This window comes from Rhizobium sp. BIGb0125 (assembly GCF_024810055.1).
GTDB lineage: Bacteria > Pseudomonadota > Alphaproteobacteria > Rhizobiales > Rhizobiaceae > Agrobacterium.
Genome location: NZ_JANUDV010000003.1, coordinates 393,427 through 620,542 on the forward strand (window position 1 = coordinate 393,427; position 227,116 = coordinate 620,542).

Sequence of the window (227,116 nt, forward strand, 5' to 3'; positions counted from 1 at the left end):
CTGCACCATGCCGGCCACATCAGGCATTTCGCTGGCGCGGCGCATCGGGCTGGAATAGCCGTAACGTTCGCCCCTCACCTCGTCGCGCCAGTCAATATGCGCGTCGATCTGCAGCACCCAGATCGGGCCACGTCCGGCAAAGGCCGACAGAAACGGAATGGTGACGGAACAATCCCCACCCAAAAGGATTGGCACGGCCTTCTGGTCCAGTACCTGGCGGGTCTGCGCTTCGATGCGCGCGCGGTTGCCGGCATTGTCGTGATGCGTGGTTTTGATATTGCCAATGTCGATGCAGGACACCGGCTTGCCATCAAACAACGGCCCGCCAAGATCAAAATCGAAATGATCAATCAAAGGCGCGTCTTCCTGGGACGCAGCCCGAATGGCATCAGCGGCCAGCGCATGGCCGGTATCTTCACTGCCGGGATAGGCGCTACCAAACCCTGCCCCAAACAGCACGATGCGCGGCGTCCGCCCATCGCCGTTGATGTCCTTGGGATTATCGCCAAGGCCAAGAAACCGGTTCGAGACGCTCATATCGCTGCTCCAGACTGCACTTGCATAGGGCGTGCAGGTTACGCTGAAAGCTGGTGGTGAAGGAAGGGGCCGTTTCGAAATGGCGTGGCATTGCTGCCATCCCAGTTCAATATTTAAGCTCTAGCCGCCCCGTCAGCGTGGTCAGTCTATGATGTCAATGTGCCGTTGGACAGCGCCAGTAGCGCCACTGCGGATTAGCCGTTATTAACTGTGATGATCACACTCCTCAAATCTCCGGAGCCAGCCTTGTTTTTACAGTCATTCGTTACGCCGATTTTCACGTACAGAATGAATAGCACTGGGCAGCCAACAGCGTTAAATTTGATGGGCACAGGTTTCTTTGTTGGTAAGGGTGTGCTGCTGACAGCGGCTCACGTACTGCAAAATGCCACCGCCGAGGTAGAGGCTGGAACCGCGTCTGGCATCTGTGCAAACCCCAAGGTCTGTGACCCAGAAGGAGCCGGTCAAGACAGATTTATCGAGATCAAAGATTACGACGTTGCTGAACAACCATATGATATAGCGGTGGCATTGACAGATTACTCAACGCAGCCGAATAGACTTTTGAGAAAGATGACAGTTGAAATAGCTGATGACGTTTCTACTGTCGGCTACCCCGAGAGTGCCTTTCAGAAGCATGATGGCACTTTATATGTTCAAGCGCGTGTGCACCGTGGCTATGTGCAGCGAGTTATTCCAGCGAACCGGCTATTTGTGGGTCAGAGCAGCCCGCCAATGTTCGAATTGGACTTCCCCATTACGAAGGGGATGAGCGGCTCTCCCTTATTGTTTAACACAGGTAAAAAAGAGCTTGTTGTCGGTGTTTGTGTCGGCTCTGTCACATCGAGATTAATAGATTATTCGGAAACATATGTGAACGAGGCAGGCAAAGAATATTCTGAAGTTCAACAAAAAGTCCAAGAGTATGGGCTTGCTCACGATTTGACCCCTCTGCTCGATTGGCGCCCAAAGGTCCTTAACGGACTCACCTTGGGAGAAGCTGGCATCTGATCTTTGCGAGCAAACTGTGCCGCCAATTCGAGTGTAAGTCGCGCAGGTCCGTTAGCTATCAGCCCGGCATGTTGTTCACGCCGGGCCGCTCACCAGTAAATGCCTGTCTTACCGATCAGAACTTGACCTTCCAGCCGGAGCGAACCCACACGGTTGGGTCATCGCCCTGGGTCGTGACGTTGACATTCAGAGATGCCGTGCCGCCGGCAACATCGACTTCCGCACCGAGGCCACCGCGCAGCCAGAACTGGTTGGTGTCCTGCCCGTTGAAACTGAAGCCGGAAAGACCGGTGATGGTGCCGCTGGTCGCGGCGGTTTCGTTTTCAAAACGGTAAGCGGCTTCAGCACGGGCCAGCAGGCGGATGTCATTGGTGAGCGTGTGCACGCCATCAAGACCGATGCGCAGAACCGTATTGTGGTCTTTCACCTCATTGAAACTGGCGGGAAAACCACCGCCGGTTTCTGTGTAGGCATCCAGCGTGGAGCGTACATGTGTCAGGCTGGCGTAAGGAGTGAAGTTCCAGTCATTGGCTGAGAATGCGTTCAACCAGTCAAACCGCAGCTTTGCACCCCAGGTATCAAGGTCTGCCTCACCCATGGAATAATCCATGACGCCGCCATTGAGATAACCGCGGGTGACCGACAATTTGCCCGGTGCGTAATAACCGCCGACGGTGGCATAGATATTGCCAGCGACCGGGAGCGTCACTTCCGGCGCAATATAAAAGCCCTTGTTGATGAAGTTACCACCGGTATCGATATCCTGATCGGAATAAAGCCCGCCAAACGCAAACCGGGCTGTTGCGCCACCTTCAAGGCCAAGGCCGTAACCGAAGTCGGCCAGCCCAAATGCGCCATCGCTGGCGGAGCCATTGTCATAACCAATGTCTGACGTCACCCAGATCGACTGCTGACCAACGTCGAGCAGATTGCGCATCGGCTCACCATGCGCGCCGTTGAGAACTGTGCCCGCGTAATTTACTCCGACGTAGGCGGAGGGTTTGTTGGCAAGCGAACCGGCAAACTCGTTCACGTCGATGATGCCGGAGCCGGTTGAGGAAACACGCGCGATAAAAGCGGTGTCGTTTCCGGTCGTCCCGACCACGATACTGCCATCGGCGCTAACACCCGTTGCTTCTCTGGTGAAATCACTTGTGATGCTTACGCCACTGTTGCGCAACCAGTCTTCCACCGAGATCATGCCGGTCGCAGATGTCCAGCGAAAAGCGCGGAACATGTTGCCAGCACTGCCATCCTCCGACGCACCCACCACGACCGATCCATCGGCATTGACGCCACTAGCTTCGGAATACCCACCGCTATTCAGGGTTCCAAGGCTGACCATGGTGTTGGTGTCTTCTGTCCAGCGGAAGGCGCGCGTGGCGTTGGAGGCGTCGCCGTCAAATGCGCGACCGACAACGACCTTGCCATCGGCACTGACACCGAAGGCTACGGAATCGGCGCCGCTATTGAGGGCCCCAAGGCTAACCATGGTGTTTGATGCTTCGGTCCAGCGGAACGCGCTCATGTAGGTGGCGTTGCCGTCATGTGCGCTACCGACCACGACCTTGCCATCGGCACTGATACCGTAGGCTTCGGAAGAATGGCCGTTATTGAGAGTACCAAGGCTGACCATGGTGTTAGTGTCTTCTGTCCAGCGGAAGGCGCGGTAAACGTTACCGGCACTGCCATCAGCGGCAAAACCGACCACGACCTTGCCATCGGCACTAACGCCTCTGGCAAAGGAGGAAAAGCCGTTATTGAGAGTACCAAGGCTGACCATGGTGTTTGAGGCTTCGGTCCAGCGGAAAGCACGGTTCCTATTGCCAGCATTGCCATCATAGGCATAGCCGACCACGACCTTGCCATCGGCACTGACAGCTTGAGCATAGGACCTTGCCCCGCTATTGAGGGTGCCGAGGTTGGTTATGGTGTTTGAGCCTTCAGTCCAGCGGAAGGCGCGAATATCATTGCCCGCACCACCAACATCTGCATTACCGACCACGATCTTGCCATCGGCGCTGACAGCTTGAGCATTGGAAAATGATCCTCCATTGAGGATGCCCAAGTCCTGAAAACCATCCGGTTCCGCAGACAGGGCTGCACCGGCCGACAGCACGCCAAATGGGCAGGCCAGCAATGTGAGTGCTGTTGATGTCCTCAAGAGGTTTGCACGCAGGTCAGTGCCAATGTGGCTCAAATTATATATGGTATTCATAAGTAACAAGTTCCCCATTCCGGTCCGTCAGGACCGAAAACCCTCAAGTAGAAACGATTTTAAACAAATCAGTTACTTGCGATGTTGATGATCAATACGTTCAAGTCAAACTGTTTTACGCAGCTTAAAGTAGTGGCCGACATTGACAGGGTTGTCCTGCGCCAAGCTTGCGCAGGACCATTTTTCCGCAGATCAGAACTTGACCTTCCAGCCGGAGCGCAGCCACACGGTTGGGTCGTCACCCTGGGTCGTGACGTTGACGCTCATTGAGGCTGTGCCGCTGGCGACATCCACTTCCGCGCCCAGGCCACCGCGCAGCCAGAACTGGTGGGTTTTCTGTCCGTCGAAACTGAAGTCTGACAGGCCAATGATGCTGCCGCTGGTGGCGGCGGTTTCATTTTCAAACCGGTAAGCGGCTTCGGCGCGGGCCAGAAGGCGGATGTTATTGTCCAGCGTATGTACGCCATCCACACCGGCGCGCAGTACCGTGCTGTGGTCGCGCATTTCATCAAACATGGCCGGGAAACCACCACCGGTTTCGGTGTAGGCATCCAGCTTGGAGCGGGCATGTGTCAGGCTGGCATAGGGTGTGAGGTTCCAGTCATTGACAGTGGCGGCATTCAGCCAGTCCAGGCGCAGTTTTGCCGCCCAGCTTTCCACATCCGTTTCACCCCTGGAATAATCCATCACGCCGCCATTGTTGTACCCTCTGTTGATGGTCAACTTGCCCGGCGCATAAAATGCGCCAATGGTGGCATAGACATTGCCGGCCACCGGAAGCGTGACTTCCGGCGAGATATACAGGCCCTTGCTGATGTATTTGCCGCCGGTTTCGATGTCCTGATCGGAATAAACACCACCGAAGGTCATGCGCGCCGTGGCGCCGCCTTCCAGACCAATGCCGTAACCGAAATCGCCAAGTCCAAAACTGCCATCGCTGGCCGCGCCATTGTCATAGCCGATATCCGACGTAACCCAGACAGATTGCTGGCCGGCATCGAGCAGGTTGCGCATCGGCTCACCATGTGCGCCGTTGAGAATGGTGCCGGCGAAACTGAGAGCAACGCTGGCAGATGGTTTGGCGGCCAAGGAGCTGGCAAATTCTTCCACCTCGATGATGCCGGTGCCTTCTGACGACAGGCGGGCAATAAAGGCGGTTTCCTGCGTTGTAGACCCCACAATGATGGTGCCATCAGCGCTGACGCCACGTGCCACATCGGTGAAATCCTGGGCCACGGTCGCGCCATTGTTGCGCAACCAGTCCTCCACGGAAATCATGCCTGTTTCATTTGTCCAGCGGAAGGCGCGTTGAATGTTTCCAATGCCATTTTCGGCAGAACCAACGACCACGGAGCCATCGGCATTCACCGCCTGTGCGGAGGAATAAGTGCCGTTGTTCAGTTCGCCGATCCTGTCCATCAAACCGGACTCTGCTGTCCAGCGGAAGGCATGTTCCACCTCGTTATCTATCACATATCCAACAATGACAGACCCATTATAATTCACGCCTCTGGCCGCAGACGCGATTGTGCCGAGGCTGACCATCTGGTCCTCCTCAGTCCAGCGGAAGGCGCGGTCGCTCATGTTCTCATTCCATGCCTGACCGATGATGACCTTGCCATCGCCGCTGATACCATTGGCGCGGGAAAAACCACCTTCAACGAGGCTACCAAGGCTTTCTATCTGGTCATTTCCCGTCCAGCGCAGAGCGCGGATCTTGCTTGGGCCGTTATATGCGCCATCGTCACCATAACCGACAATAACGGCGCCGTCGGCACTGACGCCGGTCGCACGCGACTCTCGCCCATTATTCAGGGTGCCAAGGTTGCCGATAACGCCATTTCTCCAGACAACGGCGTGGGTATATCCGTTGTCAGCATCCGCATTGCCCACAACGACTGTACCATTGGCATTCACAGCCTGTGCGCTGGCGAAAGACCCACCTTGAAGGATGCCAAGGTCGACCATGCCGGTTTTGCTGCTGGACCAGCGAAAGGCGCGGTCATCCTGGCCGCTGTACAGCGATGCAGAACCAACGATGACTTTGCCATCGGCGCTGATGCCATTGGCGATGGAATAACGGCCGTTCAGCAGTGTTTTGAAATCCAGATAGCCTGCTTGCCCCTCAGCCCCATGGGCAATGCCTGCCGCAAAAAGCCCGCAGCCGCTGGCAAGTAGGGCAAGTGCCGTTGATGTCTTCAAGACGTTTGCACGCAGATGAGTGCCGATGTGGCTCAAATTATATACAGTATTCATAAAGTAACAGGTTCCCCATTCCGGTCCGCAAAGACCGAAAACCCTCAAGTAGAATCGATTTTAAATAAATCATTACTTGCGATGTTGATGATCACTGCCTTCAAGTCAACCGGATTTCAGCCACTTAAAGTAGTAATTGACGATGGCACACCTGCCCTGCGCCAGGCTTGTGTTGCAACTGTTGCGATTACTTGGAATCTGATTTTGACTTCGCACCGCCTGGCGCGCAGCGTTTCTAATACATGGTGTTCTGGTAATCTTCTTCCAACCCTGCATCGATCTTGCGCATCTCATCCTCGCCCGGTGCACCCGTGGTTTCATCCAGTATCATCTTGATCAAGGATGGCATTTGGTGGCGGTCCTGCCGGTGTTCTGGTTCCCAGATGCGTGAACGCCTGAGCGCCTTTGCGCAATGCAGAAACACTTCGTTGACCCGCACCACGATTGCGAGTGTGGGAACGCGGTTGTTGACCGACATGGTTTCAAGAAGTTCGGGCTCCGTGACCAGTCTGGCAAAGCCGTTTACACGCAACGTGTCATCAAAGCCGGGTATCATAAACAGCAGCCCCACGGCCGGGTTGGCGATAATGTTTGACAGGCTGTCCAACCGATTGTTTCCCGGACGATCGGGTATTGCCAATGTTTGATTGTCGAGGATTTTCACGAAACCAGCCGGGTCGCCACGGGGGCTGACATCGGCCCGGCCATCCAAATTCTGCGTGCCGAGACAAACAAAGGGGGACCGGCGGATGAATTCCTGCGCGTGCACGCCAAGCGTTGGCTGAAGTTTTTGAACCGCAAGCGCATGTGTTGGCGGATAAAGCGCCCGCAATTGCTCTTCACTTGTGATGGCAGAACCGTGTTGCATCGTTCCCTCCTCCCAGAGACTTGACACAGAATGAGGTACGTACCTCATCTTTGTCAAGAGCTACCTGCGGCGAGAGGATGCGGAGGTTCTTGCGCAACCTGCATCGGCAATTCCGGCCAGTCATCGGATATCTGCATTTCCTCCAACGGCCGGGTGGTCAGCAGCACCGATCTGTTTCGAAAACAATACAAGACAAAGGGCACCCACACCGGCTGCTTTGGCACGACAGCCAAAATCACCTGCGCCGGTGGCAGCTTTAAAACCACTGACGGCAACGGCAAGCTGACACGGTTGTCATCAGCCTTAAAGATGGCAAACCCGTCTCAATGTCCTGGCAATAAAGGACAAAACCGCCCTCTTCTCGTTGCAGAGAGAGGGCGGTGTCACTCACTGGAGATATTTATGCGACGGGGCGATATCGTTCGGCTGGAACGGCGTTTCCGAGGTTGGGGACCATCGCCTTGCGTGCGCCATCAAGGGCCTCCCACAGGCCCAAATCATGCAGCGGCGGGATTGTTACCGGTTCGCGACGGTCAAAACCAACCAGAGCCGCATCCACCAGATCGCCCACTTCCATGACATTGCTCATGCTGTTGACGTCAGCGCCAACATGGTCCCAGATTTCCGTGCGGGTTGCGGCGGGAAGCACGGCCTGAACGTAAACACCCTTGGGCCCAAGTTCCTGCTGCAACCCCTGCGACAGGAACAGCACGAAAGCCTTGGTCGCGCCATAAACCGTCATGTTAAATTCTGGTGCGAGGCCGACCACCGAGCCGATATTGATAATGGACCCCTCACCAGCCTGCGCAAGACGCGGTGCGATGGCGTTGGCAAGCCGCACCAGTGCGGTGGTGTTGAGTGCCATCAGCCTGGTCAGGTCATCGGCGCTTTGTTCGATAAAGGCACCGCCGACCGCCATGCCGGCATTGTTGACGAGAATGCCGATGCGCGCGTCGTCCCGCAATCTGGTCTCGACCTGTGCCAGATCCGACGTCTGGGTCAAATCGGCCTTGATGATATCGATCTTTACGCCGGTCTCCTGGCGCAGACGGCTTGATAGCGCCTCCATGCGGGCCACGTCTCTGGCCACCAGCACCAGATCATGTCCGCGCCGTGCGAAGCGTTCGGCATAGGTTGCGCCAATGCCGGTAGAGGCACCCGTTATCAGAACTGCAGGAATTTCGCTCATTGGATTGCTCTTTTCTCACATCGATCTTATATTCATGATGGTTGTCATGATTGAATTTAAATATGATAACCATCATGTAAAAGTCAACTGTCGTTGCGGAGAATTTTGAACATGAAGGTCAGCCGGGAACAGATGGCGCAAAACAGAGGCCGTATTCTTGAGGTCGCCAACCAGCTGTTTAAGGACAAGGGGTTTGATGCGGTCAGCGTTGCCGAGGTGATGAAGGCAGCTGGCCTGACCCATGGCGGTTTTTATGGCCATTTCAGTTCAAAGGATGATCTGGTGGCCCAAACGATCAGTCACGCCCTGGGTGCAGACAGTGTTGCCGGCGGCGGCTTTAATGATTTCGTTGGCTCGTATCTGTCGCCACGTCACCGCGACAACCCCGGCCAAGGATGCCCGACAGCCGGTTTGGCCGCCGCCATTCGTCACCAGACACCGGAGGCACAGGCCGCGATGACCGAGGGTTTGCGCGCCCAGATCACCCGCATTGAGCAGGCGCTTAAAACCGCTGGTTCAACCGATACCCGCCGCGCCGCGATTGGCAGTTGGGCAGCAATGGTGGGTGCCGTCATTCTGGCCAGAGCAGTCAATGATCCGGACCTGTCGGATGAGGTTCTTGCGCAGACCCGCGCCTGGATTGATGAGCGTAGCGAATAACCAGCAGTGGCTATAAAACCACGGATGGAGCGGCGCCCTGCTCTCACCCGTTCATTGTCACCGTCAGGCGACTGGGCGCTGTCTTCTGAACAAAAGGCGGTTGCGTTCTGGAAGGTGGCGCGCAAACACAAAACCCGCCTTCTGCAACACCCTTTGTGAGCCGCCGTTGTCCGGATGGGCCATCGCCCAGACCTCGGCAAGTTGAAGCTGCTGATCGGCAACGGCGAGTGCTGCGCCGACAAGTTCGGACGCGTAACCCTTGCCCCAAACATCAGGGCGAAAGTAATATCCCACTTCGAAATTCCAGCCCGGGTCGAACGGATCTTCGTACAGGCCACCCCAGCCGATGATGCGCCCATCTTCGCGGCGCACCACCACCCAGGGCGCGCAGCCATCCCGGCGTCTTCGCCACTCGTGAACCATCACGCGCCGCTGGCACTCCCGCAGCGTTTTATCGCTGTGGGTATGTTGCATGGCCACCGGATCTCCAAGAAATTCGAACAGTTCTGCAATGTCCGCCCTGCGGGATGGGCGTAAGATCAAACGTTCAGTTTCCACCATGGCTCCGACATGTCTTTGGGCGATAACAGACAAACATCGTCAGTGCGCCGCATCCGTCAACTGATTTTCTCAACCATTGAAAAGCTTAGAGAAATCTCCATACCCTATCGATGCGCGGACGAATGCTGAGGTTGGAGACGAGGCCATGGCAGGGTGGATCGGTTCTGTGAAACAATGGGCACGCGCCATCAAGCGTGATGTCATTGCCCTGTGGATCGCAGCGCGTGATCTGAAAACGCCGATAGCCGCGAAACTGGTTGCTGGTGCGGTTGCCGCTTACGCGCTGTCGCCCATCGATCTCATTCCGGACTTTATTCCGGTGCTCGGTTATCTGGATGATCTGCTGATCGTGCCACTTGGCATTCTGTTGGCCATTCGCATGATACCGCCCGACTTGATGACGGACTTCAGGCAACGCGCCGCGTTACAGCAAAACAGGCCCAGCAGCCGTGCGGGGCTTGTCGCCATCGTGCTGATCTGGCTTGCACTGTCGGCCTTGGCCGGTTGGGCGGCCTATCGGTATGTTTATCCGGCTTAAGACAACGACCAACCCGCACCCTCATCATCGTCAGGGTTTTTCGCGGTAGCGGGCACGCGGGCGGATGATTTCGCCGCTTTCCTGTTGTTCCATGGCGTGGGCAATCCAGCCAACCAGCCGGCCGGTGGCAAAAATCGTGAAGGCGGCCGTGTCAGGCAGGTTCTGCACCGCGCTTAAGGCCGCCAGTGCCGCATCGATATTGGGTGGCAGGCCCAACTGATCCGACAGTGATGTTATGGCGCTGACCACCGCGCCCTTGTCCGCCAGGCGATTGAGAATGATCCGTGCACGCGGATCACCATCCGGATAAAGCGGATGCCCAAAGCCGTAACTGTAGGGTGGCTGGTTGGCATGTTGCGCCAAAAAGTCCTGGGTTTTGCCACGCAACGCGGCCTGTAATGCACGCCGTGCCAGCGATGCGACGCCGCCATGGCGCGGGCCACTGAGTGTTGCAAGGCCGCAAAGCAGAGCGGCGGGCAGACTTGCCCCCGTTGAGGCTGCAACCCGCACCGCGAAGGTGGACGGGTTCAGCTCATGATCGCTCAACAACACCAGCGCGCAGCGCAGATTATCCAACCCGGCTGCATCAACACCCCATGCGTGCCCCAGTCGGTGATGGATCGGCCCGGTGGCCTGAACACCCAAAAGCGCATTGGTGACGATGGAGACCAACCTGCCGCCATGACGCGCAATGGTGTTGGCCGCACTGTCGTCAAGATCAGCGGCTTGCGGCACCTCTTGAGCGAGTGCTTGTAACGCCCTGCCCAGTGGGCCCAGCGCAGCATCAGGCCCAGCGGACGGATCAGGTGCATAACCGCTGACGAAGTCGGTTGGTTCGACAGCCCAAAGATGGGCGGCGACGCCTTCAACTGTCAGGTGTTCGGCACAGTCGGCAATCGATTTGCCCCGCAGCCACAACATGCCTTCGCGCACTTCCGTCAGTGAGGTGGTGAGAACCGGCTCTCCCCAGCGGATTGCGTGTTCGGCAATCTCGGCCCTAGCCCGTGGCCTGCGGCGCAGCCGGGCCAGATCCTCGACATCTGACTGTTTGTAGAGACTGTGGCGTGCATCCTGCGCATCGGCCTCGGCGCGCAAAAGACCACGGCTGACATAGGCATAGAGGGTTTGCGGTTTGACCCCCAGCATGTCGCAAGCGGTTGCGGCGTCGATCCAGTCTGATTTTTTCATATTGATTATGTTGATCAAGATTTACGGCGTGTCAATTGCGCGGCACCATCTGCTCACCATGTGAAGGAGATGCAAAATGCCTGATGATTTCAACCGACAGATCAACGAAGCGCTGGGCCTGGATTTGGCCGACGATATCAAGGTCGTGCAGCGCGGCAGCGGCGAGCTTTACGCCTGCTTTCGGGTGTCTGACATGGCCGAGGCGGCCGTGACGGCCGCAACGCGTGAACTCGCCGCCTTGCTGGGCGCGCGGGACATTTCAATCGACCGGCGCTTATGCCTGTTGTGGTTTGGCATGACGCTTCGCCCATCAGGCTGGAGCCTGCCATCGGCCTGGGACCCGTTGGCGGGAGATTACCAGGCCGCAGACGGCTGGATACGCCTGCACACCAATGCCAACCACCACCGCGAGGCAGCGTTGCGGGTGTTGAACTGCGATGCTGACAAGGCGCGGCTGACAGAGGTGATAGCCGACTGGAAAAAGAACGATCTGGAAGACGCGGTTGTCAATGAAGGTGGTGCAGCCGCCGCCATGCACAGCCTTGCCGAATGGGCACACCACCCGCAGGGGCAACAGGTGCGCAACGAACCGCTGATTGCCTGGCGTCAGTCTGGTCACGGACCCAAACTGACCGGTCTTCGCGGCCGCCGCGTGCTGGATCTCACCCGCATCCTGGCGGGACCTGTGGCAACACGTTTTCTGGCGGGTTTTGGTGCGGATGTTTTGAGGCTTGATCCGCCCAACTGGCATGAGCCGGCGCTGGAACCCGAGGTGACACTTGGCAAACGCCGCGCCGGTCTGGACCTGCATCTGGCAAGTGACCGCCAGATTTTTGAAAGGCTGATTGCGCAGGCCGATGTGCTCGTTCACGGCTATCGCCCCGGCGCGCTCGACAGGCTTGGTTACGACGCCGAGACACGGCAACGCCTGTCTCCCGGCCTGATTGAGGTCAGTCTGAATGCCTATGGCTGGGGTGGCGCATGGAAAGAGCGGCGCGGCTTTGACAGTCTGGTGCAGATGAGCTGCGGCATCGCTGATGAGGGCATGCGCCGCGCTAAGGACACAAAACCGGTGCCCCTGCCCGTGCAGGCGCTGGACCACGCGACAGGATATCTGATGGCAGCGGCCGTTCTGCGGGCATTGCGCCATTGCCAGTTAACGGGCGAAAGACTGTCTGCCCGGCTTTCCCTTGCCCGGACGGCCGGCCTGTTGGTGGATGGCGGGGCGCATGACTTTCACGGCAGCGCCATCAACGACACGACAGACGACCTATGTCACGACATGGAGACAACGTCCTGGGGGCCAGCAAAACGCTTGAAATTCCCGGCCTGTGTTGATGGCAAACCGCCGGAATGGCCACGGCCTGCCGGGTTGCTGCGGGTTGATGATGCGCGGTGGTGATGGGCTTTGATTTTAATCGGCCTTTGGAGGCTGACATGCCCGCCAGACTGCTCACAAGATGGTGTGATTGTGGATTCAAACATTGATGTATCTGGCAAATTTTCGTAATCGGGCTAACTCAAGCCTTTGATTTCACTGGCACTCGTGAAAAGGCCAACAAGGAGCCTGAAATCAACAGGGTTCAGCCGCCGACCTGCACAAGGTCCACACATCGACGCAACAGTTGATCCCAATTCCCATGAAAGACTGAAAGAATGCATTTCAAGAACCTGGTATCGCCCCTTGCCCTGCCCTTATTCGTCGGCGCCTTTTCCACCCCGCTTTTTGCGCAAGACCTTCTGCCAATCGACAAGGGACGGTACGTGCAGTCAAGCCATGCCTGCGACGACCCAAAAGGCACCATGCTGTTCATCTATGATGGGGCGAGCGCCAAGAGCAACAAGACCACATGCACCTTCAGCAACGTAACCAGTTCCGGAAACATCTATCAATTCAACGAAAGCTGCTCCTATTACCACCGCGCGTGGAGCATCCTTCCAACGACCGTTACGGAATACAAGACCACAATGGATATTCGAAACAGACAGGAATTCCTGTTGAAACGCGAAAACGAAAGTCTTGATTTCAACGAGCAGTACCGGTGGTGCGCGTCGGAATAAGGTTGGGCCTGCCGGTTGCGATGCGCCGGACGCAACCGCGTGAACTGTGGTCTAATTGGTTGATGGCGGGTGCGTGACTTTCACGGCAGCGCCGTCAACGACCCGGCAGACGATCTATATCACGACATGGAGACAACGTCCTGGGGTCCAGCAAAACGGCTGAAATTCCCGAGCACTGTTGATGAAACCGCAGGAATGGCCACGGCCTGCCGAGTTGCTGCGCATTGATGATGCGCGGTGGTGAAGCGTGTTAGAGACGGCACGCCTCTAGGTCCTCAGTTCAGACTTTATCAAAATTTACGCCGCTGCAAAACGGCGTTCTATTACTAGTTGCACTGCGTAGATAGTAAAGCTACGACTTTGTCTCTAGCCGGCTGTAACTTCAGGATAATTGATCTCGTGACCATCGCTGCCATACGCCAGTTCCTAAAGCATCCAGATTGCATCATTTTTGTTGGTTCGGGAATTTCCACTTGGTCAAACATTCCTGGCTGGTCGGGTTTACTTGAGGAACTTGCCACTTTTCTCGACGACGAGGGCCAGTCGTCCGAATTGGTGCGCCGAGAAATACGAAACGGTGATCTCCTGCAGGCGGCAAGCTTTGGTGTCAGTAAGCTTACACCTACCTCGTTCGGAACTTTTATACGCAATGCGGTGCGTGTAGGTGCTACAACCCCACACGTCATTCACAAGGCGATTGTGGAGCTTGGCCCGACCGGCTTCATTACGACCAACTACGATACTCTCATAGAACAAGCGCTTGGCACGTGGCGTACCGACGCATTTTTCCCGGCACCAGTTACGAACAAGCACCTCGTCGAGCTTGTTGATACCGTCAGAGCTCGATCTTCACATTTCATCTTCAAGCCACATGGAGACATCAATGACATATCTAGTGTCATTCTGACTCGCGAACAGTATCGGACATTAATGCCTGGCGGCGAGCGCCAAAGCGCACTCGAGACGCTTAAGATGCTGCTCATGACGCGTCCAGTTTTATATGTTGGTTTCGGGTTGCGTGATCCGGACTTCATCTACCTACGCGACCTATTGCTAAACATCTATCAAGGTGCGGTACGAGATCATTGGGCGATTATGCCTGATACAGGCGAAGAAGAGGCTGATTATTGGCGGCGACAATATGGCATTAAACTGTTCGGTTACGAAACGCACAAACGCTCAGATGGATCACGCGATCACCGCGAACTTCTTTCTGTACTCCAGTCCCTCGCGGAACCACACGCGATTACGGCAGCACAGATCGGCGAACCGAGTGAGGCAGAGCGCGTTCTTGCGGTCACTCGCTATAGTTCAGGTCTTGTCCGCCGCCTAACTCCCAAAAACACGCCGATCACGGTGAGGATTTCTGAAACAAGAAAAAATCGCGGCGCGCACACGCGGTTCGGCAACTATGAAAATTGGACTACGACACGCTTTCTAACTGAAGGCCCACATTCCGCTTATCTGATTGGCTTGCCGGGCTCGGGCAAGAGTTTTGCAATGCGGCTCGCTGCTTTGCAACTCGCATCCAAGGTACAGCAAGCGTGTATCGACGACACCCTCGCATCCACTCCTCTTACTATTCCAATATTACTTGACCTTAAGCTCTATCAGGGAGATTTGCGGACGCAGATCAATGCAGAATTGCCAGCAGGTTTGACTCTCAGTCAACTTCGCCGAGATCTCGGTCTAAAATTATTTCTCGATGCATTCAACGAAATGCCATCGGAGTATCTTGAGGACGGCACACTCTTCAAGTCACTAGATGAGATCAAGAGCGAGATTGGCGATTTCTCTTACGCAATAACCTCTCGCACATCCGACGGACTTTCAAATCGTCTAGGTGAAATTGATTTTTACGAGATTGACCGTTTTGAACTGCACCATGTCGATGCAGTCTTGGCGGAACACAACATAAAACTTTCGGGCAGATTTGCTAAGGATGTGCGGTATTTGCTGAGTCGGCCCTTTTTTCTGCAACTTGTCACCAAGCGACTTGTCGAAGTCCCAGAGAATGCTACGCCGCGTGACCTCTTTGCGTCCTTCATGACGAAGCTTCAGCTGGCATTCGACGACCGATTCAAGATCGATCTACAGCTGCTACCAATTTTCGCGAAGTTAGCCTATCGTGCGATCGAATCCGAAAGTGAAGCATTCCCGCTAACTTGGCTTTCTGATTTACTTGCGATGCAGGCACCTGGCACCGCGGCATGTAGTGCTAGCGATGTCGTCAACTGGTTAATTGCGCGCGAGATTCTGATCCCTTACACTGGGCGTAGGGCCTCGTTCGTCCATCAATCGATCACCGAGTATTGCGCCGCTATTGAACTTGTCCGGCGGTCGCGAACAGACACGCTATCTGTGCGCGATACAATTGCCTCGAAAAAATGGGATCAATGCCTCTTTTTAGCGCTTGCGCTTATGGAACCAGCAACCGCGAAGAAGATACTCAGCGAAACTATCAAAGCAGACTTTATGCTTGCTATCAATGCGGTACGCTATGCCGAGGAAGGTCAATCTGCGGCGGTGACAGAGTTACTAGAAGAGTTGATCAATCTAGGCAAAAAGGCTGAACAAGAGCAATTTCCCACGGTGTGGCTAAGTGAGTTGCCAGTAGACTCCGAACACGTCGAACTTCTTAAGCAGCTTGTTCTTTTGGGCGATACCATTGCTGGCGAAGCTGTGCTGTTAATTGCACAAGTTTTGGGTGCTCAATTCAAGCAGGAGCTTCTCGATCTTCTTGAAGCGCATGCCGATGATTTCAATTTGTCGGTAAATGGCATCGCTCCTGCGTTGAAGCCATTAATCGATGAAACCGACCTCGAGCGGTTGATGTTAATAGGCGAAAAGTGGATAGCAAACGGCGAGAACGACGATCACTATTTCGCAGTGAGCCAACTTATGGCATCGTTTCAGCCCAAAACTCTTTTTCATTCGTTGCAACAGACCGGAAGAGATTTATCTCCTGGCATGGCCGATTTACTCGCGGCAGCGCTATCCGAGCGGGACGATGACGAATCGTTTGCGGCGTTGGCCGATTTACTGCTTGAACATTCAGAGCAGACTGCATCTTCTTTCTCTTTCTCACTACAACGCCACCGAGATGAAGCAGACACAGCACGTTACAACTGCCTTGATCATCGTCATATCGACGCGATCTGGTGCGCACGGACCAGCCAAAGTTTATGGGACCATGCGTTGTCGCAGCTATGCCTCGTTCGCTCCGATCTTACGCCCTATGTCGAGCAGATGGCAGCCGAGAGCAATGGCATCGAGGCTATCGCATTACTTTACTGTTGCGGCCTCGATAACCAGACTTTGCTTGCTAAGGTCGAAGAGTTACTAGAACTAAGTGATGCGGATCTCAAACTGCAGCCTTTCGAGATATTCGAAGTCGGTGACCTTGAGTGGCGGGGCCGAGAAACGTTATTGGTGCAAAGCCTTGCACGTGAAATTCCTATGTTGCGGCAGTCGTTGGTATCTAGCTCGAACCTAATATCAGGTTTAGCGGGAGAAAGCGTCAACTTAGCTATCATGAAGCCAATTATCGAATTGGTGGAGGACTTACAGGAAAGTTCTCAAAGTTGGTGGATATCACGGCGGCTCGGACCGGTCGTGGCCCATCTCGGAGATATGGAGGTGCGTACCTTCTGCCTCAATTCACTCGTACATGGGTCTGAGCCTATTCGGCATTGGCTTAAGACCAGTTACCTGAGTTCATTGGAAGGTCTCACTAGTGACGCACTTAATGACGACATGATTGCAACATTGCTTGCTGACCTCAATGTTCCCAAACGAATCTCGGAGTATTGGTACAATCCCTTGGGCTATATTGCGACCGACCGTTTTGTGCAAGAGCGACTGCTTCCGCTTGTGGAGAGTGCCTCGACTACTTTCCTCGATAATCTCGAGATCGTTCTCAGGGCTGTAGGCGAACGTCATGGCAAGCGGTACCTGCTGCCTAAGTAAAATTGTGATTACCGTTTAATGGTGGCTGAGAACAAGCGGTGTCTACTTTCATCCCTTTGAGATTGCCCTGTTCCCTACAAAGAAACCCAAAGCAGCATCGGCTTCTGGTCATTGCGGGCGGTGGTGGCAAGGGACTGGATTTGTAACAGCAGGCGTGCGGCGTCATCTTCCGTCATGCCGCGCGCCATTGCCTCTTCCTGCTGAGACTAGGTTCTGGCAATGGGGCCGAGGTCATCTGCTTTAAGGTTGGCAAGGTGGTCGCGCAGGTCGTTGGGCAGCACATAAAGCCATGGTCCGTTTGCCTCGTCCTTAAAGGAATGCGGATCAAGCTCTTCAGTGGCGATGGCAAGCGCCGATTGGCCGAGCGCTTCGGCAAGGTCTGACAGCACCAGCGCGTCGAGCCCGGTGGTTTGCATGCCCGGCCAGTTTTTGGCGCCGGGCCAGTTGGCAATAATTGCCGGTGCATCTTGTGTTGGGGCAATCAGGATATCTGTCAGAACAGCCATTGAACCTCGCAAGCGTTTACCTGCTCGTATTCATAAAGCTTGACCAGCCGGATGCCTAGCAGATACCAGCAGCTTTAAATGCAAGAAAACGGATGATCGGGTGACTGATCTGCCGCGACAATGGAGAGCTGACATGATGAAGATCATGGTATTGCTGCACAGTGCTGTTGGCACGGGTTGGCAGGCACCCCCAAAAGGTTCGAGCCTCAAGACGCTTTATGAGGCGCAAGAGCAGGGTTATGTGGAAATTCGCGGGGAGTTTCAGAAACGGCAATTCCGCCTGACCGAAATGGGTGCGGAAACTGTTGAGCGTGACCGGCGACGCCTGAAGGCGCGCGAGAGCTGAGACCCGGACTTTGCCGCGTGTGATCATCGGCGACGTGTTTTTTGTCTGCGACGTGTTTTTTGTCGCCGACACACTGTCATGCGGCAAGTGACAGCCTGGACATATTGAGGTGGGTGGTCGGCATTGGCCTGTACTGCTCCATCAAGTGGCACCATGACCAAAACCAGAAGAAGAAAAACGACGCCCGCGCCGCCCAGCTGGCGGCGGAGGAACACTCGCTTGACGCGCCGGATGCAGCGGCCGGTGTTCGCTGACATGCCCGCCACCACTTAAGGTGTTGTGAGCCAGCAAAAGAAAACCCCTGTGACGGCCAGTTTACGGCGGTCATCAGGGGTTTAAAAAACTGCCAGCAAATCTACTGACAATAAAGGCTGATCAAGCCGAAGGCTCTATCAAGCAGACTGGCGCAGTGCAGGCGTGTTTTCAGCGCGCGCATGTGTCGCGTTCAGCTGCTTGGCCACGATATCGTGGTTCAGCCACTGAACCGGACCGGTTGGTGCGGTGGACGAGCGGAAAATCAACTGTCCGGTTGCTTCCACCACCAGCGTGCTGAGATGGTCGCTGATCAGCGCCTTGCCATCGCGGTGCATCTGCGAAATGTCGTGCGAGGTGCTGATGGTCAGATCCGCCTGCGCCTGGCTGTTTGGCATTGGCCAAGCCGAGAAATTGTAGAACGGCGTCATCACATCGCTGGCCTGCATGGTGTGGATCTTGTCCATCACGTCATCCAGCGTAACATTGTCCACCAACAGCGCCTGGCAGGTGTTCCACTGTTCGTCTGCCCATTCTGCGCCACCTTCTTTTTTCAAGGCAGACAGCAGTGGGATCAACGGCAGTTCGATGCCGGTGAACACGTCAGAGGAATTGGTGCGGATTTCCGGGCAGTTATAGACAGTGGCCTTGATGCCATTGTCCCATGCCTTTTCGGCAATGCCTTCCAGCCGCATCTTGGCATAGCCCTGCGTATAGTTGGTGTAGGTCTGCCAGCGGTACTGACCATCGATCAGGATTTCAGCGCCGTGGTAGCCATAGGCCGTGTAACGAACCTGGTTGCCAGAAGCTTCAACGCGCTGGCGAATGGCGGCACTGAACTCGATCAGGTGGCCAAATGTATCGGCCGACACGGCATCGAAGTTCTTCAGGATCAGCTTGCCGAGATCGCTCTCAAGCAGCGCCTGCGACGACATGTGGCGGGCACCGGTACCCTTGTAGATACGGTTAGCAAGAACCAGGAATACCTTGGCCTTGGGAATGCCACCGGCCATGGTGTGGGCAAAAAACACGTTCTGCCCCTGCCCGATCATGCCATCCAGCTCGGCCATGACCTTCTCCAGCGCATCCGTGAAGCGCTTGGTACCAACCTCGTGACACTGCTTTACATAATCCCAGTCCAGCTTGTCCTGTTCCCAGCTGCCAATGGTCATGCCGGACAGAAGGTCTGTCGGGGTCTTGCCACCTTCGGGCGCATCGAGATCAAAACCTGCCATCAGCGGGATGTTGATAATCTTGCCGCCCAGTCTTTCTTCGGCAGCGGCCAGTTCTTCAGCATCCAGCGGGCGCAGCGAATTGTCTTCGTTGCGGCGTCCAACGGTGATGCCAACAATTTTCATGCCGGCCTTGCGGGCTTCATCAATCAATCCCGTGGCGTAACCACGTCCAAAAAGTTCTCCGAAAAGAACGAAGACGTCGCCGCTTTTAAAGAGCTTGTTGTGAGGAAGCTGGCTGGGAGAGGACGAATTTTTCATTTTTTCTAACATTCTTGATTCGAGTCTTGGCGTCAGATTGCATTTCTTGGTGACGTGATGCCCAAATTCGCACGAATTGGAAACTCATATTGGGTTACAAAACATTTCAATGCGTGAGTGAGATGCCTCTGCGACGCAATTTTCCCCAGAAAACCGGCATTCCAGCGCCATTATAGGCCCATAACAATTAACGTTGCGTGCTGGTTTGGTCAGGCGGAATGCATCACCCGCCCCCTTGCCTCGATCCTCGTTCACCCAAAATGTCTGATGAAGGCGGGTCATTCGCCGCCAATGCCGGCCAATTGCCTTGTCTCAACTGCCCACTTCCGCAAGGGCGCGGCGCAGCGGTGTGTCACACCAAGCGGCCTGTTATCCTTTGCCACCACGTCTTTCTGACTGATGGGACCGTTTTGGGTGGCTGTGATGTGACTGGCCCGTCAGAATACATGTCTGCGCTCCAGTCCGGATCGCCATCCATGATGAAATAGACGACATCATCAGGTGTTTCCACGAACCGTGGCGCAGCTTCGAGCGACATATCACCGCCGCTTGTAAGGCGCGCTTGCGAGGCTTCGTATCCAGTTACTGCCATGAAGCTGGTCATGCCGTTCATGATGAATTTGGCACCGTCGGGCATTTCGATAAGTGTTGGTGAATAGCCCATGCGTATTTCGCACGCACGGCTACTCGCCTCGCGAACCGCGCGCGGCAGCGCAAAGGGACTTTCTTTCACGTCGGCAATCTCGCTGCCAAGACGGAAGTTAATGTGGCTGGCCACAGGCGCATCGGCCTGAACACAGATCATGGCCTTGTCAAAGCGCTCGCCGGCATGCGTTGTGACCTGACAGGGTGTGACGCGTCTTTCGCGGCCGTTGCCATACACATCTGGTGGAGTGGGCCCGATGCTGTCCACTATCCCCAAGTTTGCAGCCGACAGCGTGATGGCATTCTCATTCCATGCCAGCACAAGTGGCAGCCGCTCGGGTTGGACATGCGTCAGATTCCCTGGACCTGCGTCCAGATACCAGACCTCGTTGCACACGCCACAGCGAAAGAGTTGTCCACGCCGTAATGTCTGCCATTCCCTGAACGTCGCGACGTGGTTCAGCCCAGCTGCTGCCCCCCGCTCAATGGCATGGTGCCAGTTGAACGACAGCAACGAATTTGCACCACAAGCCTCGCATGTAGAGGCGGCTCCGAGGCGCGATGTTCTCAATGTTGTAACTGGAGAATCCGACATGCGAAATTTGTACCACCTTCTGTCACTCGCACGACCCGAAAACATGAAGCAAGACAACAGTTTCGGATTCAGAAATTGCGCAACAATTGCCTTGCCTCAACTGCCCACTTCCGCAAGGGCGCGGCGCAGCGGCGTGTCCGAAATCTGGATGACGCCCTGGAATGGAATGTCCATATCCAGCACCAGATGAAATGCGGTGGCGATGAGGCCGGCGCCCACGATGAATGACGTGACCACCACCGCATTGGCGGGTGCCCGGTACCCGAAACTGGCAAAGATAAGGGTGAGCCATGCCGCGACCAGCGCAATCAGTGGTCTTGGAATGGCGCCTTCTGCGTTTTCAACGATGCCCCAACGCTGTTCAACCACCCGGCGATATTGCTGGCGGATGTCCAGCAGCAGGGTTTGATGGAATTGATCCTTGGGTTCGATGGAAAGCAGCGCGTCTCCAACCGCGTCAAGTGCACGGCCTGCATTGTCAGGCATGGCCATGTCGGCCCTAGCTGGGTTGTTGATCGCGTGTTGCAGATAGTCGCGGATCCTGTCTCGCGTTTCCTTGCCCGCCAGCCCGTAGGTTCTTAGTGATCTATCGAGAAGAATGACGTTGGTGGAAAAGGCATGCAGGTTATCGTCGATGCTCTCATAGGTGTTTTTGGCCGAGTTGATCATTAGGCCGAACACGAGCGATGACATGACCACGAAGATGTTGGCGATGAGCCGCACCACCGCGCTGGTTTCATCATCGCGATGCCGCAGGTGCATTTTTGGAGACAGCAACATCGCGCCAATGGATGCTGTCGACAAACACCCGAAAATGATCGCGGCAATCCAGACATGGTTCATCAACGCCCCCCTCAGACAATGTCGCAACCGGTGCCATGCAATTATGAGCAGATTTTTGCCAACCGCCAATAGCGCTCGTTGCAATCGAACCGCAGACAAGGCTACGATTGTCCGGCAGATGACCTGAATGGCAAATTCACACCGTGCGGTGACACGTTCACCGTGGCAATCCAACACAGACAGAGCGGGATGCTGACAATAGAGAATGAAGATTTCCACCTGCGCAAGGCACGTCTTGCCGATGCAGACGCCGTTGCAGAGGTTGCTCGTCGCTCACGAAAACACTTTTTACCTTATCTACCAGACCTGCATACCCTAGAGGAGGACAAGGCGTTTTTCCGGGCTGTTGTTCTCAAGGACAATGATGTCTGGCTTGTTGAGGTTGAGAATGAAATCGTCGGATTTTGCGCCTTTAAAGACGGATGGGTAGAACACCTCTATTGCCTGCCCGCGCATGTCGGCAAAAAGCTGGGCTCCATGCTTTTGACCATAGCAAAGGAAGCCCATCCACATCTGCAATTATGGACGTTTCAGAAAAATACGCGGGCGATCAGCTTTTATCGGCGGCACGGCTTTATGCAGGTTAAACAAACAGATGGCTCCGGCAATGAAGAACGAATGCCCGATATTCTGTTTGAATGGCGAAAGCCATGATGTATCACCGCCCGGTGACCATACCGTTCCGCACCAGTTGTTGCGCAGAACGGGCAGCGGAGATTGCATTTGATATTGGCAATCCTCTACGATGGGGCATTGTTGTCGTCTGAGATTGATCATCACCTTGCCAGCTGTGTCTTCTTATCTGCTTGCCCCTGCGGCCATGTTTGTTGGCATCTATCTGCTGGTGCGGTGCATCATCATGCTTGGCCGGATTATCTTTCCACGCTTCCGGGTTCGGTTTGCGGCCCGTGCCGAGCCATTCCAGCTGACCATACCGAAGCAAGGGCGTTACGTGATCAATGTCTTGATACCGCCTTTGACCTTTTTTGCCGGCACGTCGCATTTCTCGGCCCGGTTCAGCATTTCAACGTCGCCTGAGGGAAAGCTGCTGCCTTACCGGTCCTATCGACGGGGGCTTTTTCAGGTCAAACGCACTGATATGAGCGGCAAACAGGCCATGCCGCTCGGTTCCTTCGAGTGTGCCGCGCCCGGTGACATCACCATTTCCTGCGACAATCCCGACACGATCCGCAGCAATTACCAGTTGGAAGTCTCGCGCCACATTCCGCCGCTCAGGCTCGTCTTTCTTGTCGTGGCAACGATTGTTTCATCGACCATGGCAATTGGCGGTTTTGTGATGACCATCCTGTGGATGGGCGGCAAGATCTGAGCGGTTCTGGCGCGGAGTTAAACTCCCTGCCCCGGCCTCCATGCAATTTGCCAGATACTTTTGCGCGCACCGGATGTAGGTTGGCGACGTCTGACATCAGGGAGGCGATGATGCCCCGGTTTCTTGCACTCTACACCATGAAGCACGAAGACTTTGCGGCGTTCCGAAACCTGCCGCAGGCCGAGCAGGATGCGATCAATGCCGAAGGCCTTAAACAATGGGGGCCGTGGGAGGATAAAATCTCCGCCGCCATTGTCGACGCCGGTGGCATGGTGGGAAAAACCACCCGCATTGACCGTGATGGTATTGCCCCGGCCAGCAACACGATCTGCGGTTATCTGGTTGTGGAGGCGGACACCGCCGAGGCTGCGGCGCAGCTGTTCCATGACAATCCGCATCTCACCGTCTTTCCCGGTGATGCGGTTGAGATCATGCCAATCGTCACGTGATGGTTATCTCAATCCATTGATTTAAAATCATTGTCGAGCTTTTCCACCACCTCAACTCGTGCCGGGTTGCGCAGGATTTTTGCATATTTGTATTTGAAAGCGCCGCCGGAGAGTTCGACAATCTGCTGCGCTGTCCAGCGCGGTTCCAGCATGGTGCTGGTGTCTTCGCCGGTGTGCTTCCAGAACGGTGTCTGGATGCCTGATGGTGCGACCACCAGCACCTTGCCAATGCCGGGATCGCGCACCAGCGATGCGCCAAGCATGGTCAAACCGGCCTTGGTTGCGGCGTAAGCCGGTTCCTGTGGCCGGGGTGTGTAGCCGGAACTTGAGGTGATCAACATCAATTTCAGCGGCGTTGGTGCCAGAGGTTTCAGCCGTGCGGCCAGCATCATCGGCGCAACAAGGCCGACATTGGTCATGGTCAGCAGCGCGTCATCATCCAAAGTTTCGATGGCACCGCGCTGCAGAAAACCGGCAGCGTAAACAAGTGTGTTGATACCAGTGAAGGACGTAACCAGACGGTCGATGCCCTCAGTCAGATCGGCTGATGATGCGGTGATCGGCAGCGGGAAAAAGCGCGCATCCGGCAGGTCAGGTTCGGTGCGGCCGGTGACGCAGACATTATGCCCTTCGCTGACATAATGCCGGGCCAGTTCCAGCCCGACGCCTGAACTGCCGCCGACAATAAGGATATTCTTTTTCATCACGTCCCCCCGGTCATTGCTCCCTTAGCAATCACACAACCGGGGGCACTATAACCGGACAATAAAAGGCTGCAACGGCCTTAAAACAGGTGCGGCGGTTGCGATGTGTCAGACGGATTTGTCGAAGGCATCCGCCTCATCTTGCGTGGCAAAGGTGAAGGTGATCAGTTCACTGTCATCGGCCTGGCGGATGCCAATGGCCGTTACAATCAATCGCGCAATCTCATCCTGCGCTTGCGTGCCGGAGCGCGTCATCGTCACCACTTTTTCGATGGCGGGGGCGAAGACCTCGCTGATGACACCAAGGCGCATATTGTGCTTCATGATGATGTCGCGGTCTTCGATGATAGCAGCCTGCTCTTCCTTGGGTAGGCCGGCATTGTCCATGGCTGAAATGGTGGCATTGGTCGCAAGTTTGATCGGACCTTCGGCAAGCCAGCGCTCAACCATCTGATGGAACTGGCGCATGCGCGCAGCGGGAATTGTTTTTTCAACCGTGAAAGACATCAACATTCCTTTGTCCGTTTTCATGCATGCCGATAGGCGCTCTCTACAGGGGGCCTGATATTGCATGCATCAAGAACCTGCGCGAGTAGTGCGTCTGGGCAGGAAAAACAAGCTGCAATGCATGTTTGCCTGATGTCTTCAACGGCCGTTTTCTGCGCGCCTTATGGTGTGATCGATAATGATCTGTGCCGCCTCGCGCGACGGGATGGAGGATGTATCGAGATCAATGCGGTTGGGGTGGTCGATATCCAGCAGACGATATTCCATGCGTTTTTTGTTGGCGGCGGCGACATCGGTCATTTTAAACCGTTCGGCGCGGTCTGGTGAGGGAACACGGGTTGCGTGAACCTCATCAGAGGCCGCCAGTATCACCGGCACAAACACACTGCCGCGTTTTTGCGACAAGGCCAGCGCCCGGTCGAAATATGCCCTGTCGCGCGGGTTTCCCTCAATCAGACAATTTGTCAGCACAAAGCTGGCATCGGGTGCGGTAAATTCCTCGATCGCCAGAAAAGCCTGTTCACGGATGACGCCAATCAGGTTCCAGATACGCTCCGGTATGGTCTTTGCGCCCTCCACGCCAACCAGCGAAAACACCACATTGTTGGCGAGGTGATTGTCAAACAGCTTTGCGCCGGTTGCAGCAGTGATTTCCTTGCCGATGGTATATTTGCCGACCCCGTAGTGGCCAATCAGATAGATTATTGCGTTGTTCACGGGCGCTCCCATTGATGAAACGACATTTGAATTCCGTTATTGCCAATACGTTCCGCGTGGCCTTGAAAATAAGCGGAGAAGAATTGCTTGTCACGCGATAGTGCCGCAAGCGGATGGGGCAGCCCGCATGGCTGCTGCGACACACATCTGGCGATTTGTCGCCGTTTCCATGGTGGAATGTCGCGCAAATCAGACTAATAACAGTGCGATCCCCTCCGGGATTTTACAGCTGGTAATGAAGGTAGATGACGTGAAAATTTGGGGCCGTATCAATTCAACCAATGTCCGCAAGGTGCTTTGGGCCGCCGAGGAAGTTGGCGTAACCTATGAACAAATCAATGCCGGTGGCGCATATGGCGTGGTCAATGATGCCGCATATCTGGCCATGAACCCCAATGGTCGTATCCCGTGCCTTGAAGACGGAGATCTGGTGCTGTGGGAATCCAACGCCATTGTGCGTTATCTTGCCCGGCAATATGGCCGCGAGCCGTTTGCAACCGGCGATGCCGCCAGCTGGGCTGCCGCTGACAAGTGGATGGATTGGACATCATTCAGCCTTGCCGCGCCGTTTCGTGATCTGTTCTGGAACCTGGTGCGCTACACGCCGGAACAGCGCAACGAGGAGGAGCTGAAACGCGCCCAGGAGCAATGCGCGCAGCTGCTGGCGGTGGCGGACAAGGCGCTTGGCGAGACACCTTATCTCTCCGGTGAACACCTTGGCATTGGCGATATTCCCTTGGGCTGCATGGCCTATGCCTGGTTCTCGCTGCCCATCGAGCGGCCGGACCTTAAAAATCTGGCGGCATGGTATGAGCGCCTTTGCCAACGGCCGGCCTACCAAAAGGCCGTGATGACGCCGCTGACCTGACGGTCATCGGAATAAGGTGCGGAGAGTTTGATCCCCGCACCCTGGCAAATTCAGCCGATCTTGATGACCAGCTTACCGAAGTGGCCTGCGTCACGCAGCGCGTCATAGGCGGCTTCCGCCTCGCTGAACGGGAAGACCTGATCAACCTGCGGCTTGATGCCGGTTTTGACCAGTGCTGCCAGCATTGCAACCGAGCCGACATAAATGCCCTGCAAGGTGATGCGTTTTGACAGGATGACGGCCGTATCAATGTGGCCTTCAAAGCCGGTCAGCACACCCATGAGCGAAATGCGACCGTCAAACCGGGTGGCGGCAAGGGTCTTGTTGAGTGTCGCCGGGCCACCCACGTCCACCGCCAGATCTGCGCCGATGCCATCGGTCAGTTTCAAGACCTCGTTCTGCCATTCTGGTGTGGTGTTGTAATTGATGACCGCGTCGGCACCCAGCGCACGGGCACGCGCCAGCTTTTCATCGGAGCTGGAGGAGATGATGACGCGGGCACCGGCCTGTTTGGCCAGTTGCAGCGCAAAGATCGAAACGCCACCGGTGCCAAGCAACAGCACCGTTTCACCCGGCTGGATTGGCCGGCGTTCAAACAGCGCGGCAAATGCGGTGACGCCAGCGCAGGGCAGCGTCGATGCTTCCTCAAATGTCATGGTGTCGGGAATGCGCACAATGCTGTCGGCCGGCACCACGATCTGCTCTGTCAGCACGCCGTCCATGCTTTGTCCGCCAAGGCTGGTTGCCTGTTTGGCCGGGGTGATCGGGCCATCTACCCAACCGGTCATGAAACCAATCACCACACGGTCGCCGACCTTCCAGCCCTCAACGCCCTCACCCACGGCGGAAATAACGCCGGCGCCATCCGACAGTGGCACATTGTCCTTGGCGTTTTTGGCAACGATCAGGTCACGGTAGTTGAGCGACGCGGCGCGCAAATCAACGGCGACCTCGCCTCTGGCAGGCTGGCGTGGTGTGGCCGAGGTCAGCTTGAGGCGTGGGGTTTCGTTTCCGGTCAATATGTAGTGTTGCATGCGAGGTATCTCCTTTTCAGGACCTCAACATAGGCATATAGATCCTATGCATGAAGTACGTACAAATTGAGCATGTAGTATCATGAATGATAGTACCCCCCTGAAAAGAACACGTCGTCGCGCCGACCGCACCGGCTGCGCCGTCGAGGCCACGCTGTCCGTTATCGGCGGCATCTGGAAACCGGTGATCCTGTTTCACCTGCTGGAGGGCAAGCTGCGTTTCAACGCGCTATGCCGGCTTGTGTCAGCGGCCACACCGCGCATGTTGACGCTGCAATTGCGGGAGCTGGAAGCCGATGGCGTGATCAAGCGCACGGTCTTTCCCGAAGTGCCGCCAAAGGTGGAATATGAGCTGACGCCGCTTGGCGTGTCGCTTGCGCCCATTCTCATCACCATGCGGGACTGGGGCAAAAAGCTTCAGGAGAGTGAAGGTGACGAGCGGGCCAACACGCCTGCGTGTGTCTGAACCAGGGCGCAAGAGCGGCATCCGTCACGCTGATGGCCGCTCTTGTCTTGTTCTAACGAGGGGCGATCAGCCCTGCCCGTCGCGGTTTGTCTGATCAAGCTGCAAGGTCAGCGCCAGAATGGTTTCGCAGGTCGGTGTTGGCACACCGGCCAGCTTGCCCAGCGTCACCACCATGCCGGTCAGCGGCATGATTTCCAGCTGTTTTCCGGCCAGACAATCCTGCAACATCGATGTGCGCACCGGGTCATAACCGCCGGGTCGGTCAACCAGTTCATCAAGGCTTTTTGCAAACGTCGCGCCAAATGCTTCACCAACACTTTTGGTTTCGCCCATGACATTGCGTACCTGCGCTGCGGTGTGCGGATTGGCCATGATGGCGTCCATGCGCGAGCGGGTCAAAGCGCTGATCGGGTTAAAGGCGGCGTTGTTGGTCAGCTTCAGCCAGATCTCATCGCGAATTCGTGGCGTCGGCAAAATGTTGAGACCGGCCGATGTCAGCAAGGCCGAGATATCATTCAGATCAGCAGACATGTCACCGGATGGTTCACCGAGGAAAAACCGGCCATTGCCGGACAGCCGCGTCGTGCCGGGCTCAATGACTTCTGCCCCCTGATAGGCCACGCAACCGATGACCCGCTGCGGGCCAACAAGGCTCCACAACTGCCCCTCCGGGTCCAGCTCCGGCAGTTGCCGTTCTGCAAAACGGCTGTGCTCATCGCCATGGAAATACCACCATGGAATGCCGTTCAGAATGTTGATGACGCGGGTCTTTTCATGCAGCAGCGCTGCAATGCCCTTGGCGGCATCCGCCAGTTGATGGCCCTTGAGGCCGGTGATGACGAGGTCCTGCGGCGGCAATTCAAAGGGATTATCCGTGGCATCAACCCGTGCCGTGACTGTCTCGACGCCGGCCTTTTCAATCGTCAGACCGTTGTTTTTGATGGCAGCAAGCTGCGCGCCACGGGCAATGACCGTAACCTTGACCTGATCACCGATTGTGTTGGCAATGGTTGCGGCAAACGCGCCACCCAGCGCGCCTGCACCGTAAACGCAGATGTTTCGAATTGTCATCACGGGCCTCATTTTGGGGAAACATGCGGGGCATAGGTAGCAGCAATCTGACCCCATGTCCGTGTTGTTTTTCATGTCATACAGAGCGGCGAAAAGCACTGATTGCGGCTTTGCCAAAACCCTGTATTCATGACGCCAACAGCAATGGGGCAATGAATGTCGCCTCAGCCTGCTGATATCCAGGACATACAGGGCAAGACCGGGCTTCAGATGAGCAACCACCAACGCAACTATATTCTGTTTCTGATTGCCGGTTCTGGTCTGGTGGCGGTGGCGCGCGCCATGACGCTGTCGTTTCTGGCCATCAAGCTGCAACAATCCTTTGGGCTTGGCCCGGCCGTCATCGGTGCCATTCTGGGGGCCGGTCCGCTGGTTGGCGCATTGACGGCACCCTTTGCCGGGGCAATGTCCGACAAGGTCGGGCGCAAGACCATCATGACCATTACCCTCATTTCAATGGCGCTGGCGCTGGTGGGCATGGGCACGGCGGAAACGGTGCTGGCCTTTTGTGTGGCGCAGATTGGCGGCGCTGTTGCGGTTGCGGTTTATGAGCCGATTTCCCGCGCCATGATGAGTGATGCCTGCCCCGAGCCACAACGGCTGAAATATTTCTCCTGGCGGTACACGGCCGCCAATGTTGGCTGGGCGGTTGGCCCGCTGATCGGCATTGCTGCCGGTGCAGCCTCGACATTTCTGTTCGTGATTGCCGGGGCAATGTATGCGCTGTTTGCACTGGCGCTGCACCTCTACAAGACACCTGTCATGACGACGTCAAGGACCGATCAGCAGACCTCATCGCTCTCGCTGTTCGAGACGGTAAAAACCGCGGCGCGCGATCCACGACTGGCATTTTTTATTGGTGGCGGCACGTTGCTGATTGCCGTTTACGGGCAGTTTTCGGCAACGCTTGCGCCCTATCTTGCGGCGAATTTTGAAGGCGGGGTCGAGATCTTTGCCTATATGCTGTCCATCAATGGCGTTGTGGTGCTTGTTGGTAATCCCTTTGCCCGCCGGTTTATTGAACGCACCGGCGCGCTTCGTGCACTCGTCATCGGCTGCATGTTCTTTTGCGCCGGTGAAATCGGCTATCTGCTATCGGGTGAATTCTGGGCCTTTGCCATTTCAATCGTCATCTTCACGATTGGCGAAATTCTGGTGGTGCCATCGGAATACATGCTGGTGGACGGCATTTCCAACGACCGCAACAGAGGCAGTTACTTCGGCGCGCATTCCTTTTCCACTGTCGGCAATTTTGTCGGGCCAACACTGGGCGGTGCGCTTCTAGGCATGCTGGGTGGCCCGGCCATGTTCCTGCTGTTTGCCGGCATGGCCGTTGCAAGCGCCATTCTGTTTACAATAGGCACAAAAATGCCGCCGCCGGCTATTCGCTCCAAGGCGCTGGCGCCGACATCACCCGCTCTGCTGCAGGACCCGAAGTTCAGAACGTCACTTTCCAGCCGGAGCGTATCCACACGGTTGGGTCATCGCCCTGCGTGGTGACATTGACGTTGAGAGAGGCCGTGCCGCCGGCCACATCCATTTCTGCGCCCAAACCACCACGCAGCCAGAACTGGTTGGTGTTCTGGCCAGCGAAATTGAAGCCGGACAGGCCGGTGATGATGCCGCTGGTTGCAGCGGCTTCATCTTCAAACCGATAGGCCGCTTCGGCCCGCGCCAGCAAGCGAATGTTGTTGTCCAGCCTGTGCACGCCATCCACACCGGCACGAATAACGGTGCTATGGTCTTTCACCGCATCAAAACTGGCCGGGAAACCACCGCCGGTCTCACTGTAGGCATCGAGCTTTGAATGGGCGTAAGTCAGGCTGGCATAGGGCGTCAGGTTCCAGTCGTTGATGGTCGCAGCATTCAACCAATCCAGGCGCAGTTTGGCAGCCCATGTATCAAGGTCGGCTTCACCCATGGAATAATCCATGACGCCGCCATTGAGATAACCTCTGTTAACCGTCAATTTGCCCGGCGCGTAATAGCCGCCAATGGTGGCGTAGAGATTGCCTGCAACCGGCAGCGTGAGTTCCGGCGCGAGATAAAAACCCTTATTGATGAAGTTACCACCGGCATCAATATCCTGATCGGTGTAAAGACCGCCAAAGGCAAACCGTGCCGTGCCGCCGCCTTCAAGGCCAAGGCCGTAACCGAAATCAGCCACGCCAAATGCGCCATCACTGGCGGAGCCATTGTCATAACCGATATCAGAGGTGACCCAGAGGGACTGCTGGCCTGCCTGCAGCAGGTTGCGCATCGGTTCGCCATGCGCGCCATTTAGAATTGTGCCTGCATAGTTGAGGCCGACATTGGCGGAGGGTTTGTTGGCCAGCGATGCGTAAAACTCGTTGACGTCGATGATGCCGGAACCGACCGAGGATACGCGGGCGATGAAGGCAGAATTGTTTTGCGTGACCCCAACCACAACATTGCCATCAGCGCTTACCCCCTCAGCAACTAATGTGAAATCAGAGGCAACTGGGACGCCGGCGGCTCGCAACCAGTCTTCAATAGAGATCAGTCCAGTATCTTCAGTCCAACGAAAAGCACGAGTGCCAACGTTGCTTATTGCTGCTTCACCGACGACCACCGATCCGTCCGCGTTAACAGCAAAAGCTCTTGACGCTAGACCCGGATTCAACGGGTTAAGATCGACCATCATGTTTGAAGCTTGTGTCCAGCGGTAGGCACGTTCTATCGAGTTGATGCCAACCGACCATCCCACCACAACAGAACCGTCGGCGTTTACGCCTCTTGCATATGACAGCTGGTCACCAACTAGCGTGCCAAGGCTCGTCATTGTACCCGAAATCGAATCCCAACGGAAAGCGCGATCATTATTGCTTGCGTTACCGTCAGCGGCGTCACCCACGATGACTGAGCCGTCAGCACTTACTGCGTGAGCAACAGACGACGATCCGTTGTTCAGCACACCAAGGTCGGACATGGTGCCCGTCGCTTCCGTCCAACGGAAGGCGTGTTGCCGACCGGAGTTACCGTTGAGCGAATAGCCGACCACCACTGATCCATCGCCATTTACGCCATAGGCAACTGAAAAGGTGCCACCGGGCAGAGCGCCAAGACTAACCATCGTATTGGTGGCATTGGTCCACCGAAAAGCCTGTGGAATACCACCCGCATTACTGTCGTTAGAAAAGCCGACCACGACCTGACCATCACCACTCACGCCATATGCGCTAGATGACGATCCGCCATTTAAAGTGCCGAGGTTTTGCAGCGTACCAGCGTTAAGATCCCAGCGCGTGGCAAAGAAACCTCCGCCCGAAAGGTTTGCATTTCCAACCACAACTGATCCGTCGGAACTGATCGAGAATGCGCCGGAACCGTTGCCTCCCAGCGTGGGGAGGATGTCGTAACCATTTCCGTCTGCAGCGTACGCGATATCAATTGAGAAAAGAGCAGTGCCTGTGAAGAGAAATGCCGTAACGAGATGCTTCACCATTTCAAAGTTCCCAATGCCAAGGATGGTTACGTCAGTTCAACCTGCAACAAATCTCGAAATTTCCTGCTTTCGCATGTAGAAATTCACTATTATTTACGCGACCAATCAGTAGAAACGGAGATGTTTACTTCATGTCCGATGAATTGGTATCACAACATAGATATCTGACGAATATTTATTATACAAAATACGTTTTTTAAAAAATCCTCTAAGTATCATTCATGCAACATTGCGTTGTGTTGCGCTCTAAATGTGGAATGACGGAATGCATCTGATCACCGTAATTTTGTGTTCGGCGACTTAACCTTGTTGTTTAACCACTTTGCAAAACTGTAGTTGTTTATCATCCATAACAAATGGTAGTGACGCGCTGTATATTGTGAGGGGTTTTTAGGTGTGATGTTTGAGCAGGTGTAACCCCGGCCTTGTCGATTGGCCGGGGTTTTATTTGCTGTTTGGCATGCCCCGCCCTGCCCGGTTTTCATGAATCTGCGCGACGGAAGACGGTCTTTCAGCCCAAGGACTTGGGCTGGCCTGGATTCCTGTGACGAGCACAGGAATGAGGTGAAGGTGGAGCAATATTGCCGCCCCGACCCGCCGTCATTTTCACCAAAAAAACCCAAAACCTCTCACCCAAATTGGGGAGGTTGGCGTTGCCGTCCCGGCTTATGCTTCGGCAGCAGAGTGGGGTGAGCGGGCATCCCCCCTTTACAGACGCCAGGGGATTTTGGGGAACGATGGACAATACGCAGAGTACCGGCTTGCGGGCATGGAATGCCCTCACGTTTTTGAGCGCAATGCTGATGGCAGTTTCACTGCTGTTTGTGCCACAGCAGGCCCGCGCCATGGTTGACGGCATCAATGTGTCGCAAGATCCGCTTGGCAATGCATCCGGTTTTGTCGTGTCGATCCAGGCCTATAAAAACAAGGGAGACCCGCAGTTCAGCCAATGTCTTGGGGCCGCCATTGCCCCTGACATCATCATCACGGCCGGGCACTGCGTATCGAAGGCGCGGCATGTGTTGGTCAAATTTCTCAAAAGCGCGACCCCGGTTAAAGTTGATACGATAGAGGCAAAAAAATGGGTGGTTCATCCGCTCTATAATGGCGGTTATCCCGAGCCGATGTATTCCAGCTTCACAAGAAGCGAGGCCAGCCAGTATCACGACCTGGCGCTGATCCAGCTTGAAAGACCTTCCGATTATGCCAAGCCGGTCACGATCGTTCCGCCGGAGTGGGACGCAACCTTGGAACGTGCGGATGGGCCGAAATATTACATTTTCGGCCATGGTCGGGATGCCATTTACAAACCAGTTTCCGAAATGTGGTTTGCCGAGATGGCCAGACCTAAAAAGGCGGATGGATTGGACCATTTCATGATGAGCACCCTGGTCCAAAAATCGAGCCTGATGTGCGTTGGTGACTCTGGAGGCCCGGTTACCGTAGCAGGTCCAAGTCAGGATGTTTCCGGCCAGCGTGTCCATTATTTGCTGGGAATTCAGTCATCCGCAGATGGCTACGGCAAGCTTCCTGACGACATGAAGGAGGCGCTGAAATTTTGGAAAAAGGAAAGCAATATTCCGCTGTGTTCCAATGCGCTTTCCTTCTTTCATGTGTCGTATCACCGCGAGTGGATCATGGACACACTGGATGAAATGGGCGCATCGAAAGCCAGATCCTATACAACCTGGGAACCGGATTATGCCGCATGGATGCGAGCAAAAGACCTGAATGCACGTCCGGTAGTGACGCGCGCCGAGGGTGAAAAGGTCTTTCCAAGCTGCATGCTTGGCCCAAGGATGGTCTACACGGATATCGATGGAAAATGCCTTGATTTTACGGCGTTGCAGGACGGCGACGAATTCAAATTCAAGGGCAAGTCAGTGATCTATGACGCTAAACATTCCGGCACTTTTCCGGAATGGGTTCAGGAGCAAACCGCGCAATGACGATGTCTTTTCAAGCAACCTTTAAGACCTGCTTTTGCCTTATAATGTCAGTTTTGCTGACGTCGCCTGTTGCAGCCAGTGAGGTTTGTCAGGACTTCAAAGCCGCACGTCTGGCACTGGAAAAATATGATGCAGATCCGGCTGCGGTGCTCGAGAGCCGTTCAGTGTCTACAAACGCCATGTTTGGTTTTCCGAATTGCCGTGTCCAGTACACACAAAACGGTCTCAATGCGCTGGAGCACGTTTGTGAATATAAGGTGGACCTTCCCCCTGCACAGGCAGGGGAAGACGTTATGGCCGCACAGGATGTATTTCTCACAGATCTCGCATCAGAGCTGAAAAGCTGTACCGGGTTTGACCAATCCGACGAAAGTGTCTCGGGTATGGTTGGTAGCCATTTTGGATATTTCATGTTCCAGCGTTTTGATGAAGGACTTGCCCTAGGTGTGGATATTACCGGCGGGATTGGTGACGACAAATATCAAGCCCAAACTGCGATTACGTACCTCAAGAAAAGACGCAACTGAACCAAGATGGCTGCACTGATGAGATTTGCACTTTGTTCGTTCCTGTCATTGCTTATGGCATCATCCGTCGCGGCCAGGGAGGTGTGTGATGATATCAAGAGCGTGCACGCTACTTTGGTGAAATTGAATAAGGACCCACAGCCGGTGACGGACAATGTAACCGTTTCAGCGAGTGCGGTGTTTGGCTTCCCAAAATGCTTTGTGCGCTGGACGGAAAACGACCTGAACATGCTGGAATATGTGTGTGAATATGGGGTTGAACTTCCCTCCGGAGGAGATGAGGAGCGCGTTATAAATGCGCAAGATATGTATCTCAGCGACCTCGTGGCAGAGATTAAAACGTGCGCAGAATCTAAAGAAACTGAAACCAACCTTGCTGGTTTCCAAGCAAGTGATCGCGCAAAATTCATGACATTATATTTTGACGACGACAGCGTGTTGACTGTGGATGTCAGTGGTTGGATAGGGCAAGGCAAATACAATGCCGATGTGGCCATGATGTATGTTGAGAAACGATGGGACTAAGCCGAAGGGAGAAGTCCTGATTGCGTATAAATTTTCCACATTATGTGCGCCGCGACAGTGTGGATTTAACACTGCCCCAGCCAAATATGTTTCGTTTCACGAGACGTGGTTAGATACTTGTGACAAGCCCAGGTATGACGGCGCACGAGTGACGAGCATGCGGACAAAAAGAACCCCTCACCTGAAAAATCTATGACTTAGCGTAGCTAAGACCATGATTTTTCTTCCTCTCCCACAAGGGTAGAGGTGGGGCGCCAGTGGCGCTACCGACAACAACGTTATCATCAGGAACTCGGTGGCGGCCACAATTTCCCTCATTCCCGCGCTTGTTGCGGGAATCCAGGCCCAGCCCAAGTCTTTGGGCTGAAAAAGACTCTTTCGCCGTGCAGACGCGCGGCACTGGATTCCTGTGACAGGCACAGGAATGAGGGTCGGTTGCGGCAACCAACCACTCCACGTCATCCCTGCCCCAATAGTGTCCTGACTTTATCAGGTGGCGGGTTGCCAGACCGGTTCTTTCACCGGCTTGAACTTGCGCCATGCGACAGACAGCGCAAAAACGCCGGCCATGAACCACAGCACCCCGAAGAAGCGTGGATCGCCATGAAGGCCCATTTCACCGGTAATGGGAATACCGAAAAAGATGCCAAGGAAGAAACTGCGGATGGCATAACGGAAGGCCGTGCGGATCTTGACCCGGTGCACGCGCTTGCGGAAGGTTGGCAACAGGCGCTTCTTTTCCGGCTCGTAAGACACGCCAGCCCAGATATCCTCCAATATCTTGGCAATCATCTGGCAGCGTTCCGGCATGCCGACATTGATGGCCTTTGGTTCGATACGGCCGCGAATGCTGATCTTGATGATGTGCTCGTCCCAGCTATAGCTTGTGATGTCTTCAAAGGCGTGCATTTCCTTGCCGTCAAACACCTGCTGGGTGCGGAAGTTGAATGCAAACTTCGAACAGGTAAAAATGCCGTCGCGGTCCCAGCCCAGATCGCCGGCGATAACGACCTTGCGGACGATGTTCATGATGCCGCCAGCGGCGGACGCGCCACCGACCACACCTGAGGCAATGCCCGCGCTCATAACCGCGCCAGCACCCACTGCATTGCTTGCTTCTCTCGACATTTCAAAACCCCCATTTGCCTTGATGGGGAGATAACAAACCAGCCTTTAAACGTTGCAAAAACAAATCGTTACAATTTGAAACGACCGCGTTTTATGTGGCGTATGCACGCGCTGTTACGCCGTACAGCAAACTGCAACGCATTGATTTCTCTTATTCTACACTGTAGAACTCTACGCTGTAGAAGAAAATCAGGACAACGGACAGAGGTGCCAGATGTTGACGCGGGCGCAGATCATAGAGACGGCGGCAGTGCTTATGGAAAGCCTTGGCGAACGCCAGTTCAGCCTGCGCAAACTGGCAGATGCGCTGGGCTGCGACCCCATGACAATTCTCTACCACTGCAAGTCCAAGGACGGGTTGTTGCGCGCGCTTTCCGACCAGCTGGTGGCGCGGCTTGAACCACCAGAACCGGATTTGCCCTGGCAAGAGCGGCTGCGCCACATTGCCTTTGAATATCGCCGTGTTGCGCTGGCCCACCCGCAGACATTCCAGTCCATGTCGCGCTTTTTGTCATCCGGTTCTGCCGAATACCGCCACATTGAAACGGTGCAGAGCGCGTTGCAGGATGCCGGCTTGGCACCTGAAATGGCGCTGCCCATCGGGCTTGGCTGGTATGCCTCGATCATCGGGCTGATCACGGCCGAGATATCCGGCTTCATGGGCCGGGTGGCCGGTGAGGACGCGCAGGCCTTTTTACAGCTGGATGAACAAGACTACCCTGCCACACGGCGCATTGCGCCCTTTTTATCAGAAATACCGCCAGACTCTGTCTTCGGCACCACGGTAGATGTGCTGGTTGCCGGCATATCCCGCATGTCCCGTCATGGTGACGTGTCGCTTGAGGCTGACAGTGCCACTCTGGCCCTTACGGAATAAATATCATGAACGAACAATCCCTGCTTAAACTCTCCATCGGCCTGACGGTGATGATGGCCGCCTTCGGCGTTATCATTGGTTTCACCTCCGGTTCCGCCGCCATCATGTTTGATGGCGTTTACGCGCTGACTGATGCCTTCATGACGGTCATTGCGCTGCTGGTGGCGCGGTTGATTACGGCGTCCGCCGCGCCATCGCCCACAAGCGGCAAAAAGAGCAAGTTCATGGACCGGTTTTCGGTCGGGTTCTGGCATCTGGAACCGATGGTTCTGGGGCTGAATGGCAGCCTGTTGATGGGTGCCGCCGGTGTGGCGCTGGTGGGTGCGATTTCAAGCATTCTTGACGGTGGCCGCGTGGTCGATTTCGGCCCGGCGATGATATTTGCATCTGTGGCAACTGTGGTGGCGCTCAGTGCCGGTTTCTTCCTGCGGCGGGCCAACGGCGAGGTGAAATCCGGCTTTGTGGATCTGGACGCCAAGGCGTGGTTCATGACAGCGGGTTTGACCGCAGCGCTTTTGGTGGCCTTTCTGGTCGGTTACGCCATTGAAGGCACGCAGTTTGCCTGGCTTTCCCCTTACGTTGACCCGGCGGTGCTGGCGCTGGCCTGCGTGTTCATTTTGCCGACGCCGATTGCCAATGTGCGCCAGGCGGTGGCCGATATTTTGCTGGTTGCGCCTACGGAACTGCGCGACAGCGTGGATGTGATTGCCAGGGAAATCGTGGCGAAATACGGCTTTACCGCGCACCGCGCCTATGTTGCCAAGGTTGGCCGCGCCAAGCAGATCGAGCTGTTTTTCATTGCGCCGAAGACCCTGCCGGCCAAAAGTTTGAGCGAGTGGGATGCGATACGCGATGAAATCGGCGCCCGCATTGGTGACGAAGGCCCCGACCGCTGGCTGACAATCGTGTTCACCGCCGATCAGGAATGGGCGGATTGATGGGGGTGTTGGGGCTGTTGGTGTCAAACAATAAGCGTTGCACGGGTAACAACCCCTCACCTGAAAAATCTATGACTTAGCAAGCTAAGACCATGATTTTTCTTCCTCTCCCACAGGGGTAGAAGTAGGGCACCGAGCGTAGACCACGGCTTCCCTCATCTCTGTGCTCGTCACAGAGATCCAGGCCCAGCCCCAGTCTTGGGGATGAGAAGACTCTTTCGCCGCGCAGACGCGCGTCGACTGGATACCTGTGACAAGCACGAGGTATGAGGGGTGGGTGTTGGGGCTGCTGGTGTAACGCAATAAGCGTTGCAGGGGGTAACAACCGCTCACCTGAAAAATCTATGACTTAGCAAGCTAAGACCTTGATTTTTCTTCCTCTCCCACAAGGGTAGAGGTAGGGCACCGAGCGTAGACCACGGCTTCCCTCATCTCTGTGCTCGTCACAGAGATCCAGGCCCAGCCCCAGTCTTGGGGATGAAGAGACTCTTTTCGTCACGCGGACGCGTGACGGCTGGATACCTGTGACAAGCACGAGGTATGAGGAGAGTTTGTTGGGGCTGCTGGTGTAACGCAATAAGAGTTGCAGGGGTAACAACCCCTCACCTGAAAAATCTATGACTTAGCAAGCTAAGACCATGATTTTTCTTCCTCTCCCACAAGGGTAGAGGTAAAGGCGCCAGCCCCCCCTAACCCAACACCTTTGAAAACCCGACGTCGAACGACAGGGTATCGCCATTGCCGGCGACCTGCCCGATGGCGACGTCCATACGGGTATTGGTGACGCGCACCACGCAAAAACCGCCCATGAATGCGGCCTTGGCCTTGAACACATCATAAGCGCCGACCTTGTAGGCCATCGGCGTATCATGCTCATGGCCGTGGAAGATGCCGATGACATTGTAACCGGACAGCGTATCAAGCAGCGCCTGACGCTGTTCTTCACCCCACCAGTGCGGCGGGCCGGAACCATCAGGCGTGAAGGTGTTCTTTACCGGGTCCCAATGCTCTAGCGAAAACTGGTCCCAACCATAATGCTGGAACAGCACCACCGGGCGGCCATCTGCGGCATAGGTGGCAAGGTCATGTTTCAACCATGCCAGGCTGCTGGCCGTGCCCTTGTCGGTATCGCCGCCGTAACGCTGGGCCTGCACCAGATGCAGACCACCCCAGTTCCAGGAATAATTGTTGGAGGCGGAATCGTAATTATCGGCGGGAACCTCAGGTGTCGCAAAGATGCTCGGCTTGTGGTTCATGCGCACATAGTCGCGCAACTCATCGCGGTACCAGTCGATTTGCGGCGGGCGGTCGTCCTGATCGAGGTCGTGATTGCCCATCCCAACATAAACCGGGTAACGAATGCGATCCGGCCCTTCGCCCTGACGGTAACGTTTGGAAAATTGTAGCAACTGCGTGCCCTCGCCAAGGTCCGGCATCTGACCGCCGCCATCATCGGTGGCATCACCGCAGACAATGACGCCGCGCGGCGCGGCGATGGGCTGGCCCGCGGAGGTAAAACCGCTTGGTTTTCCCAAAATGTCCTGCGGCCAGTTGTGTTGGTCTACGCCGTTGAGGCCACGGATATGGCGCAGAAGATTTTCATCGGTCTTGCCTTGCGCCGCGCAACCGGGGCTGAGGCTATCGCCAATCTGGCAGGCATGGATGTCATTGACCACAAGGAAGGTCACGTCGGTTTCTGGCAAGGCGGCGCGGGAGATGGCAGGCAGTGATAAAACCATGCCGGAGGCCAAACCCTGCCTCAGCAGCGATCGTCTTGTCAGCATTGTTGCCCCCGTTTTTGATCCGCGCGTAATGGATGGGCACAGACTAAAAGGCAAATCTTAACGGGGTTTCAACGGTGTAGGTGGGTATAGCCGCGTGGTGCTGCAGCCACCCTCACTCCAGTACTGGTTACAGGAGTCCAGTCATCCCAAGTCCTTGGGATGAAAAGAGTCTTCCCGCCGCGCAGACGCGCGACGACTGGATACCTGTGATTGATCCTCGGGTCAGGCCCGAGGACGAGGTATGAGATGTGAGTGGAGTAACGTCGGCGTCAAGCAATGAGCGTTGTGTAAGCTCACGAACCCCTCACCAAGAAAATCTACGACTTAGCTGGCGCTAAGACCGTGATTTTCTGTCCTCTCCCACAAGGGTAGAGGTAAGGCGCCAGCCGCGCTGTTTCACGTCATCAAAACGTTAGAGATGTGTCGCAATGGGTGCCCCAACCGCCCTCATCCCTGCAGCGGCTGCATGACCGGCCCGTCACAATCCTCTATCTCGCTTTGCAGGCGGTAATAATCATCGGTGTCGATGACGGCCACATAGGTTGCCAGCGTGCACAGGTCCATTCCAGAGCAGTAGAATGCGGCATTGCCATCACAGCCCGGCGGATAGGTGTTGGTGACAAACCCGCCAAACCGGTCGCAATAGACCACCGGCGCGCCATCGCGGAATTTTTCAACGCAACCGGCCACCCAATCGCCCGAGATGATGCGGGATTGCTGCGCCAGCGCCGCAGAGACCGGTGACAATAACAGGCCGGCACTGAGAACCGCACGGCATAACACGGACGACATAGATGACGCAGGCATCAAAGGCATGGGCTTACTCCAGATAGGGGTTGGTCAGTTCGAGTTTGCAAATGCCGCGCTCGATATCGTCAGGCACACATTCGCTGAGAATGGTGACGGTGCAGTTTTTCTGATGGTTCTGGCGGGCGAGATATGGGCTGTAGCGTGGCTTTTCACCCACTTTGATCTTCAGTCGGGCGACCCCGCCTTCACAATCCGTGTGGGTAAAGTGAATGTCGGAATTGCAACCATTGACCCAGCTGTCGCCCTGCATGGTCATGCAGCGCACATCGGCGCGGGCACTGGGTGGAAACAACAACAGGCTGAGGCATTGCGACAGCGCAAAACACAGCAATGATATCGATATTTTGCGCAACGCAGTGGCCCCCAAAAACCCTGTGCAGCACGCTAATAAAATCCGCCGCTGTCAGCATCACCCAAACGGGGGATTTCCCGTCTGTTATGGTCATATAGGCTGCTCGTATGTTGCTAAACTGGAGATATTTCTTTGCGATCCACTGGCAAGAGAAGCGCAGATTACACCGCCCAAACAAGCGCAGCCACGAAGGCACGCTGGAGCACTTATCTTTTGTCGTGTGTCGTATTCGGATTCATTTGTTGTGCAACGCTATCTGCCGGAGTCTCCTTCGCGTTTGAGCCTTCATGGTACAAAGAAGACTGGTCGATGGACCCAGAGATACACGCTTTACATCAAAAAATGATTGCTGCAGATCGAGCGCTTGATGCGGCTTCGAATCCCCCGCGGAACCAAGCTGAATTCGCGCGGCAAATGATTATAAACAGCACCTTGCACGAAGAATGGCGCGCGCTGATGCAGCGGAAGGCAAGCGGTTCCGCTGGCAGTGCCACGGCCAAATCTAACGCCCCGGCGGTTGGTAACAGTACGAAAATTGCTTCATGTGTTTCTCACAAAAAGCAACAAGGACTTGATGAATACAACAGGCCAGTTTGCAAAGTGGCGGTTCGTAACAGCTGCAAAGTCGCAGTAGAATGTTCCGCCGACATTAGCGGTACTGATGCAACCGGCACCCGCCATCGCCAACGTTATGCGCTTCATTTACCAGCGGGAAGCTCTGGTGAACGCGGAATAACACAGGTTATCGGATGTGACGAACCTGAAGTCAGTTGCAAGCCCTGGCAACAGTGACGTTGTGATTTGTTGGGCGGGTAAGAACTGAAATCCACGTTCTCACTGCGCATTGTCCAAATTGTTGCACACATCTTGCCGACCCTGCCGAAAGACAGGCTTATTGGTATGGACGCAGATAGGTGGTGATGTAATCGCCGCTGTGCCACGCCTCGGCCCGCACCCGCGCATCAATGCCGGATGATGTGGTGGGGGTTAGCGCAAACATGCGTTCTGCCAGCGCATCGCCCAGTTGCATGATGGCGTCGATTTCCGCCAGCTCATCTTCTAGCGCCATATCCTCGGGCATATCGCGGAAACGCTGGTCAGCAACCTTTGCGGCCTCATGCAGTTCTGCCTGCAAGGCAAGCAGCGCCTGATCATCCGCAGGCGTAGTGCCGGGCTGTTGCGCAGGCTTGATATCAGCGGGTTCAACGGTTTGCTCTGTCATATGTGCTAGACGTCTCCATCTGGTGTCATGCACCATGTCAGGGGTTTGAGGCTGGTTTTCGGTGTTGTCAGGATGGTTGGTGTGCTGTGTCATGATCAACCCGCCTGCCCGATACGGCTCGCCAGCAATGCAGCACGGCGCATTTGGTAAGCCGGCTCACTATCTGCGTTTGCCTGGTGATAGTCGTCAGTTTCAGCGTGGCACCAGTCTTCCACCGCCAGCATGTAGCGTGTGTATTCTGCGCCGGTATGCGGCCGGGTCGTAAATAGCAATTTGGCAAACGTGCCGGTCAGCCGGAATGGCCGGTTGGGGGACATTGTTTCAATACATCCGCCAAGGCTGAGGCCCGCAGAACGGCCAGCCGCCCCCGCACCAGCCTGCACTGGCGCCTTACGCTCAGGTTTTGGCTGGTGGGTGAAGTCTGCTGCGGCTGGCCGTTGATTTGCGGAATACATCTACAACTTCCTTCTGTAACTCATGGCAGGCATGATAGAGCTTCGCACCGCGCCGGGGATAAAGAAATGTGAATTAATTCCTATTCCCCGCCGTCATTTTGCAATTGATGATGATTTTCAGCGGTTTGGGGGTGATCTACGGTTTCAGGCGTCGGTGAAATTTACCCGCATGACGAGAAACAATGTAGAGCCTTCAGTGAAAGGATTTGGGCCGAAATGCTCTAATCCCTCTTTTTTGCGCAATGTCCGGACGAGAAACCGGTTTCCACTTTCTCTGGAATTGCTTGGTCAGTCGTCCATGCCCGGCCAGCGACGGGTTAAACCAGTTGCTTGTGCTGCTCCACCGCATCGGCCCATTCGATGGCCGCGTAACGGCCAATCACCGTCTTGTCGTTATGGATGACATTGACGATGCGCTTGAAAAGCTCCGTCTCGAAGGGCGTTTCGTCGCTGGCATCGTGGCTTAAGCAGCTGCCATCCTCCAGAAACACAGCCGTGACATAAAAATCATCCGCATCGCCTTCCAGTTCGGCGCGGCCGGAAATCAGAATGCCGCTGTCCATACGGCCATGGATGGCAATGTTCAGCTCATCAAAATCGAGAAGCGCGGTTATCGGTGCGATATTGAGCGATGCCATGGGCCAATCTCCTGATTTATCCTGTCTTCACGCATAACCTGCGCGTTAAATTGCACGGCGGCGAAGGCCATCAGCCCGGCCGCAAGCGCAAGGCCGGAAAGGTTCTGCAAAATGCCTGACATGTGACCGCCCTCCACTGAACGCAACATAAACACAACACAACAGCAACACTACAGACGCGCAAAACCGCCGGCTGTTACGGCCGGTCACGTACGGTTTGTCTCATTCCGTGACACTAGGCACGAACAAGGTTGTTAAGGTGAAATACTGGCGCCGTTAGAGGCTTTTCACATAGGTGGTCGCCCCTGCTCTGATGCGGAATTTATACGCGCCGCAACATCACCGTCAACACTACATCAACACAAATCGCAACGCTTTTAGTCGGCAGATTGCGGGTGGTTTGGTGTCGCAGCAATGCTGCTGTTCTCTTGCTAGAGGATTGAAAATGAATAAGTGCTGCACTCTTTCCTTCAAAGACTGAAGAGAGACAGAAACAGGAAGCGGCGGTGCTGCGTTAACAGGTGTTGAGTGCAAGGTTTATGGGCAGCAGGCTGCGCCACTTCAACATTATCATGGGTTTGGGCGGGGTTTCGGGTGTCAAAGCGCTGACGGTGAGCAAGCACACCAACCCCTCACCTGAAAAATCTATCACTTAGCAAGCTAAGATGATGATTTTTCTTCCTCTCCCACAAGGGTAGAGGTAAGGCGCCGAGCGGCAAACCACGGCTTCCCTCTTTCTCGCACTTGTTGCGGGAATCTAGTCATCCCCAGTCGTGGGGATGGGAGAAGGTCTTTTCGCCGCGCAGACGCGCGTCGGCTGGATTCCTGTGACAGGCACAGGAATGAGGATCGGTTGGCGCAATATTTGAGCAAGACGAGCATCGACAACTGACTAACCCCTCACCTGAAAAATCTATCACTTAGCACGCTAAGATGATGATTTTTCTTCCTCTCCCACAAGGGTAGAGGTAGGAGCGCCGAGCGGCACGATCCCAACCCATGAACGCTATCCTATGTCGTTCAGTGCAACCAACATACTCCCCCTCATCTCTGTGCTTGTCACAGAGATCCAGGCCAGCCCAAGTCTTTGGGCTGAAAAGAAGCCTTTCGCCGCGCCGACGCGCGTCGGCTGGATTCCTGTGACGAGCACAGGAATGAGGATCGGTTGGCGCAATATTTGAGCAAGACGAGCATCGACAGCTGACTAACCCCTCACCTGAAAAATCTATCACTTAGCACGCTAAGGTGATGATTTTTCTTCCTCTCCCACAAGGGTAGAGGAAAGGTGCCGAGCGGCAAACCCAACCCTAACGCCGTCGCCAGTCACTCAGTGGGCAACTCCAACTTCCCTCATCTCTGTGCTCGTCACAGAGATCCAGGCCAGCCCAAGTCTTGGGGCTGAAAAGAAGCCTTTTCGCCGCGCAGACGCGCGTCGGCTGGATTCCTGTGACAGGCACAGGAATGAGGATCGGTAGGCGCAATATTTGAGCAAGACGAGCATCGACAGCTGACTAACCCCTCACCTGAAAAATTGATCACTTAGCAAGCTAAGGTGATGATTTTTCTTCCTCTCCCACAGGGGTAGAGGAAAGGTGCCGAGTGCCGCCCCACCTCCCCTCTCCTTTGTGCTCGCTGCGGGCATGATACTGCCGTCGGTCACTGTGGCGCGCGGTCGCGCAAGCAATAACCTCAGCGAATAGAGTGGCCCGATCTTATTATTGGACGGACTGTTTTGCCGGTCCCATAGTGTCATGGTCGGATGATGACAGTGATCCTCCCAAGCGTCACTCAATCCGTCGCAAAACAACATGGGGAACAAAATGAACAAGACACTTACTCATCTGCCGGTGTTTGCCGCACTCGCTGTTCTGTCACTCAGCGGCCAGAGCCTTGCGCAGAGTTTCGACACCTCCTCCATCAAGGTTGAAGACAGTTTGGCCGCCCGATTGCCGGAAAAAATCAAGGCGAGCGGCGTTCTGACGATCGGCTCCGATACGGCCTATGCGCCCTGGGAGTTTCTGAGCGAAAAGGATGGCCAGACGCCTGAGGGTATTGATGTCGATATTGCCAATGCCATTGGCAGGAAGCTCGGCGTCAAGATCGATTTCCAGACATCGGCTTTTGAAGCCATTCTGCCGGCCCTTGGCAGCAAGTTTGACATTGGCGTTTCGGCGTTTTCCGTCACCAATGAACGCATGAAAGCCGTCAATTTTGTCAGCTATGCGGATACGGGTAGCATGTGGGCGGTGAAGGCCGGCAACCCGGCCAAGTTCGATCCTGCTGACCTGTGCGGCCGCAAGATCGCCATCCAGTCTGGCAGCTATCATGAAAAGGCAGTGATTGCTGAAAACGAGCTCTGCAAATCCGCAGGCAAGGCCGAAATCGACATTCTGCCGTTTTCCAAACAGCCGGAAGCGCTGACCCGCGTTGCGGCTGGCGGTGCAGATGCCACCGTGTCTGGCGAGGCAGGTATCGGCTATGCGGCAAAGCAGTCCAACGGTGCGTTTGAGACCATGAAGCCGGCTGGTGGTGCCTTAAGCAAGCATGGTCCAAACGGCATTGCCGTTGCCAAATCCGATATGGCGTTGACGCAGTTGATCGCCGACACCATCAACGCCCTGATCGCCGATGGTACCTACAAGGCGCTGCTCGACACCTGGGGTGTGGGTTCGGTGATCGTTGACCAGGCGCGCGTCAATCCCGAAGTGAAGATCTGAACCGATGGCCACTGATGTCGATAATATCGGAGCCGGCTTTACGCCGGTTCCCCTCGCAAAGGCGACCGTCACGCGCAACATCGTCGTGCCGCGTCGCCATCCCGGCCGCTGGCTTGCCATTGCAATCCTGGCTGTTGTTTCGCTGCAGATCGCGCAGGCTGTTTCGGTCAATCCCAATTTCCACTGGGATGTTTACGCCACCCATCTGTTTTCCCCACAGGTCATACGGGGGGTCGGCTGGACGCTGATTTTGACCGTGGTCGCAATGACCGTTGCGATCGTTATGGCTGCGCTATTGGTAATCATGCGCGACAGTGACAATCCCGTCTTGCGGGGCATTGCCTATGGCTGGGTGTGGTTCTTCCGGGGAACGCCAATCTATACTCAGCTGCTGTTCTGGGGTCTGTTTGCGGTTCTGTTTCCCAATCTCAGCCTTGCGATACCTTTTGGCCCCGAGGTCATCAGCGTCGAAACCAAATATATTGTCACGCCGGCCATGGCGGCCATTCTGGGCCTTGGCTTCAACGAGTCCGCCTATCTCACGGAAATCTTCCGGGCGGGTTTCAACTCGCTTGATCGTGGACAGGCCGAAGCGGCGCAGGCACTGGGCATGAAACCTGCAAAAATCTGGTGGCGTATTCTCATGCCGCAGGCGATGCGGGTGATTATACCGCCGACGGGCAACGAGACCATTGGCATGCTGAAAATGACATCGCTGGTGCTTGCCGTCCCGTTTACGCTCGACCTGACCTTTGCGACCAATGCCATTTCGAACCGGCTTTATCTGCCAATCCCGCTGCTGCTGGTTGCCGGCACCTGGTACCTCGCCATCACCAGCCTGCTGATGGTTGGCCAGCATTTCCTCGAACGCCATTTCGGTAAAGGCGTTTCCGTTCACCCGACACGGGCGGAGTAGACCATGAACGCACATGTTTCAGAGTTCTGCGTTGAAATGCAGAACATCCACAAATTCTATGGTCCCGTCCATGCGCTGAAGGGTGTGGACATGCGCGTGCGGCGTGGCGAAGTTTGCGTTGCCATAGGTCCGTCCGGTTCGGGAAAATCAACGCTGCTGCGATGCATCAACCAGCTGGAGAGCATTTCGGCCGGCCGGGTGTTTGTCAAAGGTGAGCTGCAGGGTTTTACCGAACGCAACGAGCGTTTTCACCCGCTCGCGCCGGCACAGATCGCCGCACAACGCCGCCTGACGGGCATGGTTTTTCAGCGTTTTCACCTGTTTCCGCACATGACTGCCCGCGAAAACGTCATGGAGGGTCCGCGCCACGTCAAGGGCTGGTCACGCGAGCAGGCCGGGAAAAAGGCCGATGATCTGCTGAGACGTGTCGGGCTGGATGGGTTTGGCAGCCGCTATCCCACGCAGCTTTCCGGTGGACAGCAGCAGCGCGTGGCGATCGCTCGCGCACTGGCGATGGAGCCTGAGGTGATGCTGTTCGATGAGCCGACCTCCGCACTCGATCCGGAACTGGTCGGCGAGGTTCTCGATGTCATCAAGGATCTGGCACGCAGCGGCATCACCATGGTGGTCGTCACGCATGAAATCGGTTTTGCCCGGGAAGTGGGAAACCATCTCGTGTTCATGGATCAAGGGCAGATCGTCGAGGAAGGACATCCGCGCACCATGCTCACCAGCCCACAAAACCCGCGCACAGCCGCCTTTCTCTCCAAGGTGCTGTGAGGCCGCGATGTTCATGACCAGGCCAAAGCACTCAAATCGCGTCGCGCAGCACCCGGATGAAGTCCTCCAGAATTGTGGACGGCAGACGATTGGGCGGCGTGATCAGCAGCGTTCTGAAATGGAGTGCCGGTTCGAAGGGTCGCAGGGTCAATCCATGGCCTTCGTAAGGTTCAGCCGTCAGCGGGTTGACCAAGCCAACGCCGATGCCAGCGGCCACCATGGCGCAGATCGTCGTCGAATACGGCGTTTCCATCACGGTGCGGACAGTAATGCCCGCCTGTGCAAAGGCGATTTCCGCTTCACGCCGGGTGGTGTCTTCGGGCGCCAGTGCAACAAAGGCCTGGCCGGCAAGATCGACCGGGCGGATCACCTCAAGGGCTTCAAGCGCATGTCCCCTGGGCAATGCGACGGCCACCCGGAACTGGGCGAATTCCTCAACCTCCACACCGGTGCGGTCAATCTCGTCTGCAACAATGCCAAGGTCGAATTGGCCAGATGCCACCAGATCGCGCACGTTGGACGACATGCGGGCCTGGAATGTGACGGCAACATTTGGATTGGCCAACATGAAGGCGTGAAGCGCACGCGGCAGGACATTGGTCGACAGCGCCGACAGACAGGCGATGCGGATTTCTCCGGAACCGTAGTCCCGGATACGGGCGGCCGCGCCGCGAAGATGGGTCAATCCGAGAAAGGCCTGCTCGACCTCGCGGAAAAACAACTGCCCCTCCTGGGTCGGTTGCAAGCGCCCCTTGATCCGCTTGAAAAGATCAAAGCCAAGCGAACGCTCCAGTTCCTGGATCATCTTGCTGATGGCGGGCTGGGAGACGTGAAGCACTTCGGCAGCGCGCGCCGTCGTGCCATTGGTCATCACCACGCGAAAGACTTCCACCTGTCTCAGGTTCACCAGCAGCTCCACCGACAATCAATAACTTTTACGAATAGCAGTAGCGCAGATTTCCCCGTTTCGGAATTGATTTCCGCAAACGCACAGCATTTGTTCCGAAAGGCCTTGCCATGAACGATCTCACCCAATGCGTCCTTACGCCCGCAGTACCAACGGAAGGTTTTACGCCGCTCGGTATTGGTACTCACCGCGCCTCGACGATCGTCTTCAAGGACGCCGCAGCCTATGCATCGCGTGGGGAACGCGGCCACGAGGGCTATTCCTACGGCCTTTACGGCACGCCAACCACCCGGACACTGGAAGCCAAGCTGACCAGCCTTGAGGAAGGTGCCTGGACATTTCTGACGCCTTCGGGCCAGGCGGCCAATGCACTGGCGGTTCTGCCGTTTCTGGCGGCCGGTGATCACATTCTGATTGCCGATACCGCCTACCCGCCAATGCGTGATCTGGCGGAAACCGATTTGCGCCGCCTTGGTGTCGAGGTGGAATTCTTCGATCCCCGTTCGCCTGACGATGTCGCTTCCAAAATGCGGCCAACCACCAGGATTGTCTGGTGCGAAAGCCCCGGTTCAACGACGATGGAAATTCTGGACCTGCCACGCATCGCGGCCATCGCCCATGAGCATGGTGCATTGGTCGGTGTCGACAACACCTGGGCGACACCGCTCAATTTCAAACCGCTGGCGCATGGCGCCGATATCGTTACCGAGGCGCTGACCAAGTTCGTATCCGGCCATTCCGATGTGCTGATGGGTTCCATCACCGTACGCGATGACAGCCTGATCAAACCGATCCGTTCGCTGATCGGCAGAATGGGCATCGGTGTCTCTCCTGATGATGCCTCGCTTGTGCTGCGTGGCTTTGAGACGCTTGGCGTGCGCCTGCGCCATTCAGAGCGGGTTGCGCTGGATTTTGCCCGCAGGATTGAAGGCCATCCTCTGGTGACGCAGGTTCTTCATCCTGCATTGGAATCTTTCGCCGATCACGCGGTGTGGAAGCGGGATTTTCTCGGCTCAAGCGGTGTTTTCAGCATCGTTTTCACACCAGAGGCATCGAGCCATGTCGCGGCGTCGCTTGACAGCTTGCAGGTGTTTGCGATTGGCGCATCCTGGGGCGGCACACGCAGCCTTGCCGCGCCCATGTCCATCACCGGTTTTCGCAGTGCGACCGACTGGAGCGGTCCCGACATCATATTGCGCCTCAGCATCGGGTTGGAAGATGAAGACGAACTCTGGGAGGACGTGACCCGCCTGCTGGCTTTCCTTGACGCAAAGTGCAGCGGCACAACAAGCGAGACATCCCTCAAAACGGCCCGTCATGGCTGATTTCGGACGCGATATTTCAACACTGCTGGAAGGAAAAGACGTGCCAAGAACAGAAGACGTGCTGCGCGATATCGACGACAGGTTTGACATCACGCTCAGCAAATTGCTTGAACTGGTTTCTATCCCGTCGATATCCAGCGACCCTTCCGGCAAACCCGGAATTGAACGGGCAGCCGAATGGCTGAAACATGAACTGTCGTCGATGGGTCTTGCGGCCGATATTATCGCCACCAAGGGGCACCCGGTGGTTCTTGCCCGCTCCTTTACGGCTTCGACTGACAGCCCTTCAGCCGGCAAAAAACCGCGTCTGCTGTTTTACGGGCATTACGACGTTCAGCCGGTGGGTGATGAAGGCGCGTGGAAACACCCGCCCTTTGCGCCTGAAATCATTGAGGAAGATGGCATCCACAGGTTTTATGGACGCGGGACATCGGACAGCAAGAGCCAGTTGTGGACATTCATCGAGGCGTTGCGGGCGTGGAAAAGCGTGCATGGCGAATTTCCAGCAGAGGTTATCGTGCTGCTGGAGGGCGAGGAAGAGTGCGGATCTGCCAGCTTGCCGGCCTTCATTGAGTCACACAGGCATGAACTGGCCTGTGATGTCGCCTTCATTTGTGATGCCGAGATGTGGACCGCCACCCAGCCGGCCATCACCACCCAGCTCAAAGGGCTGGTGCATGAACGTGTCACGATCCGTGCGCCCAATGCGGATCTGCATTCGGGACATTACGGCGCGGTTGCCGCCAACCCGATACGGATCCTGAGCAGCATTCTGGCAGGCCTGCATGACGACAAGGGCCGTGTGACTATCCATGGTTTTTATGATGGGGTTCACGATATTCCGGACACCATACGCCAACAGTGGCAGGACCTTTCCCGGCAACCGGAACTGTTTGCCGATGTCGATCTGACCGGCGGCATTACCGAGGAAGGTTACTCGCCGATTGAAGCGATGTGGGGCCGCCCAACTGTCGATATCAATGGCATTACCGGCGGTAATCAAGGCCCGGGTGAACGGTCCGTCCTGCCGGGGTCGGCAACGGCGCGGCTGTCGTTTCGGCTGGTGGCCGGACAATCGCCAGAGGCAATCCGCCAGCAATTCCGCAGCCATGTAGAACGGTTGATACCGAGAGGTTGCAGCGTTGAATTCGAGGGTGACGGTGGCAGTTCGGCGGTGGTGCTGTCGCAAGACAGCCCCTACCTGAAAGCGGCGGCCCGCGGCCTTGAAAAGGAATGGCAAAGCCCGGCCATTTTGCGCGGAACAGGTGGTGCCATCCCGCTGGTTGAACAGCTCGGCAAGGCACTGCAGACAGAATGCGTGGTCATCGGTTTCATCTTGCCAAGCGATGCTATCCACGCCCCTGACGAACACTATGACAGCGAGCGCCTGCGCCAGGGCGCACGCAGCTGGATTCGTATTTTCGAGGAGATTGAGGCAGCGACAGATATTCAGACTTAGGCAGTCGATGACACAGACAGAACCGCCCCGGCACAATCAACCCTCCACCCCCATCGTGCAGAGTTACCGGCGTTTGGCGCGCGGCATGCGAGGGGTGCGTCAAAAAGACCGCTCCTTATATCTTGCAACGAAGGCTTCGGAGGCGCATTTCGAGTGGGCGCTATCCTTGCGGATAGACAATTCCAAGCAACAGAATGGAAGTACTCGAAATGTCTGACGGTTCTTGGGTAGAATTGTTTCCTTACATCTTCTTCCCGTTCAAGATCATAGTGCTCGGCATCGGCATGTTTTATGCCATCAAGTGGCACCGCGATCAGGCTAAAAAGGATGAGGCAACCAAGGGACACTGAGCGTCAACTGGCGTCCGCTTGCTTCAAGCCCACATGAGGTTAGAAGCGTAAGGACCCGCTCCCAGGCCGCCACGACTAAATGTAGGGGCGATTTGCGTAGCAGAGTGTTGAGGACAACCTCGCCTCGTGCACCGGGTCCACACAATTTTGCCGAAAGCCTGTAGGCAGGAAACTCTCCCCCAACTCGACACCCCATCCCCCACGAGGATGGGCGGCTGTGGAGTTTTGACAGCCCAAACTGCGGAAAGAGATTGGCGGCGCAACCCGCATGACAGAACAACGCCGCCTGGATTAATCCAAGGCGGCATTGCATTGCCGTTGCTATCCCTCGCAAGCCGCGTCACGTAGGATTAGCCACTGATAAATCGAATGGTTTAGTTCTCTGTTCGCAATTCGTCTTTGGCGATTTCATGCAGGCGTTCGAATAAAGCGGTTTCGATATCAGGTTGAACGAAGAGCGCCGGATCAAGTGCGGCCGCCTCCAAAGTTCGGTCGGCAATCTTTCGCTTCTTCCACCTATTTGACGTATATAGGGATGCTCTATCGTAAAGAGCCTGTCGCACTTCAAAACGACTATCCTTGCGCGACGAAGGGTCCATGATGCTCCTCCATTATTCGCTGCTAAAGGATTATTTTAGCCAGAACTAAATAGGCTGTCGACTCATAAGTCAGCGTATTGTCGTGCTTGAACGAGCCACCCCAACATCATCTGATCGCAAATAAACAAAGCCGCCTGGAGTGATCCAAGGCGGCCTTTTGTTATCGCAATCCGTTCCTCACAAATCAGCGAACAACTTGTCAGCGGTATCTTCGCCGTTGCGATAGCGCTGCAAAATCAAACTGCAATGTGGCAGCAATTCTTCCGCGTTTCGGTCGTTTTTTTCGCACCACACAAGAAAAAGGTCGATTAGCAGTTCAAGTTCACCGGCCTCCACCTGCGCGGCGTGGCGTACAGGGTTATTTTGCACTGCTACCCCTCCCGTTGCCAAAGCTGATGTCCAATCGGACCGGGCTGGAACATGCTTTTGCTTATTTTTAGCTCCACAACGGCGGTCTCGTGCAGTAACCGTGCGAGCGCTATGTCGATGGAATCATCCTGCAAGATGGAGGGATCGCTCGTCGCCTTGAAAATTGTCTTTTCAACTATGCGCTGACGCATTTCCATGGACGATGTATAGAGCGCCACCCTCTTGGTGAGGAAGGGGCGTAGGTGAAACTGGACTACTGGATTTTCAATGGAGGGGATGGTCATGTGCCTCTCTCCGGTCCGGTAGGCTAGAGCACAGATCAACCCTCAGTCGTCAGCGCCTACGTGTTCGGTTGCTGACGATGGGCGATAATACGCCCTATTCTGCGGAGAGTCTAACAACCATTGCGGCCCGGTTACGAACCGCCGCCCCATCATCAAAGGTAGAGGCAGGGCAGAACCCCTCACCTGAAAAATCTATCACTTAGCAAGCTAAGGTGATGATTTTTCTTCCTCTCCCACAGGGGTAGAGGAAAGGGCGCGAGTGGCAGCCACATACTCCCCCTCATCTCTGTGCTCGTCACAGAGATCCAGGCCCAGCCCAAGTCATTGGGCTGAAAAGACTCCTTCGCCGCGCAAACGCGCGTCGACTGGATTCCTGTGACAGGCACAGGAATGAGGGTCGGTTGGCGCAATATTTGAGCAAGACGAGCATCGATAAGGTGACTTACCCCTCACCTGAAAAATCTATGACTTAGCGTTGCTAAGACCATGATTTTTCTTCCTCTCCCACAAGGGTAGAGGTAAGGGCGCGAGTGGCAACCCGACCACCCTCATTCCCGCGCTTGTTGCGGGAATCCAGGCCAGCCCAAGTCTTGGGGATGGGAGAAGGTCGTGCCGTCACGCAGACGCGCGACGACGGCTGGATGCCTGTGACATCCCCTGTAAGCGGAACATCATCAAAGCTCCCTCAGAAGGGAACATCGGCTATGCAATAACGGCTTGGATTTTACTCTTCCTGTGTCTGGCCCAGTCGATCTTCAGGTCTTATAAGATGCAATCTCCATGTCCGGGCTGTGCTTCGCACAGACACTGCACGGATGCGGTTTATTGCAAGCCTGCGGACATATTCTCAACAATCCAAACGATATGACTGATCGCCGTTTCCAATGCTTCGCTTTACGAAATTGAAAATGGCACCGTTTTTTTCTTGAGCAAATTTTGAAAGGTTATTTGATGAGTGTGAGTTGGACCGATGCTGCTATTCTTGGTCTGCTGCAGGGACTGACGGAATTTCTTCCGGTTTCCTCCAGTGCGCATCTCAGGATTGCCGGTGAGTTTCTGCCATCAGGGGCAGATCCCGGCGCTGCCTTTACGGCAATTACCCAGATTGGTACCGAAGCAGCAGTCATCGTGTATTTCTGGAAGGATATCATGAACATTGCGACTGCCTGGCTTCGTCAGGTGTTTCGCATGGGCGCTTATGATGAAGACAATGCCCGGATGGGCTGGCTGGTGATTGTCGGTTCCCTGCCGATCGTCATCCTTGGCCTGCTTTTCAAGGACAACATCGAGCATGGCTTGCGCAATCTCTATATTACCGCTGCCATGCTGATCATATTCGGCATAGCCTTGGGCGTGGCAGACCGCATCGGTCGCAAAACCCGCACCCTTCGTTCGCTTGGATGGAAAGACGGCATCATATTCGGTTTTGCGCAGGCCATGGCGCTTATTCCGGGTGTGTCGCGTTCTGGCGGCACGATTACCGCCGGTCTGCTGATGGGCTATACGCGCGAAGCTGCGGCCCGATATTCCTTCCTTCTCGCAATTCCGGCGGTGTTCGGCTCCGGTTTCTACCAACTGTTCAAGACGATGGGAGAGGAGACACCCGTTGCAGCAGGACCAACGGCGCTTGCAACCTTGCTGGCGTTTCTGCTTGGTTATGCCGTCATCGTGGTGTTTTTGAAACTTGTGTCGACCAAGAGCTACATGCCCTTCGTCATCTACCGCATCGTGGTGGGCGCTCTCGTCATTCTGGGCCTGACGGCCGGCTGGTTGATGCCTCTGTAACCCCCACACGTCTGAGCGTTTTACGGAGCCCATCCGGGTTCCGTAAAACCTTACCGTACGTGGCGTGTCACCACGTATCAAAATCGTCGAAAAACGCCTGCAGCTGGCGGTTTACTCTCGGCCAGACGGCCAGCACATAGGGCAGCACCACCACATATTGGTAGGCCAGAACCAGAAAACCCGACAGGACAAAGCCGCCAATCACCGCCAGCAGAATGCTGCTGGACACGCCGTAAAGGCCAAGCGCAACCAGCGCCAGCGCAACAACATACGACTTGTTGGTCAGGAACACCTGCGGTTTGAATATGCCAAGCATGGAACACACGCGCTGCAAACCATTGCGGTCATAGGTGAAATGCTGGCTGATATTATGGTTCTGGGCGGCGACCGTATAACCATCTCCCTTCAGCCGGTAGAGGCTGATGACGCTCATCATATCGTCTTCACCAACGCTGACGGCAAATGGCAGCTTGAACAGCTTTTCCTTGCCATCTTCAAAGCGCAAACGCACTTCGCTGGTTTCCCATTGTTCGCTTTGAACCGTGGAATAAACGTGGTTGTCGCCGTTGGCCATGTAGTTGTTGTGGTGTTTTGTATAGATCTGGCTGTGCTGCTTGACGCGGGAGCCGACAACCCGGCCGGAGATACGCTCCGCGTTAAATTCCACGCCATTGATGAAAACACGCTTTTCTTCGTCGCGTGGCATGACAATGCCATCACGATAGGTCGGCGTTGGTTGTGTAGTTTGAATTTCAGGCGCGAGAACTGCGGACATTGATTTAGCTACCCCTCTAATGTTGACAGTTTCGGATGCTCCCAAACGAAACAGTCCAGCCGAGGCCATTTACTCAGCCACAAAGGTTAGCGTTTTGAAAATCGCGCAGGGGGAAAACCCCTGTTCCGGCGTTTGAGTGTGCCAAAGTGATTTTTAGCGTTAAAAAACAATGGCTTTATTGCTCACAAATGAATGGGTTATGGGGCAAATGCGGGAGGCTGCAGGTCATGCAAAGATGCGAACAAGCGCTCTACGGCAGGTGCTCCGATTAACTCAACACACTATAGATACGTGTATAACACGCGGAGGTGATGACGCCTGGAAGGCTCACAAGGCTCTGCACACAAATTGACGGACGGAAAAAGCCAGTGATCAAGATCAGCGAAACAGAAGAACAGCGCCTCGCCGATATCCTTTCAGCAGCGAAGACTGGCGACTGGGATCGATTTGCGTGCCTCACCGATTGCCCCTTCTCGAATACCGAGGCGATGAAGGAACAATTTGAAGACTCTTCGAGACTCATAAGAGATATGAACAACAGGCTTCATACCAACACGGAAACCAAAAACGTTAAAGACGGCAGCCGCATAATCTTGACGAGAATCGCCATGGATATGCCAGCTGAAAATCCAATTCTCTTGACACTTCACAGCACATCGAAACACGCGGATAGTGTAATCAGTATCTGGACCTTCTTTCAAGAAGTCAGCTTCGATTGAAGCGCGCCTCCGTCGACTGTCGGCTTCTGAGTGGAAATGGTTCTTTCCGTCACGCAGACGCGTGACGACTGGATTCCTGTGACAGGCACAGGAATGAGGGCTGGGTGTTGCGACTGTTTCGGCAAGAAACGCGATCTTACAATCTGTATCGACGTCATCCTCGCCCTTGAGGCGAGGATCCAATCACGCCAGCCATATCCGTTTCGTCTGCGGAGATGTGGTTAGATCCTCGGGTCAGGCCCGAGGACGACGGCGGGTCTGGGTGATGCACAACAGAACCCCTCACCTGAAAAATCTATCACTTAGCAAGCTCAAGGTGATGACTTTTCTTCTTCTCCCACAAGGGTAGAGGTAAAGGCAGGATGCCCAAAGCTGGACCTCAACACCCCAATGTGCTAGGTGAACGCCAGCAACAGCGTTGTTGCTCCCTCCGGGACGGCCCGGATGCGGCATTGTGTGATCGGGGACGGCCCCAAAAGAGGTCGCATGACATGCCACGTATCCCCTCCCTTTCCCGGTTCACCCTGACCAAAGGCGTTTTGCCCAAGCTGATCATTGCATGGGCGGTTGTTGCGGCGTTTCAGCTGCAGTTCCACGCGCTGCTTGGCCCTGACATGTCCACCACGGTTGCCATCATCAGTTTTGCCGTGCTGTTTGCCACGATTTTGATGGCGGCATTTGGCGTGGTGCATGAGGCCGATGAACTGGCCCACCAACTGGGCGAGCCCTATGGCACGCTGATCCTGACGCTGTCGATCGTCTCCATTGAGGTGATTTTGATTGCCGCCGTGATGATGGGACCGGGCGAAAGCCCGACAATCGGCCGCGATTCCATTTTTGCCGTGATGATGATCATCATGAACCTGGTCACCGGCATCTGCCTGCTGGCAGGCGCAATGCGCTATGGCGAACAGGAATATAATGCGCCGGGCGCGATAACCTTCATCAGCATGATCCTGGTTTTGGCCGGCATTGCGCTGCTGCTGCCCAATGTGATTGGCGCGCGTGACGGCACCTTTACCAATGCGCAGGCCATCATGATCAGCCTGCTGACGGTGGCCGGTTACGGCGGTTTTCTGGCGCTACAAATGGGCCGTTATCGCAGCGATTACATGCAGCCGGAGGCCGGGCAGATGTCCATTCTTTTGGCGCAGGCACCACGCAGGTCAACGGGTGGTGACGACGCCAATTCCGCCGCCAATACCCGCAAAAACCTTGGCCATGCGGTAAAGCTGGTGGCGCTGATGTTGCCCATCGTTTTGTTGGCGCATGACCTCGCCATCATCATCGATTACGGCGTGGTGAAAGCCGGCGCGCCGGTGGCGGTTGGTGGTGTGCTGATTGCCATTATCGTGTTTACGCCGGAATCGATCACCGCCGTCAAAGCGGCGCTGAACAATGAAACGCAACGTGCGATTAACCTCTGCCTCGGTGCCTTTGTTTCCACCGTCGGGCTGACGGTGCCGGCCGTGCTGACGGTGGGTCTGTTGACTGGAAAGACGGTCATCCTGGGCATTTCCGCCGTGGAAACCGTGCTGTTTGCGCTGACGATTGGCCTGACGGCACTGACCTATCTTGGCCACCGCACCTCTGCCACGCAAGGGCTGCTGCACATGCTGCTGTTTGCGGTGTTTGGGCTGATGTTGTTTACCGCGTGAGGCCATGAACGCTGCCTTACGTAAGCGCAGGTTACGTTAGGGCATCAGGGGCAAATGGCCGTTGCAATCTGCCCCTTCTGCGGTTAAGACACCAGCGCGCGGGACGACCCGTGCCATTGAAACGTTCCGGGGACGGCCCCTTTTTCCAACATGGAAACTGGCCGCCCGCATGAGCATTTTCACCCCTTTTATTCAAATCATTGGTCCGCAGTGTGCGCGCGCCCGGCAGTGCTGTGGCGCTGGCGAATTGCGCGTGTGCCCTGCCATGGCCGCAGCACAGAGGAAGCCCCGTGGCCGGACCTGTTGAACAATTTGAAATCAAAAAAATCGTCGAGATCAGCCTTGGTGGCGTGGACATCAGCTTCACCAATGCCTCGGCCTCAATGTTTCTGACGGTTGCGCTTGCCACCGGTTTTCTGCTGCTGGCCACCGGCCGCAGGCAGCTGGTGCCCAGCCGCTGGCAATCGAGCGCGGAAATGGTGTTTGAGTTTGTGTCGCGTACGTTAAAGGACAATGTTGGCAAACAGGGAATGCACTTTTTCCCCTTCGTTTTCACGCTGTTCATGTTCATTCTGACCGCCAATCTGCTCGGCATGTTTCCCTATGCCTTTACGGTGACGGCGCAGATCATCGTCACCTTTGGGCTGGCCGCCATGGTTTTTCTAACCGTCACACTTTACGGCTTTTACAAACACGGATTTGGCTTTCTGAAACTGTTCAAGCCGGAGGGCGTGCCTGCCGTGCTGGCGCCCATTATCATTCCGATTGAGCTGATTTCTTATCTGTCACGCCCGGTCAGCCACTCGGTGCGTCTGTTCGCTGTCATGCTGGCTGGCCACATAACGCTGAAGGTGTTTGCCGGTTTTGTGGTGTCACTGGGCAGTTTTGGGGCGCTGGGTGTGGTTGGCGCCATCATGCCGCTGATGATGACCGTGGCGATTACCGCGCTGGAGTTTTTGATGGCGGTTATTCAGGCCTATGTGTTCACCATGCTGACCTGCATGTATCTGAACGACGCGCTGCACCCCGGCCACTGAGGCGGGGTTTGTTGATGCCCGGCGGGGTGCAAGCTACGCCGGGTTTTCAGGCTGGCGGAAGTGGTTTGTCGAAATCGACCGATGTGTCGGTGCGACCATTGGCGGGGTAAGAAAACCGGCCAAATTCCCGGTAATTGCAGCGCTGCCAGAAGCGCAAAGTCGCGTCCGCCAGTGCATCGGCGTGCAGATAAGAGGTGGCGTAATCCAGCTGCGCGGCGCGCTGTTCCAGCAGGGCCACGATGCGGGTGCCAAGCCCCTGCCCGCGCAGCTGCGGCCGCAGATAGACCCGCACCAATTGGCAGACCTCGTCGTGGTTTTGGTAGCGTTCACCCAGCCGTTTGGCCGTGCCTGGTTTACGTGAAAATGCGTGCAGGCCGCCGGTGGCAATCAGCCGGTTTTGAGCATCATACACCACGCAGAACGCGCCACGATTTGCCGCGCTATACCAGTTTTCTTCCGCCGGTTTCACGAGGGAATCCAGATCGGCGTGCCATACGGGGTTATAATCAATCGCGTAGGTATCGCGGATCATCTCAAGACAAAACTCTCGTGCCGCGGTGTACACTGCGCGGTCTTCGCTGCCATCAAGGGTTTTTAGTGTCAGGCTGGAAAGATCGGTTGGCATGGCAGGCTCCGGCGGTTTGCCCTGCTTTACTGCGGGTTGTGAGGTGGGGCAAGGATTTGTGGTGGGGTGGCGAGCGCTGGTGGTGAAGTACATAACCCCTCACCTGAAAAATCTATGACTTAGCGTCGCTAAGACCATGATTTTTCTTCCTCTCCCACAGGGGTAGAGGTAGGGGGGCGAGTGGCGCGGCCTCGCTTCACCAGCACTGTTTGCCATATGTCTCAATGGGAGCTGACTTGCTGGAGTGGCACGGCGCCCACCCATCTCTCCCCTTGTGGGAGAGAAAGCGATTTCAACATCTTGGGGCGAACGGCCGCAAGTGTTAGAAATCGCAAGTGAGGGGTTTTTCCGAGGCCTCATCATCACCAGCCCCCAAAGAGAAGACAGGTTGCACAACTCAAAAACACAACTTATTTTTCAAACAACTCTTTAAACCACAAAACGCACCACTACCTGCATAGTATCAGGCGTGCCGACGGCGCGCTGTCACCACAGGTTTAAGATGGACCAGAAGAAGCCGGGTATCTTCGAACGTATCGAAACCTTTCTCCACACATGCTGGTGCATCTTCATCATCCCCAGCTCCACACTTGCCGGCGCCTATATGGGCTTGCATACGCATGGCATTGGCGGGGCTATCGGTCTTGGCCTTGCCGGTCTTATTGTCGGGACGTTTTTAGCATGGGTGCCATCGATAGCGTGGCATATCATCGAGGCTCTTGGGCACTAAGGCGTAGGCCGTCATCTTTACCCGCCGCCTAAGCCTCAGTATTGAGAGGGTATGATTCACTTTCGCCTCTCAACTAAAGACGACCTGCCGCGCATCATGGATATCTGGCGCCGTGCCGTTGATGCCACGCATGATTTTCTCGCACCTGACGATCGCGATGCAATCCAAGCGGAACTGGTTACATTTTTCCCGCAGATCAGCCTGCTACTGGCCGTTCATGACAATGATACCCCGCTGGGTTTCATGTTCCTGCATGACGGCCATATGGAGGCGCTGTTCATTGACCCGGATCAGCACGGCAAAGGCATTGGCAAAGCGCTGATCCAGCGTGCCGTAGCCGAGCATCCGGCCTTGACGACCGACGTTAACGAGCAGAACCACAAGGCGCTTGGCTTTTATGAACATCAGGGTTTTGAGCGCACCGGCCGCTCCACCCATGACGGCCAAGGCCGACCCTACCCGCTTATCCACCTGCGTTACAAAGCAGCGGTTTGAGGGTTTTGGGTTGGCAAGCCCAACCCCTCACCTGAAAAATCTATCACTTAGCAAGCTAAGGTGATGATTTTTCTTCCTCTCCCACAAGGGTAGAGGTAGGGGGCGCAAGCGGCGCGGCGCCCACCCATCTCTCCCCTTGTGGGAGAGAAAGCGATTTCAACATCTTGGGGCAACGTACCCAAGTGTTAGAAATCGCAAGTGAGGGGTTTTGCAACCAGCACAACACAGGACCACCATTCACACCGACAACCATCTGCCCGCTAATACTGCCGCCCAAAAGAGGCGTGCGACCCGATGGAAAATGTGACGGCTGATCAGGCCGGTTTTGCCGAACATGATGGTGATGACCGCGAGACACTGTCGGCATCGATATTCTCCGATGATGAGAAGGCCGACATTTTCGGCGCGGATGCCTTCAGCGCAGACGCTGCCACAAGTGGCTTGCCAGCAGAAGCGGAAACAGTCGCAACGGAGGTGGTCGTGCCGGATATAGGGGTGGACGCTAAACCCGTAATCGCCGCACCCCAGCCAGCCGTTGATGCCGACTGGGTGCTGGCGCGGCTGGCCGAGCAGGCTGAGGCAGACATAGCCGACCTCTATGATGACAATGGCGATCTTTTGCCCGTCAAGGACTGGCCGGCGGTGTGGCGCACCGGGCTGGTGTCCGACGTGGAAATTACCGCGGTTTATGAAGGCCGTGGCGATGAGCGCAAGCTGGTTGGCCATGTGAAAAAACTGAAGCTGGTGGACCGCACCCGCCGCCTGGAAATGATTGGCAAACATGTGCGCGTTAACGCGTTTCAGGATGTGGTGAAACATCGTGGCCTGAAATCACTGGCCGACCGGCTGGAGCGGGCCCGCAAGCGTGATGCCGAGGCGAAACCATGACCGGTTTGTGCGCCATCACTATCCCGCTTTTTCCAAGGTAAAACCCATGCTGTTTTACCGCTTATCACCAGTTGGAGATAAATTGCGCACCGCTGTAAAAACCATATTAAAACAGTATTTTACCACCGTAAAACTTGCCCTAATCAAGCAACCATTGGCTGGCATTTCCGCGCATTTCCCGCCCATATCCCCAGCAGGAGACACTTATCATGACGGATGATATGGACCCGGGCGTTGACCCCGATGATGAGATCATCACGCTGGCTGCCGCCTGCCAGTTCAACCCCAAACGCTGGAGCCGTTTGGCCTGGGACTGGGGCGTGGGAGAGCTGCAGGGGTATGACGGGCCGCGTGGCTGGCAGGACGATATCAACGAGGTTATTTCCCGTCATTTGCAGGACCCGCAAAGCCGTTATCAGCCGCTGCAAATAGCGGTGGCGTCGGGCCACGGCATTGGCAAATCTGCCGCCATGGGCATGTTGTCCAACTGGGCAATGTCGTGTTTTGAAGACTGCAAGATTGTGACGACAGCCAATACCGAGGGGCAGTTGCGCACCAAAACCGCGCCGGAAATTGGCAAGTGGTTTCGCATGTCGATTACCGCCCACTGGTTTGATGTACAGGCCATGGCGATTAAAAGCCGCGACCCGGAGCGTGGCGAAAGCTGGCGGCAGGATTTCATTTCCTGGAGTGAAAACAACACGGAAGCCTTTGCCGGCCTGCACAACAAGGGCAAGATCATTCTGCTGCTGTTTGATGAGGCCTCAAAAATCCACGACAAGGTGTGGGAGGTGGCCGAGGGCGCGCTGACCGATGAAAACACCATCATCATCTGGGTGGTATTTGGCAACCCGACGCGCAACAGCGGTCGTTTTCGCGAATGTTTTCGCCGGTTTCGGCATCGCTGGATTGGACGGCAGATTGACAGCCGCACGGTGCCCGGCACCAACAAGCAGTTTTTGCAGCGCATGGTCGATGACCATGGCGAAGACAGCGATTATGTGAAGGTGCGCGTGCGCGGGCAGTTTCCATCGCAATCGGCCATGCAGTTCATTTCCGCTGATGATCTGGACCGGGCGCGCACCACGCATCTGCGGCCGGCGCAATATGCCTTTGCGCCCGTGATCATTGGCGTGGACCCCTCCTGGACGGGTGAAGACCCGACTGTCATCATGCTGCGGCAAGGGCTTTATTCCAAACGGCTGGCCACCATTCCGCGCAACGACAATGATGTGGAGGTGGCCATGCTGGTGGCGCGGTTTGAGGATGAATATCAGGCCGATGCGGTGTTTGTGGATGCCGGTTATGGCACCGGCATTGTCAGTGCTGGCACCACCATGGGCCGCAACTGGCAGCTGGTGTGGTTCGGCTCAACCAAGACAATCGACCCCGGTTATTACAACATCCGCGCCTATATCTGGGGCCAGATGAAACGCTGGATCAAGGCTGGCGGGGCAATCGATCCGCACAATGAAACGCTTTACCAAGACCTTGTCGGACCGGAAACCGTGGCGCGCATGGACGGCAAGATCCAGCTGGAAAGCAAACAGGACATGAAGGCGCGCGGCATTCCATCGCCCAATGAGGGCGACGCGCTGGCGCTGACCTTTACCCAGCCGGTGGCCAAGAAAACACGCAGCCCCAAACCGGTGATGCTGCCGGATGGCACGATTGTGTATGACAAGGCCGTTGCCCGCGCGCAGATGGACTATGATCCGTTGGGTGGGTGAAAGTGTGTGATTTCGAATGGGAGCGAATGGCTTTTTGGCCGTCCGACGCATCAAGCGTTGTGTGTATACCTGACTCTTCTCAGTGTTCAACTGTGGGTGACGTGTAGTATCGAGTTACCGCTTGCAGGTTTCATTCATGTGTCGCATTCTGTTCGCTTGAGACTTAAAGGTAATTCTGCGGTGAAAGGCGCTTACTAATGTTTTTCCAGAGTAACGAAAGCCGAAAGACCATCATCGCCCAGCTTGAAAAACAGGGCGTTTCTCAAGTGAAAACCCTTATTGCTGCTGGCAAGTGGCCCGATAACTTCATGCCAGCTACTTTGGACTGGTTGAAATCCAAAGAGGACGAAGCCACATCCTTTCAGAGTACGTCCCATTTGGAAATGGCATCCACAGCTTCACGCGCGGCGACCGCGGCAGAACGTGCAGCAACAGCAGCGGAGGCGCAAGCAGTTGCAGCGGTCGAACAAGCCCAAATTGCGCATAAAGCACTTATAACTGCGAGAATTGCTGCTGCTATTGGCGCAATAGCTCTCATTTCGTCAATCATCCCATATCTCCTGCGAACGCTATAAGGCAAGCTAGAGTGGTCCAACAGTCGGCACGTCATGACTGTAAGTGTCACAGGATCCAGTCGAAGCGCGTTTGCTAGGCGGTAAGTTTTTTCAGCCCAAAGACTTGGCTGGACTGTCTTCCTGTGACAGGCACAGGAATGAGGAGCGGTTGGGATTAATGTTGGAGCCAGACAATGAAATCTGTGCCGCTTTTACTCAGCCGCATCTGGCACCGGTGGCAACGTTCTGTTTTGCCACTGATCATATGTTTCCCCGGTCCCCCGGACACGCCATGCCGTACGGCCGTTAGCAGCCCGTCCATATATGACTGCTGCAGCAGCGCTCGGGCTGGCGAAAGTCACATCTTCTTTGAATACCCAGCGCCCCGCTTCATCGGTACCGATTTTACCTTGATGCTCAATGGCTGCCCGCAAGTTTCTATAGTGATGACTTTCAGTACCTTCCCATGCGGAGCGACATGATGAGCCTTGCTGAACCGTAAACTCCCCATCAATTTCTTGCGCGGAGGCGGTCAAACCGATGCGTTCGCTGGTAAGCTCGAACACTGGAGACAATGGAGGTTGAATTGCTGTTGTGGCTGGCTTGGGCAGGTCCCGTTTGATGGTGGGTACTTCGCGCAGGAAAGCGAAATCGAGCAACGGCAGAATAATGCGCAGTTGCGCAACAAAGTACTCCATATCTGCCCGGTCGGCCTCCGGAAGGTTTGATGGCTCGGGCGCAGTATCATTGGTGATACTGACCATACCGGACGCCTTGGCCACCGAGATCAACCGGCTTTCCAGATATTTTATGTGGCCACTGGTCAGATTGTGGTCCTTACTGGTGACCAGACAGGTCTTTTCCCAGAACGACTTTCTTTCATCCTTGTTGTGCTGCGTCAGACGTCTGCCAACATTCTCACTTTGACCGATGTAGACGACGTTTTGACCGTCATTGTCAGGATCGACACCCAACAGGAAATACACGCCAGCCTTACCCATCTCGTCCCGTGCCAGCAGTGAGGCTAGTTTAGAGCGCGGCGCAGTAATAATGTGTCCAGTCCAGTTTATGATCTCCGCCGTGAGAATACCCTGAGGATTGCCTTCAACGAGGTGTATGCGGACGGATTTGCCAAAATTCTCGGACATTTAACGCTCTGCCATGGTCGAAACGATTATTGGCAGCAGACTTAACCCACTGATTGTAAAATTATCGTAACAAAACCATAAATTTAGCATCGAGTTTCCCCTCACCCAGCCAGCAAGGTTTCCGCATCCACGAAACGGGCGAAGTCGGCTTCCAGATGGGCCATGGTTACGTCAAAAATGGTTTGGGCGGAGAGGTTCGCCGATGGCAGATCGAAGCCGAGCACAGCGTCGCGTACCACGGTCATGTTGAAACCAAGGTCAGCGCCGGCGCGCACGGTGGAATTGACGCAGAAACCGGCGACTGCGCCTGTTACCACCAAATCTTCGATGCCATTGCTGCGCAGGTATTCGGCCAGATCCGTTGAGGCAAAACCGGACGAGGTGTTTTTGACGAAGATAGGCTCGCCGTCCACCTCTTTCCCGCATGGCATGGGCTGGTAGCCCGGGGCACCTGGGTTAAATGGCGAGGCCGGATTACTCTCGGCGTGGCGAATGTGCAGGACCGGCAGGTTCTTGGCACGAAATGTGGTCGCCAGCGCGGTTATCTTCTCCGGCGCTTCACCGTTTACATGGTCGCGCCCGGCATCGATACGCTGCTGCATGTCCATCTGCATATCGATAATAATGAGCGCCGTTTTTGCCATGTCTCTGCCCTTGCCCCATAAGTGATGTTGGCGCGTAGCTTTGAGAAAAACCGGATAGATTCTCAAGTGTTTTTGTTGTGTGAGTGATATTGCATGGCAAAACCCCTCACCTGAAAAATCTATCACTTAGCAGGCTAAGATGATGATTTTTCTTCCTCTCCCACAGGGGTAGAGGTAAGGGCGCGAGTGGCGCTGCCTCACCTCATCAAACACGTTTGCAATGTGTCCCAATGGGTACCACGACCTCCCTCTTCTCTGTGCTTGTCACAGAGATCCAGTCATCCCCCGTCTTGGGGGGCGAGTCCTTTCGCCACGCAGACGCGTGACGGCTGGATTCCTGTAACGAATACAGGAATGAAGGGTGGTTGGGGCAGCGTTGGGGCCAGACGGTAGAATGGATAGATACCGTGTAAGTACAGGAACCCCTCACCTGAAAAATCTATCACTTAGCAAGCTAAGATGATGATTTTTCTTCCTCTCCCACAAGGGTAGAGGTAAGGCGCGAGTTGCGCTGCCTCACCTCATCAAACACGTTTACTATGTGTCCCAATGGGTGCCACGACCTCCCTCTTCTCTGTGCCTGTCACAGGCATCCAGTCGTCGCGCGTCTGCGCGGCGGGAAAAGTCTATTCAGCCCAAGGACTTGGGCTGGCCTGGATTCCTGTGACAGGGACAGGAATGAGGAGCGTTTGGAGGTGACGTCGACGTCAAACAATGAAAGGTGTGAGCCAAACGCCCGCCCAAAAAACAATCGCTTACAGCGCAGACACCCGGTTGCGGCCGACGCGTTTGGAAAGGCAGCCCACACCCAAGCAAACCGTGCTTACAGCGCAGACACCCGGTTGCGGCCGGCGCGTTTGGAAAGATACAGCCCCTCGTCCGCCCGTTTGAGGATTTCGCTGGACAGCCGGTCCGGCAGGCCGAATTCGCTGACACCGCCGCTGATGGTGGATTCGTAGCGCAGGTTCTGGCGGAAGGTGATTGGCACGTTCTTGCGCAGCTGTTCGGCAATTTCCAGTGCGTCCGGCTTGCGGGTGCCGGGCATGACGACGACGAATTCGTCGCCACCGAAACGGGCAATCATGTCGCTTTGGCGCAGGTTCTGGCGACACAGGCGGGCAATTTCCACCAGCGCCGCATCACCGGCATGGTGGCCCATTTCGTCATTGAGGCGTTTGAAATTATCAAGGTCGAACACCAGCACCGAGGTTTGGTCGCGTTCCCGCTCGAAAATGGCCAGACGGTCATCCAGCGTTTCAATAAGCTTGCGGCGGTTATAAAGGCCGGTCAGTGCATCGGTTTCGCTGAGCAGGCGCAGCTTGCACTGCACCTCGTTTTTTTCGGTAATGTTGCTGGCCACCCAGACAACGGCGTCTTCACCATCAACCGGAAAACCCAGGGCCTGAACGCGGCCTTCAAAACTGATGGCGTAATCAGGGCCATCGCCGCTGCCCTTCACGTCGCTGCCGCACAGCTGATATTCGACAATATGCAACACGCGACTGCGCAGTGCCTTTGCCACTTCGTCTGCAAACCACTGGGCTTTTTCCTGTTTCAGCACGTCAAACATGCTCATGCCGACAAGACCACTGCCATCATGGTAATGGCGAACGTCCTTGCCGCCGAACACTGCGGCGTAACGACCACTGCGCGTCAGAATAAACGCCGGGTCTGGCAATGAAGACAGGATGGAAGCCAACTGCTGCTGCGTAAACAAAGAATTTCGTTCCCACGTTACCTGACGACACGGCCGCCACCGAAACACCCGTATGTGCTAATCTGCACACGGCGTGTATTGGACTGCGAACCAGCCTTCCGATTGATCGAAATTAACACAACACTATTTCGTTTTTCTAAATAACCGTTTACGACCCAACAAAATAACCTTGAAACAACCTGTTTTCGGCGTGCTGGCAGCCAAATATTCTCGCGCTGGTTAGGTCGACAGACGCTCGACAATCAGCCGTATATGCTGCTGATCCAACATCTTAGGGTTCATGGCGTTGTGAATGGTGATTCCCTCAATCATCGCGTCCAGCGCATTGGCTTGCTGCACGGTGAAATGCAGCTGTAGCGCCCGGCGGCTGGCGGCCATCCAGTCCAGCATGACGGTTTTCAAAAGTGGGCGGCGCGAGGCATAGGCATAAAGCTCGAAGCTGAGAATAAGGTCCATGGTGCGCACCGGCCCGTCGTCACACAGATAATCTACCAGCGCGGTCCGCGCCGCAGCCTGGTCTGGCGCAGCCACCATGATCTGCGTGAGATGGTCCGACACCTGAACGGACAGCTGGCGAAACGCCGCGGCAATAATGTCATCCAGCCCTGAGAAATAATAGGTGAGTGAACCCAGCGGCAGACCGGCCGTTTCGGCAATGCGCCGATGGGTGGTATCGGCCACGCCAACACGGCCGATTGTTTCCAGCGCCGCTGTTATGATTTTTTCCCGCCTTTCCGGGTCATTGGCAGGCCGGCGGCTTTTGGCTGGGGCTTTTTCTCGGGTCATGTCCAATCTCGAATTCTTGACTTTGTGTACGCACGTACATATACGCATGGTCTCGTTCACGGACCAAGAGCTATCATGCCATCGCTTAACCAAAGACGTTTCGCACTTTTTGTTTTTTTCTTCATTCCCGGCGTTGCCATGGCTTCGTGGGTCACGCGCACCCCTGCCATTCGCGACCGGATTGATGTTTCGATTGCTGAAATGGGTCTGGTTCTGCTTGGTCTGTCTATCGGGTCGATGAGCGGCATTTTGATGTCTGCTTTTGCCGTTGGCCGGTTTGGCACCCGCGCCGTCATGCTGGCCGGCACCTGGCTGGTGGCCAGCAGTGTGGCCTTCATGGCGCTTGGCACCATAACCGCACAGCCGATTGTCGTTTCTGTCGGGCTGGCCTGTTTTGGGCTGGGCATGGGCTTGGCCGAAATTGCCGTCAATATTGATGGCGCGATGGTGGAGCGGGAATCCGGCCGGGCGGTGATGCACACGCTGCACGGCTGTTTCAGCCTTGGCACGGTGCTGGGCGCACTGGTGGGCTTGGGCGCCAATGCGCTGGCCGTGCCTGTCGAGGTTCATCTGGCAACCATTGCCATTTTCATCGTGCCGGCCATTGTCTATTTCATACGCCATATTCCCGCAGGCACCGCCAAGACCGACAAAAACCAGACGGTGGAAACGAAAGGCGCACCGAAGGACGATTACTGGCGTGACCCGCGCCTGCTGGCTATTGCGCTGATCGTGCTGGCGGTGGCACTGGCGGAAGGTGCGGCCAATGACTGGTTGCCAATCCTGATGGTGGATGAACATGGCTTTTCCAAAACGGCCGGTTCCTTGGTGTTTCTGGTGTTTGCATCGGCCATGACCTTTGGCCGGTTTGCCGGTGGTTATTTCCTGCACCGGTTTGGCCGCTCTGCGGTTATCCGTACCAGCGCGGTGTTTGGTGCGCTGGGTCTGGCGTGCGTGATTTTTGCCGACCATCCGATCCTGGCCGGTGCTTCCGTGCTGCTGTGGGGCCTTGGCGCATCGCTTGGTTTTCCGGTGGCCATTTCTGCGGCCGGTGACTCCGGCGCCAATTCCGCAGAACGGGTGAAAATCGTCACCATTGGCGGTTATGTCGCATTTCTGGTTGGCCCGCCGCTGCTGGGACTGCTGGGCGAAAACTTTGGCCTGCGCAATGCCATGCTGGTAGTGCTGGCGCTGTTGCTGTGCGCCATTCTGGCAGCACCTGCGGTGCGCCCGCGCAAGCTGGCCACAACAGATGAAGCCGTGTCTCATTCTGCATAAGGAACAGCCGATGACCGAAATGGAAAAAGCACTGGCCGGTTTGCTGTATGATGCCAACAATGATGCCGGGCTGATTGAACAGCGCCACGCCGCCAAGGATGCACTGTTTGAATTTAACAGCACGCCGCCGCGCCAGTTGGAAAAGCGCCGCGAGATCCTGCGCAAGCTGCTGGGCAGAACCGCAGGGGCATTTCACATCGAAGCGCCGTTCAACTGCGATTACGGTTACAACATCGAGATTGGCGAAAACTTCTACGCCAATGTCAATCTGTGCATTCTAGACTGCGCCAAGGTGACCATTGGCAACAACGTGTTTGTGGCACCCAATGTGCATATTTGCTGCGCCGGCCACCCGCTGGATATTGAGCGACGCAACAAGGGACTGGAATATGCCTACCCAGTGACGATCGAGGACGATGTTTGGATTGGCGCTGGCGCACAAATTCTGCCTGGCGTGACCATTGGTCGTGGCAGCGTGATTGCCGCTGGCGCCATCGTTATCCGCGATGTGCCGCCCATGTCACTGGTTGGCGGCAACCCGGCCCGCATTATCAGGACCATCACCGAGGCCGATGTCGCCAAATACCGCGAAGCGTGATGTGAGCGAAACCACACCGATAAAACAGTCCGGAACCGCCATTGGAAATGACGGCAAGTGCGCTGATGTTTTCCCATTACCGGCTGTTTAGAGCGCTGGCCGGAGAGGCGCTTATGGTAGCAGCTGCGACGACTGTGCTGATCAATGGCTGTTTTCTGCATGCGCTGATGCCGGCAACGGCACTGTGCCTGTTGCTGGCCGCGCTGCTGCGCAGGCAAACGAGCGTGCAACAGCTTGATAAGCGCTGATGTGCTGGCCGCAGCGCCACTTTTCCGCAGTATACCTGGCTTAACTTGAGAAAAGTTGCTGTATTTAGCTTGAAAATGACAGCAACGCGGTCGATGCTCATAACAACCACAAGTAATAAAAATATACTTCAAATATTTTCAACTATTGGCTGATGTTGAGACCAAAAAAAAACCTCGACCAGATGAATGGCCGAGGTTCCAAGCCTGCTGAAATGCTATCCCTCAAAACATCTCACAATATATAAAACAACTTTACCAGATAGTTTATGACAAAGACAATAGCTGTTTATTGGTATAATTAACGCGAATTCGAAACAAAACGAAACTTTCATACAATACATCGTTATTACCCCTTTCGCGTTAACCCAAAATTGAAAGCCAGTTTGACGAGGTGATTGCAAATCTCTAGGCACATACACTCGGTATAGTAGTGAGTGGTGTATGAGTGACTTTGCTGAGCGTTTAACAGCAGCATTTAATCAGGGAAAGACTATTCCCCGTGAGTATGACCCTGCAGAAGCGCCCAGCAAGCGCGCCAACTGCCATGAGGCCGCAGCAGATTATGTGCGCCGGAACGGTGGCACGGTTATCCATGGATGGGTGCCGAAGGGCGCGGGTTATTACACCAAACATTGCATCGTAGAGCACAATGACCGGATGATTGAGGTGGCATGGCCAGAGCAAGCCGCCTTTCCCTTTGTCCGCCACGATCTGTTTCCCGACGACTGGAATGAGCAAGGCATTTTCGTGACGGACTTTACAGCCTGGTCCAAGGGCGCACACGAGCAACCGACGGCCGAGAAACCCCGCAAGTTTGGTCTGTTACGTATGCTGATCGGGTAACCGCCGCCCATCTTAACGGTGTGACGTATTCCACCTCACGCCTTATTGCGTCGACGGTTTGCATTGCCCCTGCAGGTTTTCGCAGGCCAGCACATTGTTGATGGTTCTGGCACCGGTTTCGCCCGGACGCAGATGGATGGCCTGGCGCGACGGATGCCGCCTGCCCTGACTATCAACCCCGGTCATTTCCAGCTGGCACTGCGTGGCAACGCTGCAATTGTTTTCAGCGCGAATACCACAGGACGGATTACCAAAGCTGTCACGTTCCTGCACCTTTGAAAAAGCAACACATTGGCCAACCTCTGCGGTGCTCTGTGAGGAACCTTGTCCCGCCTTGGCTTTGGCAGCGACCTGTCTTTTATGTTCAGCATCAACCGCATCGGAACAACTATCTATTAGACCGGAGCCTGCATTGATCAGGCCCTTGCAGTATGCAGCATCACCGTATCGAGGTCCGCCCGGACCGCAGAGGCGATAGAGGTTATCTTTATCTGCCTTGTATCGTCTGCACTCCGGCGTGGACTGCGCGTAAGGATGGTTGAAAAGGATGTCTTGAAGCTGGTCGAAGCTCATGCCGCCTTCAGGCCATATCTGCGCGACTGATATGTTGGGCGTAGTGACAACAGTTAAAAACGCGATTGCGCACAGGCGGGCCAGCAGGCTGAACATCATCTCTCCATCATTTCCAGGGAACTCGAGGGGTCACCAAGCCAGTTTTTACGAGACCTGGGCCTGATGTAATCACCCAGATTGGGTAACAGAGAGCGGTTTAGTTTCGCCAGATGGGCAAAGCCACGCGGCAAACGCCCTGCGCCTGGTTTTGTTTGGCGCGGAGGTAAAGCTGTTTAAAACCCCACCTTGAATTACATTATTCCACACTCATAAAGCGAAGAACAATGTAAGAGTTAAATTCCTGATTCCATGACAAATGTTCCGGGGGTTGTGTGGGAGAGAGTGAAGGCGTCGAAGGTGGGGTCGGTTACTTCATGTGGAGTATCACCGAAAACAGGCTCATCATGGATGAGGTAACATCTGGGTATCATGGGTTTTCAGCCGAAGTGGGTGCGCAGGGCGTAACAATCGAGGATATTCTCGAACGCATCGACATTGAAATGCGAGACCGGGTAGCCAGCGCCATCATGGACAGCATCACCGAAAAGGCGCTGTTTGACCAGCGTTACAAGGTCATCCGCCCCGACGGAACGACCCGAATCATCGCCGCCCGCGCACGGCCGATCTTCGATGCGGATGACGCGCCGTTTCTGGGCTTGGGCGCCGTACATGAGGTCACCTTCAAGCGGCCAAGGTTGTTGGGCGGGACCTAAAAGCGCAGATACAACACCACAGCATTGACGGCGAAAACAGCCAGCGGCTGGTTGGCCAGCTGCGACGTTGTGACCGGTCATTGCCATAACAGTCCCCTCGCCTCGAAAACATCGGTCAACTGGCCGAGAATATCAGCCTCACTGCGGTGACCGAAACGCGCGTGCAAGGTCACAGCCACGGCCCGTATATCCACAAAGTGCAGCCGGTTTGCATCCGCCTTGTCGGCGTGCTTGTGGATGGCGTCCATCAACCGTCGGTCATCACACATCCTGTTTTTCCCACGACTGTCCATTCCAAAGAGGCATGCGCCAAGGACAAAAGCCTGCGCCACCATCGGTCATCGAAGTGACCGGGATCATCGAGATGATCTGGCGACGCCGGGTTGCCCGCCATTAGTGGCCACCGTAAAGCGTTTGTGGATGCCTTTCGCCAGAGCGAAATCGTGACAGGACAAGCAAGCGGCGAGACTTGATATCGAGGAACCGTGCACGCTTTTGCGCTGCGTCCGCTATTTTACTGTGTATGTCGGGAATGGAAGTGCACGAGGTTTTCACGTTGCGCGCTCCTGTTCAGCAGGCAAGAGCACGTAACAACCCTCAGTCATCAGCGCCCACATTTTCGGTTGCTGACGATGTGGCAGGGTAAGCGCCACCCGTGGGTATGTCCACTCACTGATTTCTTTATTTTCAGCAGCGCCTGCGCGGCCCACACACTGCGGCAATGAAAAGCAGAGCGCATGGACGCGGCTGGCCTTGCGAAACACCAACGTTCACGCTTTGCACGCTATTCGACGGTTAGCGTGTATGCGCAGTCATCTTTGGCGTTCAGAGCAGACCGGGTCGGGTAGAACGCCAACTTGACTGGCTCCCCCGCAATTCCGGCAATCGGCACAGTGATGGGAAACCTTGCAAACTTCCTGTAGCTGACCAGACGGGTGTTCTGCAGTTCAACGGCGCAGGTTCCGTTTTCTGCTTCAAGCTTGATTTTGAGCGCTCTCGAGGTTGTCGGCGTAATAATGAATGTGCTTGACTGCCCGTTGCTGGTTTCGCCCGAAACCGTCTCCACACCACCGTCAGAAATGCTGATTTCCCTATTGGCTTCGCGCGCCATGGCGGGCGAAAATTGCAAATAGACGATCGCCAGAATGAGGCTTTTGCGCATAAAACTCTCCAAAAAAGCCAACTGCACATAGATGATGTGCAATAGCCAGCCAATTTGGTTCACGTTTGCTTTAGCGCGTACGACTGCTCCATCGCTCTCTTATCGTCAAAACCTCTATCATTCGCACAAACAAAAAAAGCCCGGGACGTGCCCGGGCTTTTGTTTTTCACTTACAGTTTCGTGTCATTCGACCGGTAGCTAAACCAACGCGGAAGGAGTCTCGCTTTGGAGACTGGTACGGTTGGTGAATCCCTTAAATCGTCCAAGCAAGATGTCTTGTGCAGGTTTCTCGATCCATCGGAAAACATAGATTGAAACGATAACAGTTAGCGCAGTCGTTGCGGCCAGTACGAGTGTCAGCAGTTCGAAACTCAAATGTTTGCCGAGTAGTTTTACAGGGAACTGCAGGGTATATGGATGGATGAGGTAAAGTGAGTAAGACGCATCACCCAATAGAACAAAGAACATTAGCGTGTTGCTTTTTTCCACTCGGACCACAAGGAATGCAAGAACTATAGTCGCCGCGAAGATGGCGGACGTGATTACGCCTGGCCCAGCCCACTTAGTACTCAATGTGTGCAATACAGGTGCCGCGACGAGCAACAAAACCGCAACCACGTTCGAGCCGGCTTTGAGGCGCGAGGAACTCATGTAGGCGTTGTAAATGAGCATCCCTATGACAAACTCGACCAGTATCGGGTTTGTGTAGAACCGCCAGGGCGCGGAGCCTTCTGGCCAAATTCGTCCGATGAGCACGAGCGTCAGTATAATGCCGGAAGCAAACCATGATGCATTGCGGCCTGCCAGCAAGCAGATTCCAAAAACAAGATAGAAAAACATCTCATAGCAAAGTGTCCACCCGAGAAATAAGATCGGCTGAATCATGCCGTTTGATTTCTCAAAAGGAATAAAAAGGAATGATTTTATGACAGACTCAGCATCTATGACGGTGGAATTGAGAAGGCCTTTCCAAAACAGGGCGATTACGATCAGCCCCAAAGTCAGCAGCCAGTAAAGCGGCACAACGCGAGCTATCCTACGACGGAAAAAGTAGATCGGGCCGCGGGCTGGATTGGCAGAGTAGCAAATGATAAATCCGCTCAGGACGAAGAAGATATCGACCCCGGCGGCACCTATACCAAAATAGTTGGTGCTGAGATTGTATTCTACCGTCAAGCCACTTCCGAAGTGGAAGAGCACGACAGCAAATGCCGCCACAAATCGTAAGACCTGTAATGAGTACAGTTGAGGCCGAGCCTGCGGCGGTGTTTGAAGTTCGTTCATATCAATTGGCCGCATCTCGTTTCCAGTTCAAATCGTGCTCTAATGTTTTGGTAAGTGTTGCAGCAAGACGTGCGTGCGTTTCCGCATTGGGATGCCAGTTGCAACCAAACCCTTTTGCTTTCGTGCGGAGGGCAAGAAACCTGATTTTACCGTCACCCCGTTGGTGTCGTAGCTTAACGGCGGCTTCAATTGCGGCGCTGGCTTCGCTAAACTGACTGTCGGTCAGCATCGGACCCAAGGCAGCGTAGATCATCGCATCAGGGCTTTGGTCGCGAATTACAGCCATGAACGCAGCATATGCGTTGACAAAATTGTCTGGTTTAGTCTTTTCCGAAAAATCATTCGTCCCCAAGTTGACGATAACGACATCAAAGACCCGTCCCTTGGGGACGGCCTGCTGGAATACAAACGGCATTGTCGTGACATCAGAAGGGAACTTTGGCGACACACGAATGCCAGATGTCGCTATGGTCGTAATGTCTGCGCCGACACTTCTGGCTACGACAGCTGGGTAGGTCAGATATTGGTTTTGAGTATCCGCCGAAAACTTGCAGGATTGATCGCTGCCTTCAATACCGTATCCGGCTGAGATCGAGTCTCCGATGGCGAGTATCTGCCTGTTTCTTTTTTTTCCCGGGAGGAGCGTACCGTCCGTTTTGATTGATGACAGTGTGGTCGGACCAAACATTTTTTCGGTTCTACGGATAAGCCTCAACGTATGCTGCTGCCCGCCACCATCCGCGACAAATTGGTAGGTCTTCTTGCCGCGCGCAAGCTGCAACTTGCTCAATTTTCCATCATTCTCAACTACGAGGCTGTTCTTTCCCGAATCCTCAAGAGTGACTGACACAGCCTTTCCAGTGAATATGATTTCAAAGCCACTTCCAGGCCATTCTAATGATTGGGTCTTCTCATTTACCAACCCTAACCAGAGAGAAGGCGTGTCAATGGCAAAGGCGGACAGTGTCGGCGAAACTGCAGAAACAAACGCCGCCATCGACGCAATGGAAAGAAATCTCCCCAGAAATCGGATCATTTTACTTGTCACTGGTGGCTTCTTTCGAAAATATTCATTTTGTCGACTACCCTGCGCAAGAAGGGGGCAACAAGAAATAGATTTATGGATATTTCAAAACATTAGAAATTTTTGGAGTATTTCAAATCGGTGTATATATCAGCCACAAAACAATAATGTAATTGGTTGCATTGGGAACGGATACACCGCTCGCGTGAAAACTACAAGTAACCGCCGTAGTTATCGACTAGCATGGCGGCATTTATACAAGCCAAATTTTACTCAGCTTTGCGACATAATTGTGAGGGGTGTTTGAATTTGCGAAGGAGCTGGAATATACACCCACTCTAACCCTCCGCGCCACCATCTGATGGCCATACATCACGCAGCCACAACACAAAAAAGCCCGGGACGTGCCCGGGCTTTTTGTTATTCCGTGTGGAGTTATCAGAACTTGATACCGAGACCAATTCGAATGGCGTGCTGGTCTAGGTCGGAATTGACTGTGCCACCGCCAAGACCGCCGAAGGTGAAGTCCTTGTCACCGAAATTGGTGTAGCGATATTCAACGCGGCCGAAGACATTGTCGGTAAAGGCGTAATCGACACCAGCGCCAACAGTGAAGCCGTTGAAAGTTTCTTTCTGCTCGGCAACGAAGCCCGGCACCTCGGCAAAACCACGGCCGATTGCCCAACCGGCAGTGCCGTAAATCAAGGCGCGGTCAACGGCGTAACCGACCCGGCCACGAACAGAACCCTGCCAATCAAGGCCGTAATTGATGGAAGGTCCACCAAAACCAAGGGCCAGGGAGTCGTCGCCCCAGTTCTTTTCGAAATCACCTTCGATACCGAGAACCCAGTTATTGTCCATCTGGTGGTTATAACCGACGAAACCGCCGAGGATGCCGCCGTCAAAATCCGCTGCAAAAGCCGGGAACGGCGCACCTGCGCCAAAATCGAGGTCATGGTTGTTCCAGCCGTAACCGCCCTGCACACCGACCGTGAAACCAGTCCAGTTGAAGCCAGGCAGCTCAACAGCCACCGGTGCTGCAGGTACTTCGTAAACAGCGTCTGCAGCCATTGCGGAGGATGCTGCAAGAATGAATGCGGCGCTCAGTGCTAGTTTCTTCATGATACTAAACCCTCTCCAAAATTTCATGAGGGTCATATTACACCCATCCGAAATATAAGATGTAACTAAAAGATCACACACTTAAACATTGCATCAATACGAGGCATCTGCGGAAATTACGCTTAAAAAAGTGTCACCAAAAACGCTGCACACCGGATGTGATGCCAATGGCTCTCGTTCGCGGGTCGGTTTGGCCCAAAAAATTGCAAACGCCACCACCCCGGTTTGTATGCCGGGGTGGCGGGTGTCGGTAATGGATTGAAGGTCGCGGGCTGTTCGCTGGCGGTTAGTGCTTGCGCAGCAGCGCGCTGTTTTGGGCCGGTTTGCCGTTGTTGCCGATGCCGGAGGCGCTGATCTTGGCCTTGCCTTCACCTTGCATTGTCATGGTGCCTTTCCAGCCATTGTTGTCATCCAGCTTGACGCTGTTGCCGGATACGGAACCGGTGACCTTGGGACGCGGGAAACCGTTATTGGTCCAGAAGGTGACCTTGCCGTGGGAGATCTTCACGGTGGTTTTTCTGCCGCCGCCGCTGCTGGTGCCGCTCCATGTGCCATCCCAGGCGTTGGCCTTGGCGGTTTTGGCCTGTGTTGCCTTGGTTTGCGCAAAGGCCGGCGTGGTAGACATCAGTGCAAGCGATGCCACTGACAGAACAAGTGTGGTGATGAATTTACGCATAGGAAGCCCCCTTTTCATGCGAGGCCAACGCTAACAGATGGCGGGCGCGGCCAAATCCCCCTTATGGGTGAGCCGGCGCTGGTTGGCGGCCAGAAAATAGAAAATTTCGGTGTGTTTGGAGGCCCACACCACTGCGTGGCTGCTGACTAGGGCGTTTTATTTACCGAAAACACCGGGAACAATAAGCCGCCTTGACAGGTTCACGGCACAGATGACCAGCAACAGGCAGGAAATGTTATGAATACCGACCTTATGGCGATGTCCGCCCCGATCAAATTTGACGACGTGGATTATCTGACTGATCTGATGCTGCAATGGAGCCAGAAGCACGGGCGATCAATGGATGACCTTATGGGCCAACGCCACACAATCCTGTCTCGGTTCCGGGCTGGAGAGCGGCGGGCGGAGCGGCTTTTCTCTGACATGTGACGATGACAGGTGCTTAAGCGCGAATTTACTGGCTATTGGCGGTGATATCTGCGCAGTGTGGATTTTCTGGAGAACTCCATGCGTCGAATCATCCTGTTTGCGGCCCTTTCCCTGCATACTCTGACTGCCGACGCACGAGAGGCTGCAACGGAAGTTGTGGTTAGCGGCGGCGCAGCACAAATCTTCAAAAGCACCGTCACTGGCAGTGATGCCAAATCCTTTCTCATCACGTCGGATGCCGCCAGAGCCGTGACGCTGAAATTTGCTGCCAATAACAGTATTTGCGGCGTTGAAGTACAGACCACCGGCCAGCACGACTACGCCAAATATGCGCAGTTTCCGATAACAGTGCCGTTAGCCACCATGATCAACAATTCCTATAAGGTATCGTTTTTCCTGACGCGATCCGCCTGGATCGGCAAACAGCAATGCGAGTTTACCCTCTCTGTTCAGTGAGCGCCCCCGCTCTTTGCGCCCTGCCCTTTGGGCTCACGGCGCGATGGGAAGACAGGCGAGCTATGCCAAGGCCTGATTTGAAAAGCGGCATCCGTAAGCAGGATTTGCAGTCTTAAAAAAGTGCTGGCGGCAGCCGGGACTGCCGCCAGCATTCGCCAAGGAAATTGCAACGTTTCCGGAGGTGGCGAAGGTAAAAGGTTGCGGCCGTTATTCGGTAATTTCCACCGGCGTGCCATCCGGCGTGATGATCACGGCCTCGTAAAATCCATCGCCGGTCAAACGCGGACCAGACATCAGGCAGCCATCTTCCACGCAGCGGCGGGCCAGTGCATCAACGGCGGTGCGGTTGCCAAGCGAAATGGCAATGTGGTCCCAGCCAAGATGATCATGGTCCAGACGGCCACGCAGCCAGGGGCCAGTCATCAGCTCAATCTGGTCGCCACTGTCAGGCAGTTTCAGAAAACGCGACACAAACCCTTCGCGGCGCTTGCTGTGATAGGCATCACCCACCTCTGCACCAAAATAGCGTTGCCAGAAGGCAGCGGCGGCATCGAGGTCACGGGTCCAGAGTGCGGTATGGGCAATGCGCATGATGAGATTTCAGCCTTTCAGAACAAGGAATTGCACCCGCATTGCTGTGGGATGACACGATGAATCGTTCGCAAACGTGAATTAACATGCACAAATATGCACATCAATGCACGATGTTTTACCAATCATGCAGGAATGTGAAGGTGTCTTTGTGTGGTGACAGATGAAAATGCAATTGAGTTCGCGCGGCAGGTCTGGTCATTCGACGCGCAGCAGCAAGCGCCGACTGCAAGTGCAAGTGCAAGTGCAAGTGCGGGAAAACCGGCGCAATCTTATATGGCAAGTCTGTTCCGTCTGCTGAAATAACGCCCTGCCCCTGGTCTTTATCAGGTTCCATAAGGGCGACTGCGTCAGGGCAAAGCCTGTTGCCGCTTCACTCGATAGGCTTCAATCCATTCCTGCAGCTTTTTCTCTCTGGCCTCGGCCGGGCGGAAATTTCCGCACTTCATCTCTAGGGCGATAGAGTACAGTGTGAAACACCACGGGCTTACCGCCAGAAGCCATGCCAAGGCAGGTAAACTCATAACGGCCACAACAACCCCTTCGCTGACCCCGCCATTGATCAAAAGGCGCATAATGAGAACAAATGGGACGCCGGCTAGCATGTACCAGAGCATCATAACGAACATAAGCGGAGCAGGTCTGAGCTGCTTTGGCCAGTCCCGACTGCTGCGAAGTGCCCAGAGTTCACTTCTATGCCGGTAATAATTGACGGTTCGCCAAAGCCTACCAAACATCCAGTGCGCGCCTCATGACAGGTAATTCCGAGCGTTCTACCTGCCACCAAACAACTGATCTGCATAGCCTTCTCGACTGCGAATTTTCACGTCAGGTCACAGGTCAAGCACAGCAAAAGCGCGGCCACCACGACCAAAACACGTAAGGCCAGAACATTTAGAGTTTTACGGGGGTACAGGGCCAGTATGGATCATGCTCTTGTTTCCAGCGAAGGTCATCTCGCATTCATCTTCAGATGAGCTATGCTGACCGCAAGCGAATGACACGGGGAAATGTTGATGCCTGAAAACTTGTTCAAACCCGCTGTGCCGATCCTGTTCGTGCGTGATGTCTCGGCAAGCAGCCGCTTCTACCGCGACAGCTTGGGTTTTGTGGTGGATTTTCTCTATGGCACACCACCATTTTACGGTTCGGTTTCACGCGGCCAGGCCTGCCTGCACCTGCGCCATGTCGGTGCACCAAACTTTGCGGCGCTGGCGGCAACAGAACCATCCCTGATCCTGGCGACGATTGAAGTCACTGATGTGCATGGCCTGTATGAAGAGTTTCAGGCTCAAGCCGTCGACGTGGCGCAAATGCCGACCCGGCAGGAATGGGGCGGCACGGATCTGCATATCAGAGACCCCGATGGCAACGTCATTTCCTTTGCCACCTACACGCAACAACAGTGATCGAGCCACCCCACTGATCGACAGCACGACACGCCAGTCATAAAAATTTGATGTGACCGGCAAGCCCAAACGCCCTATCCGGCTAACGAGCCAATTTGAGAATCCATAACCTGCTTCCACTCGGAAGTTGTTTTTTCAGGATGATGTCCTTTTGTTCCAAGTGTTTGATCTGTTTAAACTGGCACTTTGCCTTTACGTTATTGTCAGAACCATCATGCCGCTGCCGACCTCGCGGTTGGTCAAGATTATCGTCGCTGTGGCGCTGGTGGTTATTTCCCAGCATCACCTGATTACCCGCATTACCACCGGCAACATGTTTTCGCCCGAGGTGCCGCGTGCGGTGATGATATCAGTCAATATCGGCTTCGTGTTCATCGTGCTGGCGGCAATGATGCAACTGCTTAGCGACATCATCTCCGTGCTGATCGCTTTGGTGAAACGTCGGCAGGTGCGTGTTTCGCTGACGCCACGTGCCATCATCATTGCACTCTCGCTGGGGCTTTCCAGCTACGGCGTGTCGCAGGCGCTGCGCGTGCCTTCGCTGAAAGAAGTGACGCTGGAGATTAAGGGCCTGCCGCAGCAGTTTGACGGTTACCGCCTTGTGCAGCTGACCGACCTGCATTTGAGCCGGCTGTTTCAACGGGAATGGGCCGAGGCAACCGTGACCGCCGCCAATGCCATTGGGGCCGACCTTATTGTGATCACCGGCGATCTGATTGACGGCACGATCGAGGCGCGCAAAAACGATGTGCCGCCGCTCGGCGACCTGCGCGCGCCTGACGGTGTGTGGGTTATTCCCGGCAATCATGAATATTATTTCGGTCGTCCGGAATGGATGGCGCAGTTCAAGGCGCTGGGCATGCAGGTGCTGGAAAACCAGCACACGCTGATTGAGCGCGATGGGGCCAGCCTGACACTGGCTGGCGTCACCGACCGCAGCGCCGTGCCATTTGGCCAGGAAGGGCCAGACCTGCAAAAGGCCCTGGCCGGTTCGCCACCTGACAATGTCGTCGTGCTGTTGGACCACCAGCCGCGCATGGCGCAGAATGCAGCCGATCTGGGTGTGGACGTGCAGCTGTCTGGCCACACGCATGGTGGCATGATCTGGGGTTTTGACCGCATCGTTGCCATGTTCAACAACGGCTTTGTCTCCGGCCGTTATCAGGTGGGTGACATGCAACTTTACGTCAACAATGGCACGGCGCTGTGGATCGGGTTTGCGGTGCGGCTGGGCGTTCCATCTGAACTGACGGTCATCACGTTCAAATCCGTCTGACGCGATTTCGTTGATCTAAACTCAAAAAACGGCGTCTTCTCAGGCGCCGTTTTGTTATCTCGACGTCTGCGTGGCATCATCCAGAAAGGTGCGAAGCCTTGGGGTCATGAAATCCAGAAAGGCGCGCACGCGGTGTGGCAGGCGTTCACCACCCATGAACAGCGCGTGCAGGTCTTCGGTGTCACCGTCCACCTCGTGTTGCAGAATTTCCACCAGCGCGCCGGAGCGCAGCTCATCCCGGATGTGATATTCACCGAGCTGTGCAATACCCATGCCCATGACAGTCATGCGCCGCACGGATTCGCCGTTGTTGCCGAGCAGAATGGCGCCCGGCGAATAATCCCAGATGCGGCGGCTGGTGCGCGGTGCGGAAATCTGTTTCGAGCGGCGAAAATTAAAACCAAGGCAGCGGTGGTTTTTCAGGTCCTGCAGGTTTTGCGGCACGCCATGCTCCCTGAGATAGGCCGGTGATGCCACCACCCGGCGCTGCGCGGTGCCAAGCTTGGCAGAGGTAAGCGAGGAGTCCCCCAGATTGCCGATGCGAAAGGCGACATCGGTCCGGTCGAGATAGAGATCGACAATCTCGTCCGACAAGGACAGGTCGACCACGATATTGGGGTACAGCGCCCAGAACTGCGGCAGCAGCGGCTCTACCGCCACGGTGGCAAACCCGACCGAGGAGGTCACGCGCACCACGCCGCCACTGGCGGCTGCGCCGCGTGACACGTCACGTTCAATATCATCCAGTTCTGCCAGCAGGCCTTGGCTGCGCTCATAATAACGCCTGCCCTCTGCCGTCAGCGACAGGCGGCGGGTCGACCGTTCCAGCAACCGCACGCCCAGCCGTTCTTCCAGACGGCCAATCAGTTTGGATATATTGGATGGGGTGATGTTCAGCTGGCGGGCGGCCTCGGAGAAATTTCCGGTTTCCACCACCCGCACAAATACATCCATCTCGCCAGCGCGGTTATCCATAGTCATGTCCATTTGTGAATATGGTTCATAGATGTGATGCCGCGAAACCGCGTTGTCAAGCGCGGTGTATCACCCTATTTTTCCTGTCATATTTGGCTTTCAAAAACGCTTCGCCTCCTCCCAAGCGGCGATAAATACCTTGATCGAGGAATGATGATGGAAAAGACCGGACCTAACTGGCCGTTGCTTGCCTTGGCCGTGGGCGCCTTTGGCATTGGCGTTACCGAATTTGCGCCCATGGGGATGTTGCCCGTTATTGCTGATGGTGTTGATGTGTCCATCCCGTCGGCCGGGCTGCTGGTCAGCGCCTATGCCGTGGGGGTCATGGTGGGTGCGCCCTTCATGACGCTGCTGTTTTCGCGTTTTGGCAAACGCACGGCGCTGATTGCGCTGATGAGCATTTTCACCCTTGGCAATGTGCTCTCGGCCTTTGCGCCAGATTACTGGACCTTGCTGATTGCCCGCGTGGTAACCAGCCTCAACCATGGTGCATTTTTCGGGCTTGGTGCCGTGGTGGCGGCAAGCCTTGTGCGGCCGGAAAAACAGGCAACCGCGGTTGCCACCATGTTCATGGGCCTGACCATTGCCAATATTGGTGGTGTGCCAGTGGCAACCTGGATTGGCCAGCAGATTGGCTGGCGTGAGGCCTTTGGCGCAACGGCGCTGCTGGGTATAATCACCATGGGCGGTCTGGCGCTTGCGCTGCCGAAAAGTGCTGCCGGCAAACGCCCTGACGTGCGCCGTGAACTGCAGGTGATGATGCGGCCTGACGTGCTGTTGCCGCTGTTCACCACCGTTCTCGGTGCCAGCGCCATGTTTGTGCTTTACACCTATGTCGCGCCAATCCTGCAAAACCAGACCGGCGCATCGGAAGGGTTCATTACCATTGCGCTGGTGCTGATTGGGGTTGGTTTCACCATTGGCAATTATGTCGGCGGTCGTGCCGCTGATTGGTCGCTGACCGGTGCCGCCTCGATGTTTCTGGCGCTGCTGTCGCTGATGATGTTCCTGTCGCCCCTGCTGCTGGGCACGCATATTGGCGCGGCGATTACGCTGGTCATCTGGGGCATGGCAGCCTTTGCCATTGTGCCACCATTGCAGATGCGGGTGATGCAGGCGGCGTCTGAAGCGCCGGGGCTTGCCTCCTCCATCAATATCGGTGCGTTCAACCTTGGCAATGCCATTGGTGCGGGTATTGGCGGCATGGTGATCAATGCCGGGGTTGATTACGCCTATGTGCCGGTGGCCGGTGGTGTGGCGGCCCTTGCCGCACTGGCGCTGGTGCAGATCAGCCGCCGCCTTCCGCAAGCGCAGGCCTGCTGATAAGACAGGTTGAATGAAGATAAGACACCGCGCCGGACACTGTCTTTTACAGTCCGGCGCGGTGTTTTTACGTCAACAGGTCAACAATACTGGAACCCACCATGAACCGGCCGCACTACAGCCATGCCATTCAACGGTTGGGCATTCTGGAGGATCTTATCGCTTACGATCCGCATGTGGCTGGCACACCGCCGCTTGGTGTGAACACCGACACCAGCGACATCGATATATTGTGCTGCGCGCCTGACGCAGACGTGTTTCTTGACACTATAGTGTCTCTCTACAGCAACCACGCGGGTTTCAGCTGTTGGCAATGGGTATCCGGTGAGCGGCCATTGATTGCCAATTTTCACGCGGAAGGCTGGGAATTTGAAATCTATGCCAGCCCGCAGCCAGTAAAACAGCAGGCAGGATGGCGACACTTTACCATTGAACAGCGGTTGCTTGCTTTGGGCGGCGAGACTTTCAAAGCAAAGATCATGTCACTGCGCAGTGAAGGCTATAAAACCGAACCGGCTTTCTGGGCTGCACTTGGCTTTGCTTCACATACCCATGGCAATGCCTATTCGGGCATGCTGGAACTGTGTAACGACACAGATGAAGCTCTTGTCGATAGGCTTAAACAAGCAGGCTTTGTTTAAACGCGGCATATTTTCTTAAACGCCACACGCTGCGCAACTCTATTTTTGCACCTTTTGTTGCGATTTGTATCGTTTTGCTACGGTCCAACATGGCTGATGTGCCATTTAGACTCGTTCTGCCGCATTTTTTACGTCCAAAACTTAAGAAAAACGTCTTCGCTTAAAATTGTAGTGAATTACTACAACTCATTTCAACTGATGGTGGGCATATTGCCCTCAACAGCACGCAAATGACGAGCGTGGACTACCGGGCATGAAGCCACTTTCTAAACCTTATACTTCATCAATTCTTTTTAGAGAGAACAACATGCCTAGCATTTCTTCGAACTTCGCTGCCCTGAACACGCAGGCCAATCTTCAGCGCAGCAACGCCAGCATTGCCAACTCGCTGTCGCGCTTGTCTTCAAACCTGCGTGTCAACACATCGCAACAAGCCCCAGTCCTGCCGCCAAAGGCCGACAATTCCGCAGCAACTGCAGTGCAGGAAGCCGTTAGCAAGACGCAGACCGAGGAAGCCAAGCTCGGCAACGCGAACGAGATTTTGAACAGAATGACCACGCTGGTTCAGACGGCTGCCGGCAACAACACATCCGCTACCGACCGCGATGCAATCAACAAGGAACTTTCCGACCTCAAGGGTGAGTTGAAGAACCTTTCTGGTAGCACCAGCAGCGACGCATTGTCCAAGTCCTATGACGGCGGAAATGGCGCCTCCTACGGCCTGGTGGGTGCCGCCGGTTCGCGTGACATCAGTATTTCTGCATCGACAACGGCCGACGACTATGCCGGCATGCTGACAGCGCTCGGCAACGCTCAGGACGGTGTTTCAGCAGCCCGCGCCAGCAACGGTGCCGCGCTTTCAGCAGCAACGCAAAACTACACAGACAGCGTGGCAAGTTCTGCCAAAAGCTCAGGCCTTGCTGTGCGTGACGTTGCGCCACTTGACCGCAGTGAACTGTTGGCGTTCGCCACTTCGGCTTCGGAAGCGATGTCTGCAGCCAGACTTTCGATGGGCAATTCCAGCATCGCCCTCATTCAGGCAGCACTTCTGCGCGGCTAACACCAGCGACAGATAAAACATGAGAATGCGTGAGCGACCCTCACGCATTTTTTTGCGTTTTTGGCTCATCATTGTTGTTCAGGTGTGGCAGACTTGCAGTGAGAGACTTGTGGCGGGAGACTGGCTGCGGCAAGCCACTTTCATGTCTGGCGACAGTCGCAAAGGATTGTGCAGTGAGCGACAAACCACCCGTGCTGCTTTCCGGCGGCAATCCGCAAATCGAAAAAGGTGACGGTGATGCACCGGTGCAGGCCTACATAAGTGCCATGCCCGGCTGGAAACAGGGCGTCGGGCAAAAGCTCGATGCGATCATTACGTCAGTGGTGCCCAATGTTGCCAAAAAGGTGCGCTGGAACTCCCCCTTTTATGGCATCGGCGACGGCACGTCCTTCCTGTCGTTTCATTGCATGACCCGCTATATCAAGGTGGCGTTTTTTAAGGGTACAGAGCTGACGCCTGTGCCCGACCATACCTCCAAACAGGCCAACGTGCGTTATCTCCACATTGATGAGCCGGGCGTGTTTGACGAGGCGTTGTTTACCGATTGGGTGAAACAGGCGAGTGTCTTGCCGGGCGAGACGATTTGAGGGTGCATGTTTTTGGGCCCCTTAAAGTAGATACAGCCGCCCCAAGCTCCCTCATTCCCGCGCTTGTTGCGGGAATCCAGCGGAGCGCGTCTGCGCGACAAAAGTGTCCCGACAGCCCAAAGACTTGGGCTGGTCTGGATTCCTGTAACAGGTACAGGAATGAGGGCTGGGTGTTGAACCGTCGGAGCTAACAATAACCGGTGCAATGCACCTACGTCCCCCCTTGACACCACCCCCAAACTGGCTCTCATTTCAATTCCGTTTTCACATATAAGGTGGGCCAGTTGGTGCAGGGGAACAACAAGGTGGGCACGGCGCGGGGCATTTATCTTGGCCTGCGCCAGCAGATTGCCAGCGGCGTTTATGCGCCAGGCAGCAGCCTGCCATCCAGCCGGGCGCTGGCGGAAGAGCTGGGCGTTTCGCGCACCACCGTGACCACCGCATTCGAGCAGCTGATATCAGAGGGCTATGTGCTGGTGCGCCAGGGCGCACGGCCGGTGGTCAACGACAACATGGCCAGCGATGATGGTGAGGTACCCCACAAGGCCAGCACCACGACACCGGGGCTTTCCGCCTATTCCGAGCGCACCATGGCACTGCCGCAAAGCCACCTGCCCGCCCGGCCCGGCCTGCGTTATGACTTTCGTTATGGCGATGTTTCGCCTGACGATTTTCCCAAACTGGCGTGGCGCAAGGCGCTGACATCGGCCGTTTTGACCCGCCGCGAACGGCTGGGTTACGGCGACCCTGCCGGCAGCGAAGCGCTGCGGCAGGCCTTGCAGGGCTATCTGTGGCGGGCGCGCGGCATAAATTGCGATTACAGGCAGATTGTTGTCGTCAATGGCTCGCAACAGGCGCTGGATCTGTGTGCCCGGGCGCTGGTGAACCCCGGCGACCGGGTTGTGGTGGAAGACCCCTGTTACGCCATGGCGCGCAATGTGTTCACAACCATCGGCGCGGAGCCATTGCCGGTGGCCTGTGATGGTGACGGCATAGACACCACACGACTGCCGCAACCCGGCCAACACCGGCTGGCCTTTGTGACACCCAGCCACCAGTTTCCACTGGGAGGCGTGTTGTCTGCCGGGCGGCGGCGCGAGCTTGTCGACTGGGCGGAAAGTGGCAACGCCTATATTCTCGAAGATGATTATGACGGCGAGTACCGTTATGACGTGCGGCCGATTGCGCCGCTGTATCTTTCTGGCCGTGGCCGGGTGATCTATATTGGCACCGTGTCCAAAACCCTGTCGCCCACCCTGCGGCTTGGTTACATGGTGCTGCCGCCGGGCCTTGCGGAACCGTTTACCCGCATAAAACAGCTGGTCGATCGACAAGCGCCGACCTTTGAGCAGGACGCGCTGGCGGCGCTGATTGAAAGCGGTGCCTATGAACGGCATGTGCGCAAGATGCGGCGGCTGAATGGCGAGAGGCGCCAAGCGTTTCTCGATATCATGCACGAGGTGTTTGGCGCGCGGGTGGAGATTGTCGGCACCTCGGCCGGCCTGCATGTGGTGGTGTGGTTCAATGGCTTGAAATCCAGTGATGAGGCAAGGCTGGCAGAGGCCGCTTTGCTGGCCGGCATTGGCATTTATCCGGTGTCGCGGCTTTACAGCGCCGCCTCTGAGCGGCGGGCCGGGTTTGTGTTCGGTTATGCCACCATGCCGGTGCAGAACATTCCGGACGGTGTGCGGCTGCTGGGCCGCGTGCTGGCCGCTTAGGCTTTTAAAAACCGGCAGCCAACTGGACTGGTATTTTTATCGAAAACTGGCGCTTCTGGTCTGCCAGCCATCTGTTTATTGCTGCTTCAAACAAAGCCTGCACCCTGATTTCGGAACGCATCCATGCCCGTTGATATCAACCAGCTTCTGATTGTTTTTACCGCCTATATCATTGCCGCTGGCAGCCCCGGCCCCAGCAATATGCGCATTATGGGCGTGGCAATGAATGATGGCCGCAAGGCGGGCCTGGCCATTGCATCCGGCGTGGTCAGCGGCTCGATTTTCTGGGGGCTGATGGCAGCATCAGGAGTTTCGGCGATTTTAAAAACCTATCCCGGCGCCATTGTTGGCCTGCAGATTTTTGGCGGGCTTTACCTGCTGTTTCTGGCCTTCAAGGCGGCACGCGCTGCGGCTGCGCCAGACCGGCCGGTGTCGCTGGACAGTGACCGGGTGGTGCCCTCCATGGGCGCGCTTTACCGGCGCGGCCTGATGATGCACCTGATGAACCCGAAATCCATTCTGGCGTGGATTGCACTGATGACGCTTGGTCTGGGGTCGCAGGCCTCGACCACGGGTGTGGTGATTATTCTGGCCGGCTGCGCGGTGCTCAGCGTGACGATTTTCTGCGGTTACGCCATCGTGTTTTCCACCGGGCCGATGGTGCGGCTGTACCGCCGCGCCCGCCGCTGGATTGAAGGGGTGCTGGCGCTATCCTTCGGGCTTGCCGGTTTGAAACTTCTCCTGTCACGCATTTGAAAGCCAACTCCCATGTCGCTTTTTGAAGGCCTTTCGGCATTTCCCATCACGCCCACAGATGCAGCTGGCCGGGTGGACACAGACGCGCTGGCGCGCATTCTGACCCGCATTCGTGACGCCAAGGTGCACTCGATTGGCCTGCTTGGCAGCACCGGCGGCTATGCCTTTTTAAGCCGCGAAGAACGCCGCCGGGCGGTGGACTGTGCCATGGACACCGTGGGCGACGACATTCCCGTGATTGTCGGGGTTGGCGCGTTGCGCACCGATGAGGCGCAGGCCTTGGCGCGCGATGCCGGGGCGGCCGGTGCACACGGCTTGTTGCTGGCGCCGGTGTCCTACACGCCGCTGCGCGATGAGGAAGTCTACGCGCATTTTGTAGCAATGGCTGAGGCCGGCCAGTTGCCCATGGCCATCTACAACAATCCCGGCACCACACGTTTTACCTTTTCACGGGCGCTGATTGCGCGCCTGGCAGAACTGCCCAACATCGTTGCCGTGAAAATGCCCCTGCCCGATGGCGATGATTTCGCCGGTGAACTGGCGGCCATCAGGGCCGCCACGCCTCCATCCTTCAAGGTGGGATATAGCGGCGACTGGGGCTGCGCCGCCGCGCTTTTGGCCGGTGGCGACAGCTGGTATTCGGTTATTGCCGGGTTGCTACCGGTGGAAACACTGGCCCTGGCGCAGGCATCACTGGATGGTGATAGCGTAAAGGCCGGTCAGCTCAATGCCGCCTTTGCACCGCTCTGGGCGCTGTTCAAGGAGTTTGGCAGTTTTCGGGTGATGTTTGTGATTGCCGAACTTTTAGGCCTTGGCAGATTTGCCCCGCCACTGCCGATCCTGCCGCTGGATGACGATGCGCGGTTGCTGGTGAAGGCCGCGTTGGAGAGTGCGCAGGCACAGTAAGTTCTTACTCAGAAGGCTAGAGGGGAATTTGTGGGACCGTCAGTGTCAAACAATAGTCGTTATAGAGGTAATGACCCCTCACCTGAAAAATCTATGACTTAGCTAAAGCTAAGACCATGATTTTTCTTCCTCTCCCACAGGGGTAGAGGTAAAGGCGCCAAGCCTCACCGTTTCATTTCATCAGCAACGTTTAAGACGTGCCCGAGGGTGCTGATTTGCTCGATGCGTGCAGCGCCCACCCATCTCTCCCCTTGTGGGAGAGAAAGCGATTTCAACATCTTGGGACGAACGTGCCAAGTGTTAGAAATCGCAAGTGAGGGGTGAATTCTTTGCCTCAGCGCTACGCGCATTGGGCAACCCCAACCACCCTCAGCAAGCACGAGGCTTGAGGGCTGGGTGGAGCAACGTCAACGTCAAATCATCAGTTGTTGGAAATGAACCGAGGCGGCATTAGACCCCATCATCCCGACGCGAGAATGCCGTCCAGTCAACTACCCATGCAACAACATTGATGGTCAAGGCGCTGACTGCAAGCACACCATACCGGCTTGGGTCCGCCTGTTTGATGTGGACAGTAATCGCAAGGCCAGACAGGATAATGGTCGAGACAACAGTGGTTGTCAGACTTTCCACAGCAGTCGGCGGCTCGGAGCAGGTTTTGAGATTACAAACCCGCATGATCAGCCGCGCCATGCCAATGGCCGACCTCTTGGCAATGAAAAAATACAGCCTGCGGCGGTACTTTATCAAGAAGATGCCATCGCCGCAGAACATCACGACGAGAAAAATCTCGAAAGCTCCGCTATGGCCCTGCCAAATCCTGAAAACAGAAACCAAGGCGACGACAAAAATAACTGGCAAAAGCGTGCGGTCATACACTGGCATTTACAAAAAGCCCGACGTCACAAAAAGGGGTTCATCCGATATCTGTCGTGCCATCACGATGTTTCATCCGGCCAGTTCGGGTTTGGCTTGCCGACCAGCCACACCGTGACGACGCAGGCGACCCATGCCACTGCGAGGAACGCGAAAACGCCGGACTTCGCCTCCAGGAAATAAGCAATCAGCGCGACCAGAGACAGGACGATACTTCCGACAACGGTTTCGCTAATGCGTTCACGTCGCGTCAGGGCTCTGGTGCGTGGCTTGAGATTAAACGTCCTGATCACAAATTTGAGAACTGGTGTCAGGGCTTTTTGCAACAAAACATCTTGCGGCATGAGTTTACCTGTCGCCGTATGTTTGATCTTGTAAACAAAGGCGAAACCAATGGGGATGATAGCCAAGACGGCAACAGGAAAACCCAAGGCCGCCATCATGATAATGATTGCCAAAACGGCGAAGAAAAAGAACGCGTAAGACAGCACGCGGCGCAGCCATGATGGCATATGGAAAACCAACCTCACTCAACCGAAGATAGATTTTCAACCTAACGCCAGGACCCGCCATCGGTCTACAATTTGCAGAAATTGTAGTTTACGACAGGTTGCAGCGAAAAAGCGTATTAGCCGTTCTGGACAAGCTCCAGATGAGCGTTGTTGCCCATCAAAATTATACAAATAAGGAAAAGCGCAATAAATACAGAGGCGGCAAAACCCGCATAGACCTTAGGTGACATTGTAACATACCCCTACAACCAAGGATAGGTTTCAGAATTAACGCAAAGCGTGCAATTGGTCTAGTCCCCAAGCAAACTTTAATTTACGGGAGGTTGTATTGCTGTGTAATTCTCACCAGACTTGTCGTGCGTGATTGGCCGCTACCACGCGGATTGTTGCAGGCAGTTCCAATCCGCCACCCAGGCGACATAGTTGACAGCCAAAACCAGCATGCCAACGACAACATACCAGTTCAGGTCCGCGTGCCAGAAATACAGCGACGCGGTAAAACCGGACAATACAATGGTTGAAACGGCCGTGGTTTTCAGTCTTTGCCTTGCTGTGGGCGGTTCGGAAGTTGGCCCAGCGTTGAAGGCCCGCATGATCAACCGCGCGGTGGCCAGCCCGCAATAGCGCGTAAACAACGCCGAAATTGCAGGCCCATTGTTCTTGTGACGCCAATATTGGTAGGAGCAAATTATGAACAAGGGAAAGGCCAGCCGTTGTTTGTTGTAAGAGTCCAGCCGGAACACAATGACAGTCAGCAATAGGACCCATGCGTAGTAGAAAGCGAAGGAAAACAGGCGGCGTGGCGGATAAGACATCTGAAAACCCCACTCAGCCAGTCTAGTCTGTGGACATAGCTGTAATACATGATTCAATAACTCATATATTATCTACCATGGGTGGAAATCACAATCCAAAAAGGTTGTACGGGTGACATTTTGCGGTTGCGATGATGTCGTTAGATCCCAGGGAAAAGCCGTGGGATGACAGTGCGTTTGGGGCGAGGCACAGCAGAACCCCTCACCTGAAAAATCTATCACTTAGCAAGCTAAGATGATGATTTTTCTTCCTCTCCCACAAGGGTAGAGGTAGGGGTGCTGGTGGCGACGCCCCACCCTTGAGGTTATCGTATTTGGCTCGGTGGGTGCTCCGAACTCCCTCACCCCTGTGCTCGTCACAGGGGTCCAGGCCCAGCCCAAGTCCTTGGGATGAAAAGACTCTTCTCGCCGCGCAGACGCGCGTCGACTGGATGCCTGTGACATCCCTCGGGTCAAGCCCGAGGACGAGGCATGAAGGGTTGGCTGAAGTGGCCCTCAACGGCAAACAATGCTCCAACCATTTTCTCTGCGTCATCCTCGCCGCGGTAGTGAGGATCTAACCACGCCAGCCAGACAGGTTGCTGACGTGGGGACGTGGTTAGATCCCAGGGACAAGCCCTGGGATGACGTGGAGTGGGTGGAGCGGTCTGACGACCAGCCCTCACCCACGCTGGCGCAGTGCATCCACGACAACGGCCAGCGCCGGCGACATCTGCCGACGGCTGGGATAATAGAGATGGTAACCGGTAAATGGCGGGCTCCAGTCTGTGAGCACGCTGACCAGACGCCCGGCGGCAATATGGTCCGCAACCAGATTTTCCGGGACATAGGCGATGCCGTAACCTTGCAGCGTGGCGTCAATCATCGCCACTGATGAATTGAAGGTCAGCTGCCCTTCCACCCGCACCCGCAGTTCACGGCCATCCTGTTCAAACTCCCAGGCGTAAAGACCACCCCATGTCGCCTGCCGGTGATTGATGCAGCTGTGGCCCACAAGGTCTTTGGGTGTTTCCGGCGCGGCATGGCGGGCAAAATAATCCGGGGATGCCACGGCAATCAGCCGCCAGTCCGGGCTGATGCGAACGGCGATCATGTCCTTGTCGACACTTTCGCCCAACCGAACCCCCGCATCAAACCGTTCCTCGACAATGTTGCGCATGCCGTTGTCGCTATAAAGCTCGACCCGCACGTCAGGATATTTTTTCAGGACTTTGGAAAGTTTGGGCCAGACGGTGGTTTGCAATGCGTGGTCCGAAAGGGTCAGACGCACGGTGCCAGACGGCTTTTCCCGAAACGCCACCAGGTTCGCCAGATCGGCTTCGAGGCCTTCAAACCGTGGCCCAATCGATAACAACAGACGCTCGCCCGCTTCTGTTGTGGCCACATTGCGGGTCGTTCTGGTCAGCAGGCGCACCCCAAGCCGCGTCTCAAGCTGCTTGATGGTGTGGCTGAGCGTGGATTGTGACGTGCCGAGCGTGGCGGCGGCCTTGGTGAAGCTCTGCTCTCTGGCAACCTCAACAAACCACAGCAGATCCTTCATGTCTTCGCGCAACATTGCCGGCCTCAATTCATATTGAATTTCGATAAGTCCATGCGGATTAGCATGGATTGTTCGAAAAGTCCTGCGCCAATATCTTTGTGTCACTGGAAGAGAGCGGATTGGGCTGAGGACAACATCTGATGACACTGACCTATCATGAAGACATTGAAGGCAGACGCGCCGCCTGGAGTGCCGTGCTTTCCATGACGCTGTGCGTGTTCGTGCTGATTGCATCAGAGTTCATGCCGGTCAGTCTGCTGACGCCCATTGCCGTTGATCTTGGCGTATCGGAAGGCACGACCGGTCAGGCCATATCGGTGTCCGGCATCTTTGCCGTTCTGACCAGCCTGTTCATAGCCTCCCTCACCCGCAGGCTTGACCGGCGTGTTGTGGTGCTGGGCCTGACGGGGTTGCTGATTATATCAGGCATTATCGTGACCATTGCGCCATCCTTTACCCTGTTGATGGTTGGGCGCGCACTGCTTGGTGTGTCGATCGGTGGTTTCTGGGCCATGTCGACAGCCATTGTCATGCGGCTGGTTTCTGCCCGCGAGGTGCCAAAGGCGCTGGCGCTGCTGAATGCGGGCAACGCCATTGCCGCCACCATTTCCGCGCCTCTTGGCAGCCTTCTCGGTGCCTATATCGGCTGGCGCGGCGCGTTCTTTCTGGTGGTGCCGATTGGTCTGCTTGCCCTGTTGTGGCAGTGGGTGCGGTTGCCTGCCCTTGCACCCCGCACTGACCGCCAGTCGCACAATGTTTTCAGGCTGTTGTTGCGTGTGCCCGTTGCCACCGGCATGGCAGCCATACTGCTGCTGTTTATGGGCCAGTTTACGCTGTTTACCTATCTGCGGCCGTTTCTGGAGCAGGTCACGCAGGTCAGAATTGAAACGCTATCGCTGTTCCTGCTGGTCATGGGCCTGTCGGGTGCGGCCGGAACGTGGATGATTGGCCGGCTTTTGCAACGCCGCCTGTTCAGCATTCTCGCCACCATTCCTCTGCTGATGGCCTGCATTGCCGGGCTGATGATTGCCGTTGGAGAACGGCCGGTTGCGGTCTTTGCCTGCCTTGTTGGCTGGGGTTTTCTAAGCACTGCAGCGCCTGTCGGCTGGGGTACCTGGCTAAGCCGCACACTGGCCGATGATGCAGAGGCAGGCGGCGGCCTGCAGGTGGCGGTCATTCAGTTGGCGATCACCGCCGGGGCATCGCTTGGCGGATTGGTGTTCGATGCCCTTGGATGGCGCTCGACATTTTCGATGAGTGCCCTGCTGCTGTGCGGCTCTTCGCTGTTGGCATTGGCCGCGTGGCGGGTGACACGGAGGCCAGCATGACCGCACGCATTTCTCAAACCCAAAGACGGGCGCTGCTGGCCACTATTCTTGCCGCTTCCACTTTCCCCTGTCGCGCATTCAGCCAGCGCAGCCCCGGCAACGAGACCAACAAGCAGGAGCAGCTGGGCATGAGGATAAAGCTGAGTTTTGCAAACCGCACCATGACGGCAACGCTGCATGACAATGCCTCGGCGCGCGACTTTGCATCCATGCTGCCGCTTGACCTGAAGATCAGTGATTTTGGCGGCAATGAAAAGATTGCCTATTTGCCGCGCAAGCTGACGACAGAAGGTCATGGCCCCTTCGACAACGAACAGCCGTTTGACCTTTGTTATTACATGCCGTGGGGCAATCTTGCGATGTTCCACGGTGCCTACAAACATCCGGGCCTGATCCGCCTTGGCCGTTTTGATGATGGTTTCGAGGCACTTCTTGTGCCCGGCGAATTTGCGCTGCGCATTGAGCGCATCGGTTAAATCCAACCCCTTTTGCCCCCTTCCACGACACAGGAGACTTGCCATGAGCAACCACAAACAACCCACCGATGGCCACAATACCAGCCGCCGAAACCTGATGAAGGTCACCGCGCTGACTGCGGCAACCATGAGCCTGTTGCCGATGGCGGCGGGCGTGACACCGGCGCTGGCGCAGGACAATGCATGGGACAAGGTGTTTCCCAAAAGCGAAAATGTGGACCACCAGAAGGTGTCGTTCAAAAACCGCTACGGCATAACACTGGCCGGTGACTTGTACCTGCCAAAGAACCGCGCAAGCGCACCTTTGGCTGCTCTGGTCATCAGCGGGCCGTTTGGCGCGGTCAAGGAACAGTCGTCAGGCCTTTATGCCCAGACCATGGCAGAACGCGGTTTTGCAGCGCTGGCCTTTGACCCGTCCTACACTGGTGAAAGCGGTGGGGAGCCGCGCAACATCGCCTCGCCCGATATCAACACTGAAGATTTCAGTGCGGCGGTGGATTACATCGGCCTGCAATCTTTCGTAGACCGCGAGCGCATTGGCGTTATCGGCATTTGCGGCTGGGGTGGCATGGCGCTGAATGCAGTTGCTGCAGACAAGCGCGTCAAGGCCGTGGTGGCCAGCACCATGTATGACATGACCCGCGTCATGTCCAAGGGCTACAATGACAGCGTCACGCTGGAACAGCGCACCCAGACACTGGAGCAACTGGGCCAGCAGCGCTGGTTGGATGCACAAAACGGCACCCCGGCCTACCAGCCGGCCTATAACGCCGAAATCACGGCAGATTCGCCGCAGTTCATGATCGATTACCATGATTATTACAGCACACCGCGTGGGTATCACGCCCGTGCGGTCAACTCTGGCAACGCATGGTCGCGCACCACGCCGCTGTCGTTCATGAATATGCCGATCTTGACCTATATTGCCGAGATTTCTCCGCGCCCGGTGATGCTGGTGCATGGCGAAAACGCCCATTCGCGTTACTTCAGCGAGACGGCTTTTGCCGCCGCCGCCGAACCGAAGGAACTGGTGATCGTGCCGGATGCCAACCACACGGATCTCTATGACCGGATGGACAAGATTCCGTTTGACCGGATTGCCGATTTCTTCGGCCAGCATCTGGCGTGACTATGCGGTGACATGGTTGGGTTAGCGGCACAGCGAGTGACGCCATAACCTCGCTCATTCCCGCGCTTGTTGCGGGAATCTAGTCATCCCCAGTCTTGGGGATGAAAAGACTCTTCACGCCGCGCAGACGCGCGTCGGCTGGATGCCTGTGACAAGCACAAGGCATGAGGAGAGTTTGTTGGATCGCCAGTGTCAATCAATTGACTGCGTGCAAATACACAGAACCCCTCACCTGAAAAATCTATCACTTAGCAAGTTAAGGTGATGATTTTTCGTCCTCTCCCACAAGGGTAGAGGTTGGGGTGCAAGCATTACCGTTCCACCCCACGCTTTCGTTTGCCATGCAGTGCTGCTAACCATGGTCCATCAATCAGCAAGGGACGTTACGCCACATGACCACCCGCCCTATCGTCCTCGTTACCGGCGCAAGCAAGGGAATTGGTGCCGCAACGGCCGTTGCCTTTGCCAAGGCCGGTTATGACGTCTGCGTCAATTACAACAGCGATGCCGAGGGTGCGACCGAGACAGTGGAACGCTGCAAATCTGAGGGCGCAAGGGCCATTGCCGCGCAGGCCGATGTCGCCGACCGTGATGCGGTGACGCAGATGTTCGAGAGTTGCGACAAGCTGCTTGGGCCCCTCTCCTGTCTCGTCAACAATGCCGGTGTCATTGGCGGCGCCAGCACCATAAACAAGCTGAAGCCGCAAAGCCTTGTTGCCACTTTCGGCACCAATGTGTTCGGCATGGTCTACTGCATTCAGGAAGCGGTCAAACGCATGGCGACCGACCAGGGCGGTGATGGCGGCGCCATCATCAACATGTCGTCGATTGCCGCAAGCCTTGGCAGCCCCGGTGAATATGTGCATTACGCCGCCTCCAAGGGTGCAGTGGAAACCCTGACGATCGGTGCGGGCAAGGAACTTGGTCCGGTCGGCATCCGCGTCAATGCGGTGCGGGTTGGCACCACCGCAACCGACATGCACCAGCGTGAAGGCAACCCCGACCGGCCGGACATGGTGGCGCGGATGACGCCGCTTGGCCGCATTGCCCAGCCCGATGACATTGCCAATGCAGCACTCTGGCTGGCCTCACCGGAGGCGAAATTCGTGTCTGGCACCATATTGACGGTTGCCGGCGGGCTGGCACCGTAAGTCGCTCCCCATCCATTGCTGCAGATGTCTGATGTAAGCTGGACTAGCTGTGCCATGTCGGATAGACCGGGCACATTCGAAACCCGGCATACAACCAAAACAGGATTTGACCATGGCTTTGCAGTTTTCCGGCGTATTGCTTGATCTGGACGGGCTTTTGCTCGACACGGAAAGACTGCAATTCGAGGTCGGTCCTGCCGTGCTCAAAGGCATGGGTTTTGAAGTGGCGCCAACCTTTTTTCATGCACTGGTCGGCGTGGACCGCGCCACCGGCGCCCGCATGATCAGCAAGGAACTGGGCGGTGACATTGATGGCGCAGCCCTTGACCGGGCATGGAATGAAGCCATGGATGAACGCATGCGCGACGCCATTCCGCTGCGGCCCGGCGTGCATGACTTTCTCGATATGCTGGATGAGCAGCAACTGCCACGCGCCATCGCCACCAACAGCGAGACGGACCGCGCCAAATGGAAATTGCAACATGCCGGCCTTTTGCACCGCATGAACGCGGTTATTGGCGTGGACATGGTAAAACGTGGCAAGCCTGCGCCTGACATCTACGTCATGGCCGCTGAAACATTGGGGCTGCGGCCTGAGCAATGCGTGGCGCTTGACGACAGCGACCTTGGCGTGCGCGCCGCAATCGACGCCGGTGTGGGAAAGGTAATCCAGATACCGGACATGGTGATGAGCCGTGACCTTTACGCCCACCATCAGGCCGGATCGCTGCAGGAAGCACGCGCCATCATGGGGTTTTAAGCGCCGGCATTTATGCTGCAGACCGATAAGTCCAATCGAAATTGGGCCTCTAATGTCAGGGGAATTCGCACCTAACTTTGAAGGGTTGTCATCACCTTTGAAGGAATTCCTGTATGAACAAGAAACTTGCCGCCACGGCATTGTCCATGTCGCTTTCTGCAGCCGCCCCGACATTTGCTGAAGACACCAAACGCGCCAACATGGCGCAACCGCTGACGATTGCCGATATTCGGGCGGTTTCTCCCGCCCTTGGCAAATATTCCCAGACAATCCTGCTTGATGAAATCTGGAAACGGCCGGGCATGTCGCCACGTGACAGAAGCGTGGTGACCATTGCCGCGCTGATTGCACGCGGCCAGACAATCGAGATGCCATTTTATTTCGAGCTGGCGCTTGATAATGGCGTGACGGCTGGCGAATTGTCGGAAATCATCACACATCTGGCGTTTTATGCCGGTTTTCCGCAGGCCACGGCTGCCGTTGCGGTTGCCAAGAATGTGTTTGCAGCGCGCGGCATTACCGGCGACCAATTGCCACCGGAAAACCCGGAACTGCTGCCCATAAACCAGGCGGCGGAAGACAGTCGCGCAAAAAGCGTTGCAGAAAGCGTTGGCCCGATCTCGCAAGGCGTTGTCGATTACACCGCCATGCTGTTTCAGGATGTGTGGCAGCGCCCAGGCCTTGCGCCGCGTGACCGCAGTCTGGTGACGGTGGCATCGCTGATTACCAACGGCCAGTCGGCGCAGGTCGGTTTTCATTTGAACAAGGCAATGGACAATGGCCTGACCGCCACCGAGGCCTCGGAACTGTTGACGACACTTGCCTTCTACGCGGGGTGGCCAAACGTATTTTCCGCCGTGCCCGTTGCCAAGGACGTGATTGAAAACCGGCCAAGCTGAGCTGCCGGACGCAAGATCTGATTTGCGTCACGCAGCGTTTTTGTCGCCACCTGGCGACACCCCCATTTCAAAGGAAAAACCATGAAAAAGACCATCGCTATTGCTGCGACACTGAGTGCGCTTGGCAGCCCGGTTGCGGCCGAAGGCATCATCATCTCCGAAAACAGCACCAGGAAATCCATGCTTGCCTCGAAAGAGCAATTTACCGGTACGGTGTTTGTGGAGCCGATGTTTGATGCCAATGACCAAAATGGCCACAGCACCGGGCTGGTGACCTTTACGCCGGGTGCGCGCACCGCCTGGCATTCGCACCCGCGTGGGCAGCTTCTGATCATTACCGAAGGTGCCGGCTGGGTGCAGGAAGACGGTGCGGAAAAACGCAACGTCAAGGCGGGCGACGTGGTGTGGTTTGCCCCCGGCATTCGACACTGGCATGGCGCAACCGACACAACTCTGATGCGCCATATTGCCCTGTCCTACATGGAAAACGGCGCCAATGTTGCCTGGTCCGATCAGGTGACAGACGAACAGTTTCGTAACTGAATTGAAAGATTGAGACCCAGCCAAACAGCCCGGCCAACCATCGACAAAGGTTGGCCGGCCTTGTTTTCAGGCGGCAATTTAAAGCGGTGGCAACCCCAAGTTTTCTGTCCTATTGATGTGGCAAACCTGAAAGAAGGATTGGATAAGACCATGCCCCATATCTCCGTAAAGATGTTTCCCGGAAAGACTGAAGAGCAGAAGCAAGAATTTGCCGCAAAGGTTGTGGAAGCCGCCAAGGCGATTTTCGGCTCCACCGATGCATCGCTTTCGGTTGCCATTTCCGAGGTAGAGCCACCGGAATGGGAGACCACGGTTTACGGCCCCGACATCGCAGCCAACGAGGCCGCACTTTACAAACGCCCCGGTTACGGCGATTTGGCCAAGGCGTAAATACCAACGCCTGAGCCACAAGTTTAATTTCAAAAGACCACCGCTGATACGGTGGCCTTTATCATGTCAGGTAATGACGGTTGGATCAGGCTTGCGGGTTTTTACGCACGAAACGCTGTTCCAGCACCTCGCGGCCCCACTGGCTGCCGGCATATTCCTCAACCAGCACAAACCCTCTTGTCTCATAGAGGTGACGGGCGGCGTTGAGGCCGGCAAACGTCCACAGATGGGTTTCGGTAAAACCACTGGCGTCAACGAAATCCATTGCGGCATCCAGCAGCTTTTTTCCCGCACCAGTGCCACGCAGCGTATCATCGGTGATGAACCAGCGCAGATGGGCAATGCCCTCCCCGAGATCTTCACCGTCGATGGCGACCGAACCCCGCACCTGGCCCTCACGCATCGCAGCCCATATTCGGTTTTGCGGGTTTTCCAGACGGCCGCAGAACTCTGCCAGCCCACCTGCGACCCGGCTTTCAAAGGCCTGGCCGAAATCGCTGGTGCGGGCATAATAAAGCGCGTGCATCTCCGTGATGCGGGCAATGATGCCGGGTCTATAGCCGGTGACAATCTCAACCGGGCTTGATTGTGGCTTCTGGTCTCGTGGCAACAGCGCATCGGCGTAAAGCCGCATGCCCTCCAGCACAGTCTCATGCTGCCCCTGATGCAGACGGCCAAGCGCCGACGAGACCTGCGCACGGGCAAAGGCGTGAATGGATGCGACGCGCTGTTGTCCTGCCGGGGTTAGCGACAAGCGTTTGGTGCGGGTGTCTTCTTCACCGGCCGCTTCGCGCACATCGCCCGCTTCCACCAGCTTGCGCAACATGCGGCTGACGCTTGATTTTTCCAGACGCAGGATGGCGGCCAGATCACGCGCCGTCATGCCGCCCTTTTCAATTTCAATCAACGCATGCACGGCCGAGGGTGGCAGATTGGTGCCGGCAAAATCACCGCCCATGAAACCGAGTTCTCGCACCAGATGGCGCGAGGTGGCGCGGATGTGATCAATCAGCTGACTTGCGGCTTCAACGGCCATGGCATGAACTTTCAATATAGTTGCACCATGCAACCATATGCGTATTTCGATGGCTTTGGTCAATGATGATCACGAAAAATCGGACAGACGAAGATAGCTCAGTCAGGCATCAGGTGATCGGCGGTTTGCCGCACGGTTTGGCAAATGGCCGGGACCGTGCGGTGATGGTGGGTGGTGGCGGCCTACAGGGTAAGGCCACCATCAATAGTCAAACTTGCGCCGGTCATGTAGGACGAACCGGAACCGGCGAGATAAGACACTACACCGGCAATTTCTGCGGGATCTGCCACACGTTTCAGCGGGCTTCTGGCCGACAACATGTCGATGATACCGGCATTCATGTCAGTGTCGGTTGGGCCGGGCTGGACATTGTTGACGGTGATACGGCGCGGCGCAAGATCAAGCGCCAGACCCTTGACCATGGCTGCAACCGCGGCTTTGGTCAGCTGGTAGACACTGCTGCCGGGAAAACCTGTGCTGATGGCGACATTGGAGCCGATGGTGATGACCCGGCCGCCATCCTTCAAATGCGGCACGGTGGCCTGAATGGACAGGAAGACGCCGCGAATATTGATGTCGAGCATCATGTTGAGCTCATCCAGGCTGACGGCGTCCACTGGATTGAGACGCAAAATGCCGGCATTGACCACCACTGTGTCTATACTTCCTAACAGGTCAACCGTTTTGGCAACCGCCGACTGTATGGCCGCCGGGTCCGCACTGTCTGCCTGAATGGCGAAGGCGCGACCGCCCAGCGCTTCAACATGGGCCACCAGTTCATTGGCGCTGTCTGGCCGTGAGACGTAGGTAAAGGCGGTATCAAAACCATCTGCTACCAGCCGTTCGACAGCAGCGCGGCCAATGCCGCGCGCACCACCAAATACCAGAGCCGTTTTACGTTCATTGATCGTCATTCAGTGTCTCCTTTATTGACTGATCAGTCCATAATTATGCACAATAAAACCTCTCGTCTTGGAGAGGTTTTTTCAGGCTTTCAGGCGGGCAACAGCAAAACGTGCCATGCCCTTGAGATCATCGAGAGATGAACCAGCGCGCGCTGCCAACTGCATACCCGTCATCGTCATCTGGATGAAGGTCGCCGTTTGGTCGACATCGAGACTTCGATCCAGTTCTCCCAGTTTCTGCCCCTCTTCCACGCGTTCTCTAATGCGTTGGTGCAGCAATGAGCCGACCTTTTGCCGGCGGGCGTTCAGCGCCTCATCCGTCACGCCGAATTCGCCCACCGAGCCAACGCCCATGCAGCCCAGCGCCCGTTCGCCATCATCATCGGCGACCAAGCCGGCCAGCAAGGCTTCGATGCCTTCAATGGGTGACGCAGGCTGTGTCAACCGTCTGACATGGCCGGAATTGGTGCGGCGCTGATAGGTATCCAGCGCCTCCAGATAAAGTGTGCGTTTGTCACCAAACGCGCCATAAAGACTTTGGCGGCCGATGCCCATGGCTTCGCGCAGATCATCGGTCGATGTCGCGGCAAATCCCTTTGCCCAGAACACCCTTAATGCCTTGTCCAGCGCCGCGTCGCGGTCGAATTCTCTTGGTCTTGCCATAGGATCAAACTAGGCATTATTGACACATCAGTCAATAATTATTTTTGGGACACTGAATTCTGTCACGGGCAATTATGGCGCGACACTGATCCGGCCGGATGGGCTGGTGGACTGAAACGTCTTCAGGTGCTCACGTGAATTCAGGTTGCGCTGCCGTGCCTTAGTGGGGGCAGCACGGCAGCGCAACCCTGCGCCGATGCACTCAAGACACAGTCATGCGGCGCAAGACGTCAGATCTGAAATAGAAATGCTGGGCAAGAGCGCCTGCGACATGGGCACCGAGCAGCAGCCAAAGGGCTGTTTTCAGCACCTCGGCATGCAACGTACCGGCAACATCTATGCCCATGTAATAGGCAATCATGCCTGAAATCGGCATGGCAAATAAAAGCGCGTAGAGCAGACCATGCACCAACCCTGCCAGCCGGTGGATGATGGGCGGTTGGCCATGTGGCTGTGGCGGCACGCCTGATGTGATGCGTATGGCAAGCCGCACCGCAACCAGAAACAGAATGGCAATGCCAACCAGCGCATGGATATTGGCCACTGATATATCTGCGGGCTGTGGCACTTGGCCATGTTTGACCAAACGGTGCCAGGCATTCATGCCGTCCGGCAATAGCAGGTTAAAGGCAACGAGGGCTGCAACACTCCAGTGGAGAAGTTTCTGGACGGTTGAGTAACTGCGCATGGGCATGTTCCCTGAGGCTGACCTGTTTGTGACAACAGCGATGCCCCAGATGGCTGACACGAAACTGAACGAGTTGCATTGTGGAAAAAATTACACGCGAAAACCTGTACTGGTATCAGATATGGCGGCGGCGTCTCTGATCCATTTCGGAATTGTCGAAGGTCCAGTTCAACACCGAGACTGTTATCGCAATGGCAATGCCGGGCCAGATCATCAACATCGGATGGTCGAAGATGAAGACGCGATATTCAAACAGCATGGAACCCCAGTCGGGTTTTGACGGGTCTGCGCCAAGGCCGATAAAGGCAAGTGCCGCATAGGCAACGATGGCAAGACCGGCCTGATTGCCGACATAGGTCAACATCAGCGGCAAGGTGTTGGGCAGCAGGTGGCGGGTTATCATTCTGGCCGGTGACACACCAAGGCTTTGTGCCGCCAGAATGAAGGGCTGGCCCAGCACCCGTTTGCTGAGCGAATGGGCCAGCAGCGAATGCGGACCAATGCCTGCCAGCCCCAAGGCCACGCCGGCACTGAGCGGTGACAGGCCAAACAGCGCGGCGGCCGTCAGCGCCACGATGAGCGTGGGTACCATGATGAAAAATTCGCAGGCGCGCAGCAGGATGCTTTCACGCCAACCGCCCAGAATGGCGGCGGTGGTGCCAAGAATGCTGCCGATAACAAAACCGATGGAGGCGACGGCAAAGATGACGCAGCCGGTTCTCCAGCCACCGGCCAGAATGCGCGAAAACAGATCCCGCCCCAGATGGTCGGTGCCGAGAATATGCTGGCTGCTGACACCGGCATGGCGGGCCAGAATATTGACGGCATCCGGATCATGCGGTTGCCAGAGGCCACCGGTGACGAAAAACAAAGCGATCAGCGCCAGCAACAGATAACGGATCATAGGCGGGCTCGCGGATCGAGATATTCCATGGCAAGGCGCGCGGTCGCATTCATCAGCAGCATCCACAGCGCAATGACCACGACATAGGCCTGCAACACCATCTGGTCACGTGCCGCAATGCTCTGCACGAGAAACTGGCTGATGCCCGGCAGGCCGAACAGGATTTCCATGGTTGCGGTTGAGCCGATGACCCAACCGGCCTCGGAGCGAGCGGCCGACAGCAGCGCGTAAAGCGCGCTGCGGTGGCCGTGGCGCCACAGCGCCTGACGGGGTGACAGACCCTTGGCCAAAGCGGTGACGTAAAATGGCAGGGCTGCGGTTTGCCTGAGATCATGGCGGTAAACCCGCGCCAGTACGGCTACCGAATGCAGCGCAATCAACACAATGGGCAGGACGATCGAGGCCGTGTCATTGGCAAAGGGTCTGATCCACTTCAACTGCACGCCCAGCACCCATAACAGCACCAGCCCGGCCCAGAAGGCCGGAACGGCCTGCACGAACACAGACAGGCTGCGGCTGAACCTGTCGACGATACCGCCGGGTTTGAGCGCAGCAAAAAAGCCAAGCGGCACGGCCAGCAGCATGGCGAGAAAAAGCCCTGACAGGCCCATGAACAGCGAGACCGGCAGGCGCGCGGCAAACTCTGCAAACACCGCCTCACCCGTGCGGAAGGAGCGGCCCCAGTCGCCCACAACGAACCCTTGCAGCCAGTGCAGGTAGCGCAGCGGAATTGGCTGATCCAGCCCCCATTCCGCCCGCAAGGCCGCGAATGTTGCATCCGTTGCCGGCAGGTTCCAGACATGCACGGCAATGGCCACGGGGTCAGACGGCATTGTCGAAATAATGGCGAAGGCGGCGAAGGAAATCGCCGCCAGCCCAATGGCTGATCTGATGCAGGGCCAGATCAGGTTCATGACTATTTCGCTTCGCCAATATCGGCGCGCAGGACGTGGTAGTCCGAACCCCAGGGCTGATAGTTTTCCAGCCGCTTGGACACACCGACATACCAGACCGGCGAGACAAGGAACGAGGCCGGAACGTCCTCAAACAGCTTGTCCTGCGCATCCAGCGCAATGCTGACGCGGGCATCCGGTTCACCTTCCGACGCAAAGCGGTCGAGAATGGCGTCAAATTCCGGCGATGCATATTTGGCGTAGTTGAGCGACGCGCCGGTACGTAGCATCGAGTTGAGGAAGAAGGCCGGGTCACCGCTTGGTGCAGTGTGTTGTGCCCAGAGCGCAATATCGAAATCGCCTGCCGAAGCAACCTGCTGGATGCTTTCAACCACCTGCGTATCAAGCTCCACGCCGACCCGTGCCAGCTGCGCCTTGACGACCGGCAGCATGGTTACGAGGTCAGGACGCTGCGGATAGGTAATGGCCAGCAGGCGCAGCGGCTTGCCGTCCTTTTCGCGGGTGCCGTTGGAACCCTTGGTCCAGCCCGCCTCCTCCAGCAGCGCCGCTGCCTTATCCAGATCTGTGACGCGGGCATTTTTTCCAGCAAAGGGAAAATAGGCGGCGTAAGCACCGGTTGCCGGTTCACCGCCATTGATCGCAGCTGCCAGTTCGGTGCGGTCAAAGGCCAGATCAAGCGCCTGGCGCAGTTTGACATCTGCCAGCAACGGACGGGTGGTGTTGAGGAAGGCCAGATACTGATAACCGACCGGGAAAGACTTGATGGTAAGGTCCGGGTTGGTTTTCAGGCGGCTGACGACTTCCGACGGCAGGCCGAAGGCCAGATCAAGCTCGCCGGATTCCAGCGCCAATGTCATGCTTTGCGCGTCACCAAACTTGCGGAACTCAACCGGAGAACGACTGTCTGCACCGGCAAAATGGGCGTTGGGTGCAAGTGTGATCGAGGCATCTGTCTTGAAGGCGGCAATGCTGTAAGGGCCGGTAAACAGCGCTTCACCATTGGCCGCCGGTGTGTAGGCCACCAGTGGCCATTCGGCAAACAGCGCCTGAATGTAAGGCACCGGCTTTTCCGTCGTGACCTTGAGTGTCAGGTCATCCACCGCGGCAAAACTCAGCTTGCCACCGGTCGCAAGCGCCGCCTTGTTGTTGGCGAAGGTATTGTCAAATCCGGCGGCCAGCGCCTTGGCGGTGACGGGCGAACCGTCTGAAAAGGCGCGGCCCGGCTGCAGGGTGATTGTCCAGGTCAGATCGTCATTGCGCTCTGCCTTGTCAGCCAGTTCCGGCACCAGCTTGCCATCACGGTCAACGGTAAACAGGTTTTCGCCAACGCCGTGGCTGGTCAGTGCCCAGCCATTGGAACCCTTGGCCGGATCGGTGCCCGAGGTGATGTAGGTTGCGCCAACGCGCAGCGGCTCTGCGGCAAAACCGGCAGCCGCCGTGGACATGACGGCGGTGGCAAGCCAGGTCGCACCAAGGCGCGACAGGAATTTGGATGACATTTTATCTCCTCGGATCAGTTTTGGGGAATACGCAGCCGCTGCTTGCGGCCTGTTGGATGGTAGGCGTGGGTCTCGACCACATGGTTGCCGAGTTCAGGGCTGCCGAGCAGATGGCCTGCAATGATGTCATCGACCGCCTGTTCGGTAACGCCGCCGTAATAGGTGCCATCGGGAAACACCTGCAGCACCGGCGCCAGATTGCACGGCCCAAGGCAGGTGGATTTGGCTGTCATGGTGCCAGCACCGGTGACGCGCAGTTTCAAACGTTCCTGCTGGTTGCGAAGGTGGTTCCAGATCGTATCGGCGCCTGCGCTGTTGCAGGCACCGCCGGAACAGACGAGAACGCGGTATTTTTGCGCGGGCACCAGCGAGCCTTCCTGTACGACCGCCTTGGCGGGCGTGGTTTCCAGCGCCTGCGCCTGCCCCAAAAGCTCGCTCATCAGCGGCAGCATTTGGCTGGCAGAGGCGATATCGCCGGTGATGGAAATTTCGGGCCAGGGCTGGGTGGCTGACGCACGCCAGCGCTTCAGCGACTTGACCAGCCAGTTGCGGAAACTCGGCTCGACCGGCAGAACCAGCGGCAGAATGGTGATATGGTCAAGCTGCTGTTCCAGCAGGGAAAACAGCCCGTCGCGCAGCGAGGGCGTGCCCTGCTCCGTAAAGGCAAATTGCACGATGTCTCCGGAGTGTGACAGCGCAATATGTTCAGCCAGGTTTTCGGCAAGACGTTGCATTTCCAGATGTGGAGATGCGGCAAAGGCAGACTTTGCAATGAGAAGAATGGCGCGCCGTGACGGGCGCATGGGTGGGGTTTTCTTAAGTTCTACGTCTTCATTCACTGCCAAAATCTCGAATACAGGAGGCAGCAAAAATGAAGGCATGTCTGGCAGGAAGGCCGCGCACACACTCATTCCTGTGGCACACCCCGACCACGGAATCGTATCTCGTCAGGCAGGTCTCCTGGCTTGCGGGTCAATGCCGTTGTCCGTCTTCCCGGCATTTCTGCCAGTGACATGTTGGACAAACGGCTAACCGCTTACAGTTGCGGGACAGCTTCGGTTTTGCACCGAATTCCCTCTTAGCTTCCACCCAGAGGTGGAAGAACCATGACCCAGACAAGCTACACGTTCAGATATCACTGTCAATGTTACCAAGCCGCGCTTTGGTACGGGCAGCGGATGGACCGACAGACAACATAAGTTACGTTATTACATAACATGACTATCTATTATGGCAAGAGCATTGGGTGGCGAATGCACGGCAAGCCCCTGCCCCTGGCAACCGTGTGACAAGGGCAAGGTTGGGTGACTGGTGTTAGGCTTGTTTCTATTCCGGCTGGATCAGCGGCACATGCGGTGCGGCCGTCAGTGGCAGGTGGCCGGTCAGGCGCGGATCGGCCTGCGTTTCCACCTGAAAAGCGTACGGCCGGAAACCGGAGCGCAGGTAAAAGCCGAGTGCCGAGGGATGGTCCAGCGTGCAGGTGTGCAGGTGCAGGCGTTTGATGTCTCTCTGCCAGGCACGTTTCAGCGTCGCATTCATCAGCGCGCGGCCAAGACCCTTGCCGGTTACTTCCTCGGTCAGGCCCAGAAACACCAGCTCACACTCATTCGGTTGACGAAAATCAAGTTCCATCAGGCCGATGTCCTGCTGACCATCGCGCAGCACATAGACCTCGACGTCGTCATGGCCGATGATCGAGGCCAGTTTTTCATCGCTGATGATGAGGCGCGAGAACCACAGCCATTCTGCACCAATCTTTCGGTACAGCGTGCGGTAGGCCTCCAGATTTGGCTTTTCCATTCGTTCAAGGCGGATGTCACCGGCAAAGGACGGTTCCGCCGCGTGCGGGTTTTCGGTCATTTCCAGACAGGTGACGACACTGGCAACATGTCCCGGCTGGACGTGCGAATAACCTGATGGCGTGAAGGTCTTTGTGGTGCTCATGATCATGCTCGATATATGCGGAAGGCAGGAATTGGGGTGTTTGGGCTTGCGTTTAGCAAACCACCACGCGGGTAAAATGCAGCACTTCATCGCCGATATTTTCATAGGAATAAGGCTGGGCGCTGTCGAAAATGGTGAAGTCCCCGGCTTTGACCACCACCGAACCATCCTGTTTGTTGATGCGCAGGCGACCCGCCGACACGGATATCATTTCATACCAGCCAACCGGGTCCGGCTCTGCCTGATAGGTATCGCCCACATCGATCGACCAGGACCACAATTCGGCAAGGCTGCGGGCTGGCGCCGTGCCCAACAGCACGGCAAAACTTTTGCGTGTTGCGCCGCGCCAGGCAATTTCCTCGACCTTGGTGGTGCTGGCGGCCGGATTTGCCACCATGGCCGCAAAGCCGACACCCAGCGCACGCGACAGCGAGGCCAGTTTGCTGAGGCTGATATTGGTATCGCCGCTTTCGAGATTGCTGATCATGCGACGGCTGAGGCCGGAGGCCTGGGCCAGTGCTTCCTGACTCATGCCCGCGTCGGCACGGTACCGGCGAAGATTGGCAGCCACATGCGCGAGAACATCGGATGGGTCATCTTGACTGTGCATTATATTGCTCATATTGCGTATTATTATGCACACACTTTCGAAATACAAGCTGGTTTTTTCCCGCCAGGAGCTGGCGTTGATCGCCATTACCGTGGTCTGGGGCGCGACATTCCTGATCATACACACTGCCATGAGCCATACCGGGCCGCTGTTTTTTGTCGGCCTGCGGTTTCTCGGAGCTGCTGCCATTTGTCTGGTCATTTTCCGCAAACGCATGCGGCACCTGACCCTGACCGAACTGCGTGGCGGCGCGGTTATCGGCACATCGATATTCATCGTGTTTTCCCTGCAGACCTTCGGGTTGCAGACGGTCAACAGCAGCACATCGGCCTTTTTGACGGCGCTTTACGTGCCGCTGGTGCCGCTGCTGCAATGGCTGGTGTTGAAACGGCCGCCGAAAACCACCACGCTTGTTGGTGTGGCGCTGGCCTTTGCCGGGTTGGTGATGATTGCCGGGCCGGATGCGCTGCATGTCGGGCTTGGGGCCGGCGAAATTGCCACCTTGCTGAGTGCCTTTGCCATTGCCGTCGAGATACTGCTGATGAGCCGGTTTGCGACGGTGGTGGATAGCGGCCGTATTTCCGTGGTGCAGTGTTTTGTGGCAAGCGCCCTTTCCTTCCTTGCCATGCCGCTGTTTGGCGAAGGCATTCCCGACTTTTCATGGGTATGGCTGACGGCAGCCCTCGGCTTGGCGGTGGCCAGCGCGCTGATCCAGTTCACCATGAACTGGGCGCAGAAAACCGTGTCGGCGTCTCGCGCCGCCATCATCTATGCCGGGGAACCGGTGTGGGGCGGCATTATTGGCCGCATGGCTGGCGACCGGCTGCCGCCGCTGGCGCTGCTGGGCGCGTTGTTTATCGTCGCTGGCGTTATCGTCAGCGAATTGAAAGCCGCTGAAAAACGACAGGATGACACGCCGCTGCCTGACGATGATGGCGTCAGGCCGACACCATAAGCGAGGTGGATAACGGCAGGCGCGGGAAAACCTCAGTTTTCCAGTGTGTTGAGAAAGTCCAATAACAGGCCCGATACCTCTTCGGGCCTTTCCTGTTGCAGCCAGTGACCGGCACCACCAAGCACATGGCTGCCGCGCAGACCCGGCACCAGAGACGGCATGGCGGCAATGATCTGGTCCATGCCGGGAATGCTGAGGCCGGTATCCCGTTCGCCGATCATGAAAAGCGCGGGCATGCTGACCAACTGGCCGATGTTTGCCTGTTGCAGTTCCCAGTTGCGGTCGAGATTGCGGTAATAATTGAGGCCACCGGTAAAGCCGCTTTTTTCAAACGCGTGAACCAGCTGGTCAAACTCTTCCTGCGGCAGCCAGGCCGGCAAAGTTTTCGGCTCTGGCAGGCTGGGCAGAAGTCCGGTTTTACGGTCCACCATACCAAAGGGGTTGGGTGTCGCATCCCCTGCCTTGCGTGGCCCCGCTTCACCGCTGGCGGCAAACAGAAGTTTGCGCAGGGTCAGCGCCACGTCACGGTTAAACTCGACCTCGGCGCCTTGCGGCTCCTGAAAATACAGGGTGTAAAACAGCGCCTGATCATTTTGCGGAAAAATCTGTGATGGCGGCACGGGCGGTTGGCCCATGAAGGGAACGCTGAGTGCCGCCACAGCGCGAAAACGGTCCGGCCGCATCAGTGCGGCCTGCCAGGCAATGGTTGCGCCCCAATCATGGCCGACAAGGACAGCCTGCTGTTCGCCCAGCGCATCCAGCAGCACCACCAGATCACCCGCTGCATGCACCACGCTATATTGGTCGTCACGCGCTGGCGCATCGGTTTTGCCATAACCGCGCAGATCCGGTGCCACGACGCGGTAACCGGCCTGCGCCAGTGCCGTAACCTGATGCCGCCAGGCACGTTTTGTCTCGGGAAAACCATGGCACAAAACGACCAGCGGACCTTCGCCCGCTTCAAGCACGCTGATGCTGATGGTGCGGGTGTTTATGGTTTTTTCGATCATCGGCTGCTCCTTGGCGGCTGGCCGCAAAAGCGGCTGGGCATGGGGTGCGGAAACGGTGGTAAGCAGCGCCATCGCCTTCAGCAGAAAGTGGCGGCGGTACATGCACATATCCTTTCATCGCGTAACAATAAATGTTACACGTTAGACCAGATGTCAATATACCGTAACTTTTATTGTTTCAGAAAAGGCCATTCATGAGAACCGACGGTCGGCTTGCCAGAATGTTGCACGTGCTGGTTCACATGGGGTTGCTGGGTGGCCGGGAAACCTCCGAGCGGATTGGCCAGATGCTGAACACAAACCCGGTGGTGGTGCGCCGCACGCTGGGTTCGCTGCGCGAACATGGCATTGTGGAGTCTGAAGGTGGCCGTGGCGGCGGCTGGAAACTGACACGGCCGCTCGACGAGATTACCGTGCTGGACGTGCAACGTGCGCTGACCGCCGGCAATATTCTGACCGCACCAACCTCTGAAGACCACCCGTCCTGCCCGGTGGAACGCGCCTCCAACCGAGTGATCGAGGCGGCGCATGCGGCCGCCGAAGCACGGCTGGTGGAGGCCTATGCCGCAACGACCCTTGCGCAGATTGGCAGCGCGGCGCTGGATGTGACGTGATGGGTGTGGATCAGAACGGGTTTATCCAGACCATTGTCACACCACCCTTTCAGGAGGCATTTCGCCCGCTGCTCGACCATATTTGCCAGCAACTTTCGCCGACAAACCTTCCTTGCGTTCACAGCGTCTATGTCTATGGCAGCGTTGCCACAAGCCAAGCCGTTGCCGGGCGCTCTGATCTTGATCTCTCCATCATCCTGCACGCCGCACCCGCCTCTGATGAGGCGGCAGACCTTGAACAGATACGCCGTGAGGCAGAGACCGCCTATCCGGTGGTGAGCAAGATCGACTTCGACATCGGCCTGCTAAGTGAGGTTTTGCCGTCAGAGGCCGGGATAGCCTGGAAATATTGGCTGCGACACCACTGCCGCTGTCTCCTAGGGGAAGATCTGGCGCTTGGTATCGGGTTGTTTCGCCCATCGCGGCAATTGGCGCTAGCGGTGAATGGCGACTTCGAGAGAGTTCTCGGCGACTACCGTACATCACTGAGCGGAGACATCTCACACAGTACGGCTGCCCGACTGATGCGTGAGGCATCACGCAAACTGATCCGCTCCACCAATGTGTTGCGGCATCATGAGGATATCGACTGGCCGGATACGCTGGATGCTCATGCCAACCGCTTGCGCGACCGTTTTCCGTTCAGGCGTGACGAGATCGATTATTTTCTGACGCAGGCTTTGACACCGCAGGATGAACCTGCAGCCTTTACCGTGCGGCTGCAGTCATTTGTCGACTGGATGGCCGCGCAGAACAGGAATTTGGGCTAAAACGCTTAAACGATGTTTCACAGGTCGTTCCCGCCCTCACCCCGATCATCGTCATTTTCGGGCTTGTCCCGACAATCTGAACAGGTTGCATATTTGGCACCGGCTTGGATCCTCGCCACAAGGGCGAGGATGACGTCGAGTGGGCGGGTCGCGATGCGGCAGAACAAAACCCCTCACCTGAAAAATCTATCACTTAGCAAGCTAAGATGATGATTTTTCTTCCTCTCCCACAAGGGTAGAGGTAAGGGCACGATCCCAACCCATGAACGCTATCCTATGTCGTTCAGTGCAACCAACATACTCCACCTCATCTCTGTGCTTGTCACAGAGATCCAGGCCAGCCCAAGTCTTTGGGCTGAAAAGAAGCCTTTCGCCGCGCAGACGCGCGGCACTGGATGCCCACAGCAAGCACAAGGCATGAGGTGCCTACATAAACATACAAGCCTCACGCCAGTTCGCTGGCCGGGATGATATGAACGCCCGGTTTTTGAGAAATGGCGGCGGTAAGAAGTGCGCGGGCGATGTTATCGGCCGGGCTGACGCGCCACTGGCGCGGCAGAAGCGGGCCAATGAGCCGCATGGCATGCAGGAACACTCGTTCGCCAAGCCGGAACTCAGGCCGTTTGCCGCCGATAATGCCGGGGCGCACGATGGTAAGCGATGTGAAACGTTGCGCTTCCAGTTCCTTTTCCAGCTGACCCTTGACGCGGTTGTAAAAGAACCGCGACTTGGCGTCTGCACCAATGGCCGAGGTCAGCACATAGGTGGAGGTGCCGTAAGCCTTGGCGAGGCGCGCCACATCCAGCGGGTAATCATGGTCCACCCTGCGGAAGGCCAGTTGCGAACCGGCCGCCTTGATGGTGGTGCCAAGCGTGCAGATAACCGCATCTGCCCGCCACCAGTCGGCCTCGGTTGGCAGCTGGTTGAAGTCGACCTGCGGTGACAGGAGTTTTTCATGTGGCGGCAGAGGGCGGCGGGTCGGTGCAATGACCTTGGCCACGGCGGGGTCTTCCAGCGCCAGTTGGAGCACATGGCTGCCGACCAGCCCGGTGGCACCAACAATGAGCACCGTTAGGCCATCGCCTGATGTTTCTGCCATGCCGTTTTCTCCTCGCCAATCTTAGGCCCGTTTGTCTTGGGTCCGCTTGTTTTACCGACAGACGACCAAACGCGTGGAGTGGAAGGTAGGTTGCAGCGCGCAATCCGGCAAGTGCGGGCAACCTGCCGTAAGCGGATGTTACCTTGCGGCACGCCCCTTAACGGGCCAGCAGATCCCGGATTGCCTGTTCGATGAAGACGGTATCGGCATCATTCAAGCCTTCGCCGGCCACATGGCCCCAGGGTGAGTTGAGAATGCGCAGTTCGGCCCTGGCAATCCTTTCCGCTTCATAAGCGGCATCATCCGGCGGGAAATAGAGGTCGCTGGAGCACGGCATGATGATGGTATCTGCCATGATGGCAGCCAGCGCCTTATCGAGATCGCCGCCATATCTGACATTGGCGCTGATATCGGCGTGCTGGCCAGTCCAGATATGCGCAAGCAGGTTGTTGGCATCCCGCTTCAGGAACCAGCCTTCCCAGAAATCGACCAGAAAATCTTCCAGCGACGCGTAACCCAGCGCTGTCTCATCCAGCCTTTGCCGGAAAAAGCCTTGCGAAAAACCCCATGCCGCATAGATGCGGGCGGCAACCCGCAGGCCGCGATGCGGCGGCTTACCATAAAAGCCACCATGAAAATCTGCATCCAGCTCGATGGCCGCACGCACACTGTCAAAAAACAGATGGAAGTGGCGCGAGGTGCGCGCTGCACTCTGGAAGGTGAACAGCCGTTCGACCCTATCTGGAAAGGCCACCGCCCACTCAAAAGCCTGCGCACCACCCAGCGACCAGCCAATGGCCATGTGCAGTTTGGTGATGCCGAAATGTTCCGACACCAGCCGGTGCTGCTGCTGCACATTGTCATGGATGGTGACGTGAGGAAACCTGGCGTCACCTGTTGGTGACGGTGTGTTGCTGGGTGAGCTGGAGAAGCCATTGCCGAACATGTCAGGCACGATGATGAAATATTTCGCAGGGTCCAGCGCCCTGCCCGACCCAACCAGCCAGGCCGTGTCATCATGGCTGGCGGCAAAGGATGTCGGGTAGATGATGGCGTTGTCCTTGGCGGCATTCAACGTGCCGAAGGTTTTATAGGCCAGTTTTGCCTGCCGGATGGTGCGGCGCGACTGCAGGGTGATGTCACCCAGTTCGTAGACGTCATGGGACATGTCAGTGCTCACAGATGGGTTTTGCGTTGAGAAACGAGGGTCGGAAAAACAAGGGTGGAAAAAACAAGGGTGGCCAGCAGCGCCAGCGCGGGCAAGATGGCTGCCAGCGCCAGATTGGTAACAAGGTCGGCCCTATCAACCACCTGCCCGCCCATAAAGGCGCCGGTGGCAATGCCAATGTTGAACACCGAGACAAACAGCGCCGAGGCAATTTCAATGGCTGATGGTGCCGCCTTCATCATCCATGTTTGCAGGGTCACGGACACGCCGCCATAGGCCACGCCCCAGAGCAGCAGCAAGGTGGCACCCATTGCTGGCGTTGCGCCGAGCCAGACGAAACCTGACATGGCGACAACCAGCCCCAGAGCGATGGCCAGAAGTGTGAGCCTGATGTGGCTGATAGCGGCCATGCCGGCCAGAAAGTTTCCGGCAATGCCAGCGGCCCCATATAAAAACAGCAGTGCGCCGACCCATTCCAGCTTCACGCCCGAGACGATCTGCAAGACCGGGCTGACAAAGGTGTAGGCCATGAAATGCCCTGTCACCAGAAGCAGCGTGATGGTGAGGCCAAACACCACAACCGGGCGCGACAGCTGGGTTTTGAACTGGCCAAGGCTGACGGACTGGCGAATGGGCAGTGCGGGCAAGGCCCAGAGGTTAAGCGCCAGCACAATGGCGCTGAACACGGCCATGGCGGCAAAGGCAGCACGCCAACCGGCGAAATCACCAATAACAGCGCCCATGGGCACGCCCAGCACCGAGGCAGCGGCCACCCCGCCAAAGATGATGGCGGTGGCGGTACCAACCGCATGGTTTGCGACCAGCCGCAGCGCCAGACCACCGGCAATTGCCCAGATGCCGCCCATGCAAAAGCCGACAATGATCCGTGCCGCCAACAGCCAGCCCATGGAGGGCGCAAGGGCCGAGGCGACATTGGCAGCCACCAGCAGTGCCAGCAAACCGGCCAGAATATGCCGCCGGTCCACACTGCCAGCCACCAGCAGGACAAAGGGCGCAAACAACGCCGCCAGTAGCGCGGGCAACGAAATCATCAGGCCGGCTGTACCGACAGAGGTTTCCAGCGCCGTTGATATCGAGGTCATTAGCCCCACGGGTAACATTTCCGTGGTGACGACGGAGAATGTGGCCAGCCCCACCGTTAATACGGCAGGCCAGCCGCCGCTTTTTGTCTGATCTGTCGCTGAAATATGCGGTTGCATGAGCCTGCCTGTCCTTGTGCTTTACGCGGCCAAGATGCCGCGCCTGTGAAGACATGCTGTTTACTGGGTCCGAAAAACCGATAAAGTGGCCACACAGGGCAAGACATGGGACGAAACGGATACAATGCTTGATCATTTTGGCGATGTGCTGGCGTTTGTGCGGGTGGCCGACAGTGGCAGCTTTACCCGCGCGGCCGAGCGGCTGGGCATGACACGGTCTGCGGTTGGCAAAAGCATAACGCGGCTGGAGGAAAACCTTGCCACACGGCTAATACAGCGCACGACACGCAGCGCCAGCCTGACCGATGAAGGCAAGCTGTTTTACGAGCATGCGCTGCGGATTTTATGCGAGGTGGACGATGCCGAGGCAACGCTGGCCGAGCGCAACCAGACCCCGAAGGGACGTTTGCGCATTGACCTGCCGACCGCCTTTGGCCGGCTGCACGTGCTGCCAGTGTTGCAGCGTTTTTTGCAGGATTGGCCGCAACTGGAGGCCGATGTTTCATTTTCCGATGATTATTGCGACCTTGTGTCAGACGGTATCGATGTGGCCATTCGCATTGGCGGACCAAGCGATAGCGGCCTGATCCGCCAGATTTTGGCCCCTCACCGGCTGGTGACCTGCGCCACGCCGGAGTATCTGGCACGGCGTGGTTTGCCGCGCACGCTGGATGACTTGGCCGACCACGACAAGATCGTGTTTACCTATGCCAACGGGCTGGTGCCATGGCGCTACCAGATGGGTGGCGTGGCCCGCGATATCAGCGTTCAAGGCGCGCTGCGCCTGAGCAATACCGAAGCGATACGCGATGCTGTTCTGGCCGGGCTTGGCGTGGCGCAGCTGGGTGAATTTCTTGTCGGTGACGACATCAGGCAGGGTCGGCTGATAGCGCTACTGCCGGATTTTGTGCGCGAGGAAACACCGATCTGCGCCGTATACCCGACGCGCCGCCACGTATCGCCCAAGGTGCGGCGCTTTGTGGAGATGTTGCGCGCCGATTGGGCCAATGGCGCGCCTTGGATCTGAACCGTTCCGAAGTTACCAGCGGATCGGGGTTTCCAGCGTTTCCCAGAAAATCCAGCGGAACACTTCGCGGCGCGGATGGTACCCGCGTTCGCGGCCGGGCTGCGCCTCGGAAAACGGGTCCAGCACATGCAGCACACCGGATGCGCTGGCAACGGCGACACGGCCGCTGACCGGATCAAAATCAAATCCGCGCAAGGCCGAACCGAGGAACTGGGTGAACACCGGCTTGCCACCGCTAAGTGGTGCGGCATGCGACCAGCCTGCCCCGCCAATCCACGCCACCGGCTCACCCAGACCATAGACTTCGCCGGGCAGCTGCGTCATGCCATAGGCGCGCAGATAATCATCCGTTGTCTGCGGTTCTTCTTCGCCCGCGTCATTATCACCCTTCAGTGACGCCAGATCGCGGCAGACGGTAACGCCGCTGGAGCCGTAACGGGAGTTTGACAGTAGGCTTTTGGAGTCATCGGTGAAACGCAGATTATAGGGGTAATCGCTCTCAGCCTCGATGCGGCCATGCGGCTCAATGGTGGTCTCGGTGATGCGCTCGACATAATGGCCGCCATAGGCATCCTGCCAGCCATAGGCAACGTAGTGCCCATCAGGTGAGATTGCCACGTGGCTGGCATCTATGTCCAGCGGGCCGCCGAACTTGGCCTTGATGTCCTTGTGGCTGCCTATGTAAACCGGGCAATCATCGGAGCCGACATTGCGCACGCCGTCTTCTGCTTCATCCGCCGTGGTGTCAGCGTCGTCTTCGGCGGCATCATCATCATCGTCTTCGTCTTCGTCGTCCTCATCGACATGGCCGGGGCGTGGCGCCAGCAGGGTCCAGTCGCTGCCGCGCAGCAGCCAGATGCCGAATTCATCACTGGCCAGAACAACGCTTTTGCCATCATCTGAAATTTCAAGGCAACGCACCGTTGTCGCATCGACCTCAATATCTTCAGGCCATGGGGTGATTTCTTGTGTGGCGGGGTCAAAGCCCTCGGAAATGGCAAGGCCCTGCCCGGTGGCCAGAACAATCCAGCGCCGGTTGCGCGAAATGGCCACCATGGTGGCGCCGTCCACTTCGGTGATCTCGCCGCCATCAATGTGCAGCACCTGATCATCCAGCCGCACCAGAAAGGCGTCCGGCCCCAGGATGACGACAGCATGCAGGCCGACATCGCCCATATGCGAGGTGAAAGGTGTGTGGGCGGGGTCAAAACGTTCACGCGCCCGCTGCCAGTGGCCGGCGGCATTCAGCGCCACAACCTCATCCAGCACCGCATCGGCAAATTCTTCATCGCGCTCGTCTTCCACCAGATCTTCGTCGGGACTTTCATCGAGATCGATGATGGCCTCCAGCGCGGCGCAGACATTCAGCGCCTTGGCGCGACCAATGCGGTTCCAGCTGTCAAAGTCATGGGCGGACGGGCCTTCCGATGCCTCTGGCTCGGTTTTATTGAGCAGTCGGGAAAAGATATTGCGTAACATCTGCGGGCATCACTCTCTGACAACAGTCGACAATCAAAGGCCGGTTCCCGGAAATTAATGATTTCCCAGCCAGCTGCGCTTTACCGAACTTCACATCAAGATGTGACGCACGGACAGGCACAACCATACATCGCAAAAATTCGTTCCAGTGGCGATCTTTATTTTTTGGCTAAAACTTGCTTACCGCGCCCTGATCAGGCTCAACAGATCACGCGCTGCAGGACTGGTCCTGGTGCGCGCCTTCGGGGGCGACAAATGTCTTGGCAATGTCAGCCAGAGTGACGCCGGCAAAACGGTCCATCAGGCGTTTTTCCGCATCGGAAAACACATCTTCCAGCGTGGCGTTGACGGCCTTCTCAATCGGGCAACCGGGCATGTCATAGGCCGGACCGACCGCAAAAATCGAAGGTTCGCCCACCGCGCGGTAAATATCCAGCAGCGTCAGTTCTTCCAGCGGCCGCGCCAATGTCCAGCCGCCGCCATGGCCACGTTCCGAGTGCACATACCCCTGCTCACGCAGGCCTGCCATGGTGCGGCGAATGACAACCGGATTGGCATCCAGCATGGTGGCAATCATGTCCGATGTCATGACGCCCTTGTGCCTGCCCATGTGGATCAACACATGCAACATGCGCGACAACCGGCTGTCCTGTCTCATCTGGCTTGCCTCATCTTCTGCCCTGTGAATCTTGCCATACCACAGGCTGCGCCGTTTCGTTACCGCAAATGTGTCGTGAAGAGTCGGAACCGTCGACCCTTTTTGAGCGACAGGTTTTGAGACTGTCACTCGCAGGTGAACCGAAGCCGGCTGTCACCAATTGGTGATGCCACATCAAGCTCTAACCTTGGCAGATGAACGTGGCACTTAACGCTGCAACTTTTGCCCAGCAACGGTGCCAAGAAATCCTCCGATGGCTGCCAGAATGGCGGCAACCAGAAACGTCGCGCCCATGTTTTGAGCGATCCAAACAATTGCGCCAGCAAACAAACCGCTGCCGACCATGTCAGGCAGACGCTTGCAGGACTTTGAAAACCGGCAGCAAAAACCTGAACTGGCGGGTGACCACCTTCCCCACGTCCAGGGTGACGGGTTGGGCTAGGGTTTCGTCTACTCAACTATTAGGCGTAATAGAGCATTTACCACTGATGGTGCATGTTGGCTAAACTTGCCATTAGAGTACCGCCATGGTCACCGCACCTTATTCAGTTCAAAGCGCCCGTCAGGGTTTGTTTTCAATTTCGTATGTAAGGGCAGTTGCCGCAGCGGCCGGCTGCGGTGTTGCGGTGCCTGAACCAGACGATGACAAAGTTGACGTCACTATTTCCTCGAGAGTTAAAGGAACCGTGCAAAGAAGCCCGCTCATTAATATCCAAGTGAAATGTCAAGCAAGCGGCGTGGCAACGGGGTCAACGGTTCCATACGTCATTGACGCTGACACTTACGAGTCTTTGATTGACCCCTATCATGTAGTACCACGTATTCTAGTGGTAGTTCTGGTACCAAATGACATGCAAACTTGGCTGAACCATAATTCTGCCGCAACGACTTTCCGGCATTGCGGGTATTGGGTTTGCCTGAAGAATGAGCCTCCCCTGCCAATTGGACAAGGTACTAGAACTATTCATCTACCTATACAAAATCGTTTTGACCCGTTCCAACTACAAGCAATGATGCAGCAAGTGGCTGACGGCAAGGATCTGACGCAGGCACTTCTTGTGGGAGGGGTTATTCAATGAAAGCGTCGGTAACTGATCCTGAATTGCTTCGAGCAATCAACCCCATATATGCTGTTGCCTACCTTCGTGGACATGGATGGACTATGTCCGCAGTTGTGGAGGATCGTTTTTCGGTATGGCATAACGAAAGGGATGACGACGCGGAAATCCTGCTCCCGATAAGCGAATATGCCCCTGATTTCGTATCCGTTATGGCGAGAACACTTAGGCAGTTGGAAAACGTCGAGGAAAGGTCACAGCTCGAGATTCTGCGAGATCTTATGAATTCTGGCTTTGATGTCGTTAGAATAGCCTCTCAGTCCCCCGCCACGCGAGACGGGACGGTGAGGATTGAAGACGGGCTCAAGATCTTTGAGAACGCGAGGGAGATAATGCTTGCGGCAGCTTGCGCATCCGTCCAGCGGAGGCCGGTCTTTCATTCAAGAAAGCCACAACAAGCCACTGACTTCTTACGAAAAGCGAGATTTGGCCAAACCGAAGTGGGGAGTTTTGTTTTAACGATTTTAGCGCCAATTACGCCGTCGTTGGGGAGAGTCGATCTCTTTGGTCACGACATTGATGAGACCCCGTTCGAGCGATCTGTTACAGAAACTCTTGCAAAAGCGATTGGGAAGATGGTGAGCGCTGCGGAAGCTACAGCTCTCCGTGGCTTCCCGGCATTCCAAGAAGCAGTAAAAGATGGCGTCAGCGCGAACCTTTGCGAAGCAGTTGCAGATCTTCTGAAGGCAGACGAAAATAGCACACTCAAATTCGATTTCGCATGGGCAATCAACCGTCCGAAGCCTGCAATTAGACCCATACTAATTCCGCAGAGTATTGTGGGAAGCCTGCAGGCTGCCGCGGATTATTTCCGTGCGACCGACACTTTTGAGAATTATGTTGTTCAGGGTCCAGTTGTTAAGCTCCAGCACGAAGCCGGAGAGGATACTGGAAGAGCAACAATACTTGCGGACCTTGAGGGCCGAGCCAGAAAGGTGGGGGTAACGTTGCCTCTATCACAATACAACGTTGCCGTAGAAGCGCATAGGAATTACCGACCGATCCGAATGACTGGAGACGTGGTTAAGGAAGGACGTGGTTATACCCTCCAAGACTTGAAGCGTTTAGATGTTGTATTTGATGATGAGGCAGACAATTTCAATTGAGGCTGATGGCGCTCCAGGACAGGACTGGCGCTCTTCCCCTGAGCTATGGGGTGCTGTACGTTAAGTTAGCAGGAGCCTGTGCCGCCTTTAAAGCAAATGGTGGATCACATACAATCAATACGTCGATTGACCGATCAAGTCTCGCTGGTTCATCAAGCGTGAGAATTTCGCCAAACTCTTTTTGTTAGCAAATTGCCTATCAATGCCAGGCGGCAAAGATGCTTGAGGCGTTGCGACGCTTGAAGGGCCGTTAAACGCACTGCTCTGCATGTGCGCTGCCGCTCATCCGCCGGGTTTCAATGCCAGATTTTGCAGCAAGCGCTGGAGGTTTTGGCGTGCCCTCGCCTCATAGAGATTGCGGAAAGGCGGGGTAAGATAGATCTGTGGCTCGTCGAGGAACGAGCGAAAAACTGTCACATGCAGGAGAAACAAAGCCGGCTGTCGGCAACTGATGATGTCAGAACAGGCTCGGATCTTGATGGATTAAAGGCACTTAACGCTGCAACTTCTGCCCAGCAACGGTGCCAAGAAATCCTCCGATGGCTGCCAGAATGGCGGCAACCAGAAACGTCGCGCCCATGTTTTGAGCGATCCAAACAATTGCGCCAGCAAATAAACCGCCAACCAGACCAGGTAAAAACTGTCTCATCGTCACCTCCAATTTGCACCATGACAGGGTAGACAATTCTGCGTTGAACGCAAATCACCCCTTGATCGCATGGAGGAATGACCGGCCATAGGCAAGGCATGAAAGCTTATTGGACCGTCACAGCCTACCTGCCCTCACTATTCCCCCCCACCTTGAACGCCCCATGGCACAGCGCTAAGGATTGGTGATTACTCTGATCCAGGAAATGCGCGATGTTCCCGTTCTCCGAGGCTGATGCGGTTCAGCATTCCGGCCCAATACCCCAGAAATCCGAGGTGGTGATTGTGGGTGGCGGGGTGATTGGCGTGTCGACAGCGCTTTATCTGGCCCGCAACAACATTGAGGTGACGTTGCTGGAAAAGGGGCGCATTGCGGCCGAACAATCCTCCCGCAACTGGGGTTGGATCCGCAAGCAGGGCCGCGATGCAGACGAGCTGCCAATTGTCATGGAGGCCTGCCGCCTGTGGCAGGAGCTGGCGCAGGAATGTGGTGAAGGCATTGGCTTGCAGCGGACCGGCGTGACCTATCTGGCGCGCACACCTAAGGATATGGCCGGTTTTGAAGACTTCATGAGAATTGCCGCCGCCCACGCTCTCGACACCCGACTGATTGACGGGGAAGCCGTGCGGCGGATGATACCGGGCATGGCGCGCAATTTTGCCGGTGCGATGGTGACGCCATCCGACATGCGAGCAGAGCCATGGCTGGCCGTTCCGGCGCTGGCGCGGCTGGCGGCGCGCCGAGGTGTTCGCATCATCGAAAACTGCGCGGTGCGCGCAGTTGATACGGCTGCCGGTGCGGTGCAAGCGGTATGGACCGAGCACGGAAAGATAGAGACATCCAACGTTCTGGTGGCCGGGGGCGCATGGTCATCGCTGTTGTTGCGCAAACACGGCGTGTCCATTCCGCAGCTGAGCGTGCGGGCAACGGTTGCGGCCACCGAACCGATGCCGGAACTGCATGCCGGTGCAGTGGCAGAGGATGACATTGCCTTTCGCCGCCGACAGGATGGCGGTTACACGCTGGCGGCCGGCGGCAGCAACGTGCTGTATGTTGGGCCGGACGCTTTTCGCCACGCAACCAAATATATGCCGGCACTCAAGGCACATCCGTTTGGCACGCGATATGCGCCGATGGCCCCTTCTGGATATCCCGATGCCTGGACCACGCCGCGCAACTGGGCGGCCGATGAGGTGAGCCCGTTTGAGCGGATGCGGGTGCTGAACCCTGCCCCCGGCAAGCGCAAGTTGCGAGCGATAGAGCGCGGTTTCAACATGCTGTTTGCGCAGGCCAAACCCGTCCGGTTAAAAACCACATGGGCGGGCATGATTGATGCGATGCCGGATGTCGTGCCGGTGGTTGACCGGGTTGCTGCGATCAACGGCCTGTTTGTGGCAACGGGCATGAGCGGCCATGGTTTTGGCATTGGCCCGGGCATTGGCCGGGTGATGGCAGACCTTATTCAAGGCAATGAAACCGGCCATAACCTGCACCGCTTCCGCCTGTCGCGGTTTGCACCGGGAAATACCATTCGCCCCGGGCCGGCACTGTAAGATTACGGGCCTCAGCAGCAACTGTTAGCGCACTGGATAAGATGCATGAGTTCCCTGCCCCGTCAGCGTGTCCTGCCGCGGGCATATGGGATTGTTTTTACGAAAATTTTATGCGGGGCGAAGGAACTTTAATTGCCACTGCTCGTTCATCAACCCGATGGGCAGCGTTCACTCTCAAAGGATAGCGATAATAACCGTCCTGGAACTGCACAGATAGGTTAACCCACGTGACTGCGAGAGTGCCTTGCGACAGACCAACTATGATGACCAGACTGATCTGCATGAGAGAATTGAGGCGCTTGAAGCCTATGATATCATGGATACCCCGCCAGAACCGGAGTTTGACGGCATTGTGCAGATTGCCCGCGTCATTTGCCGCACCCCCGTTGCGCTGATCAGCCTGGTGGAAGAAAACAGGCAATGGTTCAAGGCCCGTGTCGGCTTTGAACCCTGCGAGACGCCAATGGCAGGGTCTGTCTGCCAATATGCGCTGCTGAGCCGCGAATTGCTTGAAATACCCGACCTGACGGCCGATCCGCGCACCAAGGATAACCCGCTGGTTACGGACGAACCGTTCATCCGATTTTATGCGGGCGCCCCACTGATTACCCCAGACGGAATTATCATCGGCAGCCTGTGCGTGATCGATACGGTCATACGGCCTGAAGGACTGGACGAAGAACAGGCGGACGGCCTGCAGGCGCTTGCCTCGCAGGTCATTGCGCTTTTTGAAGCGCGTCGATTATCCCAACGCAAGGATGATCTGTTTCGCCGCCAGAAGGGCATTACGGCCAGTTTGCGCAACGCGGCGAAAGAAACGCTTGCCGCGCAGGAGGCTGGTGGTGTTGGCACTTTCGAGATTGACCTGACGCGCAACGAATTGCGCGCATCGCCGGAGTTTTACCGGATCTTTCATCTGCCGCCGGCGCGGTCATACCCAACGTCGGTGTTTGAGACGATGGTTTTTTCTGACGATAAGGGCACGCAATCGACACAGGCCAACCGCGCCGATGGCTCGGCAGCACTTGATGTGGAATACCGCATCAATACGCCAGCCGGTTTGCGGTGGATTTCCCGGACTGCAAACTTCATTCGCGGCGAAAACGGCCTGCCGGTGAAAATGATCGGTGCGGTGAAGGATGTCACAGTGACCCGGCGTGCGGCAGCGCGCATACAGGCGCTGCTGGACCTGGGCGACCGGCTGACACAGCTGAGCGACATCGAGTCCATGGCATCTGCCGCCGCAGACCTGATGGCCAAAGCCCTTGATGCGACCCGCGCCGGTTTTGGCATTGTAGACCCTGTCAATGAGACAGTGTTGATGCAGCCGCAATGGACTGCACCCGGCATTACGCCCGTGACCGGCTTGCACCATTTCCGTGCTTATGGCAGCTTTATCAACGATCTGAAAATGGGCAATCCTGTCGTCATTCCTGATGTGACGCAGGACCCACGCACCGCTGCAAATGCACAAGCACTGCTTGATCTGGGCATTCGTGTGCTGGTCAATGTGCCGGTTATCGACCAGGGCAATTTCAGCCTTGTCGTCTTCGTTCACCATGACATGCCCTACCAGTGGTCGAATGAAGAAATTGCCTTTGTGCGCAGCTTTGGCGACCGCATACAGGCGGCGATTGCGCGTGTGCGGGCAGAGTCTGAGCAACAGTTGTTGCACCGGGAAATGGGCCACCGGCTGAAAAACACGCTGTCCATGGTGCTGGCCATTGCCACGCAGACCCTGCGGCCGGTCAAGGAACGGCAATATGTGGAAGCCTTTGAGCGCCGCGTTCACGCGCTGAGTACCGCCCACGATGTTTTGTTTGAGCGCAACTGGAGCAGCGCCGCAATCGTGCAGGTGATGGAACGGACCTTCGACCGGCTGTCCGTGCGCGACCGCGTGGTGCTGCAGGGCGAAGACCTGACCTTTGGCCCCAAGGGCACGCTATCGCTTTCCCTGCTGCTGCATGAGTTGACGACAAATGCCATCAAATATGGCGCGTTGTCGAACACGACAGGCAAGGTTGTGCTGCGCTGGTACCTGACGGGTAAAGGCGAGAACACGACGTTCCACCTTGACTGGCAGGAGAAAGACGGTCCACCGGTTCACGACGTAGACAAGGCGGGGTTTGGATCGAAGCTGATTAAAATGGGCCTTGGTGGAACAGGCAAGGTAGACGTTCGTTATGAGTCATCTGGACTCATTCTCCGGATGGAAGCAACGCTACACCAACTCCAACAGGCCGAACACTAATGGGTACATTCAATCCGCCCAAGAAAAATGTCGTCCTTGTTGTTGAGGATGAACCGCTACTGCTGATGGCTGCTGTCGACCTTGTTGAAGAAGCAGGTTTTGAAGCGGTCGAGGCACGCAATGCCGATGAGGCTATAGAGATATTGCTGGCCCGCGAAGACATCCGGATTGTGTTTACGGATATCGACATGCCGGGCAGCATGGATGGCATGAAGCTGGCGGCCATGGTGCGCGATCGCTGGCCACCGGTGGAGATCATCATCGTTTCCGGCCATCGCAAGGTTTCCGATGACGACCTTCCTGCACGCAGCGTGTTCTTTTCAAAACCCTACGACGTTGACCGCGTGACAGCGCAATTGCACGCAATGGCGGCTTAACAAACACCGCCACCTGTGCGCAGCACCCCCACGGGACTTTCTTCCCATAGCGGCCCTTCTCTAATTGGTGGGCTGAAGTCTTCTTCGTCTATCTTCTAACTGTCGGGAGTCGAGTATCGTCCACAGTTGGCCCAAAGCGAGGTCTGATGTCTTCTAAATCTGATCGGATTGGATCCGCCACGGTGGATTAATACGGTTACTTCCAGCTAGGTACAGTAGGATACGATTTCCACCAGGATCAAAAAGTTCAGCTTCTCGCCAAAGCCAACTCTGGTCCTGCGGAGGGGTCGAGAACGCGATTCCTGCAGCGGTTAGGCTATGATATTTTTCATCTAAATCGTCACATTCGAAGTAGACGGTGGTTCCGGCGCTTACATCGCCGCCCTTGTGTAAAGAGAATGTGCTGTTTCCGTCAGGGCAGACAAAACGTACATAGTCCGGCCGTGCATCCACCACTGGAACTAAGCCGAGAGCGCAATAGAATGTCCAACCCTCATCAAGGTCCGGCATAGTCACAGTGACTTGGTTGAGATTCATTCCACTTCCTCTCCGAGCCTTGAAGCAGCGGAAAGTTTACGGAATTTTTCGTTAATATCAATGACCGCAATAGGCGCAAAGCAGCCGAAATCTGTGCTCGACAAAGTCGGCGTTATAGCGTTCGACATTCGCGGCCCGCGCTTCTCTGCGGGATCGGCGATTGGGCCTCCCATGATGGGGTTTCGCAGATGAAGTGGTTTAATCTATGCGGGACGCCATGATCCGGGCGTAGTCGGTCCCGCCGCCCCGCTGCGCGGCCACTATGCTGGGGTTCCTGCGGCGACACTTATCCGACCCTGGCGTCGAGAACTACCGAAATCCCGCCTGAGCGGCGGTCCTATAATATTGTCGCAGGCGCAATTTTTTGCCTGTTTTTCCGTTTAAATATTGATGTGATGACCACATGGCAGATGCCATGACCGCAAAAGCTATGTTTGATGAGAGAGCCCACATGAGCAATTCCTGTCCCGTGCTGACGCCTGAGGAGCGCAAACTCAACGACATTATCGAACGTGCCAGTGCACAGATGATGCAGACGGTGCTGGAGGCGCTGGATGCAGCAAGCAGCCAAGTTGCTGCGGAGTGGAAGAGCGTAGAGACGCAGGAAACCCCGCCGCCTTACGACTATTTTGCAGCGGTCGTTCATCAGCGCATGTTCTTGCACCTGTGCGGTGCCGACGCCGAGACAATGACCGGTGGCGATGCGGACCTGGCCGGACACCTGATCCGCAACCAGCAGAACATTGTCGCGCATTACGGTTGGGCGAAAAAGGACAAAACCGACCCCGCCGTTTGAGGCTTTAAAACTGCATCGCATCCTTGCCGGATGCCTTGGCATCATAAAGCAGCGCATCCGCCTCGTTGATCAGGGCCGTTATATCCCGTTTGGCCGCGCTCCAAATGCCACCAATACTGGCGCGCACATGGGTGGAACCACCCGAAATCAGCACCGGTTCCCGCATTCTTTCAAGGATACGTTCTGCAGCCGCCATGCCAGCAGCACGGCTTCCGGCTACCACGACCACGAATTCGTCACCGCCGGTTCTGGCAACGAGATCATGGCTGCGCACCGCGCCCTTGATGCGCCGCGCGGTTTCGCACAGCACCACATCTCCAACGCCGTGGCCATGAACGTCATTGACCTGCTTGAAACCATCCAGATCCAGCGCCAGCACCACAAAACCATCGGCAGATTGCAGGGCGGTAAATTCAGCAACCAGGCCGCGGCGGTTCAGCAGGCCAGTCAGGGCATCCGTGCTGGCGGTTTCCTCCAGTTGTTCAATGCGGCGGCGCTCATCGGTAAAATCAATGGCCATGCCGACGATCTTCAGCGGCCGGCCATCACCATCGCGCAGCAAGCGCCGGTCACAGCGCATCCAGCGTTCTCCCTGAATGGTATCCAGCCGGTATTCAGCAACATTCTGGTCCAGTTCGCCTGAGATCAACGGCGTGAGATCTGCCTGTGCGCCGTCATTGACATTCACACGGCTGACATAGCGCTCCAGATCAAGCCGGGCGGCGGTCTGCCCGCCGATGAACTGTGCGAGACGATCCGAGGTTTCAAACTTGCCGCTAGGGATGTCCATATGCCAGAACCCGCCCCTCACCGCTTCCATGGCCAGTTCCAGCTGTGCGGCGCGTTCGGCCAATTGCCGCTCATGTTCCTTATGGCGGGTAATATCCTCGATCTGTGAAATGAAGCGCACCACACGGCCTTCGGCATCGCGCATGGCGGCAACATGGATCATCACATCAACCACGTCACCGAGAGGCTGCACATAGCGTTTTTCGATGGTGTAACCATCCCGACGACCCTGCAAAACCTGCTGGAACTGGTGCATGTCTGCGTCGATATCGTCCGGGTGGGTGAAGTCCTTGAAGTGGGTGCCAATGACTTTTGTTATAGGCAGACCGACCAGCCTTGCAAATGCGGCGTTGCCTCGCAGGATCCTCCCCTCAAGATCGACAAGCGCAATGCCTATCGGTGCGTGATCGAACGCAAAATCGAACAGCTCCAGACGGGTGGCAGGATCATCCGTTGTGTAGGCTTGCTCCGCCATATTTTCCTCCGCAAACAAGCGTGCATTCAACACACTATCATCTGTACGCTTAATCCCCTCAGCAGCGAAAGGTTTCGTCTGACACCAAGGAGATTGTGCAAATGGTTTACGGGCCATTGGCTTGGGGCGTTTTGACACGCAGACAGCGCATGAATTCAGCGACCTTTTGCAACCATTGTTAGAAATGATATCTGCAAATGAACAAGGAGAAGAATAACTGGCAAGCTGGTTTTGCAGGGAAAGCGGCGAAGACGATGTGCGGGCGGTTGCAATTGAAGTGTCAAACGTCTTGTTTCCAAACACCAATTCAAGGACACAATATTTCCAGGCACATTGTGAATGTGCGCGAACAGCGCTCAGCGTATTCAATCCTGACAACCTGATCGTAAAGCGTTGAGTTATGTTTTGCGAAATCTTGACTTTATATCTTTGAAGATATATTTCTGAGGTCGATAATGTCCTATGACGTGAAGTTCCATCGTGAGTTCGTTCCAGAATGGAAGGCTTTGGAAATGGGACTTAAAGAACTGGTTGGCGAGGTTTTGGACCACCTTGAAGATGATGGCCCGTTTCTTGGTCGTCCTGAGGTGGATACGCTTTCCGGGTCCGGTCATGCCAATATGAAAGAGATCCGCGTAAGATTTGGCAAGCAGGTCTGGCGTTTTGCCTTTGCCTTCGATCCTGATCAGGCTGCCATTATTCTGTGCGGAGCGGCTAAACAAGGCAAGAGCCAGGAACTGTTTTACAAACAGTTGATCGGCAAAGCAGACCAGCGTTTCAATTCGTGGCTGAAGGAGAAAAAAGATGAGCACTGACTGGAAAATACTGCGCGCCGAACTGCCGCAAGATGTTCGTGCACGTCTTGATGAAAAACGCGAAACACGGCGTCTGGGCAAGGCTCTGGCGGAAGTGCGCAAAGCCATGAATGCAACCCAGCAGGATGTTGCCGTACGCGCCGCCATGACACAGAACACGATCTCGAAAATCGAGAGCGCCGATGATGTGCTGATTTCCTCTATCGTGCGTTACATGCATTCGATTGGCGGTGGTGTTGAACTTATCCTCAAAACACCGGATGGCAATGCAAAGCGGGTTGATTTTGATCCCGAGATTTATGTGAAGCAATACGCATAATCACGCGGGGCCCAAACCAATATCACCACATGGAGACGCTGCTTAAAAGCAGGAATGCTCGGTTATGCGGTTGCCGACACGGTAGACCTTGCCGGTTGCTGGATAAGCGTTAAAAATCACATATCTGCGCTGCGGGCAGATAAGCTCGAGAGATTTTTTGTGGCAGGACAGAGTGTCGGTTTTTCTGGTCACGCCATCACTCACCACGGTACGGCCCCTGTCAACGCTCTGATCACACAGAAATCCCTTTTTGACAGCCATTTCGCGTGCAGTATCAAGGCTGACGCCAACCGCATTGATCTTGCTGACTTCACGGGCATGGCCACGCTCTGATGCACGGGTGAAACCGCAACTTGTGAGGGTCAGGCTGAGGCCGGTTATCAATAACACTGAAATACGATTCACGTTTTTTCTCTTGATTCCATTCACTTAACTTTGGCAGCGCCACGATAACGCCCGCGAGCGTGAAGCACAAGACAACACCTGTTTGCAACCAGAGTGCCGTCCTCTTTGCATGGGTATTTTGGCCCGAAAGATGTGCGACCAGGCGTTAGTGAAGCGTCACAGCCGGTCTGAATATCCGTGTCAGGAAATCCTTGAGGATCGGCATGACCAGCTCGCCAGCCAAGCGATGTCCCGCATACAATCTATGCAGGCTGACCGGCACTCCGGCCTCTGCAAGGGTCGCTGAAAATAGTTCCGCTTGATCGACAGGCGCACGGTCATCATTGACACCATGCAGCAGCAAGGTCTCGGCCGTGATCCGCTGCGCGTGGTGCAGCGCCGAACGGTCAGAAAAGGCGCGGTCGGTGGCGCCGCTTTCGGTCTTGATGGTCTGCTGCAAACCTCTTGAGCTGCGCTCATAGGCGTCTCGCAGGTCGTACACGCCACTCGATAATATAAGCGCCCTCAAGGTTTGAATTTTCGTGGCGACCATGGCCGATGCGACAGCGCCACGGCTGTTGCCGTAAAGCACGATGCGGTCAGGATCGACCATTGGTTGCTGCTCCAGAAACGCCAGTGCCGCGATGATCGCGTGCTGGGTGGCTGGGCCGCAGAAATCCGCTGGCCCGTCAGATGCACCAAAGCCCGGTTGCGAGACCGCAGCGGCCGTAATGCCAAGACGCGAGGAGAAACGGATAAGCGAGCCGTTATCGGCGAATTCCTTGCCACCCAGCAACAGCCCGCCCTGATTGCCATGCACAAAGAGGATGGCACCATTTGTTGTGGCAGGCGGCGCAGACAGGAACAGCTCAACGCGCGCGCCGTCGTCCCTTTCAATGAAATGTTGCGTTACCGCCGTCACGCCATGATCTCCTCAAATCGCGTTTATCGAACTTTGCAATACAGAAATGCGTCTCTTGGCTCAGGCGAGACATTGGGGTGAAGAATGTAACGGCGCAACACCGCTTCACGGGTCATGCCAGCCTTTTCCATGACCCGCGACGAAGCAATGTTTTCGACATCGCACATCGCCTCGGTGCGGAAAATTGCCGGGTGTGCCAGCGCATGATCAACCAGCCAGCGAACAACCTCGCTGGCAATGCCCTGCCCCCAATGGTCACGCCTGGTAATCCAGCCATAGGACACACGTGCCTGATGGCTGCGCGGTTCCACCGTTCCAATAATCTCATCAGGTGCAGTGTGCCGGGCAATCAGCAACGGGAAACTTGTGCCCACCTGCCACGCACGCTCCGCACCCTCCAGAAAGCTTACCGTTTGCTCCATGCTGGAATGCGGTTTCCACGCCAGATACCGTGTTACCTCCCGGTCGGTCGCCCAGCCCCGATGCACGGATATGGCATCCGATACGAGCGCTTTGCGAACAATGAAACGTTCGGTGTTAAAAGTCTCTGGCACGCGATATGTTGCTGGCATCATACCCTCATGTTTTTGTTTCGTTGAGCCTGTCACAGCACTCAATGCGACATTTCAAACAGCAGAAGGTGTTTGACGGGCTGGCGCTGCACAAATTCGGCCTCGACATGGCGCAGCACATGGCGCTGGCCAGCAAAGGGCACCATATCGACGGCGCTTGAAAACGTGGTCCAGCAGAACGCGCTGTGTTCTTCGTTCAGCACGACTTCAGCCGTCGCATCCACATAGCCGACGAACACCGGTGCCAACGTGATGGCGTCGCGGTCCGCCTCATAAAACTGTTCGCAGATATCGGCGGAATAAAGCCGTGTGCAGGAAAGCCCGGTTTCTTCCTTCACCTCGCGCAGTGCCGTTTGCCAGGCCTTTTCACCGTCTTCGATGCCACCGGCAATCTGGCACCACTCCCCAACCAGGGTGTGGTTGCGGCGCAGCAGCAGCACTTGCGTTTCCGCACCGACTTCACGCAACACGACAACGGCCACGCCAAAACTGCGGATGGGTATGTCTGCCATGATCACATCACTCCCGGTTCACGTCGCCCAAGTCTATTTGCACAATCCCGGCGATATTAGGAAGCCGATAAATACAGCCCTAACGGGAATTTCAAACACCGCCTGCTGCAACGGCAACTTCCCATCATCAATTCGTCACATCAAATGTATCATGACTATTGACTTCACAATATCACGATACTTATGTTGCGACGAAAGATTGATGAGGTATTCCATGACTGACACGATGTACGACGTTATCATCATTGGCGGCAGCTATGCCGGCCTTTCCGCCGCCATTCAGTTGGGCCGCGCGCGGCGCAAGGTGCTGATTATTGATGAAGGCCTCCGGCGCAACCGTTTTGCCGCCCACTCCCATGGTTTCATTACGCAGGATGGCGTTGACCCGGCAGTGATTGCCGCCAAGGCACGCGAGCAGGTTTTGAACTACCCGACAATCACCTGGCTTTCTGCCCGTGCAGACAGTGCGCAAAAAATGGCGACTAGCGACACGGATGCGGGTTTTGAAGTGTTGGCCAAGGATGCACGCCACCAGTCTCGCCGCCTGTTGCTGGCCACCGGCGTCAAGGATTTGCTGCCAGCCATAGAGGGTCTTGCCGAGCGCTGGGGCAAAGCGGTGTTTCACTGCCCGTATTGCCACGGTTATGAGTTGAACCAGGGGCCGATTGGCGTCATTGCCGGGTCCGAACTGTCCATGCACCATGCGCTGATGCTGCCGGATTGGGGGCCAACAACGCTGCTGTTGAACGATGCCTTTACCCCTGATGCCGAGCAGCTGGCGGCGCTGACAGCACGCGGTACAACGCTGGAACGCTGCCCGATTTCCGCCATTACCGGCCATGCCGACATAAATCTTGCCGATGGCCGGGTGCTTTCCTTCGCCGGCCTGTTTGCCATGGCGCCGTTTGAGCTGGCGAGCCCCATTGCCCATGATCTGGGGCTTGAGATGGAGCAAGGTCCGCTGGGTGCGACCATCAAGACCGACGTGATGAAGGAAACCTCCCTGCCCGGCGTGTTTGCCTGCGGTGATGCCGCACGGCCAATGGCCTCCGTGGCGCTGGCGGTGGGTGATGGCAATCTGGCGGGTGCCGGCGTGCATCGCTCACTGATGTTTGGCACGGTTTGAGTGCCGCACCGCCACCAGTTCAGGCGCGGTGCGCTGATACCAGCAGCATCATTGGTCGTTCCAGCTCTTCTGCAAGGGCTGGAACCTCCGCGATCTGTTCTGCTGTCGGGTAAAATTCCTTGATCTCACGGATGGTGAACCCTGAGGTGATCAAGCTATTGAGTGTCGTGGCGATGGTGCGGTGATATTTGACCACCCCCTTGGCGAACCAGTCCGTGCGGCGCTCTCCCTCCACGGAATAACCATTGACCGGCCAGGTTTTGCGGCCGTCCTCATCTTCAATCCAGTGCGGGTGGGCCGCCGCCATAAAGATGGGATGTTCTATCGTGAACACGAAGTTGCCACCAGGTTTGAGGGCCGTATGAACCATGCGGACAAGACGGGCAAAATCCCTGACGTAATGAAAGGCCAGTGCGCTATAGGCAAGATCGAACTGCGACTGCGGCAATTCCAGCGTTTCAAGGTCGGTTATGTCGTAGGTGATTGCGCTGGCGGACGTGTCCCGTCTGGCGCGGTTGATCATGTTTTCCGAGAGATCAAGCCCCAGAACGCTGGCGGCACCCTGTCCGGCCATCCAGCGGGATGCCCAGCCGAAACCGCAGCCGAGATCCACCACATGTTTGCCGGCAAGTGGCGGCAGCATGGCACGGATGGCCGGCCATTCCGGCGCGCCATCCAACCCATGCACCTGACGCGGAAGCTGGCTGTAACCGGCAAAAAAGGCCGGATTGTCATAAATATTCTGCGCCACGCGAAACCTCATCCTGTCTGTATTGCCACCTATCCCTTGTCACGTGCGGAGTGGCAGTGTTTGCTGAACTTCGAAGCGCGCAAGGATAGTCATATCGATGACAATCGCAATATTTGCGCCTATTACGGGGCATCAGTAGCCAACTCATCTGTGTTGCGCTAACTCAGGAGCAACCACGCAATGACGATGGACTAGATATGTCGATGCTTCTGATACCCGGTTTCATGCTGGATGCCGACCTGTGGCGCGATGTGACGCCGGGTCTTGATGAATTTGGGCCATTTGTGCATGCCGATCTATTTCAGGACGGCACGATCAAGGATATGGCCAGCCGCGTGCTGGCGGGGGCGCCGGAGACATTCATCCTCGTCGGGTTTTCGATGGGCGGTTATGTGGCGCGCGAAATTGTGCGCCAGGCACCTGAGCGGGTTAAAGCACTGGTGCTGATTGCCACGTCTGCGCGTGGTGACACGGAGGTGCAACGCCAGCGGAAGGAAGCTGTGGCAAACAAGCCGGACAGTGTTTCCTTCAAGGGCATGAGCACGGCGGCCGTCGCCTCCTCCCTGCACCCAGACAATGCCGGACGGCAGGACCTGATTGCCCGCATTCAGGCCATGGGCGAGCGGCTGGGCAGCGATGTGTTTCTCCGGCAATCGCTGCTGGAGCGGGTGGATGAGCGCCATTTGCTGGCCGATATCAACCGTCCCTGCCTGATTTTAGCAGGTGAACAGGACAAGCTGCGCAGCCGTGCCGAGGTGGAAGAACTGCATGACGGCATCAGCGGCTCCAGCTTTCAGGTGATAGAAAAGACCGGCCACATGATACCGCTGGAAGCGCCGGATGAACTTGTAACAGTGATGCGGCAGTGGCTGGATGGCGTTGCGACGTAAAGGCAGCGCAACCGGTTTGCGCTGCCCTAAAATTTGCCGTTCTAGAATCTCGCGGTGAACCCAAGCGTGCCGCTGAGGCTGGTATTGCCAGAGAGGTCGCCAAGGCTTGTGTTGATGCCCGCCTGCCCGTGAACGGCATATTTTTCATTGTCCCAGGCATAGGTGCCGCCAAGGCCAAGGCCGCCCCACAGACGTTCCTGCGAATTGCGCAATGCAACGCCGGCCACGTCTGTTCTGGCGTCGGGCGACAGGTCATAATAGAGATTGGCAATGCCATAGACCTGCAGGCGGTTGCGGGTGCCGGCCTCACCCATCCAGCTGTTTTCATAATCCGTTGACAGGCCAAGGCGCAGTTTCAGGTCATTGTCCCTGCCCAGAGACACCTTCGCGCCAAAGGCGTCGGTAAAGTCACGGTAGCTCAGGCCGGAAAAGCTGAGCTGGGCCTGCGGGGTCAGGCTCCAGCCGGGGCTGATGGCAATCTGCTGGCCTGCCTCAACGCCCAGCGCGTAGCCGAAACCATTATTACCTAAGGCAAGCCGGGTGGCTGCGGTGGTAGAATTGAGGTCACTGTCAAACCAGGTGAGGTTGACCTGACCATCGACGTAAAAACCGCCATTGCCGTACCAGGTCAGCGTGCTGCCAAGGCCGTAGCCACTGCTGCTGATGGCGCCGTTGCCATAGGGCGACGTGATGTCACCATCAATGGTGCCGTAACGCAGGGACAAGCCGCCAACCAGATTGCCGCCGCTTGAGGACATGAGTTCCATGTCGGTACCGGCCTGCAATTGCCAGGTATCAACCGTGTAGTCTGCACCTGTGGTGGAGGAATGCGGTGACAGACGGTCATGCTGGCCGACAATGCGGCCCCAGATGCCATAATCACCACCATCAGAACCTTGTCCGGCATTTGTTTCACTGCTGCCCCAGACGCGGCTGCCGACACGCTGTTGCAGCGTATCCAGCGTATTGAACCGTTGCAGCACCGATGAATAGGCTTCGTAAACCGGTGCACCAGCCTGATAAAGCGGAGTGCCTGACGACAACAGGGCCGAGCGCAGATACCAGTCGCCATCCAGTGGCGTGCTGGCGCCGCCCTGATACAGCCGGTAAGCGTAAGCGCCTGCGACCACGGCCTGATCACCCTCAAAAACATAACTGCCAAGCAGCGAGAAGTTGCCGGCGGACACGCCGCCGACATCGATGATCTTGATGCCTTCCACCGTCTGGTCGCCGGTGCCACCAAAATTGATGACCCGCACATTGGTGGTGCCTGACGTGTTGCCGGTGACAATCAACTGGTCGGTGGCGGAGGTATCGTCGCCCAGCACCGTTTCAATTTCCAGCGTGCCGCCACTGCCGATATAGTCCCCCGCGATCGTGAGGGTGCCGATGGAGTTGCCCGGTGCAATGGTGCCGCCGGCAAAGTTGGTGGTGGTGCCGACCTGCCCTATGCCCTGCAAACGCCCGCCGCGAACTTCCATGCTGCCGCCCAGCGTGTTGTTGACCGACAATATGCCATTATAAACACCGGATACACCGAGCAGCCCGGCATTGTTGGCGGTGAGAATGGTCTGGCCGGAGCCGACCTGCCGCACGCCGCCGGAGCCGGTTATGGTGCCGCCGAACGTCACCACGTCAGAACGGTCAAAGGCCAGAATGCCATCATTGGCAACGTCGCCGACGATGCTGCCAGTGGTGCCGCCATCGCCCAGTTTCAGCGTGCCTGACGAAATGGTGGTGTTACCGATATAGGTGTTTGTGCCCCTGAGCGTCAGCGTACCTACGCCCTGTTTGATCAACGCGCCAGCGCCGGTCAATTCCGGTTCAACGCCGATGTTAAAACCGTTGGTGTCGAAGAAACCTCCGTCAGCGCCAAGCAAGACCTGCCTGTTGGAAAAGTTGACGAAGAAATTGGCGATGTTGGCATTGGCGCGCAGGATGCCGCCATTGAGTGTCACGTCAGCGGTGCCTACCCCGCCCCGCACAAAGCGGGTTTCCAACACGCCGCGCGCGCCAGCCGTGCTTTTTACATTGAGGGTGCCGACCGCATCTGTCGCGGAAATGCCGAGCCAGACGCCCGTTTGAGCGTAAACCTCAGCGCCATCTTCAATGGTGATCTCACCGGTGCCAAAATTTCCCAGATTGAGGTTGTAGTCAGTCATACGCCAGGTGGAACCGGCCCCCGTGACCACGACACTTCCGATACCGGATGCTGCCGCACCGACATACCCTTGCGTGCTGGACACGGTTGCACCGTTCTCAATGCGCAATGTGCCATTGGCAAAATTTCCCACGGTCAGCTGGTCGGAACTGGTCCAGCTGGCGGTGGGGCCGGAGATAACAGCGCCACCCGCAACAGACTCTCCGACAATGGCAAGGCCGCTGGACACCTGACCACCGTCTTCAATCGTCAGGCTACCGTCATTCAGGGTGATGCGGCCGTTACTGTCCAGCACCCCGGCGCCCGTGACCGTTAATGTCGCTCCCGCTTCCACGGTGACATTATTGGCGAGCGCAGCACCCGACAGGCTGACATTGCCCACAGGCAGATACACATCTGTTGATGTGTCAGGCACAGAACCTAAATCCCAATTGCCGGCATCGAACCAGTCATTATTGCCAGCACCGCCATTCCAATAGACATCCTGCGCAGAGACCGGACTGGCCGCGAAGGCCAGAACGAGCGGCGCGGTGGACAAAAGCAGACGGTGATAGGACGGTCGAAGTGTGCGGAAGGCGTGGCGCTTTTGCATGGTGACCCAGGGGGCACGAGGGAAATGACGTTTATTAAACAATGAAGAAACATGCTTAACACTCCCCTAATATTCGCGCCAAAGCAGTAAAATATCGAAAGACACGCAACCGGGATCAAGCGCATTCAAGTTTGAACCGGCGGCGGCATGTCGCTGATTTCCTGATGTCATTCCAGCGTCTTGAAAGGTGATTACAGCAACCTTGTCGGGAAATTTTTAAGTGCCGCACCTAGACAAAACTGAAATTCTTTGCCTAGTTATGACCTGATTGCGTTTGTCGAGCATTACTCCATCTCATGCCACAAGAAGGAAAGCACATGTCCTTCATCGCAGATATATTCCGCCATTCTCCTGAAATTGCCTTGTTCCTGTCTCTCGCCCTTGGATATTGGGTGGGGAAATTCCAGTTTGGAAAATTCCAGCTTGGTGGTGTTGCTGGCTCTTTGCTGGCCGCCGTGCTGATTAGCCAATTTGGCGTGCAGATAGACAATGGCATCAAGACCGTGCTGTTTGCGCTGTTCATTTACGCGGTTGGTTTTGAAAGCGGACCGCAGTTCTTTCGTTCGCTTGGGCGACACTCCATCCGTGAAATCGTCATGGCGGCGGTGCTGGCAATCAGCGGTCTGGTGACCGTGGTTGTGCTGGCAAAAGTCATGGGGCTGGACAAGGGGTTGGCGGCCGGCATTGCGGCGGGTGGGCTTACCCAATCTGCCGTCATTGGCACGGCTGGTTCGGCGATTGAAAAACTTGGCCTTGCGGCAGATGAGGCGCAGCGCCTGCAAGCCAATGTCGCCATTGGTTACGCGGTGACCTATATTTTTGGCTCGTTCGGCGCGATCATCGTCTGCGTCAACTTTCTGCCCTGGTTCATGAAACGCGGCATTCGCGACGATGCCGTGAAAGCCGAAGCGGAAATGCTGCGGGGTGCGCGGGTTTACGGCGTTGGAGAAGCGCCTGCCCTGCCCGACCTTGTTGGCCGCGTGTACCAGATAGAGGCGGCAGCCGGCAAAACGGTGACCGAAGCGGAAGCGCTTGGCCCCGGCGGTACCGTGACCATCGAGCGCATAAAACGCGATGGCAAAATCATTGGTATCGATGCCGCAACCACACTTCAATCTGGCGATCTGGTGCTGATTGTTGGGCGGCGCACTGGCGTTGTTGGGCTTCAAGACAGACTGGGCAGCGAGGTTGCGGGCGGCGAAGGCATGGAACTGGTGGTGACCACCCGCGACATCGTTGTGCAGGGCAAGGAATTTGTCGACCACACCGTGGCGCAGATATTGAGCGCCAGCGGCGAGTTGCGCCATGGCATTTACGTGCTGGCCGTGACACGCGGCGGCAGCAAACAGCAACTTGCCAATGACACGGTGATCAAGGCCGGTGACATTGTGACCGTGCACGGCGTGCAGGAAGATCTGCAACGGCTGGCCACACGGGTTGGCCCGGAAATCATACCCAGCGACAAGACCGACTTTGTGTTTCACGGGCTTGGTGTGGCGCTTGGCCTGCTGATTGGCCTTGCCGTGGTGCGCATCGGCTCCATTCCGCTGACACTTGGCTCCGGCGGGGGTGCGCTGCTTTCCGGCCTGGTGTTTGGCTGGTACCGCAGCCGGCACATGACGCTTGGCAACCTGCCGACTTCAGCCTCCACGCTGCTGCGTGACCTTGGCCTTGCCGGCTTCGTGGCGGTGGTTGGCCTGCAATCCGGCCAGCAGGCCGTCAGCACAATCCTGCAAAGCGGCCTGTCGATTTTTGTCGCGGGGGTGATTGTGACCATACTGCCGCTGATCATTACCATGCTGGTTGGCCGATATGTGCTGCGCTATGACAATGTTGCCGTGTTTGCCGGTGCGCTGTCCGGCTCGCGCAGTGCAAACCCCGCCTTTGGTGAAATTCTCGACAAGGCCGGAAACTCCGTTCCCACCACGCCTTTTGCCATTACCTATGCGCTGGCCAATGTTTTTCTGACATTGCTGGGGCCGCTGATCGTCGCGTTCGTATAATTCCCCGGAGAGACGTCATGACCGATTACAAGCAGTTTACCAAACTCAGCCCGTTTGAACTGAAAGACGAGCTTATCAAGCTGGCATCCGGCAAGGCTGGCATGGTTATGCTGAATGCCGGACGGGGCAACCCGAACTTTCTTGCCACGCTGCCGCGCCGCGCGTTTTTCCGGTTGGGACTGTTTGCGGCAACCGAATCCGAGCTGTCATTCTCCTACATGCAGCAGGGTGTGGGCGGCCTGCCGCGCATTGAGGGCATTGAGGCGCGGTTTGAACGTTACATTGCCGACAACCGCGACCAGGAAGGCGTGGATTTTCTGCGCCGCGCCATCAGCTATGTGCGCGACCAGCTAGGGCTTTCAGCCTCTGATTTTCTGCATGAAATGGTCGAGGGCATTCTGGGCTGCAATTACCCGGTGCCACCACGCATGTTGCGCATCAGCGAGACGATCGTCTGCCAATATCTGATGAAAGAAATGGCGGCAGGCCTGATCTCGGCCAAGGATGTGGACGTGTTTGCCACCGAGGGCGGCACGGCGGCCATGACCTATGTGTTTGACACGCTGAAGAAAAACCACCTTTTGACGAAGGGCGACAAGGTGGCCATCGGCATGCCCGTGTTCACGCCCTATATCGAAATTCCCGAACTGGAGACCTACGGGCTTGAGGAAGTGGCGATCAATGCCGACCCGGATGCGGGCTGGCAATATTCCGATGCCGAGCTGGACAAGCTGAAAGACCCCGATATCAAGATTTTCTTCTGCTCCAACCCCAGCAACCCGCCATCGGTAAAGCTGGACGCGCGCAGCCTGCAACGGATTGCCGACATTGTCAGACATGACCGGCCTGATCTGATGATCCTGACCGATGATGTTTACGGCACCTTTGCCGACAACTTCCAATCGCTGTTTGCGCTGTGCCCCAACAACACCGTGCTGGTCTATTCCTACTCCAAATATTTCGGTGCCACCGGCTGGAGACTTGGCGCCATTGCCATGCACCATGACAATGTGCTGGACGATGCAATTGCCGCCCTGCCCGACGGTGTGAAATCCGCGCTCGACAAACGATACTCATCCATCATCACCGATGTCTCGGCGCTGAAATTCATCGATCGTCTGGTGGCAGACAGCCGCACCGTGGCACTGAACCATACCGCCGGGCTTTCCACACCGCAGCAGGTGCAGATGGTGCTGTTTTCGCTGTTTGCGCTTATGGATGAACATGAAAGTTACAAGGCGACGCTGAAACGTGTGATACGCCGCCGGCAGGCCGCACTTTACGCGGAGCTGGGCATTGAGATGCCAAACGATGAAAACGCAGTTGATTATTACACGCTGCTCGACCTCGAAAAGGTAGCGCTCAAACTTTACGGCAAGGAGTTTGCCGCCTGGGTAAAACAGGAGTTTTCCGCCAACGAACTGCTGTTCCGCATTGCCGATGAAACCGGCATCGTTCTTCTGCCCGGCCGGGGTTTTGGCACCCAGCACCCATCCGGCCGCGCCTCGCTGGCCAACCTCAACGAGTTTGAATATGCGGCAATTGGCCGGTCATTGCGCAAGATGGCCGATGAATATCACGACGCATATGTGAAAAAACATGGGAAAGCGTAAGGCCGTGATCTGACCGGACAGGTTGGGCTGCTCGGCCTGTCCTGCCGTTTTTGGAGCATTGGCATCACGCCAGCGGCAGTCCGCGCGAACTCCTGCGAGGTATCGAAGAGGTTTAGGAACCGCTTTAGCCCACTTGCCGGATACAATCGCGCCCTTCGTTTTTTGCCAGGTAAAGCGCGCGATCTGCACGATCCATTAACGTCGGCAGATTGTCCCCTTTGTTTGCAACCGCGATGCCAAAGCTCGCCGTTGGGCTCAATTCGTTAGAAAGGATACTGGGCGCCAATTCCTTGAAAGCGAGCCGGGCGGCCTCAGCAAAAATAGGTGCAGCGGCGGTCTGTCCCGGCGCGAGCATTATAGCAAATTCTTCTCCGCCCAAGCGGGCGATGATCGCATCACGAGGAGCCTTATCCTTGAGAACGTCGGAGAATGCTCGAATGACCCTGTCACCGCTGCTATGTCCGAAGCGGTCATTGATCGATTTGAAGTGATCGAGGTCGCTCATGATCATCGTGACGCGAGCATCAGTGGTCTGCCGCCCCAACGCCTTGATGGCTCGCTCTTCAAATCCGCGACGATTCAATAATGCCGACAAGGCATCGATCTGTGCATCGGATTTGATCCTTTCCATCACGTCACTCGCGATCACCGCGAAAATCCCTACCGCTGTCATCGCGGAGATCAGAGCATCCGAGATCGAGACAACCAGCCAATACGCTCCTTCGAATCCGCCCTCCGCGCTCGCTGAAGCGAGCAAAAACAATGGACGAAGAAGGAAGCCGACACACGAAATGCTTATCAAGCCAATCAGCACGTGCTCGACCGGCGTGCGATCCGGGATCTTCGCAAGATCAAGCAGCATCACAAGACCGACCGCAGCGAGACCGCTATTTAGGTAAATAACCCGTAATAGCAGGCTTTGCTCTACAAACTGATGGTAATAGAGCGCGCCCAACGCAATTGCGGCGATACACAACAGGATGAGATAGTGAGGGCGTTGCCCGCTCCGGTTGGACAGTCCAATAGACAACAATATCATTGATAACATCAAAAACACGTTGGCCATCAGCCTCAGCACCGGATCCTCCAGCGCAAAAGCAAAATAAAATATACCAAAACAGAGAGCTCTTATCCCGTATGAAAGAACGAAGATCCGAATATAGGTAAGGTGTCGGTGTTGGCGCCACAGCACGAGCATAGATACGCAAAATAGTGCAGACATGCTCGTATTCAGCAGGCCTATGACGTCTTGATAGCTCATACTGACCGCCCCTGGTGCCCAATGGTCTGCACGGGTATCCACTCGTGAAAGTTGTGATAACACGGTTCCTGTAAATATCAAGTAAACTCGTGCGAACGGGAACAGTGCTGGCAATCCCGTAGTCGGTGCCTTAGCGGCCTGCCGCCATGCCGCACCATCAGCTTAACGGCGTCATCCACATGAGCGCGGTGAGCGCTGGCGCGATCCGTGAGGTCGTCTCGCAACTCAGCGACCTGCCCTCTGTGTGGTGGGTCGGTTCAGACAGGCGGAGCCGCTCGGCCTGTTCAGTACGCTTTTGGAGCATTGGGATCACACCAGAGGCAGACCACGCTCCACCAGCGCCTTGAAGTAAGCGATGCCGTGGGGAATGGCGGCGTCGTTGAAATCATAGCCCGCTTCATGGACTGACGGGCCGTCGCCATTGCCAATCAGCATGATGTTGCCAGGGCGTGCCTCCAGCATGAAGGCGAAATCTTCCGAGCCCATCAATGGCTCCATGGTGCCATTGACATTTTCATCACCGACCAGTGACCTGGCGACATCAACCGCAAAAGCGGTTTGTTTGCCATGGTTTACCACCGGCGGAAACATGTGTTTGTAGGTCACGGTTGCCGTTGCGCCATAGGCCGTTGCCACATGGGTGGCGATGTCGGTTATGCGCTTTTCCATGAGGTCGCGGGTGGCGGGGTCAAAGGTTCTTGTCGTGCCGCCCATTTCAGCGGTTTGCGGAATGACATTGCCCGCCTTGCCGCCGGCCATCCAGCCCACCGTGACCACCGCGCACTGGCGCGGATGCACATTGCGCGACACGATGGTTTGCAACGCCAGCAGAATGTTGGCGCCGACCACCAGCGGATCCACACTGACATGCGGTGATGCGCCATGCGCGCCCTTGCCATCAATGCGAATGCGAAACCCATCGGCGGAGGCGGCCAAGGGTCCGCTTGCCGTCATGAACTGGCCAATGGGCAGACCGGGTTCGGTGTGCATGGCATAGACTTCATTAATGGCGAAGCGGTCCATCAGGCCATCCTCCACCATGGCCCTGCCACCACCACCGCCCTCTTCCGCTGGCTGGAAAATGACCACGGCGGTACCATCAAAAGCGCGGCTGCGTGCCAGTTCACGCGCCGCGCCCAGCAACATGGCGGTGTGGCCATCATGCCCGCAGGCATGCATGACACCTTTGGTTTTGGAGGCCCATGGCGCGCCGGTTTCTTCCTCTATCGGCAGGGCATCCATATCGGCCCGCAGGCCAATGACCCGGCCGCTCGCCTGTTTTTGCCCCTTGATAACGCCAACCACGCCGGTTTTGCCAATGCCCGTGACGACCTCATCACAGCCGAATTCGGTGAGCTTTTGCGCCACAAAAGCCGCCGTACGGTGAACCTCAAACTGCAATTCCGGATGGGCGTGAAGGTCTCGTCGCCACTCCACGACATCGGCATAGTCAGCATCTGTTGCCTGCATCGGATACCCTCGACATGGTCACACTATGGACGTCTGGCCACGAGGATAAGAATTTTGACCGAGGACACAACCTTTCTTGGCGGGGGGTGCGGAAACGGTGGCGTCGCGGCGGTTTCGCATCATCCCGCCCGAGCACGCGTCGCCGACAGATGCGGGCAAGTGCTGCGAGGTTGCATTTGAAACCCGACGACGGCGTTTTGATACCGCCCCGCAACGGCGATGGTGCCAGATGCCTCATCACGCAGCGATGGGCTTTAAGATGACACATGCTTTAAAAACACATCAAAACCAATATGACGTGGCAGCGATGCTGGCCAATTGTCGGCAATACTGGCTGAATTATTCGCAGGCTCCACACTCTGATGGACCTATTGCCGTTTACCGCACCGGTGTGCCGCACCATCAGCTTAACGGCGTCATCCACATGAGCGCGGCGAGCGCTGAAGAGATCCGTGAGGTCGTATCGCAACTCAGCGACCTGCCATCTGTGTGGTGGGTCGGTCCGGACAGCTACGCAACCGCCGCAGAGGACGTAATCAGTGCCGGTGCAAAACTGAGCGCAACATTGCCAGTGATGGCAATTCAGCTACAAAAACTCGCCACTAGGCCAACACCCTCACCCCACTGGACGATCGTGCGGTTGCAGGAAGGTGCTGCTCTTTTCCCCTGGGTTCAAAGTTACAGCGAGTCTGTGGGTGCGCGGAAAGAAGATATCGCCACCATGTTGCGGGTGGAGCAAAACCGCTCTGACGCGCCGGGCCAGTTGACGCGCTTTGCCGCATTCTCTGACGGAGAAATCGTAGGAACATCGGAGCTTTTCGTACATGAAGGGATTGCGGGCATCTACCTTGTCTCGACGAAGAAGAGCCATCGTTGCCGTGGCATCGGCACGGCCTTGACCCATGCGGCCTGCATGGCAGGACGTGAACTTGGCCTTGATGTGGCAACACTGCAGGCCAGCAGCAGCGGATACCCGATCTACAAAAAACTGGGCTTCGAGGATGTAGCGTCTTACGACCTGCTGACGTTTGACCCAGCTGAAGTTTTAGAGGAAGGCGGCAGTGTCGCCGCCGCCCCTTATCCCGAGCCGACTACCAGCTTTTTTGGATGAGCTCACCTGATGGTGCGCAGGCAAAAAAGCCGCCGGTTGGGCCATAGGCATGGGTTGTGGCCAGCGCCACGGCGGGGCGTGCGCCGACATCAACCGAGTGGCCGGGGCCGTTTCCGGTCATGTCTGTCGAGGTCAGGCCGGGGTCAACCGCATTGACCTTGATGCCATCACGATCCAGCTCTTTCGCCAGTTTGACGGTCAGCATGTTGAGCGCGGTTTTGGAACTGCAATAACCGCCAAAACCGACTGTCCAGGTTTCGCTGCGCATGTCCATGGCGTCGTTGATGGAGGCCAGACCACTGCTCATCATCACCACACGCGCGGCGCTGGATTTGCGCAACAGAGGCAAAAACGCCTGTGTGACCCGCAACACACCAAACACGTTGGTGTCGAACATCTGCCTGACATCATCGAGACTTTCTTCGGCCAAGGATGGCGGCGGGGCAAACATCACACCGGCATTGTTGACCAGCACATCCAGCCGGTCCGCGTGGTGGGATAGCGTGGCAACGGCACTGGCGACGCTCGCATCATCTGTCACATCCAGCTGCACGGCCTGCGCCTTTATGCCTTCAGCACGCAGCTGCTCGGCGGCAGCTTCTCCGCGCGCAAGATCGCGGCAACCCAGCCAGACAGAATGCCCCTGCGCACCCAGCTGGCGGGCAATGGCAAGGCCAATGCCCTTGTTGGCACCGGTTACCAACGCGATGCGGTTTAAATCGCTCATCGTAAAATCCCTGATCGTTTCACTGATCAGACAAATACTACGAATTTCGTATTATTCAATATTCGGATTTTGATATTTTCTGCGTCAGCCGCACAAATTCGTCTCGTTCGGTCGGGTCGAGCGCTTCCAGCATGGCGTGACAGGTGGCACCGTAACCGGCGATGTAACCGGCAACAGCACCCTGCCCTTGCTCGGTCAGCGACAATGCGACGGCGCGGCGGTTTTCCTCCGGTCGCTGGCGCAACACCATGTCCTTGCGCACCAGCCGGTCAACGGCCGATGACATGGTGGTCAGCGGCACCTGCAGGTAACGGGCAACATCGCCCAGGCCGCAGCCCTTGTGATCCGACACGAACAGCAGGGTCTGCACATCAAGCGCGCTTAACGCATTGTCCATGGCGGCCGTTGCCTCGGCCACCTTGAAACGACGCGTAAACCGCTCAAGAGCGTGGGTGAGTTGTTCAGTCTGTTCAGGCGTGGGTTTGGTCATGCGTGCTTTAAAGCATTTTCAGGGGATGGAGGTAAGGTGGTGGGCGTCGCTCCGCCAGAACATTTCTTTTGATGCCGCATTAATACGCTCATCTCACAGAGTTAAAAAATCTTCGCAGAATAAATATTTGCTGGTACGTTTTTTTTCAGGGGGAAGAAAAATGAACAGTACATATGAAAAAATTGAAGAAGGGAAACCTTCGATAACGCAGTCGGTAGCGACAAAAATTCTCATCGATTTTTTTGACACTCTACAAAAGGACGAGTGCTTCGCTGAGATAGCTCCAAGACTTCGAAAAATTGTCCTAGAAGACGGTGTATTCGCTGAACCAGCAATCCGTTCCGCTTTCTTCCCGGACAAGCCATGATCCAAATTGATAAGATACATATTAAAGAATTTCGCGGGATCCGGGAATTAACTCTGGAACTAAAGGGGCAAAACTTCGCGGCATGCGGACCTAATGGAACAGGTAAAAGTGGAATAGTAGACGCCATCGAATTCGCGTTAACCGGGAACATCTCGCGGCTAGCTGGCTCGGGGACTGGTGGGCTATCAGTCAAATCCCATGGTCCACACGTCGACAGCCGTAATAAACCCAAGGCGGCATCGGTCACTCTTGATGTCACGATACCTTCGTTGGGTAATAAAAAGGCGCGAATTTCTCGTGTCGTCGAGCATGCTAATACGCCGATAATAAATCCGGCTGATCATGACGTGATCGCCGCATTCCAAAACATCAACCTTCACCCCGAATTCGCTCTTTCACGCCGAGAACTCATTAAATATGTACTTTCCGAGCCAAGCGAACGTTCGAAGCAGGTTCAATCGCTTCTGCGTCTCAATGACATAGAAAAGTTGCGTGGCGTACTACACAAGATTGCCAATGGTTACACTAAAGACCTGTCGGGATTTGAACGCGCCGAAAACGATGCGATCACTAGCGTATTGACTGCATTAGACATCCCACAATTTGGTAATGCACCTATTCTCGCCGCTATCAACGAACGTCGAGAATTGCTTAGCTTACCATCGTTATTAAACCTTGACGCCAGCACTTCTGTGAAGGATGGCCTAGCAACCACATCAACAAATGCACCAAGCCGTGTACTTAAAGTACACGCTAGCGCAGATTTTCTTGCTCTCCGGAAAGCGCTCCACGAGCTTCAAACTGATCACTTTAAGGAAGTATGCTCAATCGCAGATGCTAGCGCGGCAGCGCTTGAAAGGGATGCCGAAAATCTCAATGGATTAACGCGAGAATCTCTTTTGCAATTGGCATTGCAACTCTATGACGGCTCTTCCTGTCCCGTGTGCGACACCCAATTTGATCCAGATGACTTCACAACGCACCTAGCAAATAAATTAGCTCATCTAGAATCTGTAAGCAAAAAGCGTCTTGCTCTTGAGTCCGAACTTCATCCCATCCTCAACGGAATATATTCCGTCGGTACCGCCCTCAACGCTATGATTGATCACGCAGACAGATTTTCACCAAAAATCGACGTCAAAGCACTTTTTGAGTTCAAAACCAAACTTCAGGGAAGATACAAGCAACTTCAGAATCTTCTTCCGCTTGTGGATACACGATCAGTACTTTCAGCCCCCTACATCTTCAAAGATATTGAACCTGTACTAACCTCACTTTATGACGCAATTTCTGCGATACCGGATCCAACTAAACAAGATGCAGCTAGGGATTTCCTCGTGGTTGCCCAGGAGCGCCTTGATAGCTATTGGGCGGCACGGTTAAAAAGCGAAGCATTCAGCGTGCGTGCTATTCAGGCCAGAAATGCAGCCAAATGCTATGACGACGTCACAACAGCCGCGCTCGAAAAAATCTATCAGGAGGTCGAAACCGAATTCGCCGACTACTATAGAAAAATTAATGAGGATGACGAAAACACGTTCACGGCCAAACTGATGCCTTCAATCGGCAAACTTGGGTTGAATGTGGATTTCTATGGTCGCGGGCACTTCCCACCTGGCGCATACCATAGCGAGGGCCATCAAGATGGGATGGGCCTTTGCCTTTATCTAGCGCTGATGAATCATTTGCTTGGACAAAACTTCACATTCGCAGTCTTGGACGATGTGCTGATGTCAGTCGATTCAGGCCATCGCCGCCAAGTATGTACGCTACTGAAAGAGATGTTTCCAAACACACAATTCATTTTTACCACTCATGACGAAATCTGGTTACGCCACATGAAATCAGAGGGTCTCATAAAAGGGCGTAATTTTGCACATTTCCGTACATGGACCGTGGAGCTTGGCCCCACAGAATGGGACGATCATGACGTTTGGACAGAAGTCGAGAGCCATCTTGCAAGAAACGATGTAAGAGCAGGTGCAGCTCTTCTTAGACATTATCTAGAGTATTTTGCGAAGGAGGCGTGTGATCGCCTCCGCGCAGACGTCGAATTTAGAGGCGACGCACAATTCACCTTAGGTGATTTGCTTCCTAATGCGACCAGTTCCTTAGGCGATTTACTCAAGAAAGCCAAGGTTGCTGCCAACTCGTGGAATCAGAAAGAAACAGTAGAGAAAATCAACGTTATTGAAGAAACATTTGGGCGAGCCAAAACCACTACAGGTTATGAAAACTGGCAAATAAATACGGCCGTACATTTCAACGAATGGGCTAATTTCAGGAAAGAGGACTTTGCGCCCGTGGCTAAGGCATTTCGAGCTTTTACGAGCACATTTGGCTGTGATACCTGCAACGAAATGTACTTCGTAACTCCTAGCAGAGGTAGAAAAGAAGCATTACGCTGTGGATGTGGTGAGTTGAATTTAAACCTTCTTAAAAAATGAAATAGATCAATTACTTAGCCTGACCTACTGCTATTTGATCTCCAGCCCCGTTTGCCACAAACGCCCCTCCTCTGTGTATTGCCGCGGCTGCTGAAACCCGCGCACATACGGAGAACAGCAGTTTAGGCACCATATTTCAAATACCGCACCTGCCATTTTTTTCGGGCATGTCGGTAGGGCTGTCGCAATTACGTTGGATTAAATCCCGGCCAACCTGTCAGTGTGGCGAAGGTAAAGCCTGATATCACCGTGAAGGGATAAGGCTGTTTAACTGCAAAAAACAAAACAGCGGGGCGTTGATACCGCTGTTTTTCTGTCTTGTTATTCGGTTCGCTTTTCCGGCTCGCCCTGATGATCAGAACTTGCCCGCGCTGCGCCGATCTTGAGCGGCCGGCAATCACTGTTCGCGCAGCGTATCTGCCACCAGCGCATTGGCGTGGCCGTGGCCCATGCCATGTTCCTGCTTCAGCCAGTTGACCAGTTCCATATGTTTCTTGGCCCCCTGGCCACGGATCAGTTCTTTCCACTCGGCAATCGGCCGGCCGTATTTGGCCTCGATGGATGGAAAGTAGGATGCGGGACCTTTTACAGGACTGGTTGCCATGGATGCCTCCCAAGCGCCAAGCGGTTGTTATGACACATTGATAGCATGAAAGGCGGCCTTGTCACCGCCCGTAGATGCCAGGCAGCCGCGCCAATCAGCGCGTGGTGTATTCAAGGAGCGAAAGACAACAGGCCCTTCATCTGCAACAGGCCGAAGGCGGCAAGTGTTGCATTATCCTTGATCTTGCCTGTCTCGATCATTTGCCTGATCTCAGCCAAGGGAAAGGCCTTGCAGACCAGCCCCTGTTCTTCCGGGTCGAGATCTTGTTTGCCCTGGACAAGACCGGTCGCAAGGAAGATGTTGAAACCCTGACTGGAATAACCATAGGCCTGAAACAGATGGCCGACATGCTGCAGGCTTTGTGCCGTCAGGCCGGTTTCTTCCGACAGTTCGGCCTTTGCCAGCTCCGCCGGGTCTTTTTCCGGTTCAGCCTCGCTGCTGCCCTGTGGCAGCTCCCAATAACGGCCCGACACCGGATAACGGTATTGTTCGACCAGATAGATGTGGTCATTGTCCAGCGGTACAATCAGTGCGTAATCCGGCTTGCTGACGACACCGTAAAGGCCCGGTGATCCGTCCTCCCGGGTGAATTCATCCTCGCGGACCTCCATCCAGCGGTTCTTGTAGGTGATGCGTGACGACCTGATATTCCAAACCACTGTAAATGCCCCTCTCCCTTGGCGCATATCAAACCGTGACGTTATTTCGTTGCGCCGCCAGCCTTCAACACCTTTATGAAATCCTCATCCCCGGTTTCAAGCGCAAAGGACAGCGCGGTTTCGCCGCCATTACCCTCAGCATTGGGGTTTGCGCCGTTTTCCAGCAGGGCTGCAACCACATCCGGCCCGTTTTGCTGATTGTTGGCCTGCATGATCAGCGGTGTCCAGCCATTGGCATCGCGCGCCTCAACATCTGCGCCCTTTTCCACCAGCGCACTGACGGCATCGGGATCGGTTATGATATGCAAAATGGTGACGCCCTCATCATTTCCCGCGTTGATATCGGCACCTGCCGTTAGCAGCAGATCGAGAATGTCCGGCTCGAAATACATGTCCATCAGGTGGATAGGCTGAAACTTGTATTCGTCCTCAGAGGTGGCCAATGCCGGATTGGTTTTCAGCATGGCGCGCACCTCGGCAACATTGCCTTCGTGAACCGCATCGTGGAAAGCCCGGACCGTGTCCACTTGGGGTGTCGCGGGACTGGCGGTGGCGACACCGAAGGGAATGCTTGCCATGGCCAGCAGGCTGATGAGTAAACGTTTCATATCTGCTCCATGCGGCAGGCATTGCGCCCGGGTTTATCACCGAGCTTTAATTACCTGCCACGGGCATGAGGTTGTTGCAACCTTTGACAAATTACGGAAATTCCGTATTTTAAAGAGAACATAAGGAGTTTGGCCATGGCTTACGCAATTCGGGTTGCCGCGACAACCTTCGCAAAAGAGTTTGGCAAATATAGCGACGAAGCGATGGTTTCCGGCGGCGTTGAGGTTACGTCTCACGGTCGTCCAATTGGCGCCTATATCAGCATGAAGGAGCTCGAAAATTATGAGCGCCTGAAAAGCAAGGAGCGCCGTGTCATTCATGCAAGTGACATGGATGACGATATGCTGGGCGCAATCATGAACGCAGAATACGGTAAAGCATCAGAGTGAATTATCCCGATCCTGTACCGGGTTTGGTGATCCGCTTCGATTATCTGTGGGACATTGACCATCAAAAAGGCCTCTCTACCAGCAATAAAGAGAGGCCTTGTGCTATTGTGCTTTACACAAAGGCCACCAACAAAACATTGGTTGTGCCTATCTCGCACTCATACCCCGAGCCTGGACAAGAAGACTATTCACTCGAAATCCCACCCGAAATTTGTGCTGAGATCGGCTTGGACAAAGACAGGAACTGGGTGCGGGTTTCAGAGGTCAATGAATTCGAATGGCCCGGTCCGGAATTACGCCCGCGTCCTGAAGATCCGTCACGAGTGGACTACGGAATGGTCCCCGAGGCGTTTTTTCTCGAAATCCGTAAACGCCTCGCCGAGGCGGTAGCGCAGCACCGACTTGGTCGGACAAAGCGATAATCTGTTGCCACACGCTGCAACGAACCGACTATAGCGTAATCTCCAGTTGCTCGATCAGATCGCCGCTCAGCACAAAGGCGTAACGCAGGTCCACAGGGCTACCGGGAAAATTGCCGCTGAGGTGGCTGGTGACCACGGTGCGGGCGCCATCCGTTGTGACGTTGAACGGCGTTGCGGTGTATTGGTATTTTGTTGACGCCTCCTCCTTCCATCGACGGATTTCATCGCGGCCGAGATAGGTGTGGCCCTCGTCCCGGACAAAGGCGGTATCGAGGAAACAATTGGCAATATCCGCGGCATTGCCCTCTCTATCTGCTGCGAAATAGGTGGCGATTGCCTTTGGTAGCTGAATTGACATGGTGTTCTCCTTTCAAGCATTCGTGATGTGTTGCGGTTTGGTAAAATGTGTTCCTGGTGGCGACCACTAAACGGTGGGCACGGTGCCGCCGTCGATAATGTGTTCGGTGCCTGTGATGGATGCGGCGCGGTCCGAGGCGAGAAAGGCTATGAGATCTGCGACTTCTGTCGGTTTTGCCGGACGCCCCAGCGGTATGCCACCCAACCCATCCATGATCATCTGTTTGCCGGCCTCGTAATCTCCGCCGATCTGCTCTGCGATACGATGGGCAAAACGCACCGATGCTTCGGTTTCAATCCAGCCCGGCGACACGCGCACCACCCGCACGCCCTTGGGCGACACTTCTTTCGACAGTGCCTTGCTATAGGTGGAAAGTGCGGCCTTGGCGGAAGCGTAGGCGGTGGTGGATTCCGGCAGTGGCAGCACCCTTTGGATGGATGAAACATGCACGACCACCCCGTGGCCCTGAGCGACCATGGATGGCACCAGCGCCCGGTCAAGGCGCACGGCAGGAAACAGGTTGAGGTCAAGTTCGCGGCTCCACTCATCATCACCCAGGGCAGCAAAGCCGCCGCCAGGTGCGGATGAACCGCCGAGCATATGCACGATGATATCGACGCCACCCAGGCGCTGCTGCACGGCCTGCGCCAGTGCCGTTGCACCTTCCGCCCTCGTCAGGTCGGCGGCCAGAAAAAGCTCTTCCGGCAGGTCATCCGACTTGGTGCGTGCGGCGGTGAGAACCTGTGCGCCCAATTGGCGAAACAGATCAACCGTGGCTTTGCCGGCACCTTTGGTGCCAGCGGTGATCAGCGCGCGTTTGCCGCGCAAGGTTAGAAATTCGGTCATGCTGTCATCTCCTGTAAGCGGCACCGACGCGGTCAAATTGCCCGGCGTGTTTCCGATGAAGTTAAGGTAACACTCGACATTTATGCCGATAAGTGGGACAAACCGGGATGAGGAATTGCGAATATCGGGACAATTGACTTTGGGCATGATGGAAAAAACCAGCCTTGCGGATCTCAATGCGGTGATGGCCATAACGCGACGCGGCACATTCCGGGCGGCGGCCATTGACCTGAACATGTCGACCACGGCGCTTAGCCTTGCGATCAACAAGCTGGAGGCGAACCTTGGCGTGCGGCTGTTTAACCGCACCACCCGCAGCCTGTCTTTAACCAGTGCAGGCACATTGTTCGTTGAGCAGATTGGCCCCGCCCTGCAAGGCATTGAAAGCGGGCTGGAGGCGGTGCGATCGGAGCGCGATACGCCCTCCGGTACCATCCGCATCAATGCGGCACCCTTTGCAGCACGCGAGATCATCACGCCACTGGTGCTGGAGTTTCTGCGCCGTTACCCCGACATGGTGGTCGACATTGTCACCGAAGGGAGACTGGTTGATATCGTGGCCGACGGGTTCGATCTTGGCGTGCGTGTTGCCGGGCTTATTCCCACCGACATGATAGCCGTGCCGCTTGGCCGCCCGCAACGCTATGCCGTTGTGGCGACACCGGAATACCTGGACAAACACGGGGTGCCGCTGGTGCCGCCCGACCTGCTGAACCACCCCTGCATTCGGGTGCGGTTGCCGGATGGATCGCTGTTTCGGTGGCGGCTGGAAAAAGATGGCGAGATCGTGCAACTCGATGTGCGCGGGCCGATCATTCTCGATGAGACCAGCCTGTCACGCACCGCCGTGCTGGAACATACCGCCATTGGTTTTTTCTTGGAGCAAAGCGTGCTGGCAGATATCGAGGCTGGCCGGTTGACGCGGTTGCTTGACGACTGGACACCGCCCTTTCCCGGCCTTTGCCTCTACTACCCTGGCCGGCGAAACCTGTCAGCGGGCCTCAAGGCCTTTCTGGCGCTGGCGCGTGTTCATGCCGCGGCGGCGCAGAAAGCGACGCGAAGCACCGCGCCGTCAGAATAACGGCTGTTTTCTGCCAGGCGCCGGGCGGGACCGTGGTCAGTTCAGGTCCAGACCTTCTTCCAAGAGAGACTTTACAACCGCGTCGCGCGCCTTGACGCGCAGGTACCAGCCTTGAAGGTGCTGAAGACCATCAAAATGGATTGGCGCATTGTAATAGGACTTCAACCAGGGCGCCTGCCCCCAGCCGGTCAGGGCAAACAGATAAGCATCCGCGACCGAGAAGTTTTGCCCCATGAGGAATGGTCGCTCTGCGAGATGGTCGTTGAGCCATGAAAACCGTTTTTCCAGCTTTGGCCGCGCGGTGTTGATGTAGTCACCGGCCTGCTGCGCATAAAGCAGCGGGATGAAACCCTTGTGGACTTCCGTTGACAGGAAGCTGAGCATTTCCTGCAACCTGTAGCGTTCAAAACTGCCATTTAGCGGCACCAAACCTGCCTGCGGCTTCAAGTCTGCCAGGTACTGAACGATAACAGGGCCTTCCCGCAAAATAGTGCCATCTGCCAGTTCAAGGGCCGGAATGTAACCGTGCGGGTTGACCTTGTGAAAGTTTTTACCCTGCTGCGTGGTGTGATCATTGTGATCCACCTTTATGAACTCGACCTCAAGACCCAGTTCGTTTGCGACAATGTGGGGCGAAAGCGAGCAGGCTGCGGGCATATAATAAAGTTTCATTGCTGGTATTCTCCATAGAATTCAACACCATCCTTGCGCTTGCAGACGGTGCGGACTCTATGTAATTCAGGTGGTATATAAACGTAAGAACGCAAAAGTTTGTCATCTAGGTACATAAATTATACCTGGTATGGCAAAGAGGTAATGCCCCATGAAAGACACGGTATCCGGCTGTTCCGTTGAAGAAGCGATGCATCTGCTTGGCGGGCGTTGGCGCCTGTTGATCGTCTCCTACCTCGTGGATGGCCCGAAGCGCTTCAATGAATTGCGCAGACTGATACCGGGCATTTCGCAGCGCATGCTGACCCTTGATTTGCGCACGCTTGAAGAGGCCGCGATGGTTCAGCGAACGGTGTATCCCACCGTGCCGGTAAAGGTGGAATATGCCCTGACCGAAGATGGCAAACGTCTGGAAAACGTGGTCAGCGTTGTCAAGGAGTTCGGCCTGTGGCTGAAAGCGCGCAACGTCGACGAGGTCTGAAATCCGTCGTGAAGCAGATCGCACTCACGCCAGCTGGAATGCGCTGATCAGGCTGTCTCAGTGGTTGGCTGGTGGTTCAGCGCATGGGCAACGAACCGACGCAGCAGCGCCAGCGGCTCGCCCGCATGCTCAACGCCAGCCAGCAGATCATCGGGATCACGCCCCTCGGTACGCAGCACATCTGCCCGCACGCGAATGATGGCCGCAGAAATTTCCGGCGTAAATTCCGGGTGGAACTGCGTGGAAATGGCGTTGCGGCCATAACGCACGATCTGATGCGGATCATGGCTGGAAGCGGCCAGCGCTTGCGCGCCCTCCGGCAGGCGGATGACCGTCTGCATATGGGTGAGATGGGCCGGAAATTGCGCGGGCATGGTGCTGACCAGCGGATCCTGTTCGGCTCCCGGCAACAGGCGAACGGCCTGCGTGCCGATTTCGCGGCCCTCAGGGTGATAATCCACCTCGCCGCCCAGCGCATGGGCAATGAGCTGATGGCCGTAACAGACGCCAAACAGCGGCAGGTCGATGGCCATGGCCTGCCGTATCCACTCGGCCGTTGCCTCGCTCCATGGCAGACGGTCCGTTACCATGTCCCAGGAGCCGGTGATGATGGCGCCTTTTACGCTATCGGGCGCTGGCAGGCTTTCACCCTCAAACACCCTGATGACCGCAAGGGTTTCCGTGTCGGGGCCAACGGCACGCTGAAACCATAGCGGCAGATCGCCCAGCGGCTTTCTGATATCATCCGGTGGTGTGCCGACTTGAATGAGAAGCAAGGGATAAGAGGCCAAGGCTTGAATTTCCCTGATGGCAAGAGTTGAAGTCTGATTGGCCGAAAAGGCCAGATATCAGGTGTTATGGCCGGACTTTAGCGTGACACTCTCATCCTGAAAAATGAATAATTCTGGATGTGGCTTTGCGTGCAACTGAGCATCGCAGATGAAGCAGGAATGGTGGCTCAAGCGCCAATGCTGATTTGCTTGCGGGATATGGTACAGCCGGGCATCAGCACCTTCAATCCATCTACCAGCATCGACGCGGCATCATCCAGCGCCTGTTGAGGCATGGTTTCCAGGCTTTCCAGCACGAACCACATGCACCCATGCGTATTGTCCAGCCGCGTGCGCACGCCCTGACGCCAGTTCCAGCGGCGGCAGGTCACACCAACCTCATCACGCCAGATCACCTCACCCGGTTCGGGATGTTCGGTTGTGGCCTCGCCATTCATGACAGTATCAAAGACCTCCGTGCCGTCGGCCAATGTCAGAAAGGGATGGCCGACATAGGCCTGCGCATTTTCGCCACCCACCGGAATGGCATATCGCAGGCTAACAGCATTATAGAGATCCACGACAGGATTGATGGACGGCATGCTGCCATCTTTCAGCACACGTTTGCGCAGTGCCTGCGCCGAACACGGCGTGCGGTTGGGTTTTGCACCAAAACGCTGATAGGCATCCGCCCAACTGGCAAGGTGCGGCTCTGCCCAGTCCGGGCCGCCCGCCACCACAGAAGCGCAAGCGCTTTGCAAGATTTCCGGATCAAGCGCGCCACGCCCTGCGGACACGGCATCAACCAGAATGCTGACCGCCCTGAAACCAGGGGCAATGGTGCTAATGCGGCTATCGATAACAGGCAGTTCAAACATTCACATTCATCTCCAGCATGGTCTGATCAGGCGCGGTCCGCAGGCAAGAATGCGACGCCCACGCCGCCGTTCTTATGACCCAGCACTGGACTGAATATGAGAGCCAGTTGGCAAGAAAAATACCGGTCCAGTTTGGCAGCGACAATCAGCCTGGCTGATCGTTTGTACCGGCCGTCGCCCTATGGCCATCGTAACGCCGGATAGTCAGCTGGCAGCCTGCACGGCCTGGCTAACACGCTGCGCGATATCGTTGATGGTGTTTTCATCCCCCGATATGGACAGGCCCATATAGGTCTCTGCCGCAACGGTGATGTCCTGATCGGCGAGCTGCCAGAGAAAGGTTTCAACCTCCTGCGACCCGGCGACAACCCAGTTGCGGTTTTCCAGCACAGCACCCAATTGTAACAGCACCTGCACGAGCACGGCGCGCAAATGCTGGTCATATTCATCACCGAGAACAACCGTTGTTGTCATGACTTTCGGACGGCAGGAGCGGAAAACTGCTCATTTTGAAGGATCTCCTTCAAGGAGATGGTGACAGGCTTTGGTGGCATGGGATGTATCTTACGTCCGGCTGCGCAGCCAGTCGATGACGTCTTGCGCGTTTTTCTCCGGTGGAAAGACCGGGTAAAAGACATGGGCGATGCGGCCATTTTCGATGATCATGGTCAGACGTTTGAAAAGTGTCAGGCCAGCCGCATCAAAGGTTGGCAGGCGCAAGGCATCCGCCAGAGACAGGCCGCTATCCGACAACAAGGGAAATGGCAAATGCAGCCTTTCGGCGGCCTCTTTCTGGTAGTCCGTTGTCTGGGTTGAAAGGCCAAACACCCTTGATGCGCCGAGTTGTTTCAGCTCCGCAAAATGATCCCGGAAGGCGCAGGATTGCGGTGTGCAGCCCCGGGCGCCAGGTATGGTGTCCCAGCCATCAAGCGCTGCGCCATCCGGCGGACTGGTGCGCGGATAGGCATAGATGACCGTCAAGCCGGGCTGGTTGAGGGAAACGCTTGTACCATCGGTGGCTGGCAGCGTGAGTTCAGGCACGGCCATGCCCTTCAGGTGGGACGCTGCGCCATCATCCTGTGGGGCTGGTGTTGTCATTACCGTAATCCTTCCTCTTTTAGGCCTGCCAGAAGACAGTGCTTATTTCTGGATTGGCGTGACACCATAGGTATCATAGGCGCTTTGCATGCGCTGCTGGTCGCTGCGTTGCGGAAACAGTTTGTAGCTGGGTGCCCAGATGCGGGAAATGCGGCTGATTTTGATGGCGATGACATGACGGATGGGAAAATCATCGCCCGCCATGCGCAGCAAGTCTGCGCCGAGATGAGCAAAATCCGGGTCATCAGACGCAATTATTCTGGCTATGCCGACAATCTTGAAACCGCGCTGGCGAAACACATCAACAAAGCTGACGCAGGCGGTTGCATGGGCGTGGAGATTGCGCACCGTGTGGGTGGAGGCAATATCTGCCACCACAATATGGTCGTCCCCATAAGAGCCGAAGATTTCCTTGGGGCTGACATTGGGCGTGCCATCGGCATCGACAGTGGCCAGCCAGCAGAGAACGGAGTTCTCAATGTCCGTTTTCACCGCATCGTTTAACCGGTGGCCGCTCTGCGGTTCGTTCATGACAGTTTCTCCGACATCGGCAGTCAGCCAGGATCATTCGTGAAGGATTTTGCCGACCAGATTAAATCGTACACCTGACGGCAGGTAGGACAAGGTGCAGGCACCTTCAAAATACGGGGCGACGCTGCGTTCTATCAGCCGCGAGCCAAAGCCCTTTTTCTTCGGTGCAACGACGGTGGGACCGCCCACTTCCACCCAGTCGAAGACGAAATCGCCATCCTCGCTGACCGACCACTGAATTTCTATGGTTCCTTCAATGACCGACAGTGAGCCATATTTGGTGGCATTGGTGGCAAGCTCATGAATTGCCAGCGATAATCCCAGCCCCTGCTGCGCCGAAAGGCGGATGGATGGACCAACAAAGGAAAAGCGGTCACCGCCACCGAGATAGGGTTTCAGCGCCATATCCAGCACTTCGCGGATATCTGCCGATGCCCAGTTGGTATTGGTCAAGATGTCCTGCGCGCGGGACATGGCAGAAAGCCGTGCGGAGATGACCTCCTGTGCCAGGCTGGTGTCATCGGCATTGCGCAGAGATTGGCTGACAATGGCCTGTACCATGGCCAGCGAGTTCTTGATGCGATGGGAAAGCTCGTTGGTAAGTTCGCGCTGGCGGGCTTCCACCGCCTTGATTTCCGAGATGTCCTGCACCAGCGTATAAAAGCCTTCAACCTTGCCACTGCCGCTGACACGCGGAATATACTCCACGCTGATGTCGCGGTGCGAGGTCGTGGAATACGGCATGCGCTGTTCGAAATGCAGGCGCTCACCGGCCAGCGCCGCATCAACCCAGTGCTTGACCTTGGCGTAGGCATCCGGCCCAACCACCTCAAGCAAGGTCTTGCCGATGAGCGATTCCCGCTTTCTTGGAAACCAGGTCTCATAGAACTTGTTGACGAACTGGTAGCGCTCTTCCTTGTCGACATAGGAGATAAGAACCGGCAGCGCATCGGTGAGTGTTTGCAACTCTCGCTCACGAACGGACAATGCGCGCTGGGCTTCGATATGGGCGGTCACTTCATGGCCACCGACGAATATGCCAGTGACATTGCCGGTTTCGTCATGCAGTGCCTGAAACACGAAATCGATAAATCGATCCTTTGCCTCGCCTCCAAGCCTGACCTTCATGCCGGAGGCGGAAAATGCATTGCCCTCGGCATAGACCCGGTCCAGTACTTCGAAGACGCCCTGTCCTTCCAGTTCAGGCAGTGCCAGCTTCGCCGGAAGGCCGATAAGGTCCCGTCCACCGGTAATATCGCGGTACGCATCATTGGCATATTCATAGATGTGGTTTTCGCCGCGCAGAACGGCGACAAAACCCGGCATTTTCTGGAACATCGTCTGCTGTTGCTGCGCCCGTTGCGTGAGGCGACGTTCATTCAGCACAACATCCGTGACGTCAGAGACATTGATGAAGATACCGCCGATGCTGCCGGTTTCGGTTCTGATCGGCGTGTAGGCGTAGTCCCAGAAGGTTTCAACGCTTTTGCCTGACCGGCTGAAAGTCATTGGCTGCCGGCGTTCGCTCAGTCCTTCACCCGCCATGACACGCTTGAGCCTTTCGCCCACGGCAGGAAACAATTCCGGCCATACATCGGCAGCAGGTTTTCCCATGGCGGCGGGATGGCGTTCGGCCAGCACCGGCACATATGCGTCGTTGTAAAACAGTATGTTTTCCGCGCCCCACAACACCGCACAGGGTGCGTTGGAACCGAGGCAGATCGACAACGCGGCCTTCAAGGCTGCGGGCCAAGTCGACGCATCTCCGACAGATGTTGCCGCCCAGTCAATGGAACGGATGAGTTGACCTGCCAGCCCGCCTGAACCAATGAAGGCGAAGACACCGTCTTGCCCGTTATATTCCGCGTCTGATGTCATCATCTGGCAGTGGCGCTCCGTGGCCCATTACACTTCATATTCAGTTTGTTAGCAGGAGGAACGCGTGCTGTCACCGCAGACCTCGGTCCCTTAAGATTTGTAGTCTTGCGTACAAACGGCAAGGCTTGTGCAACGACTCATTTTGCAATTTTAAGACGTTACAAAGTAAGCAATTTTGCCCCGCCCGCAATGGCGGGCGTTGGCAGTTGACATTTGGTCGCAGCGATTTGCCCGGGTTCCGGCGGCAGCGAACCGCCGCCGGAGGTCAAATCCACCTGCCCCGCTAGCTGACGCCCCCGAGCCGTGCGGCCCGATTGTCTGTTTTTACAAGCAGCCAGATGGCTATTGCCGTGACGATGGCCTCCGCTGCCGGATAGGCAAACCAGATGGAATTTGCCGTGGTCAACAAGGCCAAAGCTATGATGAGACCCGGTAACAGGACGAAGGATTTGGTCAGGGTGAGCAAGCCAGCCCGGGCGGGTTGGCCAATGGCCTGACAATAAAGCCCGAACATAAAGACCGGCCCTGACAGCAGGTAAAGCGCCATCATTGGCAGCACTATGCGGCTGACTTCAGCGATAACCTGCATGTCCGTCATGAAGATTGACGCCACGACATGGGATTGGGACAGCAGCACAAGTTCCACCACCGCGCCGTAAACAAGGGCCGTGGCGGCGGCAATGGCTGCCACACGTCCGGCACGATGATAAAACCCGGCACCGGCATTGTTACCGGCGATGCTTTGCATGGACAGGCCAAGCGCCATCATGGGCAGGAAGGCAAAACCGAGAATGCGGGTGATGACACCATAGGCGGCCATGGTGTGCAATTGCCCCTGGCCCTGTTGTATCTCGCTTTGGTGTGCCGCGCCTTGCTGCGACAAGACGGCCAGCACACAGGTTGCGGTAAAGGCCATGCCAATGAAGCTGAGACTGACCGGTGCGCCAAGCGCCACAAATTGCCGCCAGTTGCCAACCCAGCCGTGCTGCCACAGGCTGGAAAGCGGCAGCAAGGTGGGGCTGCGTCTGCGCCCTTCCAGCAACAGCGCAAGGCCAATGATTTGCGCCAGCACCGTGCTGCAGGCAGAACCCGCCACGCCCAAACCGCACAACACGATAAGCACGTAGTTGAGCAGAATGTTGAGCGCGGTGACACCCAGCGACAGCAATGCCATGCTGCCGGCCCGCCCTTCATTGCGCCAGGCATCGGCATGCAGGGCCAGCACGAATTGCACCGGGCTGCCTGCCAGCGATATCATAAGAAATTGCCAGACCATGTCTGCCACGACAGGATCGGCACCGGCCATGTGGCGCGCAAAGGCCGGACCGCCCAGCAGAAACATCAGCGCAAGTGCCAGACCCAGAACCAGCGCAAGTCCGTGAGCGCTGGCAAAGGTGGCCGCGGCGTCTGCCCTGGCGCCACGCCCCAGCTGGCGGGCAAACATGCTGGACATGCCGCTGCTGACCAGTGTCGACAGGGCAATGGCCAGCATGAGCACGGGAAAGGATATGCCAATGGCGGTGATGGCATCTGCCCCGACAAACTGACCGAGAAAAGCGGCATCGATGATGCCGAGCAAGCCGTTCATGGTCATGACCACCGCCATGGGAATGGCTGTTGTGGCGAAGACCTTGCCCAAGGGCGCGGTCAGGAAATGATTATCCGGTGATGGTCTTTGCGACATCACTCACTCCTCAGATGAGGCATTTCGATATGTGATGGGAGCCTGCGTTGCCACCAACGAAATGCATCGAGGGTGAGAAGGGTTTTAAATCGGGCTTCACCGGGACATTACGTCTGCAGGCGGCAGGTGCACGAAACCTTGACCACCGGAAAACCATTTTCCCCTGACTTTGTCAATTCCGCCGGGGCGGCAGACCGCCCCTGCCCTTGTTTCAGATACGCTTATTGCGCATGAAACATCATCAGCCCGGCGACACCGAGTGCACCCAAAGCGGCAAGCGACAGGATGCCGGCCACCAGCACCCGGCCGCCAGAGGCAAAGACCGTGCGCATGTTGACCGACAGACCAAGGGCCGCCATGGACACTGTGGTGAGAATGGCCGAGCCGCCCTTGGCGACATCCACGGCAGTATCAGGAATGATGGCAAGGCTGCGCAGGCCCATGGTGAGGAAAAAGCCGATGATGAACCACGGCACCAGACGGGCAAGTGACAGCCGTTCTCCCTGCATGGCGGCACCGCCCTTAAACAGGCGCAACAGCAGCACGACTGGCCCCAGCATCAACACGCGCATCAGCTTGACCAGCGTGCCGATCTGCACACTGGCGGCACCGACCGGTGCGGTGGCGGCCAGCACCTGTGGCACTGCATAAACCGTCATGCCGGCAAAAACGCCATATTGCCATTCACTGACCGGGAAAACCGGAAACAGCGATGGCAGCAGCAGCACGACCACCACGCCAAGGGCAGCGGTAAAGGCAATGGAGGCTGCGACATCATCCGACTTTGCACCGATGACCGGGGCTGCGGCGACAATGGCCGAATTGCCGCAGATGGAGGTGCCGCAGGCAACCAGCGTTGCCAGCTGGTCCGGCAGGCCCAGCAAACGGCAGAGGCTGTAACTGGCAATCAGCGACAGGATGACCGTGCAGGCCACCACGCCAATCATCAGGCTGCCGGCATCGGCAATGGTGGCAAGGCTGACCGACGCACCCAGCAGCACGATGGCAATTTCCAATACGAACTTGGCGGAGAAATCGACCCCGGCCTTGAGGAACGGCGCAAGGCCGAAACAGGTGTGCAGCAGCGTGCCAAGAATGATGGCAATGACCAGGGCATCCACCAGTTCATGACCCAGCACGGCCTTTTCAACCGCAACCAGCCCCTGCGCGGCAAAAGTGATGCCAACAGCAAGAACAAGACCGGGGCCAATTTCCAACAGAGACCGAACAGGCAAAATAAACTCCCAAATCACTTACATCTGAGAGAATATTCATCCACTTCGTTTGCGTATATCGAATAATATTTGACATTTCATTCGATAAAAACGAACGATTGCTCATGACCTTTGAACAGCTGATAATTTTTGTCGCCACCGCAGAACGGCAACACCTGACGCAAGCCGCCAACGCGCTGCGGCTGACGCCCTCTGCCGTCAGTGCTTCCATCAAGGCGCTGGAGACGTTTTATGCCGTCAAACTGTTTGACCGGGTTGGGCGCGGCATTCAGTTGACCCGAGAAGGCAGAGTGTTGCTGAAAGAAGCCAAGGAAACGCTGGCGCGGGTGAAAGAAACCGAGTCGGTGCTGGCGGAGCTTGGCAAGCTGAACACCGGCAGCCTGGATGTTCAGGCCAGCCAGACCATTGCCAATTACTGGCTGCCTTCGCGGCTCTTGGGGTTTTCCGCCAGCTATCCCGGCATTCAGCTGAACATGACGATTGGCAATACGGCAACGGTTGCGGCAGCTGTGATCAACGGCGATGCGGAACTGGGCTTTATAGAAGGTGCGCTGGATGAGCCCCTGCTTTCCACCGCCACGATCACCAGCGACAAGTTGGTGGTGGTGTCCAAGGCCGGCGCTGTCCAGCAAGATGATGCGCTGACGTCGCTGAAATGGATCATGCGCGAACAGGGATCCGGCACACGGTCCGTGCTGGAACAGGCACTGAAAGAGCAGGCCATCGACCCGCACGCGCTGGACATTCGTTTCGTGCTGCCCTCCAACGAGGCGCTATTAACCGCCGTTTTGCAAGGCGGCTGCGTGACCGCGCTGTCGCAGATGATCGTGTCGCCTTTCCTGGAAAACGGCCAACTGCAGGTGCTGGATTTTGACCTGCCGCCACGCCGTTTTACGCTGCTGCGCCACAAGGAAAGGCACAGAACGGCCGTGGCACGGGAGTTTGAGGCCTATTGCCACGTACATGCCTGAACCAAGGATTGAACCAACGATCGGTCTGATAACGCACGAACCCGCGCCAAACACATCCGCACGTTTGTGTTTTATTCACGGTTGCAATAGATGGTTGCGCTGATAATTTTGGGGGAATCATGGGCGCTTTTTCAATCTTTCACTGGATCATTCTGCTGGCGATCATTGGTGGCATCGTCGGGCTTGTGACGTCAGGTCGAAAGTATGGACCGGACGGCAAGCCTGAACTGCGCGGTATCGGAGGCTGGTTGGCCGTTCTGGCCGTTTGGCAGGTTTTGATCACCATCCAGATGCTGGGCAACGCGGCAGACATGTCGAGCGCGCCTGATAGCCTCATCAATATACCGGGCGCGAGTGTGGCAGCCTATTTCGAGCTTGCGCTTAATCTGTGCCTGGCAACGGTCATTATCGCCACAACCTTCACGCTTTTCAAAAAACTACATGTGTTCAAGCGCATGTTCTTCTTCCAGTGGTTGGCATCACCGATCGTGCTCGTCCTCAACCTCACATTTATCTCTGTCGCGCTTGGGATACCGGCAGAGCGATTGCTGACTGGCGAGATGGTGCTTCAACTGATCGTCAATCTGATCATTGGCGGTCTATGGCTGTTGTACATACGCGTTTCGGTGCGTGTGAAAAACACCATGGTGAACTGAGGGACGGCGGTCAGTCGGGGGAATTATGGGCGCTTTTTCTATCTGGCACTGGATCATTCTGCTGGCCATCCTTGGCGGCATAGCGGTGATTGTCAGAAAATCGCGCAGCGCGCGGGCCACGGACAATACGGACCCCACCAAGGGCAACTCGGAGCTTGAGGGTATTGGCGGCTGGTTGGTTGTCTTGCTGGTGCTGCAGACCTTTGGCATTTTGAACATCGTACTTTCGGCGCATCTAAATTTCAAAGGTTATGACGGACTGTGGGACGTTCCCAACATAAGCTTTGTCATTTTTACCGACGTTGCCATGAACATTGTGCAGCTGGCGCTTGGGTTGACCGTTCTTTGGGCGGGCCTCAACAAAAAGCGGATCTTCGTTGATCTGTTTTTCTATCAATGGTTGTTAACGCCAGTGCTGTTCATCCTCGGCCTTGCCATTGCCGGTAGCCTGCTGGGCGGTGGTTTTTCCGATCTGTTGACCGTAGGCGAACTCCGCGAGCTGTTTCCACAGGTCTTCTTTGGCGGTCTTTGGGTCTGGTACACACGCGCCTCAGTGCGTGTGAAAAACACCATGGTGAACTGACGGACGGTCTGCACACGCTTTGTTGCATCTGCCCGTGATCCACGCTAATAAAACGCATCCACAAGGACCCGGTGAAATTCCGGGTGGCTCTTCTGGCCGCCGATCCGCCAGACAACACAGCAACGCAACTTCATCATTGTTTATGGACCCGACTTCGGTTTGGCCCGTTGCCCCTTACTGTGAAAACCAAAATCATGATCAATTTTTCAGCCTACCGTCGGGAATGGTTCTCGAACATTCGTGGCGATATTCTCTCTGGCATTGTTGTGGCGCTTGCGCTTATTCCAGAGGCTATCGGCTTTTCCGTTATTGCCGGCGTTGACCCACGCGTTGGCCTTTATGCCTCGTTTGCCATTGCCTGTGTGAGCGCCATTACCGGCGGCCGCCCGGGCATGATTTCTGCCGCCACGGCCGCAACCGCCGTGGTCATGGTGACGCTGGTGAAAGAACACGGCCTGCAATATCTGTTTGCCGCCACCATCCTGATGGGCATCATCCAGATCATTGCCGGGCTTGCCAAAATTGGCCGGGTGATGCGCTTTGTTTCCCGCTCCGTGATCACAGGGTTTGTCAATTCGCTGGCCGTGCTGATCTTCATGGCGCAGTTGCCAGAGCTGATTGGCGTGCCGGTTGCCACCTATGTGATGATTGCCGGGGGTCTGGCCATCATCTACCTGTTTCCTTACATTACCAAGGCGGTGCCCTCGCCGCTGGTTTCCATCGTCATCATTACCCTCATCGTGTGGTTTACCGGCATGGATGTGCGCACGGTGGGTGACCTTGGCGCGCTGCCCGACAGCCTACCTCATTTCATGATACCTGATGTGCCGTTTACGCTGGAAACGCTGCAGATCATTTTCCCATACTCCATAACGCTTGCGGCAGTTGGCCTGCTGGAAAGCCTGCTGACGGCGCAGATTGTTGATGACATGACCGACACGCCCAGCAACAAAAGCCAGGAATGCCTTGGCCAGGGTGCCAGCAATATTGCCTCGGCCTTTATTGGCGGCATGGGTGGCTGCGCGATGATTGGCCAGTCGGTCATCAACGTGTCCTCCGGCGGGCGCGGACGCCTTTCCACCTTTGTGGCCGGTGCGTTTCTGCTGTTTCTGATCGTGGCGTTGAATGACCTGGTGCGGATTATCCCCATGGCCGCACTGGTGGCGGTGATGATCATGGTATCGATCGGCACCTTCAAATGGCGCTCGGTGCTGGACCTCAGGAAAAACCCGCTTTCCTCCTCCATCGTGATGCTGGCGACCGTGGCAACGGTTCTTATGACCCATGATCTGGCCAAGGGCGTGATTGTGGGCGTGATGTTGTCTGGCATTTTCTTTGCCGGAAAGGTGGCCAAGCTATTCAGCGTCAAGGCGTCACCGAAAGACGCAAATGGCACCGTGACCTATACGGTTGAAGGGCAGATTTTCTTTGCCTCGGCGGAGAGTTTCATATCCGCATTCGACTTTGCGACACCGGCCGACAAGGTGAAAATCGATGTGAGCCAGGCGCATCTGTGGGACATTACCGCGGTTGGTGCACTGGACAAGGTGGTGATCAAATTCCGTCGCAACGGCACGGATGTCGAAGTTATCGGCTTTAACCGCGCCAGTGCCGACATGATTGACCGCTACGCCCTGCACGACAAGGCGGAGCGCGAAGCGGCCAGCGCTTCGCTGCACTAAACCAAGTGGCGGTTTGAGAGATGAAACCGGGGCGGATTTCGCCCCGGTTTTTTGTTTCCTGAAATTGCTTGAGCCAAAGCCGTCGGCCACTTGCCGAAGACCATCATCTTCGCTAAATCTCATTTCAATAGTTCAAGGATTATTGAAAAATGGAAGAAATGCAGGCGCTGGCCGCATTCGGGGCTTTGTCTCAGGAAACACGGCTGAAGATTGTGCGAATGCTGGTGGTGGCCGGCCCTGAGGGCATGGCAGCCGGAGCAATTTCCCAGCAGCTGGACGTATCGCCCTCCAACCTGTCCTTTCATCTCAAAGAGCTGGACCGCGCCGGGCTGATTGCGCAACAACGCGAGGCCCGTTCCATTATCTACACCGCCCGTTTTGATGCGCTAGGCGGGCTGGCGCGTTTTCTTCTGGAAGATTGCTGCGCGGGAAATCCGGACATTGCCGGGTCGTTCGAGCAGGCCCCAGTCTCTAATTCCAACGACTTATAAACCGGCAAAGGAATAGGTCATTGGCCGCAAACAGGGTTCCGGCAGGTGTTGTTTCTGCCCTTGGTGTCACGCAGATCGTCGGTTATGGCACCCTTTACTACTCCTTCAGCATTCTGGCGCCGGCAATGGCGAGTGATTTGGGCATAAGCCTGGAGCAGGTGTTTGCGATCTTCTCCATTGCCCTGTTCATTGGCGGCCTGTCTGCCCCGTTCATTGGCAGGCATATGGACCGAATTGGTGCGGCAAGCGTGATGACGCTGGGCTCTGCCCTTGCAGCGCTGACCCTTGCAGCCTGCGCATGGTCGCCTTCCGTTGCAATTTTTGCGCTGACGATTGTGCTGATGGAGGTGTTTTCCGGCATGGTTCAATACCAGGCCGCCTTTGCAACGCTTGTGGAAAGCCAGCCCCGCACAGCCTCGCGCAGCATCACCTACCTGACACTGGTGGCCGGTTTTGCCTCCACCATATTCTGGCCGATTGCCGCCATGCTGACGGCCTATCTATCCTGGCGGCAAATCTATGTGGTTTTTGCCGTTCTGAACCTCACCGTGTGTATGCCGTTACATTACTGGATAAAACGAAGCGGAAAGAAGGACGACCAGCAGAACAGAATTGGAAACGGCGACGCAGTGCCCGGCGCGCTTGCGCCACAGGCCCGACGTCGCGGCATTGTGTTGGTTTCCCTTGCCTTTTCTCTGACGGGTTTTACCATTGCGTCCATTCTTGCCCATATGGTGCCAATGCTTGGAGCAATCGGCCTTGGAAGTGCTGCGGTGGCCATTGGCGCGCTGTTTGGCCCTGCACAGGTGTTGAGCCGCCTGATCAACATGGTTTTTGGGCAACGTTTAGCGCCGCCTGCACTGGCGATAGTCTCCGCCAGCTTCATCGTGCTTGGTGTGGTTGTTCTTGGCTTGTCTGGCGACTGGTTGCCCGGCGCGGTGGCCTTTGCAATCTGTGTTGGGCTTGGTTCCGGCATCAACAGCATCGCGCAAGGCAGTCTGCCGCTTTATCTGTTCGGATCTGCCGGTTACGGCGCAATAACCGGCAAGATGGCCGGTGCGCGGCTGGCAACGGGAGCAGCGGCACCATTTTTATTTGCCGCCGCCATGGACCGAATTGGAACCACCCTCTCCCTGTTCGTGATTTCAATGATTGGCGCGCTTGGCATCATCGCCTTCATGGCAGTTGCTGCATCTGTGCGGGACAAAAGCGCCATCTGACAGGCGGCGGAGCGACGGTTGGCCGCGCACCCCGCGCGTCGGCACCTGAACAGATCAGGTGCTGGCTGACACTGTTTGCCTATATCGACTTCAGCGACACGCGCTTTTCCAGCTCCAGCGCCTGTTCCTTGCGCTCGCTGTAACGGTCTGTCAGGTAGGACGAGGCATCCCGCGTGAGAAGCGTGAACTTGACCAGTTCTTCGCAGACATCCACCACCCGGTCATAATAGGACGATGGTTTCATGCGGCCATCGGCGTCAAATTCCTGATAGGCTTTGGCGACCGATGACTGGTTGGGAATGGTGATCATCCGCATCCAGCGGCCGAGAATGCGCATCTGGTTGACCGCGTTAAACGACTGGCTGCCGCCGGACACTTCCATGACAGCAAGGGTTTTGCCCTGCGTGGGGCGAATGGAGCAAAGCGACAGCGGTATCCAGTCTATCTGCGCCTTCATGATGCCGGTCATGGCGCCGTGACGCTCCGGGCTGACCCAGACCTGGCCTTCCGACCACTGCGTCAAATCCCGCAATTCCTGTACCTTGGGGTGGCTGACCGGCGCTTCATCTGGCAGTGGCAGGCTGGCGGGATCAAAGATTTTGACCTCGCAGCCCAGTTCCTCCAGCAGCCGGCCAGCCTCTTTCGCCAAAAGGCGGCTGTAGGACACCTCGCGCAGCGAGCCGTAAAGGATGAGAATGCGCGGCTTGTGCGTGGAAAAGGCTGGACGCAGGGCATCAATATCTGGCTGGTGAAGATGCGGCAGTTGCAGAGCGGGGAATGGATCAGACAATGGATCAGACAAGGCGCTTTCCTTCCTGATCGAGAACCTGTTCGCCGTCTTCCTTGAAGAAGGCTCCGCTGAAACTGTCCGGCAGGATATCCAGCACCAGCTCGGACGGCCGGGCGAGCCGTGTGCCCAAGGGCGTAACGACAAAGGGTCGGTTGATGAGGATGGGATGCTGCAGCATGGCCTCCAGCAAATCGCTGTCGGTCACATCTGGATTATCCAGCCCCAACTCGGCGTATGGCGTGCCCTTCTCTCTCACCGACTGACGGACGGTCAGGCCGGCATCCGAGATGAGCTTTTCCAGCTGCTGGCGCGATGGTGGGTTGCTGAGATAATCAATCACGTCAGGCTCAATACCGGCGGCGCGGATCAAGGCCAGCACGTTGCGCGACGTGCCGCAGGCCGGGTTGTGATAAATCTTGGCGTCCATGATCATGTCCTTCTTTCAAGCTTTGTTTCTGCTGACGGCGGGCGAAGCCTCGTACCAGTGTTTGCTGCGGTTTACGGCCCAGACGACAGTCAGCATGACCGGAACCTCGATGAGCACGCCGACCACGGTTGCCAGTGCTGCGCCAGACTGAAACCCGAACAGGCTGATGGCCGCAGCAACCGCGAGTTCAAAGAAGTTGCTGGCACCAATCAGTGCCGATGGGCCGGCAACGCAATGGCGCTCACCCACCAGACGGTTCAGAAGATATGCCAGCGCCGAATTGAAATAGACCTGAATGAGAATGGGAACGGCCAGCAGCGCAATGATCATGGGCTGCGCAATGATCTGCTGCCCCTGAAAACCAAACAGCAGGACAAGAGTAACCAGCAGGGCAATGAGCGACAGCGGCTGCAGCTTTGCAAGTATCGCATCCAGCGCCTTGGTCGTTCCATCCCGCGTCAAGCGGGCACGCAGAACCTGCGCGATGATAACAGGCACAATGATGTAAAGACCAACAGACAGAATGAGCGTGTCCCACGGCACGGTGATGGCCGACAGGCCCAGCAGCAAGCCGACAATGGGCGCAAAAGCCACGATCATGATCGCGTCATTGACGGCGACCTGCGACAGCGTGAACAGCGGTTCACCGCGTGTGAGGTTGCTCCACACAAAGACCATGGCGGTACAGGGGGCGGCTGCAAGGATGATAAGCCCGGCAATGTAGGAATCGATCTGCTCACCCGGCAGATACGGCCGGAACAGCCAGCCGATAAACAGCCATGCCAACAGTGCCATGGAAAACGGTTTGACCGCCCAGTTGATAAACAGCGTGACGCCGATGCCGCGCCAATAGATGCCGACCTGCGCCAGGGAGCGGAAGTCGATCTTGATCAGCATCGGGATAATCATCAGCCATATCAGGATGGCGACGGGCAAATTGACCTTGGCCATTTCCAGCGCACCAACGAAGTGGAATACGCCGGGCAACAGATGGCCGAGGGCGACACCCACGATGATGCAGAGAAAAACCCAGAGGGTGAGATAACGTTCAAAAGTCGACATCAGGCGGAGTTTCCGGAGTTGTTATGCGGGCCACAGCAACGAGCGTGACCCGGTGAAAATGAACACACGACCTTGAGCGCCGCGGTGACGGCGCGCGGTGATTTTTGTTGTTTCCTCGTCGTCAAAACGCCTGAGGTGGTTTTCGGTGAGATTGTTCGAATGCAGCAACCCGAACCGGCTAAACCCTGCTCAGCACGGTTTTGCCTCTGGCGCACAGCAAGGCGTCAATTCGGCAATCAGCGGTGCGCAAAGCTCGGCCGAGCCGCCACAACAATCCTTCAGCAGAAACAGGGTCAGCTCTTTCAAACCTTGCAGATCTGCCCGGTAGATGATCGAGCGGCTGTGTCGCTCCCCGCGCACCAGCCCGGCTCGCGACAGGGTGGCCAGATGGGCGGACATGGTGTTTTGCGGCACGTCAAGAAGACGCGCCAGCTCACCGGCCGGAACGCCTTCCGGCTCATGTCGAACCAGAAGACGAAATGTGTCCAGCCTGGTGGGCTGGGCCAAGGCGCCAAGCGCCGCTATTGCTGATGTGTTATCCATATATCCAGATTATTGGATATGTTGTGATGGAGTCAAGGGGGCGACCAATTGCAGACAGCGCGACGTATCACAGGCTGGATGGCAGCTGCCTGTTATAATATTCCGATCGTCGTCAACGTTCACTTAGTCCACTTTTTGATCTTCGTTATACGGTCTATTGAGTTTGCCCCGCTCTATTACCCGTTTTAGCAACTCCATATTTGGCTGACGATAGATTGGCTCAGATATATCGGTTGACGTGCGGTATAGTCGCGCTTGAGCGGGCAATCCCATACCGCCTTGAACAACTTCCATCGCTAGAGGCAGTCGCTCTTCATCCAACAGCTTTAGTCGAAACTCAGCGAAGCCCCGCTTCTTGCCGTCGACATAGTCATAGGCCCAGACCGTTAACCCCTCAGAAGTCTCTGAGCCCTCCAGCAAAAGGTTATTGAATATGTAACTCTCTTTAAGACCTTCCGTTTCAATCTCACCCTCAACCCGGCCGCCATAAACTCGCAATCTCATTCTCATGGGCCCATCGGCAACAGTTGATAGTGCCCTTTCCTCCTCCGTAGCATCCACCCAATCTTCGACACTACTAGTCCAGTGACCAGTGTAATCTTGATCAAAGTTGAGCCAATCAACAACATCCTGCTTCGCTTTGGGAGCTTCCAGCATGAACGAATTAATTTTGGATGGAAGTTCCAGAACACCAATGAACAAAGAAACGATCCAGCCCGACGCAGCTACTAGGATAGTTATTACAGAAACGCGCGATTTTTTAGCCATAGTTGGTTTCTCTTCACCCCGCGCAACGGCTCCCCAACCGTGCAAAGAGCATGTCAGACATGGAGGCTAACTGCCAGATAATCCCTTATTTCAAACAAGTTGACAGCGTGTTTGGATGCATCTGTGGGGTGTATGTAGATAGCCAACCGATTGCTGAAAACGCGATCGGCAGATGCGTCCGCAAAGGACTGCGCCAATCTTTCAATCATTTTTGTTCTAGATAGCTGAATTCTTCCTCGTCCAGTCCCGATAATTGGCATAGCGACATCAGCAAGTTCTCCGCGCTCTGCTATATAGGCCCAAAGTGCTTGAACGGCATCATCAACCATTCGGACTGAAGATTGAGCATTTCCTTTTTCATTGAGTTCAGACATTGCGATAAAAAAGAAGGTTTTCCCGTGAGCCTGGAGCTTAGCAATCGTCCCGATTGGATAGCGCTTCTTCTTCCCGATACCCGAAGGATGTTCAACGGCTTCAACCCCCTCGAGGGATTCAGATATTTGTCTGTCCATCTCCGCAGTATTGCTGTTGAAATAGCTGAAGGCTAATTGCCCTTGCAAACTGTCAGGAGAAATAAGGCCACTTGCGACATCTGTGTCGAATGTAGTGTTTGTACTGATTACGACATTTGAACATTTTGTTTTTAGAAGATCTCCAATGATTACATCATAGGAAAAATCTCTTTTGGGTATTTTATAAGATATTCTTGCAACAGGCCTCCGAGTTGCGACTGTCAAAATCGCAGAAATTACTAATATTATAAATATAACATATCTACTGTATCTGTCCTTTGTATACATACTGAAGAAGTCAAGCATTTCTATCCCAAGATAAATTGCACCAGAAATAGAAAATATACTTACCAATGCTCCTTTAGAAAACAAAGAATAACGCCAGAACGAAAACGTAAATATGGATTTCCAAAAATAATTCACTGTTAATACCCTAAAGCCTTGTACACCTGAGCCGTGTATTCATACCCGCCGACTTTGCTTTGTCTCTTATATTGAGCATGATCCACAGCCCAATTCTTCATAGCGTACTCAAGAATTTTCGCGCTGAACGGGACGTAAACCGCTAATTCATTGCGAATAGCGGGTGGGCAAAGTTCGTCTTTTGTACGACTTCCGTTTAGATTCACGCCAATGATTGGTAGGCCAAGACGGAGCGCTACTTCCATTTCCCATTTTACGAATTTGGTGAGATAACGTGTGTTGTTTCCAATAAGCACCAAGAAAAGCTTGGAGTTCGCAAATCGCTCACGTAGCTGCCGTTTGATGCTTTCTTCGAGACTAGTGTCTCTTGCGTAATTCAAATCGTGTGCGTTGTAAAAATTGAAGCTAAAATTTTCATTTGCAGCCCATGCGGTCATGAGACGGTAGTAACGCATATCTCTATCCCCATCAAAACATATGTATGTTTTATTGCGGTAGACCATGAGTTTATCTCTCTTCTCAAAAAAATGCGCTTTAAGCATTTAATCAAGAATTAAAACTTATGATTGTCCATAACAGTGTTTTCCCCAAATAATTTTTGCTTAATTTACATCAGCGTAAGTTGGGTAATATTTATTACTTGGTACGCTCAGGTCCATATTTTTAGCCTTTTATGCATAAATCGAAAGGCATCACTGGAATATTTGTACTCCCACGTAGTAACCGTCAGCCCTTGAACATATTTGAGGTCAAAAAATTACTGTAATTCATCCAATTACAGATCAAAACGCCCCCCATTCCACCCTCACAACCATTGACCGCTAACACTCCACCCGATGGCCGAAGTGGCCGGTGGAGCGGGATTTATGGATTATGGGCAGGCCATTGATAGCGGCCAGACTGATAGCGGCCAGACAGACAACAACAGCAGCAACATTGATATAAAATTCAAAAGCCCGGTTGCAGTCCGTGACGTGCTGGCGGTGAGTATTGCCCGCCGGCAGAATGCCGCCGCCAATGGCCGGCTGTTTTGCGTGATGCTGTTTTGCGTGTGTCTGCTTTTGTGGCTGTTCAGCCCCGACAATTTCTTCCTGTGGCTTGCGATGTTTTCCACCTTGCCCGTTGCCGGTGCTGCGGTGGCTGGCAATCTGGCGGCCGGCTCGACTGGCAATCTCGTGGCAAGTCAGGCTGGCAGTTTGGCTGTTGAGCCGGCGGCAAAATCCACCATAAACCTCCCCCAAATTTCATCCGGTCGGCGGGCGCATGGCGCTCTGCATGCGGCCCTTTGCGGCATCAATACCGGTGTGCCGGTTGCCGTGTTCATCCTTATTCTTCTCAACATTGGATAACGCTCATGTGCATGTTCAAGACCCCGAAAACCCCGACTGTTCAGGCGCCGCCGGAATACGCGCAGCAGAAGACGCCGGATTATGCCGTGGGCCAGAGTTCTGCGGCGCGGCGCACCTCCGACCGCATTCGTGGTTCTGCCAGCACCATTCTGACCTCCGGTACCGGCGTTGGCACCTTTGCCAACACGCTGTCACCGACGCTTTCCGGCATGGATGGCAAAAAGACATTGCTTGGAGCCTGAGACATGGCAGACACCCGCCGAACCGACGAAACCCAGATTGCCTACCACCGTCGCCGCCTGGAGGAGCTGAAGCAGCTTCGCCAGCCCTGGGAAGCGGAGTGGCGGTCGCTGGCCGATTACATTGAGCCGACCCGGTTGCGCCTTGGTGGCGACCGCGAGGGGCCACGCACCCGCGCCAAGATTATTGACAGCACCGGCACACATGCCTGCGACACGCTGAAGTCCGGCATGCATTCCGGCCTGACCTCGCCTGCCCGGCCGTGGTTCCGGCTGACGACATTTGATCCCGCCTTGAAAAAAGTGGATGCGGTAAAGGCCTATCTGGCCGCCGTGCAGGACAAGATGCGCGAGGTGTTTGCCGCATCCAACCTCTACCGCGCCTTCCATGTGGGGTATGGCGACCTTGGCCAGTTTGGCCAGTCAGTTGCCATTCTGGTGGAAGACGAGGAAACGGTTATTCGCGTGCAGCAACTGGTGCATGGCCGGTTCTGGCTGGCGCGCAACCACAAGGGCCGCGCCACCACGCTGTACCGGGTGTTTCGCTGGAACGTGCAGCGCATTGTCGAGCGCTTCGGTTACGAGCAGGTGCCGCAGCGCATTCGCGGCCTGTATGACACGGCCAAATATTCCGAATGTTTTGACGTCTACCACGCCATTGAGCCGCGTTACGACCGCGACGAGACGATGCGCGACAAGCGCAACAAGCCGTTCCTTTCCAATTACTGGGTGGATGAAATCGGCACCGAGCTTTTGGAAGAAAGCGGCTTTGACAGCAACCCGATCATTGCGCCGGCCTGGGAGCTTTCCGACGACGACCATTATTCCCTTTCGCCGGGGCAAAAGGCGCTGGCCGACATCAGGATGTTGCAGCTGGAGCAGATGCGCAAGCTGGAGGGCATCGACAAAAAGGTGCGCCCGCCGATGAACGCGCCAACCTCCATGCAGAACAGCCCCAACTCGCTGTTGCCGGGTGCGGTGAACTATGTTGACGACCCCGCCGGCAAGGGTTTTCGCCCGGCAATGGAAGTGAACCTGAGCCTTTCCGAACTGCGCGAGGACATCCGGGAAACGCAGATCCGCATTGACCGGACGTTTTTTGCCGATCTGTTTTTTGCCATTACCAACATGGAAGGCGTGCAGCCGCGCAACCAGTTTGAACTGACGCAGCGCAAGGAAGAACAGCTGCTGCAGCTGGGACCGGTGCTGGAAAACGTGTTTGGCGACCAGCTGGGCCCAACCATTGACCGGACCTATGACATTCTGGTGGCACGCGACGAACTGCCGCCGCCACCGGAAGAGTTGCAGGGGCTGGAGCTGAAGGTGGAATATATCTCCACCCTGGCGCAGGCGCAGCAGGCAGTTTCGACCGGACCGATTGAGCGCGGCGTTGCGTTTATTGGCCAGCTGGCCGGGGCACGGCCGGAAGCGCTGGACAAGCTGGATGCCGACGAGGCGATTGACCTTTACATCGAGGCTATCGGTGCGCCGCCTTCGATGATCCTTGCCGATGACAAGGTGGCGGCGCTGCGTGAACACCGCGCGCAACAGGCGCAGGCGCAGCAAAGCGCCGAAATGGCCGCGACCATGGCACCGGCGCTGAACCAGGGTGCACAGGCCGCAGAACTTTTGGCCAGCGCCAATGAAAACCCCAATGGCAACGCGCTGCTGCGCCAGCTTGGACTAGGCTAATGGACCATTTTAACGAACAACCATCTCACCCCCATACCCCGGAGCGTGATGAAATCACGACGGCGTTTCGTGACGTCTTTGCCCTCGATGCCGGCAAGCGTGTGCTGTTCTGGATGCTGGAACAATGCGCTGTTTACCGCGATGCCTATTCCGGGGAACTGACCAACGCAACGAACTACATCCTCGGCAGACAGGGGGCCGGGCGAACGCTGATCGCCAAGCTCGATAGCATCGACCCCACCATGTATCCGAAGCTGTTGCTGGCGATCGCTGATTTCAAGGAAGCAGAAAAGGTAGCGGCGAAACGCCGTGCCGACAGCGAGGAAGGCGAAGACTATGACGTTGATGCGTAACAGGTGGCTGGGCCGCGCCGCATTGCTGTTTAATGCCGAAGGCGACAGCTTTGGCGGCGGTGGTAACGAGGCCAATGCGCCCTCACCCGAGGCCGTGCTGTTTCCCGATGACAAGGCCAATGCGGCTGGCAATGTTAATGGCGACTTCGATGACGACGATCGCGAAGATGATTTCGGCGACGTTGATGGCAACGGCAAGGGCAAGGACGGCGACAACGCCACAAAGGATGATGCCGCCAAAGACCCCGACGATACGGTTCCCGATGACGGCAAATATACGCTCACCATGCCAGACGGCGTGGAAGTGGACCAGGAGCTGCTGGATGCGATGGGCAGCGACTTCAAGGAGCTGGGCCTGACGACACGCCAGGCGCAGCAACTGGCCGACAAGTTTATTGAAACACAATCACGACGTGGTGCGGCGCAGGCTGAAAACTGGGCCAACCGTGTTCAGGGCTGGGCAGATGAGGCGCGTCGGGATCGCGACATTGGCGGCCACAAATGGCAGGGCACGGTTTCCAGTGCCCAGCGCGCACTTTCCACGCTCGGCACGCCTGCCTTGAGGGAATACCTCAACGCCAGTGGCGGCGGCAACCATCCCGAGCTTATCCGCATATTCGCAAAGGTCGGATCGATGATCCGGGAGGACAACCCACCAACGGGAGGCGCAGACGGCGGGGGCAGAAAGGCCGAAACCGCTCACCTTCTTTTTCCAAACGACGCACCGAAGGGCAAATAACACATGGCTATCATTGGTAGCACCGTACCTACCCTCATTGACGCCCACAAAGCCTCTGGCGAGGGCATCGTTCTTGAACTGCTGGCGCAGAACAATCCCATTCTGAAAGATGCGATTGCCACGCAGTGCAACCTCAAGGGCATTCACCGTCACTCCATTCGCACCGGTCTGCCGTCCGCTGGCTGGGGCCGACTGTACAAGGGTGTGCAGAAATCCAAGAGCACGCTGCAGCAGGTGGATGACACCACCGGTTTTCTGGAAGCGCGCTCCGAAATCGACACCCGCCTGTTGAAGCTGGCGCCGGACCCGGCCAAGCAGCGACTGGTGGACAGCGCACCCTTCCTGGAAGCGATGAACCAGGAAATGGCAACCGGCCTTTTCTACCACGACACGGACAAGACGCCGGAGAAGTTCAAGGGTTTTGCGCCGCGTTTCAGCGCCTATAACAGCAACATTCCCGATCCGACGCGCCCTAACGCCGCCAACCAGGTGATCAATGCCGGTGGCACCGGTGGCGACAACACCTCCATCTGGTTCGTGACATGGGCAGACCATGCTGCATCCCTGCTCTACCCCGAAGGCACAAAGGCCGGCGTGGAAGTGATGGACAAGGGCGAAGAGCCGGTAAAAGACGATGACGGCAACACCTATTACGCCAAGGTCACCGCCTTTGAATGGCACATGGGCGCCTTTGTGAAGGATTATCGCTACATGGCGCGTATCGCCAATATCGATGTGTCCGACATGATGGCCGGCAATGTCGACCTGTGGAAGCTGCTGCGACAGGCCTATTACCGCCTGTACATGACCTACGGCATCAACGCCAAGGGCGGCCGCACCGTGTGTTACATGAACCGCCAGGTCATGGAAATTCTCGACGAACAGTCCACCGACCGTGGCCTGACGACGGGACGCGCCAACACCGTGCCGCTGAAGTCTGCGACGCTGGAAGGCGAAGAGGTGACCACCTACCGCAACATTCCAATCCGGATTGCGGATTCGCTGCTCAGCACCGAAGCGCCTGTACCGGCAGTAACCCTGTAAAGGCACCCTTAAGGCCTGCCGCCAATGGCGGCGGGCACCTTCTCCCTTCTTTTGCTTTGACACCTATCACGGGGAAAACGCATGATTTTCGATACTCAGAGCCTGCTTTCCAACGCGCAGGCGATTACTGCCACGGCAGCCTCGACCAACATTCTCGACCTTTCACCCATTGCCGGCGGCGTTGTGCGCGATGTTGGCCAGGGCAAGCCTGTGCCACTGCGCCTGCAGGTGGTGGAAGATTTCAACAACCTGACAACACTGACAATTGCGCTGCAGACCGACGACGCGCCGGCCTTTGCCTCGCCCAAGGTCGTGTGGTCGCAGGCCGTGCCGGTGGCAGAGCTGAAAGCGGGCAAGGTCGTTCTGCCGGACTTTCTGCCGCGCGGCACGGCGGAACGGTATGTGCGCCTGAACTACACGGTGACTGGCACGGCGCCGACCACCGGTCGCATTACCGCCGGTGTGACCATGGGCAACCCTTCGAATGGTTAGGGTGGTTGCCAACACGCGTGGTTACATTGACGGGGAAATCCGCGAAACCGGCGAGGTTTTTACGATTTCCGACGCGCTTTGGCAGGATGAAAAGCGCCGCCCGAAATGGGTGGATGCCGCTGATGCGCAGCCGGTGACGGTGCCACAGACCACAAAGGCAAAGCCGAAACAGAAACCGGCACCCGCGAAAGCGGAACAGCCGCAAGGCAACGGCGTTGCCGAAGCACTGGGCGGCCCGCCACCGGACTGGCTGCCTGCGCAGGGTGACGACGGCTGAGGCGTCTGGTCCTCGCTACCCGGCATTTTTAAGCGGGCGGCTTGTTTGTTCAAGGCCGCCCGTTTCTGTTCAAGCCCGTGTAATGTACGAGCACGACCGCGAGTGTCAGAGACCACAATCGCCGTCGTCATTCTCGCCCTTGTGGCGAGAATCCAACCACGTTGCATATCAGGCACCGGCTTGGAGCCTCGCCTCACGGTCGAGGATGACAATCGCGAGCGTAAGCAATGATTTACCCCTGCCGCAGAAATTCCCGCCACGGCTTTGCCTGGTCTTGCGATTTTGTGAGCGAGGCCGTACCACACGACCGGGAATAGAGGGGTCTGGGCATGGAAGAATTCGCACGCGAGCTGCTTGAGCTCAGCATGTTCATGAGGATTTTGTGGTCGTGGCCCGTGATGGTGTTTTCAGCCTGGGCAATCCTTGCGATAACAAAACCGACATGGAAAATTGGCGGTGGCGCATATTTCTTCGGCTGCTGTCTGGTCTTTGTCATACTTTACGCCTCTACCCTGCTCTACCTGCCAGAACAGCTGGCAATCGAACATGGCTATGCCCATGTTATCGTTGGCACACACATTGCCATAATGGTGCTCGCTGGCGCTGTGGCCGGCCTGTTTTCGGCAGCGCGTTCCCGCGATGCCTACGGCGAAAATGACCGGTGGCTGATGGGCCTGGTGCCCGTTGCCAATCTCGCGCTTGTGTTCGACAAAGGTCAGGAAAAAACCAAGCCGATTGACGACACGATCTTAACAAACATCATCATGACGCTGGCCGGTTTGGGCGTTTTGATTTCTGCGACGCAGCTGGATCGTATTGCCGAGAAGCGTTTCGAACAATTCGAGTTCAGTCTGGTGCTGCAGGCCGCGCAACCGCCGCCTCCGCCGCCTCCGCCGCCTCCGCCGCCAGAACCTCAAACACAGAGCGAAGCGATACAAGCGGCCCTGAAACGTTATGCGGCATCCCGCACCATTCCACAAAACTTCGACAAAAACGTCAGGCTGACCGCCGTTGTAGCGGATGGTTATACCCTGATTTATCGCTACCGGATTGGGAACGACAACGAGGCCGAGCGGCAGCAATGGCAAGATTTGACGGAGTTTACCTGGTGCAATGCCAACGACTATAAAGAACTGTTTGCATTTGGCGCCACGCTGCAAGGCGAGCTGCTGGACCGCACAGGCAATATTGTGCGCAGTGCCAATGCCGACGCCGTGGGGTGCAACCTCGACAACCTGAAAATCGATGCCGAAATGACAGAACGTGCCAAGGCGGAAAAAACCTTTGCCACCACCAATGGCGCGCTGGGCATATCAGGTGCCAGTTATGCGAACCGGGTTTATACCATCACGATATTTTCCCCTGATCCTGTGCCGGCGCTGGCAAAGGACGTAATGCGAAAAAACTGGTGTAACCGCGAAGAATACAAATCGATGCTTCTCAAAGGCGTGACCATTCGCGGCGCATTTGAAACCAAAAGCGGACGTCCCTTGGAAACGGTTGACGTCAATGTCATTGAATGCGGAATTGCTGGCGATATTAAGCCCAGCAATTAAGCGAAAACACCGCCACGCCACGTGGCGGTGTTTTATCAGGTGAAGTGCGGCCTCACTTCACCGCCGCATTGCCACCATCGGCAAACAGCGCCGAGCCAGCAACAAAGCTGGCCATGGGGCTGGCCAAAAACAGCGCGACATTGGCAATTTCTTCTGGTTGGGCGATACGTTTCATGGCGTGCAGACCGGCTGCCCATTGTTTTTGTGCCTCATCCCCGGCCATGGCCGTATCCACCCCGCCGGGCAGCAGCGCGTTCGCCCTGATGCCGTTCACCGCGTAGTCGGCTGTAATGCCCTTTACCAGTCCCATCAACCCGGCCTTGGCGGCGGCATAGACCGCCATGCCCGGCAGGCCAACGCTGCTTCCAACAAAGCTTGAGGTAAAGATGATCGACCCGCCGCCCCGCGCCAGCATGACCGGGATCTGCGCGCGGCTGGCGAGGAAAGCCGAGGTCAGTGTCGTGGTGATCGTGCCCTGCCATTCCGCGACATCAACCTCGGCCAGCGGTTTCAGAGAACCAATGGTGGCGGCATTGTTAAAGGCGATATCGACGCCGCCGAAAGACGTGATGGCCCGCGCAACCAGCATTTCGTGGGTTTTCTGTTGGCCAACATCCCCCGCCACAGTGACCACCTGACCGCCTTTGGCACGGATTTCGTCCGCCACCGCCTCCAGCGCCGGTGCGTGCCTGGCATTCAGCACAACGGCGGCACCTTCCGCGCTGAACAGCATGGCAGCGGCGCGGCCAATGCCTGACGATGCGCCGGTGATGATGGCGACCTTGTTTTCTAACATGCCCATGAGAGACCTCCTTGATTGGGAGGTTTGCTTATAGGAGCGGCCAAGTGGCCTCAGCCACCCGATCCTTGCGCGCGGTCAGAGTTTGGGGTGTCACACGGTGTTCTTCAGCGCCTGCGTCACCTGCGCCATCAGTTCTGCGGTGGGCAAGGCACCATCAAGGCGCAGAATCGGGGCGGATTGTTCTGCCAGCCATTCCTCATGCTGGGCAATGTTGCGACCGGAAAAGGCCGGGTCATCGTAACGGGACGCCCAATCGCGAAATGCCATGTGTTGAACATGCATGTCGCCGTCCGGCAGAATACGTGCGCCATAACGGGCGGCCTCGCGTGCATCCAGCCTTTGCAGCCGGATGGCAGTTGGCGTTTGCAGGAAAAGGATGAGATCGACATCGCCAAGCATGGCATTGCCCCAGCCCATGCAGGACCCGGTCAGCACCCAGCCATTGCTTTGACGCTGCTGCGCCTGAATGAGCTTTACCCGGTCTTGAGGCGGGCGTTTGGTGGTGAATGGCGGATCGGTCGGCATCCAGTAGAAATCATCGACATCAAATTGCGGCACGCCGTAATGCGCCGACAGAGCGGACCCCAATGTCGAAACGCCCGAGCAGGATGCGCCTGTCAGATGAATACGCGGGCGGGTATCGTGCGGGTTCATGGGCATCTCCTTCATCATTCGACAGCGGGATTTTTCAGGACGGTGCTGCATGTAGCGTATTGGGGCCGCGGGCTCAAGAAACCGGGCCCAGGACACGCCACGCCACGCGGGCGTGACATGCACACCAAACAAAAGTCACCCTGCGTCTCCAAGGAGATGCAGGGTGAAAGTTGTGCTATGAACGACTGTAATGTACTGCCAGGAAAAAATGGGCGGCGAAGCGAATGCGCCGCATATTGAGATGCGCGGTTACACAGACATTTAAACACCGGCCTCTTCATGGCGTTTGTCGCGCTTGGCCTGACTGTCGCGGACAAATTGCGATACACGCCCCAGTTCCATGCGGTTGACCAGATCTTCCGCCCGCTCGTTGGGAATAGCGCGCATACCCTTGTCAGCGCGGCGCGAGGTTGGTCTGTTGATGGGGCTTGCGGCGGCGCGTCGCATTTCCAGCGCCTTTTCGGCGTTACGCTTCAACTCACCACGTCCTTCAAAACGCTGACGACGGGCATGTTCCTGATTGGTGCGCTGCACGGCATTGGCAAGGATAGACAGCCGTTCACGAATGCCGGTATCTGTTTTGGCCGCCTTGCCATCATCGCGCGCCGACTTGCCACGCATTTCGCGACGTGTGCGGTTGGCAATGTCGCGGGCACGATCGCGGCGTTCCCGCAGATTCTTGCGCAGTTGCTGCAGCTCAGTGTCGGAAAGTTCGTTTATGGAGGGATGGCGGGAGGCCTCGACAAGCTCTACTTCGGCATTATCAAGCACGCGCAGAGTGGTTCGTCTTGAGTTTGGCATGGGGATCTCCTTTCATTCTATCCAAAAACCCAATGCGCTGTTGCCTTGTTCGTTCCTCAGACTGCGGTCACGTCGACCTGACATTTCTGTGAGGTCGGTGGGTGACGTCAACCGGGTAACGACCGCCGCATGCCGTAGACATGGGCGGTCGATCCCTTCGGATTTCAGGCGGCCTTGGCGACGGAGACCTTCCGGCCAGATATGGCCAGCAGCGTGGCGCCCAACGTGCCTGATACCAGCGAGCCCAAGAGAATGCCGATCTTCACGTGGTCCTGCAAAGCCGGATCATCAAAGGCCAGGAGGCCGATGAACAACGACATGGTGAAGCCGATACCGCACAGGAAGGCCGTGCCAGTCATTTGGCCCCAGCTTGCATGCGCCGGAAGTTGTGCCCAACGCAGTTTGACCAGAAGTGCGACAACACCGAGAACACCAACCAGTTTGCCGAGAACAAGCCCCACAGCCACGCCCATGGTGACCGGTTCTGAAAACACGCCGAGGCTGAGGCCAGACAGCGACACACCGGCATTGGCAAAACCGAACACCGGCACCACGAAAAATGCCACCGGCTTATGCAGCCCATGCTCAAGGCGATGGAGTGGTGATTCCTCCGGTGTTGCCTCTGGTGTACCGGGGGTCAGTTTCAGCGGAATGGTAAGCGCCAGCATGACACCGGCCAACGTCGCGTGAATGCCCGATATAAACATCAGCAACCACAGGACTGCCCCCAGAGCCAGATAAGGCCAGAGTTGCCTGACCTTCATTCTGTTGAACAGGAAGAGATTGCCAAGGACGAAAAATGCACCGGCAAGGGCCAGCAGGTTGAGATTTTCAGTGTAAAACAGCGCAATGATGATGACTGCACCGAGGTCATCAATGATGGCCAAGGCTGCAAGAAATATCTTCAGCGAGGCAGGCACACGCGAACCCAACAGCGAGATAACGCCCAGGGCAAAGGCAATGTCGGTTGCGGCCGGAATGGCCCAACCCTGCAATGCAGCCGGATTGTCCTTATTGAACAGCACGTAAAACAATGCCGGAAATGCCATGCCGCCAGCGGCAGCAGCACCCGGCAGCACACGCCGGTGCCAGCTGTTTAGCTGGCCATCCATCATCTCACGTTTGATCTCCAGACCCACCATGAGGAAAAACACCGCCATCAGGGCATCGTTGATCCAGTGCTGAACACTGAGTGGCCCAAGATAGACATGCAGCAGACTGAAATAAGCCTCTGCCAGCGGCGAGTTGGCAATGATGATGGCCAATAAGGCGACCGCCATCAGCACGAGACCGCTGGAGGACCCGCTGTCGAGGAATTTACGAAGGGTAGAGTTGATGCGACCTTGCTTTAATGTCGAAGACACAGGTTCACGCTCCCTTGGTTGGAAGTTGATCTTAGTCTCCGTCGATTTCGGGGAATCCCGCAGCGCACGCAGCACGCACTGTTGGAAAATGTATAGCCAAGCACCTATCCGGTTTCCAGAAAAACCGGCGCAGCCTCGATCACGATCAAATAACAGTCTCGTGATCGGCTGACTGTGCCTGGCGGCAAAGAAAAAGGCGCGCCGCATTCGGCGCGCCTGATCACTCGCATGCGTTGGCGCGGATGCTTGTCACCCGCGTCGCAACGCTATTTGCTTTCGTTTTCCGTGCGGCCGGAGAACCAGTTCGCCAGAAGCGCGCCAGATATATTGTGCCAGACGCTGAAGATGGCGCTTGGAACGGCAGCAAGCGGCGAGAAATAGGCGGTTGCGAGAGCCGCGCCCAGTCCGGAATTTTGCATTCCAACCTCGATGGCAATGGCCTTGCGCTTTGCCAACGAGAGACCCGTTGCCTTTGCTGCGAAGAAGCCCAGCAAATAACCCAAGCCGTTATGGAGAATGACGACTACGAAGATCAGCAGACCGGACTGGACGATGGAAGCCTTGGAAGCGCCAACCACGGCCGAGACAATGAGCACGATACCAATAACACTGACCAATGGCAGTGCCGGAACCGCCGCCTTCACCACGCCAGGCAGGATTTTTTGCAGGATTGCACCCAGAGCAAGCGGCACCATGACCACCTTGATGATGCTCATGAACATGGCCCAACCATCCACCGGCAGATACTGGCTGGCAAATAGCCACACCAGGAACGGCGTGACGATGGGCGCGGCAAGCGTGGTGACGGAGGTGCAGGCAACCGACAGCGCCACATCGCCCTTGGACAGATAGGTCATGACGTTGGATGAAGTACCGCCCGGGCAGCAGCCAACCAGAATGACACCCGCGGCAACCTCAGGCGGCATTGGGATGATCATCGTCAACAGCACGGCAAGCAGCGGCATGATCAAAAACTGGCCGAGTACGCCGATTGTCACGTCGAATGGACGTTTGACCACTTCGCGGAAATCATCAAGCGACAGCGTTAAGCCCATGCCGAACATGATGATGGACAAAAGGGTGACAATCCATGGTCCAATCTGCTTGAAGGTGTCTGGAAAGAAAAATCCAAGAACCGCAAATAAAACCACCCATGCCGCGAATGTTTTTCCGACAAATGTCGATACCAACGCTAAAGTTTTCACGTTTCTACTCCCGTCATACAATTACCCGTCGTGTAGTCGTGAACCTTCTCCTGTCAAGGTCATATAACCCCGTACATGATCGCTTGCTCACATGGTGGCGGCATTTTCCAGTAAAAGAATATAATCCAGTCAAAATGCTGCCCATCGTCACGACTGCCATTCAATGCTATGGGGCATTTCAAATCAGACTGGAGGCCACCCGATGAGCAAAAACTGGAACAAGAGCGTGACTTTGGCACTGGAAGAACCAGGCAAATTCACCACCATCAGCAACCTTCAGGAAGCATCCTGGGCGCTGATTGAAGACTGGCCGCTGGAGGAAGGCGAAGCGCTGGACAAGGCGCTGCTGGTTATTGAAGCCGCGCTGAAAGGCAAAAAGACCGTTGAAGAAGCACGACTTGCCTTTATTGCAGCCGCCATTGAAGCGGAGATTGAAATCAAGGAATAGGCTCCAGTTTTTGGTCGCCAAATCTGGCCAATGGCCCTGCCCCTACTTGCTGCGCAAACATTCAAGGTGATGCATGACTTTCGATCCCAAACTGAAACCGCTGTCGCTTGACGATGCCGACATGGAGGCATTGTTTGGCGATGCCCGGCTGGCCAAGCAGCTACGCTTCATTCTTGAAGTTGAAAAGCTGAAAACCGTGCTGCGCAGAACGCCGCTGCTGGATATTTCCCGGCGCGAAAACGACGCCGAGCATACCTGGCAGCTGGCGATGATGGCGGTCATTCTTGCCGAATATGCCGATGAGACAATCGACCTGACGCGCGTGTTGAAAATGATCCTGATCCACGATGTTGTCGAGATTGATGCCGGTGACACGTTTATTTATGACTCTGTGGCGATGCAGGATCAGGAAGAGCGCGAAAAGCTGGCGGCCGACCGGCTGTTTGGCCTGCTGCCGGACGACCAGTGCACCGAGTTTCGCGCCTATTGGGACGAGTTTGAAGCCCGCACAACGGCAGACGCCCGTTTTGCCCGCGCCATAGACCGCTTGCAGCCGCTGCTGCACAATTTCTTCACCAGCGGTGGCACATGGCATTCGCCCGGCGTACACCGGGATCTGGTGCTGGAGCGCAAGACGCCAATTGGCAAATCCTCGAGCCGCCTTTGGGATGCGGCGCAGACGCTGATCCATGAGGGTGTCAAACGCGAGTTTCTGCCGGAGACGCTGGCGGATAACCCGCTTTCTCCGGCCGCAGAATAATACGGCGCTGACAGCCAAGAACAAGAAAAGCAGCCGAAGTGGCTGCTTTTTTTGGCCTTACGCTGCGATCAACTGGGCCAGATGGCTGGGAAAATCACCTTGCGCACTGCTGGCGTTGATGGTGTCAAAATAATCATGCCAGCCGGATGCGGCGATGCCCGAGATCAATGCCTCGATGGCCTGCGCATCAGGCGCGCGCCACAGCGCAAGGAACGTGTGCTGCGTGCCATGCAGCGTGGTGGCATCTGTCTGGCCAAGCGTGATGGCCTCAACGCCCAATTCCGACAGTGCCTGCAGACCTGCACCCACGGCCTCAAAGAACTGCAAGCGGGCTGCCTGATCTAGCGCCAGCCATTGCGGTTTTGGCGAATAAAGTTCGGCGAGATAATGGGTCATGACCGATATCCTTTGTGTGTGGTCTTGATGTCATGCCTTGCTGGTGATGGACCGCAGGGCACGTTTGCAGATCTTGCTGGTAGCGAGTGACGGTCCCTCCGCCTGCCAGCGGGCGCAGAGTGCCTGCACCCATTCCGGCCGGTCTTTGCTGGCATCATTCAGCCAGTTGCCGACGGAATCCTGCACATATGGTGCGGGATCAGCGCGCAAGGGATCGAGGATAGGCACTGCCAATTCCGGTGAGGCCCGCAACGCGGCAATATGCACGCACCAGACACCACGCGGCCGGGTCAATTCGCTGGCAAAGCGCCGCAGACGCTCCGACGGTTCTGCCGTCCAGCTGGTCAACAGTGTGATGGCGTTTTCGAGATCGGCCACGACATGTGGGCGAAGCGCCATCCACGACCATTCACGCACACCGAAATGGGGGTCATCTGCCAGGGGGCGGATCATGTCCAGCCGCTCTGGCAAGCTGTGGCCTTCAACCGCCCCGACCATAAAACAGGCCCAGCCACGCAGCGTATCGGATGGGTGATGGGAAAGCTCGTCGGCCTTTTGACAGCCGTAACGAGCAAGGATCAGGCGCGCGGCGAGCGGCATGCGTTTTGAAATGCCGTCTTTGGCGGCGTGTCGCATCTGGTCAAGCGCGCCCTGCCCGATGTCAGGCAAAGCAGCGCGCATGAGTGCCGCAAAATCAACCGCCAGACATTCAGTCAGTGTTGTTGCTTCCGCCATGCCGGAATTTAGCGCAGCAAGCCGCGACGGGCCGATATCGGCGACCCGTTTTGCCGTTTTACCTGACGTCATGGCGTTATACCGGTTTCCTTGACGCCACTATCACCAGCCGGATTGTCCAGCGTGCGCCAGACCCGTTGCAGCAGACCGCCCAGCAGCGCCCGCTCCTGCGCGTCCAGCGCGGCGAACAGTGAGGCAATCCAGCGGCTGTGCTCATCAAACAGCTGATCGGCCAGTGTCTGACCTTTGACGTTGAGCCGCACTGAGACCTTGCGGCGGTCCTTGGCATCGTGGTGGCGGGCGAGATATCCATCACGCTCCAACCCATCCAAAAGGCCGGTGATGGTGGCGCGGGTGACGCCAGCGCGCTCTGCCAGTTCGTGTGGCGCCAACCCTTCTGGCAAATCCCGCAGCAGGAACAGCAAGACGAACTTGCCTTCCGACAGGTTGTGCTCGGCAAGGCGTACCGCGCAAGAGCGGTCAATGGCCGAAGCCAGCGACAGCACCTCAAAACATAATCGCATATTACCAAGGCCGGGCTGGCCACGGCGTTCTGCCTCTTCCAGCAGACTTACGTGTTTTTGTTCAAGCATATCCATATGGCGGCATATAGTATGGCGCCTAATCATGAGTCAACACTGGAAAAATACGTTCTTTTTCGAACGGGTAAGTGTTGATTGTTGGAGGTGCCTATTCTGCCAACTGGGCGGCTGAGATCATCCAGTTTTTAACCGCATCCAGGGCGTCCGATTTGCGGTGTCTTGGCCAGACGAGATAAAAATCCGATGGGCCTTGCAGCACCCACTGGCCAATCTGCACCAGACGTTTTTCCACGAGATCGGTTGTGATGAAATTGCGCGTGGCGAGCACAATGCCCTGCCCGGCCACCGCCGCGTCAATGGCATGCGATGTCTGGTTGAAGCTGATGCGGCGGAAAGCCTGCATGTCATGTGGTGCAGCAGCGGCACCAAAATGCTGCTCGATAAATTCCGGCCAAAAATTATGGGCATCCTGCAACAGCGCAAAAGCAGAGAGTTCAGCGATGGTGGCGGGTGCGCCGCGCTCCCGCAGGACCAGAGGGCTGCAGGCCGCAATGATTTCCTGGCGGAAGAGCAGTTGAGACGCCAGCCCCGGCCCGAAGGGCGGCACGCCGTGGCGGACGGCCAGATCAACACCATCAATCTGGAAATTCGATATACGGTCCGTCGCGACGATGTGGATATCCAGTTCCGGATGGCGGGCTGTCAGTTCCGGCAGGCGCGGGATAAGCCATTTGGAAGCAAAGGTCGGCGTCGTGCTGATGGCCAGCCGCACCGGTTGCGGGCGCAGGTCCGCCGTTGCGCGGGTGATGATTTCAAAGGCCCGCCTGATATCGGCAATATAGGCGCGCCCTTCCCCCGTCAGCGCCAGCGTGCGCGGCAGGCGCTCGAACAATTGTAGACCAAGCTCGGCCTCCAACCCGCGCACCTGCTGGGCAACCGCGCCCTGCGTCACGCCCAGTTCTTCCGCAGCCAGCCGGAAGTTCAAATGGCGTGCGGCGGCCTCAAAGGCTTTGAGGCCATTTAACGAGGGAAGTTTTCCGGACGGATTGTTCATACGATAGATTTTCTACAGTCAAAATTCAAAAGAACTGATTGGCTCGCCGAAGCTTTGCGATGATAAAACCCATTTCACCTGATATCAATGAACACGCATGTTCTGAAAGGAAAACGACCATGGCAGTAGAAAAAACAGCAATTATCACCGCTGGCGGCAGTGGCATGGGAGCAGAAGCGGCCCGACGGCTTGCTGCCGATGGCTACAAGGTTGCCATTCTTTCCTCCTCCGGCAAGGGCGAGGCACTGGCCGCTGAACTGGGCGGCATTGGCGTGACCGGTTCCAACCAGTCCAATGACGACCTGAAACGACTGGTTGATGCGACTATGGAAAAATGGGGCCGTGTCGATGCGCTGGTCAACAGTGCCGGCCACGGGCCGCGTGCGGCGATTACCGAAATTACCGATGAACACTGGCACACCGGACTTGATGTATACCTGATGAATGTGATCCGCCCGGTGCGACTGGTCACCCCGATCATGCAGGCACAGAAGTCTGGCGCAATCGTCAATATTTCGACCGCATGGGCATTTGAACCGGCGGCGATGTTCCCGACTTCTGCGGTGTTCCGTGCCGGTCTTGCCTCCTACACCAAGATCTACGCAGACACTTACGCGGGTGACAACATCCGCATCAACAACGTGCTGCCGGGCTGGATCGACAGCCTGCCTTCCACAGAACAGCGCCGCGATGCGGTGCCGATGAAACGTTACGGCACAAGTGCAGAAATTGCCGCGACGATCTCCTTCCTGGTTTCCGAAGGCGCCGGTTACATTACCGGCCAGAACCTGAAGGTGGATGGCGGTTTGACGCGTTCGGTCTGACGAAATGATGAGGCGGTTGCATGCTCAACCGCCTATTTCGCCTTTCTGGTTCCTGCTTGAGTTGTGCTGACGGCGTGCCGCCAACAGAATTTACAGAAAAACCAAGCAACGCGGACTATAAAGTGGCCGGCGCCAAAGCAGACCGCGGCACAACGCAAATGCTGTAAAATAAATCGCCCACAAGCCTGAGTTAAGCTTCACAACCCAAAGAGTGAAAATTACAATCAAAACGCATGATTCGAGTATGTCCTGCGCGTTAAGATTGTCGTTTATTTCGCAAAATAACTCCTAGGGACATTTCATGAGCCGCACCGCGCCCGCCGCCGCCCGCCATAAACGCCGCCACTCCGCGGCACAGCACAGATTTTTCCTGACTTTGGCCGCCACCACGGCTCTGTCTCTTGGCGCGACCATGGCGCCTGCGTGGGCAGCTGCTCCCGGCACAGTGCCAGAGCCAGATGGTTATGAGGAGCTTGGTGCACTTGTTGGGAACCACGCAAGTCCTAATGGCATCAGCGCGGACGGCAAAACTGTCGTCGGCAGCTCGGTAGGTAACGCGTTCCGCTGGACGGCAGCAGATGGAATAACCGGCCTCGCACCCTTAGGCTCCGCAGCTTATGCAGCAAGTGCGGATGGTTCAGTCATTGTCGGGCAGTCTGGCAATATTGCTTTTCGCTGGACGGCAGACGGCGGCATTGAAACCTTGAACGGCCTTAACGCACAAACGTCGTTTGCATTTGGTGTCAGCGGTGATGGCTCGGCCGTTGTCGGTTACCAAGACATTGGCGGTTACTCAGGTGCATTTCTCTGGACCACTGATGGTGGTGGCACAGTAACGCCGCTCGGCACACTTAGAACCGACAATTCAGGCAACTCCAAAGCCCTCGGCATCAGCGACAATGGACTTTTCATCGTTGGTGAGGCTGAAAACAATGACAATGTGAACCATGCCTTCCGATGGACAACAGAGGGTGGCATGCAGGATTTGGGCGGTCTGCAAACCGGGTATTCGTCCTCTGCCAAGGCGATCAGTAGCGATGGATCTGTTGTCGTTGGCTTGGCAAATACCAGTGATAATTACCGTGCTTTTCGCTGGACGCAAGGTGGCACAATGGAAAGCCTCGGCACGCTTGAAGGCGGACATTTCTCGAAAGCCAATGCGCTTAGCAAGGATGGCTCCATTATTGTCGGGGAATCCGCCACTGATGATCAGAACAGAGGTTTTGTCTGGACCGAACAAACCCAGATGATTACCGTTGAAGAGTGGTTGCGCAATAGCGGTGTCAGCGTGTCCCACGACTTCACGCAAAATGCGACGGGCATCAGCGCCGATGGCACAGTGATTGTCGGCACGACAGAATATTCGTCGGCGTATATTGCCCGTTCCGGATCCGGCATCATCGATGTCGAGCAGTTTGCACGCAGCCTTTCTGGTTCCCCTTCTGCCCGCACCAGCCTTGACCAGGCGAGCACCGCGCTGAACGGTCTGCATGGCGACCCGATGCGCAACCGTCTGGACGCTGGCAGGCAGTATCTGCAGATCAGCACCGATGGCGGTTATGACAAGAGCGACGCTTCCAATGGCGGCCTTGTGATTACTGACCTGACCTATGCCTATGGTTTTGAAGGTGGCATTACCGCGCGCATTGCGGCCGGTGGCCTTTACACCGACCAGAACCTTGAGGCCGGTGGCGACTTCAACCAGAAGGGTCTGTTCATTTCGCCTGAGGTGACATTGCCGGTTACTGGCGCGATTTATGCCACCGTCAGCGGTTATTTCGGTTCTTCCAGCCTGCATATCGATCGCGGTTATCTCAATGGCGGCGCGCTGGATTATTCGCAGGGCAAGACCGATGTCGATAGCTGGGCTGCCCGTGTGCGGTTTGACTGGCTGGATGCCTTCAAGCTGCAAGACACCAGCATGACGCCCTATACCAGCCTGACCTATGCCCACAGCCGTATGGATGCCTACACCGAAACCGGTGGTGGCTTCCCTGCCCGTTTCGACGAAAGCACAGACCACGCGACTGTATGGCGTTTGGGTGTTGACGGTGTAACACCGTTGAATGACCAGTTCCGCGTGCTGACACGTGGTGAAGTGGCCTACCGTTTTGAAGACAAGACGGCAGGCACCACAGGCGAAATCATCGGACTGTCCGGCTTTAGCTTTGATGGGCAGGATACTGACCGGGTGTGGCTGCGCGGTGGCGTGGGTGCGGAATTTGACGTGGCGGGCGGCACAGCCACCTTCATGTTGAATGCCTCCACACAGGGCAACGACCCAAGCCTTTGGGTGAAAACTGCCTGGAAAGTATCGTTCTGAGCCAAGGCCAGAACGACGGCGTGAACCAGACAATGAGGCTCGCAGCAATGCGGGCCTTTTGTCATTCTGGCATGGGATTTTGCCAAAGGCATGTGCGAGCTGTGGTGCGTAAACCCTTGCAATGTTTCCAAATTTGTAAGGAGCAGCCGTCATATTGCCCGAGAGCAGCTTGGGGGCGGAATGTTTAAAGTCGGGAATGTGAGGGTTGGTTATCTCATGACGGCAGCATGGGCTGTCCTGAGTTTGCTTTTGGCTCACCTCATGGCCATCGAAAACTGGGGTCCAGATAATTTTACTGCGAAGGTCTGGATATGGTTGGGGCTAATGTCCGGTCCTTTGATGCCGTTTCTCTGGGTAAGTACCGACCTGAAAACCCCTGCCGGTCGGCAGTTTGTGATGTGGATTGTAGGTTTGGGTGGGCTTGGAGCCATTGTCGCCCTGCGCTACGAATTTATCTATACGGCCATTGGCCTTCTCGGCTGGATGATGATGGCATTCATGTGCGCGCTGCAGTGGCCGAAAGGCGATGACTACATAATCCAGTCGGAATTGGAGAAGCTCGTTAAAGCACTGGAAAATACAGAGCACCTCGAGAAAATCGTCATCGAGTACGAAAAATATCTGCATTTGCTCAGTGCTCAGGCAGCTGTCGGTTTCCCAAGTGTCATGCGTTTACGCGCGCATTTTCTGGAGGCATTGCCAGAGGTTATCCCCTCTCTCAACGACGATGGTGGTCTCAACAGCCCACACCAGACGACGAGAGAGATGGCCCGTATGCGCCAATTCATGCTGGAAAAGCTGACATACCAACTGGCCTATCTCTGCGCCATCTCGTTTTTTGACCGGGTATGTGGTCCTGACTTTCGCGGCAAGAAACAATATCAGGCGCTCGTCAAAATGTTGCTGCAGATCAAAAGCACCGAACAAGAGGTCAAAGGTGTCATCAAACGGCGTGGCCAGAAACTGACCGTGATGATGATCGATGATCTCAGGGAAGTGGAGCATGTGCTGGAACAAGTGCGCAACGACGACGCCAAGGAACATGGAAGACAGGTTCTTGATAGTGACCTGACCGTGACATGGGCTGCACGTACAATACTCGTTCACAGACAATTCCTGCCGGAAAAACTCGACAGTGACACGCAGACCAAGATGTTCGAGATGATGCGGACCGGTATGCGCGAGGTAGGTCAAACCTTCTTGCGCATGAGTTCGGAATATGCGGTGCGGCGATGAGAGACTTTGGGGGTGGAATGTTTAATGTCGGGAATGTAAACGTTAGTTATCTGATCATGGCAGCATGGGCTGTCCTGAGTTTGCAATTAGCTTACTTGATCGCTGGCGAAATCTGGGGACCAGAGAGCTATTCAGCGCTTCCGCTGGTGTGGCCGTTGTTGAATTCCGGCCCAATCCTGCCGATTTTGTGGGTCAGGAAAAACAAGACCTCTCCAGTCCACCGCAGGTTTGTACTTTGGACTGTGGCTGCGGGAGGGCTTGGAGCCATTCTCGCCTTACGCTACGAATTCACATACACGTCGCTTGGCCTGTTTTGCTGGATGATGCTGGCATTGACGAACGCACTGCTGCTGCGGGATTCTTACCACAAATACCTTCCCGAACTTCCAAAGCTTAGTGCCTCGGATCAGGTCAAGCTTGCCGCGTTGGATCAGGTCGAGCCTGGCGCGTCGGATCAGATCGAGCCTGGCGAGACGATTTTCATCGCACACGAGACGTATTTGCATTTGCTGAATGCGCAGGCGGCAGTCGGTTTTCCAAGTGTCATGCGTTTACGCGCGCATTTTCTGGAGGCATTGCCTGAGGTTATCCCCTCCCTCAAAGACGATGGTGGTCTCGACAGCCAACACCAGACGACGAGAGAAATGGCGCGTATGCGACAGTTCATTCTGGAGAAGCTGACATGCCAACTGGCCTATCTCTGCGCTGTCTCATTTTTTGACCAGGCATGTGGTCCTGACTTTCGTTATACAAAACAATATCAGGCACTCGTCGACATGTTGCTGCAGGTCAAAAGCACCGAACAAAAGGTCAAGGGTTTCATCAAACGGCATGGCCAGAAACTGACCGTGATGACGATCGATGATCTCAGGCAAGTAGAGAATGTGCTGGGACAAGTGCGCAACTACGAAGCCAAGAAACATGGAAGACAGGTTCTTGATAGCGACGTGACCATTACATGGGCTGCACTCACAATACTCATTCACAAAAAATTCCTGCCGGAAAAATCCGACAGTGAAACACAAGTCAAATTTCTTGAGATGATGCACACCGGCGTGCGCGACGTGGCGCAAACTTTCGACCGCATGAGTTCGGAATATGCCACGCGGCGATGAGACACTTTGGCGCTTTTATGAATGAGCGTATGTTAGCCCGCCGACAGGCGATGCTTACAGGTGCGGTTTGAAGGTGGTGGGCAATGGACTATTTGTGGCTGCGGGTTCTGCATATCATTGCCGTCATTCTGTGGACGGTCGGCATGCTGGTTGTTGCGGTAACGTTGCGTTCCGCCGGCCCTGACAGTGCGCAACGCAATCCGGCGTTTTTTGCCGCCATTCACCGTTGGGATCAGCGTGTAACCACACCGGCCATGTTTGCCGTTTGGGCACTGGGGCTGACACTGGCATTCATGGGTGGCTGGTATTCCAGCGGCTGGTTCATTGCCAAATTTATCCTGGTGTTTGTCCTGTCTGGAATACACGGCACGCTGTCCGGCAATTTGCGCCGTCTTGTGGCCGACCCTGGGCGCACCCTACCCGGCACTTTGCGACATGCGGCACCGACCATTATCCTGCTTGAGGCCGTGATCGTGCTGCTGGTTGGCCTAAAGCCGTTTTAGGCAATCTGCCCCGGCAGAGGGTTCTTTATTCGGGATATGTCCAGAGTTCATCATCGGCCTTGATGGCGACCACGGTTGCTTTTGCTCTGGCGAGACTATCTGGCTGTTCTGTCAGCGCCATATGATCGGTTTCGATCTGCAGCAGGAAGGCTACGACCTCCTGGTCTGGCGCGCCACGTCTAATCATTCCCGCAGCAGCAATCAGATAGCTGTCATATTCATCTGCAAACGGTTTTGCATCCTCGTCATCCCAGTGTTTTCCCTCGACCAGCAGGCCGATCGGATCCCAATGGCTCCAGCCGATGTCCCTTAGACGGGACAGTTTGATGCGAGGCTGGATCGAAATTGGAGGCATTGCATTATCCTAATTGCAGCTGGACTTGTTATCCCGGCCAGAACATGCAAACAACCGGGCATGAGCGTTGGCGGTGTTGAAACCGCAGAGGTTGATCAATTCAAGCAACCATGCAACCCTATATAGCTGCACAGAAAACAGGAATCTGGAATGTCGCGCGAAGGCTGGGTTGATACCGACGATACGGAAGATACGGATGACGACTGGGATCAGGAGTTTGCCGACGAGCTGCTTGGGTCTTTGGTTGTTATTGGCATTACCTACCGGGAACCGGACGGCACGGTAACCAGAGAACAGCAAATTCACGGCTACATTAGAACCGTTGATCGCCACATGGGCATAACACTCAAGCCCGAGAGTGATGACGAAGAGGATGAATTCAACCTGCCGCCGCTGCTTGAAGTTTTTGAAAGAGCAGAACCGGGCATCTATACCGACGATGCCGGAAACAGGGTCAGCGACCCGGACTTTGTCGCCTATTTCAGCGTGACCTCACCCACCAGCTAATACCCAACCAACGCGATGTGTTACGCAAACCAGTGGTCATCCGCAAAAGGTTCGGCCACGATCTGGTGCCTGTCTTCAAACACCACATAACCCGGGCGGCGGGCCTTGAGGACCTCGATGGCGTGGCCGTGTTCATCCAGCAAGGCTTTCAGTTCAAACGCCTTTTTCACATGCAGCTGCGCGCTCGGCTTGAACCAGCTGAGGCCCGGCGTGTCCATGCGGCGGTAATGCCCTTTGGAGGTGGTGCGGCTGAACTTTTTGGGTGCCGCGAGATTTCCGCCAAACCACACGAGAAGTTCGGTGACGTGGTTATATGTGGTTTCATCCAGATTGGTGTTTCTGGACAATTCATATGCGGCAACAAAAAAGCCTTCACGGCTTCTCGCTCCCGGCATTGATGTCTGGCGCACAAATCTCAAATACACGTAAACAACCTTTTTCGACAACAATAAATCGCCCTTAAGTTGCATACATTAGCTTTTTATCGGGACCTGTAAAGGGGGAGATCACGCGGAATTTTCCTGCTTTTCCTTTTAATTCCGGGTGGTGTTTCTGGACACACGGATGGCGTCTTAGCCAGCAATGACAGCGACAAATTATTAGATTTCACAACATGCGATGGAAACAATGTGTGGTGATGGTTCCCGTTGCTACTGCTAGCTGTTTGGGTAACGGCCGCGCCGACGTCGATATCAGCAAGCTATTTCCTTGCGTTGATTTGTCATCGAGCATCAGGGAAGTCGCCCATTGTTTTCAAGGTCTTGCACTTTTTTAGGCAAGGCATTACCACAACCTTGAATTGGGGGACTGGCGGCATGGAAGAACTGGCTTATCAAATAATGACGCTGGGTGACACCAAGACCTATTTGCTGCTCTGGGCAATATGCGCTGTTTCGGCTGGGCTTGCGGTCGCGGCGACCAAACTCGAATGGAAGCTGCACAGAGCCCCCTATTTTCTGTCGCTTGGTTTTACGTTTGTTTTGATGGTCGGCAGCGTTTTTCTCCTGACTGATTTGCCGACTGCGATACGGGACGGCTATTCCGGGCAAATAATTGGCAGCTATTTCGTGTGTACCGCGCTGGCTGGCGGGTTGCTTGGCATATTTTCAGCGGCACGCGCGAATGATGCCTATGACACGAGGGGTCTGTGGTTTCTTTCTATTATTCCTATTGCGAACCTCTTTCTTCTCTTCGCCAAATCCATGACCCCGAAAAAGACTGGCTCAGGCGGGTTTATTGCGAATGCTGCCATCGTTTTCATCGGGCTTATGTTATTTTCCACCGGCAGAACCATGGAAAAGCACCTCTCGGAGGTTGCTAGCCAGACCGCCGAGACTGGCACGACAGCCAATAATACTGGCATGACAGTCAAAAAGACTGCCCAGAAGCAACCCGCAGTCCAAAATATTGACAGTACAAATGATACTAGCAGCGACGCCGCCAAGGACGCAGCGAGTGACACGGTTGATAAGCCTGTCAGCAACACTGTTAGCAACAGTGGCAGCAACGGGCAGGCAGGCAGATTCGACTTCGAACCGATGCTGAAACAGATTGTGCTGCAAACCCCAGTGCCACAGCAACTCAGTGATCTCATGACGTTAATACGCATGGAGGCCGAGGCCGATCGGCTGATTTCTGTTTATGAGATATCGAGCACCGACTTCACGCTGAGTGAAAGCGTCATGGATTTTCAGATGTTCAACACCTGTAGTCCGACAAGCCCAACATTGCTTTTTGAACTGGGCCTGACGAGGACGAACGTGTTTGTAGACACCGAGGGCAAGGCCCTGGGAGAGGTATCTGCCAATCCCGCATTGTGCGAGGAATGGAGCACATCCTTCGACAAGAGAATGGAGGAAAAAGCTGCGGACGAAACACGGCAACTGTCCGGGACCCAGCAAACGACGGGCGATGGCGTAACCTTAACCCACGCCACTTACCGCGATAAGACATATATCAAACATTTCACCGTGCCCGCCAATCTGTCTGAGAAAACGAGACGGGACATGGAGAAAAACTGGTGCCAGACACCTTACGTCAAGTCCATGCTGTCGATCGGCTTGACGTTGCGGCTGGTTTCAACGTTAGAAGACAGCAAGCCCGCTGGCGACGTCGTGATCAGCAAGGCGACTTGCGATCAAGTTTAGCGTATCAAACTGATGTTTTGCTGTATGCAACCCTGACATCACGAGGCACGCTTGGTTCGATTTATCAAGATAATGTTTCTGCTGCTCTGTCTCGCGGTGTTTGCTGTCATTGCGCTATTTGGCCCTAAATTTTGGCGTCTGAACGACCATATCACGCTGTGTAGCGATGACTATGATCCACGCTACATCAGCGACCCGATCGAACGCGAAAAGGTTTGCACGGCGCTGGCTGAAGATATCTAAGACCTGCACCTTTGAGGCCGTGTTCAGGCCGGCGTCGGCCGGTGCCAGCGTGGCTACGTTTTGAGGTGACCACCAACAACGCCATTTGCGCGGCAAAAAACCTTTAAGTGTAGCGACCAACACCATGCCCGCATGAAGTTTAGACGCTAACCCTATTCTTTAGTATGTGCCAATTTGGCACATATTATTCGTGCAATTCGGCAGATAAACCGCTATGAGTCTGGTTAATACTGGCGGGAGGAGGATTTCGCCAGATATTGACATTGGGGCGAGGAGAGATATTGACGGCACAGCATCACAATGCTGCCGGAGATATCAGAAAAGATAAGCAAATGCGGTTACAGGTCTACATTATTGCAACCCTGTCCTGCCTCCTGTTCTGGGGCGGTGTTTATCACGTATCACGTGATGTCTACCGCGCAGCGCACACGGCTGGCGTTATCCCCAACCTGCACATCAAGTACAAGATCGGGCAGATTGGCAATTACGTCTGACAGCAAGGCTTGCGGCTGTCCCCATCAGGCCTGTTTTCAGCGGGTCACGATTTCATTTGGCACGTTTGCGTTTTGCCTGACTGGAGCCCTGCCCCGGTTTTGACCTGTCTATTTCCCGTGATGTCAGCGTGACAACCATTGCGCTTGTAAGCATGGGCCAACAAAAGAGGTTGGTCCATGGCTTCGGTCGTTTCTATTTGCAATCTTGCCCTTTCCAATGTGGGCAAAGACAACATCAATGACTTAACGGAAAAAAGCGCGGAAGCCCGCGCCTGCAACCAGTTTTATACGCAGACACGCGATATGCTGTTGCAATCCTACCCCTGGAAGGCGGCGCGAAAGACGCTTTCTTTGGGCGAGATAACCAATGACAAGCCGGGTGTTTGGCAACACGCCTATATGCGACCTTCCGACTGCCTGCAGGTGCGCTGGATAAGGCCGGTTTACGCGGCAGATGACGGTGCGCCGGATATGGCCTTTGCCGCTGCGCACCATGAGCGCGAAGCGCAGTATCCTTACGAGATTGAGGGTGACACGCTGTATTGCAATTTGTCGCCCTGCCTTTTGCGCTACACCTCCCGCCTGACGGACCCGACACGGTTTTCGCCGCTGTTCATCGAGGCGCTTTCCTGGCATTTGGCGGTGCGGCTGGCAATGCCGTTGACGCGTGACCCCAAGATCCGCGCTGATGCGCTGACCATTGCCAGAACCATGCAGGCGGCGGCCGAACAGGCTGATGTCAACCAGGTGCGCCAGACATCCGACACGTCTACCGATTTCCTGACGGTGCGCAGCCATGGCTGATTTACGCGCATATCAACCCTCGTTCACCGGCGGTGAGCTTTCCCCTGCCCTTGGCGCCCGCAACGATCTGGCCAAATATACCAGCGGCCTTCGCACGGCACTGAATGTATTTGTGCACCCGCATGGCGGCGTGTCCAACCGGGCCGGATTTGAGTTCGTGCACGAAATACGTGACAGCGCAAAATCGGCGCGGCTGATCAAATTCCAGTTCAATACCGAACAGACCTATGTCCTAGAATTTGGCCACACCTACATCCGGATTTTCCGAGACGGTGGCCTCATTCTCTCCGGTGCGATCCCTTATGAAGTGGCGACGACCTACACATCGGCTGAGGTGAAGGATCTGGTATTCGTTCAGGAAGCCGATGTTCTTTACCTGTGCCATGTCGGCCACCCGGTGCGAAAACTTGGCCGCCTTGCGGACGATAACTGGACGCTGACACCGGTTGAGTTCAAGCCGCTGATCAATGCGCCAGCAGGTGCAATTACCGTGACGGCACCGGGTAATACGGCAGGCAAGACTGGGTACGTGGCCACCACCTATCGTTACGTGGTGTCCGCCGTGGCAGACAGCGGCGAGGAAAGCCTGCCTTCCACCTCCGGTTCTGTGGTCAACGACCTGTCACTGCAAGGTGGCATAAACCGCGTGGCGTGGACCGCTGTGCCCAAAGCGGTGCGTTACATCGTGTACCGCAACGACAATGGTGTGTATGGTTATATTGGTGGCACGACCGGTGTTTCCTTCGACGATGAAAACATCACGCCCGACCTTTCCGACACGCCTCAATCCGGCCGAAACCCGTTTAACGAGGTTGGCAGCTATCCGCGCTGCGTGACCTTTATCGAACAGCGGTTGGCCTTTGCCTCCACCAAAAATGATCCGCAGGCGGTGTGGCTCAGCCAATCGGCCAATTATGAGAATTTCGGCGTGTCGTCTCCGGCCAAGGCCAGCGATGCAGTGACCTTCCGTATTCGTGCAAGGCAGGTCAACGAAATACGCTCGATGATTTCAGTGCGCGGTCTGCTGCTGTTGACCTCCGGTTCCGAATGGATCGTGACGGGCGGTTCTGCAGCCGATGCGATTTCGCCCTCCGCTCTGAAGCTCGATAACCAGGGATACCGTGGTGCGGCCCGTGTGCAGCCAATCGTCGTGGGCAACACTGTGTTGTTTGCGCAGCGCTTGGGCGGGGTCATCAGAGATTTTTCCTACGACTATACGCAGGACAGCTATGTGGGCAAGGATTTGACCATTCTGGCCCGCCACCTGTTCAAGGACCGGGAAATTGCCGCATGGGATTATGCCCAGGCACCGGATTCCATTGTGTGGGTGGTGCTGGATGACGGTGCGCTGGTTTCCCTGACCTATATGAAGGAACAGGATGTTTGGGCCTGGACACGGCATGAAAGCGGCGCTCACGGCGATGCCCATTTTGAAGATGTGACTGTCATTGAGGAAAATGGCGAAGACGTTCCCTACTTCATTGTACGCCGGACCATTAATGGCCAGACAAAACGTTACATAGAACGACTGCATGCCCGTTCCTTCAGCGGTGTGGAAGACGCATTTTTTGTCGATTGCGGCCTGACCTACAGCGGTGCGCCAACGCAGACGATAAGCGGACTTTCCCATCTGGAAGGACAGCAGGTGGTGGCGCTTGCCGACGGCAATGTGGTGCGCAACCTGACCGTGACAGGTGGAGCGGTGAGATTGCAGAACGCCGCCGCCAAGGTGCATATTGGCCTGGCGATGACGGCAGCGATTGAAACGCTGGATCTGGACCTTGGCCAGGTACAGGGCCTTGGCACCGTGCAGGGCCGCGCCAAGACGGTGAGTGAAGTGACAATGCGTGTGGAAAATACACGCGGCATATTCACCGGCCCGGAAGATGGTGACCGCAACAGCGACAAGCTGGTGGAATATAAACAACGCCGTGACGAGGCCTGGAACGAGGCCATACAGCTTTACACCGGCGATGTGCGCATTACCCCCTATTGGGACTGGAATAACAGCGGCAGCCTGTGGGTGAAGCAGTTTGACCCGTTGCCCATGACCATTCTTGCCTTGATGCCGGACGTGACCCTTGGCCGCTAATGTCGAGATAGTCCAGGCTGCACCCTGCCATGTCGCCAGCATTGCCGCACGTATGCGCCAGGCAGACCGTGATGAGGTTTTTGCCGCATCCGGCCACACACCGCTTGCCGCCCTCTCCTTTTCCTACCGGAAATCCTCCTGCTGCTGGACAGCACTGTTCGACGGCAAACCGGAGGTGATGGGCGGCGTGGGCGACATCAACATTCTGGCCGGTGTTGGCGCACCCTGGCTGCTGGGCACCGACGCGGTGGAGGAAAACTTCCGCGCCTTTCTGCGCATTTCCAGCGGTTGGCCAAACCAACTGTTGCAGCGTTATTCCGTGCTGAGAAACTTTGTGGATGCCCGCAACACGGTTTCCATTCGCTGGCTGGAATGGCTGGGTTTCCGGCTGCTCGAGCCGGTCGACATTGGCGGGCATCAATTCCGGCTTTTCGAAATGGAGGCAGCCGATGTGTGATCTTGGACTGACGTTGATGATAGGGTCCACCCTGATGGGTGCCGCCGGACAAATTCAGCAATCAAAGGCAACTGCGGCGGCGAGTAATTACAACGCCCAGATTGCGGAAATGAATGCGAAAATTTCCGACAAACAGGCAAAGGACGCGCTGGAACGCGGCAAGCAGGAAGAGCAGCAGAAACGTATGCAGACCGCGCAGCTTGCGGGCCGCCAGCGCGCCGCAATGGCCGCCAATGGCGTTGACCTGACCTTCGGCTCTCCGCTGGACACGATTATCGACACCGCAAAAATGGGCGAGATCGACGCGCTGAACATTCGCACCAATGCCCATCGCGAGGCCTATGCCTACAACATGCAGGCAACCAACCAGCGCGCTGGCGCAACACTGGACCGAATGCGCGCCAGCGCCGCCAAGAAGGAAGGCTTCCTGTCTGCCGGCGGCACCATTCTGGGCGGCGGCAGTGATGCCTACAAACACGCCGTAAAGGTAGGTCTTATTAAGTGAGGTTTTAAATGCCGACTGTTCCTCTTTACCAGGACACACAACAGCGCGTTGCGCTTCGCCCTGAATATTCTGAAAACTTCACCACCCGCGCCGATGCCGATGCATTTGGTGCGGGCATTGGCCGTGGCATGCAGGCCCTTGGCAAGGGCATGGGAACCGCAGCCACCAACCTTAATGAAGCAGCCGCCCTTCGCCTGAAAAAGCTTGATGACGAGACCAGGGCAAAAGAGGCAATGACCGAATTTTCAAACTGGAACCGGAATGCCCTGCACGGCCCCGGCGGTTTTCTATCGCTCACCGGCAAGGCGGCTATTGAAGCACGGCCGGCTTTTGAAAAGGAAGCCGAGAAGAAACATGGCGAGATCAGCAAAGGGTTGCCGCCTGGCGCACGCGATATTTACCAGCAGGCTTCACAGGAGACACGGCGGGACACTGGAGGAAGGGTAATCAACCATGCCCTTGACCAGCAGAAAACCGCCGTCATCGACGCGTTCGACGGCAGTATCGAAAGTCATATCAATGATGCGGTTGAAGACAGGCTGGTACCCCGTAAACTCGAAATGAGACTGGGAAAGGTTGCGGAGACAGTCGATAGAGCTGGCGCATTGCTGAACTGGGACAAGGAAACCATTGAGCGGAAAAAAGCGGAGTATCAGTCCGACGCGTTCACGAGGATCGTCACACGTATTGCTGAGACAGATCCGATCGCGGCGGAAAAATACATGCAGGACCACTCAGAACGCATTTTGGAAAAAGACAAAACTGCCCTGCAGGAGCGGATGAAACCCGCTGTGCTGAATGCAAAAGCAACACGCAACTCCGTCGACATTGCCAGCAACGCACCGTTGCCGCCAGACAGCCCTGCACTGCTTCGCCCAACCACGACAGTGGATTACCTACGTTACACATCGGGCCGCCATCTTGCACTCGAAGCGCTTGCCAACTTCAGCAAGAATGCGACGGGCAAAACGGTGCCAACCCCGTGGTCTGTCGATATCGTCAAGAATGTTCTTGGTTCGCCCCTGACAGATGGCGCGCAGGCCACTTCAGCCAAAACATTTCTGAACTTTGGCGTGGCGACCAACAGTCCGCGACCAGGCGATATCGTTGTCGTATCTGGCGAGAGTGGCTCTACCGAGGTCGGCTTTTTTCAGGGACATGACCGAAAAGGCAACATTCTGATGATTGCTGGACGACAGGACCAACCTGGCCAAGTGTCGACAAAGGTGAAGGAAGCCCAGAAGCTGCTGAGTTTTCGGTCTGCCCGCAATGTCGACGCCCGGCGGGTGGAGCTGCCAAATTACAATATGCCTGGAATTACCTATCTCGCCCAAAGCCTTGACGCGATTGGTGATGCCGAGGAGCGGGCCGCCACCGGCAAAACAATCGATACAAACTACACCACCGGGCAGAAAAACATCGACGATAAGCGCGACGAGATCATGCAATCTGGGATGACACAGATTTCCGCAAACAACGGGTTTGACCCTTTGAAAATGTCGCCGGAAGAACAACTTATTATCGGTCCTCTCGGCGTAAAGTTGCTTCAGGACCACAGCGAAACCGTGCAAAAAAACGGGCAACCACGGACAGCCAGTCGCAGATTTTACGAATTGCAGCGTCAATTTGCGAATGACCCGTTGGAATTTGCGCAGTCTGATCTGTTCAATGATCGTCGAAATCTTTCTAACGAAGACTGGGCAATTGTCACAAGCTGGAAAGAGTTGGCACGCACCGATCCGCAGAAAGCACGCGAGCATGGCCGCATTCTGGCGATTACGTTCAAGAGGCTTGAAGATGGGCGTTTTGTCAAAGCTCCGGCGCAGATGACGGAGCAAGACTACAAGGGCGTCACCGACTTTCAGCGGGAGCTTTATGGCTACGTTGCAGAGCTGGGAGCAGTAAACAAGGACAACATCAGCAAAAACAAAGACATCAAGACGTTTATGGATGACCTGTTGCGGCGAATGTATTTGGATAACAGCAGGACGTAGCGCGCCTATTGGCTACAAATACCCGCAAATCCCCTACCCGGACGACACAACACGTCCAACATTCAACGGCCTTGGACACCACTGTCCGAGGCCATTTAAAATGAGCGCTAATCATTCAGCATGCCCTGAATTGCCGCATAGGCACTGACGACAGTAAATATTGCGCCGGTAATTAGGCCAGCATCTGCCACGCCGCTCCGGTAGCGAATACACCGCGTGATAAGGAAGCCAACAAAACCGAAGAGAAAGAAAGCAATCGCCGAGCCTACCTGACTTCCCAGATACCTGCCCATGTTGGGATAATTGGCCGGAACATGTCCTACGACAACCATGACAACAAGTTGTGAGACAGCCGCCAACACAGCGAGTTTCAACAACACTCCGCGTCGTGCCGCTCTCCAATTTCTTTTTGCTGCGATGTCTTCAGCCATATCACTCATCGATGCTTCCCCCATTTTTTGGCATTATTAAACAACGTACCTGTCGTTTCAGCGCAATTTCCATGATTTGCAATTGTCTATGCAATATTCAGGGAACAGTATTTTCCTATCCGCAGGACTTAACGTCACGCGAAGACGAGTAGCTGGCTGCGATTTCCAGAGAAACTTCTCCACTCTCATCACGAACGTTTCAGCAGGAAGTATTTCCCGGTAAGCAATTTGATCGCGGTAATCTCCAGTTACAAAAGGTCGATTGACATAAGTAATGCTGTAAATTTTGTCGTCATTTTCTGGTGCCAGAAGTCTGGCCGCTTTGGAGACAATACCGGATGCCCTGCCGTGGTAATTCTCGCTCATAAAATCAATGAAATCTGGATTTGAACCTATTTCCAACAGGGTGGTGTTGGCGTCCTGCACGGGATTAAACCGCTTGTAGGTGGACCATAGCGGCGGCGCACTGAGAATATAATGTGCACCCAGGAATGCCTTGTTATTCTGAAACTCCAGTTCGTACACTTCAGGCTTGCTGTCCGGCCCCTTGATGTCAGTGCACAATTTCGGTCGTGGCATCTCACCACACTGATACCAGCCGGCCAAAGACTTGACCTTGTCGTAACTGTCACCCGCACGCACGCCGTTCCAGAATTCTGGAGGTTTGTACCCTTCTGGCGGCACACCCGGCGCCGACTGCGCAAATGCCGGCGTCGCCAGCGCATAAATCAATAACGCAAACCAGCCCATAAAACTGCGCGCGACTGCCATACCCACCCCTTCGTCCCCACAACCATCACACCGGTAATCATGCCTCATTTAAACAGGAGAGGCATGTTTTGGAAAATAAGCCAGACACGGAAACGCAAGAGCAAAACACGCAAGCCAGCATCGGTCCAGTTACAGCTACGCAACCAGTGGACGAAAGTCCAGATGTCGTAGCAAGGCAACGCCCGGAGCCACTAGAATATATCCGGATAGAAGACATCCACGGATGGCCGGTCTACTTCCAAAACGGGAGTGAGGACGAATTTCAGTCCGAGGAAGCGCAACGTAGCGCCATTCTTGCCGCCTCGCCTGAGCTCGATAAGTGGCGCAAGGACAATGCCTTTGAAGCATCGATAATAGGTGACGACGACCTTGTGAATTTTGCTGAACTGGCGAAACTTGCCAAACCTCAAGACGCGACAGAATCTGCTCCCGACGACACGTTAACTGCGCATGACACTATATTTACTCATCCGGCGGAACTTCCAAAGGGAATTGCCAGCGGAGGCGTTTCTTCGGTTGGAAAGGCGATGGAGGGCGCTGGTCAAGTGATGCCAAGATTTGATCCGGCAAGAATAGCACCGTGGGTCGACCGAATTGCACGAGCCAAAAGCCTTACGGAACATGAACTGAATATTCTACGGAGAGACATTGGTCTTCAAGGTGCCATTCAACCAAGTTTCGCTCACGGAATTCTTACGGCAGTGCTAGATGGAGATGAGACCGAAGAAACTGCAAGAGCAATTCTTAACACGTCTTTACTCAACTCACTTTCTGATGGACTCCAAAATGCCGGTGAGGGTCTCCAAAACTTTTCAGACAACTACTTCGCACCCGCTCCCGGTGCAGAAAACAGTTGGTGGCGGGCCTCCGGTGAATTCATCGGCGAAAATGCGGTTTCTGCTTTAGTAGGAACTGCAACCGGTGGAGCGGGTACTGTAATATACGAAGTTTCTCTTGCAGCAGGCGAAGCAGCCAGCGGCGCACGCAAAGCAGGCAAAGATGAGAGAACACAAACAGAAGCAGCACGTTCCGGTGCATTTGCGGCTCTGCCGGCAATTATACCAATTGAACGTACCCCCCTTCCTCGTGCGCTGAAGACTTGGCTGGAGAAACCTCTTTTTAAAATTGGAGGAAAGATCGCGCTAGAAGGAGGGAAAAGTGCATCACAACAATTCATACAAAATCTAGTCGCCCAGAATTTCTACGCGCCAGAAAGGTCACTATTTGACGGCGTCCCGGGAAGCTTTGTGACGGGCGCTATAATGGGGGCAGCGCAAACCAGTTACAGTGTATTCACTAAAAGAAACAATGCAAAAAGTGCCATAACAACTCAATATACTATCGATAAAATATCAACTCTGTCAGGCAAATCTAATACACAGAAACAAGATCCCAAAGTATTTAAAAAATACGTCGCAGATATTACTGCGGGAACGCCCATCGAGAGCATGTATTTGAATTCGGATACGTTTTTTCACCAACTAGAGAAAAATGGTGTCGATCCTTATAAGTTTGCGTCTGAAGCGGGTATAACAAAACGTGAGTTAGACAGGGCGGTCAGCAACGGCAGTGATTTAAAAATTTCGACAGCCAGTTATGCTACACACTGGGCGGGCACCCCGACTGATCTGCTTATAAAAAACCATATGCGCTTCGACCCCGGCGCTATGTCCAGTGCAGGGGCGGAAAAGTATATCAAAGGTCTCGATGAGGCGCTCAGTGATACTCGGATATTAGCTAAGACAGCATACGATACCGCGAAGGCGAATGCACAACGCAATTACGATTCCATCCAAACTCTGCTGCGTCGCAGCGAACAATTTCCGTCTGGCACAAACAGGAAAAAAAATGTTGGCCGTGCTGGTGACAGCGTGGTGCAGACGGTCAAGGATGCAACTGGAGTGGATATCTCCAACACCCAACATTCCCTCGGCACAACAACTATTCGTGACACTCTCAACACCAAGCATCCTGACCCGCAACGACAAGTCGTGCGCGCTGATATCGAGGCGGTCCATGAGATCATATCATCAGCCGACCGGATAATTTCCGGCGGGAAGAATGCTCGCGGCGAGCCAATTATTGGTTACATCAAACACATGTCCGATGGCAGGACACTTTATCTGGAGCAGACAAAGACCGGTCCGAAGACATTCACCGTCAACGCTCTGACCAAATATCCGGCTGGTACCGATTTCGATACTGTTTCACAAACGGTGCTGTCCGATGTGCGCGCCAAGAACGGTGACAACGTCAAAATGACGCCGGTCAAAAAACGCGATGCACAACCACTGCCCGTGGAAGACGGCAAAGCGCAGCCCCTGCCCCAGGAAAATGGCGATGTGCAACCCCTGCCTCAGGATAAAGCCGGAGGCAAACGCGCGTCCGCATCGGAAAGCCGATCTTTCGGAGCGTCGGGAGCCGGTGGTATCACGGCCTTCTCCAGCGCTGGTCTTGCAGGCGTAGTTGGCCAGTTCACCAATTATATCCGGGACATGGCCGACGAGGGTGAGCCGACGGCGGTGGCGGCAATGGCCCAGCTGAATGACTGGTGGGGTCAAAGCGCAAAGAACGTTGCAGAGGCTGATGCACAAGCAGTTGATAACAACGACATTGCCGCGACCGATGGCGCGACCATTCTTGGTACGGCTTCGACCGACAATACGGCAAAAACGGCGGTAGTCGACAGCGGCCTACAAACACAGTTCAGCCGTGACTTTCAGACATACATGCTGGAAGGCAAAGTACCGTCGCCCGAACTTGCCGATACATTTGAAACCGCTCGAAAATGGTTGACGACGGCCTATGTGAACAGCGCAGCTGTTAATGGGAAAACCAGCCCTGAGGTCGCGGAAGTGTTTAACCGCATGCTGGTCAGTGACGGCCAGCTGGAAATGGCACGTCTGGACGCTGGCGAAAGTGGCCCGATCTTTTCCGACGCAGACGCCATGGGGCTTTCCAAGGCGGCATATGCCGACTTTACGGCCACACGCCAGCAAAGCGAGGACGAAGCAAGTGCTGAGATGCTGCAAAGTGTGATGCAGCCGGTGCGGCGTGAACAGGACACAGCCTACGCGCAAGAGAAGGCAACGGTGCGCACCCAGGTGGAGAAGCAGGTTAACACCGAAGGACACTACCGGGCGACCGAGCTGATGAGCAACCGTCGCTGGCTTGGCGACGGCGAGATGCCTGATCATCTTGCCGATATTCGTTTTGACGAAGCAATGCTGGTCGCACACTATGGCGATGGTATTCTGGGCCTGCTGCCGCGTGGCAGCCAGACCGTTTATACGGACAAAGGTGGTCTTGACCCCGATGATGTCGCCAGCATTTTCGGTTATGGTTCCGGCGACGAATTACTGCGTTTCATGATGATGGCGCCGAGCCGCAACGACCGGATTGACAGCGAGACAGCGCGTATTATGCGCGAGCGCCATGGCGATCCACTTTATGACGGCACCGCCGACCTGAAAGCCATGGACGCCATTCATAACGACCGCCGCGGGCAATGGCTTGAAATAGAGCTGAAAGCGGTTGGCCGATTGTCCAACACGACACAAAACACGACCCTTAAAGAGGCACATGCATCTGCTGTATCCATGATGTCGACCATGTCCGTGGCAGACGCAATGGAGAGCAGACGTTTTCTGGCTGCCGAGCGACGTGCGGCAGAGGAAGCGGAGCGTCTTGGTGTGCAGCTTTCTGCGGGATCAACGGTCGACCCAGCGACACCGTTGACGATGCAAAATGGCGATGCCGCCGTTGACGCAGATATCTCCACCGGCACATCCGCTGATAAAAACGAGACTGCGAAAAAGCTCTACACCGCCAAAAAGCGACAGCTGCTCAACCACGCGCTTTATGTCGAGAGCCGGAAAATCGCCCGCGAAGTGGAGGAGATGGAAGGCTATGTTCAGAGTGTTGACACCCCGGCAAGGCGCGAACAGTTTGCCCTCGCATCATTCCACGATAATGGCCGGATAGACTACAACAGTGCCATGGACGACCTGCTGGGTCGTTACGACATGAATGCCTCACAGGCCATGCAGGGCAGTGACCAGTTCAGGACATGGGCAGGCACTCAGGCAGGTGCAACGGGTGGCTTGGACGTATTTATTGAACAGATGAAGGCGGCAGGTCGTGGAAACGAGTTGGCAATAACCGACGAGGTTATATCCTCCACCATGCGCACACCGTACCGAAAACTGCCGCTGCAATCGCTTCGTGGCGTGGTCAACAGCATCCGTAACCTGCAACACATAGCAATGCGGGCGGGCAAGCTGGTGGATGCCGAGCAGACACGCGACTTTGAACAGACCGTTTCCGGCGTGTTGGGCGCCTTTACCCGCACACCAACGGGCGCTCAGCAGTCCACCGGAAACGGTACGGTGCCGGCCGCTGCAGATACTGGAGGTACCGCCGGCACTAAGGGTTATGAGCGCCCTCGCCCTTATCTTGACCCGGCCATGAATGCCAACCTTGTGCTTCGCGATCTCGATGGATCAAAAAAAGCGGGCACCGTGCAAGCTGCCATCAAGGCACCTGTCGATGCCGCGTCTGGGCGATTACTGGCACGCAAACAAAAGGCCGCGAGTGATCTGGCCGCACTTTATGACGTCTACTCCCCCGCGGAGCGTCAGGACATGGGTAGGCGCCTGTATGTGCCGGCACTTGGAACGTCAATTTCCAAATGGGACATGATTGCCATTGCGCTGAACACCGGCACTGCGCAAAACCGCAGACAGCTGACAGATGAAACCATTGCCGGGTCGTTCAGCGAGCAACAGGTTGTTTCCCTGCTGAAATACCTGGACGCACGTGACGCGGATTTTGTCCAATCCGTCTGGGATTATACCGCTTCGTTCAAGCCGGATATTGCCGCCCGCGAAAAACGGGTAACCGGCGTTACACCACAATGGGTGGACGCAACGCCTGTTGTGATTGGTGGCAAAAAACTGGCAGGCGGTTATTACCCGCTGCGCAACAACACAGATGATGTGTCACAGGCGCTTGTTGCCGGCAAGTTTGCCAAGGCGCATACCAGCGGCCTTCACGGCGGGCAGCAGCAAGGCCAGACGGCCATGCCGCTTGAGCTTGATATGTCCGTGCTGCACAGCCATGTCAACGAATTGGTACATGATCTGGAACTCGGTGAAGTCGTGGCAAACACCGGCCGACTGCTGCAGGACGAGCGTATTCAGGCTGCCTTTATCCAGACCGGTCAAGGTGCAGACCATGTGATGTTACAGGGTTGGCTGCGCGATGCCGCGACCGGAGACACATCCGGCGCCGCGTTGCTGAGCGGTACAGCGCGTTTCGCAAAGAACAATGTTACCGCCGCTCGCCTTGCCACGGAACTCGGGTCATCAATGACACAGATGTCCGGTCTGTCCGAGGCCATGACCAGCATCGGTCAGCAGCAGTTTGCCGATAACCTGCAAACTGCCCTGCGGCCGGGCGTGATGCGCCGTGTGGCGGCGCTGTCACCCTTTATGTCCAGCCGACAAGGCACGTTCGAAAACTCCAGCGGAGGCAACACTGCGCTTGGCGGGCTTTCCAGCTGGGTGATGCAACGACTGAACTATCAGATGGTGGAGGTGTCGGTATGGCTGGCGGGATATCATAAAGGACTGGACACATATCGACGCAACGAGGCCAAGGCCATAAGCCATGCCGACAGGCTGGTAAAAAAGCTGCAGACATCGTGTGATGGAAACCCCTCCGACAATGCGATGACCAGCCCCCAGGGACGAGAGATTGAAACCCTGCTGACCGCCCTTGGCGCGTTGATGACAGCCAAATCCGGCACGGGCGAAAACAGTGTTCCGCAAGGTAGAATGCCGGTCAGTAACGATGCTGCCGAGGGCATCGCTCTGGCTATTGATATTGCCGCTTTATTTCACACCGATGCAGTGTTGAAGGCTGTTTCGCACGGCAAGTCTCCAGCCGGTGATGCAGTATCAGCTCTCTCGATTGCCGAGACCATGCCGTTTTTCCGCGATGCTGAAAGCCCGAAAACTGAAGCACCACGCCGTGGCAAAGCACAGCGTTCCAAGGACAACAATGGCACCAAAAGACTGGCAGGCATGATCAGTGCGTCAGGTGTCCTCAACGACATTGATACGGCCGGTTTGATGGCAACTCTCAACACGACTGGCCTGTCGTTTGGCCTGCCAGCGACACAGATCAGCCAGGTGGTGGAGGCACGCATGCCGCAGACAAAGGGCGGAGAAACCTCACTCATGCAGCTTCTGACCACCAGATCGGCCTGACAACCTTCTTGCGCCTATGGTTCGCCAAATCCCATAGGCGCGAGAAACAATGACGATACCCAGCGAAGTGAACCGCTCTGGCCCTTACAATGGTAACGGCGTCACAACGGCATTTGAATATCAGTTCAAGATTTATGAGCCCGAACATTTGCGGGTTATTCTTATCGATACCGATGGCAGCGAGACTGTTCTCAACCATCAGCACGATTTTATCGTCACCGGTGTGGCGGACGATTCCGGCGGCAATGCCGTGTTGAATGTCGCACCAGTCAATGGCCAGAAAATCGTGCTGCTGCGCGGTGTGCCGTTTACGCAGGATACCGATCTCGAAAATCAGGGCGCTTATTACGCCGAGACAGTCGAAGTGCGTATGGATCTGCTGACAATGCAGATCCAGCAACTCAAGGAGCAGACCGACCGCTCCATTCTGGCCGATTATGGCCAGTCCGGCTTAAAAATTGCCAATAATCTTGATGAAGGCGACACGCTGATGATGGTCGGCGGCCTGCTGGGCAAAGGGCCAAATTCCGGCATGATCGTCAATGCCGCTGGTTATGCGACGCAAGCCTATGAGGCGCGAGATGCCGCGCAAGGCCACGCACAGGATGCCGAAACCTCAGCCGTTGAGACGGCAAGCTCCGCAGCGACGGCAGCGCAATGGTCGGCACGCGCACAGGATTGGGCTGTCAAATTAGATGGGGTTGTGGATGGAACGGACCATTCCGCGAAATACTGGGCAACCCAAGCCTATCTGAATGGCGGCGTGCCCATTGGCACCATCATCGATGTCTACGGCAATGGCACCACGACACCACCGGGCTATCTCAAGATTATTCCGGGCCTTGAAATTACCACAGCCTATCCGGAATTGCGGACATGGGCTTTGGCAAACGGCTGGTCCGTCAATGGTGCTGGCAACCCGGTATTTCCTGCCACTGATGACGCACTGTTCAAACGCCAGTGGCGAGCTGGCCAGACACTTCGCGACGCCGGGCGTGCGTTTGGGACGGTACAAGCAGATGCGTTTCAGGGGCACTGGCATATCCTGGAGAATTTCAATAATGGAAGTGCTGGCGGCACAGCAGCAAACCCCGGCGGAAGTAGTACTCCGATTAATAACAAAGTCCAAAATCCTATCTCGGATGGCGTCAACGGAAATCCCAGAACCGCAGCAGAAACTAGACCAGCCAACATCACTGTCACATGGTTCATCAAGGCCTACAGCATTCCTGTCGATACAGCCACCCTTACTGCTACCCAACTGGTCAATGACGTGGCTGACGCACGGGGCCGCGTTACAACGCTTGAGAACAGCAAGGTGTGGGAGCAAATAGATGACACCGGCGATTTATCAAACGTCGCAGTCTACACCAGAACAGGCCTTGAGGCGTTTCGTCAGATCAGGATCAGCGGCACAATTCGCCCGAATGTCAACAACGCGGTTCCCTGTCTGATACTTAGCCCGGATAACGGCCTGACGTGGATCAACTCAAATTATTATATCTCGGCCAGCGGCATGATTGGCGTCAGCAGCGGATACGATGCAGGCACGTCGGGCGTTGGAGCACTGACTCCCAGCTATAGAAGCCTTTCCAATACCTATGATCTCAACTTCGAAGGCATGATTTTCGAGTTCAACAAGGCCAAGGGGCAATCAAAATATTACACGGGACAGGCTGTGGGAGTTGATAGCGGAAACGCCTATTTCAGCCTTCTGGTTGGCGGTGCCCATTCCACATCTGCAGCACTCAATGGGCTGCGCATTTACATGAGTTCCGGCAATTTTAGTGGACGTCTTATCATCGAAGGCAGGAGGGGCTGATATGGAACAGACATATAGTGACGGTATTTTTCGTGAAATGACGTCCGCTGAGTATGCGGAATTTAGCGCACTTCAAGAACGAGCTTTAAGAGCCCCAAAGCAATTTTTGCCGATTGAGCCTGTGCCGTTTTGGAGGGCAGCCTGGGATCTGTTGTCTCTGAAAAAAGCGGATATTTACGCCGCCATTGAAGACCAAGACGAACGTTACCTCGCGGAGCTCGATGTCGAGGGAAGAAAGTCTTACCGGCGAGATGATCCCATGGTGATGCGACTATCGCAGTTGTTAAACTTTCCTGCCGAGCAAATGGACACGCTTTGGGTTTACGTCCAGGATCATTACGAATAATCGGCGCGGCCAGCTAAAAAACGGTAGTATCGCATCTAATATCGCTTCGTGCCTGAAAGCTTTGCAAACGGAAACAGGCCAGTTCCAATGGGAAGACGCCGGTACTTCCAACTGCAGGTATTCAACACTGCTCCAGATAGCAGCGTCGCTCGGCCTGAATATGAAAACACACCTGGACGTCGTGTTGGAGAATCCAGTACGAAGTACTGGTGTATCCCTAACCAAAAATTGAGCAAGGCATTAAGTTGTGCCAAGCGGTCGTCAAGTCTCGCTTAATTTGCTAGCTGTACTGTCAGGAGATACCTTCTTCAGGAAGAATATTTCGCGCGCACTTTTCATTGGGAACTCTATGAACCTGTAGCTGAAGCAGGATATCACGACCAGCGCAGACCAAAACGACACGATCGATTGGAATTTCAGCGGATTAGCCTGCATTGTCGGACCTATCAATAGGCCATGCCAGCAATACAAAGAGAAACACATAGCTCCGGCTAACCTGAGAAACCACATTGATAACACGGCTTGTGTAAATCGCGCGCTACCGAGCGCTGCTACTACGATCAAAACAACTCCGGCCTGAAGGCCTAAGTTGAAAAATGCGGTAGCGAACTTTGGCATCTGGAGCTGAGAATCCCACAGAACAGCGGTTCCTAAGATTAGGCAGATTCCAGCAAAAGCATGCATGTCACCCCATTTGGGCAGTTTTCCTTTGACGAAAGCTATTGCGACTGCGATCCCAATCGCGAAATCATCCAGTCGTCCAAAAACAGAATCCTTAACAGGATTTACCTGCAAATTGGAGAAAGGAAAATAGGTTCCTGCGATCCGCACCACGAGAGAAAAAAGGCAGATAGCCAACAGTGCACGTACAACGTTGTGCCGGAACATATAAGCTAGGATGAAGGGGCAAAGTATACTGAACCATATTTCCACAGCGAGTGACCAGAACGGGCCGTTTATGAGTGGAAAGAAGTTGGTCTTAGAAAACATAGTCAGCGTGGTCAGCGTTAGTAAGAGCGACCTTGTTTGCGGCGCTCCAGCGTGCATCGAAAAGCCATAACTGACGAACGCTGCGAAGATGAAGAGTGGCAAAAGACGTTTTGCTCTTCGTCTGAGGAAGTTTCTAATATCCTCGCTGCTGGCCAATTTCGACCTACCTGAGGCAAAAGGCATAGCGAGAACAAACCCACTTAAAATGAAGAATATACCGACACCCATCCAAGCGTGGCCCAAAATCCATGGGTATCCTCCAGTGAAGAATGTATACACTTCGCGTGCCTTAATTGAGTAACCATGCTGATAGATCACCATCAGAATAGCGAGGCCTCTCAAGCCATCAATCACATCAATTCTTTGCGTCGGCATATGATCCCCCAGATCTACCCGGCGCGTATATCAATATTATCTTCGAACATCATCTGAAAATAGAGCCTTAAGCACAGATTCTCGCCGTTCGGATCGGCTCCATTCCGGACTTAACCAAATCGGGACATCGGCATTACAATCTGATGAGACGGCCCATCGAGCGACTTTCCCTTGCGCAACTGTCGACACTTCACCACTCCCTGATAAATGATAATTTTTATACGAACGGTCGTTTTTCTATTGCTTTTAAATACGATCGTTCGTAAATCAAAGCCCACAACAATCCGGAGAGCGCTGTGGGTCGCACCAGAAAAATCATGAAGGACGATATTCTCGATGCCGCTGAGCGTGTCGTCGTGAGGCTTGGCGCAGCCGGCCTGTCCATTGATGCGGTTGCGCAGGAAGCCGGCGTCAGCAAATCGACTGTGGTTTATGACCACAAGTCGAAAAGCGCACTGCTGGAAGCATTGATCGATCGCCGGATGAATATGGAGCTGGAACGGCAGTCTGCGGCCGTTGCGGCGGCGGCGGACACCCCTCACCCGGAATTGTACGGGCGTATCAACGCTGCATCACGGGTGGTCGATGACACGGAGCGTGCGGTTGCCCTTGCTGTCTGCGCGTCAGTCTCCTCAGAAGAAAAACTGCAGCGGCAGATGCGCGACTGGACGCTGACCGACATCAAGGCGATGGCTGACGGACCAAAACCGCATGCGGCGCTAATGTCTTACCTCGCTTTGTGCGGCTTTTTTGTCACCGAGCTGTTTGGCTTTTACCAATGGAGCCCGGAAGACCAGATCAAGATCCTTGAAGGTGTGCGAACGATTTACACATCCTATCCCGATCAGACGTAATTTTGGGCCTTAAGGCCTGATCCCGATATTAAAGGAACCACTATGTACCGCAGCATATATTTGCCGCGCCTGAAGGCGTGCCTTATTGCCACTTCTCTTTTGGCCCTGACCGCAACCAGTACACTGGCGCAGGAAGGCATGCCGCCGCCGGCCGTTGCTGTGCTTGAACTGCAGGCGCACCCCATTCCCGTCATCAACGAGTTGCCCGGCCGTGTGGCTGCAACCCGCGTGTCGGAAGTGCGGGCGCGTGTTTCCGGCATTTTGCAGGAACGCGTTTTTGAACAGGGAACCTTCGTCAAACAGGACGATGTTCTTTACCGTATCGACCCGAAACTGTTCCGCGTACGGGTCGCCAGTGCTGAAGCCTCGTTGCGCCGCGCCGAGGCAACCCGAGACAATGCCAAGGTTCAGCTGGCCCGCCAGACGACACTGCGTGAACGCAATGTCGCCAGCGGCATTGATTATGACACAGCGTCCGTCAATCTGGCGCAGGCAGAAGCAGACGTCGCGCTGCAGCAGGCCGCACTGGAAGAAGCCAAGATCAATCTTGAATATACCGAAGTGCGCGCGCCAATCAGCGGTATCATCGGTGGTGCACTTGTTACCGAAGGTGCGTTGGTGACGGCGGATGGCACATCCAGCCTCGCCCTTATCCAGCAGATCGACCCTGTTTACGCCGACTTTACCCAGTCGGCACAGGACCTGCTGGCGCTACGCCGTGCCGTCAATGACGGGCGCCTTGAAAGCCCAGCACCGGGACAGGCCAGCGTCGAGCTCGTTTTTGATGGCGGCGATGTCTATGGCGAAAAGGGAAAGCTGCTGTTTTCCAGTGCCAATGTCGATTCCACGACGGGACAGGTCACGCTGCGTGCCGAATTCCCCAATCCGAATGGTGACCTTCTGCCGGGCATGTATGTGCGGGTGAAGGTAGAACAGGCCGTCAGACAGGACGCCATTACCGTGCCACAGCGTGCGGTGGTGCGCAGCCAGGATGGCAAGGCGCAGGTCTATGTCGTCGAAGGTGATGATACCGCCAAGGTGCGCGTTGTCGAACTCGGTCAGGCGACCGGCCAGGAATGGGTGGTCGAGAGTGGCCTGAAGGCCGGTGAAAAGATCGTGGTTGATGGCGTGCAGAAGGTGCAGCCGGACAGCAAGGTCGTGCCTGAACCATGGGTCGCGAGCGAAAACCAAGCCGAGCAGCAGCAAGACGCGGCAACGTCAACACCAGCAACGCCGGCCCCGGCAACTTCTGGCCAGTAAGGTAACAAAATGGCACAGTTTTTTATCAGCAGGCCGATCCTTGCCTGGGTCTTTGCCCTGTTTATCTCGATTGCAGGCATCATTGCCCTGCCCTTTCTTCCCATTGCGCAGTACCCCAAGGTCGCGCCACCACAGCTTACCATCTCCACATCCTATCCCGGCGCCTCTCCGCAAGAGATCTATCAGGGTGTGACGCGTCAGATCGAAGAGGAGCTGAACGGCGTTTCCGGCATGATGTATTTCGAGTCCACCTCCGATACGTCTGGTGCCGTCAGCATCACTGCAACCTTTGAGGCTGGCACTGACATCAACCAGGCCTCGGTGGATGTGCAGAACGCCATCCGGCGTGTGGAATCGCGCCTGCCTTCGGCCGTGACATCGCAGGGTATCAACGTTGAAGAAGCTGCCTCCGGCTTTCTGATGATGGTTACCCTCACCTCCACCGATGGCAGCATGGACGAGGTGGCACTTGGTGACTACCTGAACCGCAACGTTCTGGGCGAACTGCGTCGTCTCGATGGCGTGGGCCGTGCCCAGCTGTTTGCCGCCCAGCGCGCCATGCGCGTGTGGATCGATCCGGACAAGATGGTTGGCCTTAATCTGACGGCATCAGATATCAATGCCGCCATTTCGGCGCAGAATGCGCAGGTTGCTGCCGGCCAGATTGGTGCCGCCCCCAACCCGATTTCGCAGGACCTGACTGCAACCGTGCTGGTTCAGGGCCAGCTGTCTGATCCAAAGGCATTTGGCGAGATCATTCTGCGTGCCAATCCGGATGGCAGTACCGTGTTGTTGAAGGATGTGGCGCGTGTCGAACTCGGCGCGGAAAGCTATAACTTTACTAGCCGCCTGAACGGTCAGCCAACCGCCGCCGTCGGTGTCCAGCTGTCTTCAACTGGCAATGCCGTGTCAACCTCTGCTGCGGTTCAGGCCAAGATGGATGAGCTGTCGCAGTTCTTCCCCGCCGGCGTGGAATACGCCACACCTTACGACACCAGCCCATTCGTTTCCGCGTCGATCAACAAGGTGGTATCGACGCTGATCGAGGCCGTTGTTCTCGTCTTCGTCGTGATGTTCGTGTTCCTGCAGAACTTCCGCTACACCATCATCCCGACACTGGTGGTGCCGGTTGCCCTTTTGGGTACGGTCGCGGTCATGTATGCGACAGGCTTTTCCATCAACGTGCTGACGATGTTTGCCATGGTTTTGGCCATCGGTATTCTGGTTGATGACGCCATCGTGGTTGTTGAAAACGTTGAACGTATCATGGCGGAAGAAGGGCTTTCGCCCAAGGCCGCCACGCGCAAGGCCATGAAGCAGATTACCGGGGCGATCCTCGGCATTACGCTTGTCTTGTCCTGCGTGTTCATTCCCATGGCGTTTTTCCCGGGCTCCACGGGTATCATCTATCGTCAGTTCTCGCTGACCATGGTCGTGTCGATTGCCTTTTCTGCCTTCCTGGCGCTGTCGCTTACGCCTGCGCTCTGCGCTACCTTCCTCAAGCCCATCAAGAAGGGCCATCATGAAAAGAAGGGTCTGGCCGGCTGGTTCAACCGTAACTTCAACGGCCTGACCAACCGCTATGTCAACGTCACCAGCGGCATGGCAAAACGTGCCGGCCGGATGATGGTGATCTATCTCGCGCTGGTTGCCGGCCTCGGTTATCTGTTCATCAGCCTGCCATCGTCCTTCGTTCCGGCGGAAGACCAGGGCAACTTGATTGTCGATATTCAGGGCCCACCGGAAGCCAGTGCCAACCGCACAACCGCATCCATTGAGCAGATCGAAAAAATCTTCCGTGCAGAACCTGCGGTCAAAGACATTGTTGCCATTCAGGGCTTCAGCTTCTCCGGCAGTGGTGCCAATGCGGCCCTAATGTTCGTGACGCTGAAGGACTGGAGTGAACGTGGTGACGGCAATTCCGCACAGGAAATCGCCGACCGTGTGAACATGCAGTTGTTTGGCCTGAAGGATGCCACCAGCTTTGCGCTGTCGCCTCCAGCCATTGACGGTTTTGGTGCCACCGGCGGCTTCTCCTTCCGCCTTCAGGACCGTAACGGCGTTGGCCAGACTGCACTTGCCGCCGCCGCCGGCGACCTGATGAGCAAGGCCAGCCAGAGCCCGGTTCTCTCGGGTATGCGTGTGGAAGGCCTGCCAGATGCCGCGCAGGTTCTGCTGGTCATCGACCGTGAAAAGGCCAACACCTTCGGTGTAACCTTCTCTGACATCAACAACACCATCACCGCCAATCTCGGCTCGTCTTATATCAATGACTTCCCGAATGCGGGCCGCATGCAGCGCGTTATCGTACAGGCACAGGATCGTAACCGCCTTCAGGTCGAGGATCTGCTGAAACTGAACGTACGCAATGCCAGCGGCGGCATGGTGCCCCTCTCCTCCTTCGCCATTGCACAGTGGCAGAAGGGTTCGCCGCAGATCGTCGGTTACAACGGTTATCCGACCGTGCGTATTGCCGGCGAACCGGCACCGGGCAATTCGTCGGGCGTGGCGATGGCAGAAATGGAACGTCTTGCCAGCGAAATGCCAGATGGTATCGGCTTTGAATGGACAGGCCAGTCGCTTGAAGAAATCAAGTCCGGCTCGCAGGCACCGTTCCTGTTCGGCATCAGCCTGCTGTTCGTGTTCCTGCTCCTGGCAGGTCTCTATGAAAGCTGGTCGATCCCGCTATCGGTGATGCTGGTGGTGCCACTCGGGGTGATTGGTTCCGTGCTGGCGGTGATGGCGGCAGGCATGCCGAACGACATCTACTTCAAGGTCGGCCTCATCGCGATTATCGGTCTGTCAGCCAAAAACGCCATCCTGATCATCGAGTTTGCCAAGGATAACTACGCCGAAGGCAAACCATTGCTGGAATCGGCAATCGAGGCTGCCCGCCTCAGATTCCGCCCGATCATCATGACCTCGATGGCCTTCACACTCGGCGTTGTGCCGCTGGCCATCGCATCCGGTGCCAGTGCTGCAAGCCAGAACGCCATCGGTACCGCGGTTCTTGGCGGCATGATTTCGGCGACGATTCTGGCGGTGTTCTTTGTACCGGCATTCTTCGTCTTCGTGCTGAAACTGCTGCGGACAAAGCGTCCGGAAGCGGATGAGACGGAAACGGAAATGGCCGAACCGCAAGTCAAACAGCTGCAGTCGCACTAAACGCAAACTGCCCGCCCTGTCCCCGAAACGGGCAGCTACGCCCAACCCCGATACCTCCTCGGGGTTGGGCACTTTTTTTGGTGCAATCGTCACAATGCCATCGCGGCATCAGTCGGACCGGCCCTTTCAAGGGACAAGGTCTCCTGACGATAATTCAGGTGCAGCGGCAATTAATCACTTCAACTCATACGCGAAAAACGCTAGCGTCCGATTCTGTTGATCGATCCCCTTCATTCGGATGTGCTCCCCATGCCCACCTTGCCGTTTTTCCCCGTCACCTCTGCGCACGGGTTTGGCTTTCTTGCGTGCCACGGGCATCCCGTCACACCGTAAACATCCCGCAAATGCCCTCGCCCCGTCAGGTGTGCGCCGCGCTGATTGAAGCGCGCCGTCACCATCAGGTCTTTCCCGGTTTCTCTGCACAAAGGTTATTTTAGATGTCTGCATATCTGGCAGGCCTTCCGGCTTTCCTCACCTATTTCGTTACCGGCCTTGCCTGCTACGGGCTGTTTATCTTCATCTACACGCTGCTGACACCGCACACGGAATCCCGGCTGATCCGCGAAGGCAATCTCGCGGCCATCGTGGCATTTCTGGGTGCGCTTCTCGGTTTCAGCCTGCCGCTGGCCTCGGCTGCTGCGCATTCCGTCAGCCTGATTGATTATGCGCTCTGGGCATTGATCGGCATCATCGTTCAGGTCATTGCCTTTTACATCGCGAATTTCACGATGAAGGACCTCCACGGCAAAATCACCAATGGTGACATTGCCGCCGGTATCTGGGGTGGCGGCATTGCACTTGTCATCGGCATTTTGAATGCCGCCTGCATGACCTATTGAGGTGCGATCATGGTCAGACGCCTGATGGGAGAACATCCCTTTCTTACGCTTGGTACGCTTGCGACCGGTGCGATTATGATGACGAGTTGCAGCAAAGATCAGACCATCATCGACTCTCTTGATCGCTGCCTGTCACAAACCCACAGTGAGGATGTGTGCAAGGTTGCAATAGAAGATGCGAAAAAGGACCATGTTGCGACTGCGCCGCGGTTCATCAATATGCCCGCATGTGAAATGGAATATGGTGCTCGCGCATGTGAAATGCTGCCGACAAACCCTGCCAACAATCCGTCCGGAAACGAAGTTTTCAGCCCCAAACTGGTAGGCTTTTATTTGCCTTCGGGCATATATTCGCTGGCCACTTATCACGCATACCGCAAGCGTATGGAAGAAGAGCAACAAACGCCACCCGGCACCAGCACAAGTGGTGGTGGATATAGCAGTTTCGGCAGAACGATCTATCGCAACAAAAATGGTGAGAATGTTGTTCCGGACCTTGAAGCACGCGCCAAGGCCAAGCAGAGCGGGCTGCGAGATGTGATCAGCATGGCGCCCTATGACTCCCGGGCCTTTAACCCTCGCACTGAAACCTCCAGCCGCAGCGGCTTTGGCAGCGGACACAGTGCCGGTAGCGGAAGCCATTTCAGGTTGGGAGGCTGAGCGATGCGCCGCATCTCTCTAGCACCCCGCCCGGACTGGCGTGAAAAAGCCGAAGCCGTTGGTTTCAGGTTTCACGAAATGTATGGCGAAGCCTATTGGGTGGATGATGCGGCCTATTGTTTTGAGCTGGAGGAAATAGAAGACCAGATCGAAGCTCCAAGCCAGGAACTGCACGACATGTGCATGGATCTGGTCGGCGATATCGTCAAAAACGAACAGGCGCTTCACCGGCTGGCCATTCCCCGTGAGTATCATGATGTGGTGCGCAATTCATGGCAGCGGCGCGACCGCCATCTCTATGGCCGTTTTGATCTGGCCTATGATGGAAACGGCCCTGCCAAACTGCTGGAATACAATGCCGACACACCAACCTCGCTGTTTGAGACGGCCTATTTCCAGTACAACTGGCTGATCGACCAGATTGCCCTTGGCAGCCTTTCGCCGGATACGGACCAGTTCAACTCCGTGCAGGAAAAGCTGGTCGATGCCTTTGGTCAGTTCTCAAAGGACCGGATTTTCCATTTCGCCGCGATCTCCGACAGCACCGAGGATTACGGCACCACGGCCTATCTGATGGACTGCGCCATACAGGCCGGTCACAGGGCACAGTTCCTTGACGTCAGGGAAATCGGCATTGATGCCGAGGGCCGTTATTCCGACCTGCAGAACCGCGTCATCGAGCGTTGCTTCAAACTGTACCCGTGGGAGTTCATGCTGCGCGAGACCTTTGCCGAGCAGCTTATCGACAACGGCCAAGTGTTCGTTGAACCGGCCTGGAAGGCCGTGTTGTCCAACAAGGGGTTGTTGCCACTGCTGTGGCAGCGTTATCCCGGCCATCCCAATCTTCTGCCAAGCTATTTTGCCGATGATGCGGATGCCGCCGGACTGTCCGACTATGTGGTGAAACCGCTTTTGTCGCGTGAAGGCGAAAATGTCAGCCTGTTTCGTGACGGGCATGAGGTGCTGGCAGCCCCTGGCGATTACGGTGACGAGGGTTACATCGTGCAGGCCTATGCACCGCTGTTTGAAAGTGAGGCCGGACACGCCGTGCTGGGCAGCTGGATTGTCGGAGATCAGGCCTGTGGAATTGGCATTCGTGAAGACAAATCGCTGATAACAGCCAATCTTTCGCGGTTCGTACCGCACATCATCAGCGGATAACGTCACTCATTAAACCGCTCTTGTCTTGCCTATGGTCAGACACGGCTTGGATTTTCGCGGGCAACCATCACGGCCGTACCCTGTCGCCAAACGATCAACATGGCAGCGGTACAATGGATGAAGTCACCAGAGGCGAACTTGAAAAGCTTCATGGGCGGATCAACGACATGAGGGAGCGGATTGTGACGCTGGAGGCGCAGCAGCCACACATCAATGCCGCGCTTCTACGCATTGAAGGCAGTGTCGGCAAACTGGCAGACCGCATTCGCAACGCATTGTGGGCCTTGCTGTTGCTCGTTCTCTCGCCGCTTGCGGTGTTGCTGATAAAAGCCTTTGCCTCCGGCGCGCTGTCTGCTCATCTCTAATTCCAATGAAAGTAGTGACCGGCTTGCGTTACCTATGACCTCTCCGGGTTCGCCACCACAACCATCCCTGCCCAATGCTGCCGCCATCTTCAATCGAGGTGGCAAACATGACATTCGTCTTTACCCGCATCTTCCTGCGCTATTTCGCTGCAATCCTTGTCACCAAGGGGCTGATTGCGCCTGACATGGGGCACATCCTGTCCAATGACCCGGACCTTGCGACCGGTTTGCACTTGGCCGTCGGCATGGTGGCCGCCCTTGTTGCGGAAGGCTGGTATTATCTGGCGCACAGGTTTGGCTGGGCAAAATGACGTGGCTGCGCAATCTTCTGCTGGGCGGTGTGGTGGAAAAATTCACCAGCCCCCTTCTTGCCGCCTATCAGGCCAAACTGGCAGCGCAAACCGACAAGGACCGGCTGGCTGCCGAACAGACAATCAAAAGCATTGAGGCGGCGCGTGATATTGCCGTTGCAGAAGCGGCAGATCGCTGGAGCGCAACGCGCCTTGGTCGGTTGCTGATCGTGGTGCCGCTTGGCCTGTGGTGGGCGGCGATCTACTGTGTGCAGATCGTCAATCCGTGGTTTGGGCTGTCACTTGTGGTGGTCGATGTGCCCAAACACATCAATGATATGGCACTGGTGCTGATCCCGGCAATTGTCATTGGCGATGCCGGTGCGCTGCTGGCGCGTCGACTGAAACGATAAAAAGATCAGCAAATAGCTTGATGGGAATGTTGACGTTATCACAACATGATGTCATTATATCAACATCAGGGAAACGATGGGTTGGGGGCTGAATACTCCGGACTTTGCGAAACTCCTTCAGCCGGTGCCAGTCGTTTTCCTGACATTTCACATCCGCCCGGTCTTCACGACCAACGATGCCTTCGCTGACGTTTCAGCAGCGAAAGCGGTGCTACGCTTATCCCAGGCATGACAGACGAAGCCGATCTGCCACCTCCCCTTGGGTTATGTTCCCTCAGGGTATGAGCGCAATGACAGGTGTGGCGGTGGTCAAAATGGCGTCTTCGATCTTGCCGGCCGGTGAAACAAGGTCTGCTTCCCCTGTCTTTCGCGCACGCTCCACCCTGGCCAAAATCTGCTTGCCATCACGCAGCCCGCAGATGGACAGCGCGCCAATCGCGGCCGGATCAACCAGTTCCGACTGGCCAAACAGCACGACGGCATCATCCCATATTGCCAGAGTGCCCGAGGATGCGCGGATCTGCGCAGCAATGATCTGCCGTGTGTAATGGCCACTGGCGGCCAGTTGCGCCTTTTCGATAACCGCCTGCGGCAGCGGCCGGGGTTCCGGCAGCATATGCAGCGCGCCATCCTCATCAATGGTGGCTGCCAGCAGAATTCTTGCTTGCAGAGCAT

General features: G+C 55.9%; 239 protein-coding genes, 1 riboswitch and 1 other annotated feature (2 of these 241 running past the window's edge). Of the genes, 126 read left to right on the forward strand and 113 right to left on the reverse strand.

Annotated elements, in window-relative coordinates; translation table 11 throughout:
- Positions 1-537: the 5' portion of an agmatinase gene (locus M2418_RS10135; protein WP_259146280.1), read on the reverse strand. 387 nt of this gene lie to the left of the window's left edge; the window shows 537 of its 924 coding nt (coding positions 1-537); it begins with the start codon at positions 535-537; its stop codon lies beyond the left edge, outside the window.
- A gap of 246 nt (positions 538-783) precedes the next feature.
- Between M2418_RS10135 and M2418_RS10140 the strand changes: the two genes are divergently transcribed.
- On the forward strand, positions 784-1,548 hold the full coding sequence (locus M2418_RS10140) for a serine protease (protein ID WP_259146282.1): 765 nt from the start codon (positions 784-786) through the stop codon (positions 1,546-1,548).
- Positions 1,549-1,663: 115 nt separating this feature from the next.
- On the opposite strand, the gene M2418_RS10145 is transcribed toward M2418_RS10140, so the two are convergent.
- From M2418_RS10145 to M2418_RS10160, 4 genes are all read right to left on the reverse strand, one after another.
- Positions 1,664-3,766: an autotransporter domain-containing protein gene (locus M2418_RS10145; RefSeq protein ID WP_259146283.1), complete on the reverse strand. Its 2,103-nt coding sequence runs from the start codon at positions 3,764-3,766 to the stop codon at positions 1,664-1,666.
- A gap of 192 nt (positions 3,767-3,958) precedes the next feature.
- Positions 3,959-6,022 (reverse strand): autotransporter domain-containing protein, encoded by a 2,064-nt coding sequence (locus M2418_RS10150; protein ID WP_259146284.1) that lies wholly within the window; start codon positions 6,020-6,022, stop codon positions 3,959-3,961.
- 235 nt (positions 6,023-6,257) lie between these two features.
- A complete protein-coding gene (locus tag M2418_RS10155) occupies positions 6,258-6,890 on the reverse strand; it encodes a pyridoxamine 5'-phosphate oxidase family protein (RefSeq protein ID WP_259146286.1) in 633 nt (210 codons plus the stop codon).
- Between the two features lie 400 nt (positions 6,891-7,290).
- Positions 7,291-8,079 carry an SDR family oxidoreductase gene (locus M2418_RS10160; protein ID WP_259146287.1) on the reverse strand — a complete coding sequence of 263 codons (789 nt, stop codon included), beginning with the start codon at positions 8,077-8,079 and terminating at the stop codon, positions 7,291-7,293.
- A gap of 111 nt (positions 8,080-8,190) precedes the next feature.
- Here M2418_RS10160 and M2418_RS10165 point away from each other — a divergent pair, with 111 nt between their 5' ends.
- Entirely contained in the window at positions 8,191-8,739 is a 549-nt protein-coding gene (locus M2418_RS10165) for a TetR/AcrR family transcriptional regulator (RefSeq protein WP_259146289.1), read from the forward strand.
- A gap of 63 nt (positions 8,740-8,802) precedes the next feature.
- On the opposite strand, the gene M2418_RS10170 is transcribed toward M2418_RS10165, so the two are convergent.
- Positions 8,803-9,300 (reverse strand): GNAT family N-acetyltransferase, encoded by a 498-nt coding sequence (locus M2418_RS10170; protein ID WP_259146290.1) that lies wholly within the window; start codon positions 9,298-9,300, stop codon positions 8,803-8,805.
- A 145-nt stretch (positions 9,301-9,445) separates the two neighbouring features.
- Here M2418_RS10170 and M2418_RS10175 point away from each other — a divergent pair, with 145 nt between their 5' ends.
- Positions 9,446-9,838, forward strand: a complete 393-nt coding sequence (locus M2418_RS10175; protein ID WP_259146291.1) for a YkvA family protein — start codon at positions 9,446-9,448, stop codon at positions 9,836-9,838.
- Between the two features lie 30 nt (positions 9,839-9,868).
- Here the strand turns inward: M2418_RS10175 and M2418_RS10180 are convergent, their stop codons facing one another.
- Positions 9,869-11,026, reverse strand: coding sequence for a citrate synthase family protein (locus M2418_RS10180; protein WP_259146292.1), 1,158 nt, complete (start codon positions 11,024-11,026; stop codon positions 9,869-9,871).
- Between the two features lie 76 nt (positions 11,027-11,102).
- Between M2418_RS10180 and M2418_RS10185 the strand changes: the two genes are divergently transcribed.
- From M2418_RS10185 to M2418_RS10195, 3 genes are all read left to right on the forward strand, one after another.
- Positions 11,103-12,428, forward strand: coding sequence for a CoA transferase (locus tag M2418_RS10185; protein WP_259146293.1), 1,326 nt, complete (start codon positions 11,103-11,105; stop codon positions 12,426-12,428).
- Positions 12,429-12,682: 254 nt separating this feature from the next.
- Complete coding sequence (locus M2418_RS10190; RefSeq protein ID WP_259146294.1) at positions 12,683-13,087, forward strand: hypothetical protein; 405 nt, start codon at positions 12,683-12,685, stop codon at positions 13,085-13,087.
- 399 nt (positions 13,088-13,486) lie between these two features.
- Positions 13,487-17,056, forward strand: coding sequence for an SIR2 family protein (locus M2418_RS10195; RefSeq protein ID WP_259146296.1), 3,570 nt, complete (start codon positions 13,487-13,489; stop codon positions 17,054-17,056).
- A gap of 206 nt (positions 17,057-17,262) precedes the next feature.
- On the opposite strand, the gene M2418_RS10200 is transcribed toward M2418_RS10195, so the two are convergent.
- The gene (locus M2418_RS10200) at positions 17,263-17,562 is read right to left on the reverse strand and encodes a hypothetical protein (RefSeq protein WP_259146297.1); all 300 of its coding nucleotides are present in this window, start codon (positions 17,560-17,562) and stop codon (positions 17,263-17,265) included.
- Between the two features lie 145 nt (positions 17,563-17,707).
- On the opposite strand from M2418_RS10200, the gene M2418_RS10205 reads away from it, so the two are divergent.
- Entirely contained in the window at positions 17,708-17,908 is a 201-nt protein-coding gene (locus M2418_RS10205) for a hypothetical protein (protein WP_192491211.1), read from the forward strand.
- Positions 17,909-17,967: 59 nt separating this feature from the next.
- Positions 17,968-18,162, forward strand: coding sequence for a hypothetical protein (locus M2418_RS10210; RefSeq protein ID WP_259146298.1), 195 nt, complete (start codon positions 17,968-17,970; stop codon positions 18,160-18,162).
- Between the two features lie 138 nt (positions 18,163-18,300).
- Here the strand turns inward: M2418_RS10210 and M2418_RS10215 are convergent, their stop codons facing one another.
- The 3 genes from M2418_RS10215 to M2418_RS10225 all read right to left on the reverse strand — a co-directional run bounded on the left by M2418_RS10215 (position 18,301) and on the right by M2418_RS10225 (position 21,736).
- Complete coding sequence (locus M2418_RS10215) at positions 18,301-19,653, reverse strand: enoyl-acyl carrier protein reductase FabMG (RefSeq protein ID WP_259146300.1); 1,353 nt, start codon at positions 19,651-19,653, stop codon at positions 18,301-18,303.
- Positions 19,654-20,005: 352 nt separating this feature from the next.
- Positions 20,006-20,812: a hypothetical protein gene (locus M2418_RS10220; RefSeq protein ID WP_259146302.1), complete on the reverse strand. Its 807-nt coding sequence runs from the start codon at positions 20,810-20,812 to the stop codon at positions 20,006-20,008.
- 177 nt (positions 20,813-20,989) lie between these two features.
- Positions 20,990-21,736, reverse strand: coding sequence for a hypothetical protein (locus M2418_RS10225; protein ID WP_259146303.1), 747 nt, complete (start codon positions 21,734-21,736; stop codon positions 20,990-20,992).
- Between the two features lie 162 nt (positions 21,737-21,898).
- Here M2418_RS10225 and M2418_RS10230 point away from each other — a divergent pair, with 162 nt between their 5' ends.
- From M2418_RS10230 to M2418_RS10240, 3 genes are all read left to right on the forward strand, one after another.
- Positions 21,899-22,390 (forward strand): GNAT family N-acetyltransferase, encoded by a 492-nt coding sequence (locus tag M2418_RS10230; protein ID WP_259146304.1) that lies wholly within the window; start codon positions 21,899-21,901, stop codon positions 22,388-22,390.
- Positions 22,391-22,517: 127 nt separating this feature from the next.
- The gene (locus tag M2418_RS10235) at positions 22,518-23,066 is read left to right on the forward strand and encodes a hypothetical protein (protein WP_259146305.1); all 549 of its coding nucleotides are present in this window, start codon (positions 22,518-22,520) and stop codon (positions 23,064-23,066) included.
- A gap of 110 nt (positions 23,067-23,176) precedes the next feature.
- On the forward strand, positions 23,177-23,515 hold the full coding sequence (locus M2418_RS10240; RefSeq protein ID WP_259146306.1) for a hypothetical protein: 339 nt from the start codon (positions 23,177-23,179) through the stop codon (positions 23,513-23,515).
- Positions 23,516-23,523: 8 nt separating this feature from the next.
- On the opposite strand, the gene M2418_RS10245 is transcribed toward M2418_RS10240, so the two are convergent.
- The 3 genes from M2418_RS10245 to M2418_RS10255 all read right to left on the reverse strand — a co-directional run bounded on the left by M2418_RS10245 (position 23,524) and on the right by M2418_RS10255 (position 25,443).
- Complete coding sequence (locus M2418_RS10245) at positions 23,524-24,219, reverse strand: SDR family oxidoreductase (protein ID WP_259146307.1); 696 nt, start codon at positions 24,217-24,219, stop codon at positions 23,524-23,526.
- A 108-nt stretch (positions 24,220-24,327) separates the two neighbouring features.
- Positions 24,328-24,726 carry a hypothetical protein gene (locus M2418_RS10250; protein ID WP_192491175.1) on the reverse strand — a complete coding sequence of 133 codons (399 nt, stop codon included), beginning with the start codon at positions 24,724-24,726 and terminating at the stop codon, positions 24,328-24,330.
- Between the two features lie 138 nt (positions 24,727-24,864).
- Positions 24,865-25,443 (reverse strand): hypothetical protein, encoded by a 579-nt coding sequence (locus M2418_RS10255; RefSeq protein WP_259146309.1) that lies wholly within the window; start codon positions 25,441-25,443, stop codon positions 24,865-24,867.
- Positions 25,444-25,678: 235 nt separating this feature from the next.
- Between M2418_RS10255 and M2418_RS10260 the strand changes: the two genes are divergently transcribed.
- Complete coding sequence (locus M2418_RS10260; RefSeq protein WP_259146661.1) at positions 25,679-26,311, forward strand: glutathione S-transferase family protein; 633 nt, start codon at positions 25,679-25,681, stop codon at positions 26,309-26,311.
- Between the two features lie 50 nt (positions 26,312-26,361).
- Here the strand turns inward: M2418_RS10260 and M2418_RS10265 are convergent, their stop codons facing one another.
- Positions 26,362-27,345: an NAD(P)-dependent alcohol dehydrogenase gene (locus M2418_RS10265; RefSeq protein WP_259146311.1), complete on the reverse strand. Its 984-nt coding sequence runs from the start codon at positions 27,343-27,345 to the stop codon at positions 26,362-26,364.
- Between the two features lie 82 nt (positions 27,346-27,427).
- On the opposite strand from M2418_RS10265, the gene M2418_RS10270 reads away from it, so the two are divergent.
- Positions 27,428-27,811, forward strand: coding sequence for a helix-turn-helix domain-containing protein (locus M2418_RS10270; protein ID WP_192491178.1), 384 nt, complete (start codon positions 27,428-27,430; stop codon positions 27,809-27,811).
- A 66-nt stretch (positions 27,812-27,877) separates the two neighbouring features.
- On the opposite strand, the gene M2418_RS10275 is transcribed toward M2418_RS10270, so the two are convergent.
- Positions 27,878-28,882 carry a ketopantoate reductase family protein gene (locus tag M2418_RS10275; protein WP_259146313.1) on the reverse strand — a complete coding sequence of 335 codons (1,005 nt, stop codon included), beginning with the start codon at positions 28,880-28,882 and terminating at the stop codon, positions 27,878-27,880.
- A 156-nt stretch (positions 28,883-29,038) separates the two neighbouring features.
- Here M2418_RS10275 and M2418_RS10280 point away from each other — a divergent pair, with 156 nt between their 5' ends.
- A complete protein-coding gene (locus M2418_RS10280; RefSeq protein ID WP_259146314.1) occupies positions 29,039-30,382 on the forward strand; it encodes an MFS transporter in 1,344 nt (447 codons plus the stop codon).
- Here M2418_RS10280 and M2418_RS10285 read toward each other — a convergent pair.
- Entirely contained in the window at positions 30,321-32,348 is a 2,028-nt protein-coding gene (locus tag M2418_RS10285) for an autotransporter domain-containing protein (protein ID WP_259146315.1), read from the reverse strand. The genes M2418_RS10280 and M2418_RS10285 overlap by 62 nt on opposite strands.
- A gap of 737 nt (positions 32,349-33,085) precedes the next feature.
- Between M2418_RS10285 and M2418_RS10290 the strand changes: the two genes are divergently transcribed.
- From M2418_RS10290 to M2418_RS10300, 3 genes are read left to right on the forward strand one after another with little or no spacing between them, the layout of a single operon-like run.
- Positions 33,086-34,297: a trypsin-like serine protease gene (locus M2418_RS10290; protein ID WP_259146316.1), complete on the forward strand. Its 1,212-nt coding sequence runs from the start codon at positions 33,086-33,088 to the stop codon at positions 34,295-34,297.
- On the forward strand, positions 34,294-34,824 hold the full coding sequence (locus M2418_RS10295; protein ID WP_259146317.1) for a hypothetical protein: 531 nt from the start codon (positions 34,294-34,296) through the stop codon (positions 34,822-34,824). Before M2418_RS10290 ends, M2418_RS10295 begins: the two co-directional genes overlap by 4 nt.
- Positions 34,825-34,830: 6 nt before the next feature.
- On the forward strand, positions 34,831-35,349 hold the full coding sequence (locus M2418_RS10300; protein WP_259146319.1) for a hypothetical protein: 519 nt from the start codon (positions 34,831-34,833) through the stop codon (positions 35,347-35,349).
- Between the two features lie 489 nt (positions 35,350-35,838).
- Here M2418_RS10300 and M2418_RS10305 read toward each other — a convergent pair whose 3' ends face one another.
- Positions 35,839-36,477 carry a hypothetical protein gene (locus M2418_RS10305; RefSeq protein ID WP_259146321.1) on the reverse strand — a complete coding sequence of 213 codons (639 nt, stop codon included), beginning with the start codon at positions 36,475-36,477 and terminating at the stop codon, positions 35,839-35,841.
- 214 nt (positions 36,478-36,691) lie between these two features.
- Between M2418_RS10305 and M2418_RS10310 the strand changes: the two genes are divergently transcribed.
- Complete coding sequence (locus M2418_RS10310; protein ID WP_259146323.1) at positions 36,692-37,354, forward strand: TetR/AcrR family transcriptional regulator; 663 nt, start codon at positions 36,692-36,694, stop codon at positions 37,352-37,354.
- A 5-nt stretch (positions 37,355-37,359) separates the two neighbouring features.
- On the forward strand, positions 37,360-38,292 hold the full coding sequence (locus M2418_RS10315) for a cation diffusion facilitator family transporter (RefSeq protein ID WP_259146325.1): 933 nt from the start codon (positions 37,360-37,362) through the stop codon (positions 38,290-38,292).
- 689 nt (positions 38,293-38,981) lie between these two features.
- On the opposite strand, the gene M2418_RS10320 is transcribed toward M2418_RS10315, so the two are convergent.
- The 3 genes from M2418_RS10320 to M2418_RS10330 form a co-directional block, all read right to left on the reverse strand.
- The gene (locus M2418_RS10320) at positions 38,982-40,076 is read right to left on the reverse strand and encodes a metallophosphoesterase (RefSeq protein ID WP_259146327.1); all 1,095 of its coding nucleotides are present in this window, start codon (positions 40,074-40,076) and stop codon (positions 38,982-38,984) included.
- A gap of 447 nt (positions 40,077-40,523) precedes the next feature.
- Positions 40,524-40,892, reverse strand: coding sequence for a hypothetical protein (locus M2418_RS10325; protein ID WP_259146328.1), 369 nt, complete (start codon positions 40,890-40,892; stop codon positions 40,524-40,526).
- 4 nt (positions 40,893-40,896) lie between these two features.
- Entirely contained in the window at positions 40,897-41,238 is a 342-nt protein-coding gene (locus M2418_RS10330; protein WP_259146329.1) for a hypothetical protein, read from the reverse strand.
- Positions 41,239-41,547: 309 nt separating this feature from the next.
- On the opposite strand from M2418_RS10330, the gene M2418_RS10335 reads away from it, so the two are divergent.
- Complete coding sequence (locus tag M2418_RS10335; protein WP_192491636.1) at positions 41,548-42,030, forward strand: hypothetical protein; 483 nt, start codon at positions 41,548-41,550, stop codon at positions 42,028-42,030.
- A 100-nt stretch (positions 42,031-42,130) separates the two neighbouring features.
- Here the strand turns inward: M2418_RS10335 and M2418_RS10340 are convergent, their stop codons facing one another.
- From M2418_RS10340 to M2418_RS10355, 4 genes are all read right to left on the reverse strand, one after another.
- On the reverse strand, positions 42,131-42,553 hold the full coding sequence (locus tag M2418_RS10340; RefSeq protein ID WP_259146330.1) for a hypothetical protein: 423 nt from the start codon (positions 42,551-42,553) through the stop codon (positions 42,131-42,133).
- A gap of 2 nt (positions 42,554-42,555) precedes the next feature.
- Positions 42,556-42,915, reverse strand: coding sequence for a hypothetical protein (locus M2418_RS10345; protein WP_259146332.1), 360 nt, complete (start codon positions 42,913-42,915; stop codon positions 42,556-42,558).
- A 317-nt stretch (positions 42,916-43,232) separates the two neighbouring features.
- Complete coding sequence (locus M2418_RS10350; protein ID WP_259146333.1) at positions 43,233-43,553, reverse strand: hypothetical protein; 321 nt, start codon at positions 43,551-43,553, stop codon at positions 43,233-43,235.
- Positions 43,526-43,675 carry a hypothetical protein gene (locus M2418_RS10355; protein ID WP_259146334.1) on the reverse strand — a complete coding sequence of 50 codons (150 nt, stop codon included), beginning with the start codon at positions 43,673-43,675 and terminating at the stop codon, positions 43,526-43,528. Before M2418_RS10355 ends, M2418_RS10350 begins: the two co-directional genes overlap by 28 nt.
- Before the next feature lie 1,698 nt (positions 43,676-45,373).
- Here M2418_RS10355 and M2418_RS10360 point away from each other — a divergent pair.
- The 3 genes from M2418_RS10360 to M2418_RS10370 are packed head-to-tail and all read left to right on the forward strand — an operon-like array spanning position 45,374 to position 47,966.
- A complete protein-coding gene (locus tag M2418_RS10360) occupies positions 45,374-46,270 on the forward strand; it encodes an ABC transporter substrate-binding protein (RefSeq protein WP_192491640.1) in 897 nt (298 codons plus the stop codon).
- 4 nt (positions 46,271-46,274) lie between these two features.
- Entirely contained in the window at positions 46,275-47,186 is a 912-nt protein-coding gene (locus M2418_RS10365; protein ID WP_259146336.1) for an amino acid ABC transporter permease, read from the forward strand.
- 3 nt (positions 47,187-47,189) lie between these two features.
- A complete protein-coding gene (locus M2418_RS10370) occupies positions 47,190-47,966 on the forward strand; it encodes an amino acid ABC transporter ATP-binding protein (protein WP_250985945.1) in 777 nt (258 codons plus the stop codon).
- 31 nt (positions 47,967-47,997) lie between these two features.
- Here M2418_RS10370 and M2418_RS10375 read toward each other — a convergent pair whose 3' ends face one another.
- A complete protein-coding gene (locus M2418_RS10375; RefSeq protein WP_259146337.1) occupies positions 47,998-48,873 on the reverse strand; it encodes a LysR substrate-binding domain-containing protein in 876 nt (291 codons plus the stop codon).
- A gap of 110 nt (positions 48,874-48,983) precedes the next feature.
- On the opposite strand from M2418_RS10375, the gene M2418_RS10380 reads away from it, so the two are divergent.
- The 3 genes from M2418_RS10380 to M2418_RS10390 all read left to right on the forward strand — a co-directional run bounded on the left by M2418_RS10380 (position 48,984) and on the right by M2418_RS10390 (position 52,007).
- Positions 48,984-50,198, forward strand: a complete 1,215-nt coding sequence (locus tag M2418_RS10380; RefSeq protein ID WP_259146338.1) for a PLP-dependent aspartate aminotransferase family protein — start codon at positions 48,984-48,986, stop codon at positions 50,196-50,198.
- On the forward strand, positions 50,191-51,657 hold the full coding sequence (locus M2418_RS10385; RefSeq protein ID WP_259146339.1) for a M20/M25/M40 family metallo-hydrolase: 1,467 nt from the start codon (positions 50,191-50,193) through the stop codon (positions 51,655-51,657). The genes M2418_RS10380 and M2418_RS10385 overlap by 8 nt, the downstream gene beginning before the upstream one ends.
- Before the next feature lie 209 nt (positions 51,658-51,866).
- Complete coding sequence (locus M2418_RS10390; RefSeq protein WP_192491646.1) at positions 51,867-52,007, forward strand: hypothetical protein; 141 nt, start codon at positions 51,867-51,869, stop codon at positions 52,005-52,007.
- A gap of 374 nt (positions 52,008-52,381) precedes the next feature.
- Here M2418_RS10390 and M2418_RS10395 read toward each other — a convergent pair whose 3' ends face one another.
- The 3 genes from M2418_RS10395 to M2418_RS10405 all read right to left on the reverse strand — a co-directional run bounded on the left by M2418_RS10395 (position 52,382) and on the right by M2418_RS10405 (position 53,259).
- Entirely contained in the window at positions 52,382-52,606 is a 225-nt protein-coding gene (locus M2418_RS10395) for a hypothetical protein (protein ID WP_250985941.1), read from the reverse strand.
- Positions 52,607-52,783: 177 nt separating this feature from the next.
- A complete protein-coding gene (locus M2418_RS10400) occupies positions 52,784-52,975 on the reverse strand; it encodes a hypothetical protein (RefSeq protein ID WP_192491648.1) in 192 nt (63 codons plus the stop codon).
- Positions 52,976-52,977: 2 nt separating this feature from the next.
- Positions 52,978-53,259: a hypothetical protein gene (locus tag M2418_RS10405; protein ID WP_259146340.1), complete on the reverse strand. Its 282-nt coding sequence runs from the start codon at positions 53,257-53,259 to the stop codon at positions 52,978-52,980.
- A 951-nt stretch (positions 53,260-54,210) separates the two neighbouring features.
- Between M2418_RS10405 and M2418_RS10410 the strand changes: the two genes are divergently transcribed.
- Complete coding sequence (locus tag M2418_RS10410) at positions 54,211-55,044, forward strand: undecaprenyl-diphosphate phosphatase (RefSeq protein WP_259146342.1); 834 nt, start codon at positions 54,211-54,213, stop codon at positions 55,042-55,044.
- A 67-nt stretch (positions 55,045-55,111) separates the two neighbouring features.
- Here the strand turns inward: M2418_RS10410 and M2418_RS10415 are convergent, their stop codons facing one another.
- Positions 55,112-55,819 carry a hypothetical protein gene (locus M2418_RS10415; protein WP_259146343.1) on the reverse strand — a complete coding sequence of 236 codons (708 nt, stop codon included), beginning with the start codon at positions 55,817-55,819 and terminating at the stop codon, positions 55,112-55,114.
- 368 nt (positions 55,820-56,187) lie between these two features.
- On the opposite strand from M2418_RS10415, the gene M2418_RS10420 reads away from it, so the two are divergent.
- The 3 genes from M2418_RS10420 to M2418_RS10430 all read left to right on the forward strand — a co-directional run bounded on the left by M2418_RS10420 (position 56,188) and on the right by M2418_RS10430 (position 59,233).
- Complete coding sequence (locus M2418_RS10420; protein WP_259146345.1) at positions 56,188-56,538, forward strand: hypothetical protein; 351 nt, start codon at positions 56,188-56,190, stop codon at positions 56,536-56,538.
- Between the two features lie 491 nt (positions 56,539-57,029).
- Positions 57,030-58,196 carry a calcium:proton antiporter gene (locus tag M2418_RS10425; RefSeq protein WP_259146346.1) on the forward strand — a complete coding sequence of 389 codons (1,167 nt, stop codon included), beginning with the start codon at positions 57,030-57,032 and terminating at the stop codon, positions 58,194-58,196.
- A 290-nt stretch (positions 58,197-58,486) separates the two neighbouring features.
- Positions 58,487-59,233, forward strand: coding sequence for a F0F1 ATP synthase subunit A (locus tag M2418_RS10430; protein WP_259146347.1), 747 nt, complete (start codon positions 58,487-58,489; stop codon positions 59,231-59,233).
- A 46-nt stretch (positions 59,234-59,279) separates the two neighbouring features.
- On the opposite strand, the gene M2418_RS10435 is transcribed toward M2418_RS10430, so the two are convergent.
- The gene (locus M2418_RS10435; protein ID WP_259146349.1) at positions 59,280-59,858 is read right to left on the reverse strand and encodes a GNAT family N-acetyltransferase; all 579 of its coding nucleotides are present in this window, start codon (positions 59,856-59,858) and stop codon (positions 59,280-59,282) included.
- A 502-nt stretch (positions 59,859-60,360) separates the two neighbouring features.
- On the opposite strand from M2418_RS10435, the gene M2418_RS10440 reads away from it, so the two are divergent.
- The 6 genes from M2418_RS10440 (at position 60,361) to M2418_RS10465 (ending at position 64,276) form a co-directional block, all read left to right on the forward strand.
- Positions 60,361-60,588 carry a hypothetical protein gene (locus tag M2418_RS10440; RefSeq protein ID WP_259146351.1) on the forward strand — a complete coding sequence of 76 codons (228 nt, stop codon included), beginning with the start codon at positions 60,361-60,363 and terminating at the stop codon, positions 60,586-60,588.
- Positions 60,589-60,639: 51 nt separating this feature from the next.
- A complete protein-coding gene (locus tag M2418_RS10445; RefSeq protein WP_259146352.1) occupies positions 60,640-61,083 on the forward strand; it encodes an acetyltransferase in 444 nt (147 codons plus the stop codon).
- Between the two features lie 294 nt (positions 61,084-61,377).
- Positions 61,378-61,971: a terminase small subunit gene (locus M2418_RS10450; protein WP_259146353.1), complete on the forward strand. Its 594-nt coding sequence runs from the start codon at positions 61,378-61,380 to the stop codon at positions 61,969-61,971.
- 46 nt (positions 61,972-62,017) lie between these two features.
- Positions 62,018-62,191, forward strand: a complete 174-nt coding sequence (locus M2418_RS10455; RefSeq protein WP_259146354.1) for a hypothetical protein — start codon at positions 62,018-62,020, stop codon at positions 62,189-62,191.
- Positions 62,181-63,701 (forward strand): terminase, encoded by a 1,521-nt coding sequence (locus M2418_RS10460; protein ID WP_259146355.1) that lies wholly within the window; start codon positions 62,181-62,183, stop codon positions 63,699-63,701. The genes M2418_RS10455 and M2418_RS10460 overlap by 11 nt, the downstream gene beginning before the upstream one ends.
- Before the next feature lie 197 nt (positions 63,702-63,898).
- A complete protein-coding gene (locus tag M2418_RS10465; RefSeq protein ID WP_259146356.1) occupies positions 63,899-64,276 on the forward strand; it encodes a hypothetical protein in 378 nt (125 codons plus the stop codon).
- A gap of 191 nt (positions 64,277-64,467) precedes the next feature.
- Here M2418_RS10465 and M2418_RS10470 read toward each other — a convergent pair whose 3' ends face one another.
- From M2418_RS10470 to M2418_RS10485, 4 genes are all read right to left on the reverse strand, one after another.
- Positions 64,468-65,256 carry a GIY-YIG nuclease family protein gene (locus tag M2418_RS10470; protein WP_259146357.1) on the reverse strand — a complete coding sequence of 263 codons (789 nt, stop codon included), beginning with the start codon at positions 65,254-65,256 and terminating at the stop codon, positions 64,468-64,470.
- Between the two features lie 248 nt (positions 65,257-65,504).
- Entirely contained in the window at positions 65,505-66,047 is a 543-nt protein-coding gene (locus M2418_RS10475) for a cysteine hydrolase family protein (RefSeq protein WP_259146359.1), read from the reverse strand.
- Positions 66,048-66,870: 823 nt separating this feature from the next.
- Positions 66,871-67,764, reverse strand: coding sequence for a GGDEF domain-containing protein (locus M2418_RS10480; RefSeq protein WP_259146360.1), 894 nt, complete (start codon positions 67,762-67,764; stop codon positions 66,871-66,873).
- 219 nt (positions 67,765-67,983) lie between these two features.
- Positions 67,984-68,550, reverse strand: a complete 567-nt coding sequence (locus M2418_RS10485) for a TetR/AcrR family transcriptional regulator (RefSeq protein ID WP_259146361.1) — start codon at positions 68,548-68,550, stop codon at positions 67,984-67,986.
- Positions 68,551-68,625: 75 nt separating this feature from the next.
- On the opposite strand from M2418_RS10485, the gene M2418_RS10490 reads away from it, so the two are divergent.
- The 4 genes from M2418_RS10490 to M2418_RS10505 all read left to right on the forward strand — a co-directional run bounded on the left by M2418_RS10490 (position 68,626) and on the right by M2418_RS10505 (position 71,517).
- Entirely contained in the window at positions 68,626-69,828 is a 1,203-nt protein-coding gene (locus tag M2418_RS10490; protein ID WP_259146362.1) for an MFS transporter, read from the forward strand.
- Between the two features lie 10 nt (positions 69,829-69,838).
- Positions 69,839-70,426, forward strand: coding sequence for a sugar O-acetyltransferase (locus M2418_RS10495; protein WP_259146363.1), 588 nt, complete (start codon positions 69,839-69,841; stop codon positions 70,424-70,426).
- Between the two features lie 41 nt (positions 70,427-70,467).
- Entirely contained in the window at positions 70,468-70,674 is a 207-nt protein-coding gene (locus tag M2418_RS10500; RefSeq protein WP_259146364.1) for a hypothetical protein, read from the forward strand.
- A gap of 441 nt (positions 70,675-71,115) precedes the next feature.
- On the forward strand, positions 71,116-71,517 hold the full coding sequence (locus tag M2418_RS10505; protein WP_259146365.1) for a hypothetical protein: 402 nt from the start codon (positions 71,116-71,118) through the stop codon (positions 71,515-71,517).
- Positions 71,518-71,559: 42 nt separating this feature from the next.
- On the opposite strand, the gene M2418_RS10510 is transcribed toward M2418_RS10505, so the two are convergent.
- Positions 71,560-72,189 carry a hypothetical protein gene (locus tag M2418_RS10510; protein ID WP_259146366.1) on the reverse strand — a complete coding sequence of 210 codons (630 nt, stop codon included), beginning with the start codon at positions 72,187-72,189 and terminating at the stop codon, positions 71,560-71,562.
- A 272-nt stretch (positions 72,190-72,461) separates the two neighbouring features.
- On the opposite strand from M2418_RS10510, the gene M2418_RS10515 reads away from it, so the two are divergent.
- Complete coding sequence (locus tag M2418_RS10515) at positions 72,462-72,842, forward strand: PAS domain-containing protein (RefSeq protein WP_259146368.1); 381 nt, start codon at positions 72,462-72,464, stop codon at positions 72,840-72,842.
- Positions 72,843-72,919: 77 nt separating this feature from the next.
- Here M2418_RS10515 and M2418_RS10520 read toward each other — a convergent pair whose 3' ends face one another.
- From M2418_RS10520 to M2418_RS10545, 6 genes are all read right to left on the reverse strand, one after another.
- Entirely contained in the window at positions 72,920-73,111 is a 192-nt protein-coding gene (locus tag M2418_RS10520) for a hypothetical protein (RefSeq protein ID WP_250982444.1), read from the reverse strand.
- Positions 73,112-73,626: 515 nt separating this feature from the next.
- Positions 73,627-74,067, reverse strand: coding sequence for a hypothetical protein (locus M2418_RS10525; RefSeq protein ID WP_259146369.1), 441 nt, complete (start codon positions 74,065-74,067; stop codon positions 73,627-73,629).
- A 135-nt stretch (positions 74,068-74,202) separates the two neighbouring features.
- Positions 74,203-75,303: an acyltransferase gene (locus M2418_RS10530; RefSeq protein WP_259146371.1), complete on the reverse strand. Its 1,101-nt coding sequence runs from the start codon at positions 75,301-75,303 to the stop codon at positions 74,203-74,205.
- On the reverse strand, positions 75,290-76,324 hold the full coding sequence (locus tag M2418_RS10535; protein WP_259146372.1) for an SGNH/GDSL hydrolase family protein: 1,035 nt from the start codon (positions 76,322-76,324) through the stop codon (positions 75,290-75,292). The genes M2418_RS10530 and M2418_RS10535 overlap by 14 nt, the downstream gene beginning before the upstream one ends.
- A 426-nt stretch (positions 76,325-76,750) precedes the next feature.
- Complete coding sequence (locus M2418_RS10540; protein ID WP_259146374.1) at positions 76,751-77,434, reverse strand: outer membrane protein; 684 nt, start codon at positions 77,432-77,434, stop codon at positions 76,751-76,753.
- Positions 77,435-77,720: 286 nt separating this feature from the next.
- Positions 77,721-78,110 (reverse strand): hypothetical protein, encoded by a 390-nt coding sequence (locus M2418_RS10545; protein ID WP_259146375.1) that lies wholly within the window; start codon positions 78,108-78,110, stop codon positions 77,721-77,723.
- A 237-nt stretch (positions 78,111-78,347) separates the two neighbouring features.
- Between M2418_RS10545 and M2418_RS10550 the strand changes: the two genes are divergently transcribed.
- Positions 78,348-78,539: a hypothetical protein gene (locus tag M2418_RS10550; protein WP_250982450.1), complete on the forward strand. Its 192-nt coding sequence runs from the start codon at positions 78,348-78,350 to the stop codon at positions 78,537-78,539.
- 78 nt (positions 78,540-78,617) lie between these two features.
- Positions 78,618-78,995, forward strand: a complete 378-nt coding sequence (locus M2418_RS10555) for a hypothetical protein (RefSeq protein ID WP_259146377.1) — start codon at positions 78,618-78,620, stop codon at positions 78,993-78,995.
- A 207-nt stretch (positions 78,996-79,202) separates the two neighbouring features.
- On the opposite strand, the gene M2418_RS10560 is transcribed toward M2418_RS10555, so the two are convergent.
- Positions 79,203-79,586 (reverse strand): VOC family protein, encoded by a 384-nt coding sequence (locus tag M2418_RS10560; RefSeq protein WP_259146379.1) that lies wholly within the window; start codon positions 79,584-79,586, stop codon positions 79,203-79,205.
- A gap of 1,016 nt (positions 79,587-80,602) precedes the next feature.
- Between M2418_RS10560 and M2418_RS10565 the strand changes: the two genes are divergently transcribed.
- Both M2418_RS10565 and M2418_RS10570 read left to right on the forward strand, forming a co-directional pair.
- On the forward strand, positions 80,603-80,995 hold the full coding sequence (locus tag M2418_RS10565; protein ID WP_259146381.1) for a glyoxalase superfamily protein: 393 nt from the start codon (positions 80,603-80,605) through the stop codon (positions 80,993-80,995).
- A gap of 160 nt (positions 80,996-81,155) precedes the next feature.
- Positions 81,156-82,271, forward strand: coding sequence for a metallophosphoesterase (locus tag M2418_RS10570; protein ID WP_405049411.1), 1,116 nt, complete (start codon positions 81,156-81,158; stop codon positions 82,269-82,271).
- Positions 82,272-82,325: 54 nt separating this feature from the next.
- On the opposite strand, the gene M2418_RS10575 is transcribed toward M2418_RS10570, so the two are convergent.
- The gene (locus tag M2418_RS10575; protein ID WP_259146382.1) at positions 82,326-83,246 is read right to left on the reverse strand and encodes a LysR family transcriptional regulator; all 921 of its coding nucleotides are present in this window, start codon (positions 83,244-83,246) and stop codon (positions 82,326-82,328) included.
- A gap of 156 nt (positions 83,247-83,402) precedes the next feature.
- Between M2418_RS10575 and M2418_RS10580 the strand changes: the two genes are divergently transcribed.
- From M2418_RS10580 to M2418_RS10610, 7 genes are all read left to right on the forward strand, one after another.
- Entirely contained in the window at positions 83,403-84,569 is a 1,167-nt protein-coding gene (locus tag M2418_RS10580) for an MFS transporter (protein ID WP_259146383.1), read from the forward strand.
- 101 nt (positions 84,570-84,670) lie between these two features.
- Complete coding sequence (locus tag M2418_RS10585; protein WP_259146384.1) at positions 84,671-85,210, forward strand: DUF4269 domain-containing protein; 540 nt, start codon at positions 84,671-84,673, stop codon at positions 85,208-85,210.
- Positions 85,211-85,517: 307 nt separating this feature from the next.
- Positions 85,518-86,270: a flagellin gene (locus tag M2418_RS10590; protein WP_259146385.1), complete on the forward strand. Its 753-nt coding sequence runs from the start codon at positions 85,518-85,520 to the stop codon at positions 86,268-86,270.
- A 173-nt stretch (positions 86,271-86,443) separates the two neighbouring features.
- Positions 86,444-86,857: a DUF1801 domain-containing protein gene (locus M2418_RS10595; protein ID WP_259146386.1), complete on the forward strand. Its 414-nt coding sequence runs from the start codon at positions 86,444-86,446 to the stop codon at positions 86,855-86,857.
- Positions 86,858-87,132: 275 nt separating this feature from the next.
- Positions 87,133-88,575 carry a PLP-dependent aminotransferase family protein gene (locus M2418_RS10600; protein ID WP_259146388.1) on the forward strand — a complete coding sequence of 481 codons (1,443 nt, stop codon included), beginning with the start codon at positions 87,133-87,135 and terminating at the stop codon, positions 88,573-88,575.
- 123 nt (positions 88,576-88,698) lie between these two features.
- On the forward strand, positions 88,699-89,331 hold the full coding sequence (locus M2418_RS10605) for a LysE family translocator (protein WP_250982460.1): 633 nt from the start codon (positions 88,699-88,701) through the stop codon (positions 89,329-89,331).
- 12 nt (positions 89,332-89,343) lie between these two features.
- Complete coding sequence (locus M2418_RS10610; protein ID WP_250982461.1) at positions 89,344-90,237, forward strand: dihydrodipicolinate synthase family protein; 894 nt, start codon at positions 89,344-89,346, stop codon at positions 90,235-90,237.
- Between the two features lie 450 nt (positions 90,238-90,687).
- On the opposite strand, the gene M2418_RS10615 is transcribed toward M2418_RS10610, so the two are convergent.
- The 4 genes from M2418_RS10615 to M2418_RS10630 all read right to left on the reverse strand — a co-directional run bounded on the left by M2418_RS10615 (position 90,688) and on the right by M2418_RS10630 (position 93,995).
- A complete protein-coding gene (locus M2418_RS10615; RefSeq protein ID WP_259146389.1) occupies positions 90,688-91,122 on the reverse strand; it encodes a hypothetical protein in 435 nt (144 codons plus the stop codon).
- A 53-nt stretch (positions 91,123-91,175) separates the two neighbouring features.
- The gene (locus M2418_RS10620; RefSeq protein WP_192491389.1) at positions 91,176-91,625 is read right to left on the reverse strand and encodes a hypothetical protein; all 450 of its coding nucleotides are present in this window, start codon (positions 91,623-91,625) and stop codon (positions 91,176-91,178) included.
- Between the two features lie 371 nt (positions 91,626-91,996).
- On the reverse strand, positions 91,997-92,440 hold the full coding sequence (locus M2418_RS10625) for a hypothetical protein (RefSeq protein ID WP_259146391.1): 444 nt from the start codon (positions 92,438-92,440) through the stop codon (positions 91,997-91,999).
- 661 nt (positions 92,441-93,101) lie between these two features.
- Positions 93,102-93,995 (reverse strand): LysR family transcriptional regulator, encoded by an 894-nt coding sequence (locus M2418_RS10630; RefSeq protein WP_259146393.1) that lies wholly within the window; start codon positions 93,993-93,995, stop codon positions 93,102-93,104.
- A gap of 125 nt (positions 93,996-94,120) precedes the next feature.
- Here M2418_RS10630 and M2418_RS10635 point away from each other — a divergent pair, with 125 nt between their 5' ends.
- From M2418_RS10635 to M2418_RS10670, 8 genes are all read left to right on the forward strand, one after another.
- A complete protein-coding gene (locus M2418_RS10635; protein ID WP_259146395.1) occupies positions 94,121-95,308 on the forward strand; it encodes an MFS transporter in 1,188 nt (395 codons plus the stop codon).
- Positions 95,305-95,784, forward strand: a complete 480-nt coding sequence (locus tag M2418_RS10640) for a cyclophilin-like fold protein (RefSeq protein ID WP_259146396.1) — start codon at positions 95,305-95,307, stop codon at positions 95,782-95,784. Before M2418_RS10635 ends, M2418_RS10640 begins: the two co-directional genes overlap by 4 nt.
- Positions 95,785-95,827: 43 nt before the next feature.
- Positions 95,828-96,913, forward strand: a complete 1,086-nt coding sequence (locus tag M2418_RS10645; RefSeq protein WP_259146397.1) for an alpha/beta hydrolase — start codon at positions 95,828-95,830, stop codon at positions 96,911-96,913.
- A 392-nt stretch (positions 96,914-97,305) separates the two neighbouring features.
- Positions 97,306-98,064: an SDR family oxidoreductase gene (locus M2418_RS10650; protein WP_259146398.1), complete on the forward strand. Its 759-nt coding sequence runs from the start codon at positions 97,306-97,308 to the stop codon at positions 98,062-98,064.
- Between the two features lie 112 nt (positions 98,065-98,176).
- Positions 98,177-98,824, forward strand: a complete 648-nt coding sequence (locus tag M2418_RS10655; protein ID WP_259146399.1) for an HAD family phosphatase — start codon at positions 98,177-98,179, stop codon at positions 98,822-98,824.
- A 113-nt stretch (positions 98,825-98,937) separates the two neighbouring features.
- Entirely contained in the window at positions 98,938-99,723 is a 786-nt protein-coding gene (locus M2418_RS10660; RefSeq protein ID WP_259146400.1) for a carboxymuconolactone decarboxylase family protein, read from the forward strand.
- Between the two features lie 81 nt (positions 99,724-99,804).
- On the forward strand, positions 99,805-100,266 hold the full coding sequence (locus tag M2418_RS10665) for a cupin domain-containing protein (protein WP_250982470.1): 462 nt from the start codon (positions 99,805-99,807) through the stop codon (positions 100,264-100,266).
- 150 nt (positions 100,267-100,416) lie between these two features.
- A complete protein-coding gene (locus M2418_RS10670) occupies positions 100,417-100,656 on the forward strand; it encodes a tautomerase family protein (RefSeq protein WP_250982471.1) in 240 nt (79 codons plus the stop codon).
- Positions 100,657-100,741: 85 nt separating this feature from the next.
- Here M2418_RS10670 and M2418_RS10675 read toward each other — a convergent pair whose 3' ends face one another.
- The 10 genes from M2418_RS10675 to M2418_RS10720 all read right to left on the reverse strand — a co-directional run bounded on the left by M2418_RS10675 (position 100,742) and on the right by M2418_RS10720 (position 109,819).
- Complete coding sequence (locus tag M2418_RS10675; RefSeq protein WP_250982472.1) at positions 100,742-101,692, reverse strand: helix-turn-helix domain-containing GNAT family N-acetyltransferase; 951 nt, start codon at positions 101,690-101,692, stop codon at positions 100,742-100,744.
- A 182-nt stretch (positions 101,693-101,874) separates the two neighbouring features.
- On the reverse strand, positions 101,875-102,606 hold the full coding sequence (locus tag M2418_RS10680; protein WP_259146401.1) for an SDR family NAD(P)-dependent oxidoreductase: 732 nt from the start codon (positions 102,604-102,606) through the stop codon (positions 101,875-101,877).
- 72 nt (positions 102,607-102,678) lie between these two features.
- On the reverse strand, positions 102,679-103,260 hold the full coding sequence (locus M2418_RS10685) for a TetR/AcrR family transcriptional regulator (RefSeq protein ID WP_259146402.1): 582 nt from the start codon (positions 103,258-103,260) through the stop codon (positions 102,679-102,681).
- 202 nt (positions 103,261-103,462) lie between these two features.
- Positions 103,463-103,954 (reverse strand): cytochrome b, encoded by a 492-nt coding sequence (locus tag M2418_RS10690; RefSeq protein ID WP_259146403.1) that lies wholly within the window; start codon positions 103,952-103,954, stop codon positions 103,463-103,465.
- Between the two features lie 109 nt (positions 103,955-104,063).
- A complete protein-coding gene (locus tag M2418_RS10695; RefSeq protein WP_259146404.1) occupies positions 104,064-104,852 on the reverse strand; it encodes an ABC transporter permease in 789 nt (262 codons plus the stop codon).
- Positions 104,849-105,766, reverse strand: a complete 918-nt coding sequence (locus M2418_RS10700) for an ABC transporter permease (protein ID WP_259146405.1) — start codon at positions 105,764-105,766, stop codon at positions 104,849-104,851. Before M2418_RS10700 ends, M2418_RS10695 begins: the two co-directional genes overlap by 4 nt.
- Positions 105,767-105,768: 2 nt before the next feature.
- On the reverse strand, positions 105,769-107,265 hold the full coding sequence (locus tag M2418_RS10705) for an ABC transporter substrate-binding protein (RefSeq protein WP_259146406.1): 1,497 nt from the start codon (positions 107,263-107,265) through the stop codon (positions 105,769-105,771).
- A gap of 14 nt (positions 107,266-107,279) precedes the next feature.
- The gene (locus M2418_RS10710) at positions 107,280-108,068 is read right to left on the reverse strand and encodes a (2Fe-2S) ferredoxin domain-containing protein (protein WP_259146407.1); all 789 of its coding nucleotides are present in this window, start codon (positions 108,066-108,068) and stop codon (positions 107,280-107,282) included.
- A gap of 129 nt (positions 108,069-108,197) precedes the next feature.
- Positions 108,198-108,389: riboswitch (cobalamin riboswitch) on the reverse strand.
- Between the two features lie 202 nt (positions 108,390-108,591).
- Positions 108,592-109,209: a GNAT family N-acetyltransferase gene (locus M2418_RS10715; protein ID WP_310503190.1), complete on the reverse strand. Its 618-nt coding sequence runs from the start codon at positions 109,207-109,209 to the stop codon at positions 108,592-108,594.
- Between the two features lie 52 nt (positions 109,210-109,261).
- Entirely contained in the window at positions 109,262-109,819 is a 558-nt protein-coding gene (locus tag M2418_RS10720; protein ID WP_246788275.1) for a helix-turn-helix domain-containing protein, read from the reverse strand.
- Positions 109,820-109,844: 25 nt separating this feature from the next.
- Here M2418_RS10720 and M2418_RS10725 point away from each other — a divergent pair, with 25 nt between their 5' ends.
- Positions 109,845-110,774, forward strand: a complete 930-nt coding sequence (locus M2418_RS10725; protein WP_259146409.1) for a DMT family transporter — start codon at positions 109,845-109,847, stop codon at positions 110,772-110,774.
- Between the two features lie 32 nt (positions 110,775-110,806).
- Here M2418_RS10725 and M2418_RS10730 read toward each other — a convergent pair whose 3' ends face one another.
- Positions 110,807-111,784, reverse strand: coding sequence for an alpha/beta fold hydrolase (locus M2418_RS10730; protein WP_259146665.1), 978 nt, complete (start codon positions 111,782-111,784; stop codon positions 110,807-110,809).
- A 194-nt stretch (positions 111,785-111,978) separates the two neighbouring features.
- On the opposite strand from M2418_RS10730, the gene M2418_RS10735 reads away from it, so the two are divergent.
- Both M2418_RS10735 and M2418_RS10740 read left to right on the forward strand, forming a co-directional pair.
- Complete coding sequence (locus tag M2418_RS10735; protein WP_259146410.1) at positions 111,979-112,398, forward strand: Rrf2 family transcriptional regulator; 420 nt, start codon at positions 111,979-111,981, stop codon at positions 112,396-112,398.
- Positions 112,398-113,168, forward strand: a complete 771-nt coding sequence (locus M2418_RS10740) for a malonate decarboxylase holo-[acyl-carrier-protein] synthase (protein WP_259146411.1) — start codon at positions 112,398-112,400, stop codon at positions 113,166-113,168. The genes M2418_RS10735 and M2418_RS10740 overlap by 1 nt, the downstream gene beginning before the upstream one ends.
- Before the next feature lie 445 nt (positions 113,169-113,613).
- Here M2418_RS10740 and M2418_RS10745 read toward each other — a convergent pair whose 3' ends face one another.
- The 3 genes from M2418_RS10745 to M2418_RS10755 all read right to left on the reverse strand — a co-directional run bounded on the left by M2418_RS10745 (position 113,614) and on the right by M2418_RS10755 (position 116,655).
- Positions 113,614-114,267, reverse strand: a complete 654-nt coding sequence (locus M2418_RS10745) for an oxidoreductase (RefSeq protein WP_259146412.1) — start codon at positions 114,265-114,267, stop codon at positions 113,614-113,616.
- Between the two features lie 157 nt (positions 114,268-114,424).
- The gene (locus M2418_RS10750; RefSeq protein WP_259146413.1) at positions 114,425-115,435 is read right to left on the reverse strand and encodes an alpha/beta fold hydrolase; all 1,011 of its coding nucleotides are present in this window, start codon (positions 115,433-115,435) and stop codon (positions 114,425-114,427) included.
- An 8-nt stretch (positions 115,436-115,443) separates the two neighbouring features.
- Complete coding sequence (locus tag M2418_RS10755) at positions 115,444-116,655, reverse strand: MFS transporter (protein WP_259146414.1); 1,212 nt, start codon at positions 116,653-116,655, stop codon at positions 115,444-115,446.
- 124 nt (positions 116,656-116,779) lie between these two features.
- On the opposite strand from M2418_RS10755, the gene M2418_RS10760 reads away from it, so the two are divergent.
- A complete protein-coding gene (locus M2418_RS10760; RefSeq protein ID WP_259146415.1) occupies positions 116,780-117,682 on the forward strand; it encodes a LysR family transcriptional regulator in 903 nt (300 codons plus the stop codon).
- Between the two features lie 12 nt (positions 117,683-117,694).
- Here M2418_RS10760 and M2418_RS10765 read toward each other — a convergent pair whose 3' ends face one another.
- Together M2418_RS10765 and M2418_RS10770 are read right to left on the reverse strand one after the other, a co-directional pair.
- Positions 117,695-119,161 (reverse strand): hypothetical protein, encoded by a 1,467-nt coding sequence (locus tag M2418_RS10765; protein ID WP_259146416.1) that lies wholly within the window; start codon positions 119,159-119,161, stop codon positions 117,695-117,697.
- 208 nt (positions 119,162-119,369) lie between these two features.
- A complete protein-coding gene (locus M2418_RS10770) occupies positions 119,370-119,819 on the reverse strand; it encodes an Rrf2 family transcriptional regulator (RefSeq protein ID WP_192491362.1) in 450 nt (149 codons plus the stop codon).
- A gap of 527 nt (positions 119,820-120,346) precedes the next feature.
- Here M2418_RS10770 and M2418_RS10775 point away from each other — a divergent pair.
- Together M2418_RS10775 and M2418_RS10780 are read left to right on the forward strand one after the other, a co-directional pair.
- Entirely contained in the window at positions 120,347-120,898 is a 552-nt protein-coding gene (locus M2418_RS10775) for a DUF4365 domain-containing protein (protein WP_259146417.1), read from the forward strand.
- A complete protein-coding gene (locus tag M2418_RS10780; protein WP_259146418.1) occupies positions 120,895-122,043 on the forward strand; it encodes a KUP/HAK/KT family potassium transporter in 1,149 nt (382 codons plus the stop codon). Before M2418_RS10775 ends, M2418_RS10780 begins: the two co-directional genes overlap by 4 nt.
- A gap of 493 nt (positions 122,044-122,536) precedes the next feature.
- Here the strand turns inward: M2418_RS10780 and M2418_RS10785 are convergent, their stop codons facing one another.
- Positions 122,537-122,692, reverse strand: coding sequence for a hypothetical protein (locus M2418_RS10785; protein WP_259146419.1), 156 nt, complete (start codon positions 122,690-122,692; stop codon positions 122,537-122,539).
- A 212-nt stretch (positions 122,693-122,904) separates the two neighbouring features.
- Between M2418_RS10785 and M2418_RS10790 the strand changes: the two genes are divergently transcribed.
- From M2418_RS10790 to M2418_RS10800, 3 genes are all read left to right on the forward strand, one after another.
- A complete protein-coding gene (locus tag M2418_RS10790) occupies positions 122,905-124,245 on the forward strand; it encodes an FAD-binding oxidoreductase (RefSeq protein WP_259146420.1) in 1,341 nt (446 codons plus the stop codon).
- 244 nt (positions 124,246-124,489) lie between these two features.
- The gene (locus tag M2418_RS10795) at positions 124,490-126,496 is read left to right on the forward strand and encodes a GAF domain-containing protein (RefSeq protein ID WP_259146421.1); all 2,007 of its coding nucleotides are present in this window, start codon (positions 124,490-124,492) and stop codon (positions 126,494-126,496) included.
- The gene (locus tag M2418_RS10800) at positions 126,496-126,873 is read left to right on the forward strand and encodes a response regulator (RefSeq protein ID WP_259146422.1); all 378 of its coding nucleotides are present in this window, start codon (positions 126,496-126,498) and stop codon (positions 126,871-126,873) included. Before M2418_RS10795 ends, M2418_RS10800 begins: the two co-directional genes overlap by 1 nt.
- Before the next feature lie 153 nt (positions 126,874-127,026).
- Here the strand turns inward: M2418_RS10800 and M2418_RS10805 are convergent, their stop codons facing one another.
- Positions 127,027-127,410, reverse strand: coding sequence for a VOC family protein (locus M2418_RS10805; protein ID WP_259146423.1), 384 nt, complete (start codon positions 127,408-127,410; stop codon positions 127,027-127,029).
- 451 nt (positions 127,411-127,861) lie between these two features.
- Here M2418_RS10805 and M2418_RS10810 point away from each other — a divergent pair, with 451 nt between their 5' ends.
- Positions 127,862-128,206 carry a hypothetical protein gene (locus tag M2418_RS10810; protein WP_259146424.1) on the forward strand — a complete coding sequence of 115 codons (345 nt, stop codon included), beginning with the start codon at positions 127,862-127,864 and terminating at the stop codon, positions 128,204-128,206.
- 4 nt (positions 128,207-128,210) lie between these two features.
- On the opposite strand, the gene M2418_RS25690 is transcribed toward M2418_RS10810, so the two are convergent.
- Positions 128,211-129,470 (reverse strand): diguanylate cyclase domain-containing protein, encoded by a 1,260-nt coding sequence (locus tag M2418_RS25690; protein WP_310503191.1) that lies wholly within the window; start codon positions 129,468-129,470, stop codon positions 128,211-128,213.
- Positions 129,471-129,925: 455 nt separating this feature from the next.
- Between M2418_RS25690 and M2418_RS10825 the strand changes: the two genes are divergently transcribed.
- Both M2418_RS10825 and M2418_RS10830 read left to right on the forward strand, forming a co-directional pair.
- Positions 129,926-130,285, forward strand: coding sequence for a type II toxin-antitoxin system RelE/ParE family toxin (locus tag M2418_RS10825; protein ID WP_259146425.1), 360 nt, complete (start codon positions 129,926-129,928; stop codon positions 130,283-130,285).
- Positions 130,275-130,604 carry a helix-turn-helix transcriptional regulator gene (locus tag M2418_RS10830; RefSeq protein ID WP_259146426.1) on the forward strand — a complete coding sequence of 110 codons (330 nt, stop codon included), beginning with the start codon at positions 130,275-130,277 and terminating at the stop codon, positions 130,602-130,604. Before M2418_RS10825 ends, M2418_RS10830 begins: the two co-directional genes overlap by 11 nt.
- Positions 130,605-130,646: 42 nt before the next feature.
- On the opposite strand, the gene M2418_RS10835 is transcribed toward M2418_RS10830, so the two are convergent.
- The 4 genes from M2418_RS10835 to M2418_RS10850 all read right to left on the reverse strand — a co-directional run bounded on the left by M2418_RS10835 (position 130,647) and on the right by M2418_RS10850 (position 132,994).
- Positions 130,647-131,009 (reverse strand): hypothetical protein, encoded by a 363-nt coding sequence (locus M2418_RS10835; RefSeq protein ID WP_259146427.1) that lies wholly within the window; start codon positions 131,007-131,009, stop codon positions 130,647-130,649.
- Positions 131,010-131,154: 145 nt separating this feature from the next.
- The gene (locus M2418_RS10840; protein WP_259146428.1) at positions 131,155-131,910 is read right to left on the reverse strand and encodes a S9 family peptidase; all 756 of its coding nucleotides are present in this window, start codon (positions 131,908-131,910) and stop codon (positions 131,155-131,157) included.
- 23 nt (positions 131,911-131,933) lie between these two features.
- A complete protein-coding gene (locus M2418_RS10845) occupies positions 131,934-132,464 on the reverse strand; it encodes a GNAT family N-acetyltransferase (RefSeq protein ID WP_259146429.1) in 531 nt (176 codons plus the stop codon).
- Between the two features lie 59 nt (positions 132,465-132,523).
- Positions 132,524-132,994: an NUDIX pyrophosphatase gene (locus M2418_RS10850; RefSeq protein WP_259146430.1), complete on the reverse strand. Its 471-nt coding sequence runs from the start codon at positions 132,992-132,994 to the stop codon at positions 132,524-132,526.
- Between the two features lie 214 nt (positions 132,995-133,208).
- Here M2418_RS10850 and M2418_RS10855 point away from each other — a divergent pair, with 214 nt between their 5' ends.
- Entirely contained in the window at positions 133,209-134,120 is a 912-nt protein-coding gene (locus M2418_RS10855; protein ID WP_259146431.1) for an NAD(P)/FAD-dependent oxidoreductase, read from the forward strand.
- A gap of 19 nt (positions 134,121-134,139) precedes the next feature.
- Here the strand turns inward: M2418_RS10855 and M2418_RS10860 are convergent, their stop codons facing one another.
- Complete coding sequence (locus tag M2418_RS10860; protein WP_250982497.1) at positions 134,140-134,871, reverse strand: bifunctional 2-polyprenyl-6-hydroxyphenol methylase/3-demethylubiquinol 3-O-methyltransferase UbiG; 732 nt, start codon at positions 134,869-134,871, stop codon at positions 134,140-134,142.
- A gap of 197 nt (positions 134,872-135,068) precedes the next feature.
- On the opposite strand from M2418_RS10860, the gene M2418_RS10865 reads away from it, so the two are divergent.
- On the forward strand, positions 135,069-135,761 hold the full coding sequence (locus M2418_RS10865) for an alpha/beta fold hydrolase (protein WP_259146432.1): 693 nt from the start codon (positions 135,069-135,071) through the stop codon (positions 135,759-135,761).
- 41 nt (positions 135,762-135,802) lie between these two features.
- On the opposite strand, the gene M2418_RS10870 is transcribed toward M2418_RS10865, so the two are convergent.
- Entirely contained in the window at positions 135,803-138,514 is a 2,712-nt protein-coding gene (locus tag M2418_RS10870; RefSeq protein ID WP_259146433.1) for an autotransporter outer membrane beta-barrel domain-containing protein, read from the reverse strand.
- Between the two features lie 317 nt (positions 138,515-138,831).
- Here M2418_RS10870 and aspT point away from each other — a divergent pair, with 317 nt between their 5' ends.
- On the forward strand, positions 138,832-140,517 hold the full coding sequence (aspT, locus tag M2418_RS10875) for an aspartate-alanine antiporter (protein ID WP_259146434.1): 1,686 nt from the start codon (positions 138,832-138,834) through the stop codon (positions 140,515-140,517).
- Between the two features lie 17 nt (positions 140,518-140,534).
- On the forward strand, positions 140,535-142,130 hold the full coding sequence (locus tag M2418_RS10880) for a bifunctional aspartate transaminase/aspartate 4-decarboxylase (protein ID WP_259146435.1): 1,596 nt from the start codon (positions 140,535-140,537) through the stop codon (positions 142,128-142,130).
- Positions 142,131-142,254: 124 nt separating this feature from the next.
- Here M2418_RS10880 and M2418_RS10885 read toward each other — a convergent pair whose 3' ends face one another.
- Entirely contained in the window at positions 142,255-143,391 is a 1,137-nt protein-coding gene (locus M2418_RS10885) for a diguanylate cyclase (RefSeq protein ID WP_259146436.1), read from the reverse strand.
- 309 nt (positions 143,392-143,700) lie between these two features.
- Positions 143,701-144,861, reverse strand: coding sequence for a M20 aminoacylase family protein (locus tag M2418_RS10890; RefSeq protein ID WP_259146437.1), 1,161 nt, complete (start codon positions 144,859-144,861; stop codon positions 143,701-143,703).
- A gap of 259 nt (positions 144,862-145,120) precedes the next feature.
- Here M2418_RS10890 and M2418_RS10895 point away from each other — a divergent pair, with 259 nt between their 5' ends.
- Complete coding sequence (locus M2418_RS10895; protein ID WP_259146438.1) at positions 145,121-145,972, forward strand: GNAT family N-acetyltransferase; 852 nt, start codon at positions 145,121-145,123, stop codon at positions 145,970-145,972.
- Here M2418_RS10895 and M2418_RS10900 read toward each other — a convergent pair.
- Together M2418_RS10900 and M2418_RS10905 are read right to left on the reverse strand one after the other, a co-directional pair.
- Positions 145,953-146,699 carry an SDR family oxidoreductase gene (locus M2418_RS10900; RefSeq protein ID WP_259146439.1) on the reverse strand — a complete coding sequence of 249 codons (747 nt, stop codon included), beginning with the start codon at positions 146,697-146,699 and terminating at the stop codon, positions 145,953-145,955. The two genes, M2418_RS10895 and M2418_RS10900, sit on opposite strands and share 20 nt — an antisense overlap.
- Positions 146,700-146,754: 55 nt before the next feature.
- Positions 146,755-147,189 (reverse strand): MarR family winged helix-turn-helix transcriptional regulator, encoded by a 435-nt coding sequence (locus M2418_RS10905; RefSeq protein WP_259146440.1) that lies wholly within the window; start codon positions 147,187-147,189, stop codon positions 146,755-146,757.
- Between M2418_RS10905 and M2418_RS10910 the strand changes: the two genes are divergently transcribed.
- Positions 147,188-147,556: a hypothetical protein gene (locus M2418_RS10910; RefSeq protein ID WP_259146441.1), complete on the forward strand. Its 369-nt coding sequence runs from the start codon at positions 147,188-147,190 to the stop codon at positions 147,554-147,556. The two genes, M2418_RS10905 and M2418_RS10910, sit on opposite strands and share 2 nt — an antisense overlap.
- Positions 147,553-150,003, forward strand: coding sequence for an AAA family ATPase (locus M2418_RS10915; RefSeq protein WP_259146442.1), 2,451 nt, complete (start codon positions 147,553-147,555; stop codon positions 150,001-150,003). Before M2418_RS10910 ends, M2418_RS10915 begins: the two co-directional genes overlap by 4 nt.
- Before the next feature lie 397 nt (positions 150,004-150,400).
- On the opposite strand, the gene M2418_RS10920 is transcribed toward M2418_RS10915, so the two are convergent.
- The 3 genes from M2418_RS10920 to M2418_RS10930 form a co-directional block, all read right to left on the reverse strand.
- A complete protein-coding gene (locus tag M2418_RS10920; protein ID WP_259146443.1) occupies positions 150,401-150,607 on the reverse strand; it encodes a DUF4287 domain-containing protein in 207 nt (68 codons plus the stop codon).
- Between the two features lie 110 nt (positions 150,608-150,717).
- Positions 150,718-151,266 (reverse strand): NUDIX hydrolase, encoded by a 549-nt coding sequence (locus M2418_RS10925; RefSeq protein ID WP_310503192.1) that lies wholly within the window; start codon positions 151,264-151,266, stop codon positions 150,718-150,720.
- A 41-nt stretch (positions 151,267-151,307) separates the two neighbouring features.
- The gene (locus tag M2418_RS10930; protein WP_259146444.1) at positions 151,308-151,874 is read right to left on the reverse strand and encodes an ankyrin repeat domain-containing protein; all 567 of its coding nucleotides are present in this window, start codon (positions 151,872-151,874) and stop codon (positions 151,308-151,310) included.
- 135 nt (positions 151,875-152,009) lie between these two features.
- On the opposite strand from M2418_RS10930, the gene M2418_RS10935 reads away from it, so the two are divergent.
- Positions 152,010-152,264: a hypothetical protein gene (locus M2418_RS10935; RefSeq protein ID WP_250982512.1), complete on the forward strand. Its 255-nt coding sequence runs from the start codon at positions 152,010-152,012 to the stop codon at positions 152,262-152,264.
- Positions 152,261-152,686, forward strand: a complete 426-nt coding sequence (locus M2418_RS10940; RefSeq protein WP_259146445.1) for a hypothetical protein — start codon at positions 152,261-152,263, stop codon at positions 152,684-152,686. Before M2418_RS10935 ends, M2418_RS10940 begins: the two co-directional genes overlap by 4 nt.
- Before the next feature lie 28 nt (positions 152,687-152,714).
- Here the strand turns inward: M2418_RS10940 and M2418_RS10945 are convergent, their stop codons facing one another.
- Both M2418_RS10945 and M2418_RS10950 read right to left on the reverse strand, forming a co-directional pair.
- On the reverse strand, positions 152,715-153,044 hold the full coding sequence (locus tag M2418_RS10945) for a nuclear transport factor 2 family protein (RefSeq protein WP_192491335.1): 330 nt from the start codon (positions 153,042-153,044) through the stop codon (positions 152,715-152,717).
- Between the two features lie 66 nt (positions 153,045-153,110).
- Positions 153,111-153,890 (reverse strand): SDR family oxidoreductase, encoded by a 780-nt coding sequence (locus M2418_RS10950; protein WP_259146446.1) that lies wholly within the window; start codon positions 153,888-153,890, stop codon positions 153,111-153,113.
- Between the two features lie 148 nt (positions 153,891-154,038).
- Between M2418_RS10950 and M2418_RS10955 the strand changes: the two genes are divergently transcribed.
- Positions 154,039-154,971 (forward strand): LysR family transcriptional regulator, encoded by a 933-nt coding sequence (locus M2418_RS10955; RefSeq protein ID WP_259146673.1) that lies wholly within the window; start codon positions 154,039-154,041, stop codon positions 154,969-154,971.
- 36 nt (positions 154,972-155,007) lie between these two features.
- Here the strand turns inward: M2418_RS10955 and M2418_RS10960 are convergent, their stop codons facing one another.
- Entirely contained in the window at positions 155,008-155,643 is a 636-nt protein-coding gene (locus M2418_RS10960; RefSeq protein WP_259146447.1) for a glutathione S-transferase N-terminal domain-containing protein, read from the reverse strand.
- A gap of 151 nt (positions 155,644-155,794) precedes the next feature.
- On the opposite strand from M2418_RS10960, the gene M2418_RS10965 reads away from it, so the two are divergent.
- Positions 155,795-156,124: a helix-turn-helix domain-containing protein gene (locus M2418_RS10965; RefSeq protein WP_259146448.1), complete on the forward strand. Its 330-nt coding sequence runs from the start codon at positions 155,795-155,797 to the stop codon at positions 156,122-156,124.
- Between the two features lie 47 nt (positions 156,125-156,171).
- Here M2418_RS10965 and M2418_RS10970 read toward each other — a convergent pair whose 3' ends face one another.
- From M2418_RS10970 to M2418_RS11005, 8 genes are all read right to left on the reverse strand, one after another.
- Positions 156,172-156,915, reverse strand: coding sequence for a glutamine amidotransferase (locus tag M2418_RS10970; RefSeq protein WP_259146449.1), 744 nt, complete (start codon positions 156,913-156,915; stop codon positions 156,172-156,174).
- A 167-nt stretch (positions 156,916-157,082) separates the two neighbouring features.
- The gene (locus tag M2418_RS10975; RefSeq protein WP_259146450.1) at positions 157,083-157,772 is read right to left on the reverse strand and encodes a B3/4 domain-containing protein; all 690 of its coding nucleotides are present in this window, start codon (positions 157,770-157,772) and stop codon (positions 157,083-157,085) included.
- Positions 157,773-157,976: 204 nt separating this feature from the next.
- Positions 157,977-158,246, reverse strand: coding sequence for a hypothetical protein (locus M2418_RS10980; protein WP_259146451.1), 270 nt, complete (start codon positions 158,244-158,246; stop codon positions 157,977-157,979).
- 90 nt (positions 158,247-158,336) lie between these two features.
- Positions 158,337-158,870: a peroxiredoxin gene (locus M2418_RS10985; protein ID WP_259146452.1), complete on the reverse strand. Its 534-nt coding sequence runs from the start codon at positions 158,868-158,870 to the stop codon at positions 158,337-158,339.
- 42 nt (positions 158,871-158,912) lie between these two features.
- Entirely contained in the window at positions 158,913-159,401 is a 489-nt protein-coding gene (locus M2418_RS10990; protein ID WP_259146453.1) for a pyridoxamine 5'-phosphate oxidase family protein, read from the reverse strand.
- A 33-nt stretch (positions 159,402-159,434) separates the two neighbouring features.
- Entirely contained in the window at positions 159,435-161,282 is a 1,848-nt protein-coding gene (locus tag M2418_RS10995) for a PAS domain-containing protein (RefSeq protein WP_259146454.1), read from the reverse strand.
- A gap of 280 nt (positions 161,283-161,562) precedes the next feature.
- Complete coding sequence (locus tag M2418_RS11000) at positions 161,563-162,963, reverse strand: MATE family efflux transporter (protein ID WP_259146455.1); 1,401 nt, start codon at positions 162,961-162,963, stop codon at positions 161,563-161,565.
- Positions 162,964-163,184: 221 nt separating this feature from the next.
- Complete coding sequence (locus M2418_RS11005; protein WP_259146456.1) at positions 163,185-164,198, reverse strand: YeiH family protein; 1,014 nt, start codon at positions 164,196-164,198, stop codon at positions 163,185-163,187.
- Between the two features lie 104 nt (positions 164,199-164,302).
- Between M2418_RS11005 and M2418_RS11010 the strand changes: the two genes are divergently transcribed.
- From M2418_RS11010 to arsK, 6 genes are all read left to right on the forward strand, one after another.
- Complete coding sequence (locus M2418_RS11010; protein WP_259146457.1) at positions 164,303-165,169, forward strand: LysR substrate-binding domain-containing protein; 867 nt, start codon at positions 164,303-164,305, stop codon at positions 165,167-165,169.
- A 119-nt stretch (positions 165,170-165,288) separates the two neighbouring features.
- Entirely contained in the window at positions 165,289-165,825 is a 537-nt protein-coding gene (locus M2418_RS11015; RefSeq protein ID WP_259146458.1) for a DUF2569 domain-containing protein, read from the forward strand.
- A gap of 25 nt (positions 165,826-165,850) precedes the next feature.
- Entirely contained in the window at positions 165,851-166,408 is a 558-nt protein-coding gene (locus M2418_RS11020; protein WP_259146459.1) for a DUF2569 family protein, read from the forward strand.
- A gap of 61 nt (positions 166,409-166,469) precedes the next feature.
- Positions 166,470-166,525 (forward strand) — a sequence feature (sul1 is cis-regulatory element that is thought to sense ions involved in sulfur or methionine metabolism; They are found in Alphaproteobacteria).
- Between the two features lie 77 nt (positions 166,526-166,602).
- Complete coding sequence (locus M2418_RS11025; RefSeq protein WP_259146460.1) at positions 166,603-168,090, forward strand: SulP family inorganic anion transporter; 1,488 nt, start codon at positions 166,603-166,605, stop codon at positions 168,088-168,090.
- 149 nt (positions 168,091-168,239) lie between these two features.
- Positions 168,240-168,581, forward strand: a complete 342-nt coding sequence (locus tag M2418_RS11030) for a helix-turn-helix transcriptional regulator (protein ID WP_259146461.1) — start codon at positions 168,240-168,242, stop codon at positions 168,579-168,581.
- A 20-nt stretch (positions 168,582-168,601) separates the two neighbouring features.
- Positions 168,602-169,801, forward strand: coding sequence for an arsenite efflux MFS transporter ArsK (arsK, locus tag M2418_RS11035; protein WP_259146462.1), 1,200 nt, complete (start codon positions 168,602-168,604; stop codon positions 169,799-169,801).
- A 79-nt stretch (positions 169,802-169,880) separates the two neighbouring features.
- Here arsK and arsH read toward each other — a convergent pair whose 3' ends face one another.
- The 7 genes from arsH to M2418_RS11070 all read right to left on the reverse strand — a co-directional run bounded on the left by arsH (position 169,881) and on the right by M2418_RS11070 (position 174,868).
- Positions 169,881-170,621, reverse strand: a complete 741-nt coding sequence (arsH, locus tag M2418_RS11040; protein WP_259146676.1) for an arsenical resistance protein ArsH — start codon at positions 170,619-170,621, stop codon at positions 169,881-169,883.
- Entirely contained in the window at positions 170,596-171,024 is a 429-nt protein-coding gene (gene arsC, locus M2418_RS11045; RefSeq protein ID WP_259146463.1) for an arsenate reductase (glutaredoxin), read from the reverse strand. The genes arsH and arsC overlap by 26 nt, the downstream gene beginning before the upstream one ends.
- A gap of 9 nt (positions 171,025-171,033) precedes the next feature.
- Positions 171,034-172,080 carry an ACR3 family arsenite efflux transporter gene (gene arsB, locus M2418_RS11050; RefSeq protein WP_259146464.1) on the reverse strand — a complete coding sequence of 349 codons (1,047 nt, stop codon included), beginning with the start codon at positions 172,078-172,080 and terminating at the stop codon, positions 171,034-171,036.
- Positions 172,081-172,269: 189 nt separating this feature from the next.
- Entirely contained in the window at positions 172,270-172,623 is a 354-nt protein-coding gene (locus M2418_RS11055) for a helix-turn-helix transcriptional regulator (RefSeq protein WP_259146465.1), read from the reverse strand.
- A 123-nt stretch (positions 172,624-172,746) separates the two neighbouring features.
- Positions 172,747-173,391 (reverse strand): hypothetical protein, encoded by a 645-nt coding sequence (locus M2418_RS11060; RefSeq protein WP_259146466.1) that lies wholly within the window; start codon positions 173,389-173,391, stop codon positions 172,747-172,749.
- Between the two features lie 53 nt (positions 173,392-173,444).
- Positions 173,445-174,326, reverse strand: a complete 882-nt coding sequence (locus M2418_RS11065) for a macro domain-containing protein (RefSeq protein WP_259146467.1) — start codon at positions 174,324-174,326, stop codon at positions 173,445-173,447.
- Positions 174,327-174,328: 2 nt separating this feature from the next.
- Complete coding sequence (locus tag M2418_RS11070; protein WP_310503193.1) at positions 174,329-174,868, reverse strand: TIR domain-containing protein; 540 nt, start codon at positions 174,866-174,868, stop codon at positions 174,329-174,331.
- 324 nt (positions 174,869-175,192) lie between these two features.
- On the opposite strand from M2418_RS11070, the gene M2418_RS11075 reads away from it, so the two are divergent.
- From M2418_RS11075 to M2418_RS11115, 9 genes are all read left to right on the forward strand, one after another.
- Positions 175,193-175,675, forward strand: a complete 483-nt coding sequence (locus tag M2418_RS11075) for a hypothetical protein (protein WP_259146469.1) — start codon at positions 175,193-175,195, stop codon at positions 175,673-175,675.
- Positions 175,676-175,686: 11 nt separating this feature from the next.
- Complete coding sequence (locus M2418_RS11080; protein ID WP_246788273.1) at positions 175,687-175,917, forward strand: hypothetical protein; 231 nt, start codon at positions 175,687-175,689, stop codon at positions 175,915-175,917.
- 3 nt (positions 175,918-175,920) lie between these two features.
- The gene (locus M2418_RS11085) at positions 175,921-177,606 is read left to right on the forward strand and encodes a portal protein (protein WP_259146470.1); all 1,686 of its coding nucleotides are present in this window, start codon (positions 175,921-175,923) and stop codon (positions 177,604-177,606) included.
- The gene (locus M2418_RS11090; RefSeq protein WP_259146471.1) at positions 177,606-177,959 is read left to right on the forward strand and encodes a hypothetical protein; all 354 of its coding nucleotides are present in this window, start codon (positions 177,606-177,608) and stop codon (positions 177,957-177,959) included. Before M2418_RS11085 ends, M2418_RS11090 begins: the two co-directional genes overlap by 1 nt.
- Positions 177,943-178,698 carry a hypothetical protein gene (locus M2418_RS11095; RefSeq protein WP_259146472.1) on the forward strand — a complete coding sequence of 252 codons (756 nt, stop codon included), beginning with the start codon at positions 177,943-177,945 and terminating at the stop codon, positions 178,696-178,698. The genes M2418_RS11090 and M2418_RS11095 overlap by 17 nt, the downstream gene beginning before the upstream one ends.
- Before the next feature lie 3 nt (positions 178,699-178,701).
- The gene (locus M2418_RS11100; protein WP_259146473.1) at positions 178,702-179,742 is read left to right on the forward strand and encodes a major capsid protein; all 1,041 of its coding nucleotides are present in this window, start codon (positions 178,702-178,704) and stop codon (positions 179,740-179,742) included.
- 81 nt (positions 179,743-179,823) lie between these two features.
- Positions 179,824-180,234, forward strand: coding sequence for a Bbp16 family capsid cement protein (locus tag M2418_RS11105; RefSeq protein WP_192491308.1), 411 nt, complete (start codon positions 179,824-179,826; stop codon positions 180,232-180,234).
- A complete protein-coding gene (locus tag M2418_RS11110; protein ID WP_259146474.1) occupies positions 180,227-180,511 on the forward strand; it encodes a hypothetical protein in 285 nt (94 codons plus the stop codon). The genes M2418_RS11105 and M2418_RS11110 overlap by 8 nt, the downstream gene beginning before the upstream one ends.
- A 329-nt stretch (positions 180,512-180,840) precedes the next feature.
- On the forward strand, positions 180,841-182,067 hold the full coding sequence (locus tag M2418_RS11115) for a hypothetical protein (protein ID WP_259146475.1): 1,227 nt from the start codon (positions 180,841-180,843) through the stop codon (positions 182,065-182,067).
- Positions 182,068-182,119: 52 nt separating this feature from the next.
- On the opposite strand, the gene M2418_RS11120 is transcribed toward M2418_RS11115, so the two are convergent.
- The 5 genes from M2418_RS11120 to M2418_RS11140 form a co-directional block, all read right to left on the reverse strand.
- Complete coding sequence (locus tag M2418_RS11120) at positions 182,120-182,869, reverse strand: SDR family oxidoreductase (RefSeq protein ID WP_259146476.1); 750 nt, start codon at positions 182,867-182,869, stop codon at positions 182,120-182,122.
- A gap of 90 nt (positions 182,870-182,959) precedes the next feature.
- Positions 182,960-183,523 (reverse strand): adenylate kinase, encoded by a 564-nt coding sequence (locus M2418_RS11125; RefSeq protein ID WP_259146477.1) that lies wholly within the window; start codon positions 183,521-183,523, stop codon positions 182,960-182,962.
- Positions 183,524-183,784: 261 nt separating this feature from the next.
- On the reverse strand, positions 183,785-184,324 hold the full coding sequence (locus tag M2418_RS11130) for a hypothetical protein (protein WP_250982544.1): 540 nt from the start codon (positions 184,322-184,324) through the stop codon (positions 183,785-183,787).
- Positions 184,325-184,488: 164 nt separating this feature from the next.
- Positions 184,489-185,688 carry a Na+/H+ antiporter NhaA gene (gene nhaA / locus M2418_RS11135; RefSeq protein ID WP_259146478.1) on the reverse strand — a complete coding sequence of 400 codons (1,200 nt, stop codon included), beginning with the start codon at positions 185,686-185,688 and terminating at the stop codon, positions 184,489-184,491.
- A gap of 266 nt (positions 185,689-185,954) precedes the next feature.
- On the reverse strand, positions 185,955-186,893 hold the full coding sequence (locus M2418_RS11140; RefSeq protein WP_259146479.1) for a bile acid:sodium symporter family protein: 939 nt from the start codon (positions 186,891-186,893) through the stop codon (positions 185,955-185,957).
- A gap of 202 nt (positions 186,894-187,095) precedes the next feature.
- Between M2418_RS11140 and M2418_RS11145 the strand changes: the two genes are divergently transcribed.
- The gene (locus tag M2418_RS11145; RefSeq protein WP_192491301.1) at positions 187,096-187,341 is read left to right on the forward strand and encodes a DUF982 domain-containing protein; all 246 of its coding nucleotides are present in this window, start codon (positions 187,096-187,098) and stop codon (positions 187,339-187,341) included.
- A gap of 73 nt (positions 187,342-187,414) precedes the next feature.
- Entirely contained in the window at positions 187,415-188,101 is a 687-nt protein-coding gene (locus M2418_RS11150; protein ID WP_259146480.1) for an HD family hydrolase, read from the forward strand.
- A 57-nt stretch (positions 188,102-188,158) separates the two neighbouring features.
- Here the strand turns inward: M2418_RS11150 and M2418_RS11155 are convergent, their stop codons facing one another.
- From M2418_RS11155 to M2418_RS11170, 4 genes are all read right to left on the reverse strand, one after another.
- Positions 188,159-188,497 carry a DUF6616 family protein gene (locus M2418_RS11155; protein WP_250983219.1) on the reverse strand — a complete coding sequence of 113 codons (339 nt, stop codon included), beginning with the start codon at positions 188,495-188,497 and terminating at the stop codon, positions 188,159-188,161.
- A 30-nt stretch (positions 188,498-188,527) separates the two neighbouring features.
- A complete protein-coding gene (locus M2418_RS11160; RefSeq protein WP_259146481.1) occupies positions 188,528-189,304 on the reverse strand; it encodes a DNA alkylation repair protein in 777 nt (258 codons plus the stop codon).
- Entirely contained in the window at positions 189,301-189,831 is a 531-nt protein-coding gene (locus tag M2418_RS11165) for a MarR family winged helix-turn-helix transcriptional regulator (protein WP_259146482.1), read from the reverse strand. The genes M2418_RS11160 and M2418_RS11165 overlap by 4 nt, the downstream gene beginning before the upstream one ends.
- A 91-nt stretch (positions 189,832-189,922) precedes the next feature.
- Positions 189,923-190,828 carry a LysR substrate-binding domain-containing protein gene (locus M2418_RS11170; RefSeq protein ID WP_259146483.1) on the reverse strand — a complete coding sequence of 302 codons (906 nt, stop codon included), beginning with the start codon at positions 190,826-190,828 and terminating at the stop codon, positions 189,923-189,925.
- Between the two features lie 119 nt (positions 190,829-190,947).
- Here M2418_RS11170 and M2418_RS11175 point away from each other — a divergent pair, with 119 nt between their 5' ends.
- The 5 genes from M2418_RS11175 (at position 190,948) to M2418_RS11195 (ending at position 196,829) form a co-directional block, all read left to right on the forward strand.
- The gene (locus M2418_RS11175) at positions 190,948-191,652 is read left to right on the forward strand and encodes an SDR family oxidoreductase (protein ID WP_259146484.1); all 705 of its coding nucleotides are present in this window, start codon (positions 190,948-190,950) and stop codon (positions 191,650-191,652) included.
- Between the two features lie 301 nt (positions 191,653-191,953).
- Positions 191,954-193,975, forward strand: coding sequence for an autotransporter domain-containing protein (locus M2418_RS11180; RefSeq protein WP_259146485.1), 2,022 nt, complete (start codon positions 191,954-191,956; stop codon positions 193,973-193,975).
- A gap of 180 nt (positions 193,976-194,155) precedes the next feature.
- On the forward strand, positions 194,156-195,211 hold the full coding sequence (locus tag M2418_RS11185; RefSeq protein ID WP_259146486.1) for a hypothetical protein: 1,056 nt from the start codon (positions 194,156-194,158) through the stop codon (positions 195,209-195,211).
- Positions 195,212-195,228: 17 nt separating this feature from the next.
- Positions 195,229-196,326, forward strand: a complete 1,098-nt coding sequence (locus tag M2418_RS11190) for a hypothetical protein (RefSeq protein WP_259146487.1) — start codon at positions 195,229-195,231, stop codon at positions 196,324-196,326.
- A gap of 83 nt (positions 196,327-196,409) precedes the next feature.
- Positions 196,410-196,829: a CopD family protein gene (locus tag M2418_RS11195; RefSeq protein WP_259146488.1), complete on the forward strand. Its 420-nt coding sequence runs from the start codon at positions 196,410-196,412 to the stop codon at positions 196,827-196,829.
- A 25-nt stretch (positions 196,830-196,854) separates the two neighbouring features.
- Here M2418_RS11195 and M2418_RS11200 read toward each other — a convergent pair whose 3' ends face one another.
- Complete coding sequence (locus tag M2418_RS11200; RefSeq protein WP_259146489.1) at positions 196,855-197,184, reverse strand: hypothetical protein; 330 nt, start codon at positions 197,182-197,184, stop codon at positions 196,855-196,857.
- Between the two features lie 150 nt (positions 197,185-197,334).
- Here M2418_RS11200 and M2418_RS11205 point away from each other — a divergent pair, with 150 nt between their 5' ends.
- Entirely contained in the window at positions 197,335-197,691 is a 357-nt protein-coding gene (locus M2418_RS11205) for a hypothetical protein (RefSeq protein WP_192491290.1), read from the forward strand.
- Positions 197,692-197,711: 20 nt separating this feature from the next.
- Here the strand turns inward: M2418_RS11205 and M2418_RS11210 are convergent, their stop codons facing one another.
- Entirely contained in the window at positions 197,712-198,116 is a 405-nt protein-coding gene (locus M2418_RS11210; RefSeq protein WP_192491289.1) for a hypothetical protein, read from the reverse strand.
- Between the two features lie 390 nt (positions 198,117-198,506).
- Between M2418_RS11210 and M2418_RS11215 the strand changes: the two genes are divergently transcribed.
- From M2418_RS11215 to M2418_RS11250, 8 genes are all read left to right on the forward strand, one after another.
- The gene (locus M2418_RS11215; RefSeq protein WP_259146490.1) at positions 198,507-199,838 is read left to right on the forward strand and encodes a Bax inhibitor-1 family protein; all 1,332 of its coding nucleotides are present in this window, start codon (positions 198,507-198,509) and stop codon (positions 199,836-199,838) included.
- Between the two features lie 51 nt (positions 199,839-199,889).
- On the forward strand, positions 199,890-200,081 hold the full coding sequence (locus M2418_RS11220; protein WP_259146491.1) for a hypothetical protein: 192 nt from the start codon (positions 199,890-199,892) through the stop codon (positions 200,079-200,081).
- 332 nt (positions 200,082-200,413) lie between these two features.
- Complete coding sequence (locus tag M2418_RS11225; protein ID WP_259146492.1) at positions 200,414-200,575, forward strand: hypothetical protein; 162 nt, start codon at positions 200,414-200,416, stop codon at positions 200,573-200,575.
- A 177-nt stretch (positions 200,576-200,752) separates the two neighbouring features.
- Entirely contained in the window at positions 200,753-201,379 is a 627-nt protein-coding gene (locus tag M2418_RS11230; RefSeq protein ID WP_259146493.1) for a hypothetical protein, read from the forward strand.
- Positions 201,372-203,471: a hypothetical protein gene (locus M2418_RS11235; RefSeq protein ID WP_259146494.1), complete on the forward strand. Its 2,100-nt coding sequence runs from the start codon at positions 201,372-201,374 to the stop codon at positions 203,469-203,471. The genes M2418_RS11230 and M2418_RS11235 overlap by 8 nt, the downstream gene beginning before the upstream one ends.
- Positions 203,461-203,928, forward strand: a complete 468-nt coding sequence (locus M2418_RS11240; RefSeq protein WP_259146495.1) for a hypothetical protein — start codon at positions 203,461-203,463, stop codon at positions 203,926-203,928. Before M2418_RS11235 ends, M2418_RS11240 begins: the two co-directional genes overlap by 11 nt.
- Complete coding sequence (locus tag M2418_RS11245; protein ID WP_259146496.1) at positions 203,921-204,433, forward strand: hypothetical protein; 513 nt, start codon at positions 203,921-203,923, stop codon at positions 204,431-204,433. The genes M2418_RS11240 and M2418_RS11245 overlap by 8 nt, the downstream gene beginning before the upstream one ends.
- A gap of 8 nt (positions 204,434-204,441) precedes the next feature.
- On the forward strand, positions 204,442-206,427 hold the full coding sequence (locus M2418_RS11250) for a hypothetical protein (RefSeq protein ID WP_259146497.1): 1,986 nt from the start codon (positions 204,442-204,444) through the stop codon (positions 206,425-206,427).
- 107 nt (positions 206,428-206,534) lie between these two features.
- Here the strand turns inward: M2418_RS11250 and M2418_RS11255 are convergent, their stop codons facing one another.
- Both M2418_RS11255 and M2418_RS11260 read right to left on the reverse strand, forming a co-directional pair.
- The gene (locus tag M2418_RS11255; protein ID WP_259146498.1) at positions 206,535-206,867 is read right to left on the reverse strand and encodes a hypothetical protein; all 333 of its coding nucleotides are present in this window, start codon (positions 206,865-206,867) and stop codon (positions 206,535-206,537) included.
- A 48-nt stretch (positions 206,868-206,915) separates the two neighbouring features.
- Positions 206,916-207,629 carry a hypothetical protein gene (locus M2418_RS11260; protein ID WP_259146499.1) on the reverse strand — a complete coding sequence of 238 codons (714 nt, stop codon included), beginning with the start codon at positions 207,627-207,629 and terminating at the stop codon, positions 206,916-206,918.
- Positions 207,630-209,275: 1,646 nt separating this feature from the next.
- Between M2418_RS11260 and M2418_RS11265 the strand changes: the two genes are divergently transcribed.
- Genes M2418_RS11265 through M2418_RS11275 form a run of 3 tightly spaced genes read left to right on the forward strand, consistent with a single transcriptional unit; the run spans position 209,276 to position 216,069 of the window.
- Complete coding sequence (locus M2418_RS11265; RefSeq protein ID WP_259146500.1) at positions 209,276-213,901, forward strand: hypothetical protein; 4,626 nt, start codon at positions 209,276-209,278, stop codon at positions 213,899-213,901.
- 49 nt (positions 213,902-213,950) lie between these two features.
- Positions 213,951-215,723: a hypothetical protein gene (locus M2418_RS11270; protein WP_259146501.1), complete on the forward strand. Its 1,773-nt coding sequence runs from the start codon at positions 213,951-213,953 to the stop codon at positions 215,721-215,723.
- Between the two features lies 1 nt (position 215,724).
- Complete coding sequence (locus tag M2418_RS11275) at positions 215,725-216,069, forward strand: hypothetical protein (RefSeq protein ID WP_259146502.1); 345 nt, start codon at positions 215,725-215,727, stop codon at positions 216,067-216,069.
- A gap of 261 nt (positions 216,070-216,330) precedes the next feature.
- On the opposite strand, the gene M2418_RS11280 is transcribed toward M2418_RS11275, so the two are convergent.
- Entirely contained in the window at positions 216,331-217,434 is a 1,104-nt protein-coding gene (locus M2418_RS11280; RefSeq protein ID WP_259146503.1) for an acyltransferase, read from the reverse strand.
- 296 nt (positions 217,435-217,730) lie between these two features.
- On the opposite strand from M2418_RS11280, the gene M2418_RS11285 reads away from it, so the two are divergent.
- From M2418_RS11285 to M2418_RS11325, 9 genes are all read left to right on the forward strand, one after another.
- Positions 217,731-218,288 (forward strand): TetR/AcrR family transcriptional regulator, encoded by a 558-nt coding sequence (locus M2418_RS11285; protein WP_259146504.1) that lies wholly within the window; start codon positions 217,731-217,733, stop codon positions 218,286-218,288.
- 42 nt (positions 218,289-218,330) lie between these two features.
- Positions 218,331-219,548, forward strand: coding sequence for an efflux RND transporter periplasmic adaptor subunit (locus tag M2418_RS11290; protein WP_259146505.1), 1,218 nt, complete (start codon positions 218,331-218,333; stop codon positions 219,546-219,548).
- Positions 219,549-219,557: 9 nt separating this feature from the next.
- Positions 219,558-222,713 carry an efflux RND transporter permease subunit gene (locus M2418_RS11295; RefSeq protein ID WP_259146506.1) on the forward strand — a complete coding sequence of 1,052 codons (3,156 nt, stop codon included), beginning with the start codon at positions 219,558-219,560 and terminating at the stop codon, positions 222,711-222,713.
- Positions 222,714-223,150: 437 nt separating this feature from the next.
- Positions 223,151-223,552 carry a DUF350 domain-containing protein gene (locus M2418_RS11300; RefSeq protein ID WP_259146507.1) on the forward strand — a complete coding sequence of 134 codons (402 nt, stop codon included), beginning with the start codon at positions 223,151-223,153 and terminating at the stop codon, positions 223,550-223,552.
- A gap of 24 nt (positions 223,553-223,576) precedes the next feature.
- The gene (locus M2418_RS11305; RefSeq protein ID WP_259146508.1) at positions 223,577-224,212 is read left to right on the forward strand and encodes a DUF1190 domain-containing protein; all 636 of its coding nucleotides are present in this window, start codon (positions 223,577-223,579) and stop codon (positions 224,210-224,212) included.
- A 3-nt stretch (positions 224,213-224,215) separates the two neighbouring features.
- A complete protein-coding gene (locus M2418_RS11310; protein WP_259146509.1) occupies positions 224,216-225,373 on the forward strand; it encodes a glutathionylspermidine synthase family protein in 1,158 nt (385 codons plus the stop codon).
- A gap of 113 nt (positions 225,374-225,486) precedes the next feature.
- Positions 225,487-225,738: a hypothetical protein gene (locus tag M2418_RS11315; protein ID WP_192491266.1), complete on the forward strand. Its 252-nt coding sequence runs from the start codon at positions 225,487-225,489 to the stop codon at positions 225,736-225,738.
- Positions 225,739-225,845: 107 nt separating this feature from the next.
- Positions 225,846-226,049: a hypothetical protein gene (locus M2418_RS11320; protein WP_259146510.1), complete on the forward strand. Its 204-nt coding sequence runs from the start codon at positions 225,846-225,848 to the stop codon at positions 226,047-226,049.
- Positions 226,046-226,441: a hypothetical protein gene (locus M2418_RS11325; RefSeq protein ID WP_259146511.1), complete on the forward strand. Its 396-nt coding sequence runs from the start codon at positions 226,046-226,048 to the stop codon at positions 226,439-226,441. Before M2418_RS11320 ends, M2418_RS11325 begins: the two co-directional genes overlap by 4 nt.
- A gap of 274 nt (positions 226,442-226,715) precedes the next feature.
- Here the strand turns inward: M2418_RS11325 and M2418_RS11330 are convergent, their stop codons facing one another.
- Positions 226,716-227,116 carry the 3' portion of a helix-turn-helix transcriptional regulator gene (locus tag M2418_RS11330; protein WP_259146512.1) on the reverse strand. Its footprint extends 220 nt past the window's final position, so only the last 401 of its 621 coding nucleotides appear in the window; the start codon falls outside the window, past its right edge; it ends in the stop codon at positions 226,716-226,718.

Excerpts from the sequence above, each read along its gene's own strand:
- M2418_RS11110 (WP_259146474.1), top strand. The coding sequence starts at position 180,227 with ATGGTTAGGGTGGTTGCCAACACGCGTGGTTACATTGACGGGGAAATC.
- M2418_RS11115 (WP_259146475.1), top strand. The coding sequence starts at position 180,841 with ATGGAAGAATTCGCACGCGAGCTGCTTGAGCTCAGCATGTTCATGAGG.
- M2418_RS10620 (WP_192491389.1), bottom strand. The coding sequence starts at position 91,625 with ATGCCATCATGGCTGCGCCGCGTGCTGTCTTACGCGTTCTTTTTCTTC.
- M2418_RS10785 (WP_259146419.1), bottom strand. The coding sequence starts at position 122,692 with ATGAGACAGTTTTTACCTGGTCTGGTTGGCGGTTTATTTGCTGGCGCA.
- M2418_RS10640 (WP_259146396.1), top strand. The coding sequence starts at position 95,305 with ATGACCGCACGCATTTCTCAAACCCAAAGACGGGCGCTGCTGGCCACT.
- M2418_RS10615 (WP_259146389.1), bottom strand. The coding sequence starts at position 91,122 with ATGCCAGTGTATGACCGCACGCTTTTGCCAGTTATTTTTGTCGTCGCC.
- M2418_RS11155 (WP_250983219.1), bottom strand. The coding sequence starts at position 188,497 with ATGACCCATTATCTCGCCGAACTTTATTCGCCAAAACCGCAATGGCTG.
- M2418_RS10775 (WP_259146417.1), top strand. The coding sequence starts at position 120,347 with ATGGTCACCGCACCTTATTCAGTTCAAAGCGCCCGTCAGGGTTTGTTT.
- M2418_RS10185 (WP_259146293.1), top strand. The coding sequence starts at position 11,103 with ATGCCTGATGATTTCAACCGACAGATCAACGAAGCGCTGGGCCTGGAT.
- M2418_RS11090 (WP_259146471.1), top strand. The coding sequence starts at position 177,606 with ATGGACCATTTTAACGAACAACCATCTCACCCCCATACCCCGGAGCGT.
- M2418_RS10200 (WP_259146297.1), bottom strand. The coding sequence starts at position 17,562 with ATGGCTGTTCTGACAGATATCCTGATTGCCCCAACACAAGATGCACCG.
- M2418_RS10560 (WP_259146379.1), bottom strand. The coding sequence starts at position 79,586 with ATGCGCATTGCCCATACCGCACTCTGGACCCGTGACCTCGATGCCGCC.
- M2418_RS10405 (WP_259146340.1), bottom strand. The coding sequence starts at position 53,259 with ATGACCATCCCCTCCATTGAAAATCCAGTAGTCCAGTTTCACCTACGC.
- M2418_RS10535 (WP_259146372.1), bottom strand. The coding sequence starts at position 76,324 with ATGATCCGATTTCTGGGGAGATTTCTTTCCATTGCGTCGATGGCGGCG.
- M2418_RS11160 (WP_259146481.1), bottom strand. The coding sequence starts at position 189,304 with ATGACGTCAGGTAAAACGGCAAAACGGGTCGCCGATATCGGCCCGTCG.
- M2418_RS10900 (WP_259146439.1), bottom strand. The coding sequence starts at position 146,699 with ATGAGCGATTTAAACCGCATCGCGTTGGTAACCGGTGCCAACAAGGGC.
- M2418_RS11195 (WP_259146488.1), top strand. The coding sequence starts at position 196,410 with ATGGACTATTTGTGGCTGCGGGTTCTGCATATCATTGCCGTCATTCTG.
- M2418_RS10495 (WP_259146363.1), top strand. The coding sequence starts at position 69,839 with ATGACCGAAATGGAAAAAGCACTGGCCGGTTTGCTGTATGATGCCAAC.
- M2418_RS10370 (WP_250985945.1), top strand. The coding sequence starts at position 47,190 with ATGAACGCACATGTTTCAGAGTTCTGCGTTGAAATGCAGAACATCCAC.
- M2418_RS10355 (WP_259146334.1), bottom strand. The coding sequence starts at position 43,675 with ATGTCAGGCATTTTGCAGAACCTTTCCGGCCTTGCGCTTGCGGCCGGG.
- M2418_RS10530 (WP_259146371.1), bottom strand. The coding sequence starts at position 75,303 with ATGCGGCCAATTGATATGAACGAACTTCAAACACCGCCGCAGGCTCGG.
- M2418_RS10745 (WP_259146412.1), bottom strand. The coding sequence starts at position 114,267 with ATGGCAGAAACATCAGGCGATGGCCTAACGGTGCTCATTGTTGGTGCC.
- M2418_RS10935 (WP_250982512.1), top strand. The coding sequence starts at position 152,010 with ATGGCTTACGCAATTCGGGTTGCCGCGACAACCTTCGCAAAAGAGTTT.
- M2418_RS11085 (WP_259146470.1), top strand. The coding sequence starts at position 175,921 with ATGGCAGACACCCGCCGAACCGACGAAACCCAGATTGCCTACCACCGT.
- M2418_RS10625 (WP_259146391.1), bottom strand. The coding sequence starts at position 92,440 with ATGTCTTATCCGCCACGCCGCCTGTTTTCCTTCGCTTTCTACTACGCA.
- M2418_RS11060 (WP_259146466.1), bottom strand. The coding sequence starts at position 173,391 with ATGGCTAAAAAATCGCGCGTTTCTGTAATAACTATCCTAGTAGCTGCG.
- M2418_RS10450 (WP_259146353.1), top strand. The coding sequence starts at position 61,378 with ATGGAAAATGTGACGGCTGATCAGGCCGGTTTTGCCGAACATGATGGT.
- M2418_RS10580 (WP_259146383.1), top strand. The coding sequence starts at position 83,403 with ATGGAAAAGACCGGACCTAACTGGCCGTTGCTTGCCTTGGCCGTGGGC.
- M2418_RS11175 (WP_259146484.1), top strand. The coding sequence starts at position 190,948 with ATGGCAGTAGAAAAAACAGCAATTATCACCGCTGGCGGCAGTGGCATG.
- M2418_RS10865 (WP_259146432.1), top strand. The coding sequence starts at position 135,069 with ATGTCGATGCTTCTGATACCCGGTTTCATGCTGGATGCCGACCTGTGG.
- M2418_RS10160 (WP_259146287.1), bottom strand. The coding sequence starts at position 8,079 with ATGAGCGAAATTCCTGCAGTTCTGATAACGGGTGCCTCTACCGGCATT.
- M2418_RS10630 (WP_259146393.1), bottom strand. The coding sequence starts at position 93,995 with ATGTTGCGCGAAGACATGAAGGATCTGCTGTGGTTTGTTGAGGTTGCC.
- M2418_RS10800 (WP_259146422.1), top strand. The coding sequence starts at position 126,496 with ATGGGTACATTCAATCCGCCCAAGAAAAATGTCGTCCTTGTTGTTGAG.
- M2418_RS11190 (WP_259146487.1), top strand. The coding sequence starts at position 195,229 with ATGTTTAATGTCGGGAATGTAAACGTTAGTTATCTGATCATGGCAGCA.
- M2418_RS10655 (WP_259146399.1), top strand. The coding sequence starts at position 98,177 with ATGGCTTTGCAGTTTTCCGGCGTATTGCTTGATCTGGACGGGCTTTTG.
- M2418_RS10645 (WP_259146397.1), top strand. The coding sequence starts at position 95,828 with ATGAGCAACCACAAACAACCCACCGATGGCCACAATACCAGCCGCCGA.
- M2418_RS11250 (WP_259146497.1), top strand. The coding sequence starts at position 204,442 with ATGCCGACTGTTCCTCTTTACCAGGACACACAACAGCGCGTTGCGCTT.
- M2418_RS10650 (WP_259146398.1), top strand. The coding sequence starts at position 97,306 with ATGACCACCCGCCCTATCGTCCTCGTTACCGGCGCAAGCAAGGGAATT.
- M2418_RS10760 (WP_259146415.1), top strand. The coding sequence starts at position 116,780 with ATGCTTGATCATTTTGGCGATGTGCTGGCGTTTGTGCGGGTGGCCGAC.
- M2418_RS10455 (WP_259146354.1), top strand. The coding sequence starts at position 62,018 with ATGCTGTTTTACCGCTTATCACCAGTTGGAGATAAATTGCGCACCGCT.
- M2418_RS10250 (WP_192491175.1), bottom strand. The coding sequence starts at position 24,726 with ATGTCTTTCACGGTTGAAAAAACAATTCCCGCTGCGCGCATGCGCCAG.
- M2418_RS10225 (WP_259146303.1), bottom strand. The coding sequence starts at position 21,736 with ATGAACCATGTCTGGATTGCCGCGATCATTTTCGGGTGTTTGTCGACA.
- M2418_RS10485 (WP_259146361.1), bottom strand. The coding sequence starts at position 68,550 with ATGACCCGAGAAAAAGCCCCAGCCAAAAGCCGCCGGCCTGCCAATGAC.
- M2418_RS11070 (WP_310503193.1), bottom strand. The coding sequence starts at position 174,868 with ATGCTTAAAGCGCATTTTTTTGAGAAGAGAGATAAACTCATGGTCTAC.
- M2418_RS10955 (WP_259146673.1), top strand. The coding sequence starts at position 154,039 with ATGGAAAAAACCAGCCTTGCGGATCTCAATGCGGTGATGGCCATAACG.
- M2418_RS10540 (WP_259146374.1), bottom strand. The coding sequence starts at position 77,434 with ATGAAGAAACTAGCACTGAGCGCCGCATTCATTCTTGCAGCATCCTCC.
- M2418_RS10590 (WP_259146385.1), top strand. The coding sequence starts at position 85,518 with ATGCCTAGCATTTCTTCGAACTTCGCTGCCCTGAACACGCAGGCCAAT.
- M2418_RS10315 (WP_259146325.1), top strand. The coding sequence starts at position 37,360 with ATGAACGAACAATCCCTGCTTAAACTCTCCATCGGCCTGACGGTGATG.
- M2418_RS11125 (WP_259146477.1), bottom strand. The coding sequence starts at position 183,523 with ATGAACCCGCACGATACCCGCCCGCGTATTCATCTGACAGGCGCATCC.
- M2418_RS11185 (WP_259146486.1), top strand. The coding sequence starts at position 194,156 with ATGTTTAAAGTCGGGAATGTGAGGGTTGGTTATCTCATGACGGCAGCA.
- M2418_RS10575 (WP_259146382.1), bottom strand. The coding sequence starts at position 83,246 with ATGGATAACCGCGCTGGCGAGATGGATGTATTTGTGCGGGTGGTGGAA.
- M2418_RS10410 (WP_259146342.1), top strand. The coding sequence starts at position 54,211 with ATGAGTGTGAGTTGGACCGATGCTGCTATTCTTGGTCTGCTGCAGGGA.
- M2418_RS10890 (WP_259146437.1), bottom strand. The coding sequence starts at position 144,861 with ATGCAGGCAACAGATGCTGACTATGCCGATGTCGTGGAGTGGCGACGA.
- M2418_RS10215 (WP_259146300.1), bottom strand. The coding sequence starts at position 19,653 with ATGAAAAATTCGTCCTCTCCCAGCCAGCTTCCTCACAACAAGCTCTTT.
- M2418_RS11255 (WP_259146498.1), bottom strand. The coding sequence starts at position 206,867 with ATGAGTGATATGGCTGAAGACATCGCAGCAAAAAGAAATTGGAGAGCG.
- M2418_RS10790 (WP_259146420.1), top strand. The coding sequence starts at position 122,905 with ATGTTCCCGTTCTCCGAGGCTGATGCGGTTCAGCATTCCGGCCCAATA.
- M2418_RS10705 (WP_259146406.1), bottom strand. The coding sequence starts at position 107,265 with ATGTCATCCAAATTCCTGTCGCGCCTTGGTGCGACCTGGCTTGCCACC.
- M2418_RS10755 (WP_259146414.1), bottom strand. The coding sequence starts at position 116,655 with ATGCAACCGCATATTTCAGCGACAGATCAGACAAAAAGCGGCGGCTGG.
- M2418_RS10725 (WP_259146409.1), top strand. The coding sequence starts at position 109,845 with ATGCACACACTTTCGAAATACAAGCTGGTTTTTTCCCGCCAGGAGCTG.
- M2418_RS10305 (WP_259146321.1), bottom strand. The coding sequence starts at position 36,477 with ATGTCGAGAGAAGCAAGCAATGCAGTGGGTGCTGGCGCGGTTATGAGC.
- M2418_RS11130 (WP_250982544.1), bottom strand. The coding sequence starts at position 184,324 with ATGCCAAACTCAAGACGAACCACTCTGCGCGTGCTTGATAATGCCGAA.
- M2418_RS10270 (WP_192491178.1), top strand. The coding sequence starts at position 27,428 with ATGAATGATAGTACCCCCCTGAAAAGAACACGTCGTCGCGCCGACCGC.
- M2418_RS10770 (WP_192491362.1), bottom strand. The coding sequence starts at position 119,819 with ATGAGACAGGACAGCCGGTTGTCGCGCATGTTGCATGTGTTGATCCAC.
- M2418_RS10260 (WP_259146661.1), top strand. The coding sequence starts at position 25,679 with ATGAAGGTAGATGACGTGAAAATTTGGGGCCGTATCAATTCAACCAAT.
- M2418_RS10190 (WP_259146294.1), top strand. The coding sequence starts at position 12,683 with ATGCATTTCAAGAACCTGGTATCGCCCCTTGCCCTGCCCTTATTCGTC.
- M2418_RS10150 (WP_259146284.1), bottom strand. The coding sequence starts at position 6,022 with ATGAATACTGTATATAATTTGAGCCACATCGGCACTCATCTGCGTGCA.
- M2418_RS10880 (WP_259146435.1), top strand. The coding sequence starts at position 140,535 with ATGACCGATTACAAGCAGTTTACCAAACTCAGCCCGTTTGAACTGAAA.
- M2418_RS11295 (WP_259146506.1), top strand. The coding sequence starts at position 219,558 with ATGGCACAGTTTTTTATCAGCAGGCCGATCCTTGCCTGGGTCTTTGCC.
- M2418_RS10720 (WP_246788275.1), bottom strand. The coding sequence starts at position 109,819 with ATGCACAGTCAAGATGACCCATCCGATGTTCTCGCGCATGTGGCTGCC.
- M2418_RS10825 (WP_259146425.1), top strand. The coding sequence starts at position 129,926 with ATGTCCTATGACGTGAAGTTCCATCGTGAGTTCGTTCCAGAATGGAAG.
- M2418_RS10870 (WP_259146433.1), bottom strand. The coding sequence starts at position 138,514 with ATGCAAAAGCGCCACGCCTTCCGCACACTTCGACCGTCCTATCACCGT.
- M2418_RS10425 (WP_259146346.1), top strand. The coding sequence starts at position 57,030 with ATGCCACGTATCCCCTCCCTTTCCCGGTTCACCCTGACCAAAGGCGTT.
- M2418_RS10850 (WP_259146430.1), bottom strand. The coding sequence starts at position 132,994 with ATGGCAGACATACCCATCCGCAGTTTTGGCGTGGCCGTTGTCGTGTTG.
- M2418_RS10465 (WP_259146356.1), top strand. The coding sequence starts at position 63,899 with ATGTTTTTCCAGAGTAACGAAAGCCGAAAGACCATCATCGCCCAGCTT.
- M2418_RS10740 (WP_259146411.1), top strand. The coding sequence starts at position 112,398 with ATGGGTGTGGATCAGAACGGGTTTATCCAGACCATTGTCACACCACCC.
- M2418_RS10670 (WP_250982471.1), top strand. The coding sequence starts at position 100,417 with ATGCCCCATATCTCCGTAAAGATGTTTCCCGGAAAGACTGAAGAGCAG.
- M2418_RS10180 (WP_259146292.1), bottom strand. The coding sequence starts at position 11,026 with ATGAAAAAATCAGACTGGATCGACGCCGCAACCGCTTGCGACATGCTG.
- M2418_RS11270 (WP_259146501.1), top strand. The coding sequence starts at position 213,951 with ATGACGATACCCAGCGAAGTGAACCGCTCTGGCCCTTACAATGGTAAC.
- M2418_RS11265 (WP_259146500.1), top strand. The coding sequence starts at position 209,276 with ATGCGCTTCGACCCCGGCGCTATGTCCAGTGCAGGGGCGGAAAAGTAT.
- M2418_RS11325 (WP_259146511.1), top strand. The coding sequence starts at position 226,046 with ATGACGTGGCTGCGCAATCTTCTGCTGGGCGGTGTGGTGGAAAAATTC.
- M2418_RS10280 (WP_259146314.1), top strand. The coding sequence starts at position 29,039 with ATGTCGCCTCAGCCTGCTGATATCCAGGACATACAGGGCAAGACCGGG.
- M2418_RS10365 (WP_259146336.1), top strand. The coding sequence starts at position 46,275 with ATGGCCACTGATGTCGATAATATCGGAGCCGGCTTTACGCCGGTTCCC.
- M2418_RS10885 (WP_259146436.1), bottom strand. The coding sequence starts at position 143,391 with ATGAGCTATCAAGACGTCATAGGCCTGCTGAATACGAGCATGTCTGCA.
- M2418_RS10750 (WP_259146413.1), bottom strand. The coding sequence starts at position 115,435 with ATGTCCCATGACGTCTACGAACTGGGTGACATCACCCTGCAGTCGCGC.
- M2418_RS10915 (WP_259146442.1), top strand. The coding sequence starts at position 147,553 with ATGATCCAAATTGATAAGATACATATTAAAGAATTTCGCGGGATCCGG.
- M2418_RS11080 (WP_246788273.1), top strand. The coding sequence starts at position 175,687 with ATGTTCAAGACCCCGAAAACCCCGACTGTTCAGGCGCCGCCGGAATAC.
- M2418_RS10300 (WP_259146319.1), top strand. The coding sequence starts at position 34,831 with ATGGCTGCACTGATGAGATTTGCACTTTGTTCGTTCCTGTCATTGCTT.
- M2418_RS10730 (WP_259146665.1), bottom strand. The coding sequence starts at position 111,784 with ATGATCGAAAAAACCATAAACACCCGCACCATCAGCATCAGCGTGCTT.
- M2418_RS10490 (WP_259146362.1), top strand. The coding sequence starts at position 68,626 with ATGCCATCGCTTAACCAAAGACGTTTCGCACTTTTTGTTTTTTTCTTC.
- M2418_RS10975 (WP_259146450.1), bottom strand. The coding sequence starts at position 157,772 with ATGTTTGAACTGCCTGTTATCGATAGCCGCATTAGCACCATTGCCCCT.
- M2418_RS10505 (WP_259146365.1), top strand. The coding sequence starts at position 71,116 with ATGAGTGACTTTGCTGAGCGTTTAACAGCAGCATTTAATCAGGGAAAG.
- M2418_RS10275 (WP_259146313.1), bottom strand. The coding sequence starts at position 28,882 with ATGACAATTCGAAACATCTGCGTTTACGGTGCAGGCGCGCTGGGTGGC.
- M2418_RS11030 (WP_259146461.1), top strand. The coding sequence starts at position 168,240 with ATGGAAGAAATGCAGGCGCTGGCCGCATTCGGGGCTTTGTCTCAGGAA.
- M2418_RS11200 (WP_259146489.1), bottom strand. The coding sequence starts at position 197,184 with ATGCCTCCAATTTCGATCCAGCCTCGCATCAAACTGTCCCGTCTAAGG.
- M2418_RS10175 (WP_259146291.1), top strand. The coding sequence starts at position 9,446 with ATGGCAGGGTGGATCGGTTCTGTGAAACAATGGGCACGCGCCATCAAG.
- M2418_RS11015 (WP_259146458.1), top strand. The coding sequence starts at position 165,289 with ATGGGCGCTTTTTCAATCTTTCACTGGATCATTCTGCTGGCGATCATT.
- M2418_RS10360 (WP_192491640.1), top strand. The coding sequence starts at position 45,374 with ATGAACAAGACACTTACTCATCTGCCGGTGTTTGCCGCACTCGCTGTT.
- M2418_RS11000 (WP_259146455.1), bottom strand. The coding sequence starts at position 162,963 with ATGTCGCAAAGACCATCACCGGATAATCATTTCCTGACCGCGCCCTTG.
- M2418_RS11245 (WP_259146496.1), top strand. The coding sequence starts at position 203,921 with ATGTGTGATCTTGGACTGACGTTGATGATAGGGTCCACCCTGATGGGT.
- M2418_RS10385 (WP_259146339.1), top strand. The coding sequence starts at position 50,191 with ATGGCTGATTTCGGACGCGATATTTCAACACTGCTGGAAGGAAAAGAC.
- M2418_RS10555 (WP_259146377.1), top strand. The coding sequence starts at position 78,618 with ATGCGTCGAATCATCCTGTTTGCGGCCCTTTCCCTGCATACTCTGACT.
- M2418_RS10345 (WP_259146332.1), bottom strand. The coding sequence starts at position 42,915 with ATGTATTCCGCAAATCAACGGCCAGCCGCAGCAGACTTCACCCACCAG.
- M2418_RS10380 (WP_259146338.1), top strand. The coding sequence starts at position 48,984 with ATGAACGATCTCACCCAATGCGTCCTTACGCCCGCAGTACCAACGGAA.
- M2418_RS11025 (WP_259146460.1), top strand. The coding sequence starts at position 166,603 with ATGATCAATTTTTCAGCCTACCGTCGGGAATGGTTCTCGAACATTCGT.
- M2418_RS10920 (WP_259146443.1), bottom strand. The coding sequence starts at position 150,607 with ATGGCAACCAGTCCTGTAAAAGGTCCCGCATCCTACTTTCCATCCATC.
- M2418_RS10295 (WP_259146317.1), top strand. The coding sequence starts at position 34,294 with ATGACGATGTCTTTTCAAGCAACCTTTAAGACCTGCTTTTGCCTTATA.
- M2418_RS10340 (WP_259146330.1), bottom strand. The coding sequence starts at position 42,553 with ATGACACAGCACACCAACCATCCTGACAACACCGAAAACCAGCCTCAA.
- M2418_RS10895 (WP_259146438.1), top strand. The coding sequence starts at position 145,121 with ATGACACATGCTTTAAAAACACATCAAAACCAATATGACGTGGCAGCG.
- M2418_RS10965 (WP_259146448.1), top strand. The coding sequence starts at position 155,795 with ATGAAAGACACGGTATCCGGCTGTTCCGTTGAAGAAGCGATGCATCTG.
- M2418_RS25690 (WP_310503191.1), bottom strand. The coding sequence starts at position 129,470 with ATGGCGGAGCAAGCCTACACAACGGATGATCCTGCCACCCGTCTGGAG.
- M2418_RS10290 (WP_259146316.1), top strand. The coding sequence starts at position 33,086 with ATGGACAATACGCAGAGTACCGGCTTGCGGGCATGGAATGCCCTCACG.
- M2418_RS11275 (WP_259146502.1), top strand. The coding sequence starts at position 215,725 with ATGGAACAGACATATAGTGACGGTATTTTTCGTGAAATGACGTCCGCT.
- M2418_RS10470 (WP_259146357.1), bottom strand. The coding sequence starts at position 65,256 with ATGGGTAAGGCTGGCGTGTATTTCCTGTTGGGTGTCGATCCTGACAAT.
- aspT (WP_259146434.1), top strand. The coding sequence starts at position 138,832 with ATGTCCTTCATCGCAGATATATTCCGCCATTCTCCTGAAATTGCCTTG.
- M2418_RS10550 (WP_250982450.1), top strand. The coding sequence starts at position 78,348 with ATGAATACCGACCTTATGGCGATGTCCGCCCCGATCAAATTTGACGAC.
- M2418_RS10155 (WP_259146286.1), bottom strand. The coding sequence starts at position 6,890 with ATGCAACACGGTTCTGCCATCACAAGTGAAGAGCAATTGCGGGCGCTT.
- M2418_RS10510 (WP_259146366.1), bottom strand. The coding sequence starts at position 72,189 with ATGATGTTCAGCCTGCTGGCCCGCCTGTGCGCAATCGCGTTTTTAACT.
- M2418_RS10675 (WP_250982472.1), bottom strand. The coding sequence starts at position 101,692 with ATGGCCGTTGAAGCCGCAAGTCAGCTGATTGATCACATCCGCGCCACC.
- M2418_RS10585 (WP_259146384.1), top strand. The coding sequence starts at position 84,671 with ATGAACCGGCCGCACTACAGCCATGCCATTCAACGGTTGGGCATTCTG.
- M2418_RS10995 (WP_259146454.1), bottom strand. The coding sequence starts at position 161,282 with ATGATGACATCAGACGCGGAATATAACGGGCAAGACGGTGTCTTCGCC.
- M2418_RS10700 (WP_259146405.1), bottom strand. The coding sequence starts at position 105,766 with ATGAACCTGATCTGGCCCTGCATCAGATCAGCCATTGGGCTGGCGGCG.
- M2418_RS11010 (WP_259146457.1), top strand. The coding sequence starts at position 164,303 with ATGACCTTTGAACAGCTGATAATTTTTGTCGCCACCGCAGAACGGCAA.
- arsB (WP_259146464.1), bottom strand. The coding sequence starts at position 172,080 with ATGTCGACTTTTGAACGTTATCTCACCCTCTGGGTTTTTCTCTGCATC.
- M2418_RS11095 (WP_259146472.1), top strand. The coding sequence starts at position 177,943 with ATGACGTTGATGCGTAACAGGTGGCTGGGCCGCGCCGCATTGCTGTTT.
- M2418_RS11315 (WP_192491266.1), top strand. The coding sequence starts at position 225,487 with ATGGATGAAGTCACCAGAGGCGAACTTGAAAAGCTTCATGGGCGGATC.
- M2418_RS11320 (WP_259146510.1), top strand. The coding sequence starts at position 225,846 with ATGACATTCGTCTTTACCCGCATCTTCCTGCGCTATTTCGCTGCAATC.
- M2418_RS10460 (WP_259146355.1), top strand. The coding sequence starts at position 62,181 with ATGACGGATGATATGGACCCGGGCGTTGACCCCGATGATGAGATCATC.
- M2418_RS10765 (WP_259146416.1), bottom strand. The coding sequence starts at position 119,161 with ATGTTACGCAATATCTTTTCCCGACTGCTCAATAAAACCGAGCCAGAG.
- M2418_RS11305 (WP_259146508.1), top strand. The coding sequence starts at position 223,577 with ATGGGAGAACATCCCTTTCTTACGCTTGGTACGCTTGCGACCGGTGCG.
- M2418_RS11100 (WP_259146473.1), top strand. The coding sequence starts at position 178,702 with ATGGCTATCATTGGTAGCACCGTACCTACCCTCATTGACGCCCACAAA.
- M2418_RS10445 (WP_259146352.1), top strand. The coding sequence starts at position 60,640 with ATGATTCACTTTCGCCTCTCAACTAAAGACGACCTGCCGCGCATCATG.
- M2418_RS10680 (WP_259146401.1), bottom strand. The coding sequence starts at position 102,606 with ATGACGATCAATGAACGTAAAACGGCTCTGGTATTTGGTGGTGCGCGC.
- M2418_RS10910 (WP_259146441.1), top strand. The coding sequence starts at position 147,188 with ATGCGTGCTTTAAAGCATTTTCAGGGGATGGAGGTAAGGTGGTGGGCG.
- M2418_RS10805 (WP_259146423.1), bottom strand. The coding sequence starts at position 127,410 with ATGAATCTCAACCAAGTCACTGTGACTATGCCGGACCTTGATGAGGGT.
- M2418_RS10660 (WP_259146400.1), top strand. The coding sequence starts at position 98,938 with ATGAACAAGAAACTTGCCGCCACGGCATTGTCCATGTCGCTTTCTGCA.
- arsC (WP_259146463.1), bottom strand. The coding sequence starts at position 171,024 with ATGATCATGGACGCCAAGATTTATCACAACCCGGCCTGCGGCACGTCG.
- M2418_RS11020 (WP_259146459.1), top strand. The coding sequence starts at position 165,851 with ATGGGCGCTTTTTCTATCTGGCACTGGATCATTCTGCTGGCCATCCTT.
- M2418_RS10690 (WP_259146403.1), bottom strand. The coding sequence starts at position 103,954 with ATGCCCATGCGCAGTTACTCAACCGTCCAGAAACTTCTCCACTGGAGT.
- M2418_RS11260 (WP_259146499.1), bottom strand. The coding sequence starts at position 207,629 with ATGGCAGTCGCGCGCAGTTTTATGGGCTGGTTTGCGTTATTGATTTAT.
- M2418_RS11170 (WP_259146483.1), bottom strand. The coding sequence starts at position 190,828 with ATGAACAATCCGTCCGGAAAACTTCCCTCGTTAAATGGCCTCAAAGCC.
- M2418_RS10695 (WP_259146404.1), bottom strand. The coding sequence starts at position 104,852 with ATGATCCGTTATCTGTTGCTGGCGCTGATCGCTTTGTTTTTCGTCACC.
- M2418_RS10390 (WP_192491646.1), top strand. The coding sequence starts at position 51,867 with ATGTCTGACGGTTCTTGGGTAGAATTGTTTCCTTACATCTTCTTCCCG.
- M2418_RS10930 (WP_259146444.1), bottom strand. The coding sequence starts at position 151,874 with ATGAAACGTTTACTCATCAGCCTGCTGGCCATGGCAAGCATTCCCTTC.
- M2418_RS10980 (WP_259146451.1), bottom strand. The coding sequence starts at position 158,246 with ATGACAACAACGGTTGTTCTCGGTGATGAATATGACCAGCATTTGCGC.
- M2418_RS10830 (WP_259146426.1), top strand. The coding sequence starts at position 130,275 with ATGAGCACTGACTGGAAAATACTGCGCGCCGAACTGCCGCAAGATGTT.
- M2418_RS10285 (WP_259146315.1), bottom strand. The coding sequence starts at position 32,348 with ATGGTGAAGCATCTCGTTACGGCATTTCTCTTCACAGGCACTGCTCTT.
- M2418_RS10205 (WP_192491211.1), top strand. The coding sequence starts at position 17,708 with ATGGTATTGCTGCACAGTGCTGTTGGCACGGGTTGGCAGGCACCCCCA.
- M2418_RS10565 (WP_259146381.1), top strand. The coding sequence starts at position 80,603 with ATGCCTGAAAACTTGTTCAAACCCGCTGTGCCGATCCTGTTCGTGCGT.
- M2418_RS11235 (WP_259146494.1), top strand. The coding sequence starts at position 201,372 with ATGGCTGATTTACGCGCATATCAACCCTCGTTCACCGGCGGTGAGCTT.
- M2418_RS10145 (WP_259146283.1), bottom strand. The coding sequence starts at position 3,766 with ATGAATACCATATATAATTTGAGCCACATTGGCACTGACCTGCGTGCA.
- M2418_RS10240 (WP_259146306.1), top strand. The coding sequence starts at position 23,177 with ATGCCCCGGTTTCTTGCACTCTACACCATGAAGCACGAAGACTTTGCG.
- M2418_RS10715 (WP_310503190.1), bottom strand. The coding sequence starts at position 109,209 with ATGAGCACCACAAAGACCTTCACGCCATCAGGTTATTCGCACGTCCAG.
- M2418_RS10960 (WP_259146447.1), bottom strand. The coding sequence starts at position 155,643 with ATGAAACTTTATTATATGCCCGCAGCCTGCTCGCTTTCGCCCCACATT.
- M2418_RS10605 (WP_250982460.1), top strand. The coding sequence starts at position 88,699 with ATGCCCGTTGATATCAACCAGCTTCTGATTGTTTTTACCGCCTATATC.
- M2418_RS11165 (WP_259146482.1), bottom strand. The coding sequence starts at position 189,831 with ATGGATATGCTTGAACAAAAACACGTAAGTCTGCTGGAAGAGGCAGAA.
- M2418_RS10475 (WP_259146359.1), bottom strand. The coding sequence starts at position 66,047 with ATGGCAAAAACGGCGCTCATTATTATCGATATGCAGATGGACATGCAG.
- M2418_RS10735 (WP_259146410.1), top strand. The coding sequence starts at position 111,979 with ATGAGAACCGACGGTCGGCTTGCCAGAATGTTGCACGTGCTGGTTCAC.
- M2418_RS10635 (WP_259146395.1), top strand. The coding sequence starts at position 94,121 with ATGACACTGACCTATCATGAAGACATTGAAGGCAGACGCGCCGCCTGG.
- M2418_RS11290 (WP_259146505.1), top strand. The coding sequence starts at position 218,331 with ATGTACCGCAGCATATATTTGCCGCGCCTGAAGGCGTGCCTTATTGCC.
- M2418_RS11120 (WP_259146476.1), bottom strand. The coding sequence starts at position 182,869 with ATGGGCATGTTAGAAAACAAGGTCGCCATCATCACCGGCGCATCGTCA.
- M2418_RS10985 (WP_259146452.1), bottom strand. The coding sequence starts at position 158,870 with ATGACAACACCAGCCCCACAGGATGATGGCGCAGCGTCCCACCTGAAG.
- M2418_RS10325 (WP_259146328.1), bottom strand. The coding sequence starts at position 40,892 with ATGCCTTTGATGCCTGCGTCATCTATGTCGTCCGTGTTATGCCGTGCG.
- M2418_RS11205 (WP_192491290.1), top strand. The coding sequence starts at position 197,335 with ATGTCGCGCGAAGGCTGGGTTGATACCGACGATACGGAAGATACGGAT.
- M2418_RS10545 (WP_259146375.1), bottom strand. The coding sequence starts at position 78,110 with ATGCGTAAATTCATCACCACACTTGTTCTGTCAGTGGCATCGCTTGCA.
- M2418_RS10610 (WP_250982461.1), top strand. The coding sequence starts at position 89,344 with ATGTCGCTTTTTGAAGGCCTTTCGGCATTTCCCATCACGCCCACAGAT.
- M2418_RS10435 (WP_259146349.1), bottom strand. The coding sequence starts at position 59,858 with ATGCCAACCGATCTTTCCAGCCTGACACTAAAAACCCTTGATGGCAGC.
- M2418_RS10395 (WP_250985941.1), bottom strand. The coding sequence starts at position 52,606 with ATGGACCCTTCGTCGCGCAAGGATAGTCGTTTTGAAGTGCGACAGGCT.
- M2418_RS11180 (WP_259146485.1), top strand. The coding sequence starts at position 191,954 with ATGAGCCGCACCGCGCCCGCCGCCGCCCGCCATAAACGCCGCCACTCC.
- M2418_RS10950 (WP_259146446.1), bottom strand. The coding sequence starts at position 153,890 with ATGACCGAATTTCTAACCTTGCGCGGCAAACGCGCGCTGATCACCGCT.
- M2418_RS10245 (WP_259146307.1), bottom strand. The coding sequence starts at position 24,219 with ATGAAAAAGAATATCCTTATTGTCGGCGGCAGTTCAGGCGTCGGGCTG.
- M2418_RS11215 (WP_259146490.1), top strand. The coding sequence starts at position 198,507 with ATGGAAGAACTGGCTTATCAAATAATGACGCTGGGTGACACCAAGACC.
- M2418_RS10320 (WP_259146327.1), bottom strand. The coding sequence starts at position 40,076 with ATGCTGACAAGACGATCGCTGCTGAGGCAGGGTTTGGCCTCCGGCATG.
- M2418_RS10810 (WP_259146424.1), top strand. The coding sequence starts at position 127,862 with ATGAGCAATTCCTGTCCCGTGCTGACGCCTGAGGAGCGCAAACTCAAC.
- M2418_RS10780 (WP_259146418.1), top strand. The coding sequence starts at position 120,895 with ATGAAAGCGTCGGTAACTGATCCTGAATTGCTTCGAGCAATCAACCCC.
- M2418_RS11280 (WP_259146503.1), bottom strand. The coding sequence starts at position 217,434 with ATGCCGACGCAAAGAATTGATGTGATTGATGGCTTGAGAGGCCTCGCT.
- M2418_RS10685 (WP_259146402.1), bottom strand. The coding sequence starts at position 103,260 with ATGGCAAGACCAAGAGAATTCGACCGCGACGCGGCGCTGGACAAGGCA.
- M2418_RS10855 (WP_259146431.1), top strand. The coding sequence starts at position 133,209 with ATGACTGACACGATGTACGACGTTATCATCATTGGCGGCAGCTATGCC.
- M2418_RS11310 (WP_259146509.1), top strand. The coding sequence starts at position 224,216 with ATGCGCCGCATCTCTCTAGCACCCCGCCCGGACTGGCGTGAAAAAGCC.
- M2418_RS11145 (WP_192491301.1), top strand. The coding sequence starts at position 187,096 with ATGAGCAAAAACTGGAACAAGAGCGTGACTTTGGCACTGGAAGAACCA.
- M2418_RS11225 (WP_259146492.1), top strand. The coding sequence starts at position 200,414 with ATGCGGTTACAGGTCTACATTATTGCAACCCTGTCCTGCCTCCTGTTC.
- M2418_RS10990 (WP_259146453.1), bottom strand. The coding sequence starts at position 159,401 with ATGAACGAACCGCAGAGCGGCCACCGGTTAAACGATGCGGTGAAAACG.
- M2418_RS10170 (WP_259146290.1), bottom strand. The coding sequence starts at position 9,300 with ATGGTGGAAACTGAACGTTTGATCTTACGCCCATCCCGCAGGGCGGAC.
- M2418_RS11300 (WP_259146507.1), top strand. The coding sequence starts at position 223,151 with ATGTCTGCATATCTGGCAGGCCTTCCGGCTTTCCTCACCTATTTCGTT.
- M2418_RS11105 (WP_192491308.1), top strand. The coding sequence starts at position 179,824 with ATGATTTTCGATACTCAGAGCCTGCTTTCCAACGCGCAGGCGATTACT.
- M2418_RS10335 (WP_192491636.1), top strand. The coding sequence starts at position 41,548 with ATGGACCCAGAGATACACGCTTTACATCAAAAAATGATTGCTGCAGAT.
- M2418_RS11055 (WP_259146465.1), bottom strand. The coding sequence starts at position 172,623 with ATGGATAACACATCAGCAATAGCGGCGCTTGGCGCCTTGGCCCAGCCC.
- M2418_RS10415 (WP_259146343.1), bottom strand. The coding sequence starts at position 55,819 with ATGTCCGCAGTTCTCGCGCCTGAAATTCAAACTACACAACCAACGCCG.
- M2418_RS10350 (WP_259146333.1), bottom strand. The coding sequence starts at position 43,553 with ATGGCATCGCTCAATATCGCACCGATAACCGCGCTTCTCGATTTTGAT.
- M2418_RS11150 (WP_259146480.1), top strand. The coding sequence starts at position 187,415 with ATGACTTTCGATCCCAAACTGAAACCGCTGTCGCTTGACGATGCCGAC.
- M2418_RS10945 (WP_192491335.1), bottom strand. The coding sequence starts at position 153,044 with ATGTCAATTCAGCTACCAAAGGCAATCGCCACCTATTTCGCAGCAGAT.
- M2418_RS10440 (WP_259146351.1), top strand. The coding sequence starts at position 60,361 with ATGGACCAGAAGAAGCCGGGTATCTTCGAACGTATCGAAACCTTTCTC.
- M2418_RS10310 (WP_259146323.1), top strand. The coding sequence starts at position 36,692 with ATGTTGACGCGGGCGCAGATCATAGAGACGGCGGCAGTGCTTATGGAA.
- M2418_RS10710 (WP_259146407.1), bottom strand. The coding sequence starts at position 108,068 with ATGCGCCCGTCACGGCGCGCCATTCTTCTCATTGCAAAGTCTGCCTTT.
- M2418_RS10905 (WP_259146440.1), bottom strand. The coding sequence starts at position 147,189 with ATGACCAAACCCACGCCTGAACAGACTGAACAACTCACCCACGCTCTT.
- M2418_RS11075 (WP_259146469.1), top strand. The coding sequence starts at position 175,193 with ATGGATTATGGGCAGGCCATTGATAGCGGCCAGACTGATAGCGGCCAG.
- M2418_RS11230 (WP_259146493.1), top strand. The coding sequence starts at position 200,753 with ATGGCTTCGGTCGTTTCTATTTGCAATCTTGCCCTTTCCAATGTGGGC.
- M2418_RS10520 (WP_250982444.1), bottom strand. The coding sequence starts at position 73,111 with ATGTGTGATGACCGACGGTTGATGGACGCCATCCACAAGCACGCCGAC.
- M2418_RS10265 (WP_259146311.1), bottom strand. The coding sequence starts at position 27,345 with ATGCAACACTACATATTGACCGGAAACGAAACCCCACGCCTCAAGCTG.
- M2418_RS10165 (WP_259146289.1), top strand. The coding sequence starts at position 8,191 with ATGAAGGTCAGCCGGGAACAGATGGCGCAAAACAGAGGCCGTATTCTT.
- M2418_RS10665 (WP_250982470.1), top strand. The coding sequence starts at position 99,805 with ATGAAAAAGACCATCGCTATTGCTGCGACACTGAGTGCGCTTGGCAGC.